The sequence below is a fragment of the Neisseria yangbaofengii genome (genome assembly GCF_014898075.1).
GTDB classification, from domain to species: Bacteria; Pseudomonadota; Gammaproteobacteria; order Burkholderiales; family Neisseriaceae; genus Neisseria; species Neisseria yangbaofengii.
On sequence record NZ_CP062976.1, the window covers coordinates 286,134 to 516,819 of the forward strand.

Consider the following 230,686-nt stretch of genomic DNA (forward strand, 5'->3'; position numbering starts at 1 on the left):
AGCGTTTCGATGCCCATGATTTTGTCGCAGACGTATTGGCACAAGGGGCGGCGGCAGCCGTTGTCTCCCGTGCCGACTGCGCCGATTTGCCCGGCGCATTGGCGGTGGCGGATACGCTGTCGGCATTGCAGAAGCTGGCAAAAGCATGGCGGGAAACCGTAAACCCGTTTGTATTCGGCATTACCGGCTCGTCGGGCAAAACCACCGTCAAAGAAATGCTGGCGCTCATTCTGCGCCATACCTTCGATGAAAACGCCGTGTTGGCAACCGCCGGCAATTTCAACAACCATATCGGCTTGCCGCTGACCCTGTTGAAACTCAATCCGCAACACCGCTACGCCGTCATCGAAATGGGCATGAACCATTTCGGCGAACTGGCGCAGCTCACGCAGATTGCCCGCCCCGATGCCGCCTTGGTCAATAACGCCCTGCGGGCGCATGTCGGCTGCGGCTTCAACGGCGTGGGCGACATTGCCAAAGCCAAAAGCGAAATCTACCAAGGGCTGAAAAGCGGCGGCACGGCGCTGATTCCGGCGGAAGATACCCATGCCGATGTATTCGTCAAGGCTGCCGAAGCCTTTGCCCAACGCACTTTCGGTGCGGAAAAAGGCACGGTTCACGCCGAAAATATCGTGTTAAAACCGCTTTCCTGCACATTTGACTTGGTGTGCGGCGAAGAGCGTGCCGCCGTATTATTGCCCGTTCCGGGGCGGCACAATGTCGCCAATGCCTGCGCCGCCGCCGCCTTGGCACAAGCCGCAGGTTTGAGCCTGCAACAGATTTCAGACGGCCTCAAAAACTTCAGCAACATCAAAGGCCGCCTGCAAATCAAACAAGGCATCAAAGGCGCAACCGTGATTGACGACACCTACAACGCCAATCCCGACAGCATGAAAGCGGCGGTGGACGTATTGGCGGCATTGCCATCGCCAAGAGTGTTTGTGATGGGCGATATGGGCGAACTCGGTGAAGACGAAGCCGCCGCCATGCACGCCGAAGTCGGCGCATACGCCCGGGACAAAGGCATCGAATCCGCCTATTTTGTCGGCGACGACAGTGTAGAAGCCGCCGAAACCTTCGGCGAAACCGGCCTGTGGTTTGCCGACAAAGACCCACTGATTCAAGTGATGTGCCACGAATTGCCGGAAAACGCCCATGTTTTGGTCAAAGGCTCGCGCTTTATGAAAATGGAAGAAGTGGTTGAAGCGTTGATTGAAAACGGTTCGGCACAATAAACAACAAGGCCGTCTGAAAATGCTGCGGAAACGGATTTTCAGACGGCCTGACAGGATAAGCATAATCCGCAGCGGACGGTGTGCCGCTGTTTGAAAACAATAAGGAAACATTATGTTTTTATGGCTCTCGCATTTCAGCGGCTGGTTTTCGGCGCTGAACGTTTTTCAATACACCACGTTCCGTGCCGTGATGGCGGCGCTGACGGCGCTGGCGTTTTCGCTGCTGCTGGGGCCGTGGACAATCCGCAAGCTGACCGAATTGAAAGTCGGACAGGCGGTGCGTACCGACGGGCCGCAGACGCATTTGGTGAAAAACGGTACGCCGACCATGGGCGGTTCGCTGATTCTGACTGCCATTGCCGTATCCACTTTATTGTGGGGCAACTGGGCGAATCCGTATATCTGGATTCTGCTCGGCGTGTTGCTGGCGACCGGTGCGCTGGGTTTTTACGACGACTGGCGCAAGGTGGTTTATAAAGACCCCAACGGCGTATCGGCAAAATTCAAAATGGTGTGGCAGTCGAGCGTGGCGCTGGCGGCGGGCGTGCTGCTGTTTTACGCCGCCGATTTGCCTTCCAGCACGGCATTTATCGTGCCGTTTTTCAAACAAATCGCCTATCCGCTGGGCGGCATCGGTTTTGTGGTGCTGACGTATTTTGTGATTGTCGGCACATCAAACGCTGTTAATCTGACCGACGGTTTGGATGGTTTGGCGGCGTTTCCGGTGGTATTGGTGGCGGCGGGGCTGTCGGTGTTTGCCTATGTCAGCGGCCATGCCGAATTTGCCCGTTATTTGCAGCTTCCGTATGTGTCGGGTGCCAACGAAGTGGTGATTTTCTGTGCGGCGATGTGCGGCGCATGTTTGGGCTTTTTGTGGTTCAACGCTTATCCGGCGCAGGTGTTTATGGGCGACGTTGGTGCATTGGCGCTGGGTGCGGCCTTGGGTACGGTGGCGGTGATTGTGCGTCAGGAAATCGTCTTGTTCATTATGGGTGGACTGTTTGTGGTGGAAGCCGTTTCGGTGATGTTGCAGGTCGGCTGGTACAAACGTACCAAAAAACGCATTTTCCTGATGGCGCCGATTCATCACCATTACGAACAAAAAGGTTGGAAAGAAACCCAAGTGGTGGTGCGTTTTTGGATTATCACCATTGTGTTGGTATTGATTGGATTGAGTACGCTGAAAATCCGCTAATTGAAACAGGCCGTCTGAACGCACTTTGATGTTCAGGCGGCTTTGGAGCAGCTATGTATCAGGCATTGGGTGGTGCCCAAGGCGTGCGCGCCTTGACCGACCGCTTTTACGACTTAATGGAACTCGAGCCGAAATATCAAGCCTTGCGTGAGATGCATGGTGAAGATATGGCTTTGATTCGCGATAAACTCTACGAATTTTTCAGCGGCTGGCTCGGCGGCCCTCCCTTGTTTGAACAAAAATACGGCCATCCGCAGCTTCGTGCGCGCCACATGCCGTTTGCCGTGAAAAGCCGGGTGCGCGATGAGTGGGTGGCCTGTTTTGCCCAAGCCTTGGGCGAATTGGAAATCGACAAAAAGCTGGCCGAACCTTTGCTGCTGCAAATCTACGCCATGGCCGATTGGATGCGCAACCAATACGAAGACGGTGTCGCGCCGCCGATGCCACCCGGCGCCAGTAGTCCGGAAGACAGGCTGGCCGCGTTGCAGGAAATTCTGCCGCGTTATGACGTAAACGGATTTTTCCAGGCAGCCTGAATCTGTCTGAATTCCCACAATAAAACCTATTGAATCGAATACAAAATGAATTGGCAAAATAAAAAAATATTGGTTGCAGGTTTGGGCGGATCGGGCATTGCGATGATTGCGTTTTTGCGCCAAGCCGGTGCTGAAGTAGCGGCTTACGATGCGTCGCTCAAGCCTGAGCGTGTTGCGCAAATCGGAAAAATGTTTGACGGCTTGAAGTTTTACACAGGCCGTCTGAAAGATGCGCTGGCAGAAGGTTTCGACACGCTGGCCGTCAGCCCGGGCATCAGTGAGCGCCAACCCGATATTGCCGGATTCAAAGCCAACGGCGGCCGCGTGTTGGGTGACATTGAAATCTTGGCCGGTGTGTTGAACGAACGCGGCGACAAGGTTATCGCCATCACGGGCAGCAACGGCAAAACCACCGTCACCAGCTTGGTCGGCTATTTGTGTATCAAATGCGGTTGGGACACCGTGATTGCCGGCAACATCGGCACGCCGGTTTTGGAAGCCGAATTGCAGCGGGGCGGCAAAAAAGCCGATGTGTGGGTGTTGGAATTGTCCAGCTTCCAATTGGAAAACACTGAAAGCCTGCGCCCCGATGCCGCCACTGTATTGAATATTTCCGAAGACCATCTCGACCGCTACGATGATTTGCTTGATTACGCCCATGCCAAAGACAAAATTTTCCGTGGCGAAGGCGTGCAGGTGTTGAATGCCGATGATGTGTTCTGCCGCGCAATGAAACGGGCCGGGCGTGAAGTGAAATGGTTTTCGATTGAAAACGCCGCCGATTATTGGTTGGAACGCAAAACAGGCCGTCTGAAACATGGTAGCGATGATTTGCTGGCTGCGGCCGATATTCCGCTGCAGGGTCTGCACAATACGGCCAATGTGCTGGCGGCGGTGGCCTTATGCGAAGCCGTCGGTTTGCCGCGCGAAACCTTGTTGGAACACGTCAAAACCTTCCGAGGCCTGCCGCACCGTGTCGAAAAAATCGGCGAGAAAAACGGCGTAACCTTTATCGACGACAGCAAAGGCACCAATGTCGGTGCCACCGCCGCCGCCATTGCCGGTTTGCAAAATCCGCTGTGGGTGATTTTGGGCGGCGTAGGCAAAGGACAGGATTTCTCGCCGCTGAAAAACGTATTGGCGGGCAAGGCCAAAGGCGTGTTGCTGATTGGCGAAGATGCGCCGCTGATTCGCCGTAGTTTGGCCGACTGTGGTGTGGTAATGACCGATTGCGCGACTTTGCAAGAAGCTGTTCAGACGGCCTACGCCCGGGCCGAAGCGGGTGATGTGGTGCTGTTGAGTCCGGCTTGTGCCAGTTTTGATATGTTTACCGGATATGCGCATCGGGCGGAAGTGTTTACCGAAGCGTTTAAGGCTTTATAGGCCGTCTGAACGCACCAAACTGAAATAATGATTGATAAACAATGTAATCTTCTTTTCAGACGGCCTGAATGCGTCAGGCCGTCTGAACACTTTATTCAAGCTGTAATGACTGTTTCTTATCATGAATGTATCTAAAATTCTCGACCGCCAGATTGTGCGCAGCGGTCAAAAAATCGATGTTTCGTTGTTGTGGATGATTATCCTGATGACGGCATTCAGCCTGCTGATGATTTATTCGGCATCGATTGCGTATGCGGCGGCTGAAGGCGGCGATCAGTATTCGTTTTTGTACAAACAGGCCGGTTTTATTGCCTTGGGTGTGGCTGTGTGCGGCATCATTTCTCTTTTTAAGATGACGGCTTGGAAAAAGTTTATGCCGTGGTATTTCGCGTTGTGCGGCATATTGTTGATTGTGGTATTGGGCGTGGGACGTGAGATTAACGGCGCGACCCGCTGGATTCACATCGGCCCGATTAATCTGCAACCGACCGAAATGTTCAAATTGGCCGCGATTTTGTATTTGGCCAGTTTGTTCACGCGTAAGGCGGAAGTGTTGCAGAGTGTAAAAAAAATCATCAAACCGGGCTCGCTGTTGGTGGTCGGCCTGATTTTGATCATGGCGCAACCTGATTTCGGCTCTTTTGTGGTGATTATCGGCATCATTATGGGTATGCTGTTTTTGGCCGGTTTCCCGTGGAAATATTTTGCTATGATGATGATGATGGTGCTGATCGGCATGGGTACTTTGATTTTGGCCGCCCCTTACCGTATGGCGCGTATGGCAGGTTTTTTGAATCCTTGGGAAGACCCGTTGGGCAAGGGCTATCAATTGACTCATTCCTTGATGGCGATTGCACGCGGCGAATGGTTGGGCGTGGGTCTGGGCGCGAGTTTGGAAAAACGCTTCTACCTGCCTGAAGCGCATACCGACTTTATTTTTGCTGTGATCGGCGAAGAATTCGGCTTTTTTGGTATGTGTGTGCTGGTGTTTTGTTATGGTTGGCTGGTGGTGCGCGCTTTTTCCATCGGCAAGCAGGCGCGTGATTTGGATTTGATTTTCAGCGCCTATGTGGCCAATGGCATCGGTATTTGGATCGGAATTCAGAGTTTTTTCAATATCGGTGTGAATATCGGTATCTTACCAACCAAGGGCTTAACCTTGCCGTTAATGTCTTACGGTGGTTCGGCCGTGGTGATTATGTTAGTCTGTATGACATTGTTGTTGCGGATTGATTATGAAAACCGCCAAAAAATGCGCGGTTATCAGATAGAAGGATAGAGTAAATGGGCGGTAAGACATTTATGTTGATGGCCGGAGGTACCGGCGGTCATATTTTCCCGGCATTGGCGGTGGCTGATTCATTGCGCGCGCGCGGCCATCATGTGATTTGGCTGGGCAGCGAAGGCGCGATGGAAACGCGTATCGTGCCGCAATACGATATTTTGTTGGAAACTTTGGCTATTAAAGGTGTGCGCGGCAATGGTTTGAAGCGCAAGCTGATGCTGCCGTTTACGCTGTTTAAAACCGTCCGTGCGGCGCAGCGTATCATTAAAAAACACCGCGTCGCTTGTGTGATTGGTTTTGGCGGTTTTGTGACCTTTCCGGGTGGCGTTGCAGCCAAATTATGCGGCGTGCCGATTGTGATTCACGAGCAAAATGCGGTGGCCGGTTTGTCCAACCGCCAATTGTCACGCTGGGCGAAACGCGTGCTGTATGCCTTCCCGAAAGCCTTTGAACACGAAAACGGTTTGGTCGGCAACCCTGTGCGCGCGGATATTGCCAATTTGCCAACACCTGCCGAACGTTTTGCCGGCAGAACAGGCCGTCTGAAAGTATTGGTGATGGGCGGCAGCTTGGGCGCGGACATTCTGAACCGAACCCTGCCTGAAGCGTTGGCTTTGCTGCCTGAAAATGAACGGCCGCAAATGTATCATCAATCCGGCCGCAACAAATTGGGCAGCCTGCAGGCAGATTACGATGCCTTGGGCGTAGGAGCTGAATGTGTGGAATTTATTACCGACATGGTATCGGCGTATCGTGAGGCCGATTTAGTGATTTGCCGCGCCGGCGCGCTGACGATTGCTGAATTGACTGCTGCCGGTGTCGGCGCTTTGTTGGTACCGTATCCGCATGCGGTGGACGACCACCAAACTGCCAACGCCCGCTTTATGGTGCGCGCGCAAGCCGGTTTGCTGTTGCCGCAGCCGCAATTGACGCCGGAAAAATTGGCCGAAGTGTTGAGCGGTTTAACGCGCGGACAATGTTTGCAATGGGCGGAACAAGCCCGCACTTTGGCCTTGCCGCACAGTGCCGATGATGTGGCGCAAGCCGCGATTGATGTGGCGGGTTGAACCGTTTGAATAGGCCGTCTGAAAAGAGTGGCGGTTTTCAGACGGCCCGATGTGCCATGTTAATTATCCTTTACAATAAAACAATGGCGCATAACGCAACAGCCCTTTAAAATAATGCTTTTACGTAAAAGTTGACTTCGGACAGGAATCATGATGAAAAATCGAGTAACCAATATTCACTTTGTCGGCATTGGCGGCGTCGGAATGTGCGGCATTGCCGAAGTTTTGCACAATTTGGGTTTCAAGGTTTCCGGTTCCGATCAGTCGAAAAGCGCCACTACCGAGCATTTGTCGGCCTTGGGTATCCGAGTTTATCCCGGCCATGCCGCCGAACACATTAACGGTGCCGATGTGGTGGTGACGTCCACTGCCGTCAAAGCCGATAACCCTGAAGTAGTGGCGGCCAATGAGCAACATATTCCTGTGATTCCGCGCGCGCTGATGCTGGCGGAATTAATGCGTTTCCGCGACGGTATCGCCATTGCCGGTACCCACGGCAAAACCACTACCACCAGCCTGACCGCTTCGATTTTAGCAGCGGCCGGTTTGGATCCGACTTTCGTTATCGGTGGCAAACTCACCGCTGCCGGTTCGAATGCGCGTTTGGGGCAGGGCGAATACATCGTGGCGGAAGCCGATGAATCGGACGCATCTTTCCTGCATTTGACCCCGATTATGTCGGTCGTCACCAATATCGACGAAGACCACATGGATACTTATGGCCACAGCGTGGAAAAGCTGCATCAGGCTTTTATCGATTTTATCCACCGCATGCCGTTTTACGGTAAAGCGTTTTTATGTATCGACAGCGAATACGTGCGCGCAATTGTGCCGAAAGTGAGCAAACCGTTTGCCACTTACGGCTTGGATGATACCGCTGATATTTACGCTACCGATATTGAAAATGTTGGTGCGCAAATGAAATTTACCGTGCATGTCAACATGAAAGGCCATGAACAAGCGCCGTTTGAAGTGGTATTGAACATGCCGGGCCGTCATAATGTATTGAATGCTTTGGCCGCTATCGGCGTGGCATTGGAAGTAGGTGCTTCGGTTGAAGCAATCCAACAAGGTTTGCTCGGCTTTGCCGGCGTCGGCCGCCGCTTCCAGAAATATGGCGAAATGGCTTTGCCAAAAGGTGGCAAAGCTTGGTTGGTTGACGACTACGGCCACCATCCGGTGGAAATGGCAGCAACTGTGGCCGCCGCGCGTGGAGCATATCCTGATAAGCGTTTGGTGTTGGCATTCCAACCACACCGTTACACGCGCACCCGCGATTTGTTTGAAGATTTTACCAAGGTATTGAATACTGTCGATTCGCTGGTGTTGACCGAAGTATATGCCGCCGGTGAGGAACCGATTGCCGCTGCCGATTCGCGGGCCTTGGCGCGCGCCATTCGCGTATTGGGTAAATTAGAGCCGATTTACTGCGAAAACGTAGCAGAATTGCCAGAAATGTTGCTGAATGTGTTGCAAGATGGCGATGTGGTACTGACCATGGGCGCGGGGAGCATCAATAAAGTGCCGCAAGCCATGTTGGATGCGACCAAACAATAATAATGGGAAAGGCCGTCTGAATAAGTTTGGCCGTCTGAAATATTAGAAAGACAAGCAGTATGCAGAATTTTGGCAAAGTGGCCGTGTTGATGGGCGGTTTTTCAACCGAACGCGACGTTTCCTTAGACAGCGGTACCGCGATTTTGGCAGCTCTGAAAAGCAAAGGCATTGATGCGCATGCGTTCGATCCGAAGGAAACCCCTTTGGGCGAACTGAAAACCCAAGGTTTTCAGACGGCCTTCAATATCTTACACGGTACTTACGGCGAAGACGGCGCGATTCAAGGCGCGTTGGAACTGATGGACATACCTTACACCGGCAGCGGTGTGGCTGCTTCGGCCATTGGTATGGATAAATACCGCTGTAAGCTGATTTGGCAGGCTTTGGGCTTGCCTGTGCCGGAATTTGCCGTATTGCGTGACGACAGTGATTTCGATGCCGTCGAAAAAAACTTGGGTTTGCCGATGTTTGTCAAACCGGCAGCAGAGGGCAGTAGTGTCGGCGTAGTAAAAGTGAAAGAAGCAGGCCGTCTGAAAGATGTTTACGAAGAATTGAAACACTTGCAGGGTGAGATTATTGCTGAACGCTTTATCGGTGGCGGCGAGTATTCCTGTCCGGTGTTGGACAACCGCGGTTTGCCGAGTATTCGCATCATCCCGCAAACCGAGTTTTACGACTGGGAAGCAAAATACCGGCGTGACGATACCGTTTACCAATGCCCGTCTGATTTGAGCGAAAGCGATGAGGCTCTGATGCGCGAGCTGGCAGTACGCGGTGCGCAGGCGGTTGGCGCGGAAGGTTGTGTGCGCGTTGACTTTTTGAAAGATACTGATGGTAAACTGTATCTGTTGGAAATCAATACCTTGCCGGGTATGACCAGTCACAGTTTGGTACCGAAATCCGCCGCGCAAACCGGCTTGGATTTTGCCGATTTATGTCTTGAAATTTTGAAAACTGCTCATGTGGGATGATGCCGGCGCCTTGGGGCGGTTAACAAGATGGTTGTGTGTGTTGGCGGCACTGTTGCTCATCGGCACAGGCGTGGCATGGGTGTATCATTCGGATCATTTTCCCATCAAACAGGTTGCCATTGCAGGCAAGCTGGCCCATATTGATGGCAAAGAGCTGCAAACCATTGCGCAAAAACATTTAGTCGGCAATATTTTTCGCGCCGACATGAATGCTGCGCAAGAAGCTTTTCAGCAATTGCCTTGGGTGGATTCGGCTTTGGTGCGCCGCCGTCTGCCGGATACGGTTGAAATCCATCTGACCGAGCGCATTGCCATTGCACAATGGAAAAAATCAGGTTTGGTTGATACCAAAGGTAATGTGTTCCAAGCCATGCTGGAACAGGATTTGCCGGTTTTCGAAGGTCAGCCCGGCACAGGGAGAGACATGGTTAAACACTACAATGAATTTACCGGCATTCTCGGTGCGCGCGATTTGAAAGTAAAAGAGCTGATTTACACGCCGCGTTCGGCTTGGTCGGTAGTGTTGGACAACGGCATTACCGTGCGCTTAGGGCGCGAGCATGAAATCAAACGTCTGCAGTTCTTTGCCGAAATCTGGCCAAGCCTGCTGCAAAAACACCGCGACCGTTTGTCGTATGTCGATATGCGTTATAAAGACGGTTTTTCGGTGCGATACAAACAATCTTTGGATGAGCCGTCTGAATAACTAGGCTCAGTAAAAAAATACAACATTAGCGAAATGAATGGGAATTTATGGAACAAGGCAAATACATCAGTGCATTGGACATCGGCACGTCAAAAGTGATTGCACTTATTGGGGAAGTGCAAGAAGACAATGAAATCCATATCGTCGGTTTGGGCCAAGCGCCGTCGCGCGGCTTGAAGGCCGGTATGGTAACCAATATCGATGCGACTGCACAGGCCATCAAACAAGCGGTGAACGAAGCCGAATTAATGGCGGATACCAAAATTTCCCATGTCACCACGGGTATTGCCGGTAACCACATCCGCAGCCTGAATTCGCAAGGCGTAGTGAAAATCAAAGATGGCGAAGTGACACAAGCCGACATCGATCGCGCCATCGAAACAGCTAAAGCCATCAATATCCCGCCTGACCACAATATTTTGCACACCGTGGTGCAGGAATATATCATCGACAACCAGCCGGGTGTGAAAGAGCCAATCGGTATGAGCGGCGTACGTTTGGATACGCGCGTGCACATCATCACCGGTGCCAATACCGCTTTGCAAAACATCCAAAAATGCATTCAGCGTTGCGATTTGCAGATGGATCAAATCATGTTGCAACCTTTGGCCAGCGGCCAAGCCGTATTAACTGAAGATGAAAAAGATCTGGGCGTGTGTGTCATCGATATTGGCGGCGGTACCACCGACATTGCGGTATACACCAACGGCGCTATCCGCCATACTGCCGTGATTCCGGTAGCGGGCGACTTGATTACTAAAGATTTGGCACAGGCTTTGCGTACACCGCACAGTGCTGCTGAATACATTAAAATCCATTACGGTGTTGCCATTCCGACCATGGAAGGATTGGACGAAATGGTTGAAGTGCCGAGCGTGGGTGATCGTTTGCCGCGCCAAATTTCACGCCGCGTATTGGCCAGCGTGATTGGCCCGCGTGTTGAAGAAATCTTGGAATTAACCTTAAACGAATTGCGCCGCTCAGGTTTCCCTGAAGAAGTACTGACTTCCGGTATCGTATTGACCGGCGGCGCATCCATGCTGACCGGCATTGTTGAATTGACGGAAGAAATCTTCAATCTGCCGGCACGTATCGGTGTACCGCAAGAAATGGGCGGTGTATCAGAGCGCATCCGCAATCCGCGTTATGCTACGGCCATCGGCCTGTTGCAAGCCGCGCGTGGCGAAGAAGACGGCAGCCCGGTAACCGGTGCGGTACACGTTGGTGGCGATAGCGGCGAAAAGCTCAGCTTGTGGGCGCGCTTCCAAAAATTCTTAAAAGATAATTTTTAATCCGTTAAAATGACAGCATCGTCATAGCAGATATTCAGACGGCCTATTCAGTTGGTATCATTTGTCAGGCCGTCTGAAAGCAGACTGTATGTTTTTTGTTTAAAAAACGCAAAGAAACCCAGGCTGTGGCGATTCAGTGTCAGAAGTATTTTGCAAGTGGTCGGATACTTCTTATATAATATACAGTGAGAATTTATTTTTAACCGTCCTCACAGCAGGGCGCGGAGGAGTATTGAATGGAATTTGTTTACGACGTAGCGGAATCAGCCGTAAGCCCTGCGGTCATTAAAGTTATCGGTTTGGGTGGCGGTGGCTGCAATGCCATCAACAACATGATTGAAAACACTATTCAAGGTGTGGAATTCATCAGCGCCAATACCGATGCCCAGTCATTGGGCAAAAACAATGCGGCCAAACGCATTCAATTGGGTACTAATCTGACCCGTGGTTTGGGTGCGGGTGCCAACCCGGAAATTGGTCGCGCTGCCGCTCAAGAAGAGCGTGAAGCGATTGAGGATGCCATCAGTGGTGCCAATATGTTGTTTATCACCACCGGTATGGGTGGCGGTACCGGTACCGGTGCGGCACCTGTTGTGGCCGAAATTGCCAAAGAGATGGGCATTCTGACTGTTGCAGTGGTGACTCGACCGAGCAATTTTGAAGGCAACAAACGCGGCCACATTGCTCAAAATGGCTTGGAACAATTGAAAAGCCAAGTGGATTCACTGATTGTGATTCCGAATGATAAATTGTTCACTGTGTTGGGTGAAGATGCCACCATGCGCGAAGCATTCCGTGCAGCTGATGATGTATTGCGTAACGCCGTTGCAGGTATTTCCGAAGTGGTGACCAATCCTGGTTTCATCAACGTTGACTTTGCCGATGTGAAAAACGTCATGGGCATTAAAGGTATGGCCATGATGGGTTCGGGCTTTGCTCAAGGCATTGACCGTGCACGTTTGGCTACCGAACAAGCGATTTCCAGCCCGTTGTTGGATGGCGTAACTTTGGATGGCGCACGCGGCGTGTTGGTTAATGTGACCACTGCACCGGGCTGCCTGAAAATGTCTGAATACGGCGAAATCATGAAAGTCGTGAATAGCAATGCGCATCCTGATGCGGAATGTAAATTTGGTACCGCCGAAGATGAAAACATGAGCGAGGATGCGATTCGCGTGACCATCATTGCCACCGGTTTGCAAGAACACAGCCATCAACAGGCTGCACCGGTACGTACTTCTTCACGCGTACAGCAAAGCTTGGGCGATCGTGAAGAATATGCACCGCAACAGGCGCAGCAATCACACAATATCGATGGTTTGGTCCGATCAGGCCGTGGCACGCGCAGTATGAACCTGACTGCTGCCGATTTCGGTAATCAATCGGTTTTAGATGATTTTGAAATTCCGGCTATTTTGCGCCGTCAAAATTCTTCTGATAATTGATTGAATGAATCATTAAAAAGTCTGCTTCAATTGAACTGCCCCCAAAAAGTTAGACTGCTGATCACAAGGATTGAGTTCGATATTGTATCGGGCTCAATCCTTTTAATTTTAATCGAACCCTGTCTTTATTGTAATAACGGATATAATCCGACACTGCTTTCCCCATGTCGACCACCGTTTCAAACCGTCTGCCGTAAATACATTCCGTTTTCAGCCGTCCGAAGAAACTTTCCATCTTGGCATTATCCAAACAATTTCCCTTTCTCGACCATACTTTGCAAAATGCTATTCTTTTGTAAAATCAGATAATATGCCCGCATTTGGTATTGCCAACCTTGGTCGGAATGCAGTATCGGCGTTGCATTTTCCAGCAACTTTTCGACCGATTGCCGCAGCGTCGTTTCAACCTGTTTCCGGTTTGGGTGACGGCTCAATGTTACGCTGAAGATTTCTGAATTAAAGCAGTCCGGTATCGGCGAGATACAGAGCCTGTTTCCATCTTTTGCTTTGATTTCGGTAATATCGGCCAGCCATATTTCGTTTGGTTTGCCGGCGGTAAAATCCCGTTTTAACAGGTTTGGCACTATTCTCCCCGCTTTGCCGCAATAAGAGCGGCAGCTTCTCGCTTTCTTAAGTACCTCTCCGTATCAAACGTTGCTCCCGCTTATGGTTTTACGCCGCTCACCAACGTTATGCCCCTCCGGCCAGCCATAACCCGGATTATCACGTTTTATCTCCATGATTTGCATTTTCAGACGGCTGTCTTTGTCCTTTTTCGGTTTTAGGTGATAGAAAGAGACACAGCGGGGAAAGTCGGTAAGCGAAAGCAGTATGTCCAAGGGATGGTCCGTCCCAACGTTTGAATGACCGCCGCCGTCCGCTCCTTCCGGCCGTACCAACCCGTCCGGCTTTTTAAAGTGGATTCACTATATTTGGTCGTAAGAATCTGCGCCTTAGTCTGTTGGGGGTTTAGTCCGACTTTTGAGGTGCAGGTCAAACTTTATATTTCAGACGGCCTTAGTAGGTTGTTGGATTTATCGGATGAAACAGGATTTACGCCCAGTTTTCAGCCAAGCGGTTGGCTTCTTCCAATCGTTCGATAGTGCCGACATCCAGCCAGAGCCCGTTATGTTTTTGGCCGCTGATTTGCTGCTTATCCATTGCCGAACGCAAAAGCGGTGCCAATTTGGCAGTTTGATGGGCAGGAGTGTGTTGAAACAAATCCGGGTGATAAACGCCTATGCCGCTGAAGGTTAGGCCTTGACCGTGATAAGGGTTGGAGGTAATCAGGCCGTCTGAAAGCAGGCCAAAGTCGCCGCTTAGATTGTGTGCCGGATTGTTGACTAGCCATAAATGCGCCAGCAGCTGCTTTTGAGTCAATTTTTGAGCCGCAGAAAAAGCTGTTTGAAAATCAATATCGATTAACACGTCACCATTAATGACTAAAAACGGTTCATTGCCCAATAAAGGTAAAGCGGTGGCAATGCCACCCGCGGTTTCTAAGCCGCCGGATAATTCCGGTGAGTAGGTAATGCTGACGCCGTATTGTGTGCCGTTACCTAAACTTTGTTCGATCTGTTCGCCTAACCATGCATAATTGATAACAATTTCCGTGATTCCTGCTTGTTTCAGACGGCGTAGATGCCAGCCGATAAGCGGCTCTTTGCCGACCTTTAACAGCGGTTTAGGACAGGTATCGGTCAGAGGGCGCATGCGTTCGCCGCGTCCGGCAGCCAGAATCATTGCTTTCATGTGTGTGTCCAAAATTTGTGAAATATTTGAAATTGTATAGTCGATAGCACGCTTCGACAAGTTAGTGGCATGAATGCTTCATGCAGTTTATCGAGTTTAACTTCCGATAGGCATAAATTTCAGATGGCCTTTTTATCATTCGTTATAGTATCCGCATAAAAAAAGAAATGATGATTATGGGGTCTGCGTGATTTTAAACCATTCAGAAAGAATAAAGATGAAGAAAACTGCACTCCTCTTACCTTTGTTGTTATCAGCCTGTTTCCCAGTGGTTATTCCGGTGGCGAATCCTTTGGATAAAGTACCGAATATTTATGGTGCTTGGCGCTTGAGTGATGTCGGCGGCTATTCGCCGAATGATCCTAATGCGATTTTTACCATCAACAATAGCGACGATGGCTTCAGCGCTGTGTCGGAATGTATGAAAGTATCCGGCCGATACAGTGCGGGTGGTAACCATGCGCTGACGTTTAATCAAATTCAAGTGGATAGTCAATGCGCTGAAAATATGGCAGAACGTCATTTGCCGCATGAATTGCAAAATGTACGCAGCTACAGCTTCAATTCGCGCCATTTGGAATTGTTGAATGAACAAGGTCGCGTAGTGTTGGTGGGCAAGCGTTTGCGTACTGAAAAAGCAGCAGGTCAGGCAGATTCGGGTAAAACGTCTTATTTGTTGGATGCACGCCGCAATTAAGTATCGATAAGAAAAGGCCGTCTGAAATTTTGTGTTCAGACGGCCTTTTGCTATGACAATGATTTGAATTGTCTGCGGAAATACAATAAAGCAGGTGAGGTGGTATCGGCCACTTTGATTTCGTTGAGGCGAACATAAAAAATATAATGCGTGCCGATTTTATGCTGCTCGATAATTTGGCCGTGCAGATGAGCCAAAGCACCTTCTACTTCAAGTTGGCCGGTTTGACCACGATGCCAAATATGGTATTCAAAGCGCTCTTCCGGCGAAAGGTTGGTCATGCCGGCAAAATGCTCGGCAATATCCTGCTGGCCGTTTGAAAGCGTGTTGATACATAAATCGCGGTTTTGCAGCAGAATCGGGATAATGGCGGCCTCACGGTTGATGCACAGCATAATGGTGGGCGGCTCATCCGTTACTGATGTTACGGCGGTCATGGTAATGCCGTAACGCCCGGCGGCACCGTCTGTCGTAATGACATGCACGCCTGCTGCTGCAGAAGCCATGGCATCACGAAATGATTGCTTAAGTGTGTGTGTCGAGTCAGTCATTCTGTGATAACTTTTTATTTTAAAGCCTGCTCGATTTCAGACAGCTCGGCCAGTAATTTTTGCAATGCGTCCAATTTTTCTTTGGTGTAAATGGCTTCAATAGCGTCATAGCGGTCATCTACTTGTGCGCCGATGGTTTGATAAAGCTTTTCGCCTTCTTGGGTCAGCTTCAGATAAACGCGGCGCTGGTCATTGGAAGGTTTCAGACGCACGGCCAAGCCGGCTTTTTCCAAGCGGGTCAGAATGCCGGTCAGGCTGGGGCGTAAGATGCAGGCTTTATTGGCTAAATCTTGGAAATCTAACGTGCCGTTTTCGGCCAACAGACGAATAATACGCCATTGCTGGTCGGTTACGTTGGCTTGGTTCAAAATCGGGCGGAATTGCGTCATCAAGGCTTCTCGCGCTTGAATCAGGGCAATATTAATTGAGGCGTGTTTAGATTGGTTAGGCATGATGAAGTTCTCCGTTGTAACTAAGGTTCAAATCATGGAAGCGTGGCAGAGTAATAAAGAATTGCGCCAAGGTTATGGATGCCGTCGTACAAATTCATATTGAAACAAATGTATACTGCTCGAGCCTTGATTGAATACGGTATTAATTTGTTTTGATGATAATAATGATAAGATTTTTGAGCTATTCTTTAGGCCTATATTAGTATATTTTAGAAATAATCTCAATAGAATCATTAAGTATTAATGCTGAGATAGTTTGTTTATTTTAAAAATAACGATGATTGGCACATAATACCGTTTAATTTTTACAAGTCGATTTTATGTTTAACATAATTGGATTTCTTAGGATAAATATCAATACATCAGATTACTGATAAGCATCGCCGGCGCAAGATCCAGTAGCTGCTGATGCCGGTGGTAGCCTGAAGCATTTGGCCGTTTTTCATTAAAACAATGGCGGGCGTGTTCCATTGTTGTGTAATCAGGCCGTCTGAATCGTTGACAGTTGGGAAAGATAGCTGATTTGTTTGGGCCGAGAGATTGTTTTAATGCCGCATCATCACCCGATTTTAAGGCAATGCTGATAACCGGAATATTGTTTTAGTAAAGTTTTTCAATGTTGGAAGTGTATTTGAAGATGCCGCACCATGCCCTTTCCAGAAATACACAATCGCAACACGGTCTTGGCTGAGGAGGTTAAGCGAAGTTTGGTTTTGATTAGAAGTCGTGAGATTCTACGTGGTAAAAGCAACAGCGCGGTTAGGTTTGCGCCGTCAATCAATAACGACAGAGATAAGCGCAAAAATCAGTGCGGTTTGTAAAAATATTTGAGATAAGAGAATAGTGTGCGTGACATAGTAAGAAGTTTTATAGCAAGAAAAACAGGCCATGTGCGGCCTGTTTTATCTTTGGAATCAGGCAACCATTATTTTTTCACGATGCGTGTGTAAATAGCCAAAATAATAATTGCGAAGACGGTGGAGGCAACCCAGCCTGCGCCTTCGCCGACTTGGTACCAGCCTAAAGCTTCACCGACCACGCCGGCCAATGCCGCGCCGGCAATACCCAAAAGCGTAGTCATGATGAAACCTAATTTATCGTTGCCCGGATGCAAAAATTTAGCCAATACACCAACGATAAAGCCTACCAAAATTGTGCCTAACCAGCCCATAATATTCCTTTCATCATTAATAAAAAATAAAATAAATATATTCTTGCCGCCTGTTTTGTGTAGTGCGGATGGTGTCATCATACCGAGACGATGGGTTGAAGTCTTTTTTTATTGCATATTTTTTCAAAAATTAAGATATTTTGGAATATTAAAGTCGGATTTTATAAAAAAGTGGGGGAAACGGGTAGGCAAGGCCATCTGAAATATTCAGCGATTGGGGCGGTAAGGGTAATAAAAAAGCCCGGCAATAGTCGCGGGCTTTTTTGAGAGAAAATCTGAAAACGAATTAACGTTTTGAGAATTGTTTTGCGCGACGTGCTTTGCGCAAACCCGGTTTTTTACGTTCCACTTCACGGGCATCGCGGGTTACGAAGCCGGCGGCAGACAGGGCAGGTTTCAAAGCAGCATCAAAGTCGATCAGGGCGCGGGTAATGCCGTGACGGATGGCGCCGGATTGGCCGGTTTCACCGCCGCCGATAACATTAACTTTAATGTCGAATGATTCTGCATTTTCAGTCAGAACCAATGGCTGGCGAACAACCATGCGGCTGGTTTCACGGGCGAAAAATTCGTCAACAGGGCGGCCGTTAACAGTGATTTGACCGTTACCTTTGGTCAGGAATACACGAGCCACTGAACTTTTGCGGCGGCCTGTGCCGTAGTAGTATTTACCGTTCATGTCGTGTCCTTATTTCAATTCTAAAACTTTAGGTTGTTGTGCAGCATGGCCGTGCTCTTCACCGGCATACACTTTCAGTTTTTTGATCATGGCGTAACCCAAAGGACCTTTTGGCAGCATGCCTTTTACGGCTTGTTCCAAAGCGCGGCCTGGGAATTGTTCTTGCATTTGACGGAATGAACGCTCATAGATACCGCCCGGGAAGCCTGAGTGACGGTAGTATTTTTTGTCTTCGAATTTAGCACCGGTCACGCGCAATTTGTCTGCATTGATGACGATGATGTAGTCACCAGTGTCAACGTGAGGGGTGTATTCAGGTTTGTGTTTGCCACGCAGACGGTGTGCGACTTCGGCAGCAACGCGACCCAAAACTTTGTCTTGAGCGTCGATGACGAACCATTCGCGCTTCACCTCATGCGGTTTCGCTGAAAAGGTTTTCATAGTGGAAATCCAGATAGATATAGAAAGTTATGGATTTTAAAGTTGCTAATGGCTTTTGTCAATCGTATTGAGGCCGTCTGAAAGTAATTGTTTTAATAAAACGGCAATAAAAGTTTTTTCGATGGAAATTTGTTGTTTTTCTGCGATTGGATGCGATGATGAGAAAGCCATACCGCAGGGGTATGGCTTTATATGGGGAATCCCCGCACATGCCGTTTCGGCTGAATCCGCTTGAACCTTGTCTGACAAGGCGGTCACCTCGGGTAGTTTCGGGTTCATCTGTAAAAGACGATCGCGCCCACTACTGCTCCTGGCAACCTGAAGCGAACTTATTGGTTCAAAGGAATATATGCCTTCGCGTACACTGCAGGGAAAAGAAAATCAATTTTGCTCTAAGCGGGACAATGCTTTTTGGCAAGCATTACTCATATCTGTCATTTTACGCTGAAATTCGCCGATTGCCAAATCATCTTTGAGGCTGACTTTCAATAAGTCGTGTACAACATTTAGAGCAGCCATGACTACGATTTTGTCGGTGCCGACGATGCGGCCGTTTTCTTTAATAGCTTTGCTTTTTTTATTCAGCATTTCAACGGCTTGAATCAGGGTGTCTTTTTCTTCGCTCGGTGTGTTGATGGTCAGGTTGACATTCATGATGTCGAGATTGATTTGTTCGATGCTCATGTTTTGTCCTTAATGTGAAGATTCTTCTTGCGGCAGGCGGGCGAGCAGACGGCGCACTTCTTCGGCGCTTTGTTCTAAGGCGCTGCGGTATTGGTCTTTTTCGGCAGTGAGGCTGTCGATTTTGGTTTGCAAATCTTCTTTCAATTTGCCCACTTGTACCAGCAAGGCTTCGCTCAATTCGTCAACGGCGGTTTCGTGTTCGCGCTTTTGTTGCTCTTGTTCGAGTTTGAGGCGGTTGATTTCTTCGTGTAAACGGCGGTTTTCGCCAATCAGTGTTTCAAACTTTTGGGTGAGCTGGTAAACGTTGATTTCCAGTTGGTCAAGGGCTTGGTTCATGGGGAATTGTTCGTAAGAAAAAGTAATGGGGGTAAGCATAGTGAGATGCTTGGCGGCTGTCAATGAAAAGGCCGTCTGAAAGGTGGGAAATGTTTCAGACGGCCTTCGGGTTTGCGTGTTATTCGAAACGTGCGCTGCGTTCCATCAAACGCTCAACAACTTGCTGCGGCGTCATTTCCTGCCGAATCAGTTGCAGCAGGGTTTGGGTAATCGGCATGTCGATTTGGTATTTGCAGGCGGTGTTGAATACTTCTTCGATGGTGCTCACGCCTTCGGAAACGTGGCCGATTTCTTTAAGCACTTGATGCAGCTCTTTGCCTTCGGCCAAGCCTAAACCGACGCGGCGGTTGCGGGATAAGGCGCCGGTGCAGGTCAGAATTAAGTCGCCGATGCCGGCCAAGCCCATCATGGTTTTCGGCTGCGCACCCATGGCAACAGCCAGACGGGTGATTTCCGCCAAACCGCGCGTCACTAAAGCGGCGCGGGCATTCAGGCCGTATTCAAGGCCGTCTGAAAGACCGGTCGCAATCGCCATCACGTTTTTCACTGCGCCGCCGACTGCCACGCCAATTACATCGGTGCTGCCGTATAAGCGCATCACGTTGTTGTTTAACTGTTCGACCAGCGATTCAATCCATTCTTTGTTTTCGGAAGCCAGCACCACGGCGCAAGGCAATTGTTGCGCCAATTCTTGTGCAAAGCTCGGGCCGGACAATACGCCAAGGGTTTTGTTTTCCGGCAAGACTTCTTTCAATACTTGGAAAGTCAATAAACCGGTGTCTTGCTCGAAGCCTTTACATGCGGCCAAAACCGGAATATCGGCGGCACCGTTGGCTTTTAATAATTCTGCGCTGCTGCGCAAGCCGGCAACAGAGGTCACAATCAGTACCAATTCGGAGTCTTTTAATGCCTCGGTCAAACCGGTATGGGCGGTCAGGCTTTCCGGGAATGGGAAACCCGGCAGAGCATGTTTGTTTTCACGGTTGTTTTGCAAGGTTTCGATGTGTTGGGCATTGCGCGCCCATAGAGCCACTTCGTTGCCGTGTTGTGCAAAGTGAACAGCCAGTGCAGTGCCCCAAGATCCTGCGCCCATAACAGTAATTTTCATAGAAATCTTCCTAATTAAGATTTGCGCCTAACTTTAAAACAATCGGCCATCGGGTGCAAGTGATTTGCCATGATTTGCAGTTAAATACGGGCAATTCTTAGAAAAGAATAAGAAAATAAAATTTCAGCTATCTGGTATATTGGGTTTGGCTATGGCGATATCGAAATTGATTTATCGCAAAAAACCAAAAGCCGGGTCTGATTATACTCTATACATAAATTAACCAAAACAATGACAAACAGCAGTAACCAAATGTTGGATTTTTATCAAACCTAACCACAGGGGTCGGCTGCTTCAGGTGAGCAGTGTCGTCCCTTTTAATATATAAAGGAATACGCCATGAAATACCAAGCTTTCGGCAAAATCACCCTTTCTCTTGCAGTATCGGCGGCATTGGCTGCTTGTGGCGACAAACCTGCCGAACAAGTAGCTGCGCCGGCTGCTTCTGAGTCTGCTGCACCGGCTTCTCAAGCAGCTTATGACAACAGCAGCGCATCGCAAGAAGACAAAGATTTGCTGCAACGTGCGCAAGGCATTTTCAAACCACTGCCAACGCCTGAAGAAATGCAAAAGCTGCGTCCTTTCACGCTTGAGCAAGTCGAACTCGGCCAATCATTGTGGTATGAGCCGCGCTTGTCCAAAGGCAATACGGTAAGCTGCAACTCTTGCCATAACCTGGCTTCTGCCGGTGTGGACAACATGCCGACCAGCCAAGGTCACAAAGGCAGCTTCGGCAGCCGTAACTCTCCGACCGTGTTGAACGCGGCAACTTTAGACATGCAATTCTGGGATGGTCGAGCGGCTGACGTGGAAGAGCAGGCGGGCGGTCCGTTGCTGAATCCGGTGGAAATGGCGAACGACAGCGAAGAAGCGGTGGTCGCCAAAATCGCGAATATTCCGGAATACCAAAAAGCGTTTGAAACAGCCTTCCCACAAGACGGCGCGATCAGCTTCAAAAACATCACCACTGCGATTGCTGCGTTTGAACGTACTTTGCTGACGCCGACCAAATGGGACGAGTACCTGAAAGGCAACATCAATGCCTTGAATGAGCAAGAACGCAAAGGTGTGCGCTCGTTTATGGATAACGGCTGTATTGCCTGCCACGCCGGCGTGAGCTTAGGCGGTAACTCGTTCCAAAAATTCGGCTTGGTACGGGGCCCTTATTGGAAATTTATTGAAGACCCGAACCAAGACAAAGGCCGTGCCGACGTGACCAAAAACGAAGCCGACCGATACTTCTTCCGCGTACCGGGCTTACGTAACGTAGGCAAAACTTATCCGTACTTCCACAACGGCAGCGTTTGGGAATTGGATAAAGCGGTGAAAATTATGGGTCAGGCGCAATTGGGTAAAGACTTGCCGCAAGAAGAGGTGGACAACATCGTCGCATTCTTGCATACCTTGTCTGGCTCTGTTTCGGAAAAAGCGCGCACTATGCCTGAATTGCCGTTGTCTAGCCCGACGGTATCACATCCTGACAACAAATAATGTGAAGTATAGTGAATCCACTATAAAATAGTAAGGCGTTGGTTCGCCCGGCCGTATTGTCTATACTATCTTCGGCTCGCCGCCTTGTCCTATTTTTAAAGTGAATCCACTATAGTCAATCCCCCAAATATAAATTACAATCTCCCCCATGACCTATTCAACAGACTTCCGCCAACTGGCCTTAGCCAAACTCGCCCAAGGCCTCTCCATCCGTCAAGTAGCCAAAGAGCTCGGCATCGGCAGCGATACCGTGTTCAAATGGAAAAAGAATCCCACTCCCAAAGGCTATCCCAAAGACAGAAAACCCCTCAAAATTACCAAAGAAGCACTGCTTAGAGACGTCGAACAATACCCCGATGCCTATTGCTACGAACGGGCACAACGGCTCAACTGTTCGACCAACGGCATCCACCAGGCATTGAAAAGATACGGAATCAGCCGAAAAAAAGACCAATAAACACCCCAAAGCAGATGTTCGGCTCAGAAAACGCTTTATCAGACTCAGACACCGTTTCCAACTGAAAGAGCGTCCGATTGTTTGGCTGGACGAAAGCGGATTCAGAGCTTCCGTCCACCGTCCTTACGGTTATGCCCCAAAAGGCAGACGGTGTATTGATACCCATGACTGGCAGGGACGTAATCAGACTAATGCCATCGGTGCGCTGTATGATAATCAACTGTTTGCGGTCGGTTTGTTTGACTGTTCCATCAACAGCAGGATATTCGACACTTGGGTAGAACGGTTACTGATCCCGCAACTGCCGCCCGAGAGTGTTGTGGTGATGGACAATGCGGCGTTTCATAAGGGTAAGGCAGAAGCCTTGCTGAAGGAAAAGGGGCATACCGTCCTATGGATGCCGCCTTACAGCCCCGACCTGAATCCCATCGAAAAGAAATGGGCTTGGTTAAAGGCGAGACGGAGAAAACTTGGGGTGGTGTCTGTGGATGAGTTGTTTAGGAGTGTTATTTAAATTTGTGGGATTGACTATATAAAACAAAGGCCGTCTGAAATTCAGACGGCCTTGTTTATCATGAATCAATTTTTATTGTACACTGCGCACCAGTTTAGAAACATCATAGCCTTGTTGCTTGGCGGTTTCGATGTAGCTTTGCAAGGCGGCTTCATCCGGCTTCGGTGTGCGTGACAATACCCATAGGTATTTACGGTTGGGCGTGCCGACCAAAGCGGTTTGGTAATTGTCGTCTAAGCGCAAAACCCAGTAAGAAGAGCGGGCAATAGGCACCCGGTTGACGGCCTTGGGTAAGAATGAAATACGCAATTTGCTGCCGCTTTTATCTACTTTTTTACTTCTGCATCCGCGCTCATCATGCTGCCGTCTTTTTTGCGGCAGGAATTGGTGATTTTCACCACTTGCTTGTCGGTCAAACGGTATTGGGTTTTGACATCCGACACGCAATCGTCTTGAAAACGCATCGGCAGGCGGACTTGTTCGTACCATGTGCCCATGCAGCGGGGAATATCGACTTTAGCCACGGTTTGCAGTTCGCTTTGCGGTTCGGCAGCTTGGGCGGTAGCGGCAAGCATGAGCAAAGACAAGGCGGCAAGTTCGGCAGGAAAACGCATATTCATCCTTTCGTGTGGGATTCGGACGGTACAGCACAAAGGAAATAGGCCGTCTGAAAGATAAGGCTGATGTACCGTATGATTCAGCCCGATACAAACAATTCGTGGCCATGTGCTTTCAGCCAGGCTTTGGCGGCAGCGGTGTGCGGCGTGTGGCGGTTGACCAATGCCCAGAATTTGGCGCTGTGGTCGGGGTGGGGCAGGTGGCAGAGTTCGTGAACGCACACATAATCAGCCACAAATTCCGGTGCGCCGATCAGCCGCCAATTTAAGCGGATGCCGGTTCGGTGGCGGCACACCCCCCAGAAGGTTTTGGCATTGCTCAAGGCGGTGGCGGCGGGGTGCATATTCATGGCAGCGGCGTGGCGGGCCAAACGCGGCAACAAATATTCGGCGGCGCGTTCATAAAGGAAGCGGCGCAAATAGGTTTGCTGCTGCGGCCAGCTTTTTTCCGGCAGATAAATTTCAGACGGCCTCAATGTGATGGTGGCTTGCGGCGCGTCGGTTAAGACCGTCTGAACGCCTTGATACCAAATCCATGCCGGTTTTTCCGAAAGGTTGGCAAGCGGGCGGGTGGGTGTTTTGGCTAAGGTTTGATGCAATAAAGGTTCGTTTTCCGACAGCCATTGCTGCAAACGCGCGGTGCTGAGAAACGGCGGAATATTGATGCTGACCGTTTGGCCGTCGATGGGGCGCAAAATCAGGTTTTTCTTGGCGCTGCGTTTCAAATCGATGTGGATTTCAAGGCCGTCTGAAAGCGTGTGGGTGAAGCGCGGCATGTTTCAGACGGCCTTTTTCGGTGCAAACGGACCTTGGCCGGTGATTTCGGCTTGATGCGCTTCAATCCAGTTTTCGCATTCGGCCATCAATTCGGCTTCGCTGCCGCTGTCGTGTGCAATCGGTTTGCCGATGACGACGGTGATTTCGCCCGGATATTTCATAAACGAATCTTTCGGCCAGAATTCGCCGCTGTTGAGTGCGATGGGCACAATGTCCATCTCAAACATTTTTGCCATGCGCGCACCGCCGAGCTTGTATTTGCCGCGGGTTCCGGGCGGTAGGCGCGTGCCTTCGGGGAAGATGGAAATCCAATAGCCTTCGTTTTTGCGCGCCAAGCCCTGTTTCATCAATTGGTCGTTGGCTTCGCGGCGGTTGCTGCGGTCGATGCCGATGGTTTTCACCAGCTTCAAACCCCAGCCGAAAAACGGGATTTTAAACAGCTCGCGTTTGGCGACATAAACCTGCGGCGGAAAAATTTCCTGCAACGCCAAGGTTTCCCAGCCGCTTTGGTGTTTGGAACAAATAATTGACGGCTCGGACGGGATGTTTTCCGAGCCGATTAAGCGGTATTTCAGGCCGATGATGTTTTTCAGCGACCAATTTAAAATCGACACCCAAACTTGTGCCATTTTGTGTGCGCCGCCGGGAAAGGGTGCGGCCAGCAGCATAAAGGGAAACAGTACAATCAGGCTGACGCATAAAATCAGCCAGTAAATCAGGTTTTTAATCAACAGCATAAATAATGTGCGCTTTCGTTTCAGACGGCATTAAGCGTCGTCTTGTTTCAATTCTTCTTGCATGATGTATTGTGCAAAAGCCAGCAGGTTGTCGAAGATTTGTGTGTTTTCCGGCAATTCTCCTTCCTTTTCCTGCAAGGTTTTTTTGCCTTTGCCGGTCAATACCAAGGCCGGTTTTCCTCCGACGGCATCGATGGCCTGTAAATCGCGCAGGCTGTCGCCCACCAGCCAAGTGTCGGCGGCTTGGGCTTGGAAGCGGTCTAAAATGTCTTGAATCATGCCGGGTTTGGGTTTGCGGCAGTTGCAGTTGTCGTCGGGCAAGTGCGGGCAGAACCAAATGCCGTCAATCACGCCGCCGGCTTGTACCGCCAGACGATGCATTTTGGCATGCATTTCGGTAAGGTCTTGCAGGGTGAAATATTTGCGGCCAATGCCCGATTGGTTGGTCGCTACGGCGACGGTGTAGCCTGCTTCGGTGAGGAAGGCAATCGCGTCCATGCTGCCGTCAATCGGAATCCATTCGTCAACGGATTTGACGAAGTCGTCGCGGTCTTGGTTAATCACGCCGTCGCGGTCGAGGATAATGAGTTTGTTGTGGGTGGGCATAGTGTGCCTTTCAGACGGCCTGTTTCAACATGGCCGTGTCAGATTATTTTAAAGAATGCTTCCAGCGCTCAAAGGCCGTCTGAAAAACAGGTGCGAGCAGGGCGTAGTTTTCCGGCGTATCGGCCACATGGTAGAAGCTCGGCAGTTGCGGTGTATCGAGCGTGGTGACGTAGTCTTCCATAAAGGCACCGTAGCCTTCGTCTTCATCATCGTAATAAAATTCGGTAAAGCGCCGGCCCTGCTCGGTAAAATCTTCGGGTGTGAGCACGCTGCCCAAATGGTTGCGCACAAATGCCGCACCGCTGAATGTGCCGTTTAACATGGCGGCGAAATCGGCGGCGGTTTCCGGCGCGGTCTGCCACACGGGATTCACCAGCCCTTGACCGGCCGCCCATTGGAAATACATGCCCATGTGGGTGGCGGCATGGCCGGGCGATAAATCGGCGGGGTAGTCTTCCGCGGTATGGAATTGAAAGTGATCGTACATGGTGGGCTTTCGTGTATGGAGGCCGTCTGAACAAGGTTTCAGACGGCCTATTTTACCAGTAATCCGCCCGGCTTCGCACCGATAATATGCAAGTTCAGGCCGTCTGAACGCGGTTGGTGCTTACGCCGATTCGCGGCAGACGGCTTGCGCCGCACACACGGCCGACGACCATGCCCATTGGAAATTGTAGCCGCCGAGCCGGCCGGTGATGTCCATCACTTCGCCGATGAAATACAGGCCGGGCTGTAATTTGCTTTGCATGGTTTTCGGATCGATTTCTTTCACGTTCACGCCGCCGCGCGTGGCTTCGGCTTTTTTGTGGCCGTCTGAACCGCTGGGTAGAAGTGTCCATCGGTTCAGGCTTTGACCGAGTCGGGTTAAGACGGCATTGGACACATCCGCCCATTTGTGCGCGGCATACGGGGCGAACCCGGCGCGGCCAAGCCATGTTTCCAGCAGACGTTCGGGCAGGGTCGGGCAGAGTGATTTTAAGGCAGTGTTGAGCTGGATTTTTTGGCCGTTTTTTCCGGCGCACAATGCAGCGGCAAGGTCGGTATCGGGCACAAGGTTGATGGTGACGGTTTGGCCGCTGTGCCAATAGCTGGAAATCTGCAAAATCGCCGGACCGCTCAAGCCTTTGTGGCGGAACAGTAAATCTTCATCGAACGACACGCGCGCTTTGCCGCTGCCCACGCTGATGCGCACCGGCAGGGCAATGCCGGAAAGCTGATCGTAGCCGTGTTCCGCCCAATGCTCGAAACGCAGCGGCACCAACGCCGCTTCGGGCGGCACGATGCTGTGGCCGAATTGTTTGGCTAATTCATAGCCAAATGGCGATGCGCCAATCGCCGGCACTGCCAAGCCGCCGGTAGCGACAATCAGATTGCGCGCCTGAAATTCGCCATGGGCGGTGCCTAGTTGGAAACGCGGTGAATCATCGGCAGAGGCCGTTTGAATCAGGTTGACGGCGTCTACCGTGCAAGCCGTGTGCCATGCTACTTTGCCTTGTTCGCACTCGTTTTGCAGCATGGTGATGATTTCCTGCGCGCTGCCGTTACAAAAAAGCTGGCCTTTGTGTTTTTCATGATAGGCAATGCCGTGTTTTTCTACTAAGGTAATAAAATCGGCGGCATGAAACTGCGCCAAGGCATGACGCACAAAGCGCGGCTGCTGCGACACATAATAGGCCGAACCGTCGTGGCCGTTGAGGTGGCGGTTGGTGAAGTTGCAGCGGCCTCCGCCGGAAATGCGGATTTTTTCCCCGATTTTGGCAGCATGGTCAATCAGCGCAACGCGGTGTCCGGCCTGGCCGATACGTGCGGCGGCCAACATACCGGCTGCGCCGGCGCCGATAATGACGGTGTGGAAAATTTTGGGCATGGTGTTATGGTTTCATAAGATAAAAGAAAAGGCCGCCTTTCAGACGGCCTGATAATCAGCCTTTAAACACAGGCACAATGTCCATTTGGCTTAAAATTTGTGCGGCAATGTTGATGAGGCCGAAGGCAAATACCCACACCATCAGCCACACGCCGCCGCTGAGGCGGTAGCCTTTGCCGAAACCGAATTTTTGGCGCGATTTGTAAAGCAGCATAGCGGGGGTTAATGCGGTCCACACCGTTGCGGCCAAGCCGACGTAGCCGATGGCGGTCACAAAACCGGTGGGGAACAGCAAACAGCAAATCAGCGGCGGCAGGAAGGTGACGGCAGCGGTTTTGCTGCGGTCGGCGGCGGATTCTTTCCATTTGAAAATGTCGGCGATGTAGTCGAACAAGCCCAGAGTCACGCCCAGAAACGAGCTGGCAATCGCCATGTAGGCAAAGAACGACAACACTTTCCCCATGTTGTCGGTCGGCACGAATTTGGATAAGGTTTCAATCAAAACCGACACTTGGCCTTCCGCCGCAATCACGGGAGCAAATTCGTTGCGCGGCAGGTTGCCCTGAATCGCCAACTGCCACAACACATAAATCGCCAAGGCAATCAGCGTACCGATTTTTAAGGCTTTGGCCACTTTTGGCGCATCGCCGTTGAAGTATTTCAGCAGGCTGGATACATTGCCGTGAAAACCGAATGATGCCAAACACACCGGCAAAGCGGCGGCCACATAAATCCAATAGTCGGTGTGCGGCGCGGCTTGGGTGTCGAACAATACCGGCAGTTTGACCGTGGAAATCAGGCCGCCGGTTGCCCAGAAAAAGGTAATGACCATGCCGCCGATTAAGGCGGTGGTAAGGCGGTCAACCAAGCGGGTGGAAGCCCATACGCAAAATGCCAGTACGCCGAAAAATACCAATTGGCCGACAGGCAACGCCACTTCGCTGCCGGTCAGGCTGCCCAAACCTTGGGCGGTCAAATCGCCGCCGACAAAAATATAGGCATAGGTCAGCAGATACAGCACAAAAGCGACCGCCAAGCCGTTCACCACATTCCAGCCCTTGCCGAGCAAGTCTTTCACCATCGTGTCGAAACTCGCTCCGTGCGGGTAATGCGTGTTCACTTCCAAAATCATCAAGCCGCCGGAGAGCATGGAAAACCAAGTATAGAGCAGCACCAGCAGTGCGCCGGTGAACCAAATGCCCGAGGTGGCGGTGGGGTTGGCAAACATGCCGGCACCGATAATCGTACCGGCGATAATCATCGCGCCGCCGAAGAGAGAAGGTTGTTTTGCAGACATAATTCAACTTTCCGGAATGGGATTCGGACGGCATGGCAAAGGGTGCAGGCCGTCTGAAAGTATTAATATTTGTAAAGCGGTTATTATGCCGTAAAGTGGCGGGAATGGAAATAAAAACGCCGTCTGAAAAACAGTCGCAAACGGTAGGGCAGTAAGCTTACTTTTGATATGATTTTTTCCTAGATAATTCTAAAAATTTTTTGCATGCCCTTTTTTTTGCAAATGAATTTTAACGGATATATTCAGTCAGTAGATACTGAACCGGTTCTATTTATATTTTTTAATTCCAAGGAGAATATTTATGGAAGTTTTATCTATTCAAGAACTGAAACATGTACAAGGTGCTTTTGGTCCGGTTGGGGCTGCCATTGATGCGGTTGGTGGTGCGGCCGGATATTTAATGAATCAACAAATAAGTGGCAGTCGGTTTTTACCAACTACATTAGCATGGTCCGCCGGAGCTGGTCCGCTGCTGGTGCTACAGCAGGTTCTGTAGGTGTGGTATGGGGATTTAATGGCGCTTTGGCAGGAGGAATGGTAACTGGTGTTGCCCGGCGATATGGAAAATAAAGTGATTGGAATAAAAGTCTTTTTTTGTGTGGTATTTTTAGTCGTGTCTTATCTTATCAGACAGGAGTTCATTGCACGGAATATAGCAGACGGTTCTTTTATTGTTGCATTATCCGCAATAATTTTTATTTGGTCTGTTCCTGTACATAAGGCTTTATTCAAATACGGCATCGCTTTTTTCTCGATTGCTTATATATGTTTATATTCAATATTATAGGAAAACCAAATCTTGGCTTGAGCTGCGGCCGGCATATGTCTGAATAGGTTGTAGCTTGATAATATCAAGGCCGTCTGAACGTTTGATTTTACTTTCAGACGGCCTTTGGATAAGCCTAAATCAGCTTCTGCCACTTCATTTCGTTTTTCACATACGCATAATAAACCGGTGCGACCACAATGCCGCCGATGCCGAATATGCGTTCGAACACAATCATCGCTACCAGCAATTCCCACGCGCCGGCTTCGATTTCCGAGCCGATGATTTTGGCGTTTAAAAAGTATTCCAATTTGTGAATCACCACCAAAAATACCAATGAAGCGATGGCGACATACAGCGAAATGCCCAAGCTCAAAATAATAATGATGGTGTTGGAAATCAGATTGCCCGCCACCGGAATCAGCCCGACGATAAAGGCAATGATCAAAACCGTCACCCGAAACGGCAGTTCGATGCCGAAAAGCGGCAGAATCAGATAAAGATACAGGCCGGTAAGGAAAGTATCGACCAAGGAAATTTTTGCCTGTGCGATGAACACGCGTTCGAAACTCAGCTCGAAATTGACAATACGCTGCATCATTTCCCGTTTAAACGCCGGCATACTGCGGCGTTGGCGGCGCATGCGCAAGCGGTGGTAACTCAACATGACACCGATAACGATGCCCAAAAGAATATGTACGAAAGACGTGATGCTGTTGGTACTGATGCGGGTCAGCGCGGTGCTGTATTCTTCGATCAGCCGAATGCCGTATTGCTTGATTTGTTCCAAATTATCGGGCAGCAGGTTCAGCACAAACCCGGGCAAATTATTACTGCTTTTGGTATCGGACAAAATGGCAGCCAGCTTATTCATCATCACCGACACATTGCCGCCGTGTATCAAATGATAAATTCCCAGTGACAGCAAAAACAAAATCAGCGACACAATACCGATGGTCAGTGTGGTGGACAGCAGGTTGATGTTTTGCACGCTCAACGAACGGTCGAGCAGCGTATTGCGCGACAGCAGACGGCGGCGCAACAGCAAAATCATGCCGTTGGTTTTGGTGATGAACACATAAGTCAGAATCACTGCAAACAACAGCGGCAGCAAACGGAAATATAAAATGCCCCATAAACCGGCCGCCACCATCAGGTAAGTGGCGTTGCGGTAAAGCGTGGGCGAAGGTGGGTGTAGGCTCATGGCGTGTGCGGCTCGGAAGCGTAAGGTTAAGGTGTATTATGCCGTAACAGCAAGGTCGATGGTGGGTAAAAAAGGCCGTCTGAAGCGTGGAACAGTGTTCAGACAGCCTTTATCACGGCTCAATCAAACTTCAATCAAGCCGCATCGACATCAAAACCGCTGTGGCGCAGCAGGGCATCGATTTGCGGTTCTCTGCCGCGGAAGGCTTTGAACGATTCGGCTGCGCTGCGGCCGCCGCCGACGGCGAGGATTTCCCGCCAGAAGCGTTTGCCGGTGGCTCTGACATCACCGCTTTCTTCAAAGGCGGCGTAAGCATCGGCGCTCAACACTTCGGCCCAAGCGTAACTGTAATAGCCTGCGGAATAGCCGCCGGCGAAGATGTGGCCGAAGCTGTTGGCAAAGCGGTTGTAGGCCGGCGGAATGCTGACGGCGACTTCCTGCCGGACAGTATCCAACACCGCCGCCCAGTTTTTCAGACGGCCTTGGTCGCTTTCGCTGTAAATCAGCATGTCGAACAGGGCAAATTCCATTTGGCGCACCATAAACATGCCCCGTTGGAAGTTTTTGGCGGCAACCATTTTGTCGAACAAGGCTTCCGGCAAGGCTGCGCCGGTTTCTTCGTGGGCGGACATTTCCGCCAAAACACCGTATTCCCAAACGAAGTTTTCCATAAACTGGCTTGGTAATTCGACTGCGTCCCATTCCACACCGTTGATACCGCTGACGCCCAATTCTTCTTCCTGCGTCAGCAAGTGGTGCAGGCCGTGGCCCATTTCGTGGAACAGGGTCAGGATTTCGTCGTGGCTCAGGCGGGCTTCTTTTCCGGCCAGCGGCGGGGTGAAGTTGCACACCAAATAGGCGGTCGGGATTTGCAGCTGTCCGGCTTTTTCGCCGTCGGCAAAGCGGCGGCGGCCTTTGTAGTCATTCATCCATGCGCCGCCCCGTTTGCCTTCGCGGGCGTATAAATCGAGATACACGCCGCCGATGATGGCGCCGCCGTTTTCCAATTCAAAATAACGCACGTCTTTATGCCAAACCGGTACGGTTTTTTCGATAAAGTTTACACCGTATAAACGGTTGATTTGGGCAAACAGACCCGCCAGCACTTTACCGGCCGGAAAATATTTTTTCACTTCGGTTTCGCTGAAGGAATATTTGGCTTGGCGCAGTTTTTCGCCGGCGTATGCCAAATCCCACGATTGGAAATCGGCAATGCCCAAAGTATCGGTGGCAAAGGCTTTGACTTCGGCGAAATCCTGTTCGGCAAACGGTTTGGCCTGTGCCGCCAAATTGCGTAGAAACGCCAAAACCTGTTCGGGCGTGTCGGCCATTTTGGTGGCCAGCGACAATTCGGCGTAGTTGTCGAAACCGAGCAGGTGCGCCGTTTCCAGCCCGATTTCCAGACAACGGTCGATATTGGCGGTATTGTCGAATTTGCCTTCGTTACTCAATTCACTGGCACGGGTAACGTAGGCACGGTACATCTGTTCCCGCAGCGCACGGTTGTCGGCATACTGCATAACCGCCAGATAATGCGGCATTTGCAGGCCGATTTTGTAACCGTTTTTACCTTCGGCTTGAGCGGCGGCGGCAAACATCGCCAGCGCATCTTCCTGAATGCCCGCCAATTCGGCGGCATCGTCGAAATACAGGGCGAATGCGTCGGTTGCGTCCAATACGTTTTGCGAAAACTGCGCCGAAAGTTGGGCGCTTTCGGTTTGCAACGCCGCCAATTTCGCCTGCTGTTCGGGCGGCAACTCGGCACCGCTCAACACGAAATCACGCAAATCGTGGTTTAACTTGGTTTGCTGTGCGGCTGTCAGTCCGGCAAAAGCATCGGAAGCCTTAATCGCTTTAAAACGTTCGTATAATTCAATATCTTGCGATATTTCGCTGAAAAATACGGTTACTTCGGGCATCAGTTCGTTGTACACCGCCCGCAGCTGCGGCGTATCCACCACCGAATTCAAATGGGCAACCACGCCCCAAATGCGACCGACACGTTCGGTAATGTCGGTCAGGCGTTCGACCGTATTCAGCCAAGTGGTTTGCGGCTGCGCTTTCACCGCCGCCACTGCTTCACGGGCCTGCTGCATGGCGCTTTGCAGCGCCGGTTTGATGTGTTCGGTCTGAATGCGGTCAAACGCCGGTTCGTCGCCGAGTTGTAATAAAACGTTGTCGTTCATCTTGTTTTCCTTAATCGATAATCTGTGCAGGCCGTCTGAAAACGAGCAAAGCGAGTTTCTGCGAAGCTAAAACCGTAGGTTTCGCTAAAACGAGCAAAGCGAGTTTCTGCGAAGCTAAAATCAGCAGAGCGAATTCCAGCAAAGCCATAGTGGGTTCAATTCAAAAGAGGACAAGGCGGCGAGCCGCAGACAGTACAGGTAGTACGGGACAGGTTTTGTCCGGATTGTTTTTTAATCCGGTTACAAAAACCGTTCTCTTTGAGCCGGGCGAGCCAACGCTGTAGTATTTTGAAGCGAACCCGCCATAAAAACGGGCAATAAGCCGCTATATGGTGGTAGATTGGGAAAATTAAAGCAATGCGGCTGCATCTTGTTTTTCATTCCGTTTATTTTAGCTTCGCAGAAACTCGCTTTGCTCGTTTTAGCGAAACCTACGGTTTTCAGACGGCCTGTTTGTGGATTTGGCTATTTTCGATGATTTTTATTCAAACTGAATCAAACCATCATTTCTCGATGATTAATGCACTTTTAACAATATTTTGTGCCACTGATTTATATATAAATAACATTTTGTTGTTATTTGTAGATTTTGACTACATCCGACTACAAACACTCTTTCTTTCCTCCGCCGATTTTGCTAAAACACCGCCTACCGGCTGCTGCCGGTGTCAATAAAAACAAACAAAGGAAATTATGATGAGCAATTCCCAACAAAACGGCGTATCCGCTTTCGGCATCGCTTCCACATTTATCGGCACCATCATCGGTGCAGGCTTCGCTTCCGGCAATGAAATCCTGCAATATTTCGTTTCGCAGGGCTGGTGGGGCTTGGGTGCGATTTTGGTTGCCACGGCCGGCTTTTACTGGTTCGGCAAAATCTCGCTGCAACTGGGCTATTATCTGAAAACCGAAGAATATTCCCACGCCATCAGTCCTTCCGACAGCCCGTGGCCGCGCCGCTACTGCGATTTGATGATTACCGTAACCCTGTTCGGCACATTTGTGATTATGATTGCCGGTGCCGGCGGCCTGCTCGCCAACCTCTTCGGCCTGCCCGCGATTTACGGCTCAATCGGTATCGGCGTGTTGGTGGTATTGAATCTGTTGTGGGGCATGAACGGCTTGGTGCGGATTCAGGAACTGATGGTTCCCGCCCTGATTGCCGGTTGCGTGTTGGTCGGTCTGTTTTTCACATTCAACCCGATTGCGGGTGCAGACAAGCCGTCTGAAATCATCACTTCGCCGTTTTTGGTGCATTGGATTCCCAACGGCATTCTGTATGTTGCCTTCAACTTCCAACTGGCCATTGCCGTATTGGTGCCGTTGGGCGCAGCCGCACAAAGCCGCCAAACCCTGCAAAAAGGCGTATTCTGGGGCGCACTGGGTCTGTTTGCCGGCAGCGCCACCATCTTCACCGCCCTGCTGCTGAACCAAGGCGCAGTCGGCAACCAAGCCTATCCGATGGTAACGCTTGCCGAACAGATTTTCTCCGGCTTGGGCTATGTGTATGCCGCCATTTTGGTATTCGGTCTGTATTCCACCGCCATCAGCTGCTTTTACGGCACAATCCTGCGGGTACACGAAACCAAAATGTTCGCCCGCCTCAATCAGGTTTGGGTGATGATTATCATGTCCGCCGTCGGCGTGGTATTGAGCCGCTTCGGTTTTTCCGACCTGATCGGTAGAATCTACCCGATTCTCGGCTTCGGCGGCTTGCTGGTAATGGTATTTATGATAATGGTTGCCGTGAAAAAACTACCGGTATTGACGGCAAGAAATTAATCTTGTTCTGCCATTCCACGGCAAAACCGCCGTTTCCAATCATCGGGAAACGGCGGTTTCGATATATAGTGAATTCACTTTAAAAGTATGACAACGTAAACGGCCAGTTCCCAATTTTCAGACGGCATCAATGTGAGTTAAAGAACCCGTGCGTGCTTTGGCACGCACCCTACCGTTGGCGGGAAGGGATTAGCTGTCGTAGGGTGGGCAACTTGTTGCCCACCAAAACCATATTTCAACGATTATTGATTTACCGGTTTGTACAGAAAATTTGGTTGATTCACTATATACAGTCGAAACACCCAATTTTCAGACGGCCTGTTCTGCGCCTTTCGGTTCTTCGCCGAATACCTGCCGCCACAGGCGGCAAACGTTTTGATAATGTTCGAGCAGGGTGTTGTCGGGGCGGACTTTTTCGGTATCACGCAGTTTGGTGTTGTGCTGCTGCAGGCGGTAGAAACGGTAGGCGGTGCGGCTTTTTTCTGCCAAACCGCCGTCAATCAGGCCGTAGCCGGCGGCGATGTCGGGCAGGGCAATGTTGCCGTAGTTGTCCAAAAGCTGCGCAATCCGTTGATTTCAATATAACCGGTCCCCCGAATATTGCTTGGTAATCGAGCCGACACGCTGTCCGACAAGCACATAATCAATTCTTTTGTGGCCTACCTCAATCACCACTGCCACCACAAACATCGGCAAGGCCACCGTTTGAATCTGCGCCGCCCAAATCATCGCCAAACCCGGCAACACCAAAATCAGCGTTACATTTCGGTTTACCACCAATACGCGGCACTTGGCACTAATCAACAAATCCGACTGCGGAAATACGCGCCCAAAAGCAGTGAGCGTACCGCCAAAATGCCGATAATCATCAGCACCGATTCAATGATTTCATAGCTGGCCGGAATCTTTTGCAGCCAAAGTTTTACAGTAGCGCATACCTTGCGTTTTCCGTTTCAGACGGCATTTCATATAAACACGCATTATAAAGGCCGTCTGAAAAAAAGCTTGTGCCGTCGGCATGAGAATGCTATACCATAACTGATACAGTATAACAAAACTGTTTAAAATCAAAAAGTTATTGACTAAACTTTAAGGAAGGCATAAGATAAACACATATGAAATTTGCCTGAAAAGGCGTACTGTCTCTCATGGAGGAAACCATCATGACCTGCAAAACCCATCACGAACACAACCACATTCACGGTCAAGACTGCGGCCACACCGCCATCAAACACGATGACCACATCGACTATCTGCACGACGGTCATCTGCACCACGAACACGACGGCCATTACGACGAACACACCTTAGCCGTTAACGACACCAATCCGGACGGCTGCCGTCCGGTCAGCGACTGCGGCGGCCACGTTCACGGCGAAGGCTGCGGCCACGAAGCCGTGCCACACGGCGATCACGTCGACTACATCGTCAACGGCCGCCTGCACCGCCAACACGGCGACCATTGCGATGATCATGGTCCGGTAGAAATCGTAAAATAAAACAGATTCAACGCTTCACCATAAAAAGGCCGTCTGAACAGGTTTGGAAATCGATTGATTTCGTTTGGGCCTGTTCAGACGGCCTTTTTTTATATCAAACAGACAAATTCGGCAAATCATCAAACATAATGGAAGTTAAACACCTGCACCAAATCCGCGCTCAAACTTTTCGCGACCGGACAAGTATGCGCTGCCGCTTCCAAAACCGTGCGGCTGCGTTCGTCTAAACCTTCGCTCAAATAAAAATCAACCGTCACCTTCGCCACACGGCGCGGATTGGCCGCCATTTCCTTACCCACTTCCGCCCGCGCACCGGCTAAGTCCACGCCCAAATCGTCGGCTTTCATGCCCATAATCGTCAGTGCACAAGCGGCCAGCGAAGTCGACAGCAAATCCGTCGGCGAAAACGCTTCGCCTTTACCATTGTTGTCGGCCGGCGCATCGGTAGAAACCGTATCGCCGCTTTGTAAGTGGGTTAAATCGTTGTGCAGGTTGCCGGTGTAGCGGACGGTGGAAATGTGGGACATGGGGATTTCCTTTTTTGTGAAAGGGTTGTTGGATAAAAGCCGTCTGAAAATCGTTTCAGACGGCTTTTATAGTGGATTCGCTATATCATGTCAATTCAAGCGGTTCAATGTCTAATCAAACCACTTCCAACTTCGCAAACTTCGTATCCAATTCCTTCACGCCTTCCTTGCCAAAGTTAATGGTCAGCCGCGCCGATTCGCCTTTATCGACCGCATCGATAATCACGCCGGTGCCGAATTTGGCGTGGCGTACGTTTTGGCCGATGCGGAAACCGGCGTACTCTTGCGGCAGTTGGTAGTCTTCGAAGACTTTGTTGCCGCGGGTGCGCGGGGCGTCGGTGAAGCTGTTGAAGTTTTGTTTTTTGGCCGACAGGTAATGCAGCACTTCGGGCGGAATTTCTTCAACGAAGCGGGATACGATGCCGAATTGGGTTTGGCCGTGCAGCATGCGTTGTTGCGCCATGGTGATGTAGAGGCGTTTGCGTGCGCGGGTGATGGCGACGTACATCAGGCGGCGTTCTTCTTCGAGGCCGCCGCGCTCGGCGAGGCTGAGTTCGCTCGGGAAGCGGCCTTCTTCCATGCCGGTGAGGAAAACGGCGTTGAATTCCAAGCCTTTGGCGGCGTGGACGGTCATCAGTTGAATCGCGTCTTTTCCTTCGCCGGCTTGGTTTTCGCCTGATTCCAGCGCGGCGTTGCTGAGGAAAGCCAACACAGGAAAGGCAGGGTGTTCGGCGGCGTTTTCCGGCAGGATTTCAAAGTTGCTTTCTTCAGGCTTGAACGCGACGGCGGCATTGACCAATTCGTCTAAGTTGTCCAAGCGGTCTTGGTGATCGCCTTTTTGCGTTTTGTAGAATTCGGCCAAGCCGCTGTCTTGAATCACGCTGACCATGATTTCGGCCAGCGATAATTGGCCGATTTGGTTGCGCAGGTTTTCAATCAGTTTGACGAACGCGGCGATTTTGGTGGCTTTGGCACCGGCATTACAGGCGGCCTGCCACAGGGAAAGGCCTTGCTCGCTTGAGGCCGTCTGAAGGTTTTCAATCGTGCGCGCGCCAATGCCGCGGGCGGGCACGTTAATCACGCGCAAGAGGGCATTGTCGTCATCGGGGTTGACCGCCAGGCGCAGGTAAGCCAGCGCGTGTTTGATTTCCTGACGCTCGTAAAAACGCAGGCCGCCGTAGATTTTATACGGCACGCCGCTGCGGAACAGGGCTTGTTCGATGACGCGCGATTGGGCGTTGCTGCGGTAGAGCACAGCCATTTCCGCCAGCGGCCAGCCTTCGCGTTGCAGCGATTTGGCTTCTTCGATGATGAACTGCGCTTCTTCAAAATCGTCGGGCGCGGAAAGGTAGCGGATTTTGTCGCCCGACTCGGCATCGGTGCGCAGGTTTTTGCCCAAACGCTCGTCGTTGTTTTCAATTACGGCATTGGCGGCGGCGAGAATATTACCTACCGAGCGGTAATTTTGTTCAAGCTTAATCGGTGCTTCAATGGCGAACTCTTTCATCAGCGCGGTCATGTTGCCGACATTCGCGCCACGGAAACGGTAAATGCTTTGGTCGTCGTCACCCACGGCAAACACCGCCGCCTGATTGCCCGCCATCAGCTTGAGCCACGCATATTGCAGCTTGTTGGTGTCTTGAAATTCGTCCACCAAAATATGATTGAAACGGTTTTGGTAATGTACGCGCAGTATTTCGTTGCTTTTAAGCATTTCATAGCTGCGCAGCATGAGTTCGGCAAAATCGACTACGCCTTCGCGCTGGCAAATGCGGTCGTATTCGGCATAGCATTCGGTCATGCGCTGCGTGTGCGGATCCGGTGCTTGCAGGACAGACGCGCGCAGGCCGTTTTCCTTTTGCGCATTGATAAATCCTTGCAAGCTGCGCGGCGCAATGATCTCTTCGGCGATGTTGAGCTGCTTCAACATGCGCTTGATCAAGGCCAGTTGGTCGCTGCTGTCGAGAATCTGAAAAGTCGCAGGAAGGTTGGCATCGCGATGGTGCAGGCGCAAAAATCGGTGGCACAAACCGTGAAACGTGCCCAACCACATCGCGCGCACGTTCACCGGAGTCATCGCCCCCAAACGAGTCTGCATTTCCTTGGCCGCTTTGTTGGTAAACGTCACCGCCATAATGCTGTGTACGCCGGCCTGACCGCTTTGCAGCAACCAGGCAATGCGCGTCGTCAGCACACGCGTTTTGCCGCTGCCCGCACCGGCCAATACTAAAGCCGATTGAGGCGGCCAAGTTACGGCGGCAAGCTGTTCGGGATTCAAGCCGGTTAACAAAGAAGAAGGGGATTCGCTGGGGAACATGATGAGGCCGTCTGAAAAAGATTTTGGAATGCGGTATTTTAATATAAAACGATGAAGAAGGCCGTCTGAAAAGATTTTTTCAGACGGCCTTTTCTAATTGATCAAGCAAAACCCAATCATTCGAAGTCTTGCACTTCCAAATCAAACATACGCATAGCGGTGCGCAGCATTTGGCAGCTGAAGCCCCATTCGTTGTCGTACCAAGCGAATACTTTTACCATGTTGCCGTCAACGACTTTGGTCAGGGTGGCATCGAAGTTACTGCCTTGGGTGGTGTGGTTAAAGTCCATCGATACCAGCGGCAGGGTGTTGTAGCCCAATACGCCTTTCAGACGGCCTTGTTCCGAAGCGGCTTTCATCAATTCGTTGATTTCTTCCACGCTGGTTTCACGGCCGGCTTGGAAGCTTAAGTCAACCAAGGAAACGTTCACCGTCGGCACACGGATGGCCAAGCCGTCGAGTTTGCCTTTCAGATCAGGCAACACCAAGCCCACGGCTTTGGCGGCGCCGGTTTTGGTCGGAATCATGTTTTCCACACCGCTGCGGGCGCGGCGCAAGTCTTTGTGGCGCACGTCGGTGACGGTTTGGTCGTTGGTCAGGGCGTGGATGGTGGTCATCGCGCCTTTCACAATACCGATGCTTTCGTTCAGCACTTTGGCCACAGGTGCCAAGCAGTTGGTAGTGCAGGAAGCGTTGGAAACCACGGTCATGTCGGCAGTCAACACATCGTCGTTCACGCCGTAAACCACGGTGGCATCGACATCGGCTTCACCCGGGGCGGAAATCAATACTTTTCTCGCACCGCTTTCCAAATGTACCGAGGCTTTGGCTTTGCCGGTAAACGCGCCGGTGCATTCCATCACCAAGTCAACGCCCAAGTCTTTCCAAGGCAGTTCGGCCGGATTGCGGGTTGAGAAGTAAGGGATTTTGCGGCCGTTGATAATCAAATGGGTGGCATCGTGATCCACATCGGCGTTGAACCGGCCGTGTACGGTATCGAATTTAGTCAGGTGAGCGTTGGTTTCCAAGCTGCCGCTGGCGTTGACGGCGACGATTTCGAACCGGTCTTGCAGGTTGTAATCGTAGATGGCGCGTAATACTTGACGGCCGATGCGGCCATAACCGTTGATGGCGACTTTAATGCCCATAGTTTTTCCTCTTTGTTGGTGGGGTCCGGGTTAGTGGGAAATTGCTGGGCGGCATTATAGCAGAAATTGTAGTGTTATGTAATTAATATTTTATTGAATTGTGCAAAAACGAAACACTTTGATTGTTGGCATGCAGTAAGCAAATTCTAAAATTTTATGGGGTAAATTCAAATTTAATGGGTGAATATGCTTTTATTTTAAAATTGGAGAAATTATATTTTAAAATATAGGAATGGGGTAGGAGGTAGTAAAAGTGAATGACAGGGTATGTTTATTTTAAAATGATTGTTAGGGGCAATAATCACTACATTGAAGAACAAAAGGCCGTCTGAAAGAAATCACGTTCAGACGGCCTTATATATTGCACTCCACGCAAGGGGTAAATCTTCGTTAATGCCATTGATAAATTTAACCGACTTTCAATAGGTCTGAAATGTCACTTTGTCATTACACCATCACACCGCAAGCGGAAACAAATCCGATTGCCTATTTGCCGTGTATTCGTTGAAATCGACGATGTACCGACTGCTCACGAAACCGGAAATTCCCCTGTTTTATAGTGAATCCGCTTTAAAATAGTACGGCGTTGGCTCGCCCGGCCGTATTATCTATACTGTCTTCGGCTCACCGCCTTGTCCTATTTTTAAAGTGAATCTACTATAAGCCACACGGCCAACAATCCGCTTTTGACGCCGCCGATTTATACGGCAAATTAACCGTATCCGCTCCGATGCCGGAGGTGCGGGCGTGAACGGTTTCAGCAAGCGCGAAGCGCGCGCTTCCTTGTTTAAAGAGCAGCAATTGCATTGAGACTGAAAACCCGATTCAAAACAATAAAAAAGAAATGCCGGTTGGTTGTGAAAAATTCTTACCAGACGACATGAAACCCGAATTTAACGCGTTTTCAACATCTCACAAAAAATCATCAACCGCTTTGGAAATGAACGTACGCCGATTCATTGAAACATTCGGCCTTTTCAATGCTCGGCTGCGGCGCAATGAAGCGGCAATCACGCTTTGGTTGTTTAAGGTGCGTTGAAACATGGCTTTAAACGGCATCACATCTTTAATTGGCCACGGTCAAAACCATGTGCCCGTTGTTTAGGTCGCTCCGAGTGTCAAACCACAAACCGCAGGCATGTGCTGTCATCTTTACGGCGTGGACGGTGAATTCCGGCTCGAGTGCGCGTTGGAACAATGCAGGATTGCGGATGAAATAATCGCTTAAGCGGTTTTTCGACAAGGCGTAATCGGCGTGGTTCCGGTCGATGGGATAAACGGGCAGAGGGAATTGGTTGGCAAGGTTCGGGCGTATGGCGGGCTTTCGCGGAGCATTTTGATTTAATCAATAAAGGTTCAGGCCGTCTGAAAATATATTTTCAGACGGCCTGGGGATTAAGATTGTTGCGCGCGCATTTGTTTGGTTTTGCGTTTGGCGGATTTTTTCGCTTCCTGTTCGGCTTTGTATTGGCGCAAATAAACCAGTGCGGCGGCTTTTTCTTCTTCGTTGCCGTATTTCATGTCGCGTTGGGCACGGCGCAATACGGCGCGTTGTTTGGCTTCTTCGACTTGCTTGGCTTTGAAATCTTCGTGGTTGTGGGCGGTGGCCAGTTGGGTTTGCTGTTCTTGTGCTCTGGCCATGGCTTTGGCGATTAAGTCCATCGGGTTAAACGCCGGTTTGGCGGCAGTTTGAGCCGGTTGTGCGGTTTCGGCAGCGGCTTGCAGCTTGGCTTTGGTTGCTGCTTCACGTTCGGCCAGTTTGGCTTTGCGCTCGGCGGCATCGCGTGCTTTGCGGGCTTCGTGCCATTCAAAACGGTTTTTGGCGTGTTCCGCCGCAGCAAAGCGGGCATTGCTTTCGTATTCGGCGCGTGCCAAGGGTAGAAAATCGCTTTCGACAGGCTGCATGTAAATGCAGTCGACCGGACACGGCGTCACACACAAGCCGCAGCCGGTGCATTCATCTTTAATAACGGTATGCATCAATTTATGTGCGCCCATAACCGCATCGACCGGACAGGCTCTGATGCAGGCGGTGCAACCGATGCAGACGGCTTCATCAATCCATGCCAAGGCTTTGGGCTGAATTTGGGCCGGTGCCAGCGGCGATTTGCCGAGCAGGTTGGCAATATCGAGCATAACCGTTTCGCCGCCCGGTGCGCATAAATTGACCGGCGCATCGTCGCGTGCAAGGGCTTCGGCATAAGGCAGGCAGCCTTCGTAGCCGCACTCGCGACATTGGGTTTGCGGCAACAAACGATTCAGACCTTGTGCTGTGGCAGTCATGGTGTTCAAATATCAAATGCAAAATCGAAAGGCGGTATTTTAGCAGAAAATCGGCTTTAAGGGCTTCTACATATTGATTTTGTTATATAATTTGATTCATTCTCACTTGGAAAACCCGTATGCCCGATATGCAGATTTGCCCGTGCCAATCGCAGTGTGCTTATGCCGATTGCTGCCAACCCTTTCATGCGCAACAAAAATTGCCCGCCACTGCTGAAGAACTGATGCGCTCGCGTTACAGTGCTTATACGCTGCAAAATATTGATTATATTGTGCAAACGACTGTGCCTTCACAGCAAAATTTATTGGATACCGCCGATATGCTGGCTTGGAGCCGCGAAACCGATTGGCAGGGTTTGGATTTGTTAAACCATGTGTCCGATATCGGTAAAAGCCATGCTCAGGTCGAATTTATCGCGCACTTTCAGAGCGAAGGTGAAATGCAGCATCACCATGAATTGTCTGCTTTTGTGAAGATTGACGGGTGCTGGTATTTCATCGACCCGACCGTGCCGCTGCCGACCATGAAACAGCCGTGCATTTGCGGCTCGGATAAAAAATTTAAGGCTTGCTGCGGGCAGTTTTTTAAATAGAAACGAGGCCGTCTGAAAATCTATAGTGGATTCACTATAGATTTTCAGACGGCCTTGATTTAATTTACTTCAATCACACGTGATGCACCACTAATTTTTTTCCTTTGTAGTCCAATACGTCCACATCCATATCAAACAAATCCAGAATATTTTCCTTGGTGAACACATCGTTCGGCGTGCCTTGCAGCGCGACTCGGCCGTTTTTCATCGCCACCACATAATCCGCATAAGCCGCCGCCTGGTTGATGTCGTGCAATACCACAACGGTCGTACGCCGGTGTTCGCGGGTCAAGTGTTGCAAAAGCTGCATCAGCGAACGGGCGTGATACATATCGAGATTGTTCAGCGGCTCATCGAGCAACACATAATCCGTGTTTTGGCAGAACACCATTGCAATCATGGCGCGCTGGCGCTGGCCGCCGGAGAGTTCGGTTAGATAGCGGTTGGCAAATGATTCCAGTTGGAAGCGGTGTAATGCTTTTTCCACAATTACTTTGCATTCTTCAGACGGCCTGCCTTGGTGATACGGATAACGCCCGAACATCAGCAGATCGCGCACGGTAATGCGGCTCATGATGCTGTTTTCCTGAGTCAGAATCGACAGGGTTTTGGCTAATTCGGCAGTCGGTGTGGCGGTAATGTCTTGGCCGTTGTAACTGATTTTGCCCTGCGTCAACCGCTGCAAACGCGCCATAAGAGACAGCAGCGTCGATTTGCCTGCGCCGTTGGGCCCAATCAGTGCAGTAATGCCGCCTTGAGGAATATCAAGGGAGACGTCGTTTAAGATAAGGTTGCCGCCGATTTTGTAGCTGACATTTTGGATTTTAATCATGGATTCGGTTCGCCTGATGGTTTTTAAAACAGGGTTGGGCGTTTGGCCATTCAATAAGTTAAGGCTTTTTCTTCAAAATCAAATATAAAAACACCAAGCCGCCGGCAAATTCGACCACCACGCTCAACACAGCCTGCATGCCCAAGAAATGCTCGAATAAGGTTTGGCCGCCGACCAGCAAAATGCCGGCGGTGCAAAACGTCATCGGCAGGCGCACGGCGTGTTTCATGTCGGGTGAAAAATGGTTGGCCAGCGCAACGACCAACAGGCCGAAGAAGCTGACGGGGCCGACCACGGCAGTGGCGGTGGCGACCAGCGCGGCAATCCACAGCAGCAGCCGCAGTGTGTTGCGTGAATAATTGATGCCCAAATTAACCGCTTGGTCGCGTCCGAGCATGTACACATCCAAGCGGTGGCGTTCGCGCCAGATAAACACCACGCTGGCCAGCAGCACCGCCGCGCCGATGGTAATCAATTGCGGATTGACACTGTTGAACGAGGCAAACGTATAGGCTTGCGCCACGGCGAATTCTTCAGGGTCAATCATGCGCTGCAACAGCGATGCCAAGCTGCGGAACAGAATGCCGAAAACCACGCCGATCAAGATCATGCGCGCCAAATCGCGCCCGCCCTGTTTCATCAAGGTGGCAAACAGCAGCATCGAGCCGCCCATCATGAGCACCAACTCCAGCGAGAATTTGCCCAATATCGGCAGCGAGTTGAAGCCTATGCCGCCCAACACAAACACCAGCAAGGTTTGCAAAAATACATACAGTGCGTCAAAGCCGAGTATCGAGGGCGTGAGAATCGGGTTGTTGGTCAGTGTTTGGAATAATAAGGTGGACACGCCGACGGCATAAGCCACCAGCAGCAATGCGGCCAGTTTGGTCAGGCGCAGGGGCAGGGCGAAATCCCAATTGCCGTTGACGTTGTAGGTCAAAAACAGGGCGCAGCAGCCGATGAGCAGGGCAAACGCCAGCCACAGCGGTTTGGTGCTTGGGTGCGAAAGGGGAACTGTAGGTGTGTTCATTAAAACCGTCTAATTTGTGGGATTATTAATCGTCAATATGGGTTAAGGCCGTCTGAAAAGTCTCGGCTTACCATTCGGTGAACGCCAAATCCATCCATTTTGCCTGCGGAAAATGGGCGGTCAGATACGCACGTAAATAGCGGCGCGTGTCTTCTTTAATCAGTCCGTCGCTGCACGGATAATGGTTGTAAATCAAGGTATCCAAGGTGATGCCGCGCATATGGCAGGCGGCCAAACTCAATAGCGTATGGTTGATGCTGCCGAGCTTGGCAGAGGTGACTAATACCACCGGATATCCTTGTCGGGCGATGTAATCCAGCGTGGTGGCATCATCACGGTATGGCACAGCCAGGCCGCCCGCGCCTTCGAGCAGCACATAATCATAATGGGCGGCCAATTGTTCGGTGGCGGCGGTGATGCGCGTATCGTCAATTTCAGTTTGTTCCAAAGCGGCGGCCAAATGCGGCGAACACGGATGCGCGAACACATAAGGGCAGGTGGTGCCGTCAAGGTCTTCGGGCAGCCAATCAATGCCTTGAATGCGGCGGTGCGTCTGCAAGTCGGCAGATAACCCTGTGCAGCCGGTTTGCACCATTTTTTGCGTCATCACGCGGTGGCCTTGTGCGGCCAATTGTTTGGCCAATACGCCGGTGGCCACGGTTTTGCCGACATCGGTATCGATGCCGCTGATAAACAATACTTTTCCCATTATTTTCCTTTGCCGGCCGTGTGCCGCTTGTCTTTCGGACGGCCTTATAGATACGGCAGGCGGTTATTTTTTTACAGCGGCGATATAAAGCGGCGTGTAATCCAAACCGACGCGGCCGTCCGGCAGGGCATGGCGCGTGCGGTATTGCGTTTCAAAGGTTTGCAAGCGCTGTTTTGTCCACACAAAGCCGGTATTGGCGGCGGTGACTCCGGTATATTGCAGGTGGCGTAAGGCATCGCGTGGCGTGTCGAAAGCCAGCGTAACCGTACGCTGCTCCAGTGCGAGAATGTCGTAGTCGCGTTGCAACCAAGCCGCCCATTCTGCCGCCGTCGGATAATGCAGGCCGCTGCCGGTGAGTGTGCGGATGGGGTGCAGATTGTCGGGAGTAAATGTGTTAAACAACAACAAGCCGTCTGAAACCAGCATATGTGCCGCACGTTGCACAAACACAGCAGGCTGTGCCAGCCATTGCAGTGCGGAAGCGGAAGCAATAATGCCGTAGCCACTGCCTAAATCGATTGCTTCGGCATCGCCGAAACGGTATTCCGTTTCAGACGGCCTGTTGTGTTGCCCATCGGGTGCGCAGGCGGCATCCAAATCATTTAAAACCAATTTTGCCTGCGGGAAACGCTGCGCCAGCAGTCGGCTGAATAAGCCGGTGCCGCAGCCGATTTCCAGGATTTGGGCGACATGCTCGGGTGCGTAAAGTGCCAACCATTTATCCAGTTCGCCGTGAATGATTTTTTGCGCTTCGGCATGGCGGTCGTAATGCGGTGTGGCGGCGGCAAAACGCGCGGCTATGCGCTGTTTGTCGGGTATCATGCTGCTTCATTCCAGTGCGGCCAATGCCGGTGCGGGTAATGTCCGCCGTCAAATTCGGTGACGGGGCAGCGCGATTGCCAGTAGGCCGATTGGTTGGCGGCCGGAATAATGCGGTCGCGCAAGCCTGTCCATGCTTCGTGCCAATCAAGCAAATCGGTGCGGCGGTCGGCTTGCACGGCCTGATGCAGAAAACGCAATTCATTATGCAGGCTCTCGTGGGTGCGGTGGCCGTCAAGCCGGCGGTAATGTGCCAGGCTGTCGGCATCGGCACACATGCGTTGTTCGAATTTGGCGCGGTTGCGTTCATCGAAGCGGGCTAAGGTTTGGTCGAACACGGCGCAGGGAATGCCGAATTGATCGTCGTAAGGTAAGCCTGTGCCGTTGACGGCAACCGCCCAATCTACCTTCACGCCCTGCATGGCGCGTTCGGCAACCCAAACACCCATCGACCATGCCAACACACCGATGCGGCGGTAGCGGCCGAAGTCGAAATCTAAAGCGGTGTCGCGGTAATCGCTGCACAACAAAATATCGGCATCGGCGGGTACTAAGGTTTCTGCCACGCTGTCGGGTGTGCCCCAGCCGGCGAAATAAACCAAAAGCGTGTCTGCGTTGGGGCGGGAAATCAATCGGGTGTGCATGGTGTTTGTGTTCTTTTAATGATGTTTCAGACGGCCTGTGATGATTTAGGCAGCCGTTTTGTTTAGGGTATGGATAAACCCGTCTAATTCATCGTCGCTGATGTCGGCCGTGAGCGACAGCCGCACGCGCGCGCTGCCTTTCGGCACGGTCGGCGGACGAATCGGCAGGCAGTAATAGCCTTGCTGCTGCCATACTTGCGCCTGCTTCGCCGCCGCTTCGTTGCTGCCGAGTATACACGGAATAATGTGGCTGTTTGCCGCTGCCGGCATGGGTGATGGGTAATGCGCTGCCACGGCTTCACGCAGGCGCCGGCTGAGTGCGGCCAAGCGATTCCGGCGCGCCTTCATCTTGGGTATTTGCTGAAAGATGAAATGTGTCCACGCTACATTTACCGGCGGCAGGGCGGTAGAAAAAATCAAGGTACGCATGTGGTTGGTCAGGTAGTCTTTCATCAAAGCGCTGCATACGGCAAACGCGCCCACGGAAGCCAAGGCCTTGCCGAATGTGCCGGTTAAGATGTCGATATCGGCCATGCAGCCTTGCATTTCTGCCAAGCCCAAACCGGTTTCGCCGTATGCGCCGACGGCATGGGCTTCATCGACATAAAGCAGCACATGGCCGTAGCGTTTTTTCAGGCGCACCAAATACGGCAGGTCGGCCGTGTCGCCATCCATGCTGAACAGGCTTTCGGTTACGATGATGATGCAGCGGTAATTAGCGGCGCGTTGTTCGAGCAGGCGTTCAAGCTGGGCATAATCATTATGGCGGTAGCGCAGATAATCGGCATCGCTTAAACGGATGCCGTCGATCAGGCTGGCGTGCACCAATTTATCGGCCAAAATCAGCGTTTCTTTGTCCGCCAGTGCAGGCAGAATGCCGATATTGGCATGATAGCCGCTGTTGAACAATAAAGCTGCTTCACGCTGATAACGCGCAGCCAGCAGCGTTTCCAACTCCTGATAAATCGGAAAACCGCCGGTTAGCAGCCGCGATGAAGAGGATGACCACGGCAGTTCGCGACAGGCATCGCCGGCCAAAAATTCATGCCGCAAGACTTCATCGTGCGCCAAACCAAGATAATCGTTAGATGACAAATTCAGCAGTTTGAGGCCGTCTGAAACAATATAGCGGCCTTCTTGCGGCAAATCGGGCAGACGGCGCAAACGGTCTTGGGCTTTTAATTTGTCCAGCGCGTGTTTAAAGTGTTGCACCGTATTCCTCCGCCAAAGCAGCCAGCAGGCCGCCGGTTAATCGGGTTAACTCGTCCGGCGTGATGATAAACGGAGGCATCAGATAAACCAGTTTGCCAAACGGCCTCACCCAAACGCCGTGCGCCACCAGCCGGGCCTGTAAAGAAGCCATGTTGACCGGGGTGTTCATTTCAATCACGCCGATGGCACCCAACACGCGTACTTCAGCCACGCATTCCCATGCGGCGGCGGCTGCCAAATCCTGCCGCAATTGCGCTTCAATGCGGGCAATGCGCTGCTGCCACGGGCTTTCCAGCAGCATGGCAACCGATTCGGCGGCCACGGCGCAGGCCAGCGGGTTGGCCATAAAGGTCGGGCCGTGCATAAAGCAGCCCGCTGCGCCCGATGAGATGGTTTCGGCCACCCGGGTGGTGGCGACGGTAGCCGAAAGCGTGAGATAGCCGCCTGTGATCGCTTTGCCCAAGCAGACGATATCGGGTACGGTGTCGGCGTGTTCCATCGCAAACAGCTTACCGGTGCGGCCAAATCCGGTAGCGATTTCGTCAAACACCAGCAACACGCCATGCGCCGAACACAATTCGCGCGCTTTTTGCAGGTAAACCGGCGAATAAAAATACATGCCGCCTGCGCCTTGTACAATCGGTTCCACAATCAGTGCGGCGATTTCGCGGCCGTGTGCGGCCAAAAGATGGCGTAAAGGTTTAATGGCTTCATCACGCCATGGTTCGCCGAATTTTACGGCCGGCTGAGGCAGAAAATATTGCACCGGCAAGCTGCTGCCAAACAAACCGTGCATACCGGTAATCGGATCACAGACCGACATCGCATGCCAAGTGTCGCCATGATAGCCCGCACGAATGGCGGCAAAACGGTTGCGTTCAGGTTTTCCGACGGCCTGCTGATATTGCAGCGCCATTTTCATTGCCACTTCAACCGCTACCGAGCCGCTGTCGGCATAAAAAACCTTGTTCAACGACGGCGGCAGAATACTTAATAATAATTCCGTCAGCCGCACCGCCGGCTCGTGGGTCAAACCGCCAAACATGATATGGCTCATTTTTTCCAATTGCGCTGCGGCAGCCGCATTCAAGCGCGGCTGGTTGTAGCCGTGCAGTGCCGCCCACCACGAAGACATGCCGTCGACCAAGCAGCGGCCGTCTGAAAGCGTGATCATCACGCCATCGGCGCTTGCCACCGGATAAACCGGCAGCGGCGCGGTCATGGATGCGTAAGGGTGCCAGATGTGGTGTTTATCGATATGAAGCAGATGGCTGGTGTGCATGTTCGGTATTCTTTTATCTAGGCCGTCTGAAAAATTTCAGACGGCATGGGCAGGTTTTCTCAACAATAAGCCTAAGAATAACACCGTACCGGCCACGCCGAAAATCACCGATACCGGAATTTCAAACGGAAACACCACCAAGCGGCCGATAATATCGCACAGCAACACCAGCGAGGCGCCCATCAAAGCCACCGCCGGCAGGCTTTGGCGCAGCTTGTCGCCCATCAGGCGGCTGATGATGTTGGGCACGACCAAGCCGATAAACGGAATATTGCCTACCGTTACCACCACCAGCGACGTAATCAGCGCGACGATAATCAAACCCGCCCACAAAATGGTATTGTGGTTTAAACCCAAGTTCACGCTTACCGTTTCGCCTAGGCCGATAATGGTGAGTTGGTCGGCAATCAGATAAGCAGATACCGCCAACGCGCCGGTAAGCCACAGCAATTCATAACGCCCCTGCAACACCCCCGAAAAATCGCCTTGTTGCCACACGGTCAGCATTTGCAGCATATCGGTTTCATAAGCGATAAACACCGCCACCGACTCAATCACGCCACCGAAAATAATCCCCACCAGCGGTACCATCAATTGTGCAGTCGGCGGCAGTCGGCGGATGAGTGCCATAAACACCAGCATACCCACCATCGCCGCCGCTGCCGCCGCCGACATTTTCACCGGCAACGCAGCAGACGGTACAAACAACGCCATCAGCAGCAAACCCAAAGACGCGCTCTGGCTCGCCCCCACCATCGATGGTTCGACAAAACGGTTGCGCATCAAAATCTGCATAATCATGCCCGCCACCGCCATCGAAGCGCCGGTCAACACAATCGCAAACGTGCGCGGCAAGCGGCTTACCCACATCAGCTGCATGCTGTCGGCCATATCGAACAGGTTGCGCCAGTCGAAACTGGCCACGCCGACCGACAGGCTGATGAAAAACAGCACAATCAGGGCGAAGATGCCGGCTAGGTTTAAGGAAAGGGCGGTTTTGAACATGGGTTTAATTGATTGGGTGAGGTTCATTTTATTTTCAGACGGCCTTTATGTATCTTTCAAAAGGCCGTCTGAAAATAGAACGTAAAGGCAAAGAAACTCGGCGTTGGCTCCGGTTCGTGCCGGTTTTCAGACGGCCTTTCGGTTGCGGCTTCCGCTTCCGTTGCCGGTTCTGCGGCGGTTTCGGGCTGATGTTCTACTGTTTCGGAAACGGTTTCAGCTGCTCCGTCCGTCTGCTCTTCGGCTGCTGCCGCTTCGGTTTCCCGCTCCGCTTGCGCCGCTTCTGCCGTGTCGTTTTTTTTGCGGCGGAAGAAATCGGAGAATGCCATATGTTTTCCTTTGATTTTGCGATACTTGAAAGCCCTTATTGTAGCCGATAGCCGGGCGCAGTTGAAAAAATTTATCGCAAACGCCGTTATTTTGTAAGATTTTCCGCTATGCTGCGTCTAATGTAGTATGACTGTTTTTTAAAAAGGCCGTATCATGCAGGATTCACCGAAAAAATCATTCGCCCTCAAAGCGGGCATTGCCCTTGCCGCCGCAGCCGCTGCGCTGGCAATCTTGCTGCTGCCGCAAACGCCGGGTGCGGAAGCGGCGCCTGTGCCGCAGATGTTGGAAAAGCTGCAAACGCCGCAGCATGTTCCGGCAAAAAATTATCTCAAGGCCGATAAGCCGACTTTGATTAAATTTTGGGCAAGCTGGTGTCCGCTCTGCCTTTCCGAACTGCAACACACCGAACAATGGGCGAAAGATCCCCGTTTTCAGACGGCCAATCTGATTACCGTTGCTTCGCCGGGCTTTTTGGGGGAAAAGAAAGACGGCGAATTTCAAACGTGGTATCAAGGTTTGGATTATCCCGCCCTGCCGGTGCTGACCGATGCCGGCGGCACACTTGCCAAAAGCCTGAACATCGGCGTTTACCCGTCGTGGGCGGTGTTGGACAAACACGGACAGGTTGCCCGCATTGTCAAAGGAAGCATCAACGAAGCGCAGGCTTTGGCACTGATTGCCGACCCGAATGCCGATTTAGGCCGTCTGAAAACCACTGCCCAAATCCCGTTTAACAAAGCAGACCATACGAAAGCGAAACCTATGAATACCAAAACCATTTATCTGGCCGGCGGCTGTTTCTGGGGCTTGGAAGCCTATTTCCAACGCATAGACGGCGTGGCCGATGCCGTATCCGGCTATGCCAACGGCCATACCGAAAATCCGAGCTATGAAGACGTGTCCCACCGCCACAGCGGCCACGCCGAAACCGTGCGGGTAACCTACGATGCCGACAAGCTGAGTTTGGACGACATTCTGCAATATTATCTGCGGGTGGTTGATCCGACCAGTCTCAACCAACAGGGCAACGACCGCGGCGAACAATACCGCAGCGGCGTGTACTACACCGATCCGGCCGAACAAGCCGTGATTGCCGCCGCCCTGAAACGCGAACAGCAAAAATACAGCCGCCCGATTGTGGTCGAAAACCAAGCCCTGCAAAACTTCTACGAAGCCGAGGAATACCATCAGGACTACCTGATCAAAAACCCCAACGGCTACTGCCACATCGACATCAAAAAAGCCGACGAACCTTTGGCGGGCAAAGCCAAACCGCAAACTAAAGGTTTTGATGCCGCAAACTACCGCAAACCCGGCGATGCCGAATTGAAACAGTCGCTAACCGCCGAACAATACCGGGTCACCCAACAGGCCGGCACCGAATACGCCTTCAGCCACGAATACGACCATCTGTTCCAACCGGGCATTTATGTGGACATCGTCAGCGGCGAACCGCTGTTCAGCTCCGCCGACAAATTCAATTCCGGCTGCGGCTGGCCGAGCTTCACCAAACCGATTGAAGCCGCCGCCGTTACCGAACACGACGACACCAGCTACAATATGCACCGCACCGAAGTACGCAGCCGTGCCGCCGACTCCCACCTCGGCCACGTGTTCCCCGACGGCCCGAAAGACAAAGGCGGCCTGCGCTACTGCATCAACGGTGCCAGCCTGAAGTTCATCCCTGTGGATAAAATGGACGAACAAGGCTACGGCGCTTGGAAACATACTGTGCGTTGAGTTTGTTATTTGACTGAATTTTCCTGAAAAACGGAAAAACAAAGCCGTCTGAAAAGTGCATTTTCAGACGGCTTTGTTTTTTATCCATAGGGAAGTAGCTTGAGAAAATGTTTGCGATTACCGTCTTTACTCATTAATTCCGACGCAAGTCGGAATCATGGGTTACGTATTTCTTCACTGATGCGATAAATGCGTTCAGACGGCCTTTGCTGATCAAAGGCCGTCTGAATACCCAAATACGCTTATTTTACGGCATTGAATGCGTCGGTCAGCTGCTTGCTGGCGTTGAGCAATTCTTGCGCGCCGCCGGCTGCCAGATAGGTTTCAGGCACTAAGTACACCACTTGGCCTTTTTTCCAGGCATTGGTTTCGGCCACCAACGGGTTATCCAATACGTTTTTTGCTGCTTGGCCTTCTTCACCGATGGCTGCGCCGCGGTCTAATACAAACAACCAATCCGGATTTTTCTCTTTCAGGTATTCAAAGGTTACCGGTTGGCCGTGGCTGCCTTCTTTGATGGCTTCGTCTACCGCAGGCACGCCGATGTCTTTATGAATCCAGCCGCCCAAGCGCGAAGTCGGGCCGAAAGCGGATAATTTGCCGCCGTTGACGATAATCACCAAACCGTTACCTTTGCCTTCGGCTGCTTTTTTAGCCGCATCAAAAGAAGCGTCAATTTCGGCTTTCAGCGCGTCAGCTTCGGCTTGTTTACCAAAGATTTGGCCAAACGCCTCAATGCGCTCTTTCGCACTTTCTTTCAGGTTGTCGGTTTCGGCGGTCATTTCAATGGTCGGCGCAATCGCGTTCAACTGGTCGAAGGCTTTGGCAGCACGGCTGCCGATGATGATTAATTGCGGTTTGTAGCTGTTTAAGGCTTCAAAGTTCGGTTCAAACAAAGTACCGGCAGGTTGGGTGTTTTTCAGATAATCACCCAAGTATGGCAACAGGTTTTTGGTGTTTTCAATCGACATACCGGCCTGTACGCCCAATTTTTGCAGCGTGTCGGCCATGCCTAAATCGTAAACAGCCACGCGCTCAGGATTTTGCGGTACTTGTACATCACCGCGCGCAGTTTTCACGGTCAGGGCAGCAGCTTCGGTTTGTGCGGCCGGTGTCGCAGAAGCCGCCGCGGCAGAGGCGCCTGAAGCGGCAGGAGTAGCCGGTTGGGCAGCTTCTTGTTTCGGTGAACATGCGCTTAAGGCCAGTGCACAGCATACGGCCAAAGAAGTTAAACGTAACATTAAAATCTCCAAAAAATGAATGTGTGATACGGGTGAGAGTGCCTGATTAAGCCAATGGTTTCAAACCGTATCAATGATGAGAATGGTTTTCTTTTATTTTCGCACAGATTTGATTAATTTCCAAGTTTGTCATGGGCAAGCCATCAAACCATTCAATATGCCTTCTGAAAGCAAATTTTGTCTTCAGACGGCCTTGGAGACATCATTTCGCCAAGAAACGTTCATCCACCGCAAAGCCGCGCGGGTTATCCGGTTTGGCAATGTCAAATTCACGGAAAGTGCTGTTGACTTCAGTCGCGACTGTTTTGCCGCCAATCACGGCTGAGGCGTTTAAGGCAGCCCGCCGCCGCGTTTGCCCGTTTCGCATCAGGAAATTCCAAACGGCTTAATTTCAAAGAAGTTTGGCCGGTTTTGGCGTCGTTGCCTGCAATTTGTTTGCCGAGCGGACGGATTTTGTCTTCCGCTTTGAATGCCGCTGCATCAACGCCGGCATCACCAATCACCGCTATATCCAAATAAACGCGCTTGGTTCAACTGCATTTTGCCGTTCGCCGCCGGAATGTCGGCCAATATCTTGGTGCCGCGGTGAATCGCGCGGTTGCCACCCCAAACCGTTTGGCTTTCACGCGGCGGGCAGCGTGGGTTAGTGAATAAGCGCGGCTCATAAACATGATTTTATAACCCTGCACGGCACGTGCGGCTTTGCCGTCGGTGCTGTCGTCCGGTAATTGCGGCGCATTGTCTTGGGCGTTGCCGATAATGCGGGCGGACGTGCAGGGCGTGGCCGTCAATCGAAACGTTTTGCTGACGGCTGAAACCGGCAGCGGAAGCAGAAGCCGCGCCCAATGCGGCAGCAACAAATGTGTGGAAAATAAGGTGTGGAAAATACTGATGGCAATGGTTTTCAGACGGCCCGGTTTTTATAGTAAATCCACTTTAAAATAGTACGGCGTTGGTTCGCCTAGCCGTATTATCTATACTGTCTTCGGCCCGCCGCCTTGTCCTATTTTAAAGTGAATCCACTATAGCCTGAAAACCAAGCGGAAAACGGTGGTTTATTCCGTATCGCTGTCCATAAAATCATGGCGTTTTCGGTGGTATTTTTCTTCCGCTTCACCCAAGCGCCAATACGGCACGGCGTAGCATTGTGTGATGGAAAGCTGCCATTCTTTGCGCACCAAATCGCGCAATACGCCCACCATCGCGGCTTCGCCGGCAATCCATACGTAGCAATCGATGCCGGTCGGTCGGGCTTGGCGCACTTGCTCGATGATTTGCGGATATTGCGCGGGTTCGGCATAAACGGTGTGTACATTGACGGCTTGCGGGTGGCGGAAGGTGGCGGGCAGGGTTTCGTTTTCCGGTAGCAGTATAAACACATTGCCGCGCGCGTTGGCATCCATATCCGGCAGCATGGATTCGATAGCAGGCAGGGAGGTGAGGTCGCCAATCATCAGGTATTCGGCGGCTGGTTTTAGCATTTCGTCGCGGCCGCGCGGTGCGCTCACGCCGATGGTTTGGCCGGTTTGCACGCGTTCGGCAAATGCGGAAGCGGGGCCGTTGTCGCCGTGCAACACAAAGTCAATCGTCAGCGTGTTGGCTTGGCGGTCAAAATCGCGCACGGTGTAAGTGCGTACAAACGGACGCACTACCCCCTCTGCCCATTTCGGGCCGGCGGGTGTGATTTCGGGGAAATTCGGCACGGTTTGGCCGTCGGCAGGCAGGAATATTTTTATCGGCGCGCCGTTGAAGGCATAAGGGTAGTCGGCCAATTCTTCGCTGTGGAACATGATGCGGCGCAAGTGCGGGCTGATATCCTGCCATGAAGCGACTTGTACGAGGCGTGGGCGGTTGGGGTTCATTGTTTTTTCCTTTTTGTTTGAATGTGTGGGTTTCAGACTGCCTTTATTCCGAACAGGACGTCTGAAAAATATTATGGTTCGGCAGCAATTTCCAGCGCATGTAAAAAGGAAACCGGCAAAATGCCGCCGTGATCCAATTCGGGATAGCCGGTAAATTCGGCGCGGATATCGTTTCGGGCGGACATTTGCCCGGTTAATTTTTTGCCCGCCCCGCTCGGTAATTGTGCGGCGGCCTGTTGCCGTGCAGCCAAACGGGCGGCTTGTTCGGGCGTGGGTTTTCTGGTGTTGCGCCCGCGTTTCCGTTGGCTTTGCTCGATTGACAAAGTGCGGTTGAGGAACACATCAGGCCGTCTGAAAGCGGCTTGGTATTGCCGATACAGGCTGCCTTGCTCAAACCACAAGGCCGGATCGGCGGCGATGTAGTGGGTGAAGCTTTGCGGCGAATTTAAAAGCGTATAAAGCACAAACAAACCACCGTAGGAATGCCCCCACAGTATTTGCCGCTCAGGATTGAGTTTCACGCGCGCTTCGATTTGCGGGCGGATGGCAGTGTTGATGAGTTGTAAAAAATCCGCCGCGCCCCCGTGGGTGCGGGTGGGATCAACGGCATCGCTGAAGATTTGGCCGTGATGGTTGGGCGGTGTGTAATCGTGCGCACGGGCAGCGGTGTCGAAACGCAAATCGGTGTCATAGCCAACCAATACCAACACCGGCGGCCGCTTGAGTGTGTTTAAACGTTGCGGCGTCAGGTTTTCGGTTAAAGCATTGCCGTCCAGCGCATACAATACGCTGTGGCCTTGTTTCGGCACGGCTGTTTTCGGAATGCCCAAATATATGCGGTAGCGGCGTTTGCCGTCGGCAGATTGGTAATTCAGTATGTCAAAATGATAGCGGCTGCCAGGCATGTAAAGCGGCGCGGTGTCTGATTTCCGGCTGAAATCAGGCGCGGCTGCGGCAATGCAGGTGTTGAAGAACAGGCCGAAGGCGAGCAGGAGTTTTTTGAGCAGCATAGGGCATAATCAGTGTCAGGTTTATGGGCGGCCGTCTGAAACATTTCAGATGGCCTGACAAGCAATATTCCGAAGATTATAATTTAGTCGAAAATGATTATCAAAAATAATAACAATGCCGTCTGAAGAAATCGTATTTTGCAGCGGGCAATCTGTTTTCAGACGGCCTGCTGCTTATCATTAAAGTAATCGGTTGCCAACCGCAGAAAAATTTGTGCTTCAGGGCTTGAATTTTGCGCCGATAACCTTATTTTTAGCTGCGTTGAAACAAATATCTTTGTTTTATCTGTGAATTTTCAAAACAAACTTTACGCAACTTTTTTGGAGAATATTACATGACCATCCGTCCTTTACATGACCGTGTAGTGGTTAAACGTTTGGAAGCCGAAGAGAAAACGGCTTCGGGTATTGTGTTGCCGGGTGCGGCTGCGGAAAAGCCTGATATGGGCGAAGTGATTGCCGTGGGTGCCGGTAAAGTCGGCGAAGACGGCAACCGCCGTGCGCCGGATGTGAAAGTCGGCGACAAGGTGATTTTCGGCAAATACAGCGGCCAAACCGTTAAAGCCGACGGCGAAGAATTGCTGGTGATGCGTGAAGAAGACATCTTCGGTATCGTGGAATAATTGAACAAGCGGTAAAGCCTATCCTGCTATTGTGAAGGAAAATAGTGATGACAGCTTATGTTGTTTTTATCCGGGACAAGATGAAAGACCAAGCGGCGTATGACGGTTACCTTCAGGCAGCCGTGCCGACGCTTGCGCCTTTCGGCGGCGAAATCTTGGCGGCCAATGGTGCGCACGAGGCCTTGGAAGGTGCGGATTGCGACGGTTCGGTCGTTTTGCGTTTCCCCGATATGGCTTCCGCCCGTGCGTGGTACACAAGCGCTGAATATGAGCAGTTTAAAGCCATTCGCTTGGGCGCAACCGAGGGTCGTGCCATCTTGTTGGAAGGTGTGGCTTAACCTTAATTTAAGGCCGTCTGAAAAACGGTTTTCAGACGGCCTCAATCAGATTTTTAGTGATTTTTGGAGAATTTAAATGGCAGCTAAAGAAGTTCAATTTGGTAATGAAGTCCGCCAAAAAATGGTAAACGGCGTGAATGTGTTGGCAAACGCCGTACGTGTAACCTTGGGCCCGAAAGGCCGTAATGTGGTGCTGGACCGTGCGTTCGGCGGCCCGCACATCACTAAAGACGGTGTGTCCGTAGCCAAAGAAATCGAATTGAAAGACAAATTTGAGAATATGGGTGCGCAAATGGTGAAAGAGGTGGCCTCTAAAACCAACGATGTGGCGGGCGACGGTACGACAACCGCTACCGTATTGGCGCAGGCGATTGTTACCGAAGGCATGAAATACGTTACCGCCGGCATGAACCCGACCGACCTGAAACGCGGTATCGACAAAGCCGTTGCCGCTTTGGTGGAAGAATTGCGCAACATCGCCAAACCTTGCGACACTTCTAAAGAAATCGCCCAAGTGGGTTCGATTTCCGCCAACTCTGACGAACAAGTCGGCGCCATCATCGCCCAAGCAATGGAAAAAGTGGGCAAAGAAGGCGTGATTACCGTGGAAGACGGCAAATCGCTGGAAAACGAGCTGGACGTGGTAGAAGGTATGCAGTTCGACCGCGGCTACCTGTCGCCATACTTCATCAACGATGCCGAAAAACAAATTGCCGCTTTGGACAATCCTTTTGTCTTGCTGTTTGACAAAAAAATCAGCAATATCCGTGATTTGTTGCCGGTGTTGGAACAAATCGCCAAAACCAGCCGTCCGCTCTTGATTATCGCCGAAGACGTTGAAGGCGAAGCCTTGGCGACTCTGGTGGTGAACAACATCCGGGGCATTCTGAAAACCGTAGCCGTGAAAGCACCGGGCTTCGGCGACCGCCGCAAAGCCATGTTGCAGGACATCGCCATTCTGACCGGCGGCACCGTGATTTCCGAAGAAGTTGGTCTGTCTTTGGAAAAAGCGACTCTGGAAGACTTGGGTCAGGCCAAACGCATTGAAATCGGCAAAGAAAACACCACCATCATCGACGGTTTCGGCGATACTGCCCAAATCGAAGCCCGTGTCGGCGAAATCCGCCAACAAATCGAAGTGGCTACCAGCGATTACGACAAAGAAAAACTGCAAGAACGTGTGGCGAAACTCGCCGGCGGTGTGGCAGTGATTAAAGTCGGCGCAGCCACCGAAGTGGAAATGAAAGAGAAGAAAGACCGTGTCGAAGACGCGCTGCATGCAACCCGTGCCGCCGTTGAAGAAGGCGTGGTTGCCGGCGGCGGCGTAGCCCTGCTGCGTGCCCGTTCTGCTCTGGAAAATCTGCACACCGGCAATTCTGACCAAGACGCAGGCGTACAAATCGTATTGCGTGCCATTGAATCACCGCTTCGCCAAATCGTTGCCAATGCCGGCGGCGAACCGAGCGTGGTGGTGAACAAAGTGTTGGAAGGACAAGGCAACTTCGGCTACAACGCAGGCAGCGGCGAATACGGCGATATGATTGAAATGGGCGTACTCGACCCTGCGAAAGTAACCCGTTCCGCACTGCAACACGCCGCTTCCATTGCCGGCCTGATGCTGACCACCGACTGCATGATTGCCGAAATCCCTGAAGACAAACCGGCCATGCCTGATATGGGCGGCATGGGTGGCATGGGCGGTATGATGTAAGGCCGTCCGGGCATTAGGATTGTAAAAGGAAAATCCCACACGGTTTTGGTTGTGTGGGATTTTTTGTGCGCATAACTAAGGCCGGAGGCCGTCTGAAAATATTTCAGACGGCCTCTAAATATTTAAGAATCTTTAGCCTGCATAATGGCTTGCAATTGTTGGTTCAAGGTATCGGCATCCATCCAGCCGGCTTGAATAAACAGAATCAGTAAAACCGAGCCGACGGCGAGTGTGCCGAGAAAATACAAAAGATAGCCCAGCATGATTTTCCAACCGGAAACATTGCCCATTTTCATAAAGCCGATGGCTTGCGCCCCGAAGCTCCACACTTGGTAAAACAGCGCCGGCGTGGCCAGTTGCGGCACATAAAATAAAGCCAACATGGGAATTGCTAAGGCTTCGGAAGCCAAGGTAAAGCCCCATAGCGGCAAGCGCGGCATGCTGCCGTAATAATGAATCACCGCACGCATGGCACGGCTCAATACCAGCCATTTGACGATGGTGAGCAAAACTGCAAACACAATTGCGGCAGGCTCTTGGCCGAATAAAGGCGACATGCTGGCCGCGTTGATGACGCCCAGCAGTAACAGTACGGCGGCAATCACCGGCAGTGTGTAGAGATATTCCATCGGCGGACGGTAGCGCAGGCGCAGAATATCCAGCATATCTTTTAGAAATTGATAAAGCATGTGTGTGTTTTTATCGAAAGGGGAAGCAGTTATTGTAGCTTAAAAACAGGATGAGCGGCCATGATTCTGTTTTCAGACGGCCTGATAAAGTAAATTCGCAGAAAATGCCGGAAATCCTGTCAAAATCATGAAATTTTAATTCAATATAAAACATAAGTTTAGTTATTTTGTGAATATTTCTGTCAAATAAGGCTTGCGTGAAGGCGGTGTTTTTGGTTTAATACACATCTCGCAACGAAACACGCGAAGGCCAGATAGCTCAGTTGGTAGAGCAACGGATTGAAAATCCGTGTGTCGGCGGTTCGATCCCGCCTCTGGCCACCACCAACCGCTTCAGCGGTTATTTTTTTATCTGAAGATTTGGAAAGGCCGGAAATTGTCCGGCCTTTTTATACGTAGCGGCTCAAACATTATATCTGTTGTGAAATGGTTTCTAATTGTTGATACAATTTCAAAAGCAGGTTTGAGACTGGCCCGGCTTGTTTTATAATAACAAACGCATATTAAATAAGAACAATAAACATAACATCAAATGAAAATCAATAACCTGCCTTCGACCGGTAAAAGGAGAAACAAAAGGTCGTCGGAAATTTTAGGATATTCAAATTAAATACATAGCAAAGCTTAGGGATGGGGCTTTGCCAGAAACGGAACAGGTTAAAATGAGTGTCGGATTACTGCGCGTATTGGCGCAAAGTCAAACCATTACGCCTACTCAGGCAGAACATTATCAAGCGGCGATTAAAGCGCATAAAGACATTATGCCGATGCTGTTTGATGATGGCGTAATTTCTCCCAAAGCCCTTGGTGAGCTGGTGGCGCGTGTGTTCAGCTATCCTTTGCTGGATTTGCATCATTATCCGCGCAGCTATGTGTTGACTGATGTGCTGACTGAAGAGCAGATGGTGCAAAACCGCTGTGTACCGATTTTCCGTCGTGGCCGTAAGGTTTATTTGGCGGTGTCTGATCCGACCCAAATTCAAAATTTTCAAAAAATCGCTTTTTCTTCGGGCGTTTCTGTCGATTTGGTGGTAGTGCCGCATGACCAGTTGAGTTCTTTGCTGGAATGGATTGGCCAACGCTCGACCACTATTTTGAAAGAAATCAGCCAAGAGCAGGAATCTTCGCAACCGCCGCAAGCACTGTATATCGACAATGAAGAAGCGGAAGACGGCCCGATTCCGCGCTTCATTCATAAAACATTGTCCGATGCCTTGAATGCAGGTGCATCGGATATCCATTTTGAATTTTACGAGCAAATGGCACGTGTGCGTTTCCGTGTCGACGGACAATTGCGTGAAGTAGTGCAGCCGCCGGTTGCCGTGCGCGGTCAGTTGGCATCGCGTATTAAAGTGATGGCGCGCTTGGATATTTCTGAAAAACGCGTGCCGCAAGACGGCCGTATTCAGATTGCCTTCCATAAGCATGGCCGCCCGATTGACTTCCGTGTGAGTACCTTGCCGACTTTGTTCGGTGAAAAAGTGGTGATGCGTATTTTGAATTCGGATGCCGCAACATTGAATATTGACCAATTGGGTTTTGAGCCATTCCAAAAAGAAATGCTGCTTGAAGCCATTCATCGTCCTTACGGCATGGTGCTGGTGACCGGCCCTACCGGTTCGGGTAAAACCGTTTCGCTTTATACCTGCCTGAATATTTTGAACACGGAAGATGTGAATATTTCCACGGCAGAAGATCCGGCCGAGATTAACTTGCCGGGGATTAATCAGGTCAACGTCAATGATAAACAAGGCCTGACCTTTGCCGCGGCCTTGAAATCTTTCTTGCGTCAGGATCCGGACATCATCATGGTCGGCGAGATTCGTGACTTGGAAACTGCCGACATCGCGATTAAAGCAGCTCAAACCGGTCATATGGTGTTCTCAACACTGCACACCAATAATGCGCCGGCAACCTTGTCGCGTATGCTGAATATGGGTGTGGCGCCGTTTAACATAGCCAGTTCGGTAAGTTTGATTATGGCGCAGCGTCTTTTGCGCCGCTTGTGTCCCAACTGTAAAAAACCGATTGAGCGCCCGCCTGTGCCGGCATTGAAAAAGGCCGGTTTTACCGATGAAGATTTGGCCAAGGATTGGCAAATGTATCGTCCCGTCGGTTGCGACAGTTGCCGAGGCAAGGGGTTCAAAGGGCGCATCGGTGTGTATGAAGTGATGCCGATTACCGAAGAAATGCAGCGTGTGATTATGGATAACGGCACGGAAGTCGATATCCAAAACATGGCTTACCAAGAAGGTATGGTGGATTTGCGTCGCGCCGGTTTATTGAAAGTGATGCAGGGTTTGACTTCATTGGAAGAAGTCACGGCACACACCAATGATTGATTTTAAGAATGGGAAATGCAAGGGGAATTGCGTTTCTCATTCTTTCTCATATGAAATTAGGGGGTAATTGAATTATGGCTCAAGCAGAGCAAAAAAATGGTTTGTTCGCCCAAAAGAGCAAAGGTAAACGTTTTACATTCGAGGGTAAAAATACCCATACCGACCAAGTGGTTCGCGGCGAAGTAGTGGCGAAAGATGGGGAAGAAGCGCGTAAAAAGCTGCAACGCCGCGGTATCCGTCCGTTGCGAATCAGTAAAGTGAAAGCGGTACGCAAGCGCCGCATTACGCAAGAAGACATCACAGTATTTACCCGTCAATTAGCAACCATGATGAAAGCAGGTCTGCCTTTGATGCAGGCTTTTGAAATTGTGTCGCGCGGCCACTCAAACCCTGCGATGACGCAAATGCTTATGCAAATCCGCGCCGAAGTGGAGCAGGGTAGTGCATTGGGTAAATCATTTGCCAAATACCCGAAATATTTTGACCGATTCTACTGCAATCTGGTTTCTGCCGGTGAAACCGGCGGTGTGCTGGAAGGCTTGCTGGATAAGTTGGCTGTTTATAAAGAGAAAACGCAAGCCATTAAGAAAAAAGTGAAAACTGCACTGACTTACCCGATTTCGATTGTGGTGGTGGCGGTCATTTTGATGTTTATCATGATGATGTTCGTATTGCCGGCATTTAAAGAAGTATACAGCGGCATGGGTGCGGAACTGCCTTGGTTGACTCGGGTAGTGATGAATATCTCTGATTTCTTTGTCGAATACGGTTGGATCATGATCATCGGCTTAATTTTAATCGGTTTTGGTGTGTATAAGTTGCACCAAAACTCACCGGTTTTTCAAAAACGTGTTGATGCAATGATGCTTAGATTGCCGATTTTTGGCTCTATTGTGCGAAAGGCGACGATTGCACGCTGGTCACGCACAACTTCTACTTTGTTTGCAGCAGGTGTGCCGCTGGTTGAAGTATTGGATTCGGTGGCAGGTGCTTCGGGCAATATTCTGTATGAAGAGGCCACGCAAGATATTCGCGCCAAAGTGACGCAGGGTTTGTCGCTGACATCAAGTATGCAGAATACTGAAATGTTCCCGAATATGGTGATTCAGATGGCATCTATTGGTGAGGAATCCGGTTCTTTGGATGACATGCTGAATAAAGCTGCTGAATTTTACGAAGACGAAGTGGATAATTCTGTTGCGCAATTATCTTCGCTGATGGAGCCGATTATCATGGTGGTATTGGGCTTGTTGATTGGCGTGTTGTTGGTGGCGATGTATTTACCGCTGTTCAATTTGGGCAACGTGGTGGGTTAAGATGCTGGATACTTGGAATGCCTTAGCGCCATTTGTTGTGCCATTGGCTGTGATTTTCGGTTTGTTAATCGGCAGCTTTTTGAATGTGGTGATTTATCGCGTTCCGGTAATGATGGAGCGCGGTTGGACGCAATTTGCCAAAGAGCATTTGAATTTGCCGTTAACGGCCGAAGAAGAAGTGCCTTTTACTTTGTCGAAACCGGATTCGCGCTGTCCGAAATGTCATGCGCCGGTGAAGGCTTGGCAGAATATTCCGATTGCGAGCTATTTGTTGTTGGGGGGTAAATGCAGTTCGTGCAAAACGCCCATCAGCATCCGCTATCCTTTGGTGGAATTGCTCACCGGTGTCTTATTCGGCATCGTGGCGTGGCAATACGGCTGGACGTGGCTCACATTCGGTGGCTTGATTTTCACCGCTATACTGGTTGCACTGACCTTTATCGACTATGATACCCAATACTTGCCCGATTCCTTAACCTTGCCGCTGATATGGCTGGGTTTACTGTATAACTTCAACGGTGCATTTACGACATTGCAATCGGCGGTATTGGGTGCGGTTTGCGGTTATATGAGTTTGTGGTTGCTGTGTTATGTCTATAAACTCTTAACCGGCAAAATCGGCATGGGCGGCGGTGACTTTAAATTATTGGCCGCACTAGGCGCATGGCTGGGTGTCGGTGTGTTGCCGGTATTGGTGTTTATGGCGGCCTTAATTGGCATTGTCGGCGCACTCATATCACGTGTTGGTAAGGGGCAGCAATTTGCCTTCGGCCCAAGCTTGGCGGTGGCCGGATGGATTATTTTCATTGCCAATGAACCAATTCGCCGATTGATTCAATGGTGGCTAACCAAATCAGGATTTTAAATGACGGTTTGGGTCGGATTAACAGGCGGTATCGGTAGCGGAAAATCAAAAGCTGCGGCGGAATTCGTTGCGCTGGGTGTGCCGCATATCGATGCCGATGCCCTCAGCCGCAGCCTGACGGCAGATAACGGCAAAGCCCTGCCTGCTATCCTTGAAACCATTGGCGGGCACGTATTTGAAAGTGAAGGCCGTCTGAATCGTGCCGCATTGCGTGAAGAAGTGTTCAGACGGCCTCAAACCAAAGCCATACTCGAATCTTTGATGTTTCCATTGATTTTGCAAGAAATCCGCCTGCAACAAGCGCAGTATTCAGATAAAATTTACGGCATCATCGATGTACCGCTGTTGGTGGAAAATCCGCCATTTCTTGCGTTGGTGCAACGTGTGTTGGTGATTGATGTGGAAGAAGCCGCGCAAATCGAGCGTGTCAAACAGCGCAGCGGCTTAAGCGAAGATGAAATCCGCCGCATTATGGCTAGCCAAGCGCCACGTCGTGAGCGGTTGCTGCATGCTGATGATGTGATTAAAAATGACTGCAGCCTGAGCGAGTTAGCCGAAAAAGTCCAACGTTTACATCGCTTTTATATCCATACACTCAAGGCCGTCTGAATATGAATGAACACATTACCATCGTCAAATGCCCAACCTGCCGAACGCCGGTTATCTGGAGCAGCGAAAGCAAATACCGCCCGTTTTGCAGCCGGCGTTGCAAGCTGATCGATTTGGGCGAATGGGCAGAAGAGCGTTATAGTGTTGAAGCGGTTGAAGATGACACTTTGTCAGATTTGCTGAAATAAGCCATCAATAAAATTCAGAAAATAATATAGTGAATCCACTTTAAAATAGTACGGTGTTGGCTCGCCCAGCCGTATTATCGATACTGTCTTCGGCTCGCCGCCTTGTCCTGTTTTAAAGCGAATCCACTATAAAAGGCCGTCTGAAAGATTATCTTTCAGACGGCCTTTTATTATTTGGGAAGGAAATTAACCCTTATTCAAAATCTGCTTATTCTCACCTTCGCGGCGCAATTCTTTCGGCAACACAAACACGATGCTTTCTTCCGCACCTTTGCCTTCACACACGGTATCATGTCCCCAAGATTGAATGGTTTGCAATACTTCCTGCACCAACACTTCCGGCGCCGAGGCACCCGCTGTCACCCCGACTTTGGATTTGCCGTCGAACCATTTTTTCTGCAGATAACCGGCGTTATCAACCATATACGCATCCACCCCGCGCACCGCCGCCACTTCACGCAAGCGGTTGCTGTTGGATGAATTGGGTGAACCGACCACAATTACAATATCGCATTCAGCCGCCAAATCTTTCACCGCTTTTTGACGGTTGGTGGTGGCGTAGCAAATGTCTTCTTTGTGCGGGTTGCAGATATTGGGGAAACGCGCATTCAATGCTTCGATGATGTCTTTGGTTTCGTCAACCGACAAAGTGGTCTGGCTCACATAGGCTAGTTTGCCGGGGTCGGCCACTTCCAATGCCGCTACGTCTTCCACCACTTCTACCAGCAGCATTTTGCCCGGTGGCAGCTGTCCCATCGTGCCTTCTACTTCGACATGGCCTTTGTGGCCGATCATAATGATTTGATAATCCTGTGCATCCAGGCGAGCCACTTCTTTGTGCACTTTGGTCACCAGCGGGCAAGTCGCATCAAACACACGGAAACCGCGCATTTTGGCCTCTTCCTGAACGGCCTTCGATACGCCGTGTGCCGAATAAATCAGCGTGGCACCGGCCGGTACTTCCGACAAATCTTCAATAAAAATTGCGCCTTTATCACGCAGATTATCGACCACGAATTTATTGTGCACGACTTCATGGCGCACATAAATCGGCGCACCGTATTCTTCCAACGCACGCTCTACGATTGCAATGGCGCGGTCAACGCCGGCACAAAAGCCGCGCGGATTGGCCAGCATAATGGTTTTGTTTGTCATGTGTGTATTCCGAAAAATTCAGTTTCAGACGGCCCGATTCTCTGGCGCTGTATTTTTTTTATGTTTGTTTGAAAAGCCGTCCAATACCAACAATACCGCACCCACGCAGATAAAACTGTCGGCAATATTGAAAGCAGGGTAATACCAATCTTGCCAATAAAATAATAAAAAATCAACCACATGGCCATAAGACAATCGGTCGGCCGCATTGCCGATGGCACCGCCGATAATCATCGCCGCCCCGATTTTTCCCCAACGCGCAAAGTCATTTTTTGCAATGCCGCGCCACAAATAGCCGCTGATTACCAAAGCCAGCGTTAAAAAGAAATACTTCTGCCAACCGCCTTGGTCAGCCAAAAAACTAAACGCCGCGCCCGGGTTGAACACCAGCGTCCAATCAAAAAAATTCGGAATGATGTTTATGCGTTCTTGGTATTGAAAATTCGCCAGCGTCCAGATTTTCGTGGTTTGGTCGAGCGCAATCGCTGCCAATACCAGCAGCAGATAAAAGATTTTAGAACTCATGTTTCAGACGGCCTGAAGTCGGTAAAAAGAGATATTCTACCTGAAAGCGGTAAAGTGATGTTTTGAATTTGTTGCAGTGGAGTTGATTTCAGAAAAACATCAGAAGTAAAAAATGCGTGTTGTATGTTTGAGAAGCGGAGTTTCATCTCTAAGTGTAAAAAAACGTTTTATTTTGCAAGTAATATGGCATGGTGTTATTATCCTTTTCTATTTGGTCTCATCGGCCGACAAGGATTAAAGTGTATATTTGCCTATTGTTTTTGATAAGAAATAAAGGACGTTTTAATATGTTACGGAATGCGAGAATGAAAAAAATTTTATTTGTTGCTGTGAGTGCTGCGATTTTGTCTGCCTGTGGCGGTGGCGGTAGTTCCCCGAGTACAGAGTTGGTAAATAATGCGACCAGTGCCCGTAGTGTGATTGACAAAGTAGCCAGTTTAAAACCAACAGAAGAGCTGACTGCTGCCGATGCTGGAGCTGTGACAGCTGCTAGAAATGCTTATAAAAATCTTTCTGATGCTTCTAAACAGCTGGTTGATAAAGCAACCTTAGATAAGCTTGCAGAAGCAGAAGAGGCTGTTAAAGCGGCTGCTGAAGGTAGTAAATCTGCTGATGGTCAAGTGATTCAGGTCGCCGATCCTGCCGTTGATTCGGTGAGAAATAAGATTGCTGCTTTACCTGAATCAGCAAAAGAAGTGGATGAGCAAGCTTTGACTGAGGCACAGAAAGCCTTTAATGCTCTTAGTGAACAGCAGAAAACATTCATTACTACAGCTGAAAAATCCAAACTCGACAAGTTGTCTGCACAATTGGTAACCGACCATAGCCCGCTGGCTGCGCTCAACTTGCCGACCCCGCTGCATACCGATTTTATCGAATCAGCCGGAGCACAACAAAACAACCCGAACATTCAGCTGCGCAAAATTGATGGTCAAAACGATTTTACGACCAATCAAGGCGGTTTGATTAGCTCTTTGGCGTCGAATGCCAATCAAGAAGTAAAGTTGGACGGTGTGGTGATTAATAACAGCACAGCTGCGGGTAACGCTACTACTGTTAATTTTACTACGCCATATTCAATGATTGCTAAGGCCTATTCCGGCGGTATTTCGAAATCTGACGTCAGTACACATACCGATTTGCCTAAAGGCAGTAAATTTGCTACCGGTGCGGCAAGTTTCGATGCCTCAATCGAAGAAGCTTATAAAGCACTCGAATCAGCCAAAAAAGCACTGGAATCAGCAAAAGATGAGGCAGCACGTCAAGAAGCCCAAAAGGAAATTACCAAATGGCAGCCGCTTTACGATGCTTACATGAAAGCACGTCCCCAGTTGGCTAATGGTGTAGAAAGTTCAGTTGACGGAATTGCCTACATCAAAAAAGATAAAAACGGGTTGGTGTTTGATAAAAAATTCGACGGTGTATATATTGTACAGTTCACTGATGGTACCCGTATTGTGATGCACGATCCAGCGGCTGCAGGTTGGACTTACCAAACTTTTGCGCATTACATCGACCCGAAAAATGGCGTGATTCATGGATATCAAACCTTAGGTGATGAAACCGTATTCGGCAGCCTGCCAGCCAATGGTACAGCAACGTATAACGGTTTGACTACTGCCTATTTGGTTGAAGGTGGAAAACAGCGTCAGTTAACTGCCGATGTCAAAGCTGTGGTTGATTTTGCTAAAAAAGGCGTACGTTTTGAAACCCTGAACTCTCAGGTTCACAGTCTGAATAACGGCGTACGTACCAGCACCGCTGCAGCTGGCTACAATATCAAAGGTACTGCTGCCTGGGGTAATGCTAATCATTTTGTAGGCAATGCAAAAACCACTAACGGCTTAAGCGGTAATCTGAACGGTAAATTCTACGGTGCCAATGCCGCTGAAATCGGCGGTACTTACGGCCTGAAGAATGCAGCCGATACCGAACAATTAATCGGTGGTTATGGTGCAAAACGCCAATAATCTTTAAGTTGTAAACAGGCCGTCTGAAAAGGTTTCAGACGGCCTGTTTACCTGAAGACGAGGTATTATTTTGCATAAAAATGTATGACACTATTTGGGGAAGAATTGGTCTAAAGTATGAAAAAAATAATGTTGGGTTGGCTGCTGTGTCCGGCGGTTGGTTTGGCGGCGGATGCAGTCAGGCCGTCTGAACCGCGGGCAGAAGCGGAATTAAAAATCAATGTGGCTGAGCCGCAGACACAAGAGATTCCGGCGCATGTGAAAGAAGCGGCCAAGCCGTCTGAAAAAGTATTGCAGGTCGATGAGGAAATATTATTGGGCAATACCGAGTTGCTGGAACGTGCGATGTATTCGGCGGTGGTAGCGCAGAATATTGCCGGTATCAAGGCAGTTTTGCCGATTTATGAGAAATGGCCGAAACACGATCAGTCTATGGCACGTTATGCGCGCGGTTTGTTGGCGCAGGGCGAAGGTAAGGCGGGGGAAGCGGTGAACGTGTACCGTGAATTTATTGCCGATAATCCGAATGCGCCGATGGTACGCCTGCAATTGGCTAAAGCCTTGTTTGAAGATAAACAGAACGAAGCCGCAGCCGATCAATTCGACCGTTTGCAAAGTGAAGATATGCCTGAAGCGGTGAAAAATGAAATCGAAGCCTATCGTAAGGCTTTGCGTGATCGTGATTCGTGGCAGTTTAATGCGTCGCTGAACATTACCCGCGAGCAGAATATCAATCAGGCACCGCGCCGGCGCCGTTTGGGTGAGCAGTTGGGGGCGGAGCAATGTGCAGTAGCCAGACAAATCCAATCTGATGACGATTGTTTCCGTGGTTGGATATTCAACGCGCCGATTGATGCCACCGCCGTCAATTATCAAATAGGTACTGAAAAAAAATGGTCGCTGCCCAAAGGCCGGTATGCCACGGTCGGTGCGGGTGTGTACGGTAAAGTTTATCCCAACCACACCACTTATAACGATTTAATCAGCCGGGTATCGGCGGGCATCGGTCATGCCGACCAGCGCACCGATGTGGGCGTGACGCCTTTTCACGAGAGACGCTTTTACGGCAACGACCCTTATACCTACACCAGCGGTGTGCGTCTGCATTGGAACCGCTGGCATATGCCGAAAATTCAAACTTTAACGGCGATGGAGTTTGGCCGTCTGAAAAATACCCGCCGTGCGGATTCGGATAACCAAAGCCGTTTGTTCAGCGCATCGCTGGTATATTATGCCAATGCCCGCCAATATTGGCTGACGGGGGCGGATTGGTATCGCGAACGCAATAAAAACGACCATTCCGAAAGCTTTGACCGATACGGCTTGCGTGTGGCTTGGGGGCAGGAATGGCAGGGCGGTTTGTCGAGCCGTCTGCAACTGAATGCAGCCAAACGCCATTATCATGACGCAAGCTTTTTCAGCAACGGCGACAAACGCCAAGATAAGGAATTGGGTGCAACCTTATCGCTTTGGCATCGCGCGGTGCATTTTAAAGGCATTACGCCAAGGCTGACGGTGTCGCATCATAAAAACCTGAGCAACGATAAGTTTTACGAATACGGCAAAAGCCGTATGTTTATCGAATTGGGCAAAACGTTTTAAACCAAAGGCCGTCTGAAAAATATTTTCAGACGGCCTTTGGTTTGCTTACCGGTTAAATTAAGCGCAAGCAGCTTTAAGCGTAATGACGCTCTTCGCCTTTGCCGTCGATATTGTCCGCACAGCGCTTACATACAGTAGCATGGCCTGCTACGCTGCCGATATCGTCGGTGTAGTGCCAGCAGCGTTCGCATTTTTCGCCGTTGCTGGCTTGGGCGGTAACGCTCAATTCGTCGGCTTTGTACACGTTGGCTTTGGAAACCAGCAGGGCAAAGCGCAATTCGTCGCCCAAGGCTTTCAGATAGCCTGCCAAGGCTTCCGGTGCATGAATATCGACTTCGGCTTGCAGTGACGAGCCGACGGTTTTGTCGGTACGCAGCGGCTCAATCGCGGCGGTCACGGCTTCGCGTACTTCGCGTACGGCTGCCCATTTCTTCACGATTTCGGCTTCGGCTTTTTCGTTAATCGGCGGGAATTCGTGCCATGTGTGGAACAACACGCTGTCTTCCTCGCCGCCGCCGATGATGTCCCACGCTTCTTCGCCGGTAAAGCACAAAACCGGTGCAATCAGGAGAACCAGACTGCGCGTGATGTGATACAGGGCGGTTTGCGCGCTGCGGCGGGCGTGGCTGCCGGCTTGGGTGGTGTACAGGCGGTCTTTCAAAATATCCAAATAGAACGCGCCCAAATCTTCCGAACAGAATGACACGATGTCTTTCACGGCAAAGTGGAAAGCATAGCGCGGGTAGTAATCGCCGGCTACGCGCTCTTGCAGTCGGCGTGCCAAAATCAGCGCATAGCGGTCAAGCTCGACCATTTGGTCTTGCGGCACGGCGTGTTCAAACGGGTTGAAATCCGACAAGTTGGCAAACAGGAAGCTTAAGGTGTTGCGGATGCGGCGGTAACTTTCGGTCACGCGCTTGAGGATTTCTTTGGAAATCGCCAGTTCGCCCGAATAGTCGGTCGAAGCTGCCCACAAGCGTAGAATGTCGGCACCGAATTCGTTGTACACTTCTTGCGGTGCCACCACGTTGCCGATGGATTTCGACATTTTTCGGCCGTTTTGATCGACCACAAAACCGTGGGTTAGCAATTGCTTGTAAGGTGCGCGGCCCATGGCAGCACAGCCGGTGAGCATAGACGATTGGAACCAGCCGCGGTGTTGGTCGCTGCCTTCCAGATACAAATCGGCCGGCCATGTCAATTCTTCGCGTTGTTTCAATACAGAATAATGGGTTGAGCCTGAATCGAACCATACGTCCATGGTGTCGGTAAGTTTGTCGTATTGCTCGCAATCTTCCGCGTTCAACAATTCGCTTTTATCCAGCGAGAACCATGCTTCAATACCTTTTTCTTCAATGCGTTGCGCCACTTGTTCCAATAATTGGGCGGAATTCGGGTGCAATTCGCCGCTTTCTTTGTGCACAAAGAAAGTCATCGGTGTGCCCCAGTAACGTTGGCGCGATACGACCCAGTCGGGACGGCCTTCAATCATCGTCTGCAAGCGCGCACGGCCCCAAGACGGGAAAAATTCGGTGTCGTCCACTGCTTTCATCGCATTGCCGCGCAAGGTTTTGCCGTCGGCGCCCGGTTTGTCCATGCCGATAAACCATTGGCCGGTGGCGCGGTAAATCAGCGGGGTTTTGTGGCGCCAGCAGTGGGCGTAGCTGTGTTCCAGCTTGGTGTTGCACAATAAGCGCTTGTTTTCTTGCAGCCATTCAATGATTACAGGATTAGCTTCCCATACGGTCAGACCGGCCACGCGCGGTACTTCGCTGATGTAACGGCCTTCGCCGTTAATCGGGTTGTACAGCTCGATACCGTATTGGTTGCAGACGGCGTAGTCTTCCAAGCCGTGGGCAGGGGCGGTGTGCACCAAGCCGGTACCGGCATCGGTGGTTACATGGCCGCCGTTGAGCATCAGGATATCGCGCTCGATAAACGGATGGTTCAAATGCAGGTTTTCCAAATGCGCGCCGGCGGTTTCGGCCACTACGGTCATGCCGTCTGAAAGGCCGTAGCGTTTCAGCGCCTCTTCCGCCAAATCTTTGGCCAAGACCAAATGGCCTTTGCCGGTGTCAATCAGTTGGTATACCACTTCTGCACCGGCGGAAATTGCTTGGCTGGCAGGCAGCGTCCACGGTGTGGTGGTCCAAATCACGGCGAATGCTTCGCCATCAATGCTTTCCACGCCGAAGGCTTTGGCCAACGCGGCGTTGTCTTTAAACGGATAAGCCACGTCGATGGCGGGGGAAATTTTGTCTTTATATTCCACTTCGGCTTCGGCCAATGATGAGCCGCAATCCAAGCAGAATTGCACCGGTTTGGCACCGCGGTACAGATAGCCGGCTTTGTAGATTTCGCCCAAAGTGCGCACGGTGTCGGCTTCGGTTTGGAAATCCATGGTCAGATACGGATTGTCCCAATCACCCAACACGCCCAAGCGGATGAAGTCTTTTTTCTGGCGGGCGATTTGTTCGGCGGCGTATTCACGGCAGAGTTCGCGGAAACGCGCTTTGGGCATATCTTTGCCGTGCAGCTTTTCCACCATCACTTCAATCGGCAGACCGTGGCAGTCCCAACCCGGTACATAAGGCGCATCGAAACCGGCTTGGGTTTTGCTGCGGATGATGATGTCTTTCAAAATTTTGTTGACGGCATGACCGATGTGGATGTCGCCGTTGGCATACGGCGGGCCGTCGTGCAAAACGAATTTCGGACGGCCTTTGGTTTTGTCGCGCAATTTTTGGTAGCGTTTTTGTTCGTACCAGCTTTTCAGCCATGCAGGTTCGCGCTTGGCCAGATTGCCGCGCATTGGGAACGGGCTTTCAAGCAGGTTGACGGTTTTGCTGTAATCGGTCATGTTTGTTCTCGGATTTAATGGTGTGACTGGGGGTTCGGACGGCCTTTTGTTTGGTAGGACGTCTGAAAAAATCATAAAGGGGTATTGTAGCGGAATTGTGTTGTTTTTATAAGGGGTTTGGTGTGGGTTGGGGATGGATTTCCGTAATTTTAAATATTTTCCGTTTCCGGCAAAAAGGCCGTCTGAAAAAAACATTCCTGTTTTTCAGACGGCCTTTTGATGATACTCAAGGCTGCCAGTTTTTCGCCGCTTCCATGTCTTTCAAAATTTGCGTTTTCAAAGCTTCAATGTTGTCGAATTTTTGTTCGTCACGCAGTTTGTGCAAAAAGCGCACGTTTAAGCGTTGGCCGTATAAATCGCCTTGGAAGTCAAATAAATGTACTTCCAGCTTCTGCGTTTTTTTGTCGGACACAGTCGGGTTGAAACCAAAGCTGGCGACGCCGCGGCGGGTGCCGAAACTGCCGTCGGCTTCAACCGTAAACACGCCGCTAAGCGCGTAATGATACGGCGGCAGTTGCACGTTGGCGGTGGGGGCGTTGATGGTGCGGCCGAGTTTTTTGCCGTGTTTGACTTTGCCGCCCAGCACATAATCGTGCCCCAATAATTTGCGCGCGTAAGCAAGGCGGCCGTCTGAAAGGGCTTGGCGCACAGCGGTGCTGCTGGTGCGGATATCTTCGACGATGACGGAGGGGGTGCGTTCTGTCTGCATGCCGCTTTGTGCTTGCAGCATTTCAAAGCCGCCTTCGCGTCCGGCACCAAAGCGGAAATCGTCGCCGATGAGCAGGTAGCGGGTGTTGAGTTTGTCGCGTAACAAACCGTCGATAAAAGCTTGTGCGGACATGTCGGCGAAGCTTTGGGTAAACGGCAACACCCACACAATGTCGACACATTCGGTTTGGCGCAATAAATCCAGCTTGGTGCGCAAAGGGGAAATGCGGTAAGGCTGCGGTTTGCTGAATTTTTTGGCAAAAAACTCTTTCGGTTGCGGCTCGAAAATCACCGCAACAACCGGCAGGCCGAGTTTGTCGGCTTGTTGTTTGAGGGTTTGCAGAATGTGTTTGTGGCCGAGATGCACGCCGTCGAAATTGCCGATGGTCACTGCCGCGCCTTGCGGGCATTCGGGCGGGTGGCGGCGGCCGAGGTGGATATTCATGGTGGTGTGTGTGTGTTTGAATCAGGCGCTATTGTAAACGCAATCGGGCTTGGGATAAATGCTTCGGAATAAATTAAATAATAAATTAAATATCGTGCAGTGAGGGCTTAAGCAGCGGATATGAGAAAGACATGGAAATGGATTCGAGGCCGTCTGAAACGTTTCAGACGGCCTGCTTGGTTAGCGGGTTTCTAATTTAGTCTTAACCTCAACCGGTTTAACTTGATAACCGGCTTGGCGCAGACGCACAATCAAGCCTTGTTCGCCGAACAAATGCGCACCGCCAACGGCAATCAGGGTCGGTTTGTGCGGTAGGATTTCAATCAGCTTCGGCAGCCAGATTTGGTTGCGTTGGGTGAGTAATTTGCCGTACATCAGTTCGTGCCACAGCGGATGGTCTTTACGCGGTAAAAATCTCAATTGATGCGCGGGATTGGCGATTTCTGACCATGTTTTTTCGGCGCGTTGGCGGCGGTAGTCGTCTTCTAAGGTGATGATGTCGTTCAGAAAGGCTTTGTGGTGTTTTTCCAAAGCATCAAACGAGCGGATAATGACATCTTCGGGCAGGTGGGCGAAATAGCTGAGTTGCTCTGCGCCTTCCAACGCAATCACCGGTTTATTGAGCTTTTTGGCGCGCTGAATCAGCAGATTGTCGATGCCGTATTCATAAGAATAGCCCTTGGGGTTGAAAGTGCTTTGGGTCAACAGCCAAAACGCCCACGGTTTGATTCGGGAATCTGACGAAAAGCCGGCGGGCTCTTGGCCGCCGGCCAACATATTTTGCAATCGGCGCATGCGCGCGTTGCCCAAGCTTTGTTTTAAAGGGCGGTTGTCGGCCATCATGTGCATCATCTTTAATGTATCGGCAGCGGTCATGCCGGATTCGTCGCTTTCGACCACCAATTGCGATACGCGGTTAAGCGCACGGCGGTAATCGGCGGGCAGGGTGGCGTTGAGTTTGCCGACGTGAATGGTGCCGAGCAGATAAGAAACCGGCCGGCCGGCGGGCTTGCTGATTTCATAGAGAAAAGTATCGGCTTCGGGTGTGCCTTTGCACAAGGCGGGGGCGGCAAGCAGCCACAACAATAAACAGAAAAAATAACGCATGAAATTCAGACGGCTTTTTTAGCAAAAAATCATCGATAAGGCCGTCTGAAAGTAGCTGCGTTCAGACGGCCTGAATAATCAGTTAAGTGCGGTTACCACCAAAACGGATGGTAAAACGGACGGCGCCAGCCCCAATCGTCGTAATAGTCGCGGTAATAGCGGACTTCACGCAATTTTTGTTGTGCAATGTAGTTTTGCCATGCCATTTTGTAGCAGGCTTGGAACATCGGGTCGGCGACTTTGTCGACGTATTTCAAGCGGAATTCCTGCTGCTCTTTGCCGGAAAGTGCGGTAGATTGCTCGGCTTGTTCAAACTGCTTTTGCATTAATAATGCGGTGTCTTTGTCACATTGGGCAGCGAGCGCCACTTGCAGGTTTTGTTCGTAACGTTTTTGCGCGGCGGCACGCTCGGCTTTTTGTCCGGGTGTGGCGGCGCAGGCGGCGAGTGTGAAAATCGCGCCGAGAATCAATAAGCTGCGTCTATTTTTCATGTGTTGCCCCTGATTGAGTCGGTAAGGTTTAATGTACGCCATTTTATTGCGTTTTAGCAAGCGGTAATATTGTTGCTTCCGGTTCGGCTGGCGCAAGGTAGGTCTGTTATGATTGTGTCTGCAGAATAAATATTCAGGGCGTGAGGCCGTCTGAAAAACAAGGGAACGGGTTGGCGTGAGTGATCATCATCAAATGGCAAAGCGTAGGAAAAAGGCGCACGACAAGCGGCATGGACATCTGCATACGCCGCCTTTTTGGCAGGCGGATCGGCCGTATTTGCGTGAGCGGCATATCTCGGATGCGCGGTTTCGGCGGTTGGGCTATGTGATGGCGCTGTTGGCCGGGGCGATTAATGCAGGCGGCTTTTTCGCATTTGCACGCTACACGTCGCATGTTACCGGTTCGCTTTCTTTGGTGGCAGATATGGTGTATATGCGCGAATGGGGTATGGTGTTGGTGGCGTTTATCAGCGTGATTTGTTTTGTGATGGGCGCGGCGCATTCAAGCTGGGTGGTTTTGTGGACACAGCAAAAGCGTTTTCGCGGCAGTTATGGCTTTTCCATGTGGTTGGAAGCGGTTTATTTGTTGATTTTCGGTTTGTTTGGTGCCACTGCTTTTCAGCTCGATTTCGGTTTCGGCCAATTTTCCTTGCCATCGCTGGCTTTGTTTTTGCTCTGCTTTATTATGGGGATGCACAATACGGTGATTACTTTGCTCTCGGGCGGGGCAATTCGCTCGACGCACATGACCGGCTCGGCCACCGATTTGGGCATTGAATTATCCAAGGTGATGTATTATTCGAAGCAACATCATCCGCGCCTGCCGCATATCCGCGTCAACAAGCCGAAAATGTGGCTGCTCTCGGGCTTGATGGCCACTTTTAGTTTGGGCGGTATTATCGGTGCATTGGGCTATCAGGCCATCGGTCATCATTTTGCTTTGCCTGTGGCGGCAGTGTTGTTTGCATTGGGCGCCCGTTCGGTAGGCTATGATGTGAAGGTGAGACTGAAGTTTATGCTGCTGCGCTGGTATCAGGAACATCGTAAAAATGTAAAGAAATAAACCGAAACAACCATCAATCTGTCTTGAAAAGCGATAAGCGGTAGCATGTTGCCGGAAAATCGTTAGCGTATGAATAGCTTTGTAATATCGGGTTAAACGTGCTTTTAAGCATTTGAAATGTTGGTTATGATGACCATTTCTAAAAGTCGGCTTGAAAAGAATACAAGCCTGCGACCTATTTTCAGACGGCCTTGAAAAGGAAAAGGCACGTTTTATCGAAAGGAAAACCATGAAATTCTTGAAACCTTTAACGCTTGCTATCGTTGCTGCTCCTTTGGCTTTGGCAGGCTGTGTGACCGATCCGGCTACCGGCCAGCAGACCGCCAGCAAAACCGCCGTTTACGGCTTGGGTAGTGCGGCTGTGTGCGGCATCGTCGGTGCATTGACCCACGGCGGCAAAGGCGCACGTAACTCAGCCTTGGCTTGCGGCGCAGTAGGCGCAGGCGTTGGCGGCTACATGGATTACCAAGAGAAAAAACTGCGTGAAAGCTTGGCCAATACCAACGTAGAAGTAGAGCGTCAAGGCAACCAAATCAAATTGGTAATGCCTGAAAACGTAACTTTCGCCACCGGTAGCGCTGCTTTGAGCGCCAACGCGCAAAACGCTTTGGCTGCTGCGGCAAAAACGCTGGTTCAATACCCTGATACCACGTTGACCATCAACGGCCACACCGACAACACCGGTTCTGACGCCATCAACGAGCCATTGTCCCGCAACCGCGCACAATCGGTGGCTTCTTACCTGCAATCACGCGGTGTGAGCGGTTCACGTTTGAGCACTGCCGGTTACGGTTCGCGCCAACCAATCGCGTCTAACGCCACTGCCGAAGGCCGTGCGCAAAACCGCCGCGTAGAAGTGTTGATCAACCCTGATCAAAACGCCATCCGCGCTGCCCAACAACAAATGTAATTCTTGCTGGTTCCTTGATAAACAGGCCGTCTGAAATGTTTCAGACGGCCTGTTTGCTTTCATATCATTACCAAATGCCGTTAAAGTTTTTCTTTGCCTTCCAAAATGCCCATTTTGCTTTTGGCGTTATCACCAATTTACCGCCATTTTCACCATCGGCCGCAATAGTAAGCTGTTTCAGACGGCCTGATTGCAAGGCTTGCCATAAGGGGGCAAACCAGCGGTTTTCCCAGCTTTGCAGGATTTCTTGATAGGCGGACACATCGCCGGTTTGCTCTGTGACGGCCAAATCATCTAAGAAAATCAGGCCGTCTGAAACGGATAAACCGGATTCGTTGGTCGCATTCAAATACGCATCAAAATCATAAGGGGCATCGATGCGCCGGTGTGGGTAAAAGGCTGCCCACGGGCTGTCGCTGGCGAGCAAGCCGGTGTGCGTGCAGCTGCCGTGAATGTCTTGCCACAGCCACAGGCCGTTGAGCGCAGGGGCTTGTCGGTTTTGGCGCTGCCGGTTGAGCGGGTGGTTGTGCAGCCACATTTGTATTTCGGTTTGCTTGTTGAGCCATTGCAAGGCATCGCGGCCTGAGGCTTGGTCGGTAGCGCCGATTTGGCCGCCGATATCCCATATCGGTGCCACTTGCCAATCGATTTCAGACGGCATGGTGATGAGCCATAAGTCCGGCCGCAATGTATGAAACTGCCAACCGTCTTTCCGATAAAAATCGCTTAATTCTCGGCAAAGCTGTCCCGCTTCTTCGGTTTGAATATTTAAATGTTCGCCGCTGATGACGCGGGCTTGGTGCATGCCCATCTGCTGCCACAACGGACTGGCAAACGCGGCGGCTTGGTTGGCGGGAATATTCAGCATACGTTTCGCCTGTGCCGACAAGCTGCCTTGCCACAGATGGCGACGATAAAATTCAGACGGCGTTTGCGGCGTTTTGTTCAGAAGGCCGTATCGCAAGATTTGGTTAAATGCGTCAAGCCTCAATGGCGGCAGTGTTTCATCGTTGCGACGGTTGAGCGAAGGGATGGCGAGCGTAAGTTTCATAAGGGAAGGGTAAAGCGAAAAAGCTTATTTTACGCCATATTGAACTTGATTCAATGAAGTGCGGACTAATATCGCTTAAGGATGTTTCAGACGGCCTTTTTGGTGCGACGGATGGTTTTGTGCTACAATAGGCGCGCGTAAAATTCAGCAAAATCAAGTGTCAATCTATCAGTTGGGCGGATAATTCTGCTCTGAAGCCGATTTACCTTATCTGCTGCGGTCGGTTTCAGGCCGTCTGAAAGCGGCAGATAAGGTAAATCGGATTTAAAAAATACAGCTTTAACGATAAATCATGCGGTCTAAAGCCGCGATAAAAAATTAAGAAGGATTGGCGAGTGTCTGAACAAACGAAAAATTCTTTTTTCAGCCGTTTTTGGCGAAACAAGCCGGTGCGTTGGTCATTATTGGGTATGTTGCTGCCGGTTTCCGGTGTAATGACGGCTTATGCGGTGACCGAACCTATGCCGAAAGCGGGCGACTTCAAAGTCGAACGCGTATTGGAAGAATTGCCGGCGGTGTATGTCGAAACCGGTAATTTTCAATCAAGCTACTGGGCGCAGGAAGTGGTGCAGCAGGGCGATTCCCTGTCGGACGTATTGACCCGCATGGGTGTGCCGCAAACCGACATCAAAGCCATCATGGCGAAAAACAATGCCACGCGCGATATGAAAAATCTGAAGGCCAATCAATCAGTGAATATCCGTGTGGATGCCACCGGCCAAGTGACCGATGTGCAGTTTTTCATTGACGAAGAGTTAGAGCGCAACTTGGTCGCTTTGGAAAAGGTCAACGGCAAATGGCAGGCTTCCAACGAGGCAATCGACATGAAAACTATGCCGACTTTGCGTTCGATTGCAATTCGCAGCTCGGCCATCGGCGATATGCTGCGTGCCGAAATTCCGTCTGATGTTTATCTGCAGCTTCGCGAGATTTTTGCCGATACCGTTGATATGCAAACCTTGAAAGAAGGCGATGTTATCCGCTTGTTGTACAACAGCATGTATTTCCGCGGCCAGCAAATGGGCGTGGGTGATATTTTGGCCGCTGAAATCGTGAAAAACGGCAAAACCTACCACGCTTATTACTACAGCGAAGGCAAAGGCGACGAAGAGAGCGGCAGCTACTACGACCAAAACGGTAAATCTTTACAGCAAAAAGAAGGTTTTAATATTCAACCTGTTGAATATACCCGAATTTCTTCGCCATATGGTTACCGCGTGCATCCGGTTTTACACACTGTGCGTATGCATACCGGTATCGACTATGCTGCGCCGATGGGTACGCCGATTCGTGCTGCCGCAGACGGTATGATTACCTTTAAAGGCTGGAAAGGCGGCTATGGCCATACCGTGATGGTGGTGCATGCCAACGGCGTGGAAACTTTATACGGCCACATGAGCGCGTTTTCACAATTGACCGGTAGCGTGCGTGCCGGTGATATTATCGGTTATGTCGGCAGCAGCGGCCGCTCAACCGGCCCGCATTTGCACTACGAAGCGCGTGTCAACGGTCAGCCGGTGAATCCGACTACCGTGGCCTTGCCGACACCGAAACTGACACCAAATAATATGAACGCGTTCCTCAAGCAGCAAAAAGCCGCCAATGCCACATTGGCAGCCGTGCGCGGTTTGCCGGTTTCTGTGGCGCAATTGGACTAAGGTGTAGAAAATCCCAGCGTTGTTTACACTTTTGCTTTTTTTTGCTTGATGACCCATTTTGGGATTTTTGAATGTTGCCAAGAATGCCGGAAGGCACGGCAAAGCCGCATGGTTCTCGATAACGCTCAAAAATCCTAAAACAATCATTCGGGCAAAAAACAAAAGCTGTTTTGCATAAGTAAACAACCCGACAATTTCCTACAACTAAGGCCGTCTGAACGGGCCGATTAAAAGCCTTGCTTAAGCAGGGCTTTTTTGTGCCCGAAGCAGTGCCCACGGGATTTTTTTCAGACGGCATAGTGCTTTATTTTGCAGAGTAACGGATGCGGGCCAGTCAAAAATCCGTTATAATTCATCCTTATTCTTTCTCGAAGCGAAGCGTTTCGCAGATGCAACAATTAGGCGGTTTTATCCCTGTAAATCACGTTTTTTCATAAAGCGACTTGAACAAACGCTGCTTTTCATGGTATAAATCGCGTTTTACTATTTTATTAGAAGTTTGGAGACTAACCATGGCACGAGTTTGCAAAGTGACCGGTAAGCGCCCGATGTCTGGCAATAACGTATCACACGCCAACAACAAAACCAAACGTCGTTTTTTGCCTAACTTGCAATCACGTCGTTTCTGGGTAGAAAGTGAAAACCGCTGGGTTCGCTTGCGCGTTTCTAACGCTGCATTGCGCACCATCGATAAAGTAGGCATTGATGTCGTATTGGCTGATTTGCGTGCCCGCGGCGAAGCTTAATTAACGAACGCTTATAATTAATTAAGGATTACTGCAATGCGCGATAAAATCAAATTGGAATCTAGTGCTGGTACTGGCCATTTTTACACCACTACCAAAAACAAACGCACTATGCCCGGTAAACTGGAAATCAAAAAATTTGACCCGGTAGCCCGTAAACACGTTATCTACAAAGAAACCAAATTGAAATAATTGAGTTGGTTGTAGAAATAAAAGCCCTTGCTGAAGCAGGGGCTTTTTTATATGCGAAATTAAGTCATAGTGGATTCACTTTAAAATAGTACGGCGTTGGTTCGCCTAGCCGTATTATCTATACTGTCTTCGGCTCTCCGCCTTGCCCTATTTAAAAATGAATCCACTATAATTTCATCTCGCATTGCAAAAACCGCTCAAATTTCTTAAGAAATTTGAGCGGTTTTTTTAGAAGTTAAATCATCGCGGCAAGTAAAATCAGGCGTAATGGCCTGCACCCAGAATACAAGGCTTGTGTGCACCGGTTGCGTGGTGCGGATTGCTCGGTATGCGGTTTATCCAGCAAGCCGCCAACCAACCGAAGGCTGCCGCTTCGACCCATTGCGGATCGAGATTAAGTTTGCCGGTGCTGTGCAGGGCGATATTTTTACGGCTGGCTAAGGTTTCCAAGGCATCCATCAAGGCTTGGTTTTGCACGCCGCCGCCGCAGACGTAAATATTACCGGCATCAGGGGCTGCTTGGCGGATGGCGGTAAAGATGGTGCAGGCTGTGTATTGGAGCAGGGTTTGCAACACGTCTTCCGGCTGCTCGCCGCCTTTCAGACGGCCTCGCAGCCATTCCAGTGAAAATAATTCACGGCCGGTGCTTTTCGGATAAGGCTGGGAAAAATAAGGATGGTCGAGCAGGGCGGTGAGCAATTCGGGCAATAGTTTGCCTTGTGCTGCTTTTTCGCCGTTGCGGTCGTAGGGAAGCTGCCAGGTGTGTTGCATCCACGCATCCATCAGCATGTTGCCGGGGCCGGTGTCGAAGCCGAATGCAGGTGCGTCGGGCGGTAAAACGCTGATGTTGGAAATGCCTCCGATGTTCAGCACCACACGGGTTTCTTCCGCATGATGAAACAGTGCATGATGAAAGGCAGGCACCAACGGCGCACCTTGTCCGCGGGCGGCTAAATCGCGGCTGCGGAAGTCACCGATGGTGAAGATGCCGGTCAGTTCTGCCAATAGCGGTAAATCGGCCAATTGTACGCTGTAACCGTTTTCCGGTGAGTGACGCACGGTCTGGCCGTGGCAGCCGATGGCGGTAATGTCTTCAGGTGTGAGATTTTGCTGGCGTAAGATCCGGTTGACGGTATCGGCATACAGGCGGCTTAAGGTTTGTGAAAGCATAAAGCTGCGGTGTAACTCGTTGCTGCCGGTGTTTTGCAGCGCCAATAATTCTTGTCGCAGGCCGTCTGAAAACGGGGTGAAGCTGTGGTCGACGGCGGCTTGCCAGTCGGCGCCCTGCATGCGGATTAAGACGGCATCCGCACCGTCCATACTGGTGCCGGACATGATGCCGATATAGTATTGGCTGCTCATGGGAATTCTATGGGAAAAACGGCTATTTTAACGCGATTTGGCCAAGTTGGCTTGGCTGGCTCAATGGAAATTTAGCGGATAAAGGGAAATAAATCTGCAACAATTTCGGCAAAACGGTTACAATGCAAACTTATGTTGCAATATTGTAACCATACTGTAATCCTCAACAGGATCGCTTCAACTGTTTTAAAGGAATCCATCAATGGGTCAGGCTCAACCGGGTGCGAACTTAAAGCTGATTAATGCCTTATTTGCCACTATGCTTGTGGGTATGGTCGGCTATTTTATTTATTGGGGTTTGGATTATACCCATCACAACCATATTGCGCTGTTTCTTTTGGCCACCGTATTCGGCGTGTTTATGGCGTTTAACGTCGGCGGTAACGATATTGCCAATTCGTTCGGTACCAGTGTCGGTTCCGGCACCTTGACCATTCCGCAAGCCTTGATTATTGCGGCGGTGTTTGAAGTCAGCGGCGCGGTGATTGCCGGCGGCGAAGTTACCGACACCATCCGCAAGGGTATTGTCGATTTAGGTGAGATGAGCCTTGAACCTATGCAGTTTGTCTATATCATGATGTCGGCATTGCTGGCGGCGGCATTGTGGTTGCTGTTTGCCTCGCATAAAGGTTTGCCGGTATCGACCACGCACGCGATTATCGGCGGTATTGTCGGCAGTTCGCTGTGTATGGCCTTTATGTCGCATGTCGATGCCGGTGCTTTGATTAAATGGGGCAAACTGGGCGAAATCGCCATTTCTTGGGTGCTCTCGCCGATATTGGGCGGGTTGGTCTCGTATGCGGTGTTCTCGCAAATTAAGAAATATGTGTTGGACTACAATGCTTGGGCAGACGATACGCTCAAAGCCATCAAGCAGGAAAAGAAAGCCTATAAAGAGCAATACCGTCTGTTTTTTGAAACCTTGGACGAAGCGGGCAAAGTGGACTACGCCACCAAAATTTCCCGCGATGCAGAAATTTACAACGAGCCTGAATTTAATCCGGCCGAATTGCAATCGGATTATTACCGCGGCCTGTATGAAATCGATAGCCGCAAAAACAGCGTCGATTCATACAAAGCCTTGCATTCATGGGTGCCGTTTATTGCGTCCATCGGTGGTATGATGATTTCGGCTATGCTGATTTTCAAAGGCTTGAAAAACCTGCATTTGGGCATGAGCAATGTCAACAGCTTCTTGACCATCTTCATGATTGGCGCGGCGATTTGGCTGGCGACATTCGTGTTTGCCAAGAGCCTGAAGCGCAAAGATTTGGGTAAATCAACGTTCCAAATGTTTTCTTGGATGCAGGTGTTTACCGCTTGCGGTTTTGCCTTCAGCCACGGTGCCAATGATATCGCCAACGCCATCGGCCCGTTTGCTGCGATTATGGACGTGTTGCGCACCGGCGACATCAGTGCACAAAATCCTGTGCCGCCGATTGCGATGCTGACTTTCGGTATCGCTCTGATTGTCGGCTTGTGGTTTGTCGGTAAAGAGGTGATTAAAACCGTCGGCACCGGCTTGGCCGAGATGCATCCGGCTTCGGGTTTTGCCGCGGAATTGTCGGCTGCTTCGGTGGTGATGGCGGCATCATTGATGGGCTTGCCGGTATCGAGCACGCATATTCTGGTTGGTGCGGTGTTGGGCATTGGCTTAGTGAACCGTAATGCCAACTGGGTGCTGATGAAGCCGATCGGTTTGGCTTGGGTGATTACTTTACCTGCTGCGGCTGCATTGTCGATGGTATGTTATCTGGTTTTGCAAGTAGTGTTTTAAATATAGTGAATCCACTTTAAAATGAATCAAGGCCGTCTGAAAGGGAATACTTTCAGACGGCCTTTTTGTATGAATTTATTTCAGATGGTCTGATTTTTAAAATGCTGCCAAACCGGCCGGCAGTTTTCCGGTAATTCTGGGCAGGCGCCGAGTATGCTGCCGGAAAAATCGTCGGGACGGTGAAAATCGCTTCCCGAGCTGGCCAGTAAGCCGTGGCGGCCGGCCAAAAGCGCATAGTTCAAGCGGTCGTTTTTATTGCAATTACCGCTGTGCACTTCTATTCCCGCACCGCCGAGTGATTTGAATTCATCAAACAAATTGCGCCTGGCTGTGGCCGACAAATCATAACGCATCGGGTGTGCAATCACCGCCATGCCGCCTGCGCCGTTGATGGCGGCCACGCATTCGGCCAAATCCGCCCATTCGTGTTTCACCGAACACGGTTTGCCGTCGCCCAAATATTTGCCGAACGCCTGCTGCTTGTTGCGCACATGGCCTTCGTTGATGAGAAATTCGGCGATGTGGGTGCGACTGGCCATTTCCGGATTGGTGACTAAGGTCATAGCGCCGTCAAACGCGCCCAATATGCCTTTTTTTGCCAATTTATCTGCAATCGCCTGCAAACGTTTCAGACGGCCTTGTCGCACGGTGGCCAATAAGTTTTGCAGCGTTTCATCATGCTCATCAAAATCCAATCCGACAATGTGAATCGTGCGGCCGCGCCATGTGACCGATATTTCCACGCCATTAATAAAACTGAGGCCGAGCACAGCCGCTTCGGCCCGCGCTTCGGCCAAACCGCCGGTGTGGTCGTGGTCGGTGAGCGACAGCATTGTGCAGCCGTTGGCATGGGCAAGGCGCACTACTTCGGCAGGCGTTAAGCGGCCGTCTGAAACGGTGGAATGGCAGTGAAGGTCTATCATGATGTGTCGTGCAGGGGAAAAGAGAAAGGTTCAGACGGCCTATCGGTCAGGCCGTCTGAAAAAGAGCGGATACTATTTTCCTTCTGATAAATTTAGGCTTTGCAGCTTTTTCTGCTGCGCATCGTAGCGTGCTTTTTCATCCCAATAAATGGTTTGGATACATGCATCACCGCAATCGCTGCCGCAGCATTCCCAACTTTCGGGGCGCACGGGTTCATCAAGCAGCGGCTCGCCCAATAATGCTTCGGCCTTAGTCTTCCGGGTCGTATCCATCTGCAATGTCCAATACCGCACCGTTAAACTCAATCACTTCGCCGCCGCGGATTTTAGCGGTTTTGCGGGTTTCCACTTCTCCGTTGCGCAACACCGCACCTTCGGCGATGAAGGTTTTTGCTTGCCCGCCGCTTTCGGTCAGTCCGGCCAGCTTGAGCAGGTCGCATAGGGCGATGTATTCGTTGTCTTCGAGATAGACGGTGGCTTCCATGTTGATGTTCCTAAATTGAGTGCGTTTATTGTATCACAGGCCGTCTGAAAATTTTTCAGACGGCCTTGACAAGTGCCGTTCATCATATTATATTTTTAATACATTTAAAAAACTTAATATAAAAGGAGTAAAATATGAAACGCAATGTCGGCGGTATCGACCGTGCCGTCCGTATTATTTTGGGCTTGGCTTTAATCATCGCTGCGGTCACCGGTAATATCGGTTGGTGGGGTTGGCTGGGTGTGTTGGTGTTGGCTAGCGGTGTCTTTTCATTTTGCGGGTTGTATAGTTTGCTCGGGGTGAATACTTGTCCGCGTAAATAGGCTGTTTGGCCGTCTGAAAAAGGTAAAGTGATGAACATTCAAACCCTTTCTGCCCAAGAAGTGCGGCAGAAATTAGCTGGCGGCGCAGTATTGATTGATGTGCGCGGCACAGCCGAATACGCACGCGAACACATCGACGGCGCAGTTAATGTGCCGCTGGATAAACTGGCGGCAGAGAGTTTACCCGTCGCCGATACGCTGGTGTTTCATTGCCAATCCGGTATGCGCACGGCGCAAAATGCAGCAGCATTGCAACAAGCCTCGCAGGGCAAAACCGCCTATATTTTGGAACACGGCATACAGGGCTGGAAAGCGGGCGGGTTTGATACCGTTATCAACCGCAGCCGGCCGCTTGATTTGATGCGCCAAGTGCAAATCGGTGCAGGCTTGCTGGCGTTGTCGGGTGCGTTGGGCGGCTGGCTGGTGTCGCCGTGGCTGTATTTATTGTGCGGTATGGTCGGCGCAGGTCTGCTGTTGGCAGGGTTGACCGGATTTTGCGGCATGGCACGGTTGCTTATGCTGATGCCGTGGAACCAAAGTTTGCGCCAACAGGCAAAATCAAGCTGATGCGGCCGGCATTGTGATAAAATATGAGGCAATGCCTTTTATCTAAGCAACATCATGAATCTTGAAAATGCTCCCTATGCCGAAGCGGCCGGCTTTTTGAAACTGCTCGCCAATCCCAACCGCTTGGCCGTGTTGTGCAACCTGCACGCAGAGCGCCGCAACGTTACTGAGTTGGCGCAAATCACCGGTTTGCCGCAAGCCGCTATGTCGAGCCAGTTGGCTTTGCTGCGTGAAGCCGGTTTGGTCAGTTGCGAAGTCAACCATCGCGAAAGGCTTTACTACATTGCCGATGAGCGTGTGGGTAAAATGATTGAATTGCTGTATTCGTTTTATTGTGCCGAATCCGAATAATCGGTCAAGCCAAAAGGCCGTCTGAAAATATTTTTCAGACGGCCTTTGATGTTTCAAACCCTGCTACAATACTGCTTTAGTTTGACTTTTCTGCAAGATTTTTTTTATGACTCAACCGACCTACATCCCCCTGCGCCTGCATACGGAATTTTCGATTACCGACGGTATGGTGCGGATTAAAAAGCTGGTGTCCAAAGCGGCGGAATACGGTTTGCCGGCGCTGGGCGTGAGTGATTTGATGAACCAATTCGGCTTGGTGAAATTCTACAAAGCCTGCCGTGGCGCGGGCATTAAGCCGATTGGCGGTGCGGATGTCCGGATTGAAAACCCTGAAGCGCCTGAAAAGCCGTTTCGCGCAATGTTGATTATCCGCAACGATGCCGGCTATCTGCGATTGAGTGAACTCTTAACCGCCTCCTATGTCGGCAAAGACCGCAATGTCGACCATGCCGAATTGCGCCAAAGCTGGTTGGCCGAAGGCGACAACAGCGGCCTGATTTGTTTGTCGGGCGCGCATTACGGCGAAGTGGGCGTGAACTTGTTAAACGGCCGTCCCGAAGCGGCCAAAGCCGCTGCGCAAAAATATGCGGCATGGTTTCCAAACGCGTTTTATCTGGAATTGCAACGTCTGCCGGAACGTCCCGAATGGGAAACCGCCGTATCGGGCAGCGTGGCCTTGGCGGAAGAACTCGATTTGCCGGTGGTGGCGACACACCCGACCCAATTCATGAGCCGCGATGACTTCAATGCCCACGAAACGCGCGTGTGCGTGGCGGGCGGCTGGGTGTTGAGCGACAAAAAGCGCCCGCGTGAATTTTCGCCTAGCCAATATTTCATCGAGCCGCAGGAGATGGCGGCGCGTTTTGCTGATTTGCCAGAAGCGTTGGAAAATACGGTGGAAATTGCCAAACGCTGCAACCTGCACATCACGCTGGGTAAAAACTTCCTGCCCGATTTTCCGACGCCGGAAGGCATGACCTTGGACGACTATTTACGGGTGTTGTCTAACGAAGGCCTGCAAGAGCGCATGGTTCAGCTTTATCCTGACGAAGCCGAGCGGGCGGAAAAAATGCCGGAATATCAGGCGCGTTTGGATTTTGAGTTGAATATCATCATTCAGATGGGCTTCCCCGGCTACTTCCTGATCGTACAAGACTTCATCAACTGGGCGAAAAACAACGGCTGTCCGGTGGGGCCGGGTCGCGGTTCGGGTGCGGGTTCTCTGGTGGCGTATTCCTTGAAGATTACCGACCTTGATCCGTTGAAATATGCCTTGTTGTTCGAGCGTTTCTTGAATCCTGAGCGTGTGTCGATGCCCGACTTCGACGTCGATTTCTGCCAAGCCAACCGCGGCCGCGTGATTGAATACGTGCGTGCAAAATATGGTGCGGAAGCGGTAAGCCAGATTGTGACTTTCGGCACCATGTCGTCCAAGGCGGTGATTCGCGATGTGGGGCGGGTATTGGAATTGCCGTTTATGCTGTGCGACCGCCTGTCGAAACTGATTCCGCTGGAAGCCAACAAGCCTTTGAGCCTGGATAAGGCGATGGAGGCCGAGCCGCAAATCGGCGAACTGATTGCTGCGGAAGAAGCACAAGAATTGATTGAATTGGCGAAAAAGTTGGAAGACTTAACGCGCGGATTGGGCATGCATGCAGGCGGCGTGTTGATTGCGCCGGGTAAAATTTCCGATTTCAGTCCCGTGTATCAGGCCGACGAATCGGCATCGCCCGTGTCGATGTATGACAAAGGCGACGTGGAAGACGTGGGCTTGGTGAAGTTCGACTTCTTGGGTTTGCGCAACCTGACCATTATCGAAATGGCGCAAAATAACATCAAAAATACCAGCGGCGACATTGTTGATGTCAGCGCCATTCCGTTGGACGACCAAGCTGCCTATCAGATTTTCCGCGATGCCAACACGACCGCCGTGTTCCAGTTTGAATCGACCGGCATGAAAAAAATGCTGAAAACGGCCCACACGACCAAGTTTGAAGAATTGATTGCCTTCGTGTCGCTCTACCGCCCGGGCCCGATGGATAACATTCCCGATTTCGTCGCGCGTATGAAAGGCGAGCCGTTTGAATACATTCACCCGATGCTGGCCGAGATTCTCGAGCCGACTTACGGCATTATGGTGTATCAAGAGCAGGTGATGCAGGCTGCGCAGATTATCGGCGGCTACTCGCTCGGCGGTGCGGATTTATTGCGGCGTGCCATGGGTAAGAAAAAGCCCGAAGAAATGGTCAAACACCGCGAGATTTTCGCCGAAGGTGCGGCCAAACAAGGCATTTCGCGCGAAAAATCCGACCAGATTTTCAACTACATGGAAAAATTCGCCGGCTACGGTTTCAACAAATCGCATGCCGCCGCCTACGCGCTGATTTCGTATCAAACCGCCTGGCTTAAAGCGCATTATCCGGCCGAATTTATGGCGGCGACCATGTCGTCTGAATTGGATAATACCGATCAGATCAAGCATTTTTATGATGACAGCCGCGCCAACGGTTTGACCTTCCTGCCGCCGGACATCAATGAATCGGATTACCGCTTCACGCCGTATCCCGACCGTAAAATCCGCTATGCCTTGGGTGCAATTAAAGGCACCGGCGAAGCGGCGGTGGAATCGATTATTGCTGCGCGGGAGGCGGGCGGTAAATTTACCGGGCTGCTCGATTTCTGTGAGCGCGTCGGCAAAGAACACATGAACCGCCGCACGATCGAAGCCTTAATCCGCGGCGGCGCGTTTGACAGCATCGACCCTAACCGCGCCATGTTGCTGGCCAACATCGATTTGGCGATGGGCAATGCCGACCAAAAAGCAGCCAATGCCAATCAGGGCGGTTTGTTCGACATGATGGACGATGCCATCGAGCCGGTAAAATTAGTCGATGTGCCGATGTGGAGCGAATCGGAAAAGCTCGCCGAAGAAAAAACCGTCATCGGTTTTTATCTGTCCGGCCATCCGTTCGGCCCTTACGCCGAAGAAGTGCGCAAAATCGCACCGGCGAAATTAGGCCGTCTGAAACCGCAAGACAGCGTGCGCTTGGCCGGATTTGTCACATCGGTGCGCACCATGATGGGCAAGCGCGGCAAACTGGCGTTTGTGACGCTGGAAGACTTGAGCGGCCAAATCGAAATCATGGTCAGCGGCCAAACTTTGGAACAATGCGCCGGTATTTTGAAAGCCGACCAAGTGTTGATTATCGAATCGAAAGTCAGCCGCGACGATTATGGCGGCGGCGAAGGCTTACGCATCATGGCCAACCAAGTCATGACCCTGCAAATGGCGCGTGAAAACTACGCCCGCAGCCTCAGCCTGCATCTCAGTCCTGGACACGACATCGCCAAGCTCGCCGCCATACTTGCCGCCGCGCGCCTGCCTGACACGCAGTATATTCCGCTTTCCCTGTCATACAGCAACGACCAAGCTTCAGGCCGTCTGAAAATTTCTTCAAAATGGAGTGTAACCGCCAGTGCCGCATTGTTTGAGGAATTGGAAAAACAGTTGGGTAACCGAGCCGTAAGCGTGAATTGGTAGATGATTGAATCGCAGAAAAACGATTTGAAAATCCAAGCAAGGCCGTCTGAAATTTTCAGACGGCTTTTTTTATGGCTCCAAACCTTGATAAAGAAACAAATGAAAATAACTTGCAAAAAAAGAAAAATAGCTGATGGTAAAATTGCCTTGCTGGAGAAAATTTAGTTAAATTTATGAAAAATATATATTTTATTCCATTTTGCATATTTCCGTTAGCAGCCTATGCCGACCTACCATTAAGCATCGAAGAAATCCTTACCGATAAAGGCAAGCTGAAGCTGGAAGCGTCTGTTGGCTATGTCAACAGCGAAAGCCGCAACACCGAACTGGCCGCTCCCGTCTATATCCAAACCGGCAGCGCAACCTTTATCCCCATACCCACCGAATTGCAGGAAAACAGCCGAAACAGCGACCTGCTCATCGGCACTCTTGGCCTGCGTTACGGCTTGACCGGCAACACAGACCTTTACGGCAATGCCGGCTATATTTGGCATGAAGAGCGTGGCTTTGACGGCGAAACCGCCCAAAGCAGCAAAAGCCGCGACAGCAAGCTTTCCGACGTATCGCTCGGCATCAGCCACACCTTTTTGAAAGACGATAAAAATCCCGCCCTGATCGGTTTTATCGAAGGCACTGCCTACGAAAAATCACGCGGCAAAGCATCATCGGGCAAGTCATGGCTCATCGGCGCGACCACCTACAAAGCCATCGATCCCGTCGTCCTCTCGCTGACCGCCGCCTACCGCTTCAACGGAAGCAAAACCCTTTCAGACGGCCTCAAATACAAAGCAGGCAACTACTGGCTGATCAACCCCAACCTGTCCTTTGCCGCCAACGACCGCATCAGCTTTACCGGCGGCATCCAATGGCTCGGCACGCAGCCTGACCGCCTCGACGGACAAAAAGAATCCGCCAGAAACACATCCACTTACGCCCAACTGGGCGCAGGCTACGGTTTTTCCAAAGCCACGTCGCTGAACGCAACCGCACGTTTCAATATCTCGGGGCAAAGCAGTTCAGAGATGAAGCTGGGTGTGCAGCATACGTTTTGACGGGCATTTTTTAACCGCTGTAACTTAAAGGAGTAGTAAAATGAAAAAGCAATTTTCAGCCGCCATGATGATTATTGTCATGCTTGCTTCCCCTGTGATGGCGCAAGGCGTAGGCAAGCAGGAATTTGAAGCGAAAGTGTTTGACGTTCAGGCAGACAAGCCGTTGCAGTTGGCGGAATTGTCGAAGCAGGAGATGAAAGAGACCGAAGGGGCGGCAATTTGGTTTGCGCCTGCAATTGCGGCAGGTGCACGATTTGCATTGACTGGATTTACGAGACATGGGTTAAACCAAGCTATTTCTCGTGGTGGTGTAGGTGTTTCCAATAGAGCGATTCTAAGCACTATGCGTAATCCTACGAAAATTACGACGCAATCAGGAGGAAGAACTCGTTTTACAGGACCTAATGGAGGTGTTGTGTTAAATAACCAAGGTAAGGTAATTACTACTTGGGGTAAACCTCGTTGAATAGAAAAGGGGCTATGCCCCTTTCTTAACATAGGAAATAAATATGCAAATAAAGAGTGAAATTATTAAATTAATATCTGAAAAAATTGACGGGCAGCCATATGCTTCTTTGGAAAACTTAGCCTTGTTTGTTTTACAGCAAAAACTGTTACATAACTTGATTACAACAGAAGAGAAGCAGGTGCTTATTAATGATTTCCTATCAGATTATCTCGAATTTGATCCGGAGACAGATGAGCCTGTTGGGAAGACAAATAAAATAGAAACAATGATAGATTTTTTACTTAATTGAAAATGAACTTATCGTAGCCAGTGCAGCAAGCGTAGATTGGGTCAAGACCCAATGTAATCCTATGATTTACGGGTAGAGCCCGTAGGTACGGTTAGCCGCCCCAAGCGGCGTAACCGTACAGCATCCTGTCGGGTTTAATGTATATTTTCCAAGTCGTTAGAATGTTAAAAATTGAGTGTACGGTTGCGCCGCTGGTAAAAATGTAAATATTACCAGATATATAGGAAAGGAATCTATTGGTATGGTAAGCCACGTTAGTTAAACAACAATCATTTGAAAAGTGAGCAATATGTTCAATATATTTGCTCACTTTTACGGAGATAAAAATGTCTTTTGGTTACCTTGTATTAACACAAAACCCTTGTCCCGGGTTAACCAAAATCCGAGAAGGAGCTTTTTCCCTTATAACAATACAAGATGGCTGGTATGCTTATTTTAGATTTTGTGAGAACGATTTTTATACGAAGAGAAATGGAGAAGGGGAATCGGAAATAACTAAAGTAGGTATTGAATTTCTAAAATGCATAGGCCAAACAAATCCGAAAAAATTTATTTTTTCTGACGTAATTTTGAAGCATAGGGAGGGAGAAACTGATTTTATCAAGCTTGCTTTAAAGCAAATTCGAGAGAAAGATGTCTCGGTTTTGAATATTAAAAAAGATTTAAAATTCGTTTTACGAGATTTTTATTTTATTGAAATGAAGTAAATTATTAGTAAGTGTTGGTTGGACCAAGATCCAACATGATTCTATAAGTTTGTGGAGAATAAATGAAACCAAAAGAAAAAATTTGGCGAACCGAACACCAGGGCATCGATATTATGGTAAAAAACGTTTGGGATTTTGAATCTACGCGCGAAGAAATCCTTATTAACGGTAAGCCGGTACATTACAGAGAAATACCGATGGGAGAAGCCTCGTTGAAATCAATCGCGGGGCTGCGTATGGATTATGTGGAAAACGGTACGGAAATCACGGTAAAGATCGGCAGTGCATGGCACTTGTGTGGCATGGCTTGCCAGATTTTGATTAACGGTAAACATTATTACGGCAACCGTATTGTGCTGTTTGCTGATAAGAGCCCGTAGGTACGGTTAACCGCTTGGGGCGGCTAACCGTACCTACGATACTGAGAACTGGGCGTGCAGCATGTGTTTTGACGGGGCATTTTTTAACTTTTGTAACCTAAGTGAAGGAATAATAAGATGAAAAAACAGATTTCCGCCGCCGTGATGATTTTTGCCATGATTGCTTCGCCCGTAATGGCGCAAAGCTTGGACAAGCAGGCATTTGAAGCGAAAGTGTTTGACGTTCAGGCAGACAAACCGTTGCAGTTGGCGGAATTGTCGAAGCAGGAGATGAAAGAGACCGAAGGGGCGGTTGCGCCTTGGGTAGTTGGCGGTGCTATTGGTGGATTAGCCGGTGGTGCAGGTTATGCTTGGGGTGCCTATCGTGGACATTACAAATGGGATAACGCTAAATTTGCAGGAAATGTAGCTAGTGGAGCGGTAATTGGCGGTTCATTTGGTACAGCAGGAGCCATTACTAGTGGCGGAGCCAAATTTATTCCAAGTCTTACAAATGCCGGCGCAAATGTATGGCGAGTTAATAGTGCCATTGCCAATAATGGTGCTAATCGTGTTTGGCGCAGATAACTAACTTGCAAGAGATGACGAACATCATTCGTCATCTCTTTAGGAATGCAACAATGTCTGATTTATTGGCAGCCATTTTAGGTCATCTGTCTGCAAAATATAGTCAAAAGAAAGTAAGCAAATTTGCATTATCTTTTGCCGCTGCAATTTTTTTCTTTTGTGGGTACTTCGTTGTGGATATACTTAATGTTGTAAAAGATGGGAATAATCTTGGCTTTGAATTTTTTAGTATTCTAATAAGAGATCTGGTTTTGTTTTCTGCTGTATTATTCCTGATTTGTTATATTTTTTTATGGTGTGTCGAAAAAATAGAGCAACGAATAAAAAAATAGTAAGCGTAGGTTGGGTTGAGACCCAACATAATTCTAATCATTTAGGGTTTTTGTCGGGATTGTAACCCAACCTGTCTACTATTTCTCATTAACTTTAATGTAGCCTTTGCCGCCAACGACAGCATCAGCTTTACCGGCGGTATCCAATGGTTCGGCACGCAGCCCGACCGCCTCAACGGACAAAAAGAATCCGCCAGAAACACATCCACTTACTTACGCCCAACTGGGTGCAGGCTACGGTTTTTCCAAAGCCACGTCGTTAAACGCATCCGCACGTTTCAACATCTCAGGTCAGAGCAGCGCCGAACTGAAACTGGGCGTGCAGCATACGTTTTGACGGGGCATTTTTTAACTACTGTAACTTAAAGGAGTAGTAAAATGAAAAAGCAGATTTCCGCCGCCATGATGATTTTTACCATGATTGCTGCGCCGTCAATGGCGCAAAGCATGGACAAGCAGGCATTTGAAACGCAAGTGTTTGAAGTGCAACCAGACAAGCCGTTGCAGTTGGCGGAATTGTCGAAGCAGGAGATGAAGGAGACAGAGGGGGCTTTGGCACCGTTTGTGCTGGGTGCATTAATTGGGGGTAATATTAGTGCATGGAGCAATCACGGAGTAAGCTACTATCGTACCGGACAACCTGCTTCTACCCGTAGTACACTAGCAGCTGTAGGAGGGGGGATGGTGGGTGGTGGATATACTAACGCTATGCTGCGTGGTGCAGGTATTTCAACCAAAACTTTTGCTAAGGAAGCATGGAGGAATGGAAATGCAGTGCCCAATACTATTATTCGTGCTAATGCGTTTGGATTAAATCAATCTTCAAGTGCGGCATTGGGTAAGCATAAAAGATAATTTATGGAAGATAACTTTCTTATTTATTTATTATCAGGGATATTTGGTGGTGGGTTAGCCAAATATATTGTTGAAAATAACCGAACGATAAAAGTTCCGCCTGTCTTGCTGTATGCCATATGTTTTTCATTGTTATACAGTATAACTGTTGGTTTTTTTACTATCGTCTACTTATTAAAAGGATATGAGATTGCATGGAAAGGTATCGGTATTTTCAGTATGTCGGTCAGTTTTGTTATCAGTATTTGTATCTATTTTCTAGATAAGATTAGGTGTAGTAAAAAATAACAAAACGATAATAATTTATTGATCAAGGTTGTCATGCTGACTATAGCAAAGGCAGGTTGAACCTTGACCCAACATTATCCTAATCATTTACGGTTTTGTTAGGTTTGTTCCCAACCTACCTGCTGCCTTGCGATATCTTAGATTCGGAAAAGGCCGTCTGAAAATATTGGTTTGATTTTTCAGACGGCCTTGCTTAAAGGAAAATATGATGAAGCTCTGTCTTTTACTCTGTTTATACCTGCTTCTGCCGATGATCCATGCCGCGCCGATGCCGCATGAGAATCCTTTGGCTTACGGAAAAATCAAGGTACAGAGCTGGAAAGAAAAGCGCGATTTCAATATCGTCAAACAGGATTTGGATTTTTCCTGCGGCGCGGCTTCGGTGGCCACGTTGTTGAACAATTTTTACGGGCAGAAGCTGACGGAAGAGGAAGTGCTCGAGAAAATGGACAAAACGCGTGAGCGGGCTTCTTTTGATGATATGCAGCGGATTATGCCGGACTTTGGTTTTGAAGCTAAGGGCTACGCTTTGACGTTTGAGCAGTTGACGGCTTTGAAAATTCCGGTGATTGTGTATCTGAAATACCGTAAAGACGACCATTTTTCGGTATTGCGCGGTGTTTCTGATGATACGGTTTTGCTGGCTGATCCGTCATTAGGGCACATTTCGATGAGTCGTGCCCAGTTTCTTGATGCATGGCAGACTCGGCAAGGGAAATTAACGGGTAAAATTTTGGCAATCGTTCCAAGTGGCTCAAATATTCAAAATAATGCGGAATTTTTCACGCGTACACCTCGAAGGCAGACTGAACTGGCGGTAATGCAATTAAAAAGTAGGCCGGTTGAGTAACGATTGTCATAGGGTATGGGTAAGCCTTCAGGCCGTCTGAAAAGGTATTTTCAGACGGCCTTTTCATTTGATATGAATCATAAAATTGATATTTGGTTGAAATATTTCATTTTGAAAAATAAATGCTTATTGATACGGAATTTTATCTAGTAAAATTACAGGTCTAATATGTGCTAAGGTAGCGTTAACAACTGATGCATTGTGTATGTTTGCTTAAATTTGATTGAAAGGGTTCCCAATGGAAAATTGGACGCAGACGCTCAGCACCGGCAGCTTGCTCGGCATTGCAGCGGCAGCGATTTTGCTGATTTTGGTCATGATTGTGAAATTTCGCATTCATGCTTTGGTGACGTTGGTATTGGTCAGTCTGCTGACGGCGATTGCCACCGGCTTGCCGACGGGCAATATTGTCAATGACGTGTTGGTGAAAAATTTCGGCGGCACGCTCGGCAGTGTGGCCCTGTTGGTGGGCTTGGGTGCGATGCTCGGCCGCTTGGTGGAAACATCTGGCGGTGCGCAATCATTGGCTGATGCCCTGATCCGCATGTTCGGCGAGAAACGCGCACCGTTTGCTTTGGGCGTGGCTTCGTTGATTTTCGGTTTCCCGATTTTTTTCGATGCCGGCTTGATGGTGATGCTGCCGATTGTATTTGCGACCGCACGCCGTATGAAAGCGACCGTGTTGCCGTATGCAATGGCGTCGATTGGTGCGTTTTCGGTGATGCACGTTTTCCTGCCGCCGCATCCGGGCCCGATTGCCGCTTCTGAATTTTACGGTGCCAACATCGGCTATGTGTTGCTGATCGGTTTGCCGATTGCGGTGATCACTTGGTATTTCAGCGGTTATTTGTGGGGGCGGATTTTAGGCCGTAAGTTTGATGTGCCGGTGCCGGATTTCTTGAGTGGCGGCGCACAAGACAACGATACGCCGAAAGATCCTGCTAAAGCTTCAACCATTATCGGCATTATGCTGATTCCGATGTTGCTGATTTTCTTGAATACCGGCTTGGCTACCTTAATCAGCGAACAAGTCGTCAGCGCCGATGAAACTTGGGCGCAAGCATTGAGCATGATTGGTTCGACACCGGTTGCCCTGCTCATTTCCGTATTGGTGGCTCTGTATGTGTTGGGTCGCAAGCGCGGTGAAAAAGCCACGGCCTTGGAAAAAACCATCGACGGTGCGTTGGGGCCGGTGTGTTCGGTGATTCTGATTACCGGCGCGGGCGGTATGTTCGGCGGCGTATTGCGTGCGTCGGGCATCGGTAAAGCCTTGGCCGACAGCATGGCCGATTTGGGTATTCCGGTGTTGCTGGGCTGCTTCTTGGTGGCTTTGGCGTTGCGTATCGCACAAGGTTCTGCTACGGTGGCTTTAACCACTGCCGCAGCCTTGATGGCACCTGCGGTGACGGCAGCCGGTTTCAGCGATTGGCAATTGGCTTGTGTGGTGTTGGCTACGGCAGCCGGTTCTGTCGGTTGCAGCCACTTTAACGATTCCGGTTTCTGGCTGGTCGGCCGCTTGTTGAATATGGATGTACCAACCACCCTGAAAACGTGGACAGTCAACCAAACCCTGATTGCCTTGATTGGTTTTGCTTTATCGGCATTGGTCTTTGCCATCGTTTAAGGAGAACGATATGACCGTACATTTTGTAATGATGGGCGTATGCGGCTGCGGTAAAACCACGGCAGCCTTGTCGCTGCAAAAGCATTTGGGCGGATGTGCGTATGCCGAAGGCGATGAATTTCACACCCAAGCCAACCGCGATAAAATGGGTGCGGGCATTCCGCTGACCGATGAAGACCGCTATCCTTGGCTGGGCAATCTGCGTGACTGGATGACGACGCAGGCGCAAGCAGACGCGGCGTATTCGATTGTGACGTGTTCTGCATTGAAAAAACAATACCGCGATATTTTGCGCGGTGCAGAAGGTAAAGTGGCGTTTATCCACCTGACTCCGCCGCAAGAAATAAACCTTGAACGCATGATGTCGCGCAAAGGCCATTACATGAAGGCCGATATGCTGGATTCGCAATTGGAAATTCTGGAAGAGCTCGAAGCCGATGAATACGGTGTGAAAATCGATAATCCGGGTTCCCCGGAGGCTGTAGAAGCCGATATCGTCGCTTGGGTGAAGGCGGAAGGCTTGTTGCCGAATGATTAAGCTGTATCAGGTATAAAGTTTAGGCCGTCTGAAAGTTAAATTTCAGACGGCCTTTTTCATGATAATTTTGAAAAGTATTCCTATTTTATATTAATAATGGTAAAATCTGCCTTACATTTTCAGCGTGGTGTAATTGTTGGTACATCATGTCAGTTTGTATTCCCTTGTTCTACATTGCTGTATGTACAACATTAGGCCGTCTGAACGTTTCGGACGGCCTCTTTTTTATCGGTTAATCGGTAAATGGGCTAAAACAGTTTTTGTGAATCCAGCAGCAGCGTCACCGGCCCGTCATTGCAGAGCGTCACCTGCATATGTGTTTGGAAACGGCCGGTTTCCACCGTTAAGCCATACTCGCGCAGATAATCGGCCGTGAGCTGATACAAGGCTTTGGCTTGGGCAGCAGGGGCTGCATGCGAGAAAGAAGGGCGGCGACCGCTGCGGGCATCGGCATATAGAGTGAATTGTGAGACCAACAATATCGATCCGCCGATATCTTTGAGCGACAAATTCAGCTTGCCGTTTTCATCTTCAAAAATACGCAGATTGACAACTTTATCGGCAATATAGCGGGCATCGGCTTCAGTGTCGTCATGGGTTACGCCCAGTAAAATCATGAAGCCGTTGCCAATTTTACCGCTGGTGTCGCGGCTATTATTTTCAATAATATCGACTTGGGCGCGGGTTACTTTTTGAATCACTGCGCGCATGATGTTCCTTTGAATAGGCCGTCTGAAAGCTGGTATTATGGGATAATCTGTTGATGAATGCAAAAGCCGTTCATTGTAAAAAAAATCAAGAACAGGATTCTTCAATAGAGAAAAGCCGTCTGAAAACTGAGTTTCAGACGGTCTTTTCAATGACTTAATGCATCATCAGCGGCTGATACCGTTGGTTTTCAGCAAGTCATCAATCCGACGGCGCACTTTCTGCTGCTTGGCCTGCTGCGCCAGTTGGTTACGTATCAGTTCAAACGGTTGCGCTTCAGGATTGCGCTCGACTGCGCTGAGTTTAAAGAGATAAAACTTATCCTGCAGTTTCACCGGATGGTGCGTTACATCGCCACGGCTCATCGGCTCGACAATTTCAGCCATTTCCGGCGGCAATTGCTGCGGCATGATGAATTCGTTGAACGCTTGTTCCGGATTCGGATAACGCTTCATCAAATCGTCAAACGACAAACCTTTGCGCAGCAATTCCAGCGCAGCGCGGGCTTCCGGATCGCTGCCGAAGCTCACTTGCTGCAGCTTGATCATTCGCGTTTGCTGCTCGTAGATTTTGTGCAAATCGTTGTCGTCGACGGTGGTGTTGCGCTCCAGATATTGCGCGTATTGTGTGGCGTAAAACCGGGCTTCCATGGTTTGGAATTGGTTTTGCACTTCAGGGTCTTTATCCAATCCCGCCTTCAGGGCTTCGTTTTTCAATACTTCAAACGTCTGCAACTGATACACCACATCCTTGCGGATGGCGGCGCCATCCGGCTTGGACGTTTGGTTCGGGTTCTGGTCGGCTTGACGCAACACTTCTTTCACCATGCTGTCGATGCGTGCGGCAGGTATTTCCGGTGCTTTGGCAATCGCAAATCCGGCCACCGCTGCGGCAATAACGCCGGTAACCGCCGTTTGATACTTCATCATTTACTCCGTCGCTGAATTATTTGGCCGGTTTGATGTCGGCTTTTTGCAGCAGCGATTGCACTGAGGCATCAATGCGGGCAGCTTGCAAATCTTGGCCGATATCGTTTTTCGCCTGATCGTAAGTCGGCAGGGTGATGTCTCGGCGGTCATTTACATAGAATACGCCGTAAACATTGCCGTTTTGCAGCGGTTTAGCGGTCACGCCGCCTTTTTTCAGGCCTTTCACTGCGTCATACAAAGGCGGTGCAGATTGTTGTAGGTCTTTCAGCGGCACATAAGCATTCGGAATACCGCCGCTTTGTTTGGCTTGCGGGTCAATCGAGTATTGTTTCACCACGCTGCCGAAGCTTTTCTTGGCTTTCAAATCGGCAATGGCTTTTTCGGCATCGGCGCTGTTGTTGGTTACGATTTCGCCCAATTGCACTTCTTGTGTGCCTTTATAGAATTTGCTGAAATCGTCATAAGCGGCTTTAACGTCTTTTTCCTGTACCGGATTTTGTTTGGCTACGTGAGCGGCATAGGCTTGGCCTAACAAGTCACCTTCAAATACCGCCCATTCGGTTTTGAAGTTGGCTTTTTTGGCGGCACCGCTTTTATCGGCTGTTGCGCGTGCTTGTTGCAAGGCTTGTTTGTATTCCGCGCTTTGGTCTAATTTCAAGCGTTTGGCTTCTTGGCTGACCACGGTGGAAACCACTTGGCGTTCGGTCAGGGTGCGGCGCAGGGCAGGGGTGTCTTGGATTTGTTTGTTTTCAGCGCGAATGGCTTTAACTTGCGCGTCAATCACGCTGCTGTCGATGGCTTGACCGTTGACGGTAACTAAGGTTTGCGCCAACAGGCTGCCTGAGGCAAGGGCGAACAATACAGCAGAAGCAAAATAGGTTTTTTTCATAAGTTTCTCAATTGGTTGTTTAATCAGTTGGAATATTCATCAGGTGTGACCGCTTTGATGCTCAAGGCATGAATCAGACCGTCTGAAAATAAATCGTTTAATAAAGTTTTGACCATACGCTGGCGGTTGAGACGGCTGATGTCGCGAAAGGCTTCGCTCACAATCAAAACAGCATAATGCCCGCCGCCTTTGTTGCCCGCATGGCCGATGTGGAGATGGCTTTCGTCTGTAAATTCAAAAAACTGATAATCCAAATTTTTCAGACGGCCTTCGATTTCTGCCTGCATATCCATGGTTTACAGACCGAACACCGGTTTAAACGGCTTGATTAAAATTTCTTCATATACGCCGGCATCGACATAAGGATCTTTTTCTGCCCATTCCTGCGCCGCATCCAGCGATTCGAATTGCGCGATAATCAGGCTGCCGGAAACGCGTTCCGGATTGTCCGGCAAAGGATTCGGACCGGCGGCCAGTAGGTGGCCTTCGGCTTTTAAGGCCTCCAAGCGTTGCAAATGGGCAGGGCGCGCCGCCACGCGGGCTTCGTGTACGTCGTCGCCATCGGTGGCCAATAACATGAAGTATTGCATAAATGTATCCTTTTGATGAATCGGTGTCGGCAAAATCCGATACCGCATACTGGGTTTCAGACGGCATGTGGAGAAAAGGCCGTCTGAAAGTACTTATCTTATCACAGCTCAAGCGGTTGTATTGTGGATTCTCTTTTATGATTCTTAAAGGTATAGTGGATTCACTTTAAAAAAATAGGACAAGGCGGTGAGCCGAAAACAGTATAGATAATACGGCCAGGCGAACCAACGCCGTACTATTTTAAAGTGGATTCACTGTAACAATCAATTTTGACGAAAAATCATAGCCCATCATACAGACCTGCCCGGGCTTTTGCATCTTTCGATTCACCATAACGGTCGCACAGCTTTGCATTCCGTTACGGTATTGATGCATTTTAAATTAAAGACCCAAGCATTTCAGACGGCCTGCCGCCTAGTGAAGCAAGTGATTATTCCAATTTAATTGAAAAAAAGAAACGATAGTCGCTATAAAGTTGCAACTTTCCTGTTAATTTTTAACTTAATTTATCAGATGACTTGGCAGACAGGTGCTTTAGAATATATCATCACAAGATACACAGTTTAAGTACGGATTATGCAGCCGCGCTGCCATTTCAAACAGGGGATTAAGTTTTGAAAAACCACCATAAAATTAAATTAATCGCCGCTTCTGTGGCATTGATGACGTCATTTAGTGCCATGGCCGGATTGGGAGGGTTGAACGTCCATTCACATTTGGGCGAACCTTTCTCAGGAACCATCACCGTAACCGGCGACGAGGCCAAAGCCTTGCTCGACGGCGGTAAAGCTTCGATTTCCAACGGCAATCTGCGCGCCAGCATCCACAAAAGCGGCAGCAACAAAGCCGTGGTCAATATCCGTTCGTCTAAGCCGATTCAAGATCCCGTCTTGATTTTCCAAGTCGGCGTCGGCTCGCAATTGCGCGAATACACCGCCATCATCGATCCGGCAGGCTACAATTCCCAAACCGACAGCGCCGCCGCCCGTGTACAAAAAAATAATCAGCCTACCCGAGTAGAAGCTGCCCCGGCTGCTACTTCGATTGACCGTCAAGCGGCCCGCGAACGGATTAATCGTGCCATCGGCGGCAACAATACACCGGCTGCCCGCAACGATAAACCGGTGCGCCGCGCCGACAATGATACCAAAGCCGCCAAACCGAAACCACAACAATACAGCGGTATCGTTTACGGCAAACGCCACTTGGTGCGCCAAGGCGAAACCCTGAACGGTATCGCCAGCCGCGTTCGCCCGCAAGACATGACCTTGGCGCAAACCGTACAAGCTTTGGTAAACGCCAACCCGGATGTATTCATCAATAATGATGCCGACCGCATGTTGGCCGGTAAAGTATTGAGCATTCCGAATCGCGATGAATTCCAAACCTATGCCAACCAAGCTGCCCCGTCGGCCCAACCGGTAGAAACCCAACCGGCAGCAATGGCACCGACAGAAGCGCCGGCAGAAACACCTGCTGTAACCGAAACTACCCCGGCCGCTACGGAGCCGGCTGTTGAGCACACTGCTTCTCAAGCGCAACCTGCCGTAGCTGCTGAAGCGGTTGACAATACAGCGACCATCGCTTCATCAGAACCGGCTGTTGCTGAAGAAGCCAGCGCGGTAGAGCCTGTTGCTCCGGCGGTAACCGAACCGGCAGCGCTACAAGAAGAAGTCGCAGATTCAAGCGATAACGGCTTATGGCGTTGGTTGCTGTTGGGCGGTGCGGCATTAATCGCCTTGTTCTTCTTGTCTAAATTATTAGGCAAACGCAAAGCCGGGTCTGCAGCAGAAGTTGTGCAGCCTTTAGCTAAAGAAGAAACATTTACCTCTGAAGCTGGGGCTACTGCATACAAACCATTGCCTGAATCAGAGCAGCCTGTTTCCAATACAGTCAAAACTGCAGCGACAGTGGCCGATGTAGGCGCAGCAGCCACTGCTGCGGCTGCCTATGTGGCCAAGAAGCCGGATGACGAATTGGAAGTGGAAGACGATTTCGGCGACGACATCTTCTTTACTGAAGTACAGGAAACCCCGGCCGCCAAACAGGGCGATGTCGATGTGGACTTGAATGCCATCGATAATGCTCAAGCTGCGATTGTATCCGGCGCGGTAACGCTTGATGAGGAAACCGAAAAACGCCGTAATGCGGATTGGGACAGCATCGAATCCACCGAAAGCGTTTACGAGCCAGAGCCTGAAAATCCTTATGCTTCCGTTGGGACTGTTGCGATTGAAGAACCAGCCGCACCGGTTGCCGATGCCTTCGTAACCGAACAGTCGTCTGAACGCGAATCTTGGGACTTTGAAGTAGAAGAAACCAAGACTGAAGTCAAAGAAAAAGAATGGGATTTCTTTGCTGAAGATACTAAGGCCGAAACCGAATCGACCGACAGCAACTTGACTGCCGTAGGTTCCGCTGCCTTGGTTGCGGCAGGCGCAGCGGGCGCGAAAGCGCTGGCAACCGAAGCTGATAAAGCCGACGCTGAAGTACCGCTGGAATTCGTTCAGCCGGAAGCAGAGCCGGAGCCGGTAGTTGATGCTGCTTTCGAGCCAAGTCCTGAATTGAGTAATGAGGCAGTAGAAGCAGAAGCGGTTGCCGAGCCTGAATTATTCGACATTCAGCAAGCTGAAGCCTTGTCATTCCAAGATGCGGATGATTTCAACGCCGAATTGACGCAAGTGACTGATGCTGACGAAGCCATCGAATGGGATAGCATTGCTGTAGCCGATACGGCCGACAGCAGCCGTCGTGAATCGGGCTTTATTTCGGAATCCGTCGGTATGACCGCACCATTGGAGGCTAAGTATGAGTTGGCGAAAATGTATGTCGAAATCGGCGACCCTGAAGCTGCTCGCGAAACTTTGCAAGAATTGCTGGAAGAATCGGACGGTGCTATTTTGGCCAAAGCCAAAACCATGCTGGAAGAATTAAACGCTTAAACGCTCATCATGGCTCCAAGCGCAAAAAAGATGCTGTTTTCAGACGGCATCTTTTTTCTTTATATAGAATGAGAACTTTGTAAAGCCGTAATTATCAGAACTCTATAATCCGTCATTTTCGCTCAGGCAGGAATGACGGGCATGGCTTACTTGGTTTAACTTGAATTTTACCAAAGTATCAGAATATCCGAACCCACCAATCCAATCATCACATTTACTATGTTAGAAAATCCCAATAAGCAGCGATGGGCATTAACCTTATCTTATGATGGCAGTCGCTTTTATGGCTGGCAAAAGCAGTCAGGTAAAGTGCCGACGGTTCAGACGGCCTTAGAACAAGCCGTCAGTCTCATTGCCGGAGAACCTATTACCGTGATTGTTGCCGGGCGCACTGATACAGGTGTGCACGCTACCGCGCAAGTTGTGCATTTTGATACCGGTGCTCATCGAACGCCGCAAGCATGGATAAGGGGCGTAAACGCTCATTTGCCGCAGGGCATTGCCGTATGGCACGCGCAGCCCGTCGCTGCGCATTTTCATGCCCGTTTTGATGCTTATGGCCGACATTACCGCTACCTGCTGCAATCTGCCCCCGTACGCTCCCCATTGCTGGTCGGTAAAGTAGGGTGGACGCATTTGGATTTGGATATTGAATTAATGCAGCATGCGGCTAAATTGTTGGAAGGTGAAAAAGATTTTTCCAGCTTTCGCGCTTCCATGTGTCAGGCAAAATCCCCCATTAAAACGCTGTATAGTGCAAATATCAGCGGCACGCCCGAATTGCTCAAGCTGGATTTACACGGTAATGCTTTTTTACACCATATGGTGCGCAATATCATGGGGGCATTGGTCTATGTCGGTAATAAGAAGCTCAGCGTTGAAGATTTTGCCCGCTTAATAGAAGAGAAAAGCCGTCTGAAAGCCCCGCCTACCTTTATGCCTGACGGCCTGTATTTGACCGGGGTCGATTATCCGGATGAGTTTAATATCATCAAAGCAGATATACCGGTTTGGTTGTAATCACATCAAGTTGGTTATGCAAATATCATTTTAGTTCGAAAATAGGCCATAAAATAAGGGTGGCTATGGTTTTGCGTCAACCTGCGATAAAGAAATCAAAGAATCTGTGTTGTAAAAATGCACAACAACTTCTATATGAATTAATAATTGATTTATAAGAAAATTTTCTTGATTCTTGAAGGAAGGGTTCAGTTTTTTTAGGCGGGGATAAGCCAATTGATGTTTATAAAGTTTGTTTTTTTAGAAGGGAACAATTATAGTGACACTCATGGAATCGCTGATTCCAGCGATAATGTAAGGCCTAAGTAGATATTCAGTCTGCTTAAGTTAATTTTCATGATAGAAAAGGAATACAGCAATGAAAAAATCTCTGATTGCTCTGACTTTGGCAGCTTTGCCTGTTGCAGCTATGGCTGATGTGACTTTGTACGGTCAAATCAAAGCAGGTGTTGAAGTTGGCAAAACCAAAGTAAAACGCACCGACACTGCTGGTAACGTAACTCGTGACGAAAGCCATACAGAAACTCAAATCGCTGACTTCGGTTCACGTATCGGTTTCAAAGGCCACGAGCACTTGGCTGACAACCTGAATGCAATCTGGCAGTTGGAGCAAAGCGCTTCTGTAGCCGGTACTGATTCAGGCTGGGGTACTCGCGAATCGTTCATCGGTTTGGAAGGTGGCTTCGGTAAAATCCGCGCCGGTAAATTGGATTCTTCTGTGAAAAACACCAGCGATGCATTGGATCCTTGGGAATACAGCAACCCGGCTTTGGGCTTAGGCATGTTTACCCGTGTTGAAGAGCGTGCTGTATCTGTACGTTACGACACTCCGGTATTCGGCGGTGTAAGCGCTAACGTTCAATACACTCCACGTGACAACGGTTCAGAAGTTCGTGGCGTTGGTTTGACTAATGGTCGTAATGATAATGCTGGTGATACTTCTACCTACTACGCTGGTTTGAACTATGAAAACGCCGGTTTCTTCGGTCAATATGCTTACGGTTTGAAAAAATCTGCTTACGTTGCTAATGGCGAAAGCAAATCTGGCCAAGTACACCGTGGTGTAGTAGGTTATGATGCCAACAACCTGATCGCTGCTTTGGGTTACCAATACACTAATGGTTGGGATAGTGAGCAAAGCTACTTGGCTAAATTGGCAAATGATGATAGCTACGATGCTGCTACTGATACTTCTGCCGGCTTGAAACAACACGAAGCTGCTGCTACTGTTGGCTACCGTTTCGGTAACGTAACTCCGCGCGTTTCTTACGCTCACGGTTTCAAAGCTAAAGCTGGTGACGAGAAATTGAGCAACACTCAATACAACCAAGTAATCGTTGGTGCTGACTACGACTTCTCTAAACGTACTAGTGCTTTGGTATCTGCCGGTTGGTTGCGTGCTGGTAAGAGCGACAACAAAACCGAAACTACTGCCGGTATGGTTGGTCTGCGTCACAAATTCTAATCTAAATCGATTAGTTTAAAAGAAAAGAGCCTGCTTTTGCAGGCTCTTTTTATTGCGCGTACAGAATGAAATCACACACTTTTGTCAAGTGTAATGGGAAAGGAAATTAAGGGTTAGAATTTGCCAAACTCCTTCAAAAGACAGTGCATACAGAATAGCTGTCATTCCCGCATGGGCGGGAATCTATTTGTGAGCATAACAACCTGTTGAATAAAATAGGTTTCTTGAATGCTAAGATAGATTTCCGTCTGCGCGGGAATAGATGGTTGTTTTGGCTTTTATTGGTGGCTTATGAGATTTTGCAAAACTCTTAGGCGGTCATTATCGGACTTGGTCCGATAATTCAGCCTTTGAGATTCAGAATCTTTTACCGAATAACAAGAAACTTTCCGATTACTATCTGAAAAATTAAGCGTATTCTATGGAAAAATTGCGCCATCCGAACAGAACCGGATTATCGGGTCAAGCCCGATAATGACGGATATAGGTTGCTTTAGAGGTTTTGAGCTTTCCAAAGTTGAAATCCGTGCAAAACCTTGTTGTTAAAGAGCCGGTAAATACGGTAAGGAATTTATTTCGAATAACAATATACTCACAGAGTTATTGGGGCATGATATTTTGAAAAATATTAGGCCGAGATATTTGCAAAATGCCAACAAACATAAAACCGACGTCATTTCCGCTAAGGTAGGAATCTATTTTTAACTGTAATATACTTTTGAATAAATGGGTTTCTGAAATTTTATGATGGGTTCCCCTCTTCGCGGGAATGATGGCTGCTGTGCCGGTTATTGGCTGTTATAGTGGTTCTGTAAGGCCGATAGGCCGTCTGAAAATATTTTCAGACGGCCTATCAGCTTATTAACGCATTATTTAATGATTTGGTTCAATTCGCCTTTGGCGTATTTTTCCGCCATTTTTTCCAAAGAAATCGGCTTGATTTTATCGGCTTGACCTTCGCAGCCGAATGCCAGGTAGCGGTCAATGCAGACTTGTTTCATGGCTTCGACGGTTTTGGCCAAGTATTTTCGCGGGTCGAATTCGGCCGGATTTTCGGTCATAAAGCGACGGATGGCGCCGGTTGAGGCCAAGCGCAGGTCGGTGTCGATGTTGACTTTGCGTACGCCGTATTTGATGCCTTGTACGATTTCTTCTACCGGTACGCCGTAGGTTTCGCCGATGTTGCCACCGTGTTCATTAATGACTTTCAGCCATTCTTGCGGCACTGAGCTTGAACCGTGCATCACAATATGGGTGTTCGGCAGGGCTTCGTGGATCTCTTTGATGCGGTCGATGCGTAATACGTCGCCGGTTGGCGGACGGGTAAATTTGTATGCGCCATGACTGGTGCCGACGGCAATCGCCAATGCATCCACACCGGTGTCGCGCACGAAGTTAACCGCGTCTTCCACGCCGGTGAGCATTTGGTCGTGGGTCAGCTTGCCGACCGCACCGACACCGTCTTCTTCGCCGGCTTCACCGGTTTCCAAGTTGCCCAAGACGCCGATTTCGCCTTCAACCGATACACCGCAAGCGTGGGCGAAGTTGACAACAGTGCGGGTTACGCCAACGTTGTATTCGTAAGTAGATGGGGTTTTGCCATCTTCCATCAATGAGCCGTCCATCATTACTGACGAGAAGCCCAATTGAATCGAGCGTTGGCAAACATCGGGCGATGCGCCGTGGTCTTGGTGCATCACCACCGGAATATGCGGAAATTCTTCAACGGCGGCCAAAATCAAATGACGTAAAAAAGGTGCGCCGGCATATTTGCGCGCACCTGCGCTGGCTTGAACGATAACCGGTGAATTGACTTGGTCGGCGGCTTCCATAATGGCGCGCATTTGTTCGAGGTTATTGACGTTGAATGCAGGCAGGCCGTAGCTGTTTTCTGCTGCATGATCAAGCAATTGGCGCATGGATACAAGAGCCATAAGAATCTCCTAAAGGTAGTGTGGAAATAAACGATAGGCAAATTATAATCGCTTTTGCCTTAAAAGACTACATAAGGCTACATTGGTTTCATATGTTAATAATATTTGTTTGAGATGAATTCAGATTCGGATAAACCGTCGGTAAGTATTTGCGACTAACGTAAGATAGTAGATAATAATATTTCGATAAAGGCCGTCTGAAACCATAAAGGAACCCTATGCCGCGAATCATTGTAGCTGTACCGGATGATATTTTGTTTACCGCCCGGATGACCGTGCAAATCGGTGATATCAATTACGGCCGGCATTTGGCCAATGATGCCGTGCTTCGCCTTTGCCATGAAACGCGTATGCGCTGGCTGAAGCAGCAGGGCTGGAACGAATTGGATGCCGGCGGTGTCGGGTTGATTATGGCCGATGCAGTGGTGCAGTATTTGATGCAGGCTCATCATGGTGATGATTTGCGCATGGAAATGGGTGCGGCTGACGTGGGCAAAAGCGGCTTTGCGCTGCTTTATCATTTGATTCGCGTGCCGGACAAAAAATCGATTGCCCGCGTGCAAACGGGTATGGTGTGTTTCGATTATGCCGCACAACGCGTATGCCGTTTGCCCGAATCTTTAAAAGCGGCATTGGAGGCTGTCCGAACATGAAACAGGCGCAATTTTTTGCGCAGCAAGATGCGTATTTGGCTGATTTGCGGCAGCAAGGCAAATCAGCGCACACGCTTACCGCCTATCGGCGTGATTTGGCGCAATTGTATGATTTATTTTCTGCAAGGCCGTCTGAAAAAGAAGACATTGCCCGTGCAGACATGGTAGCGGCTTTGAAAAAGCTGTCGCAGCAAAATTTTGGGGAACGCAGCTTGGCGCGCAAATTATCGGTGTGGCGGCAATATTGTGCGTGGTTGATGAAACAAGGTTTGCTGAATAAAGATCCGACCCACAATCTGAAAGCGCCCAAGCCGCCGCAACGCCTGCCTAAAGCCTTGCAGCAGGAGCCGCTCAATCACTGGCTGGATAACGATGACGATGGTTCCGATTTGGCCGTACGTGATCATGCAGTGTTTGAATTGCTCTACGGCAGCGGCCTGCGGTTGAGCGAAGTGCATGATTTGAATCTGGATGATGTGTTGCTGGATGAGGGCTGGGTAAGTGTGACGGGTAAGGGCAACAAGCAGCGCCAAGTGCCATTGGTGCAGAAAAGCCGTGAAGCCATTGCCGCTTATCTGCCTGTACGGATTGCGGTTGCAGGCGAAACGGCTTTGTTTACCGGTAAAAACGGTAAGCGCTTGGGGCGGCGGCAGATTCAGAAGCGTTTGGCACAATGGGCAGCCAAGCAGGGCGGTGGGCAGCATTTGTCGCCGCACATGCTTCGCCACAGTTATGCCAGCCATTTATTGCAGGCCTCGCGCGACATTCGGGCGGTGCAGGAATTGTTGGGGCACAGCAATCTTTCCACCACGCAGATTTATACCAAGCTTGATTTCGACCATTTGGCGCAAGTGTATGATGAAGCGCATCCGCGTGCGAAACGGAAAACGGAAAAATAAAACCAAAGGCCGTCTGAAGCGCGTTCAGACGGCCTTTGAATGACGGATGATTATTTGGCAGGCATGCAACCCTGTACCAACAAATGATCGACAATACCTTCTTCACCGGCACCTTCAACCTTTTCATGGCGCACGAGAAAACCGTCGCTTTCCTGATAGAAATCGGTTTGCACGAAATTACCGATGGTCCAAGTCAATTCGCCGTTGCTGAATGCGCTCAAATCTTCGTCGCTCAATTCAGGGCTGTAGGGGGCGCTGATGTTTAAACCTTTGTGGCGGATTTGGGCGGTCGGCCCGGCATCGCTTTTGTAGTAGCGCACATCGATTTTTTGATTTTCTTCGCAAGTGTAATTCTGCCATTTGGCTTGGTTTTGCGCGCTTAATTCGCCGCCCAAATGTGGAATGGGTGCAGACGCAGTGATATCCGAAGCGGCCGCATCAGAAGCTGCGGCAGCAGAAGCCATTGAAGCGGCGGTAATTTCGGTATATTCCACCGTTGATGCGGCTTTGGGAGGGGAGGCAGCCGGCGGTGTGCCGGTCGGCTCGGAAGGCGAACAGGCTGCCAAAACCAGCAGCAGCGGCAGGGGAAACGAAAATTTCATTGCAGGCATATCAAACACTTATTCGGTGAATATTGCCGACAGTCTAGCATGAAGCGGCGAAACTTTCACAGTCTGAGGAAAAAGAGGCCGTTTTTCCCTTTTTCAGACGGCCTGTAAAATTAGGCTGATAAACCGGCTAAAGTCTTGCTATAATTCTTCATTACACCAAATAAGTTATCCCAAAACACACCATGAGCCATACCCCGTTATTAGACCTCATCGAACAGCCGCAACAATTGCGCGCGCTGGATAAAGACCAGTTGCCGCAAGTGGCCGACGAATTGCGTACTTTTTTGCTGGAATCGGTTGTCAGAACCGGCGGCCATTTCGCCAGCAATTTGGGGGCAGTCGAATTAACGGTTGCGCTGCATTATGTGTATCATACACCCGATGACAAGCTGGTTTGGGATGTCGGCCATCAAAGCTATCCGCACAAAATCCTCACCGGCCGCCGCAACCGCATGCACACCATCCGCCAATACGGCGGCTTGGCCGGTTTTCCCAAGCGCAGCGAATCCGAATACGATACCTTTGGCGTGGGACACTCATCGACCTCCATCGGTGCGGCACTGGGCATGGCGGTTGCAGACAAACTGCAAGGTTTGCCCAAGCGCAGCGTAGCGATTATCGGGGACGGCGCGATGACGGCAGGGCAGGCGTTTGAAGCCTTAAACTGCGCCGGCGATATGGATGTGGATTTGCTGGTGATTCTCAACGACAACGAAATGTCGATTTCGCCGAATGTCGGCGCGTTGCCTAAATATTTGGCCAGCAACGTGGTGCGCGATATGCACGGCTTGCTCTCGACCATCAAGGCGCAGTCGAGCAAGGTTTTGGACAAATTGCCCGGTGCGATGGAAATTGCGCAAAAAGTCGAGCACAAAATCAAAAGCATGGCCAGCGAAGCCGACCATGCGAAGCAGTCGCTTTCCTTATTTGAAAATTTCGGTTTCGAATATACCGGGCCGGTGGACGGTCACAATGTGGAAAAATTGGTGGACGTATTGCAGGATTTGCGCGGTAAAAAAGGCCCGCAATTGCTGCATGTAATTACCAAAAAAGGCAACGGCTACAAACTGGCGGAAAACGATCCGGTGAAATACCATGCCGTATCCGCCAAGCCGCAAACGCAAGCGGCAGAAGTAAAACCGGCTACCGCTGCCGCTAAGCCGACTTATACTGAAATTTTCGGTCAATGGATTTGCGACCAAGCGGCGGCCGATCAGCGCTTGGTGGCGATTACCCCCGCCATGCGCGAAGGCAGTGGCTTGGTGGAATTCGAGCAGGGTTTTGCCGAGCGTTATTTTGATGTCGGTATCGCCGAGCAACACGCCGTGACCTTTGCCGGCGGCTTGGCTTGCGAAGGCATGAAGCCGGTGGTGGCGATTTATTCTACCTTCCTGCAACGCGCTTACGACCAATTGGTGCACGATGTCGCCCTGCAAAATCTGCCGGTGATGTTTGCCATCGACCGCGCCGGAGTGGTGGGTGCCGATGGGCCGACCCATGCCGGTTTGTATGATTTGAGCTTTTTACGCTGCATTCCGAATATGGTGATTGCCGCGCCGAGCGACGAAAACGAATGCCGCCTGCTGCTCTCAACCTGTTATGCGCTGGACGCGCCGACGGCTGTGCGTTATCCGCGTGGCAGCGGTTGCGGTGCGGCTGTTTCAGACGGCCTCGAAACCGTACCGGTAGGTAAAGGTGTGTTGCGCCGTGAAGGCAGGCAAACCGCCATCATTGCCTTCGGCAGCATGGTGCATCCGGCCTTGCAAACCGCCGAAGTATTTGATGCGAGCGTGGCGGATATGCGCTTTGTGAAACCGATTGACGAAACCTTGATTCTTGAATTGGCGCAATCGCACGATTACCTAGTGACCGTAGAAGAAAACGCCGAGCAAGGCGGCGCGGGCAGCTTGGTGCTGGAAGTGTTGGCGAAGCACAAAATCTGCAAGCCTGTGCTGGTGTTGGGCGTGGCCGATATGGTGACCGAACATGGCGATCCGGCCAAACTGCTCGACGATTTGGGCTTGAGTGCCGCCGCGATGGAAAAACGTATAGGCGAATGGCTGGCAGAATAATCCGCCGATAATGGATAATGTATTAAAAGGCCGTCTGAAAGTGTTTCAGACGGCCTTGCCCACTTACAGCCACGATAACACTTCCACTTCATCATCAATATGCACACGTCCTTGGTTGAGTGCAACCAGATTGATGCCGAAAATCGCATTGCGGGCAACGGCAAGGGTGGAAAGCGGTTCTTGCTGCGGATGGCGGCTGCCTGAAACCAGATCTACCGTGGTCATTACGCAGCGGACGCAGGGTTTGAAATGCTCGAATTCGACTTCGCCGATGCGGATGCGTTGCCATTGTTCTTCTTCAAATGCCTTGCCGCTATCGATTGTGAAATTGGGGCGGAAACGCGCCATTTCCACCGGCTCGTCAAGATAAGTATTCAGTTCCGCCAGCGAAGCCGTATGAGTCAACAGATAAGGTGCGCCATCGGCAAAGGACAGCGGCGTTTGCGAATGTGCCAAGACGCGGCGGCTTTGTCCGCCTAACCAATGCAAACGCGCTTCGGTGCCGATTTGTTCGCTCAACCAAGCATTGACGGCGTGGTCGGTGGTGAATGCGGCAAAGCGGTCTTTCCATACCGTGACTTTGCTTTCCTGACCCATCTCCTGCACCGAAACTGTTCGGCGGCTGCCGTCAGGCGCGGTAAGCGTAAGGCCGTCTGAATCCGCTTCGGTTTGCCACAGCAGCATGGCCGGGTGTTTGCGTGCGGTCAGCATATTGCCGTCGGGGGCGGTGATGAGCCATTCGCGGTCAAACGGCAGACCTTGCGGCGTGATGTCGGATTCGGTCAGCGCATTGCCGCCCATGGATTTGACGGGATAGCGGTGGATTTCGGTTAAATGCATGATGGATGGCTCCCGGGAAATCAAGGCCGTCTGAAAGTATTGTCTTTCAGACGGCCTTATTGATTTTACAAACGTGTCACACTCAATACGCCTTTGACATCGGTCAGGCTGGCCAACACGCGGGGAAGGTCGTTGACTTGGCGGACTTCCAGCGTAAAGCGCATGCTGGCTTCCAGGTCGCGGCTTTGGGTTTGTACAGCCGTGACGTTGAGTTTGTGGCGCGCTAAGGCATCGGATACATCGCGCAACAGGCCGCCGCGGTCTTGTGCCCGGATTTCCACGTCCACGGCGAAGACTTGGCCTTCCTGCAAGGCTGCCCAGCTTGCGTTCAGCACTTTATCCGGTGATTGTTCGGCCAAATGTTGGAAGGAAGGACAGGTTTTGCGGTGCACCGAAATACCACGCTCGCGGGTGACAAAGCCGATGATGTCGTCAGGCGGGGCGGGTTTGCAGCACTTGGCCAGCGTGGTAAGCAAGCCGTCTTCGCCGTCGATCAACACGCCGTTTTTGCCGCCTTTTTTGATTTTTGATTGTTTGACGATGGTGGTTTCGTCCACCGGCACCGGCGGTGGTTCGTTCAGCGTGCCGCAGGCTTTTTGAATCGCGCGCGGCGAGATTTCACCCTGGCCGATGGCGGTGTATAAATCATCAAGTTTTTTGAAGCCGAGTTTTTCCGCCAAGTCTTGCAGATTGGGTTTGGGATTGATTTTGACGAGCTGTTTGTCAAGTTGGGCGCGCCCGTCTTCTTTAATCGCATCGGCGTTTTGCTGGCGGATAAACGAGCGGATTTTGCTGATGGCTTTGCTCGATTTCACCCAGCCTTCGTGCAGCCAGTTTACGGACGGGTTGCCTTCTTTGGCGGTGATGATTTCGACACGCTGGCCGTTTTCCAAGGCTGTGGAAAGCGGTACGATTTGGCCATCGACTTTGGCGCCGCGGCAACGGTCGCCGATGCTGCTGTGCAGCGCGTAGGCAAAGTCGATGGGGGTTGCGCCGGCCGGCAGCGACAACACTTTGCCGTGCGGCGTCAATACGTAAATGGTGTCGTGGAACAATTCGGTTTTAAAGGCGGCGGCGAGATCTTCTTTGCCGCTTTCGGCCATGTTTTCCCGCCAGTCGAGCAGTTGGCGCAGCCAGGCGATTTTCTGTTCGTAGGCGGCATCGCCTTTGCCGCCTTCTTTGTAGCGCCAGTGGGCGGCAACGCCGAATTCGTTGAACTGGTGCATGTCGAAAGTGCGTATCTGCACTTCCACGCCTTTGTCTTCCGGCCCGACAATCACAGTATGCAGCGATTTGTAGCCGTTGCCTTTCGGGTTGGCGATGTAGTCGTCAAATTCGCCCGGAATCGGCTGCCACAAACTGTGGACAATGCCCAGCGTGGTGTAACACTCGGGCACGGTATCGACTAAAATCCGCACGGCGCGGATGTCGTAAAGCCCGTCGAAACCGAGTTTTTTCTTGACCATTTTTTTATAAATGGAATAGATGTGTTTCGGCCGGCCGGCCACTTCGAAATGCACGTTGTATTTGGTGAGTTCGCCACTCAAAATATTGAGGAAATTTTCAATATATTCCAGCCGCTCGGTGCGTTTTTCATCTAAAAGCTGCGCGATTTCGCGGTATTTTTCCGGCTCTTGGTGGCGGAAGCCCAAATCTTCCAATTGCCATTTGAGCTGCCACACGCCCAAGCGGTTGGCCAAAGGCGCGAAAATATCCAGCGTTTCTTTGGCTAATTCGCGTTTCTCCGGCGAATCTTCCTGCGAACCGATGTATTGCATGGTGCGCGTACGCATGGCGAGTTTAATCAGCACCACACGGATATCGGTGACCATTGCCAGCAGCATTTTGCGCATGGTTTCAGCCTGTTGCGCACACTCTTCCGGCGTGGCCAAGCTGTCAACCTTGGCAAACTGGGTCAGCTTTTGCACTTCGTCAATGCCCTTAATCAGCTCGCACACGGTGGCATTGCATTGCTCGGTGACGGTTTCCTGCCAATGGTCGCAATAGCTGGAAATATCGGCCAAAATAGTGGCAGCTACCGCATCGGCGAGCAAATCCATTTCGTTCACCATCTTCGCCGCGCCCATCAGGTTGCTCAGCACAGGTTCGCCGCTGACGGTTAAGACATCGTGCGGATAGTATTGCTCGGCCAGATTCAAGGCCGCCTGAAGCATCTGGGCATCGCGCTCTGACTGTTTGGCCAAATAGGGGGCAAACCAATTGCGGTATTGTTCGAGATTCGGCGCAATGTTGCTGGTGGTGGAGATTCCGTTCATGGCGTAGGAAGAATTCGGTTACGGAAACACCATTGTAACAGGATTGGCGGATGTTAATAATAGCTATTGGTGCTATTGGTATATTAAACTTTCGGCCGAATCAGGACGGCTGAAAGGGCGGATGCTTGTTTCAGACGGCCTGAAGTGATAAGGTAATCATGTTACTATTGGAGCTTTATGATGAAACTTTATATTTACGATCATTGTCCGTTTTGTGCGCGCGCCCGCATGATTTTTGGTTTGCGCGGTTTGCCGTTGGAAACGGAAAATCTGATGAACGACGACGAAGCCACACCCGTCGGCATGATTGGTGCCAAACAAGTGCCGATCTTGCGGAAAGAAGACGGCTCGTTTATGGGCGAGAGCTTGGATATCGTGCGTTATGTGGATGAGCAGGCCGGTCAAGGCCGTCTGAAAGAAGACATCCGTCCCGAATTGCAGGCTTGGTTGGACAAAGTCGGCGAATACAACAACAAACTGGTGCAGCCGCGCATGGTGAAAATCGGCTTGCCGGAGTTTGCCACGCCGGAAGCGGTGAAATATTTTGTCGATAAAAAAGAGCAGAATATCGGCAATTTTGATACCAATCTCAATAAAACCGCGCAATATCTGGAGCGCATCAATGCCGATTTGCCGGAGCTAGACGGCTTAATCGGCGGCGAAGGCGTGGGCGTAAACGGCGAAGCGGCGATGGAAGATATTTTGCTGTTCCCGATTTTGCGCAACCTGACCGTGACACGCGGCATCGAATGGCCGCAAAATGTGATGGATTATCTGATGCGCATGAGCGAAGCGAGCGGCGTGGATTTATATTTTGACCGTGCACTGTAACGCCGAAACATCAAAGGCCGTCTGAAAAAGTAAGGCGGCAAAATCATCGATTTTTGCCCAACCTGTTCAGACGGCCTTTGTTTTCAAGTTGCTCTTAACGGCGTTTCCAGGGAGTAAAAAGGCCGTTATCTTGATTTAACGCTGCTTATTGTGCAGCAGAAGTAGGTGCGTCAGCCGGAGCTTGTTCACCGGCTTTGCGTTGAAAGCCTTTGTCTTTCATGCAGGCATCAAACGCGGCGCGGTCAGCATTTTCGCCGGCAGCTTGTTGGCATTGGGCAATGGCTTCTTCCACGCTGATTTTCGGAGTCGGATTTGGCGCTTCAGCAGTTTTGCTGCTCGAACACGCGCTCAACAGCATCGCAGCGGTCGCAACGGAGATAAATAAAGTTTTCATATTGTATATTCCTATATCATTGATGTTTACCGGGGTTTCCGGTGGCTGCAGAATCAAGTCTGCAAGTGATTGAGTGGCAATGATGGGATTTAGTTTCATTTGACGGTGTAAAGTTTGCGCCATTTAAAAAGCATAACCGTTAATGACAGAAATGAAATGACTATCCACTCAACAGTTTGCAGCGTTAAATTCCATAGCGATTATTACAATATCATGGCACAAAGAGCAATCATTAAAAAATAAAATACACAATGCGTCATGGAAAAACGCGGCAAGATTGACGACAAGAACAGCGCATCGGTAAAATCACGGTCGAAGATTGGTTTGACCAATTTTATCGATTTGTACGTACCGCACACAGAAAAAATCATGACAAAATTAGTTCGTCCGCAAAAGGTCAGTGACCAGATATTGGCGGTTTTAGAAGAGCGGATTGCCGCCGGTGAATACCCCGAAGGCCAGAAAATTCCGCCCGAGCGCAGTTTGGCCGAAGAGTTTAATGTTTCGCGCCCATCGGTGCGCGTGGCCTTGAATGTGTTGATTGCCAAAAATGTATTGGAAGCACGGCAGGGTGATGGTTATTATGTTTCCGCCAAACCGCAGCAGGATTTTTTGGCTGATTGGCAGGCTTTGTTGGGCAAGCATTCCAATTGGGAACGTGATGTGTACGATTTCAGCTGCCGCATTGAAGGCTGCATGGCAGCTTTGGCGGCCGAGCGGCGCACCGATACCGACTTGAAGCGCATTGAATTTTGGTTGGACAACTTTGAAACCGCCTGCCGCGAAGGCAATCTTGATCATCAGGCCGAAGCGGATTATTCGTTTCATCAGACCATCGCCGATGCAGCGCACAATCTTTTGTTCAGCCATTTATCCGCCAGTTTGCTGAAAATGCTTTATGAACAAACCCGCAGCGACATCATTCATACCGACCACGAGTGCAATCCGCGCCCGACTTTAATCGCGCATCACCGTGCCTTGTATGAAGCCATCAAAGCAGGCGAAGCGCAACAAGCCGCCGACATTGCGCGCCGACATTTGGATTTTGTGTCCGAACGCATTCGCGAAGGGCGCGAATACCAAAGCCGTCGCAAGCATGCCGGTACTTTGGCGCAGCATGATCTGAATAAAGTCAAAGGCTGGTGATTGGATAAAAAAGGCCGTCTGAAAACAGTATCTTAACCTGTTTTCAGACGGCCTGATTGATTAGAAGCCAAGTTTAATCGTAGCAAACAAGATTAACCGTCGTCATCGCGGCGGTCGTCATCTTCATCTTCTTCGCAATAACGCTCGCGCTCATTGCGGCCGGAACGGCGGCACGCCGTCTTCATCGTCTTCATAACGGCTGTTGCGGCGATCGTTGTAGCAGTCGTTGTAATCGGTGATATCGGCTTTGCGGTTGCGGTGATAAGAATACATTGCACCGGCCAAGCCGAGTGCAATAATCGCGAAAAAATCTGTTTATCGGGATTGGTTGCGATGTAAATGGCGGAGGGTGTTCGGACGGTCTGTTTGTAGGGTTTTGTCACCGATTCAGGTGGGAGCAGGGCGCGTTTTGTGGCATAATCCATTTTCTTATTGCTTTTTTCAGCCGCAGATATTCCGCGTTGCGGTTTCAATCTATTATCCTGATTCCTTTTTTCAGACGGCCTAACGGATAGGCCGTCTGAAACAGAAAGATACTTCTATGAATCCATTTGCAACTTTAGGCTTGGGCAACGAAATCGTTTCTGCATTAAACCAGCAAGGCTATGAAAATCCGACGCCGATTCAGGCAGCCGCCATTCCGAAAGCCTTGGCCGGACACGATTTGCTGGCCGCCGCGCAAACAGGCACCGGTAAAACCGCCGCGTTTATGCTGCCGAGCTTGGAACGTTTGAAACGCTATGCCACCGCCAGCACTTCGCCGGCCATGCATCCGGTGCGCATGCTGGTGTTGACGCCGACGCGCGAATTGGCCGACCAAATCGACCAAAACGTGACAAGCTATATTAAAAACCTGCCGTTGCGCCATACGGTATTGTTCGGCGGCGTGAGCATGGACAAACAAACCGCCGGGCTGCGTGCCGGTTGTGAAATCGTGGTGGCCACCGTCGGCCGCCTGCTTGACCATGTGAAGCAGAAAAACATTAATTTAAACAAAGTCGAAATCGTAGTGTTGGACGAAGCCGACCGTATGTTGGACATGGGCTTCATCGACGACATCCGTAAAATCATGCAGATGTTGCCGAAGCAGCGCCAGACTTTGCTGTTTTCCGCCACCTTCTCGCCGCCGATTCGCAAATTGGCACAAGATTTTATGAATGCGCCGGAATTGGTGGAAGTGGCGGCGCAAAACACCGCCAATGCCAACGTCGAGCAGCACATTATCGCGGTAGACGGCATGCAGAAGCGCAATCTGTTGGAGCGTTTGATTGTCGATTTGAACATGAATCAAGTGATCGTGTTCTGCAAAACCAAGCAAAGTGTGGATCAAGTGGCCCGTGATTTGGTGCGCCGCAATATTGCCGCTCAATCGATTCATGGCGACAAATCGCAGCAAACCCGTTTAGAAACGCTTAATGCGTTTAAAGAAGGCAGCCTGCGCGTGCTGGTGGCGACTGATGTGGCTGCTCGAGGTTTGGACATTGCTGAATTGCCGTTTGTGATTAACTACGAGCTGCCGACGCAAGCAGAAGATTATGTGCATCGGATCGGCCGTACCGGTCGCGCCGGTGCCGATGGCGTGGCGATTTCCTTGATGGACAAAACCGAACAGAAAATGTTTGAATCCATCAAAGCATTAATCGGCAATGATTTGCCGGTAGAGCGCATTGAAGGTTTTGAACCGGCATGGTGGGGCGGCGAAGCAGCGGCGGAACCGCAACGCAGGCCGTCTGAAAACCGCAGCCGTGATGAGGAACGCAAAGAACGCAGTCCGCGCAATGAACGTTATCAACGCAATGAACGTAGCGAACGCAATGATCGCACCGAGCGGCAAGACAAAGCCCGCAATGACCCGGGCGTGGCGTGCAGTAAAATTGCCGGACGCAACCGCCGTCACCGGGGCGAGCGCCAACCTTGCGCCTTGCTGCAACCGAATTTCGGGGTAAATTAATCGGCGTGATATGGTTATCGCATTGAACATTAAAAGGCCGTCTGAAATGTTTCGAGAGAATGTTTCAGACGGCTTTTTTTAATCCTGATGAGAAAATAAACTATCTATTTACATCTTAAGTATTATATTAATTAAGTATATGATATTTAAATGGTAAATGATAGCGATTATCGAAAAATAAAGCCGTATTTCTTAAGCCGCAGAAGTTGTCACGGAAGGAGAGTACATTACACCGAAAATTATTCGGGAAAATATTTTGCTCCTTGATTATTTTAATTTAAACCGGGAGTGTAATAATGAGCAAAACGCATGCAACTGTAAGCAAAATCTGGAATGGCTGGGGCTACAACATCACCGGCACTGCAGCGGCAGATTATCTGAAGGGCAGTATTTTGAACGACAAATTATACGGCCGCAATGGTGATGATACGCTGGAAGGCGGGGCGGGCAACGATACGCTTAACGGCGGTAAAGGTGCCGATAAAATGTTTGGCGGCAAGGGCAACGACACTTATTTTGTCGACAACACTTGTGATGAAGTGATTGAATGCACCGGCGAAGGTGTGGATACCGTGATGACTTATGTTGATTACACGCTTTCCGACCATGTCGAAAATATTACTGCTCTGGGTTGTGAAGACCTGTGCTTGACCGGTAACGCGCAAAACAATGTGTTAACCGGCAACAGCGGCAACAACCAATTAGACGGTGGTGCCGGTCACGATACCTTGTACGGCGGTGGCGGTAACGACCATCTGTATGGCGGCAGCGGCAACGATGTGCTTTACGGCGGCACCGGTGACGATTGCCTGAACGGTGAAGACGGCTGCGATATCATGGTGGGCGGTATCGGTAACGATACTTACACTTTCAGCGCAGGCCAAGACGTGATCAATAATTGCGACGATGGCTGCGGCACTGATGTTTTGTTCTTCTATAATGATGTTTGCTTGAGCGATGTCACGTTCAACCGCGTGTGTGAAGATTTGGTTGTGAGTACCAAAGACGGTCACTCAACCACCATCAACGATTGGTTCTACGGTGCCAATAACCAATTGGATGCCTTCTTCTTCCAACAAGAAAATGGTTCGATTGATGCGAAACAAATCAATCAGGCTTTGGGCAAATCGGCTTACGGTTGCATCAGCGCCGATTGCTTCAACATCATCGAAGATGCGGCGATTCAATGTCAGGTTCAATGCGTGGCTTAATCGGCAATTGAGTAATTGGAAAAAAACGGGTTCTGTTTTTACAGAACCCGTTTTTGTTTTAGCCGGATTGCCCGGCCGATTAGCGAAGTGTGCGGTGTTGGGCGTGTTTTACTCGTTTCATGTTTTTCTTCGCTACTTTTTGATGCTGCTTTTTTGGCTTTAACGGCTTTTTTCGGCCGCACGGCTTTTTTGTATAGTGGGTTCACTTTGAAATAGGACAAGGCGGTGAGCCGAAGACAGTAGATAATACGGCCAGGAGAACCAACACCGTACTATTTTAAAGTGAATCCACTATATTTTACCGGGTTTCTTCACTTGTTTGCTTTGCGCCGGCTTGTAATCGTGTGGTGCAGAGGAGGCCGAAGGCGCAGCTATCAGGCCGGCAGAAATCATCAGGAAAGAAGCGATTTTAGTTAGGGTGTTCATGGGAGGACCTTCCGAGTGTGGGGAAATAAGTAACGAGGGATAGGCTGTGAAATTCGCCGTATCGCGGAACGCATTATTCATTTTTTCAATGTTAAGCGGTCGGCGTTTGGTGAAATTGAAATAAAATGGGTTGGCGATGGTGAACAAATACAGGGAAAATGTGGCTGTATCACGGTATTGGGTTAAATGGCCGAAATACCTTAACTTATTTTGAGCTTGATGCTTGAGGCAGGTTTTCGACGGTCATTTGTAATGAAAATTAAAGGTTTGCTTAAAATATTTTAAGATAGGTAATTTTTAATCTTTATAATATGGGCAAGTTCTATTTATATGCAATTGTAAAACAATGGCATTTTAATTTTAATTGTTGACAATTTAACGATTTTAAATTAAATTTCCAGTTAATTTGTTAAGGAGTGTTATATGCTGGATTTAAATAATGAGCTATATAAAAGAGCTATCACTTTACCCCCCCCCTGTACAATATCTTGCTGATAGAGAATATTTAGACAAAGATGGATTCGTTGTCAATAGGATTTTGTTGGATGAAAAGCTGCCTGATACACCTGTTGAAACAGGTTTTGTGTCTAATAAAGTTATTTCTGTGGCAGTAACTAATCTGATTGCTTATTTAAATGCTTTGAAGCTTTATCCGGTTGTTTATGAAGGTGAAAATGATGGCCGATTGATTAGGCATGTGGTACCGAGATTAGGTTTTGAGGAGCAAATCAGTTCTTACGGATCATCAGAAACTTTTTATCCTCATGTAGATAACCCCGATTTAAGTATGACAGGGGAAACGGATTCGGATACCAGTCCTATTCCCCATACTTTGACATTATTATGTTTACGACAGCAAAAAGGTATGGCAACCAGTATTGTCCCTTTGGCTGATGTTTTATCGGATTTATCACAAGAGGATATTGAATTACTATCATTACCTCATTATAAGGTAAAGCGTCCTGCATCATTTCAAAGTAATAATTTGATTAAATCAGACTTGCCTATCTTACGAAAATATCATGATTCTTATCTTTCAAGGTTTGATTATCATAATGTTTTTTCTGATTTTCCTGATGAACAGCAGGCATTGCAAAGGTTACAGAAGGCCAGTTTGAATCAAGACAAGTGGATTTCATTATATTTAGAGCCCGGGCAAGCCGTCACTTTTGATAATCAAAAAGTATTGCATACGAGAAATGGATTTAAGCCATTATTCAACGGTAAAGACCGATGGTTGTTGAGGGTATTCGGTCTGTATGATGATTCATGGAAAAATCATTTATTATCAAAAGATTGTAATCATCATTTGCATACGAAATAATTTTTAAATAGGACGCTAAATTATGGAACACTTATTTGTTGAAGGCAGCTTGATTGCTGAATATTTTTATATTGGTTTGAGTTTATTGGTATTGGCTTCATTAGTGGCTGGTTATATTGATGCGATTGCGGGTGGTGCAGGGTTGATTCTGATTCCTGCATTTTTTATGGTGGGGTTGCCTCCGCAAGTGGCTTTGGCTCAGGAAAAATTAGTGAGTACTATCGGTACGTTAGCTGCAATTAAGAACTTTATGAAAAGCAGCTCAATTGTGTGGAAAATTGTGCCGGTAGGTATTGTTTCTGCTTTATTAGGTGCTTATATAGGTGCGGAAGTGATTTTAATGCTGCCTGTCGAAACGATTACCTATATCATTATGGCTTTTCTACCTGTCGGTCTAGCTGCGACTTTGTTCAAAGGTAAGCTTTTGAAACAGGTAGAAGAGGGTGGGCAGGAGATTAAAAAGTCTGTGTTAGCAGTATTCGTAACGTGTTTGATTGTCGGATTCTACGATGGTTTTTTCGGGCCTGGTACAGGTAGTATTTTCATTATTGCGCTGTTTATGATTAATAAACTTACGCTTCTTCAAGCTTCGGCTACATCGAAGATTTTTAATTTTGCATCCAATATTGGTGCTTTTGCTGCATTTTTGATTGCAGGGAAAATGGCGTTTTTAATTGGGATTCCAATGATTTTAGCTAATTTGGTTGGTAATCATTTTGGCAGTTTACATGCTATAAACAGTAATGGGGAAATTATTAAAAAAGTTTTGATAATTACAGTAGGTATGATTTTTTGCACCATGATTTATAAAGCGTTATTTGCTTGAGAGTTGGCAATGATGCTGTCTAAAGAGTTTGTTTTCAGACAGCATCATTAAAAGTATAAAACAAACGCGAGCCTTTTCAGACTCGCGTTGTCCTTTCTTTTGGTTTGTTTCAGACGGCTTTATTTTTTGTCGTCTTTCACTTCTTCAAAGTCGGCGTCAACCACATCGTCGTCTTTCTTCGCCGCGTTATCCTGTGTTGCGCCTTCTCCCGCTTGGGCTTCGGCTTGCGCTTGAGCGTAAACCATTTCGCCCAGTTTTTGGCTGGCTGCGCCCAAGGCTTCGGCTTTGGCGTCGATGTCGGCTTTGTCGTCGCCTTTTACGGCTTCTTCGGCTTCTTTCAGTGCGGCTTCGATTTTTTCTTTCTCGGCAGCGTCGAGTTTGTCGCCGTAGTCGGCCAGCGATTTTTTCACTGAGTGAATCAGGGCTTCGGCTTGGTTGCGGGAAGCGACCAATTCGGTCAGTTTTTTATCTTCTTCGGCGTTGGCTTCGGCATCTTTCACCATGCGTTCGATTTCTTCTTCGCTCAAGCCGGAAGAGCCTTGGATGGTGATGTTGGCCGCTTTGCCGGTGCCTTTGTCTTTGGCGGAAACGTGCAGGATACCGTTGGCATCGATGTCGAAGGTTACTTCGATTTGCGGCATGCCGCGCGGTGCGGGAGCGATGTCGCCCAAGTTGAACTGACCCAAAGATTTATTGGCGGAGGCACGTTCGCGTTCGCCTTGCAACACATGAATCGTTACGGCCGATTGGTTGTCCTCGGCGGTAGAGAAGGTTTGTGAGGCTTTGGTCGGAATCGTGGTGTTTTTCTGAATCAGCTTGGTCATCACGCCGCCCATGGTTTCGATACCCAGAGACAATGGAGTCACGTCGAGCAGCAGTACGTCGCTGCGGCCGCCGCCTAATACTTCGCCCTGAATCGCAGCACCAACGGCTACGGCTTCGTCGGGGTTTACGTCTTTGCGCGGGGCTTTGCCGAAGAATTTTTCCACTTCTTCCTGTACCTTAGGCATACGGGTTTGGCCGCCCACCAAAATCACGTCGTCGATTTTGCTTGCGCTCAAGCCTGCGTCTTGCAGGGCGATACGGCAAGGTTCGATAGAACGCTTAATCAAGTCTTCAACCAAAGATTCGAATTTGGCACGGCTCAGTTTCAATACCAAGTGTTTCGGGCCGGTAGCGTCCATAGTGATATACGGCAGGTTGATTTCGGTCTGCTGGCCGCTTGAAAGCTCGATTTTGGCTTTTTCGGCAGCTTCTTTGACGCGCTGCATAGCCATTGGATCGCCTTTCAAATCAATGCCTTGTTCTTTTTTAAACTCGTCAATGATGAAGTCGATGATGCGTTGGTCGAAGTCTTCGCCGCCCAAGAAGGTGTCGCCGTTGGTGGCCAGTACTTCAAACTGTTTGTCGCCGTCCACATCGGCGATTTCGATGATGGAAATATCGAAGGTACCACCGCCCAAGTCGTAAACCGCTACTTTGCGGTCACCGCCGGATACTTTGTCCATACCGAAGGCCAATGCAGCTGCGGTCGGCTCGTTGATGATGCGTTTTACATCCAAACCGGCGATGCGGCCGGCATCTTTGGTGGCTTGGCGTTGGCTGTCGTTGAAGTAAGCCGGAACGGTAATTACCGCTTCAGTCACTTTCTCACCCAAATAGGCTTCGGCAGCTTCTTTCATTTTGCGCAGTACTTCGGCCGAAACTTGCGGTGGCGACAATTCTTTGCCTTGTGCTTTCACCCAAGCATCGCCGTTGGATGCTTTGATGATTTCAAACGGCATGGTTTCGATGTCGCGTTGTACTTCTTTATCTTCGAATTTGTGGCCGATCAAGCGTTTGGCCGCATAGATGGTGTTTTTTGCGTTGGTAACGGCTTGGCGTTTGGCCGGTGCTCCGACCAATACTTCGTTGCCGTCAAGATAGGCAACCACTGAAGGGGTGGTGCGCGCGCCTTCGGCGTTTTCAATCACTTTGGTTTGACCATTTTCAGAGATGGATACGCATGAGTTGGTTGTACCCAAGTCAATACCGATTACTTTTGCCATAGTGTGATAGCTCCTGGTAAAAAATTTAAATTACTGATTAATGAATTGGTTTGAACTTGTCGTTCAGTTGGCTTGTAGATAAGGGTGTTCAATTTTTTTTCAAGACTTGGAAAGAAATTTTTTTATGATTTAATTCAAGTGCTTGATTTATTTATCCACAGGCTGTTTGGAATATTGGACAGGTTTTTCAGACGGCCTTGTTATCCTAATCATGTTCCGATGGTTCGGAATGATTTTCCAACAGCGGTATATTGTTTGCCGGTATGGGATAAGGCCGTCTGAAAATTTTGTGCTTGATAAACAGCATCAAGCGGTGCTTTCAATCTTCTTTTTTTGCCACCGCGACCATGGCCGGACGCAACACGCGGTCAGACAGTGAATAACCTTTTTTCATCACATTGACGATGGTGTTCGGCTCTTGCTCGCTCACCACGGTTTGCACGGCTTGGTGTTGGTGCGGGTCGAGTTTGTCGCCTATGGCAGGGTTGATTTCTTTGATTTGGGTGGCATCGAATGCTTTTTGCAGTTCGTTCAGGGTCATTTGTACGCCCGTTTTCAAGGCTTCGAAATTGCCGCTTTGATCCAGCAAGGCCATTTCTAAATAATCTTTTACCGGCAGCATTTCGGCGGCGAATTTCTGACCGGCGAATTTGTGGGTGGTGGCGATTTCTTCCTGATGGCGGCGGCGCAGGTTTTGCTCATTGGCCAAGCCGCGCAATTGTTCGTCTTTGAGCCGGCCTTCCAATTCTTCAATGCGCGCTTGCAAATCTTCCATGGTTGGCTCCGGTGCCGTTTCGGTTTCAACGGCTTCGGTTTCAGCAGCGGTATCATCGGCTTGCGATTCTTGAGCCTCTACTTTTTCTTCTTCGATGTTTGGGTTTTGTTCAGTCATGTCCGACATCCTTCGTTCAACAGGGAATGGTTCAATAAACCGCATATAAGGCCGTCTGAAAAAATTTCAAGCCAAATAACCTTTAAATCTGTAAGAGAACTTTTGGTTATAAACTTATCTGCTAATTGGCTATGATAAATTCAATGAAAACGGTAAGATAATGTTTTTATCAGTTTCAGACGGCCTTTAGCATCATGAAAAAAGTCACATCCGCTCCCCCGAAAAAAGACCATCTCAATACCCGCGATTTTGATTTGTGGAACGCGATTCTTGAAGAGACTACGGCTGCTGCCAATGCCGAACCGATGCTGGCCAGTTTCCTGCACCAAACCGTGTTGCGCCACGATTCGCTTGATGCCGTGCTGGCGTTTCATTTATCAAGCAAACTCGGCAGCCCGATTATGGACGTGCGCGCGTTGAACGAAATCTGCCTGCAAGCGTTTGCCGATGATTGCTGCATTATCGACAGCATGAAAGAAGACTTGCAGGCCATTTACGAGCGCGATCCGGCGTGTGACGAATATTCGCTGCCGCTGCTTTATTTCAAAGGTTTCCACGCGATTCAGGCGCACCGCATCAACCATTGGCTGTATAACAACGGCCGCAAAACCTTGTCTTATTTTCTGCAAAACCGCATGTCGGAAGTGTTCGGCGTGGATATTCACCCCGCCGCACGTTTCGGCCACGGCCTGATGCTTGACCACGCCACCGGTTTTGTGGCCGGTGAAACCGCTGTGTTGGGCAACAATATTTCGATCCTGCACGGCGTGACCTTGGGCGGTTCGGGCAAAGAATGCGGTGACCGTCATCCGAAAGTTTCAGACGGCGTGATGATTGGCGCGAACGCTTCGATTTTGGGCAATATCCGCATTGGTGAAAATGCCAAAATCGGCGCGGGCAGCGTAGTGGTGGCTGATGTGCCGTCGTCGATTACTGTGGTGGGCGTACCCGCCAAGCCGATTGGCCGCTCGTCTAAAGTGCCGTCGCAAGACATGAACCAGTATATTGAATTGTCGGGTGCTGATTTTGTGATTTAATTTTGGGCGGAATAAAAAGGCCGTCTGAAAACAAGTTTTTCAGACGGCCTTTGTTGTATAAGTTTATTCATGTGGCGATTCCGGAGCGCCGGCAGGACGTTTGTAGCGGTTATACATAAACAGATACTGCGTCGGGAAGCGTTGAATCCAATATTCCACGTTTTGATTGATGATGCGCGCATCGTGGGCTTTATCGCCGTTTAGTCCGCCTTGCAGCGGTTCGATATGCAGCGCAAAGCCTTGGCCATTGGGCAGGCGTTCGCCGACGAAAAACAGCGCTTTCACGCCTTTGACTTGGGCGAGTTTGCCCGCCAGTGTCATGGTGTAAGCCGGGCGGCCGAAGAAATCGACCCACACGCCGTCGCCGCCTTCTTCGGGCGCGGGCACATGATCAGGCAGCACGATGGTGGCCTCACCCGCACGCAGGGCTTTGATGACCTGCTTCACGCCTTGGATATTGGTCGGTGCGGTTTTTCCCTTGCCACGCACGCGTCCGGCCTGCATCACAGTGTCGACGGCTTTGAATGCCGGCGGTTTGTACATGGCGGTCAGCGGAAAAGGCAATTGCTGGCTGATGCAGCGTCCGGCCAAATCATAGCTGCCGATGTGCGGCGTGATGAAGAGCAAGCCTTGCTGATTATCTAAAGCCGTCTGAACGTGTTCCCAGCCGTTGATTTGTTTGAACAGCGTTTCGATTTCTTCAGGCCGTCTGAAAAACGCCACCGGCAATTCCAAGCCGCTTTTGGCGGTTTCACGGAAAACGGTTTTCACAGCCGCCGCATGATTCGGCAGCCCCGCCTGTGCCAAATTGGCACGCACCCGCCGCCTGTCGGCAGGCAGCAGATAATACGCCAAACCGCCCAACAGATTGCCCAGCGTGTGCAGCAGCGGCAGGGGCAGGGCGGCGGTCAGGCGGCAAAGAAAGGTAAGTAGGGTGTGTGTCATACAAAATATTTGAAAACGAAAGTTTGCAGGCGATTGTATCACTAACCTGGCGCAAACGGCCTGTTTCTTGAAATCGCCGCCGCACTGCGTTGCCCAAATCTTGCGGCGCAACGGGAAATCTGCTAACATCGCCGCTGCATTAAGAGTTGGGAAATTCCATGCCAACCTGCTGTTGCGGTTTGCCGCCGCAAGGTAAGGTGGACGGCTGTTTGAAGCCGATGTGGTCTGTCGAATCGGTCGGCAGGCAATCCTAAATTCCCGCTTGATGCGGGTATTTTTTTATCTGTCGGAACCGCATTTTCAGACGGCCTCGGATTTTAAAATACCTGCGTATTGCACAACAGTCGGCAACAAGGCCGTCTGAAAAACGTGTTTGAAACCTATTAACGGTGCCGCCGGTTTGGATTTCGGGCGGCGTTTGCAGCGATTATTTTTGGGAACAATTAAAAATGAGCGAATTTCTGTTTACTTCAGAATCAGTATCCGAAGGCCATCCGGACAAAGTGGCGGATCAGATTTCCGATGCGATTTTAGATGCGATTTTGACGCAGGACCCGAAAGCACGGGTAGCGGCGGAAACGCTGGTGGCAACCGATTTGTGCGTGCTGGCCGGTGAGATTACCACCAGCGCCAAAGTGGACTACGAACAAGTGGCTCGGGAAACCGTGCGCCGCATCGGCTACAACGATCCGGCTTTGGGCTTTGCCGCCGATACTTTCAAATTGGTGCTGAACTACGGCGAACAGTCGCCCGACATTGCCCAAGGCGTGAACGAGGGCGAAGGCTTGGATTTGGAACAGGGTGCGGGCGACCAAGGTCTGATGTTCGGCTATGCCTGCGATGAAACGCCGGTATTGATGCCGCTGGCGATTTATTACAGCCACCGTCTGATGCAGCGTCAAAGCGAACTGCGCCGGGACGGCCGTCTGCCTTGGCTGCGTCCCGATGCCAAAGCGCAGATTACCGTGGTGTACGACAGCGAAACCGGCAAAGCCAAGCGTATCGATACCGTGGTATTGTCCACCCAGCATGATGAAAGCGTATCGTATGATGAATTGCGTGAAGCGGTTATCGAGCAGATTATCAAACCGGTTTTGCCTGCGGAAATGCTGACGGACGACACCAAATACCTGATTAACCCGACCGGCAAATTCATCATCGGCGGCCCGCAGGGCGACTGCGGTCTGACCGGCCGTAAAATCATTGTCGATACCTACGGCGGTGCAGCGCCGCACGGCGGCGGCGCATTCTCGGGCAAAGACCCGTCTAAAGTGGACCGTTCCGCCGCCTACGCCTGCCGCTATGTAGCGAAAAACATCGTTGCCGCCGGTTTGGCAAGCCAATGCCAGATTCAGGTTTCCTACGCCATCGGCATTGCCCAGCCGACTTCGATTGCCATCGATACTTTCGGCACGGGCAAAATCAGCGAAGAAAAACTGATTCAGATTGTGCGCGAACATTTCGACCTGCGTCCGAAAGGCATCGTGAAAATGCTCGACCTGCTGCATCCTCGCTACCAAAAATCCGCCGCCTACGGCCACTTTGGCCGCGAAGAACCGGAATTTACTTGGGAACGCACCGATAAGGCCGCCGTATTGAAAGCCGCCGCCGGCCTGTAAACCAAGCGAAGCAGCCATGCCGTCTGAAAAAGCGATTTTCAGACGGCAATTTGCTTTTCAGCAACGGCGGTTTTCAGACGGCCTGTTTCACTATACAATAAGCTCATTCTTATATTTGAAAAAAAGGACTACCGCTATGTTCGGCAAACAGTTATTCGAAGAAATCGGCAACAAATTGAGCGAAACCATTGCCAACAGCCCGGCAAAAGACATGGAGAAAAACGTCAAAGCCATGCTCGGCAGTGCCTTCAACCGCATGGATTTGGTGACCCGTGAAGAATTCGATATCCAGCAACAGGTATTGATTAAAACCCGCACCAAACTGGTAGAGCTGGAAGCGCGTTTGGCCAAATTGGAGGCAGCGCAAACCCCTGCTGCCGCCGAAGAAAACGTGGTTGAAGAACCTGCAGCCAAAGTTGAAGCGGCCGTTGAATCGGTGACCAAAGCAGACAGCGCCGAATAAGACCGTCTGAATCATGTCTCTCGCTTTGGTTTACAGCCGCGCTTTAAGCGGTATGAATGCGCCGTTGGTCGAGGTAGAAGCCCACCTTGCCAACGGTTTGCCTGCGTTCAATATCGTCGGCCTGCCCGATACCGAAGTCAAAGAAAGCCGGGATCGGGTGCGGGCGGCGATTATCCAGAGCGGTTTTGATTTCCCCGCCAAAAAAATCACCGTCAATCTCGCCCCCGCCGATTTGCCCAAAGAATCCGGCCGCTTCGATTTGCCGATTGCCTTAGGCGTTTTGGCCGCTTCGGGTCAGATTTCGATGGAAAAACTGGCGCACTACGAATTTGCCGGCGAACTGGCTTTGTCGGGTATGTTACGGCCGGTGCGCGGTGCATTGGCAATGGCGTGGCAGGGTATGCAGGCAGGGCGCGCTTTTGTGCTGCCGTCTGAAAACGCGCAGCAAGCAGCCGTGATGAAAGGCATCACAGTTTACGGCGCGCAATCGTTAGGTGAAGTGGCGGCGCATTTAAACGCCGTCGAACCTTTGGCGCAAACCGAATGCCCGAATCTCGACAGGCCGTCTGAAAACGCAAACCTGCCTGATTTGAGTGATGTAAAAGGGCAACACACCGCGCGCTTGGCTTTGGAAATTGCGGCAGCGGGCAGACACAGTTTATTGATGATGGGGCCGCCGGGTACGGGCAAATCGATGTTGTCGCAGCGGTTGCCCGGTATTTTGCCTCCGCTCACTGAAGACGAATTGATCGAAGTGTGGGCGTTGCGCTCATTATTGCCTAACCACCGGCAGGAACTCAGCTGCGAGCGACCGTTTCGTTCGCCGCATCACAGTGCCAGTTCGGCGGCGATGGTCGGCGGCGGATCGGATCCGCGGCCGGGCGAAATTTCCTTAGCCCACCACGGCGTGTTGTTTCTTGATGAATTGCCCGAGTTTGACCGCAAAGTATTGGAAGTGTTGCGCGAACCGTTGGAAAACGGTGAAATCCACATTTCCCGTGCGGCACGGCAGGCGGTGTACCCGGCCAAATTTCAATTGGTGGCAGCGATGAATCCGTGTCCGTGCGGCTATCTCGGTCATCCAAATAAACCCTGCCGCTGCACGCCCGAGAGTGTGGCGCGTTACCGCAGTAAAATTTCAGGGCCGCTGCTTGACCGTATTGATTTAACGATAGAAGTGCCGAGCCTGTCGGCGGCAGAACTGGCTCGGCAGCAGGCGGGCGAATCCAGTGCGGCGGTGCTGGCAAGAGTGCTGGCGGCACGGGACAGACAATACGCACGGCAGGGTAAAGTTAATGCCGATTTGAGCGTCACCGAATTAGACAGTGCAGCCAATATCGAACAAGAAGCGCGTGATGTCTTGGGCGCGATGCTGGAAAAATTATCGCTTTCAGCGCGCAGTTTCCACCGCATCATGCGCGTGGCGCGCACCTTGGCCGATTTGGCCGACGATGAGGCCGTCGGCCGCAGCCATGTACTGAAAGCCGTCAGCTTCCGCAGGGCGTTGTAAATATGCACCATCCAGAATCATAAACCCGTAGCGAACCCATTTTCAGACGGCCTGATAAATGGATATTCCCAAACGGCCTGTGCATGGCGCATTATACCGATATTTTGCCGAACATAAGAGATGTTGATAAAATGTCCTATCTGAATAGCAGACGGCGGTTCAGAGTGCTGGAATACTTTGAGGCCGTCTGAAAAATAAAGGTACGTTATGAAAAAACAGACACAACATGGTAAAGGTATTGCCGGTTTTATTTCAGGGTTGCTGCTGGCGACTGCTGTGATTGTCGGCATTTTGTTTTTCTTAAACAAAGGCAATCAAAACCAATTCAAAGAACTGGCGCAGCCGGAGCAAACTACCGAGCCGGAAGTTTTGCAGCCGCAAGCGCCGCCTAAGCCGGTAGAAAAACCTGTTTCGGAAGCAGAGCCGGCTGCCCCTGCCGAGCCGGATACCAAAGCCGGCGAAGCGGATACCGATGCTTCAGAAACGCAAGATACGCCGTCTGAAACCGAGCAGCCTAAGGCCGATGCAAGCAAACCTGCCACCCCTGCGGTGGTGCCTGTGCCAATCCCGAAAGCCACTGTTGAGCCTAAAGTCACGGCAGATGCCGAAGATGACCGCGATGCCGCCGAACGTGACGCGCAGGAACGTGAAGAACGTGCGGCCGCTGAGAAAAAAGCAGCTGAGAAAGAAGCCGCCGAAGTCAAACGCAAAGCCGAGTCGGCACAAAAACGTGCGGAAAAAGCCAAAGCCGATAAAGCCGCAGCCGAATTGACTGCACAACAAAAAGCACGTGCCGAGCGCAAACTGGCCGAGAAAAAGGCCGCAGAGAAAAAAGCCGCCGAAAAGAAAGCTGCTGATAAAGCCGCAACCGATAAAAAAGCAGCAGAGAAAAAAGCTGCCAAGCCGACTCCGGAGCAAATCTTAAACAGCGGCAGCATTGAAAAAGCCCGCAAAGCCGCAGGCGAAGAAGCGAAGAAATCAAGCGAAACCGGCGACGGCAAAGCCGCTGCCAGCTCGAAACCTTCAGGTAAAAAAGTGATTGTGCAAATGGGTTCATACGGCGATCGTGCTTCTGCCGATACGCAACGTGCCAAATTAGCCATGATGGGCGTGCAGTCCAGCGTGGTGGAAGGTTCGGCCAACGGCAAGAAAGTGTACCGTCTGCAAAGTGGCGCGATGGCGCAAGATGCGGCTCAACGCGTGCAGCAAACGCTGAAGAAAAACGGCGTAAGCAGCTTTACCCGTTCGGCTCAATAAGGAATGATGATGAAAATGAAATTATTCTCAGCATTGATGGCCTTGTCTTTGGCCGGTATGGCGCAAGCTGCGACCGAAGGCAAGGATTACCAAGTGCTGCCCAAACCGATTCCGCAGGTTCAGTCGGATAAGGTGGAAGTGTTGGAATTTTTCGGTTACTTCTGCGTGCATTGCTACCATTTGGATCCTGTGTTGTTGAAGCACAGCCAATCCTTTGCCAAAGACACATACTTGCGCACCGAGCACGTAGTTTGGCAGCCGGAAATGTCCGGCTTGGCACGCGTGGCCGCTGCGGTGAACAGTTCCGGCTTAAAATACCAAGCCAATCCGGCGGTGTTTAAAGCGGTGTATGAGCAAAAAATCAATCTGGCCGACAGCGCAACTTTCAAACAATGGGCAGCGGCGCAAAAAGGTTTTGACGGCAAGAAATTGGTTGCCGCGTATGATTCTGAAGCCAATCAAACCCAAGCCAAGAACATGCAGGATTTGACCGAAACCTACCGCATCGAAAGCACCCCGATGGTGATTGTCGGCGGCAAGTATGAAGTATTGTTCAACGGTGATTACCAAAACGGCATGAAAACCATTGACGAATTGATTGCCAAAGTGCGCAGCGAACGCGGTTTGAAACAGGCCGGCAGCCGAGCTAAGAGCAAAGGTGCGGCCTTGGCCAAATCCGCCAATCATTGAGGTATCTACCGATTATCATTGAGAACCGACAGGCAGTCTGAAAAGGCTGCCTGTATTTTGCAGGCCGAATTATAATGTTGGCCGGAAATGGTTTCAGACGGCCTGAAACCATTTGACGTGAATATTGTTGTCAGCAATGTTTGATGAATGAAGGGGCTTGGTTTTTGATTGAGAAAGAGGCCGGGACCTTTGTAAAATCCCCGTCTTCGGCACATTTCTTCGTTATGCACTTCCTGTGCTGCGCTCACTTCGAATTGCACTCAAATCTGGCGTTTTGCAAAGGTCTCCGGCCGTCTGAAAGAGGTTTAATGGATATTATATTGTTGTTGAAAGCCCTGATTTTGGGCGTTGTTGAGGGTTTGACCGAGTTTTTGCCGATTTCAAGTACGGGGCACTTGATTGTGGTTGGCGATTTGCTGAATTTCCACAGTAACGGCAAAGTGTTTGAAATCGCTATTCAATTGGGTGCGGTGTTGGCGGTGATTTTTGAATATCGTCAGCGTTTCGGTAAGATTATCCGCGGTATTGGCAAGGAGCGAACGGCGAATCGTTTTGCGTTGAATTTGGCGGTAGCGTTTGTGCCGGCGGCGGCGGTCGGTTTGCTGTTTAGCAAACAGATTAAACTGTATTTGTTTAACCCGGTTAGCGTGGCGATGATGCTGGTGTTGGGCGGCTTCTTTATTTTATGGGTGGAAAAACGCCAACAAAGCCGTGCGCCGAAGGTGGCCAATGTCGATGATATGCGTCCGATTGATGCTTTTGTAGTCGGTTGTGCGCAGATTTGTGCTTTGGTGCCGGGCACATCGCGCTCGGGCAGTACCATCATGGGCGGTATGCTGTGGGGCTTGGAACGCAAGGTAGCGACTGAATTTTCATTCTTCTTGGCCGTACCGATGATGATTGCGGCGACGTTTTACGATATTTTGAAACACTATAAGTCGTTTACCCTGCAAGACATCGGCTTGATTGCGGTCGGCTTTACCGCCGCGTTTTTTGCCGGTTTGCTGGCGGTGAAGGCATTGCTGAAATTCTTGGCAACGAAAAACTATGTGCCGTTTGCCTATTACCGCATTGTCTTTGGCAGCTTGATTCTGCTGGCTTGGGCGATGGGCTGGGTACAGTGGACTGAATAAATCAGTTTAAACAAAGGCCGTCCGAATGTTCAGACGGCCTTTGCTTTATCGGCATTATTCAATAATTTCGGTAAACACAATCGATTTGCTGCGACGGGTAAGTGTGGCAAAACCTTCCTGTACATGCCAGCGGGTGGAAAGGTTGCTGTATTCCACACCTTTGGCCCACGATTGGATTTGCTTCAGGCTCTCGACCGTATTGCCTTGGTGCAGCTCTACCGTCATCGGGCTGTTGCTGTTGATGTAAACGGCAGTGATGCGTTGCCCGTTGGCAGCTTCGTAGTTGACGGAATAGGTTTCGGCTTCGGCGACAACCGGTATCGGCGCAGAAGGGCGGACGGCTTTATACGAGCCGCAGGCGGCGCAAAGGGAAACCAAGAAGAAAATGGCGGCGTGTCGAATCATAGCGTGTGTTTAATAATGGTGATGGGGGATTTCGCCGTCTAAATGATAGCGGATACTGCAATACGGGCATTTAATGTCGCCGTTGGACTGTATCGGCAGAAACACGCGCGGATGGCCGTTCCACGTTTCGTGTTTGGAGCCGGTGCAATGCAGTGGCAAATCTTTGGGCGTGATGTGGATAACGGGATTATCGGTTGTGTGTAGCATGATGATTCCTTAGCAGTTTGCTGTTTATTGTACGACAGAAGTGCGGTTTTGTGCACAAGCTTTGTGGGTTGTGAATCCGGCAAATAAAAGGCCGTCTGAAAGTATGCAGCTTTCAGACGGCATTTACATTCATGATTCAAGGGTTAGCACACTTCAACCAACCAGCCGTGTTTGTCTTCAGCCAAACCGTATTGGATGTCGGTGATGGCTTTGCGGATGGCGGTGCCGCGCACTTGGCTTTGCACTTCGATTTCTTTGCCGTTGATTACGAATGAAGTCACCGGCGAAATCACGGCGGCAGTGCCGGTAAGGATGGCTTCGGCACCGTTTTCAATCATGGTTTGCAGTTCGTCGACGGTGAAGTTACGCTCGGTCACTTTGTAGCCCAAGTCTTTGGCCACGGTCAACACCGAATCTCGGGTCACACCGTGCAGAAATTCGTCGGTCAGCGGTTTGGTTACCAATTCATCGCCGTTGATGACGATGAAATTGGAAGCGCCGGTTTCCTGTACGTCACCGTTCGGGCAGAACAGGACTTGTGCCGCACCGTGTTCTTCTTTGGCTTGCAGCACCCAAGGCATGGCCGAGGCGTAGTTGCCGCCGCATTTCACGCGTCCCATGTGCGGTGCGCAGCGGATGTGTTCGGTTTCGACCAAAATTTTCACCGGCGAACCCATTTTGAAGTAGTCGCCCACCGGAGATGCCAAGATATACAGCATCGCGGTTTGCGACGGAGCACCGGCTTTACCGATAATCGGGTCGGTGCCGATAAGGGTCGGGCGCAGGTATAAGGCGGCAGGCGCGTCGGGAATTTCCTCAGCGGCACGTTTCACCAGTTCAATCAAAGCGTCCAAATAGGCTTCGGTTTCCGGTTTCGGCAAATGCAGGATTTCCGCGCTTTGCTGCATGCGGGCGATGTTGGCAGTCGGGCGGAACATCACGATTTTGCCGTCAGCCTGACGGAAGGCTTTCAGACCTTCGAAACACTCGCTGCCGTAGTGCAGGGCGTGCGCGCCCGCCGGAATGGTCAGATCACCCGAAGGCTGCCATTTGGCCGGCTGCCATTGGTCGTCTGTAAATTCGATTACCGGCATTTCGGCGTGAAATACGCTGCCGAATACGGCTGGAACGGGTCTGCTCATGATATGGCCTTTCTTATTCTTAACTGGTATGGATTCGATAGATTAAAGGTTAAACAATACGCCTGTCGATATGGTTTTGGCAAGTGGAAAAAAGCGGATTTCCAACGCGATTTTTCAGCCGCCGATATGGCAGAGGTCGGGCAATACACGAAAAACGGTTTACTATAGTGGATTCACTATAAATTGTCAGCAATCCGATTAATGATCAATAAAGGCCGTCTGAAAGCGATAGCGGCGAGCCTTTCTGTACGGAGCCGTTCTATCCTAAACCGAATAAATCGTTTAAACTTACACAGGATTATTTTCAGACGGCCTCATCAGCTTAGGCCGCATGAATGGAGACTTAAATGAAGATTGTTTACTTGATTGTTAAGATTTTGATTTTGCTGGTATTCTTTCTGCTGGCCGTGAGCAATACCCAAGTGGTGTCGTTTTTCTACCTGCCGGGGCAGAGTGTAGAAGTGCCGCTGATTGTGGTGTTGTTCGGCGCATTTGTGGTGGGGATTGTGTTCGGTATGTTTGCGTTGTTTGGCCGTTTGCTCGGTTTGCGCAGTGAAGCCAACCGCCTGCGTGCCGAAGTGAAAAAACATGGCCGCATGACCGAGCGAGACATTCAGAAAGCCACGCCGACTGTGCCGTCGGCAACAACGGTACCGATCACAACTGACCTGATGCAGAAATAAGGATACGCATGGATAACGAATTATGGGTCATCTTGCTGCCGATTATCCTGTTACCGGTGTTTTTTGCGATGGGCTGGTTTGCCGCGCGGGTGGACATGAAAACGGTGTTGAAACAGGCCAAAAGCATTCCGACCGGTTTCTATAAAAGCTTGGATGCGCTGGTTGACCGCAACAATGGCCGCGCCGCCCGCGAACTGGCCGAAGTGGTGGATCAGCAGCCGCAGTCTTACGATTTGAACCTGACCTTGGGCAAACTCTACCGCCAGCGCGGCGAGAACGACAAGGCCATCAATATGCACCAAGCCTTGCTCGAATCGCCCGATACGGTCAATGAAAAGCGCGAACGCGTGTTGTTTGAATTGGCGCAAAATTACCAAAGCGCCGGTTTGGTTGACCGCGCCGAGCAAATCTTTATCGGCTTGCTCGAAGGTGATATGGCGCGGGAAGCACGTCATCATCTGATGAGTATTTACCAGCAAGACCGCGATTGGGCGAAAGCCATTGAAATGGCGCAATTGTTGAGCCGCAACGAACAGACCTATCAATTCGAGATTGCTCAGTTTTATTGCGAAATCGCCCACGGTGCGCTGTTTAAATCCAATTTCGATGTGGCGCGCTACAACGTGCAAAAAGCCTTGGAGGCGAATAAAAAATGTACCCGTGCCAACATGATTTTGGGCGACATCGAAGCCAAACAGGGCAATTTTGCCGCGGCGGTCGAAGCCTACGGCGCGATTGAGCAGCAAAACCACTCGTATCTAAGCATGGTCGGCGAGAAAATGTATGAAGCCTATGCCGCCCAAGGCCGGCAAGAAGAAGGCTTGAACCGCTTGATCGGCTACATGAAAACCTTCCCTGATTTGGACTTGATCAACGTCATCTACGAAAAAGCCTTGTTGCTCAAAGGAGAAGCGGAAGCGGCAGTATTGGCAGTAGAATTGGTGCGCCAAAAACCGGATTTAAACGGCGTGTACCGTTTGCTCGGTTTGAAACTGAGTGATATGCCGGCCGAGTGGAAAGGAGATGCCGATATGATGCGCGCCGTGGTCGGACGCCAACTGCAAAAAAGCGTGATGTACCGTTGCCGCAATTGCCATTTCAAATCGCAGGTGTTTTTCTGGCATTGTCCGGCGTGTAACAAATGGGAAGCCTTTACACCGAACCGAATTGAAGTGTGAGCGCTTAAATAGTAAAGGCCGTCTGAAAAATATTTTTCAGACGGCTTTTTTATATGAATAGTTTTACACGGCCACTGCCGCTTTAATATGCGGATGCGGATCGTAATCCACCAATTCAAAATCTTCAAAGGTGAATGCAAACAAATCTTTCACATCCGGATTGATTTTCATGGTCGGGAGCGGACGCGTGTCGCGGCTCAATTGCAGTTCGGCTTGTTCGAAGTGGTTGCTGTAAAGATGCGCATCGCCGAAGGTATGGATAAATTCGCCCGCTTCCAAACCGCACACCTGCGCTACCATCATGGTCAGCAGAGCATAGCTGGCGATGTTGAACGGCACGCCCAAGAAAATATCGGCGCTGCGTTGGTAGAGCTGGCAGGAAAGTTTGCCGTCGGCCACATAAAATTGAAACAGCGCATGGCAGGGCGGTAAGGCCATTTCGTCCACCAAAGCCGGATTCCATGCCGAAACGATTAAGCGGCGGCTGTCGGGGTTTTTTTTGATTTGTCCCACCACATTGGCGATTTGATCAATGTGGCGGCCGTCGGGTGCCGGCCAGCTGCGCCATTGGTAACCGTAAACCGGACCTAAATCGCCGTTTTCATCGGCCCATTCATCCCAAATCGAGACATTATGGTCTTTCAGGTATTTGATATTGGTATCACCTTTGAGAAACCACAGCAATTCATGAATGATGGAGCGCAGATGCAGCTTTTTGGTGGTCAAAAGCGGAAAGCCTTGGCTTAAATCGAAGCGCATTTGATGGCCGAACACAGAGCGTGTGCCTGTGCCGGTGCGGTCGGATTTGTCGGTGCCCTGTTCGAGAACACGGCGCATGAGGTCGTGATAGGCTTTCATGAGAACTCCTTATGTTTGAATGGCGGTCATTCTAGCATTTCAGACGGCCTGATGCATGGGAATTGAATGATTAAATAGCCTCTGAAACGATATTTAATCACCGCTGAAATACATCGAATTGTTGACAAAATTTTGCCGTGTATCAAATTTGATGAAAATTTATTCAATAAATTTTTGAAATATAGTTTTTCAATTACAGATTATAATTTTATTTTTTTAATAAATTATTTATAAATATTGCTTATTTATTATATATTTTGATATAAAAATTTTATAAATAAAAAATTACTCAAAATAATGTCAACAATTTTACAAAAAAATACTTGGCAGCGAAAAAAAATAAGGTTATATTTCACTCCGTAAATTTCCTACTTCTAGATGGATTTCCATCCGATTATTTTTGGGAGCGTACCATGACCGACTTAAATGCTTTGTTCGAAAAACTGAAAAAGAACAACCCCAACCAAGAGCCGTTCCACCAAGCCGTAGAAGAAGTCTTTGAAAGCTTGAAACCTTTCTTGAAAGACAATCCTAAATACACCCAGCAAAACTTGCTGGAGCGCATTGTCGAGCCTGAGCGTGTGATTATGTTCCGCGTGACTTGGGTGGACGATAAAGGCGAAGTGCAGGTAAACCGCGGCTACCGCATCCAAATGAACTCGGCCATCGGCCCTTACAAAGGCGGCTTGCGCTTCCATCCGACTGTTGACTTGGGCGTGTTGAAATTCCTGGCCTTCGAACAAGTATTCAAAAATGCCTTGACCACACTGCCGATGGGCGGTGGCAAAGGTGGTTCCGACTTTGATCCTAAAGGCAAATCCGATGCTGAAGTGATGCGCTTCTGCCAAGCCTTCATGACCGAACTCTACCGTCACATCGGCCCGAACACCGACGTACCGGCCGGCGACATCGGCGTGGGCGGCCGCGAAATCGGCTTCCTGTATGGCCAATACAAAAAAATCCGCAACGAATTCGCTTCTGTGTTGACCGGCAAAGGCCTGACTTGGGGCGGCAGCTTGATTCGCCCCGAAGCCACCGGTTACGGCTGCGTGTATTTCGCACAATTCATGTTGGAAGCCAATAACGACAGCATGAAAGACAAGAGCGTATTGATTTCCGGCTCAGGCAACGTAGCGCAATATGCTGCTGAAAAATCGATTCAATTGGGCGCGAAAGTGCTGACTGTTTCTGATTCCAACGGTTTCGTTCGATTTGCCGACAGCGGCATGACTGAAGCGCAATTGGCTGCTTTGATCGAATTGAAAGAAGTGCGACGCGAGCGGTTGTCTGTGTACGCCGAAGAACAAGGCCTGCAATACTTCGAGTCGCAAAAACCTTGGGGCGTGGCTGCCGATGTGGCTCTGCCTTGCGCGACACAAAACGAATTGGACGAAGAAGCGGCCAAAACCTTGCTGGCCAACGGCTGTAAAGTGGTTGCCGAAGGTGCCAACATGCCGTCGACTTTGGGTGCAGTAAAACAGTTCTTGGATGCGAAAATCCTGTACGCACCGGGCAAAGCGTCAAATGCCGGCGGTGTAGCGACTTCAGGTTTGGAAATGAGCCAAAACGCCATCCGCTTGTGTTGGACTCGCGAAGAAGTAGACAAAAACCTGTTCAACATCATGAAAGACATCCACGAAAGCTGCGTGAAATACGGTAAGCGTGAAGACGGCAGCGTGAACTACGTTGACGGCGCAAACATTGCCGGTTTCGTTAAAGTGGCTGATGCGATGTTGGCGCAAGGTATCTAATCGTTTTGTGATGTAAAATCGTAAAATGAATCAAAGGCCGTCTGAAATTTCAGACGGCCTTTGATTTTATTGCAGTATTTTGATGATTCAATCTTCGATAACGGCAAATTTGTCCCAGTTGGCCTGCACGTAAGCCACGGCCACGGCCATGTCTTCATCGGCGGTTTCGTAATATTCGCCGTCGAGTTCTTCAAAGTCGGTAAACTTAGCGCGGATATCGTCTAACGACGTATCCGCTTCAGCCAGTTGCTCGATTTTTTCGCCATATTCCGCATACAGCGCTTTGGCTTTGTCTAAGATTTTCGGAGTCGGTTTAATCTGCCAGCGACGCAGGCTGTCGGCCACAGGGTTGAGAAAAATATATTCGCCGTAACCTGCCGCAATGAGTTGCACAAAGCCGCCCTCCTGCACTTGGCTGTCGAGATAGCAATAGGCGGTTAAGGTGTGCTGCTCATTGTTTAACGAAGCCATCTCTTCGTCGCCGTTTTGTGCAGTGTAATCGAGATAGGCTGCGCTTAAGGTGTAGAGAAACTCGGCAGGGTCGTTGGGATTGAGTTCGTCGCGTTGGAATAAAGTGGTCATGTCAGGTCGTCTGAAAAAAGGGAATGGTAATATTATACCAAATGATAAATTTTTTCGGCGGCTTGTTCGCCGTAAGGGGTCAGGGTGTAATCCACGTGCGGCGGCACGGTGTGGTAGGATTTGCGGATCAACATTCCGTCTTGCTCAAGGTTTTTCAGGGTTTGGGTCAGCATTCGCTCGCTCACGCCGTCAATGGCGTTGCGGATTTCGCTAAACCGCTTCGTGCCGTCCCTTAGCACAACCATAATCAGCACGCCCCAACGGCTGGTGAGATGTTGCAAAATTTGGCGGGAAGGGCAAGCGGCGGCAAGCACATCACCTCGTTCAAAGGGATAAATTACATTTTCGCTCATTTTTATTTCCTTAAAAATCAATCAATTATAAAAATTCTTCAAATTATTTTCATACTTACCTTTTTGTAAGTACTTCTCAAAAGTAAGTTAATGGCTATAATACGCCACATCAAGCCAAGCGGCAACGAGATATTTTTTCAAATCAATTTAATGAACAGGAGTTTATGATGAAAATTGCAGTTATTGGTGCAACAGGTTATGTGGGTCAAGCGGTGGTAAACGAGTTGGCGGATCGTCAACATCAAGTAACCGCTTTCGCCCGCAATGTGGAAAAAGTACAAAAAGCGGACAACATTCAAGCGGTCGCTTTTGATGTAAACAGTGCAGATTTTGCGAGCCAATTACAGGGTTTTGATGTGGTGGTTTCGGCGTTTAACCCCGGTTGGACAAATCCGAATATCGGGGCGGAATTCACCCAAGGAGCGAATGCGATTGTGGAAGCGGCGAAACAAGCGAACGTGCCTTATTTATTGATTGTCGGCGGTGCTGGCAGCCTGTATGTTGCCCCGAATGTGCAACTGATTGATACGCCTGATTTTCCAAAAGAAATCTTTGACGGAGCGAATGCGGCACGCCTTTTATTGGGCGAATTGCAAGATCGCCGTGATGTGAACTGGTCGTTTATTTCACCGCCGGCAATGCTCGGAGCAGACGCAGGATTTAGCGAAGAACGCACTGGCGAATATCGTTTAGGCGGTAATGATTTGTTGATGAATGGCGATGAGCCTGCGGGGATCAGCGTTGCCGATTTGGCGATTGCCATTGCCGATGATGCGGAGCAAAAAGCCCATTTACATCAGCGTTTTACTGTAGCGGCGAAGTAAGTCTGCCGAAAAACTTTTAAAAACCGACCGCACTTCCACAAGCGGTCGGTTTTGTCTAAAAATTTGTCAAATCTAATTTAACTCGGAGAGAACATTTATGAAAAAAATCATTTTTACTTTAATTACCGCAGCCGTATTAAGCGCTTGCGTACAAGCCCAAAGCCACACCGCCACCGCCCAAAATACGCCAATGGCAACACAACCATCCAGCGTAGAACGCAACAAAGCCAACGTATTGGATTTTTATGAATTAGCCTTCAACCAACACAAATTGCAAGAAGCGGTGAGCAAACACATTGGGGCGGAATACTTACAGCACAATCCAACCGTAGCGGACGGCGGGCAAGCCTTTATCGATGCCTTCGCCCCGTTCTTAAAATCACACCCGCAATCCAAAGCCACAGTAAAGCGTGTGGCGGCAGACGGCGATTTGGTTTGGCTACACGTTCACAGCCAAATGGACGATAAAGACCGTGGCGAAGCGGTGGTGGATATTTTCCGCTTAGATGAAAACGGCAAAATCGTGGAACACTGGGACGTTATCCAAGCCGTGCCGGAAAAAACCGAAAGCGGTCGTGGGATGTTTTAATTAAAAATTTGTTACAAGCGGTCTGAAACCGCGAAAATTTGCAGGTAAAATGCCGTCTGAAATCACTTTTCAAACGGCATTTTTGCATTTAACCCGCCACTTATTCCAACACAATACGATCGCGGTTTTTGTCTAGGGTGGCTTTACCGATACCGGAGACTTCAGTCAGTTGTACAACGCTGACAAATCAGCAAAATAAGATAAGGAGCGACATATTTATCCCCAACTCCTTTCAACAAACGGATTTACAAGAAATCGTCCCTTTTATTCAACAACAAACCCTGGCGCGCATTACTTATAAGGAAACCATGATGCACACACTTCCCCTGAAAGCGGCGCGTTTTTCCACGCTGCCCAACACGTTTTACAGTACAGTCAAGCCCGATCCGCTGAATCAGCCGTATTGGATTGGGGTAAACGAAACCTTGCTCAATGAATTAAACCTGCCGTCTGAAAGTTTTCAGACGGCCTCAAACCTTGTTTATCTTGCCGGCAGCGCGGAGGAATATCAGCCGCAGCCTATTGCGACGGTGTACAGCGGTCATCAATTCGGCGGTTACACACCGCGTTTGGGCGATGGGCGCGCATTGTTGTTGGGCGAAACGCCTGATAGCCATGGCAAAGCATGGGAATGGCAGTTGAAAGGCGCGGGCAAAACACCGTATTCGCGCTTTGCAGACGGCAGGGCGGTGTTGCGCTCGAGTGTGCGCGAATATTTATGCTCCGAAGCCATGCACGGCCTGAAGATTCCGACCACACGAGCCTTGGCCTTGGTCGGCAGCGATGACGAAGTGTACCGCGAAACAGTGGAAACGGCTGCCGTAGTCACCCGCATTGCACCGAGTTTTATCCGTTTCGGTCACTTTGAATATTTTTTTTACACCGGCCGCGAAGCCGAGCTGAAAACGCTGGCCGATTTTGTGATTGAGCATTATTACCCCGAATGCTGCGAAGCCGAAAATCCTTATCTGGCTATGCTGCAAGCAGTGGCCGAGCGAACCGCCGATACCGTCGCTGCATGGCAGAGCGTCGGCTTTTGTCATGGCGTGATGAACACCGACAACATGTCGATACTCGGCCTGACCATTGATTACGGCCCGTTCGGCTTTATGGAAGGCTACGACCGCCGCCACGTCTGCAACTATTCCGACCACGAAGGCCGCTATGCCTACCACGCCCAGCCCTATATCGCGCATTGGAATCTGGCTGCTTTGGCCGATTGTTTCGAATCTTTGGTGCCGGAAAATGTGCTTAACGATTTATTGGAACAATGGCCGGAAACCTTTCAGACGGCCTATCTGAAACACATGCGCCCGAAGCTCGGTTTGCTGACCGAACAGGCAGACGATGCGGAACTGATTGCCGGTATGTTTGCCGCGCTGCAAGACAAAAAAGTCGATTTCACTCTGTTTTTCAGGCATTTGAGCGAAGTCAGCAACGCGCATGATGATGCGTTGCCGCCTGAATTAATGGCTTTGTTCGGCGAGCATAATCCGCAGTTGTTTGTCCGCTGGGCCGGCCGCTACCGCCAACGTCTGCGTGCTGAAAAAAATGACCATGCCAAACGTAAGCTGCGCATGAATCAGGCCAATCCGCTGTATGTGTTGCGCAATTATCTGGCGCAACAAGCCATCGATTTGGCGGAGCGCGGCGACTATCGCGAAATCGAACGCCTGCGCCACTGCCTGGAAAACCCGTTTGACGAGCGGCCGGAATTTGCCGATTTTGCCCAATCTGCGCCGGAATGGGCGGAGGGGATTGCGGTGAGTTGTTCGAGTTAAAGTGAAATGCCGTCTGAAACAGAATTCCGTTTCAGACGGCATTTTTCATCCGATCGCTTATCAAGCCGGTTCGGCCATTTGCAGCGCTTGTTGGATATCCACCGACACAATCCGCGATACGCCTTTTTCCTGCATGGTTACGCCGACGAGTTGCTCGGCCATTTCCATGGTCAGGCGGTTGTGCGAGATGTAGAGGAACTGGGTCTGCGCCGACATTTCTTTCACCAAATTGCAGAAGCGCGAAGTGTTGGCATCATCAAGCGGCGCATCCACTTCGTCGAGCAGGCAGAACGGTGCAGGATTGAGGCTGAACAGGGCAAACACCAAGCTCATGGCGGTGAGTGCTTTTTCGCCGCCGGAGAGCAGATGGATGGTACTGTTTTTCTTACCGGGCGGGCGGGCCATGATGGACACGCCGGCAGTAAGCAGATCGTCGCCAATCATTTTCAGCACCGCTTCGCCACCGCCGAACAGAGTCGGGAAAAAGGTCTGTACTTTTTCGTTGACTGCGTCGAAGGTTTCTTTGAAACGTGCTTTGGTTTTGTCGTCGATTTGGCCGATGGCTTCTTCAAGCAGGTCAATCGCGGTCTGCACGTCTTCGCTTTGGCTGCGGTAATAATCGTCGCGTTCGCGCGCTTCTTCCAATTCCTGCAAGGCGGCAAGGTTGACCGCGCCTAAGGTTTCGATTTGTTGCGTGAGACTGCTGATTTGGTTGTTCAATACATTCGGACGGCCCGCTTCTTTGGACAAGTTTTCCAATTGCGCCAAATCGGCGTTGCGTTCGGTCAGGTTTTGGCGGAAGCGTTTGGCGTTGATTAGGGCTTCTTGTTGTTGCAGCAACGCGGTTTGGGTGGCAGCCTGAAGCTGCGGCAATTTGGCCTGCAAGGTTTGCTGGCGGGCATATTGTTCGCGGCCTTGCGCTTGGGTTTGGTTCAAGGTTTCCTGCAACACGGCGTATTCTTTGTCGAGTGTTTGTACGGCTTCGCTCAATTCGTCGAGTTTAATATGCTGCCCGTCATTCCGCATTTCGGTTTCGTAAGCCAGAGCCAATTCCTGCTGGCGTTCCTGTAAATCCAAGATTTGTTCGTCTAAACGCGTAAGTTGCTGTTGCAGATTGTGTTTTTGCTGTTGCAGCTTGTGTGCGGCCACTTCGGCCAAACCGTAGCGGCGGTTTGCTTCGAGCAAGGCAAGCTGCGCCTGTTTCAGACGGCCTTGCTGGGTTTGGCGGTCGGCGGAAAGCTTGTGCTGCTGGTGTTCCAATTCGGCAACGGCTTCGAGCAGGGTGGCGATGTCGTCTTCGAGGCCGTCTGAAGACCGGCTCAGAATGATTTGCTCTTCTTCAAGCTGTGCCAATTCCTGCGTGATGTGTTCGCGGCGGATTTGGCCTTGGTTGGTGCGAGCCAACAATTCGGCGGCATGCTGTTGCGCTTGGTGGTATTGCAGGGTGTGCTGTTTTTGCTGTCGGGTCAGGTTTTTGTGATGGTTTTCAGCGGCTTGCAAGGCAGCCTGTGCTTGGTTACGGGTTTGTTCGGCAGCGGCCAGTTTCGGTGCGGTGCGGGCAAGCTCGGCAGTGAGTTCGTCCAAACGGGCTTTTTGTGCAATCAGGTTTTCCTGTGCGGGCTTGGCATAAAGCAGTACGCTGATTTTATCGACCTGATGGCCTTCGGGCGTGAGCCAGATTTGCCGGCCGATCAAATCGTTTTGGTGGGCAAGGGCGTATTCCAAATTCGGGGCGCACAATACGCCGTCGAGCCAATGATGCAAGGCCGTCTGAAAAGGCGGCCGGGCGTGGATTTGGTTCAACAAAGCTTGCGTAGGCAGTGATTTTTTTAAGCCGCCGCTGAGTTTTTCATTCAACCATGCGGCCTGATTGTCCGGCAGGGGCAAAGGCGGACTGAAGGAATCGGGTACGGCGCGTGCATGCAGGCGTTCGGCCAGTACCACACTCAAGGCATGTTGCCAGTCGCCCGGTGCACTGATGTGTTGCCACAGTTGCGGCGCAGTGCCGTGCGCGGTGGCTTGCCAAAAGTCGGCGGCTTCCTGGGGTTGCGCCAATAATTGCGACAAAGCCTGCTGCTGGGCTTGCAGGGTAATGTGTTGCTGCTGCAAGGCTTGGAAATGATTTGAGGCCGTCTGAAAACCATCGCGCAGGGTGGTTAATTGTTCTTCGGCGCTAAGGATTTGTTCTTCGTAATGCTCTTGCTGGCTTTGCAATAAGGCGGCTTGCTCTTGTGCGGCGGCGGTTTCGCTGCCGTCGGGCAGGTTCAGGGCTTGGCTTTCATGTTTCAGACGGCCTTTACGGGCTTCGTGCTGCTGCACGGTTTGTTTGGCGTGGGCAAGCTGTTGCTGTTTTAAAGCCAATTCGCGTTTGATGCGGCCGGTTTCGTCTTGTTGGGTTTGGTAGGCGGCATTGAGTGCAGTTTGGGTTTCTTCCAATTCGGGCAGCCGGGTTTCGTGTCCGGCTACTTGCATGGCGAGTTCTGCCAGTTCGATTTGTTTTTCCTCGTTTTGAATGTCGGTGTCTTCAAGCAGGGCGCGGATTTGCTGCTGCTCTTGGTGGATGCGCTGCAATTGCGCCTGCGCGGCTTGGCGGTCGCGTTCGATACGCTGGTTCAGGCTGCGTTGGTGGCGCATTTGTTCTTCCAAGCGTGCAATCTGCTCGCGCAACACGCCGCGTCGGTTGCTCAAACCATGCATGCTTTGCTGTTGTGCTTGTTCGTCAGCTTGCAGTGCGTGTACTTCGTCCATCAAGGTTTGGATTTGCGCGGCGGTTTCATTCTGTTGCGCTTGCAGCGATTGGTGTTGTGCGGTGGCCTTGTCGGCTGTGGCAAGCGATTGCTGCCATTGGGTGTAGTCGAGCAAATCCTGCTGCCGGTCAAGTTGGGCGGTAAGGGCTTTGTAGCGCTCGGCGGTTTCTGCCTGTTTTTCCAGTTTTTCGACCTGGCGTGCCAATTCGCTTTGCAAGTCGCTTAAGCGCTGCAAATGTTCGCGCGTGTCTTTCAGACGGCCTTCGGTCTCTTTGCGGCGCTCTTTATATTTGGATACGCCTGCCGCTTCTTCGATATAGGCACGCAATTCTTCCGGACGCGCTTCGATAATGCGTGAAATCATGCCTTGTTCGATCACGGCATAACCGCGCGCGCCTACGCCGGTACCTAAGAATAAATCGGTAATGTCGCGGCGGCGAACGACTTGGTTGTTGATGTAATAAGTGGAATCGCCTTGGCGGGTAAGCTGGCGTTTGATGCTGACTTCGGTATATTGTCCCCACGCGCCTTGCAGGGTGTGATCGTTGTTGTCAAACACCAATTCCACCGAAGCGCGCGGCGCAGGGCGGCGGGTGGCTGCACCGTTGAAAATTACGTCCTGCATGCTTTCGCCGCGCAATTGTTTGGCGGAGGCCTCCCCCAATACCCAGCGCACGGCATCAATCACATTTGATTTACCGCAGCCGTTGGGGCCAATCACGGCAACCAACTGCCCCGGCACATGAATGGTGGTCGGGTCGGTGAAAGATTTGAAGCCGGAGAGTTTGATATGGGTCAGGCGCATGATTTTCTTAGAAAGCGGGTAAAAGTAAAGGCGGTATTTTAACGGAAATCAACCAAAGTTTTGCAGGTTTGTTTTGCAGGTTTTGAGAAATTAAATGCTCTAAAGAATAAAATTTGCCAGGTTTATATTTAATTGGCATGGTGTTGTTTAAACGCTGCAAATTCAATGGCAAGAGCAGAATGATTATGCTGAATGATTATTCGGAATTCTAATAAAATATTATAAAACAATAATTTATAATATCAGTTGAATTGTTAAATAATGTGTCGGAATGATAATGCCAAGTTGGTATTCAATACCTGTCGTCTGATTAATTTACCGTTAATATCCAATAAAAATATTACTCAGTTGAAGCGTATATCATTATGGCATGAGAGTTAGTATCGGATGAGTATTGGCAGCTTGTTATGACCGATAAATAATAATTCATTTGCGGCCTTAGTGATGTATTTATGCGCCGTTTTAAAAATTTAAACCATTATAATCAAATAAATAGGAGCTTAATTAAAATGCTGAAGTTTCGTAGCTTGTTATGGGGGATGTTGCCGGTGGCCATGTTGGTTGGTTGCGCGCATCAACAAAAAGAAACGTGGGTTGATACAACGGAAACCGTTTACAGCACCGATGTGCCGGAAGGCCGCTCTTCTGTGGTGTTCTACCGTCAAGCCAATGCTTTGGAAGGTTCTACCGTTAATATTTATGTAAACGGTGAATATTCGGGTTCTTTGCAGCCTAATGCTTACCGCCAAGAATTGATTTGTGCGCAAAACCAAAAATTCTTTGCTGATTTTACCCGCCAAGACGCAGCATACTATAAAAAAGCCAATTCAGGCGATTACTATAACCTGCCTGAATCTACGGTTTCTTTCTTTAAAGTTGTCGATAACGGCAGCGGCCAACCTGTTTTGCAAAGCGTAACACCTGAACAAGCTGAAGCGGAAATGAAAGGTGTAAAACGTCAAAATCATACATTATCCCGTGTCGTCAGCCCTGCCAAATGTGCGCAAGTGCTGAAAAAATACAATTTAGAAGCCTCTGCCCTGTTTAAATTTGACCGTGCCGACTATAAAGACATGTTGGAAAAAGGTAAACAGGAAATCGCTGCCGTATCTGCAGATATCCGTGAAAACAAAGCCAAAGTAAACAGCATTGAAGTTATCGGCCATACTGACCCTGAAGGTAAACCGGCTTATAACCAAGGCTTGTCTGTTCGTCGCGCGGAGACTGTAAAACGTGCACTGGGGGAAAGTGGCTTGGATACTAATCTGATTTCTGCCCAAGGCCGCGGTGCGCAAGAATTGCTGATTAACGATTGCCGCAAACGTTTCCCTGCAAACGCCAAGGCTCGTAAGGAATGTGACCAACCTAACCGTCGTGTGGAAATCATTCTGCACGGTGAGAAATAATTAACAATAAAAGGTACTTAAAATGTCTAAAAACATTACGTTAAAAATCAACAACGCTAAAGAAACCGTCGAAACAGTTCAATTTCAGACGGCATCCGGCGAGGTGTTGCGCATTCCCGCTCAAGCCAAGGTGAACTATCAGTTTATCGATGATGCGACTCAATTTGGTCCTGAAAACATTATGACCAAACGTGTCGGCGATAACTTGGAAGTGGCTTTTGAAGGTTCTGACATCAGCAATCCTGACCTGATTATCGAAGGCTACTACTCAAGCGAAACCGATGCTTCTAAGAGCAGTCTGTTGATCGGCCAGCACGAAAACGGCGGTATGTATCCATACGTTCCGGAGAGTGCTGAACCTGCTGATGCCGTTACTATGCTGGCTGAAGAGGTTGAGGCAGGCCAAGCTTTGGGTGGTGAAATCATCAACAGCCTGTGGGCGCCAAATCCTTTGTGGTTGCTGGCATTGTTGCCGTTGGGTGCGGCAGCTGCGGTATTGGCTAAAAATGATGACGATGATAAAGACAATAAAGCGTTTATTACCGTTGATGCGCCTAATGATCCTTCTAATGCCAAGCCTACCATTGCCGGTACCGTTGATGATGTGGAGCCGGGTCAAGTCGTAACCTTGACCATTACTGATTCTAATGGCAACACTCAAATCGTAACCACTACTGTGCAAGAAGACAGTACTTATTCGGTTGAAGTACCGAATGAGTTGCCTGATGGCCCGTATCGCGTTGAAGCTGTTGTAGCGGATAAAGCAGGCAATGTTGCCAAAGCAAGTGACTCAAGCGTCATTGACGCAGTTGTATTGCTGACCGTAGATGCACCGGATGAAGTCTCAAACGACAATACGCCTTTGATTACCGGCACTTCTGATGCCATCGGTCAAATCGTTACTTTGACGATTACGGATTCCGAAGGTGTTACGCATACCCTGACTGCGCCGGTAAATGAAGAAGGTGAATACTTTATCGAGGTGCCTGATGAGTTGCCTGATGGTAAATACACTGTTGAAGCAAAGGTATCCAATACTGATGGTAAAACAGCTGCGGCAACAGACGAAGGCACCATCGACACGACTGCCACGATTACCGTAGATGCACCGGATGGTACATCTAACGACAATACGCCAACGATCGTGGGTACAACTGATGCAGAAGATGGCCAAGTTGTTACGCTGACAATTACTGATTCAAAAGGCCAAGTTCAAACTGTTACTGCTGAAGTGAAAGATGGTAAATATAGTGTTGAAGTGCCTAATGAACTGGCAGATGGTGAATATACCGTTACAGCTAAGGTAACCGATAAAGTTGGTAACCCAAGTAATATTGCCGAAGACAAAGGCGATATTGATACAACTGCCGCGATTACCGTTAATGCACCGGATTTGACTACAGATAATTCGCCAACAGTTACCGGTACGACTACTGATGTTGAAGAAGGTCAAATTGTGACCGTTACAGTGACAGATTCTGAAGGTAATGTAGTTCAAACATTGACTACTACGGTAAAAGCCGATGGCACTTACAGCGTAGACGTACCATTGCGCGCTCCACTTTTAGATGGCAAATACACTGTGGAAGCACAGGTTACAGATAAAGTAGGTAATTCTGCTAAAGCTGTTGATGATATGCCGATGGTGATCGACACGACGGCACCGGTGATTACCGTAGACGTACCGGAAGCCGGCAACGACACCACCCCAACCGTTACCGGCACCACAGACGCGCCGGAAGGCACGGTGGTGACCGTAACCGTGACCGACGCCAACGGCGGCACCCAAGTGGTGACCACCACCGTTAAAGGCGACGGCAGCTTCGAGGTGGAAGTACCGAACGAATTGCCGGAAGGTCCGGTTAAAGTGACCGCCGAAGTGGAAGACCCGGCCGGCAACAAAGGCCAGGCCAGCGACGAAGGCACCATCGACACGACGGCACCGGTGATTACCGTAGACGTACCGGAAGCCGGCAACGACACCACCCCAACCGTTACCGGCACCACAGACGCGCCGGAAGGCACGGTGGTGACCGTAACCGTGACCGACGCCAACGGCGGCACCCAAGTGGTGACCACCACCGTTAAAGGCGACGGCAGCTTCGAGGTGGAAGTACCGAACGAATTGCCGGAAGGTCCGGTTAAAGTGACCGCCGAAGTGGAAGACCCGGCCGGCAACAAAGGCCAGGCCAGCGACGAAGGCACCATCGACACGACGGCACCGGTGATTACCGTAGACGTACCGGAAGCCGGCAACGACACCACCCCAACCGTTACCGGCACCACAGACGCGCCGGAAGGCACGGTGGTGACCGTAACCGTGACCGACGCCAACGGCGGCACCCAAGTGGTGACCACCACCGTTAAAGGCGACGGCAGCTTCGAGGTAGAAGTACCGAACGAATTGCCGGAAGGTCCGGTTAAAGTGACCGCCGAAGTGGAAGACCCGGCCGGCAACAAAGGCCAGGCCAGCGACGAAGGCACCATCGACACGACGGCACCGGTGATTACCGTAGACGTACCGGAAGCCGGCAACGACACCACCCCAACCGTTACCGGCACCACAGACGCGCCGGAAGGCACGGTGGTGACCGTAACCGTGACCGACGCCAACGGCGGCACCCAAGTGGTGACCACCACCGTTAAAGGCGACGGCAGCTTCGAGGTAGAAGTACCGAACGAATTGCCGGAAGGTCCGGTTAAAGTGACCGCCGAAGTGGAAGACCCGGCCGGCAACAAAGGCCAGGCCAGCGACGAAGGCACCATCGACACGACGGCACCGGTGATTACCGTAGACGTACCGGAAGCCGGCAACGACACCACCCCAACCGTTACCGGCACCACAGACGCGCCGGAAGGCACGGTGGTGACCGTAACCGTGACCGACGCCAACGGCGGCACCCAAGTGGTGACCACCACCGTTAAAGGCGACGGCAGCTTCGAGGTGGAAGTACCGAACGAATTGCCGGAAGGTCCGGTTAAAGTGACCGCCGAAGTGGAAGACCCGGCCGGCAACAAAGGCCAGGCCAGCGACGAAGGCACCATCGACACGACGGCACCGGTGATTACCGTAGACGTACCGGAAGCCGGCAACGACACCACCCCAACCGTTACCGGCACCACAGACGCGCCGGAAGGCACGGTGGTGACCGTAACCGTGACCGACGCCAACGGCGGCACCCAAGTGGTGACCACCACCGTTAAAGGCGACGGCAGCTTCGAGGTAGAAGTACCGAACGAATTGCCGGAAGGTCCGGTTAAAGTGACCGCCGAAGTGGAAGACCCGGCCGGCAACAAAGGCCAGGCCAGCGACGAAGGCACCATCGACACGACGGCACCGGTGATTACCGTAGACGTACCGGAAGCCGGCAACGACACCACCCCAACCGTTACCGGCACCACAGACGCGCCGGAAGGCACGGTAGTGACCGTAACCGTGACCGACGCCAACGGCGGCACCCAAGTGGTGACCACCACCGTTAAAGGCGACGGCAGCTTCGAGGTAGAAGTACCGAACGAATTGCCGGAAGGTCCGGTTAAAGTGACCGCCGAAGTGGAAGACCCGGCCGGCAACAAAGGCCAGGCCAGCGACGAAGGCACCATCGACACGACGGCACCGGTGATTACCGTAGACGTACCGGAAGCCGGCAACGACACCACCCCAACCGTTACCGGCACCACAGACGCGCCGGAAGGCACGGTAGTGACCGTAACCGTGACCGACGCCAACGGCGGCACCCAAGTGGTGACCACCACCGTTAAAGGCGACGGCAGCTTCGAGGTGGAAGTACCGAACGAATTGCCGGAAGGTCCGGTTAAAGTGACCGCCGAAGTGGAAGACCCGGCCGGCAACAAAGGCCAGGCCAGCGACGAAGGCACCATCGACACGACGGCACCGGTGATTACCGTAGACGTACCGGAAGCCGGCAACGACACCACCCCAACCGTTACCGGCACCACAGACGCGCCGGAAGGCACGGTAGTGACCGTAACCGTGACCGACGCCAACGGCGGCACCCAAGTGGTGACCACCACCGTTAAAGGCGACGGCAGCTTCGAGGTAGAAGTACCGAACGAATTGCCGGAAGGTCCGGTTAAAGTGACCGCCGAAGTGGAAGACCCGGCCGGCAACAAAGGCCAGGCCAGCGACGAAGGCACCATCGACACGACGGCACCGGTGATTACCGTAGACGTACCGGAAGCCGGCAACGACACCACCCCAACCGTTACCGGCACCACAGACGCGCCGGAAGGCACGGTAGTGACCGTAACCGTGACCGACGCCAACGGCGGCACCCAAGTGGTGACCACCACCGTTAAAGGCGACGGCAGCTTCGAGGTAGAAGTACCGAACGAATTGCCGGAAGGTCCGGTTAAAGTGACCGCCGAAGTGGAAGACCCGGCCGGCAACAAAGGCCAGGCCAGCGACGAAGGCACCATCGACACGACGGCACCGGTGATTACCGTAGACGTACCGGAAGCCGGCAACGACACCACCCCAACCGTTACCGGCACCACAGACGCGCCGGAAGGCACGGTGGTGACCGTAACCGTGACCGACGCCAACGGCGGCACCCAAGTGGTGACCACCACCGTTAAAGGCGACGGCAGCTTCGAGGTAGAAGTACCGAACGAATTGCCGGAAGGTCCGGTTAAAGTGACCGCCGAAGTGGAAGACCCGGCCGGCAACAAAGGCCAGGCCAGCGACGAAGGCACCATCGACACGACGGCACCGGTGATTACCGTAGACGTACCGGAAGCCGGCAACGACACCACCCCAACCGTTACCGGCACCACAGACGCGCCGGAAGGCACGGTAGTGACCGTAACCGTGACCGACGCCAACGGCGGCACCCAAGTGGTGACCACCACCGTTAAAGGCGACGGCAGCTTCGAGGTAGAAGTACCGAACGAATTGCCGGAAGGTCCGGTTAAAGTGACCGCCGAAGTGGAAGACCCGGCCGGCAACAAAGGCCAGGCCAGCGACGAAGGCACCATCGACACGACGGCACCGGTGATTACCGTAGACGTACCGGAAGCCGGCAACGACACCACCCCAACCGTTACCGGCACCACAGACGCGCCGGAAGGCACGGTAGTGACCGTAACCGTGACCGACGCCAACGGCGGCACCCAAGTGGTGACCACCACCGTTAAAGGCGACGGCAGCTTCGAGGTAGAAGTACCGAACGAATTGCCGGAAGGTCCGGTTAAAGTGACCGCCGAAGTGGAAGACCCGGCCGGCAACAAAGGCCAGGCCAGCGACGAAGGCACCATCGACACGACGGCACCGGTGATTACCGTAGACGTACCGGAAGCCGGCAACGACACCACCCCAACCGTTACCGGCACCACAGACGCGCCGGAAGGCACGGTAGTGACCGTAACCGTGACCGACGCCAACGGCGGCACCCAAGTGGTGACCACCACCGTTAAAGGCGACGGCAGCTTCGAGGTAGAAGTACCGAACGAATTGCCGGAAGGTCCGGTTAAAGTGACCGCCGAAGTGGAAGACCCGGCCGGCAACAAAGGCCAGGCCAGCGACGAAGGCACCATCGACACGACGGCACCGGTGATTACCGTAGACGTACCGGAAGCCGGCAACGACACCACCCCAACCGTTACCGGCACCACAGACGCGCCGGAAGGCACGGTGGTGACCGTAACCGTGACCGACGCCAACGGCGGCACCCAAGTGGTGACCACCACCGTTAAAGGCGACGGCAGCTTCGAGGTAGAAGTACCGAACGAATTGCCGGAAGGTCCGGTTAAAGTGACCGCCGAAGTGGAAGACCCGGCCGGCAACAAAGGCCAGGCCAGCGACGAAGGCACCATCGACACGACGGCACCGGTGATTACCGTAGACGTACCGGAAGCCGGCAACGACACCACCCCAACCGTTACCGGCACCACAGACGCGCCGGAAGGCACGGTAGTGACCGTAACCGTGACCGACGCCAACGGCGGCACCCAAGTGGTGACCACCACCGTTAAAGGCGACGGCAGCTTCGAGGTGGAAGTACCGAACGAATTGCCGGAAGGTCCGGTTAAAGTGACCGCCGAAGTGGAAGACCCGGCCGGCAACAAAGGCCAGGCCAGCGACGAAGGCACCATCGACACGACGGCACCGGTGATTACCGTAGACGTACCGGAAGCCGGCAACGACACCACCCCAACCGTTACCGGCACCACAGACGCGCCGGAAGGCACGGTAGTGACCGTAACCGTGACCGACGCCAACGGCGGCACCCAAGTGGTGACCACCACCGTTAAAGGCGACGGCAGCTTCGAGGTAGAAGTACCGAACGAATTGCCGGAAGGTCCGGTTAAAGTGACCGCCGAAGTGGAAGACCCGGCCGGCAACAAAGGCCAGGCCAGCGACGAAGGCACCATCGACACGACGGCACCGGTGATTACCGTAGACGTACCGGAAGCCGGCAACGACACCACCCCAACCGTTACCGGCACCACAGACGCGCCGGAAGGCACGGTGGTGACCGTAACCGTGACCGACGCCAACGGCGGCACCCAAGTGGTGACCACCACCGTTAAAGGCGACGGCAGCTTCGAGGTGGAAGTACCGAACGAATTGCCGGAAGGTCCGGTTAAAGTGACCGCCGAAGTGGAAGACCCGGCCGGCAACAAAGGCCAGGCCAGCGACGAAGGCACCATCGACACGACGGCACCGGTGATTACCGTAGACGTACCGGAAGCCGGCAACGACACCACCCCAACCGTTACCGGCACCACAGACGCGCCGGAAGGCACGGTGGTGACCGTAACCGTGACCGACGCCAACGGCGGCACCCAAGTGGTGACCACCACCGTTAAAGGCGACGGCAGCTTCGAGGTGGAAGTACCGAACGAATTGCCGGAAGGTCCGGTTAAAGTGACCGCCGAAGTGGAAGACCCGGCCGGCAACAAAGGCCAGGCCAGCGACGAAGGCACCATCGACACGACGGCACCGGTGATTACCGTAGACGTACCGGAAGCCGGCAACGACACCACCCCAACCGTTACCGGCACCACAGACGCGCCGGAAGGCACGGTGGTGACCGTAACCGTGACCGACGCCAACGGCGGCACCCAAGTGGTGACCACCACCGTTAAAGGCGACGGCAGCTTCGAGGTAGAAGTACCGAACGAATTGCCGGAAGGTCCGGTTAAAGTGACCGCCGAAGTGGAAGACCCGGCCGGCAACAAAGGCCAGGCCAGCGACGAAGGCACCATCGACACGACGGCACCGGTGATTACCGTAGACGTACCGGAAGCCGGCAACGACACCACCCCAACCGTTACCGGCACCACAGACGCGCCGGAAGGCACGGTGGTGACCGTAACCGTGACCGACGCCAACGGCGGCACCCAAGTGGTGACCACCACCGTTAAAGGCGACGGCAGCTTCGAGGTAGAAGTACCGAACGAATTGCCGGAAGGTCCGGTTAAAGTGACCGCCGAAGTGGAAGACCCGGCCGGCAACAAAGGCCAGGCCAGCGACGAAGGCACCATCGACACGACGGCACCGGTGATTACCGTAGACGTACCGGAAGCCGGCAACGACACCACCCCAACCGTTACCGGCACCACAGACGCGCCGGAAGGCACGGTAGTGACCGTAACCGTGACCGACGCCAACGGCGGCACCCAAGTGGTGACCACCACCGTTAAAGGCGACGGCAGCTTCGAGGTAGAAGTACCGAACGAATTGCCGGAAGGTCCGGTTAAAGTGACCGCCGAAGTGGAAGACCCGGCCGGCAACAAAGGCCAGGCCAGCGACGAAGGCACCATCGACACGACGGCACCGGTGATTACCGTAGACGTACCGGAAGCCGGCAACGACACCACCCCAACCGTTACCGGCACCACAGACGCGCCGGAAGGCACGGTAGTGACCGTAACCGTGACCGACGCCAACGGCGGCACCCAAGTGGTGACCACCACCGTTAAAGGCGACGGCAGCTTCGAGGTAGAAGTACCGAACGAATTGCCGGAAGGTCCGGTTAAAGTGACCGCCGAAGTGGAAGACCCGGCCGGCAACAAAGGCCAGGCCAGCGACGAAGGCACCATCGACACGACGGCCGAGATTACCGTAGAAGCACCGGATTTGAGTAATGACAACACACCTTTAATTACCGGTACGACTACTGACGTGGAAGAAGGCCAAGTGGTGACATTGACCATTACCGATGCCAACTGTAAAGCTCAAGTGGTGACTACTACGGTGAAAGCAGACGGCACCTATGAAGTAGAAGTGCCGAACGGATTGCCGGATGGTAACTACACGGTAGATGCCAAAGTGACCGACAAAGCCGGTAACGAAGCAGTGGCCCGTGATGACAACGATGGTAAAGGTAACGTAATCGACACGACTGCACCGAATGTTGTGGCTGAAGACAATGCTGTTAAGGAAGCTTCGGCGGAGGTTGTAACTGGTGTGATTAAAGTAACAGATCAATCTGTTGCCAGCATTACTGTCGGCGGTAAAGATGTGATGAATGCAAGCGAAAGCAACTCTGTTGTGATTACAACCAAACTGGGTACTTTGGCCATCACAGGTTATGATGCCGTTAAAGGCGAAGTGTCTTATCGCTACACCGAAAATGGTAAAGCGGAAGATCACAGTGCAGGTGATGATTCTGTGAAAGACAGCTTCTTGGTTGTGGTGCGCGATGCTGCAGGTAATACAGCGATGGACAGCCTAGATATCCAAATTACCGATACTGCTCCGGTTGCAGTGGATGATGTCAACAGCATCACCGAAACAGGTAGCTATGTGAGTGGTAATGTGATGGATAACGACAGTCTGGGTGCGGATACGCCTGTATCTGTGACAGTAGATCACAACGTAGGCCAATACGGTTTACTGACGATGGGTGCCAATGGTGAATACACTTACACCTTGAATCCGAATAGCCCGGTAGTTAAGGCCTTGAATACCGGTGATACGTTGCAAGAGACTTTCACTTACACCGTAACCGACGCGGATGGTGATAAATCGACTGCAACCTTGACCATCACCATTAATGGCCAAGATGCCGATAAATCTGTGATTGGCAACAACGGCTCGAATACCATTAAGGGTGGCACAGGTAACGATGCATTGATCGGCGATACCGGTGGTTACGAATTAATCATTAAACCAGGTCATGACTACAACATCGCGGTGATTTTGGATACGTCGGGTAGTATGGCGAGTTACAGAACCTCTACTGGTGAAGCATATATCGAGATTGCCCGTAAATCGTTGCTGAAGTTGGCACAAGATTTTGCGGATCATGACGGTAATTTGAATGTGACCCTGTTTGCTTTCGGTACAACTGCTAAGCAAGTGATTACCCTCAATAATTTGACTGAGTCTAATGTTGACCAATTGGTAGCGAAGATTGAGGGCTTGATAGCCGGCGGTGCAACCAACTATGACCATGTATTCCGTGAAGCAGCGGCTTGGTTCAACCAAGTATCAGGCAATGGTTACAACAACGTAACTTACTTCCTGACTGACGGTCAACCTACTACTTGGGGCAATACCGGTATGGTAGCTCACCGAGGCTACTTGACTCAACTTGACGTTGATAAAGCGTTGGAAAGCTTTACCAAGTTGTCAGCGGTGTCAGATGTTCATGCGGTAGGCTTCTCGCAAGGTATTCAAGAAAGAATGTTGAGCTTCTTCGACAATACCGTAGCAGAGGGTAATTCGGTGCAATACGATAGCTTTATTTACAACAGCTACCAGCTGCCTCCTGTAAATTACCGTGGCTCTGCAGGTGAAGCACAAGTGGTATCGACGCCTGAAGAGCTGGATGCGGCTTTGGAAAGCGGTACGGTTGAGCGCGTGTTGAATTCGGTGTCTAGCGATACCTTGTATGGCGGCGAGGGTGATAACATTCTTATCGGCGACAGCATCAACACTGACCACCTGAGCTGGACGAACGGCATTACTGGTATTCAGCACTATGCTGGTACTCACGACGGTATGGGTGCCCGCGCGTTGACCGAATACATTAAGTGGACGGAAAACAGCGGTAGCGATGCAACCGAACAGCAAGTCGGCGATTATGTTCGTGAGAACTGGGTTAAATTGCTGGATGACCGTATCGATGGTGGTAACGACACCTTAGTTGGCGGTTCCGATAACGACATCTTGTTCGGCGGTGCCGGTAACGACACCTTGACCGGTGGCGCTGATGCAGACAAGTTTGTCTTCCTGGCCAACAGCAACAGCGGTCACGATGTGATTACCGACTTCGAAGCCGGCGTGGATAAAGTGGTATTTGCCGACTTGGTTAGCCCGCAGGAGTTGTCAAACGCTGTTTGGGATGACGCAAACCATGTCTTGAGCTTTACCGGTGTGGCAAAAGATGGCCAAACTTACCAAAACAGCATTACCTTCCAAGGTCTGTCTGCTGGCGAGACACTGGAATCTGTATTGCAAAACCACATTGAAACCCTGGGCTAATCACATAGCCTGTCAAGAAAGCCCTGCTGAAAAGCAGGGCTTTTTTTATTTGGATGATGTTGGCCGCAGGGGCATAAAAAGTCTGGCCGTCTGAAGCCTTATGCATAAAATATAGTGGATTCACTTTAAAATAGTACGGCGTTGGTTCGCCCAGCCGTATTATCTATAGTCAATCTCATGAATTTAAATAACACTCCTAAACAACTCATCCACAGACACCACCCCAAGTTTTCTCCGTCTCGCCTTTAACCAAGCCCATTTCTTTTCGATGGGATTCAAGTCGGGGCTGTACGGCGGCATCCATAGGACGGTATGCCCCTTTCCCTTCAGCAAGGCTTCTGCCTTACCCTTATGAAACGCCGCATTGTCCATCACCACCACACTCTCGGGCGGCAGTTGCGGGATCAGTAACTGTTCGATCCAAGTGTCGAATATCCTGCTGTTGATGGAACAGTCAAACAAACCGACCGCAAACAGTTGATTATCATACAGCGCACCGATGGCATTAGTCTGATTACGTCCCTGCCAGTCATGGGTATCAATACACCGTCTGCCTTTTGGGGCATAACCGTAAGGACGGTGGACGGAAGCTCTGAATCCGCTTTCGTCCAGCCAAACAATCGGACGTTCTTTCAGTTGGAAACGGTGTCTGAGTCTGATAAAGCGTTTTCTGAGCCGAACATCTGCTTTGGGGTGTTTATTGGTCTTTTTTTCGGCTGATTCCGTATCTTTTCAATGCCTGGTGGATGCCGTTGGTCGAACAGTTGAGCCGTTGTGCCCGTTCGTAGCAATAGGCATCGGGGTATTGTTCGACGTCTCTAAGCAGTGCTTCTTTGGTAATTTTGAGGGGTTTTCTGTCTTTGGGATAGCCTTTGGGAATGGGATTCTTTTTCCATTTGAACACGGTATCGCTGCCGATGCCGAGCTCTTTGGCTACTTGACGGATGGAGAGGCCTTGGGCGAGTTTGGCTAAGGCGAGCTGGCGGAAGTCTGTTGAATAGGTCATGGGGGAGATTGTAATTTATATTAGGGGGATTGACTATATACCGTCTTCGGCTCACCGCCTTGTCCTATTTTAAAATGAACCCACTATAAAAGATTTCAGACGGCCTGCAAACTGAAAACATTCAAACCGAGACCTTTGCAAAACTTCTTCAAAAGCTAGCGCATTCAGAACCGACGTTATTCCCGCCTGATCGGGAATGACAGCCGTTTTGGTTTTTATTGATGATCCATGGGGTTTTGCAAAGGTTTCAAACCATAGCTGCTTATCAAGAATGCCATATGATTTTGGCAAACAAAGTAAAGTGTAATAGGTTGTCTGCTGATTAAAGCCAGATAAAATCATCAAGGCCGTCTGAAACATATTATTGTTTTCAGACGGCCTTTTAACTGATGCTTTATTTAAACCATTTACCCAATGCCGGAATACGTGACAACAGTGCAAAGTCCAATATCGCAATCAGTAGAATTGCGATGATGGCAGTCGGAAAAAGCAGTGCCACCAGCAGAAGCGGTAAGGCCATTGCCCACCACACCGGCAATTCCACCTTGCTTGATGGCGGATTCAAACCGATGGCATGGCTTGGGCGGCGTTTCCACCACATCACAAAGCCGCTGACACACATCAAAATTACTGCCAAACAAAACGCCACGTTAGCTGCTATGCTCCACCAGCCCAGCGTGCCCATGTGCAGCGCGATGCTTACCGCCATGAATTTGCCGAACGCGTTGTAGTCATCGTAACGGATATCGGCCAACTGCTTTCCACTGTATTGGTCGAGATGCACGGTGCGGTCGATAAACGGGCTGTTGGCATCGTAACTCATCGAATCTTGTGACAGTGTCCACACACCTTTTTCACCTTTGGGCAGATTCACTTGATAGCGGCCTTGAAAACCGATTTCGCGTGCGTAGCGGTCAACGGTTTCCAGTGTCATCGGTTCGTCAGGGTTAACGCCGTCTTTGCCTAAAGTCGTACCTGATTGCGGCATGGGCGTCAGCTCCAACACCCACGGTACTTCTTTAGTTTTGCCGTCATTTAATAACTCGCCGTAGGTGGCAAAATCTGATTCGGGGTTGGGTGCCACGCCCCATTTACCTGCCGGAAACTGGCTCCAAGCCTGCACCGCCTTGCCGCCCCAAATGCCTGCCCATGCGATGCCGGATAAGCAGAACAACAATAAAATCAGCGAAATCCATGCGCCGGCTGCGCCGTGAATATCGCGCCAAGCCGAGCGGCCGGAAGTAATTTTCGGCAACAGTATATTTTTCAGACTGCCTTGTTTGTGCCACCACAAATAAATGCCGGTGATAATCAGCAAAATGGTTAAGGATGCCGCAGTTTCTAATAAATAATCACCAAACGTACCGAGCAAAATATCGCTGTGGATTTCGTCCATCAAATGATACCAATCCTGATTGCGCGGAAATACGCTGACTGCCTGCGCCGTGTAAGGATCAATCGCCACCATCATGGCCTTGTCGTTATCATTGACACGAAATATCGCCACCATATCATCGGCACGCGGGGCAATGTATTGCACAACCGAGGCCGTTTCCGACTGCAATGCACTGCGTGCTGCTTCAGCCTGCACCGACAAAGGCCGTACCGCGGCTTGCGGGGTGACATGAATCCGTTCACCGTCACGGCCGCTGATGTTGGCAAACAGCAGCATGGCCAAGCCGGTGGCGGCCAGTAAGATTAAAAAAGGCGCGACAAAAAAGCCTGCGTAAAAATGCCAACGCCACACCGTGAGATAACGGCGGTTGGCCTGTTGTGCCATATCCGGCGCTGTATGGGTGCGGTTCATGTACTTTCCCTTTTGTATTAAAAGCAGATTATTATAGTGATAGTCTTGTTCTAAATAAATACAATTTTCATGAAAGTGGGAATGAATCTGATATAAGACAAATTTATCAGGAGAAATGGCTATATCCTGCTGAATTTGAAATATATATTTTTATTTTCAAACTAGGTTTATCTCACAATTGATATTTCATATTTTATGTATCAGGCCGTCTGAAAATAAAACGTCACTAATTGTTCAGTCGGCCTTATAATCCATCAACATCTTTTATCTGCCTGAGATTGTGCCATGTTTCATCTTTATCAATCCAACCGACTCGAATCGCTTGCCGCTTTGTTCAGCCGCATTCAGCAGCTTCACCCCTTAAAACACGCGCTGAGGGCGGAAGAAATTGTGGTGCAAAGCCAAGGCATGCGCCGTTATTTGAGCAGCTATTTGGCGAAAGAAACGGGTGTGGCGGCCAATCTGAAATTTAGCCTGCCTGCCGGTTTGACATGGCGTTTGATGCGCGAGCTGATTCCCGATGTGCCCGCGCTCAGCCCGTTTTCGCCTGAAGTGATGCGCTGGCGGCTGTTGGCATTGTTCCGCAGCGAAGCGTTTCAGACGGCCTCAGAATTTGAAACCGTGCGCGACAAGCTGCAAAGCTATTTATGCAGTGGAGAATCCGCAGATTACCATTTGGCCGGGCAACTGGCGGATATTTTTGACCAATATTTGGTGTACCGTCCGCAATGGGTTGATGCGTGGCAGGCAGGCAAATTGTTGGGTTTGGGCGAAGACGAAATCTGGCAGGCGCAATTGTGGCGTTTTCTTGACAACGGCAGGCAAACCGCGCCGCACCGCGTGGCCTTGTGGGAAACCTTGCTGGCCAATTTGTCGCCGCAAAACCTGCCCGAACGCCTTTTCGTATTCGGCATTTCCACCATGGCGCCGATGTATTTGCAGCTTTTTCAGGCCATTTCCGAGCATTGCGACGTGTTTGTGTTCGCACTCAATCCGAGCGAACAGCATTGGGGCAATGTGATTGAAGCGGCACAGATTTTAAAAAGCGGCGACGATGTCGACTTGAGCCAAACCGGCCATCCGCTGCTGGCTTCATTGGGCAAACAGGGGCGAGATTTCTTTGATTTTTTGTCAGAAATCGAAATGGAAACGCCGGTGTATGAAACCGAAGACAGCGGCGAGGCAACCTTGCTGCACCGTCTGCAAAACGATATTCAAACGCTGTCGCTGCCGTCTGAAAACGCCGACGGGCAGGGCGATGCGCTGCTTTCGGACGGCTCTGTCCGCGTAGTGTCGGCACACAGTCCTTTGCGCGAGCTGCAAATTTTGAAAGACCAACTGCTGCACATTCTGCACGAACATCCCGACTGGCAGCCGCACGACATCGCCGTGCTGACCCCGAATATCGAACCCTACAGCCCGTTTATCGAAGCCGTGTTCGGCCGTGCGGCAGACGGTACGCAAGCCTTGCCGTATTCCATTTCCGATGTGAAACTCAGCCGCCGCCAGCCGCTTTTTTACGCGCTGGAACAAGTATTGGCCTTACTGGAAAGCCGCTTTGAAGTGGATAAAGTGCTGCCGCTGCTCGACAGCCATTTGGTGCAAAACCGCTTTGAAATCAGCGAAGGCGATTTGCCGCTGCTGCACGACACCATCGCCGAACTCAACGTGCATTGGGGCTTGGACGAACACATGCGCGGCGCGTCGGATAATTTGTTTACATGGCAGCAGGCTTTGTCGCGCTTGGTGCTGGGTTGGATGCTGCCCGCCGGCGGCGACGGCATGTGGCAAAACGTCAGCGCGTGGCACGGCGATGTCAACCGGTTGGCCGTGTTCAGCCGCTTCAGCGCCTTTATGCAGACCTTGGCCGACACCGCGCAAACATGGCAAACCGCCGCCACGGCAGAAGAATGGATTGAACGCATACGCCGATTGCGCAACGGCCTATTTGCCTTGGGCGACGACGACCAATACGCCGCGCAGCAATTCGAACAAGCTTTGGTGAAATGGCAGGAAGAAGTTGAATTGTCAGGATTTTCAGACGGCCTGTTGCCGCAGCACACCGTTATCCGACACATCAGCCGCTTTTTGAGCAGCGAAAGCCAAGCAGGATTTTTGCGCGGCGGCATTACCTTCTGCAGCATGGTGCCGATGCGCAGCCTGCCGTTTAAGGTGTTGTGTTTGTTGGGTCTGAACGACGGTGATTTCCCGCGCAACACCAAGCCGGCCGTGTTTGACCTGATTGCCAAACACCCGAAAAAAGGCGACCGCGCCCGCCGCGATGACGACCGCTATCTGTTTCTCGAAGCCATCATCAGCGCGCGCGAGATTCTGTATTTGTCGTATGTCGGCCGCAGCATTGTCAACGATGCCGAGCTGGCGCCGTCGGCCTTGTTGAGCGAATTCACCGACACTGTCGCCGAAATGACCGGAAAACGCAGCAAAGATCTGCTGGCCGGCTGGGTGTGCCACCATCCGCTGCAGGCCTTTTCCACGCGCTATTTCCGGCCGCAAGATTCTGCCAAGCTCATCAGTACGCGCCGTGATTACGCCCAAGCTCTGAATGAAGCGGCACACAGGCCGTCTGAAAAAATGACACCGTTTTTCAACCAACCTTTGGGTGAAGAAGCCGAACCACCGGCCATCGTTACGCAAAACGAATTCATCGGTTTTTGGAAAAATCCCGTCAAAGCATGGCTGCGCAATGCCTTGGGCTGGCGTGAACCGTATCGCGACGAAGTATGGCAATCGGCCGAGCCGTTCGAGCCGGAACAGGGTGAAAAAATCGCCGATGCGTATTTGGAAGCGCGGCGCCGGCGGCAGGATTTTGCCGCCGTCGAAACCAAGCTCAATGCCGAAAGCCTGTTGCCTGCCGGTGAATTGGGCAATTTGTGGCAGCAGCGTTTCCAAGCAGCCGCCAAGCAGCTTGACCAAGATTTACTCGAAAGCCCGAAAGTGCCGCCGGTGGCTTACGAGTCGGCGTTCGACCGGCAAACCTTAATCGGCAGCCTGAATCATGTGTATCAGTGCGGCCAAATTGTGTTCCGCAACAAAAAGCTCAACGCCCCCGAACGCATTGCCTTGCTGCTGGAACATATTTTGTTCAATGCCGTGAGGCCGTCTGAAAGTGAAAGCAGCCTGACCTATTTTGTGTCGAATGACGAAACCGTGGTCTACCCCGAAATCGACCGCCAAACCGCCCGCGACATCCTGCAAACATGGCTTGGATACTACAATATCGGCCAACACCGCCCGTTGCCGTTTTTTGCGAAAACCAGCTTGGCCGCTGCCGAAGCCTATCTGAAAAAACAGGAATGGCAAGCCGCACAATCCGCCGCCGCGGCTGCGTATTTCGGCAGTAAAATGAGCACGGGGCAGGGCAGCTACACCGAAGTGGCCTTGGTGTTCGGGCATGATGAAGAATCGCCGCCGGATACGCCGTTGTTTGAAAATCTGATTATCGACATGTTGGTACCGTTGCTGGCTGCGGTGTCGCCATCGAAAGAAGCGTAGGCAGGAATGGAGGCTGTCTGAAGTCTTTCATCAGTGTTCAGACGGCCTTTGTTGTGTAAAAGCAATTGGAAAAGCTGCTTAAAAATTGTACAATCACAGCCCTTTCAAACACGGCGGCAACCATGCAAATCGGCGCATACTCCATTGATACACCCATCGCACTCGCACCCATGGCAGGCATTACCGACAAACCTTTCCGCCGCTTGTGCCGAGAGTTTGGCGCGGGTTGGGCGGTGTGTGAAATGGTCACCAGCGATCCCGAATTGCGCCGCACCAAAAAAACCTTGCGCCGCAGCGATTTTTCCGATGAAAACGGCACGGTGGCGGTACAGATTCTCGGCAATGTGCCGCAGGTAATGGCCGAAGCCGCGCGTTATAATGTCGAGCTTGGTGCGCAAGTGATTGATATCAATATGGGTTGCCCGGCCAAGAAAGTGTGCAATGTGTTGGCGGGCAGCGCTTTGCTGCAAAACGAAAAACTGGTGGCCGAAATTCTGCACGCGGTGGTGCAGGCGGTGAATGTGCCTGTCACCCTGAAAACGCGTTTGGGCTGGCACGACGACCATCAAAACCTGCTTACCATCGCCCAAACCGCCGAAGATGCCGGCATTGCCGCGCTGGCGGTGCACGGCCGTACGCGCACGCAGATGTATCAGGGTGAAGCGCGTTACGAATTGATTGCCGAAGCAAAAAGCCGCTTGAAGATGCCGTTGTGGGTTAACGGCGACATCACCTCGCCGCAAAAAGCCGCCGAAGTATTGCAGCAAACCGGTGCCGACGGTGTGATGATTGGACGGGGCGCACAAGGCCGGCCGTGGCTGTTTCGCGATTTGAAACATTTCGCCGGACACGGCACGCTGCCCGAAGCCTTACCGCTGAAGCAATGCAGCGATACTGTGCTTGCCCACATCCGCGCCATGCATGAATTTTACGGAGAGCAAAGCGGCTTAAGAATCGCACGCAAACACATTGGCTGGTATCTTGACTCCATGCCCGAAGGCATCGAAACCCGCCGCGAAATCAACCGCCTGGATTCCGCAGCGGCGCAGTATGATGCGCTGGCGGCTTATTTGGACAAACTATCTGAAAAGACTGATACATGGGCGTGTGCTTATCGTTGATTAATTCAAATTAACTGATAAGCAGGGCGCCATCTTCTCCTTAACCTTCTCCCGTCGGGCGGAAGAGGGGACGGATACGCTAGGTTCGGCGATGGTTGGGGGAATACAAGGCCCGCTAAGCGGTAGATCTGTGGAGGCCATCTGAAAGATTCTGTTCAAATAAAATTTTCAGACGGCCAAACAGCAACTTAAATACCATTCCCCAATAACCCTGACCCTCTCCCGTCCGGCGGGAGAGGAGGCTCGCCAAACGACAATTTAATTTTAATGCCGTCTGAAACATTAAGGAAAATCATGGATTTTTGGCAAGGTTTTTGGCTCATTACCGGCGTGCATATTTTGGCCTGCATGTCACCCGGCCCCGACTTTGTGTTGGTGTCGCAGCAATCCTTAAGCCGTGGCCGTGCGGCAGGTTTGCTGACGGCGGTGGGCATTGCGCTGGGCTTTGGCGTGCACATCATTTATTCGGTGCTGGGTTTGGTAACCGTAGCGGCGCAATCGGCTACCTTGCTCACCGTGATTAAAATTGTCGGCGGCCTGTACCTGATTTATATCGGCTATAAAGGGCTGACGGCAAAAGCAGCGGACGAAGTGACCGAAATCCGTGCCGAAGTGACGGCCGAACCGGCATGGCAAATCATTTGGCGCGGCGTGTTGTGTAATGTGCTGAATCCGAAAGCGGTGGTGTATATGTTGTCGCTGTTTACCGTGGTGTTGTCGCCGACTATGCCGATGTGGCAGATGGCGGCTTACGGCGCATGGATGACGTTGATGCTGTTTATTTGGTTCGGCTTGGTGGCGTTGATGCTGTCGGCGCCGGCAGTTAACCGCCGTTTCCGGCGTTTCGGCCATTGGATAGACCGCGTGTGCGGAGGTGTATTGGCATTATTGGGGATAAAAGTGATGAGCGGCAGCTAGTGTGAGGCCGTCCGAACAGAATGTAAACGAAAAGAGCAAACGATGAAAACGCAAACAGTCGATATCGCGCAATGTGTGGCGCAAAATTTAAAACAATACTTCAAAGACTTAGCCGGTGAAACGCCGGTGGGCGTGTACGATATGGTGCTGCATCAAGTCGAAAAACCCATGCTGCAATGCGTGATGGACGAATGCAACGGCAATCAATCGAAAGCCGCCGCCATGCTGGGTTTGAACCGCAATACCTTGCGCAAAAAATTATTGCAGCACGGTTTGTTGGACGATTAAAAGAGCGAAACAGGCCGTCTGAAAACACTGAACTGCCCCCAATACTTGGACAAGTTAAGAATCTTTCTCAAACAGCCTTTTCAAGCTGGGTTCTGTAGCCGACAGGACTCAGCTTTTTTAAGTTTAAACTAATCCGCTCATGATTGTAGTAACGTATGTAATCATCTATTACCTCTGTCAGCTCTGCCACCGACAACGCACCTTCCTGATAGAAGCTCTCTTCTTTTAATGTACCGAAGAAACGCTCCATCGGCGCATTGTCCCGCCAATTTCCTTTGCGCGACATGCTTTGCACCATTCCTTTCCCAGCCAGTTTCGCCCGATAAGCCCCGGTGCGGTAAAGCACACCCTGGTCGGAATGCAGCAGCGGCGTTTGGCCTTTCAGACGGCCAAATGCTTTATCCAACATTTGCGCCACCATTTTACTGTTTGCTCTGCGGCTTAAAGAATAGGCCACAATCTCCCGATTAAACACATCCAATATCGGCGATAAGTACAGCTTCCCGTCTGTGCATTTGGTGATAATGGAGTGCGGCTTGGTATTTGAAGTGTAGGTTATATTTGGACATAAGAAAACTGCACCTTTTAAAGTTGGAGGGGTGTCCAACTTTTGGGGTGCAGTTCAGTTTTCAGACGGCCTTGTAAATGAAACTATTTTTTAGCAAGACACGCCGACTGCACGCGCCAACGCCAAACCTTCTTCCACGCTCATGTAAATGGCAGTATGCGGTTTGTCGGAGCGGACAATATCGCCTTGCCGGAACATCACCAGTTCATTCACCGCCAATTGGTGCCAAGTTTCGTCGCGGGTCAATGGCAGGGTGGCGATTACCGCGACTTTGTCGTTGGGTGTGGTCACTTCGGCAAAATCGATCATCACGTCATCATCTAGCAAACGGGCTTTGCCAAACGGCGCTTTGCGTACGATGTAATGCAGCAAAGTGCTGGCATGGGCAAACAGGCAATCGCCGTTGGACATCACAAAATTAAACAACCCGTAGGTACGAATCTGGCGGGTTAACTCGCTGATGGCGGCAAATAAGGTTACTTCATCAGGTTTTTCGCTAAATTTCTGGCGCAAGCGGTTGAGGATATAGCAAAATGCACGTTCCGAATCGGTGCAGCCGACGGCACGGTAGAAATCGCCTTGTTCGGGAGTAAAATCAATCAGATGGCCGTTGTGGGCAAACAGCCAATATTCCCCCCACATTTCGCGCACAAATGGGTGCGTGTTTGCGAGAGAAGTTTGGCCTTGGGAGGCTTTGCGGATATGCGCAATGACGTTTTCCGATTTGATGGGATAATCGCGCACCAAATCTGCAACCGGCGAATTGGCGCTTGGTTTGTCATCATGAAACAGGCGGATGCCTTTGCCTTCGAAAAAGCCGATACCGAAGCCGTCTGCATGGTGGTCGGTGATGCCGCCACGCCGTCTGAAACCTTCAAACGAAAACGTGATGTCGGTAGGGGTATTGCAGTTCATGCCGAGCAGTTGGCACATGGACAAAGCCTTTATGAATGTGGAAGCGAGACATTGGATTATGGTATATCAGACAAGGGATTTCAATAGCTTTGTGGTGCTATGGTTAGCGTGAATCGGAATATATAGTGAATCCACTATAGCTTGAGACCTTTGCAAAATTTCCATCTTTGGCACATTCTTCGTTATGCACCGCTCGAAAACCTGTCTATCTAGATGATATGCCTGCGCTTTCCGTACTGCTATAACTTTTGAACGGTACTTAAATCAATCCGGAGATTTTGCAAAGGTCTCAGCTTAAGGCCGTCTGAAAGATTGGCAAAATAATGCTTGCCTAATCTTTCAGACGGCCTTTCTCATGATTCGATATCGCTTACAAATAAGGCTGCAATGTACGCTCAAGAATAGCCATATCGGTAATTTCGGTGATGTTGGCTTCGCCTAGGCGGTTTAAACCGATGAAACGCATCACGCCGCTGCTGACCTTCTTGTCGTGGCTCATGTGTTCAATCCATTTTTCAAACGCAAACTTCGGTGGAGCGGCAGGTAGTTTGGCGGCTTCCAGTAAAGCGGCGATGCGTTGGGTATCGGCGGTGGCGGTTTTGCCCAATTGCTCTGATAAGCGGGCGGCCAATACTGTGCCGGCAGCCACGGCTTCACCGTGTAACCAAACGCCGTAACCCATTTCGGCTTCGATGGCATGGCCGAAGGTGTGGCCTAGATTTAACCATGCACGGATGCCTTGTTCGGTTTCGTCTTGTGATACGATGTCGGCTTTCATTTTGCAGCAATGGTAAACCGCTTGTGCGAATTTTTCGGGATGATGCCCCATTAAATCAGGCATATTTTGTTCCAACCAAACAAAGAAATCGGCATCACCCAGCGCACCGTATTTCACTACTTCAGCCATGCCGGCGGACAATTCGCGCTGTGGTAAAGTTTGCAGCGTGCTTAAATCAGCAAGTACAGCTTGTGGCTGGTAAAATGCCCCAATCATGTTTTTGCCCAATGGGTGATTGATGGCCGTTTTGCCGCCAACGGAAGAATCCACTTGGCTTAACAAGGTGGTCGGCACTTGAATAAACGGTGCGCCGCGTTGGTAAGTCGCCGCGGCAAAACCAACCATGTCACCAATCACACCGCCACCCAATGCGATTAAGGTGGTTTTGCGTTCGGCGTGGTTTTGCATCAAATCATCGAAAATCAGGTTTAGGGTTTGCCAATTTTTATGTTCTTCTCCATCGGGAAGAATAATGCTGAAATGGACGATGCCAAGTTTGTCTAAGGCCGTCTGAACACTTTTTAAATATAGTGGGGCAATGGTTTCATTGGTGATGATGGCGGCTTTTTTCGTTAAATAAGGTTGCAACAATTTATCGGCTTGAGCCAGTAAATTTTGGCCGATAAAAATCGGATATTGATGCGAAGGGGTTTGAACGCTTAGGGTGTGCATGATTATTCCTACGTGTGTCAGTTGACGAGAAAGGCCGTCTGAAAGCATGAAAAAATTCTGTTTTCAGACGGCCTTTGCCGTAATATTGCCATCTGTGTTAACCGGCTTGCAGGGCATTGAGCAGGCGGTTGACAGTTTTTTGATAATGTTCTGATTCAATTACCAGATGCGCGGTTTCGCGGTAGATACTGTCGCGGATGCCGTATAGCTCTTGCAGTTTGCCAAGCGGGTCTTCGACTTGCAACAATGGTCGGTTGGTGTCGTAGCGGGTACGTTCCAACAGGATTTCCGGGCGGGTATGCAGATAAACAACGGTGCCGTGTTCTCTTAAGCATTTGCGGTTTTCTTCACGTAAGGGAGCACCACCGCCGGTAGATAATACAATGTTCTCCAGCGCGCACAATTTTTTAAGCATATTGCTTTCGCGGTCGCGAAAACCCTGTTCGCCTTCCATTTCAAAAATAGTCGGGATAGATACGCCGGACGCTAAGCAGATTTCATGGTCGCTGTCGTAAAAGGGACGGTCGAGCATTTGGGCGATATGTTTGCCCAAAGTGGTTTTGCCTGCGCCCATCAGTCCGATAAAAATTAAGTTGCCGTTGATTTTTTCCATAGTAGCCATTCTATACGAAATTGGCAGGAAAATGTTTTATTCTGAATATTTCTCATTTTTTACGCAAGGAAATATTAAAACGGGCATACATTCGAGAATATGTATGCCCGTTTAGCAGGATTAGTAGCGCAAGTTGTTGCCTACGCTATCCATAATGCGCGGCGTGATGAAAACCAGCAATTCACGGCGCGCTTCATTGCGGCTGCGTGATTTGAACAAGTTACCTACTACAGGAATATCGCCCAATAAAGGTACTTTGTTGACAGTATTGGAATTTTCTTCCTCGTAAATACCGCCCACAATCAAGGTGCCGCCATCTTCCACCATGGCTTGCGTGTTCAGGCTCTTGGTGCTGATACACATGGTGCTCAATGAATCTACGGTACAGTTTTGCGGTGTATCTTTATTGATTTTCACCGTCATAATGATTTGGCCGTCAGGCGTGATATTCGGCGTTACCGTCAAGCCTAATACCGCTTTTTTAAACGATACCGAGGTAGCACCGCTCGAAGTCGCTTCTTGGTAAGGAATTTCTGTACCCGATTCGATGGTCGCTTCTTTGCGGTCTTGTGTCAGCACGCGCGGATTGGAAATAGTTTTGCTCTTATTTTGGCCTTCGGCTGCGGCTAATTCCAAGCCCAATGCGCCGGAGGCAAGCGAGCGGACCAAGGCAATTGATGTGGTTGCTGCATTGGTGGTTGGCAGGCTAATGTTTGGGCTCATTTCCAAAGCGGCCAAAGCAGGGATGGTGGTAGAACCGCTTAAAATAGCGTTGGCTGCAGCTATATTGTTATTGTAAGCAGTACCGGTATTCTTTACAGCATTTGACCAGCTTGAACCCCAAGTATTGCGGCCTTTAATGCCTGTATAGCCGAATTTTACACCCAAATCGCGTGAGAAGCCTTCGTCTGCTTCTACGATTCGTGCTTCAACCATGACTTGGCGTGTCGGAACGTCCAGCTCGTTAATCAGCTTGCGGAATTTCTCAATCACGCTGTGATTATCGGTAATAATCAAAGTATTGGTGGCAGGGTCAATCAAGGCGCTGCCGCGGTTGCTTAACAAGGTATTGCGGGTATTGCTGTTACCGCTACCGCCGTTTTCTTCAATACGAAGGATTTTGCGGAATTCTTCAACGTTTTTGTATTTCAGTTGGAAGGTTTGAGACAATAATGGACCTAATTCGGCAATCTCTTTTTCTGCTTGTAAGAAAGCTTTATCTTTAGCCAATAATTCATCGCGCGGAGCGATATTGATGATATTGCCTTGGCGGCGCATGCCTAAGTTACGCGCCTGCATTACCAAATCTAACGCCTGATCCCAAGGTACGTCTTTTAAAGATAAAGTCATTTTGCCGTTAACCGTGTCGCTGGCCACGATATTCATGCCTGATTCTTTAGACAAAATCTGCAAAATGGTACGGACTTCTATATCTTGGAAATCCAAAGAAATTTTGCGGCCGTTGAAAGATTTGTTGGCATTGTTGGGCAAGCCGCGGCTTTCGGTTGTAGCAGCTTTGGGTACGATTTCAAAGGTATGGCGACCGGCAGCAGATTTGGTGTCAATGTCCCAGTTGCCTTTGGTGCGGATAATCAATTGTGTTGCATTGCCAATACGTTTTAAAGTCACGTTTTGCACCGGTGTATTGAAGTCTCCCACATCTAAATTACGTTGTGCTTGGGTTGGTAGAGGGTGATTTTTTAAGGTAATCACCACACGGTCGCGCTCTTGTTTCACGTCAGGGCTGCCTGAGAAGGTGGGGGCTGATAATTCTACAACACCTGAATTACGCAAACCTTTGCGGAAATCAACATTGGCACTGGTGGCTACTTGGCTGGTTTGAGTAGCACGGGCTACGGCAGGAGTAGGGGCAGATGTCGGAGCGGAATAGGTGCTTGCCGGCGCAGCCATATTTTGATCAGCGGCTTCGCTGACATAAACCCATACTTCGTTACCACGGATTTCGGTGTTGTATTGGCCTGTTTTGTTCAAGCCCAACAAAATGCGGGCGCGATCGTTGTTTTGAGCCGCGGTAATTTGGTTCAATAAAGGGTCTGAATATTCTAATACCGGTTGGGATAATTGAATATTGGTGTTGGCAAAGTCCAAGGCAATGCGTGACGGTGTCGACGTTACAAAACCGGTAGGGCTGGTAATATCGCTATCAAAACGGATTTTGATGATTTTTTGATTGTCAGGCAAAGTCGATACGTTGATATCGGTGATATTGCCGGCGAAGGCCGCCTGAACAGCCATTGCCATACTCAGAGCAGCAAAGAGTTTTGTCATACGGTTGATTTTCATAAAGTGAGACCCCCTTAATTAATTTGTAACAAGCGCAGCATTTTCGCCGACAGGTGCAGATTGTTGTGCTGTAGGTGTAACGGTTTGCGGCAGGTTGCTGCTGTCCGATTGGCTGCTTAAAGGCAATTCGGCTGTGCGGTAAATCCAGTTGCCGTAACTGTCTTCAACCATTTCGGTAATGATGATTTTATCTTCGGTAATCCGTTGGATTTTACCGTAATTTTGTCCAATGTAATTACCCGGTACGACGGTGTAGACATGATTTTCGGCTTGGATGAAGCCGGAAATGCGGTTGCCGTTGCGCAAGCTGCCGACATAACGAAGATTTTCTAAGCTGAATGCTTCTAAAGTCTCCTTGGTGCGGCGCAGGTCAGGAGCATTGCTGCCGGTTTTAGCGGTTAAGTTTTGCAGACGGCGGGAGTCAAATGCGTTCGGGCCGGAATAGCTTGGCGGAATATACGCTTTAGGCGGTGTCACAGTCGGTTCTTCAAAAGGAATAATGTGTTTCTTGGCATCTGCGCGGGTTTGCGTCATCCATTGACTTAAATCGTCATAAGTCGGGGTGCATGCCGCAAGGCTGAAAACGCCTAGGAGTAAGATAGTATTTTTCATGATTTCCCTATATTACTTTTCTATTCTTGTGGCTTGCCGGAGTCGCCGTTTTGCTTGGCTTCTTCGGCTGCTTGTTGTTCGGCGGCAACTTCTTCGGCAGGACGCGCTTTATAGGTGGTGGCTGTTGCGCTCAATGTGAGTAAGTCGCCTTTGCCGTCTTTACTGTTTTTGTCTTCCGTTGATTGTGTAATTTTCAAGGATTCCAAAGTAATAATGCGTGAAAGCTCGCCGACATCACGGGTAAACTGACTAATTTGGTTGTATTTACCGGTAATGGCGATTTCATAAGGCAGCTTTTCAATGGGGCCGTCAGGTACCGACGGTTGAGGCAGCACGCTGTCTAAGCGTAAACCGTTGGTCGAACCGGCCTGATGCAATTCTTGAATCAGTGTTGGAATCTCGGCATCAGTCGGCAATTGTTTGAGCAATACATTGAATGCAGAGCGAATCGATGTTAATTCAGCTTGCAGATTGTTCAGGCTGGCAGCCTCAATACTTTTTTTGGTGTAAGTTTCCTTGAGCTTAACTTCGGTTTCTTCGTGTTGTGCTAATGTTTCCAATTGGCTTTTGAATAAGGCAAAGTAGCTAATCACCAAAATTGCTAAAACCGCCAATGCTGCCAAAACCAGTTTGGCAGGTGTACTGAGCAAGTAAAGGTTTTGAACATCAATGTCTTTTAATTTCTTTGCTGTCATTTATTTTACCTCCTGTTCAGGTGTCGTCTGAAGCGCAGCTTCTGAAGCGGTAAGGTTAGCCACAGGAGCGGTGTTTTGAGTCAGTAAGACACGCAGAGTAAATTCTTGATAGTTTTCTACTTTTTTGATGCTCAACAATTCTGGTTGAGAGAATACGCCTGTGCTTGGCAATGCGCGCATAAATACGGCGATTTTGTTGTCGCTGATAGCACGTCCGGTCACTTTGTAGGTGGTCGGATTCTCAGCTTCCAAAGCAGTCAGATAGGTATTGTCAGGTGTCAAAACATTCAGCGTATCAATAATGTATGCCGCTTGAGAACGTTTTTCCTGTAATTCCTCAACTTTGATTTTCTTGGCTAAGAAATTTTCTTTTTCTGCTTGCAGCTTTTTGATTTCACCCAAATCGTCATCCAGTTTTTTGATTTCCGACTCAAGGAATGCATTGCGGCCTTGCTGGCTGTCGATGGCGCCATTAATGCTCAGATAGGCCAATGCTGATAAGCCCAAGCCAATCAGCAAGGCAGTCAGCATTAATATTTTGAACTGTTGCTTTTTACGTTGTCTAATCTCTTCCCGATAAGGAAGAAGGTTGATTTTAATAAGTTCAATCATATTACAATCCCCTTAAAGCTAATCCGAAAGCCATGGTTAACGATGGCGCATCTATTTGTAATTGTGGTAAATCTACTTTGCTGCTTCGCTCAGTGTAGGCCACTGGATGAACACATTGGGTCGGCGTATTGGTTTGCGAGAAAATACTTTCGGCCAAGCCGCTTTGCTGAGAGGGGCCGCCTGTGAGCAAAATGTGTTTGACGTTTGAGAAGGTTTCCGTGTTTTGCGTGGTGTAGTAAAACTGCAAGACACGTTGTACTTCTTGCGCAACCTGTACGTTGAAACGGTCGGCGATTTGGGTTTGGTAATCTGACGGCTGGGTTGCCGCTACCATCATTTGCGCCGCTTTTTCTTCGGTAACTTGATAAGTGCGTTGGATTAATTGGTTTAATTGTTCTGCGCTGACCGATGTTTCTTGTTTGTAGAGAATCTGGCCGTTTTGCATAATCAACGCATACATTTGGGTGGCATAGATGCCGAATACGGCGATTTTTTCATTGGTCAATTCAGGTGCATGGTGATTGATCCAGTAGGCATAAGCATTGCGCTGAGCCAATAAATCCAAATCCATGGCAGACAAATCCATGCCTGCATTTTCAAACATCTCAATGCGTGGTTCGATGTCGTCTTTGCGTGAGGCCACCACCAGCATGTGTTGGCCAGCAGGGGAAACAGAAGCACCGGTCACTTGATAATCGTAGTTCATCTCTTCAACCGGCCCGATTTTTGCCACTTCGGATTCGGCAAAATCTTCCAAATCTAAATCGGTGTGCTTCGGATTGTAGATAATTTGTTCTACGGTTGCCGTGCTTTGCGGAACGGCGGCGATGAAATTTTTGCAAGAGGTACGCAGCTGGGTATAACTATGTTGCAAATAAGTAACAAGTTGTTCGTAGTCTTGAATTTTGTTACCTTTAACAATATTCTTAGGCAGTTTGGTGATAACGTATTTTTCCAACTGAATTTGGTTTAAACTACGTCCTGACAGCTGGACCATCTTGATGGCATATTGGCTGATGTCTATGCCGATAGTAACACGGTTGCCCAACCCGCTTGGTGTTTTATTGGTTTTTGTAGTTGTATTTTTAGTGCTTTTTGATAAGCGCATAATATGACTTCCCTGTATCATTACGAAGTGAGTAACAGTTTCGATATCCGTGAGGGATTCTTTTCTTTGCACACCGGTAACTGTGTTTTATAGAAACCGTTAGCTATTTTACTTTATTTAATGCCTCTGATGGCAAAATATTAATTGGTCATGATTAAAAAGATTATAACTACTTGCATTGGGTTGCTTCTTGGATTGGTGCTTTTTGGTATTGGATTGATTGCAATAGCAATTTTAGTCACTTATCCGAAACTCCCTTCGCTGGATACTTTACAACACTACCAACCGAAAATGCCGCTTACGGTCTATTCTTCAGACGGCGAAGTGATCGGTTTATATGGCGAAGAACGCCGTGAATTTACAAAAATTGAAGATTTCCCTAAAATTCTCAAAGATGCCGTGGTTGCGGCGGAAGACAAGCGCTTTTATGAGCATTGGGGGGTGGATGTAATCGGCGTCGCGCGTGCTGTTGTCGGTAACTTGGTGGCAGGCGGTGTCCAATCCGGCGCCAGTACCATCACACAGCAAGTTGCCAAAAATTTTTATTTAAGTAGCGAACGCACTTTTACCCGTAAATTTAATGAGGCATTGCTGGCTTATAAAATCGAACAATCGCTGAGTAAAGATCAGATTTTGGAGCTTTATTTCAACCAAATCTATTTGGGGCAACGTTCCTATGGTTTTACTTCTGCAGCACAAATCTATTTCAACAAAGGTGTGAAAGATTTGTCTTTAGCCGAGGCGACCATATTGGCCGGTTTGCCTAAAGCACCTTCTGCATACAATCCGATTGTCAATCCGGAGCGTGCCAAAATTCGTCAGGCATATATTTTGAATAACATGCTTGAAGAGGGCATGATTACTACGCAACAACGCGATAAAGCATTGAAAGAAGAGCTGCATTATGAGCGTTTTGTGCAGAAGATTGATCAAAGTGCGTTGTATGTGGCCGAAATGGTGCGTCAAGAGTTGTATGAAAAATATGGTGAAGATGCGTACACGCAAGGCTTTAAGGTATATACCACCGTCAGCGCCGATCATCAAAAAGCAGCAACCGCGGCGTTGCGCCGTACTTTGCGCAACTTTGACCGTGGCAGCAGCTATCGGGGTGCGGAAAATTTTATCGACTTATCCAAAGTCGATGATGTGGAAGACGCGGTCAGCCAACATCTTTCAACACTTTATACCGTAGACGGTATGGTGCCGGCAGTCGTGTTGGATACGACTAAGAAAAGTATTCAGATTCAATTGCCGACTGGCCGTAAAGTGACACTGAATAGCGGCGCATTGGGCTTTGCCGCACGAGCGGTAGAAAATAAAAAAATGGGTAACGACCGTATCCGTCGCGGTTCGATTATTCGCGTGAAAGGCAGCGGCGATAGTTGGCGTGTGGTTCAAGAGCCGTTATTACAAGGTGCGCTGGTATCGTTGGACGCGAAAACCGGTGCGGTACGCGCTTTGGTGGGCGGATATGACTACCACAGCAAAACGTTTAACCGTGCGACTCAAGCCATGCGTCAACCGGGTTCAACGTTTAAACCGTTCGTGTATTCGGCTGCGCTGGCAAAAGGCATGACTGCATCAACTCAAATTAACGATGCGCCGATTTCCTTGCCGGGTAAAGGCCCTAACGGCACGGTATGGACACCTAAAAATTCGGATGGCCGTTACTCGGGCTACATCACTTTGCGCCAAGCACTGACTGCTTCAAAGAATATGGTGTCTATCCGTATTTTGATGTCGATTGGCGTGGGCTATGCGCAACAGTATATTCAGCGTTTTGGCTTTAAGCCGTCTGAAATTCCACCAACTTTGTCGATGGCACTGGGTACCGGTGAAACCACACCGCTGCGCATGGCGGAAGGTTATGCTGTATTTGCCAATGGAGGCTACCGGGTATCGGCGCATGTGATTGACAAGATTTACGACAGTCAAGGGCGTTTGCGTGCGCAGATGCAGCCTTTAGTGGCCGGAGAAAATGCGCCGCAGGCGATTGATCCGCGAAATGCGTACATCATGTATAAAATCATGCAGGATGTGGTGCGTTCCGGTACGGCGCGCAGTGCAAATGCCTTGGGTCGTTCGGATATTGCCGGTAAAACCGGTACCACCAACGACAACAAAGACGCATGGTTTATCGGCTTTAATCCAAGCGTGGTTACTGCGGTGTACATCGGTTTTGATAAACCGAAAAGCATGGGTAGGGCCGGTTATGGCGGTACGATTGCAGTGCCGGTATGGGTTGAATATATGCGATTTGCATTGAAAGGCGCTAAAGTTGTCGGTATGAAAGCGCCGGAAGGTACAGTCACCAAAGGTGGTGAGTACTACATGAAAGAGCGTCAGGTGACCAGCACCGATTTATCGTTGGATAACCGAGGTAGCGTACCGCGCAGTAATGCCGCGCCGCGCCATACCCGTCCGGCAACTGCGACCGATCGTGAGGCCGCGCCGCGCCGTTCAGGCAATGAAGCACCGCGTTCGGCTTCGGCAGAAGCATCGTTGCCGCCGAATAACACCAATAACGGTGGTGGCAACAAACAATTGGATTCATTATTCTGATGATGTTAAAAGGCCGTCTGAAACGTTTCAGACGGCCTGGTTTTATTATTTATTTGGCTGTGATTTGCGGTTTATCAATACCGCAAGGGTTACAGTCGGTTACAATGCCTTGATCGTTTGGTTGCATACCGGCGATTTCTTCATCATGACGGGAAAACCATTCGCCGACGACTTTATTCACTTCTTCAATGCCTTGTTTTTTCAGGCTGGAGAATAATTGAATGCTGATGCGTTGGCACTCCATGTAAGGCTTGAGTGATTTTTTCACTTCGCCCAGCGTTTTGATTTGGTCATTTTTAGAAAGTTTGTCGGCTTTTGACAACAAAATATGCACTGGGCGGCCGGTGGCGTGGAAAAAGTCCAACATTTGAATATCCAAGGCTTTTAACGGATGGCGGGCATCCATAATCAGCACCAAACCGATTAACTGGCGGCGTGTCCGTAAATAGTCGCCCAAGAGTTTCACCCAGTGCGTGCGGATGGCTTCAGGCACTTGCGCATAGCCATAGCCGGGCAGGTCGACCATAAAATTGCTATTGATCAGCTTGAAGAAATTGATGTGTTGCGTGCGGCCAGGGGTTTTGGAAACATAAGCCAGGCGCACATGATTGGTGAGCGTGTTAATCGCACTGGATTTGCCCGCATTACTGCGTCCGACAAAGGCGATTTCGGCCGGTGTGTCGGGTAAATCTTTCAAATGATTAACGGTGGTAAAGAATTTTGCGTTTTGGAAGAGATTCATAGTAGTAATTTAATGTAAATTTAGTATAGAATAACATGTTTATAGAATCATCGGTTTTAATCCGGTAAAAATATATACCGGTATTTGAGTATAAAAAAGGCATTGTTTCGCTATGCAATGCTGTAATTCAGGAGCACTCCATGAAACGATTTACTTTATTGGCTTTGGCCTTGGCAGCCGGTGCGGTAACAGCTGCGCCGAAAGCCGATGTGGCAAAAGGCAAAGAAATTGCAAACAATGTTTGTGCGGCTTGTCACGCTGCCGACGGTAACAGCGGTATTGCCATGTACCCGAAAGTATCTGCCCAACACGAGGCTTATATTTTCCAACAAACGATGAACATCAAAGAAGGCAAACGTATTCACGGGTCTGCTGCGGCGATGAAACCTTTGGTGATGGGTTTGTCTGAGCAAGACATCCGCAATGTGTCTGCTTTCTATGCCAAACAACAAGCCAAACCGGGTGAAACCAATCCGAAAGAAAATGTGGAATTGGGTGCGAAAATTTTCCGTGGCGGTATTGCGGATAAGAAAGTACCGGCCTGTATGTCATGCCACGGCCCGAGTGGCGCAGGTATGCCGGGCGGCGGCACCGATATTATCGCCTATCCGCGCCTTGGCGGTCAGCACAAAGCCTACATCGTGGCGCAAATGCAGGCTTACCAATCCGGTCAGCGTGAAAACGCCATAATGCAGGATATTGCCAAACGCATGTCGGCCGAAGAATTGGAAGCGGTAGGCAACTTCATTCAAGGTCTGCATTAATCTGCACGATTACGCGATTGCATAATAAGGCCGTCTGAAAGAATTTGATTTCAGACGGCCTTAAGTACATACGGTCATAAATCATTTAAAATAATTATCAATATTTTCTGATTAATTGAATCAGATGATTTATACTGTGTTTTTAAAGTTGTTGTATAGAATCTACATTTTATGAACACTACTTCAAAGCCCGTTCCGTTTATCCGCCGGCCATGGTTCGCTTTTTTGAGTTCCATGCGTTTTGCCGTTGCGCTGTTGAGTTTGTTGGGTGTGGCTTCGATTATCGGGACGGTGTTGCAGCAAAATCAGCCGCAAGCTAACTATGTGGTGAAATTCGGCCCGTTTTGGTCGCAGATTTTCGGTTTCTTGGGTTTGTATGATGTGTATGCCTCGCCTTGGTTTGTTATCATCATGCTGTTTTTGGTGGTTTCGACCGGTTTGTGCCTGATTCGCAATGTACCGCCGTTTTTGCGTGAAATTAAATCCTTTCGTGAAAACACCAAAGAAAAATCATTGGCAGCTATGCGCCATTCTACTGAACTGCCGCAGAACATTTCGCCGGAAGTGGCTCAGCGCTATTTGGAAGTGCAGGGCTTTGCGGCTAAAACCGTGCAACGCGAAGATGGCTCCGTCTTAGTTGCAGCCAAAAAAGGCGCAATGAACAAATGGGGCTATATTTTTGCCCATATTGCGCTGATTGTGATTTGTATCGGCGGTTTGATTGACAGTAATTTGTTGCTCAAAGCCGGCATGCTGGCCGGCCGGATCGTACCGGACAACAACGCCATGTATGCCAAAGATTTCAAGCCGGAAAGCGTGTTGAGTACCGCTAACCCGTCTTTCCGCGGCAACGTTAATATCAACGAAGGACAGAGTGCCGACGTGGTGTTTGTCAATGCCGACAGCGGCATGCTGGTGCAGGATTTGCCGTTTGAAGTGAAGCTGAAAAAATTCCACATCGATTTCTACGATACCGGTATGCCGAAAGACTTTGCCAGTGATTTGGAAGTTACCGACAAAGCCACCGGTGAAAAAATCGAGCAAACCATCCGTGTGAACCATCCGCTGACCTTACACGGCATCACCATTTACCAAGCCAGCTTTGCCGATGGTGGCTCGGATTTGAAATTTAAAGCGTGGAGCTTGAGCGACCCAAGCCGTCAACCGATTGAGCTGAAAGCCGTGTCGATGCGTGATTTTCCGTTTAACATCGGCGATACGTCATACCGATTGGAGTTTGATCAGTTCACGGCAATGAATGTTGAAGACATGAGTAAGCCGTCTGAAAAAGCCGATGCCGGTTTGCAGGGCACGATTAACGATGTGCGCGCGGTATCGCAGGAAAACAAAAAATTCACCAACATCGGCCCATCAATTATCTACCGCTTGCGTGACAGTGCAGGGCAGGCCGTAGAATATAAAAACTACATGCTGCCGATTAAGCAGGAAGAAGACTATTTCTTTATCACCGGCACGCGTGCGGGCTTGGCGCAACAATACCGCTGGCTGCGTATTCCGATGGATAAAAGCGGCAAAGCCGATACCTTTATGGCTTTGCGCGAACTGCTGAAAGATGAAGCCGCACGCAACAAAGTGGTGCAGCAGGCCACGCTTGGCGCGCCGTCTGAAATCAGTGAACAGTTTAAGCAGGCGGCGACCAATACCTTGAGCATTTTTGCACAAGGCGGCTATTTGGCCTTAGATGAGTTTGTGAGGAAAAATATTCCGCAAGAACAGCAGGAAAAAATGCAGGGCTATTTCTACCAAATGCTGTTTGGCGTGATGAATGCCGCCGTTGACGAAACCCTGAAAAAATACCGGTTACCCGCTTGGCCGCAAGATGACGCGCGTAATCGTTTTGTGCTGCACAGCATGGATGCCTACACCGGCCTGACCGAATATCCGGCGCCGATGTTGCTGCAACTCGACGGCTATACCGAAGTGCGCTCATCAGGCTTGCAGATGACGCGTTCGCCGGGCGCATCATTGGTGTATTTAGGCTCGGTTTTACTGGTGTTGGGCACGATTTTCATGTTCTACATTCGTGAAAAACGCGCATGGCTGCTGTTTTCAGACGGCGGTATCCGATTTGCCATGTCGTCCAGCCGCAACGAGCGCGATTTACAAAAAGAATTCCCGCAACACACCCGGCGTTTGCAACAGCTGGCGAAGGATTTAAACCATGACCACACAAAATAAAACCGTGCCCGAACACGAGCTCTTAACACACAAATCATTCATGCGCAGCCTGAATGCCTTGGATTGGGGCTTTGCTTTGGTCATTGCCGCCATTGCCTATTTTGCGCAAACCCACATCGGTCACCACATGGATATTTATGAAATGGTGATTTTGTGGACAAGCGCGGGCATTGCCGTTTTTTTGGGCTGGTTTTTCAAACCGATGCGTTGGTATATCGTGCTGTGTTTGGCTTTGGCTTATTCGGCGGTAAATTTGTACGCGGGCGACATCAAGCATTCGGACGGCTTCTTGCTGAAATATTTCCTGAGCAGCCAATCGGCGATTATGTGGCAGTGCGCGTTTGTGTTTTTTGCGCTGTTTGCCTACATTGCCGGTGCGATTATTGCCAACCGCCAACATCAGGAAACCAATACTTTGCTCGGCATGGGGACGGTATTCGGCTGGATTTCAGCGGTTGCCGGCTTTACCGGTTTGCTGGTGCGCTGGTATGAAAGCTATCTGCTGCGCCCTGATGCCGGTCATATTCCGGTATCCAACCTGTATGAAGTGTTTATTTTGTTCTTGGTGATTACCGGATTGATGTATGTGTATTACGAAGGCCGTTTTGCCGTGCAGAAGCTGGGCGGATTTGTTTATGCCTTTATGGCGGTGGTGGTGTGTTTTGTGTTGTGGTACAGCATTTCGCGTGATGCGCACACTATTCAGCCCTTGATTCCGGCTTTGCAGTCTTGGTGGATGAAGATTCACGTTCCGGCCAACTTCATCGGCTACGGCGCATTCTGTATCGCCGCGATGTTGGGTGTGGCGGAAGTGTGGTCATTGCGCAGCGAAGGGAAGGGCAAAAAATCATGGCTGCCTGCTTCGCAAGTGATTGAAGAAGTGATGTATAAGGCGATTGCCGTCGGTTTCTTATTCTTTACCATTGCCACCATTCTCGGTGCCTTGTGGGCGGCGGATGCGTGGGGACGCTACTGGAGCTGGGATCCGAAAGAAACATGGGCGTTTATTGTGTGGTTGAACTACGCAGTCTGGCTGCACTTGCGCTTAGTGGCCGGTTGGCGCGGCCGCGTATTGGCATGGTGGGCAATTATCGGTTTGTTTGTGACCGCTTTTGCCTTTATCGGCGTGAACATATTCTTGAGCGGTTTGCACGCTTACGGCACGCTGTAAGTCTTATGTGAATATAAAAGGCCGTCTGAAACAGGATTGTGTTTCAGACGGCCTTTTGGTTTAGGTAAACATGAACAAACATTAATAAGACAAAGACCGCCTGAAATTTCAGACGGTCTTTTATCGTTCAAGCGGATTAAATCCAATCAGTTTTTATCTAAATCCAAATCGGCTTTGTATTCGATACGGCCGTGGTCTTTGTCTTCAATCGACACATCCAATTCGTGGTTGCCGCGTTTGAATTTCAAATCGGCATTGTCGCGTTTGATTTCAGATTCAACCACTTTGAAGCCGTTGTCTTTGGCATGGGCAATCACTTTTTTGGCCAAGGCAGGAATAGAAGTGTGGCGTGAAGACAGCTCGGCTTCGTATTCGAATTCGCCATTACCTTGACGGTCGGCTTTGATGGTTTTCGCACCGGCAGGTTTGTAGATTTCGGACGGCACGGGTGCGGCAAACGCGCTGGCTGAAAACAGAGCCAAAATACCGGTCAACATCAAAGATTTGGTTTTATTCATGATAGATTCCTTTTCTTCAAGGGCGTTAAATTTGTCATGTGGCGGATTGTAGCGTTAGCCTGAAAAAACCGGCAAGCGGCTAAACCGGTTTTTACCTTGGCAGGTTTTCTTGCCGCTTGACTTACGACTCTTTGCAAAACTCGAGGAAACTTACGCAAATTGCTGCGTATAAATCATCGGAAATCTTTGCAAAGCCCCAGGTTTTGAGTATAGCCTTCATCAATGTATGCAGCAGGCAAGATTAAAATCGGCTAAAATACAGCATTATTTTTTCAGACGGCCTTAAGCTATGTTGGTATTGGGAATCGAATCTTCTTGTGATGAAACCGGTGTTGCTTTGTATGACACCGATCGCGGTTTGCTGGCGCACCACTTGCACACGCAAATGGCCATGCATGCGGAATACGGCGGCGTGGTGCCGGAGTTGGCCAGCCGCGATCACATCCGCCGTGTAGTGCCGCTCACCGAAGGCGCATTGCAGGAAGCAGGCGTAAGCTATGATGATATTGATGCGGTGGCTTTCACTCAAGGGCCGGGCTTGGGCGGTGCGTTGCTGGCTGGTTCCAGCTATGCGAATGCTTTGGCCTTTGCACTGAATAAGCCGGTGATTCCGGTGCATCATTTGGAAGGGCATTTATTGTCGCCGTTGTTGGCGGATGAAAAACCGGAATTTCCTTTTGTGGCCTTATTGGTGTCGGGTGGGCACACGCAGTTTATGGCGGTACGCGGTATCGGTGATTACACTTTGCTGGGCGAGAGTGTGGATGACGCGGCGGGCGAAGCGTTTGATAAAACCGCCAAGCTGTTGGGCTTGCCGTATCCGGGCGGAGCGAAATTATCAGAGTTGGCCAAATTGGGTACGCCCGATGCGTTTGCCTTTCCGCGCCCGATGCTGCATTCGCATGATTTGCAAATGAGCTTTTCGGGCTTGAAAACAGCCGTATTGACTGCGGTGGAAAAGATTCGCGCAGAAACGGGCGGCGATGACATTTCCGAGCAAACACGCAACGACATTTGCCGTGCGTTTCAAGATGCGGTGGTTGATGTATTGATTACCAAATCCAAAAAAGCCTTGTTGGATACGGGATTCCGCACGTTGGTGGTGGCCGGCGGCGTGGGGGCAAACTGGAAGCTGCGTGACGAATTCGGCCGCTTGAGCGTGACCATGCCGTCTGAAAAAGGCAAGCCGAAGCCGAAAGAGGAGGCGGTAAACGTGTTTTTCCCGCCGATGGCCTATTGTACCGATAACGGTGCGATGATTGCTTTTGCCGGTGCCATGCGTTTGCAAGATAGGCAACAGGCTGCCGGCTTTAATGTCAAACCGCGCTGGCCGCTGTCGGATATTGTGAAGGCATGATGCGCATCTGATTTAACGGAGAAGGCCGTCTGAAGATGAAATATTGCCTATTCAGACGGCCTTTGGTGTATCTAAACCAATTTACTTCTGGTTTTTCCCAATAATTTCTTTAAGTTGCGGCATAGGGCTGTAACCGCTTTGCGTGCGGCCGTTTGGGAACACGATGGTCGGTGTACCGGTGAAGCCCAGTTGCTCGCCTAAAGACATGGTTTCGGCAACCGGATTATCGCAGGCTTTGGCGGCAGGCGGAGTTTTACCTTCGCGCATCCATTCCGTCCATGCTTTGGTCGCGTCTGGTTGGCACCAGATATTTTCGGCTTTGTGCTGTGCATCAGGGTGTAGGCTGGCAATCGGCATCATAAAGTTGTAAATCGTGATGTCGGTCATTTTGGCAAATTCATGTTCCAAGCGTTTGCAGAACGGGCAATCCGGATCACTGAACACAGCCACTTTCGATTTGCCGTTACCGCGCACTTCTTTAATCGCTTTGTCCAAAGGCAGGCTGTCGAAATCAAGCTTGTTCAATTCCGCTGCGCGCTCGTCGGTCAGGCTCTCGCGCGAGTTCACATCAATCAAATCGCCGACCAACATGTAATCGCCTTTTGCGTCGGTGTAGATAATCTGATTGCCGCTCACCACCACTTCATACACGCCTTGAATCGGGGTTCCGCCTACGCTCATCACTTTCAAGTCTTGCGCTTCATACACTTTTTCCAACTTGGTTTTCAGTGATTCGGCCACGCTTTTATCGGCGGCTTTCGGGGCGGCAGCCGAAGCGGCCGCGGCAGGGGCAGAGGCTGCCCCACCTTTATTGGTCACGGCGGTTTGGCCGCAGGCAGCCAAAGGCAGCATGGCCAATGGTAGTAAGGTATTGATTAATTTTAATTTCATGCTGATCTGAATGAGAATGTGAAAAACGCATTGTAGCAAAACTCGGCGCAGGATGCAGATAAGTTTATCGCCGTATCGCTTGCTGATAAAATGGCTTTTTTCATGCCGTCTGAAACGTCAGGCGCATCAAAAACAAACTAATTGATTTGAATCATGATTTATCATCACATTGCCCTTAATGTGCCGCTTTCGGACGGCCTGTTGACTTATGCGTACCACGAAGCCTTGCCGGAAGGCACGCGCGTGGTGGTGCCGTTTCGCAATAAACCGCAAGTCGGCATGGTGTGGGCAAACAATGTCGCGCCCGACATTGATGCGCGCAAGATTCAAAGCGTTCAGACGGCTTTTACCGATGAAATGCCGCTGCCGCAAGATTGGCGCGCACTCTTGGCATTTACCGCGCGTTATTACCATTATCCGCTGGGGCAGGCTGTGTTCACCGCTTTACCGCAGGGCTTAAAGGAAACCAAACCCGCGGCAGTACCCGATCCTCCGCTGCTTTACAGCTTAAACGAATCCGGCAGGGCGCAAACGCCGCCGCCCGAGCGTTTCCATAAAAAACGCGCCGTGTGGGACGCGTTGCTTTCAGACGGCCTGACGCTGCCTGCATTGAAAAAAATCCACGCCCAAGCAGAGAAATTGTCGGACGAATGGGCAGAACAGGGCTGGATAGACACGTTTCATGCCGCCGCGCCAAAATTGATGCTGTCCGAACACGTGTTAAACGCCGGGCAGCAACATGCTTCGCAGCAGATTCAGACGGCCTTCGGGCAGTTCCGGCCGTTTTTGCTCTACGGCATTACCGGCAGCGGTAAAACCGAAGTGTATTTCGATGCGATTGCCCAAGTGTTGGCACAGGGAAAGCAAGTATTGTTTTTGCTGCCTGAAATTAATTTGACGCCGCAGCTTTTGAAGCGTGTGCAAAACCGCTTTGCCGGTGTACCGGCTGCCGTGTTGCACAGCCGAACTGCCGCCGGAAAACGCACGCAGGATTATTTGCGCGCGATGTCGGGGCAGGCGAAATTGGTGATTGGGACGCGGCTGGCGGTGTTTACGCCGATGAGCGAAATCGGCCTGATTGTGGTCGATGAAGAACATGATTCGTCGTTCAAGCAAGACAACGAATTGCGCTACCATGCACGTGATTTGGCGGTGTGGCGGGCAAAGCAGGCCGATTGTCCGATTGTGTTAGGCAGCGCGACGCCGAGTTTGGAAAGCTGGCACAAAGCGCAAAGCGGTGCCTACCGTCTGCTCGAATTGACCGAACGTGCCCACACTGCTGCGCAGTTACCGCAAGTGGAGATTTTAAATGTAGGCCGTCTGAAACTCGACAATGGCTTTTCGCCGCAAGCCTTGAAATTGCTGCGGCAAAATTTTGCAGCTGGCGGCATGTCGCTGGTGTATCTCAACCGACGCGGCTTTTCGCCGGCCTTGTTTTGCAGCGATTGCGGCCACATATTCGGTTGCCCGAATTGCTCGGCCAAGATGGTGTTGCACCAACACGTGCGGCAATTGCGCTGCCACCATTGCGACCACCGCGAGCCGGTGCCTTATAAATGCCCCGATTGCGGCAATCAGGATTTGACCGCCGTCGGCCACGGCACGCAGCGTGTGGAGGAAACGTTGCGCAATTTCCTGCCGCAAGCCAAAGTGGTGCGCGTGGATCGCGACAGCACGTCACACAAAGACGATTGGGCGGATTTGTACCAACGCATTGCTGCCGACGATGTGGATATTTTGGTCGGCACACAAATGCTGGCGAAAGGCCATGATTTTGCGCGGCTGAATCTGGTGATTGTATTGAACGCCGACGGCAGCCTATACAGCTCCGATTTCCGCGCGCCCGAACGTTTGTTTGCCGAGCTTATGCAGGTGTCCGGCCGGGCAGGGCGTGCCGACAAAGCAGGGCAGGTGTTGATACAGACGCAATTGCCCGACCATGCCGTATTCGCCGCTGTGAAAGCGCAGGATTACCGCCGTTTTGCCGCCAACGAATTGAGCGAACGCGAAATGTTTGCCATGCCGCCATTCGGTTTTCGGACGGCCATTCGTGCTGATGCCCGGAATGTGGCGCAGGCAATGGATTTTTTGAACGACATGAAAGCTGTGGTTCAACCTTTGCTGCAGGAGAGCGTGATCCAATTCGGCCCGGCGCCTATGCTGATGGTGCGGCTGGCCGAGCGTGAACGGGCGCAGCTTTTTCTGGAATCGGCATCGCGTAAGGATTTGCATCATGCGGTGAGCTTGTGGGTGCAGGTGTTGCAGCAAAACCGCGATCATAAAATCCGCTGGAGCGTGGATGTGGATGTGCAGGATATGTAAAATATTTTAGATAAAACCAGGCCGCCTGAATATTCAGACGGCCTGGTTTTATCTATTCAATTCAAATCATCGGAGACCATACGCTTTCTTCTTTTAAAAGGGTATTGACCGCTTCGGCGGTACTGACAAAAACGTTGCCGGAGAGACTTTTTATCATTACCGAATGCTGCAGCTTGTCTGCCAACGGGCCTTTGATATCGGCAAAGTGCAGCGAAATCTGCTGCTTTTGCAAATCATGATTGAGCGAGAACAGCATTTCTTGTGCGGTTAAGTCGATGTTGTTCACGGCAGAAAGCATTAAAATCAAATGCTTGCAGTCGGGTTGTGCGACTAGGGTGCGTTCCAAATAATAGCGTATCGGCTGCGCGTTGCCGTAAAACATACTTTCATCGATGCGCACAATTAGCAGGCTGCTGTATTGCGTGGTGGCATAGCGCTTGATGCTGCGGAAGTGGCCGTCTGCAGTTTGGCCGACAATGGTTAAATGCGGATGGCTCGATTGCCAAATCAAGCCGGCAAACGACACCAAAATCCCCAACACCAAACCGATATTCAAACCAAACAGCAACACGCCGAAACAGGCGGTCAGAAAAGCGGCGGCATCGGTTTTGTCGCTGCGGGCGGCGCGTTTGAGTGTGTCCCAATCCATCATGCTGATAATCGCCACCATGATGTTGGCCGCCAACACGGCATAGGGCAGAGGTTTGAGATAGTCGGTCAGCAGCAATAAAAAAGCCACCATCACGCCGACCGAAATGATACCGGCCAATGGCGTTTGCGCACCGGCATCGGCATTCACCGCCGTACGCGAAAAGCCGCCGACCACGGGGAAACTTTGAAAAAACGCACCGATTATGTTCGCCCAGCCCAAGCCTTTTAATTCCTGATTGGTATCGAAGGCTTCCTGCCGCTTGCGCGCGCAACTGGCAGCCACGGAATTGCTGGACACAAAGGTAATCAGCGCGATTAAGGCGGCCGTGGGCAGCAGCTGAATGACTTGGTTCGACACATCATGCAGGCCGCCTGAAAAAGGCAGTACAAAATGCGGCAGCTTGGCCGGTACATGCTCGACCACGGCAATGCCGCGATGTTGAAAATCCAACAGCAAGCTAAAAGCCACCGCTGCAATCATGATGATTAAAGGCAGCTGGCGCACGATGAATTGGGCGGTTTTCCTTGCGAGCCAATGCGCCAGCCAGCGGTTGAGATAATAGCGGTTGATGAAAAACAAACCGAACGCCAGAGCGCCGACCATCAGCGTCGGCAAATGCAGCGTGTGAATGCGGTTGGTAAACGCTAAGGCATAATCGATGATGGTGCCGCCCGAAAGATTAATGCCGATTAAAAATTTGATTTGACTGATAAAAATCAGAATCGATGCGCCGGTCACAAAACCGGCGGTCACGCCTTGGCTGATAAAGCGGGTAATCCAGCCCAAGCGAAACAGCGAAGCCAGCCACAATAATGCGCCCATCAGCAAAGCCAAGAATCCGGCCGATAGCGCATATTGTTCCGGCGGCAAATGTTGATAGTTTTGCAGCGCATGGGCGGTCATGATGGCGGTCACGGCCACAGGACCCACCGCATTGACATTACTCGCCCCAATCCACGCATACACCAATACCGGTACAATCGCACTGTATAAACCATACACCGGCGGCAAGCCCGCCAGCGCGGCATAACCCAAGCTTTGCGGAATCACGATGATGCCGGCAACCAAACCGGCCATGATGTCTTGGCTCAGACAACGGCGGTCGTAGCGGCGTAGCCAAAGCGGCAGTTGAAAGGGGCGGGTCATGGTCAGTGAGAATCGAATTAACGGTATGGTTTACAATGCTTTTCTTGATTATAAAACGATTTGAACCAATGTGGAAATTTCAGGCTTGAGCAAGGAAAAGGCCGTCTGAAAACAATATTTCGTGTTTAGGTATAGGGTGGAAAATATTGAGATGCCTCATATCCGAAGAAAGTGAATTTCAGACGGCCTTGTTTTATAATAATGAGTCAGCACTATTTTTAAAGCCTTTTCATGAAATTCCCCCAATCTCTCGCCATATTTATGCTCGCCACCTTTTCTTTACCCGTGATGGCCTTAAACTTCGGCAAAATCCGCTCCGATGAAATTTCGGTGTATGTGCAGGATTTGGACACGGGCAAAGTGCAGATTGACCACCGTTCGGGCGTGCCGGTGAATCCGGCTTCCACCATGAAGCTGGTAACCGCGTTTGCCGCGTTTCAAGCCTTGGGCAAGGATTACCGCTGGACGACCAACTTCAAGAGTGTGGCGCCTATTGTTGGTGACACACTCGACGGCGATATTTATTGGGAAGGCAGCGGCGATCCGGTGCTTGATCAAGACGGCTTGATTGCCTTACAGCAGCAATTGCGCGATCGCGGCATCCGCAATATTGCCGGAAAATTAGTGCTTGACCGCAGCCTGTGGGGCGACATCAAAAACAGTAAGGAGTTTGCTGCCGACGAAGCTGAAATCTATATGACACCGCCCGATCCCAACCGCTTGGCGTATAAAGTAGTGGGAGTGAAGGGCGAGCGCAACCCTTTGGGCGATATTGTGTGGACAACCAATCCGCCGCTGCCCGGCATAAAGCTCGACAATCAAACCACCATTATCCCTTCTGCCGTCGAGTGCAAATCCATCAGCCGCTATATGAGCGGCCGCTACAGCGGCGGCGCGTTGATTATCAGCGGCAATGTGCCGGAAACCTGCTTGAGCGAGACTTTGTATGTGAATATGCTCACGTCGCAAGATTTTGCCCGCCGCAGTTTCATCAATCAATGGCGCGCTGCCGGCGGCACGATTTCAGACGGCCTGAAAATCGCCGACACGCCGTCTGAAGCCAAGACTTTAGCCAGCTTGCAATCCAAACCTTTAAGCGGGATTTTGGCGGATATGAATAAGTTTTCCAATAATCTGATTGCGCGTTCGGTGTTTTTAAAACTGGGACAGGACAAGGATTTACAAGAAGCCTTACACCGAGCCGATTCGGTGGTGAAACTGGAATTGGGCATGGCCGGTGTGGATACCACCAATTTGGTGTTGGAAAACGGTTCGGGCTTGTCACGCAAAGAACGGGTTACGGCGAAAATGATGGGGCAGTTATTGGAACAAGCCTATTTCAGCCGCTATAAAGACGAGTTTATCAACACCTTGCCGATTGCCGGTGTGGATGGCACGCTGAAAACGCGTTTGAAACAAGCCGGCGACAACCTGCGCTTGAAAACCGGCACGCTCAAAAACGTGCGCGCGCTGGCAGGCTATTGGCTGGGCGAACAGCCCAGAGTCGTGGTGGTCATGATCAACAGCCCGAATTCGGATGCTTATTTGAAAGATATGGATAGGTTGGTGTCGGAAATTGTCTTACCCGGCGGCAAAAGCTGGGTCGCATTGGACAAGACTTGCGAAGCTCGGCAAGATGTTTGATTGGTTTGAACACGTGATTAGACAGGCCGTCTGAAACCATTTTGTTTCAGACGGCCTTTGATTGATATAAAAGCTCCAATTAAAGATTGCTTCTATTGTTCAATTACTTTTTATTTCAAATAATTAGGTGAAAATAAGGAAGATAGTTTCATATTGAAAATAAAAACAAAACCGGCTAATTTTTCATTAACTGTATGTTTTATTTATAAAAACAGATAAATTTTATTCGATTATCAAAAAAAATCATGGCTTGTCGCTTTGCAAGGCGCGGGAATTGCGGTATGCTGAAACCGAATATTTACAAATCTTGATATAATTTAAATATATCTAATTGTAAATGAAACAGATTTGTCTTGATGCGTATGAAAATCGCATAAAGACAAGTTGTTGTTTTCTTAACAGAAGAAAAAATCTCAGATCTGAATCTGCTTATCAAAAGTAAGTTTACTAAAAATGAGGAGCGATAACATGAATCCCATGTATATCACGTTTGGTTTATACCTTGTGGCGGTGCTGCTGATTGGCTTGGCCGCTTATTTTTCTACCCGCAACTTCGATGACTATATTCTCGGAGGCCGAAGCTTGGGCCCTTATGTGACGGCGATGTCGGCCGGTGCATCCGATATGTCGGGTTGGCTGCTGATGGGTTTGCCGGGCGCCATTTACGCGGTCGGTTTGAGCGAGGCTTGGATTGCCATCGGCCTGACCATCGGCGCATGGCTGAACTGGCTGTTTGTGTCCGGCCGTTTGCGCATACACACTGAATATGCCAATAACGCCTTGACTCTGCCTGATTATTTTTTCCACCGCTTCGGCGCCAAAGGCCAGGCGATGAAAGTGATTTCCGCGATTATTATTCTGTTTTTCTTCACCATTTACTGCGCATCGGGCGTGGTGGCCGGTGCGCGTTTGTTCCAAAGCCTGTTTGAAGGCATGAGCTACGAAACCGCCATTTGGCTGGGTGCGGGTGCGACCATTGCCTACACCTTTATCGGCGGCTTTTTGGCGGTAAGCTGGACGGATACCGTACAAGCAACCCTGATGCTGTTTGCCCTGATTCTGACTCCGGTGATGGTGTATTTGAGCTTGGGCGGTGCGGAAGAAATGAGCGCGGCAGTGCAAGCCGTAGCCGCGACCACCGGCCAAGAATACGGCAGCCTGTTTGCCGGAACCACCTTCTTGGGCATTGTTTCCACCGCCGCATGGGGCTTGGGCTACTTCGGCCAACCGCACATTTTGGCGCGCTTTATGGCGGCTGAAAATGTGAAATCCCTTACCAGTGCCCGCCGCATCGGCATGACATGGATGATTATCTGTCTTGGCGGTGCCGTTGCCGTCGGCTATTTCGGTATTGCCTATTTCGGCGGTCATTCTGAACAAGTGGCCGCGATGGAAGGCAACAACGAACGCGTATTCATCGCCTTGGCAACATTACTCTTCAACCCATGGATTGCCGGCGTGATTTTGAGCGCGATTTTGGCGGCGGTAATGTCCACCTTGTCATGCCAATTGCTGGTGTGCTCAAGCGCGATTACCGAAGACTTCTACAAAGGCTTCCTGCGCCCTGGTGCCGAACAAAAAGAATTGGTATGGGTCGGCCGCATCATGGTATTGGCCGTGGCTGTGATTGCCATTCTGATTGCCGGTAATCCGGACAGCAAAGTCTTGGGTTTGGTATCTTACGCATGGGCAGGCTTCGGTGCCGCGTTTGGTCCGGTGGTGATCTTATCGGTATTCTGGAAACGCATGACTGCCAACGGCGCATTATGGGGCATGATTGCCGGTGCCGTTGTGGTGGTATTATGGGCTGAATTCGCCAATCCGGCACTCAAAGCCGCCGGTTTGCCGACCATGTACGAAATTGTTCCCGGCTTTATTGTTTGCTGGCTGGTGACCTACATCGTGTCACTGATGGACAAAGAGCCTAGCCGAGAAATCATTGAAAAATTCGAAAAAGCTGATGCCGATTACCATGCAGCAAACTGATTGGGATAAGTGAAAAAGGCCGTCTGAAAAGAGATTTTCAGACGGCCTTTTGTCCATATTTTAAATTTTATTGATTTGTTATATTTGTGATGAGAATTACTTAATAAACAGTTACAATCATTTGGCATGTTGAAGATTTTAATATTCAAGAGGAAGAAAGGGAGCAGGCAACCGCGCATCTGCGTGAATTTGATATGACCGCGCGATCAGTTGAAACACATTTCCTATGCGTTGCTTCGCCATGGTGCAGGGCTGATTGACTGTTTGAGTCCTGAAAGCGAGGCTGTTTGAGTGAAGCGTGTGCCATTGAATTTCAATACTTTTCGGTTAATTTTTTATTAAATGTGGAGTTTAAAATGGTGCAAATCTGTAATGGCAAAACGATCTATCACGCCCATTCGGCTGAAAATCTTCCCGAATCTCAATGGCAAACCTTAAGCGGCCATCTTTCCCAAGTCGGCGAGATGGCGGCGGGGTTTGCCGGTTTTTTTGGTGCGGGGGAAATCGCCCGATATACCGGGCAGCTGCACGATTTGGGCAAATATACGGAAGCGTTCGATAAACGGTTGCACGGTGGCCCTTCTGTTGATCACGCTACGGCGGGAGCCAAAATTGCGGCCGATCGCTGGGGCGCAGCAGGCAAGCTGATGGCTTTCTGTATTGCCGGCCACCATGCCGGTTTAGCCAACGGCGATGGCGAGGGTGATAACCGCCGCACCTTGGCGCAACGCCTTGCCTTGGCTTTCGGCAAAGACATTCCCGATCTTGATCCCGTTTGGCAACAGGAAATCGCTCTGCCGGAAAAGCTGCCCGCACCACCCTTGAAGGCCGATGCCCATCACAAATCGTTTTCCTATGCCTTCTTTACCCGCATGCTGTATTCCTGCCTGGTAGATGCCGATTTTCTCGATACCGAAGCCTTTTATGCTTCTGCTGAAAACAAAGCCATACAACGCGGCGGCCATCCCGATTTAAACGCCTTACAACAGCGCTTCAACGCCTTTATTGAATCTTTCAGACGGCCTGCCGAGCAGGCTCCGGCGACCCAAGCCGAACAACGCCGCGCCGCGCTTAACCGTCTGCGCAGCCACATTCTCGACCATGCCGTCGCCCAAGCGGGTGAGCAGCCTGGTCTGTTTACCCTTACTGTGCCCACCGGCGGCGGTAAAACCTTCACCTCGATGGCGTTTGCCTTGGAACACGCCAGACGCCACGGTATGCGCCGCGTGATTTACGTCATTCCCTTTACCAGCATCATCGAGCAAAACGCCGCCGAATTCCGCAAAGCCTTCGGCGATTTGGGTGAAGCCGCCGTATTGGAACACCACAGCACCTTCGACGACAGCAAGCTCAAAGACCGGCACAGCAAAGACAAGCTGCGCCAAGCCTCCGAAAACTGGGATATGCCCGTGGTGGTAACCACCGCCGTGCAGTTTTTCGAATCGCTGTTTGCCGACCGCTCCTCGCGCTGCCGCAAGCTGCACAATATCGCCGGCAGCGTGATTATTCTCGATGAAGCGCAAATGCTGCCGCTCAACCTGCTGCTGCCCGTGATGCAGGCCATCAAAGAGCTGGCGCGAAACTACCGTTGCAGCGTGGTGATGTGCACCGCCACCCAGCCCGCCGTGCAGGCCGAACACGGTTTTTACCGCGGCTTTGAAAACGTACGCGAAATTGCCCCGAATCCGACCGCACTTTTCGAACAACTGCGCCGAACCACCGTACAACATATCGGCCAGCAAACCGATGCCGACCTATTGGAAAAGCTCGGGCAACACCGGCAAATACTCATCATCGTCAACAACCGCCGCCACGCCCGCAGCCTGTATGACAGCGCCAAACAGTTTGACGGCGTGTTCCACCTTACCACCCTGATGTGCGCCAAACACCGCAGCCAAATGCTGGAAACCATCCGAGGCCGTCTGAAAAACGGCGAATCCTGCCGCGTGATTGCCACTTCTTTAATCGAAGCAGGCGTAGATGTCGATTTCCCGCTGGTGATGCGCGCCGAAGCAGGGCTGGATTCCGTCGCCCAAGCCGCCGGACGCTGCAACCGTGAAGGCAAAAGGCTGCCTGAAGAGAGCTTTGTCTGGATATTCCAGCCCGAAGCGCAATGGAAAGCCCCCGCTGAACTCGGACTGCTCTCCGGCGTGATGCGCTCTGTAGTGCGGCAGCATGCTAGCGATTTACTGTCTGTGGAGGCTATTACTGATTACTTTAGCGAGGTCTACCAGCTCAAAGGTGCCGAGCTGGACTGGCGCCAAATCCTCGCCATGCACCACAACGCAGGCAGCAGCCTCAACTTTCCCTTTCAAACCATCGCGGCAAAGTTCCGCATGATCGAAACCCATATGCAGCCGCTCATCATCCCGTTCGACGATGAAGCAGAACGTCTGATCGACAGCCTACGCCACGCCGACCAAATCGGCAGCCTGTTGCGCAAACTCCAGCCCTACACCGTGCAAATCCCCGAAAGCGCGTTAAATGCCTTGCTGAAAGCCGGACGCATCGAAGCCATCAACGAACACACTTTCGGCAAGCAGTTTTACAGCCTGATTGGGTTGGATTTGTATGATGAAGTGGCGGGGTTGAGTTGGGAGGATGAAGGGTTTTTAAAGGCGGAGAGATTGATTTTATAATTTAACTTCTTTATAAGTTTATTTTTTATAAAGATCGGAGTAGTATATGAGTCATAACAGTTTTTATGAGGAATATCTATACGATGAGTAGCGACGTCAATCCATTTCAATGGACGCCCAAAAAGTACTTGATAAGTGTAACAATCTACTTGGTGATATGGTTACTTGTGCTTTCAGGCTGTCTTTTCTATTTGAAATTTGGTAATCAACTGGATTTTTTTAATAATTTTGAAACATTATTGGGTTGTATTTTAATTGGAGGTATAGGAGGAAATGTTTATTGTTTAAGAGCGATTTATTTGCAAGCTTGCGCTAAAAAAGAATGGGATGAAAATTGGATTGTTTGGTATTTGTTACGGCCACTACTAAGTATAGTTGTTGGAGGGATTAGTTATCTTTTTATAAAAGCGGGATTAGTACTATTCAACTCTTCAGGACAATCTGAAATCAACCAATTAAGCATTTGGTCTTTGGCTTTTTTAAGCGGACTGAATGTTGATAACTTTATAAAGAAAATAGAAAGCATTGGTGAAACAGTTTGGGGGATTTCTCCTTCAAGAGTTTCCAATAAAAAAGGAGCGCCAAATGAATGATTTTTTTGAAATAGATTTTTTAGATGTTGAAGCTGCAAAAAGTGGGGATGCTATTACTATTCGTTATTGTAAGAATGGAGTGCAGTCTATACATGTTGTAGATGGTGGATTTAAAGGTCCTGAAGATGGGGAAGGTACAGGAGATAAGGTCATTCAGCACATTAAGAAATACTACGGAACCAATAAAATTAATCGAGTAGTTGTAACACACCCTGATGGAGATCATGCTGGCGGTTTACGAAAGGTTCTAGAGAATTGCGAAGTTGATGAATTGTGGATGCTTAAGCCTTGGGATTATACTGATGAATTAATTGAACGATTTGCCAGATTACGCAGTGAAGAACGATTAGCTGATAAACTGAAAGAATGTTATCCAAATATAGCAGCATTAGAAGAAATTGCTAATCGTAGGGGGATTCCTATTAAAACGCCTTTTCAAGGTGCGAAAATTGGGGAGTTTACTGTTCTCGCTCCAACAAAGGACAGATACCTTGATTTAATTGAGCAATCCAAGAAAACTCCCGAAGTTAAATCTGCGCAAGAAAGTTTGGCTAGGTTGTCAGCAGTACTTGAATCTGTTAAGAATTTTGTCCGTGCAGCATGGGGAGATGAAAATCTCTCAAGCGAACCGACTAGTGCGGAAAATAACATGAGTATTGTTCAATATGCTGAATTAAATAATCAGAAGATTATGCTAACAGGAGATGCTGGACGTGAAGCATTAGAAGAAGCTAAAAATTATTTAGTTGATAATTTATATGTTTCTCTTCCCGGTATTGATTATTTTCAAGTTCCTCACCATGGTTCTCGAAGAAATATCTCTTCCGAATTACTTGATGAAATTTGTGGTTCTAAATTGCCTTTATGGGAAAAAGGGACAAAGAATTTTACTGCGGTAATTAGTTCGGCTAAAGAGGATAAAAATCATCCTCGGAAAGCTGTTGTAAGAGCCCTAATACATCGTGGAGCATCAGTGCTTACAACTGAAGGGGCAACTCTACGTTGTTCTAGAGCGGCCCCTGCTAGAGATGGATGGGTGTCTGCAACTCCAGAGAGCTACCCTGAAGATCAAGAAGACTGAAATAGCTTGAAAAGTGCGGTCAGTTTTTCCGTTATTTTTTAGTCGTCTGAAAACCTTTTCGCACTTAACCGTGCGTGGATTGAAACTAAAGAAGTTAAATTAATGAGCAGGTTCGCCTCCCTTCGGGGAGGTGTGGGTTAACAAAATCATAGGAGAACAAAAAATGAATCGGGTACGCCTACACATTTGGGGCGATTACGCCTGTTTTACCCGTCCGGAAATGAAGGTGGAGCGGGTGTCTTACGATGTCATCACGCCGTCGGCGGCACGCGGGGTGTTGGCGGCGGTGCATTGGAAGCCGGCTATCCGCTGGGTGATTGACCGCATTTATGTATTGAAGCCGATCCGTTTTGAATCGGTTCGGCGTAATGAATTGGGCGGCAAGATTTCGGAGAGCAAGGTCAGCGGGGCGATGCGGCGCAAGAGCGTGGAGGGTTTGTACACGCTGATTGACGACGACCGCCAACAGCGCGCGGCGACGGTGCTGAAAGATGTGGGTTATGTGATTGAAGCCCATGCGGTGCTGACGGCTAAAGCGGGCAGGGACGATACGATTACCAAGCATATCGAAATGTTTAAGCGGCGGGCGCTAAAGGGGCAGTGTTTCCAGCAGCCGTGCATGGGCGTGCGCGAGTTTCCGGCGCATTTTGCCTGGGTGGACGATAACGGCGTTTTCCCTGAATCATGCCTGTTTGAAAGCGAAGCCAACCGTGATTTAGGCTGGATGTTGCACGATATTGATTTCGACCATGGCAATCTGCCGAAATTTTTCCGTGCCGAAATGAAAAACGGGGTAATCGAAGTGCCGCCGTTTTACGCTGAGGAGGTGAAAGCATGATTTTGGCTTCACTGGCGTGTTATTACCGCCGCTTGGCAACGCAAAACGATGATTTCGGCAACCCGAAAGTGCCGCCTTACGGCTTTAGCGAGGAAAAAATCGGCTGGATTTTGGTGTTGGATAAAGAAGGCCGTCTGCAAGATGCGGTGCCGAATTTAACGGCGGATAAAAAGCCGCAGCCGAAACTGATGAGCGTGCCGCGCCCTGAAAAGCGCACGTCGGGCGTTAAGCCGAATTTTCTGTGGGACAAAACCGCTTATGCCTTGGGCGTGGAAGCCAATAAAGACAAGGCGCAGGCGAAAACAGAACCTGTGGTGCCGTCTGAAAAAAACTTCGAGGCGTTCCGGCAATATCATTTGGAGTTGTTGCAACACGAACAAGACGAAGGCTTGCAGGCGCTCTACCGCTTTTTGCAACACTGGCAGCCTGCGCAGTTTGCCGATTATCCGTGCCTGTCTGAAACGCCGGATGCCAATGTGGTGTTTGCTTTGGATAAGCCTTCTGCCCTGATTCACAAGCGCGAAGCGGCGCAAACATTGTGGGCAGGCCGTCTGAAAAGCGACGAGGCCGAGCAGGGCTTGTGTTTAATCAGCGGCGAAGAAGCGCCGATTGCGCGACTGCATCCGGCGATTAAAGGCGTGTTCGGCGGACAGAGTTCGGGCGGATCGATTATTTCGTTCAATAAAGAATCCTTTGCTTCGTTTGGCAAAGAGCAAGGGGCGAATGCGCCGGTATCGGAAGTGTCGGCTTTCGCCTATACCACCGCGCTGAACTATCTGCTGCGCCGCGAAAACGGCCATTGCCTCACCATCGGCGATGCCAGCACGGTGTTTTGGGCGGAAGCCGCCGACAGCGAAACCGCCGCCGCTGCCGAAGATTTCTTTGCCGACATCATGACCCCGCCCGATGACGAGCAGCAAAGCCAAAAAGTATTCGGTATTTTGGAGCAAATCGCCAAAGGCCGCCCCTTGCAGGAAATCGCGCCCGATCTGTCGCCCGATACCCGCTTTTATATCTTAGGCTTGGCACCGAATGCGGCGCGGATTTCCATCCGATTTTGGCTGGATACCACTTTTGGGCAATTGGCTGTCAATATGGCAAGGTATCGGCAGGATTTGAAAATCGAACCGCCCGCATGGCGCGGCAAAGACCCTTCTGTGTGGCGGATATTGTTGGAAACCACGCCCAAGCGGAAAGGTGCAGACGGCCGTCTGAAAAAGTCCGACAGCAAAGATATTCCGCCGCAATTGGCAGGCGAATATATGCGGTCGATTTTAACGGGTAGGCCATACCCTAAAACCATGCTGTCGCGAATGATTGGACGGATACGTTCAGACGGCCATATTACCGGACTTCGGGTTGCCGTTATTAAGGCAGTATTAAATCGTAACAATCTTCACACTCAGGAGATTTCTATGGAAGTGAATAGCCAAAAAGACAATATCAAATTACCCGTTGGGTTGAACAAAGATGAAACGGATATTCCGTATCGTTTGGGGCGTTTGTTTGCCGTTTTAGAAGTGGCACAGGCTTCTGCACTAGGAAATTTGAATGCAACGGTGCGGGATAAATTTTACGGCAGTGCTTCTACTTCGCCACAATATGTTTTCCCGCGTTTACTTGAAAACTATAACAACCATATCGCAGTGTTGCGTAAAGGAAGGGGCGCCGAATGGGTTAAAAACCCAAAATCAACGGCAAACTGGTTGGAGAGGGAAGTAGGAGAAATTTTGCAGGAGTTTTTTTCGGGCATGCCGTTTCCGCGCCATTTGTCGTTAGAAGAGCAGGGGCGTTTTGTAGTGGGCTATTACCATCAAAAATATACTAAACAGAAAGAAGCCCCAGAAGATATTGGTTCTGCATTAAATAATGAGAGCGATGCAGAAGAAATTGAAGAATCCCAAGGAGAATAAACATGTCCATCCAAAACCGCTATGAATTCGTTTACTTTTTCGACGTAACCAACGGCAATCCCAACGGTGACCCCGACGCCGGCAATATGCCGCGCCTTGATCCCGAATCCAGCAAAGGCTTGGTTACCGACGTGTGCCTGAAGCGCAAAATCCGCAATTTTGTCGAACTCGCCAGTGAAAATCAGCCGGGCTACGAAATCTACGTGAAAGACAAAGGCGTGCTGAACCTGCAAAACAAACGCGCCTATGAAGCCTTGGGTATCGAATCCGAAGCCAAAAAACTGCCCAAAGACGAAGCCAAAGCCCGCGACATCACCGCTTGGATGTGCAAAAACTTCTTCGATATCCGCACCTTCGGCGCCGTGATGACCACCGAAGTCAACAGCGGCCAAGTGCGCGGCCCCGTGCAACTGGCGTTCGCCCAATCCATCGACCCCATCGTACCGTTGGAAATCTCCATTACCCGAATGGCTGTAACCAATGAAAAAGACCTCGAAAAAGAGCGCACCATGGGGCGCAAATACATTGTTCCTTATGCGCTTTATAGAGTACATGGTTTTATTTCAGCTAATCTAGCTGCTAAAACTGGCTTCTCCGACAACGATTTAGCGAAATTATGGGAAGCTCTGCAACTGATGTTTGAGCACGACCGCTCCGCCGCCCGCGGCGAAATGGCGGCGCGCAAACTCATCGTATTCAAACACGACACCGCCCTCGGCAGCCTGCCAGCGCACAAATTGTTCGACGCCGTTAAAGTCGAGCGCGTGAGCGGCGAAAGCGGCACGCCTGCATCGGGTTTTGCCGATTATCAAATCCGTGTCGATTCAGACGGCCTCAACGGTGTGAGCGTGGAAGAATTGCTGTAATGCCCGATGTGCAAAATTTTGCAACAAACCCACCGCTTGCAGGCGCGGGGGGACGGGATTTGCCCACCGTTTCCCTTTCCGCCCTGCAACACTACGCTTTTCTGCCCGCGCCAATGCGCGTTGATTCACAACGAGCAGGCGTGGGCGGAGAACTATCTGACCGCGCAGGGGCGTTCGCTGCACGAGCGGGTGGATTCGGGCGAGCCGGAAACACGCAAGGGCGTGCGTTTCGAGCGCAGCGTGCATGTGTCGGCGCAGCGGCTGGGCATCAGCGGTATTGTCGATATGGTGGAACACGATATTCAGACAGGCCGTCTGAAACCGGTGGAATACAAACGCGGCAAGCCCAAACCCGAGCCGTTCGACGAAATCCAGCTTTGCGCACAGGCGCTGTGTTTGGAAGAGATGGCCGGACAAACCATCACCGAGGGCGCGCTGTGGTATATGCAAACCCGCCACCGCGTGCCGGTAGCGTTTTCAGACGGCCTTAGAACGCAAACGCTGACGGTTATCGCCCAAGTGCGCGAACTATTGGTAAGCGGGCAAACTCCACCGCCGGTGTACGGCAAACGCTGCAAAGCCTGCTCGTTGGCGGAAATCTGCCAGCCGAAGTTGTTGGAGAAGGATAGGTCGGTGGGGTATGTGGAGGGGTTGTTTGGGGAGTGAGTATTACTCATTGTATAACTTATTAAGTTTGAGCAGGAAACATATATGGTTAACGCTGATAAACACTATTCTGCATTAACAATTGATACTTCAATTTTTGAAAGAAATGGATTGAAGTTAAATAAAGGATTGTTAGCTCAATTGCATCAATTTAAAGATAACCCAATAAATTTAGTTTTAAGTGATATTGTGTATTTAGAACTTAAGTCTCATCTAAATAAAAAGGAGAAAGAGACAAAAAATAAAATTGACTCGGATTTAAATGATGCTTCTGATTATCTGAATTGTTGTATAGATGATATAAAGAGAATTAAGTCGTTAATTAAGATGGATTATGAGGCTGGGGCTATATCCAATTTAATATTGGAAGACTTCATAAAAAAAAGTGGGATTGAAATTATTAAAAGTGAGGAATATTGTGAGATAAAATCTTTGATAAATATGTATTTTCTACATCATGCACCTTTTAAAGAATCAGGTAATAAAAAGAATGAATTTCCAGATGCTATTGCCTTATTATCATTACAGTATTGGGCAGAATGTAATGATAAGAATTTATTAGCTGTTAGTGCTGACAATGACTGGAAAGATTTTTCAGAAGGTAAAGACAATATTGACGTTATTGATGACTTAGCAAAAGCAATGGATGTATTGAACAGGCAAAGTCAAGCCTTGGACTCTATTGTTCGTGAAATACAATCGGATTTGTTAGAAAATCAAAATAGTGAGATTTTTAAAAGAATATATTCTGTTATTGAAGATGATGTGAATATTTTTGAAATTGAGGCTGTATCAGCATATAACTACTATATTGATGATGAACAAGTAAATTTGATAGATGTCAATATTCTTAAGGAAAATGATGGGGAGGAATTTAAAATATATATTGTTGATATTAACTGTTATGAAATTATCATCAGTGTTGCATGTGAAGTTTTGTGTAATATTGAAGCAACTTTTAATTTTTCAGTCTGGGATTCAATTGATAAGGAATATGTATCATTGGGTATGACAACAAAAACGATAGAAACATCATATAAGACGGATGTTTTAGTTCATTTGCATGGAAACTTCTTAGATGGATTGCAAAATATGAATATTGATGAGATAGAAGTTATTGATTTCTTAGGCGTGGTTGATATAGGAGAAATTTCTCCTTTTAACAACGATGAAGATTACTTTACGAATTATTAGATGTAGATAACATGACTTTCAGGTAGTCAAAAAGTACGGTCAAAATCAAGGGAGTTTTTCAACCATGCGCAAGCTGCAAAACACGCTGTATATTACCACGCAGGGCAGTTATCTGCATAAGGAGCGGGAAACGTTGGTGGTGGAGCTGGAGCGCAAAAAGCTGGCGCAGTTGCCGGTGCATTCTATCGGGCATATTTTCTGTTTCGGCAATGTGCTGGTGTCGCCGTTTTTGATGGGGTTTTGTGGCGAAAACAATGTGAATCTGGCGTTTTTTACCGAAAACGGGCGTTTTTTGGGGCGGTTACAGGGGCGGCAGAGCGGCAATGTGTTGCTGCGGCGGGCGCAATATCGGCTGTCGGAGCACAATCCGGTGCCGATTGCACGGCATATTATTGCGGCGAAGATTCAGTCGGGCAAGCGGGTGTTGCAGCGGCGGTTGCGCAATCACGGCGAACAGGAGGAGGTGCAGGCGGCGGTGTCGGCGCTGAATTTCAGTTTGCAGCAGTTGAAGCGGGCGGAAAGTCTGGAGCTAATCCGCGGGATTGAGGGTGATGCGGCGGCGCGTTATTTCGGCGTGTTCCGCCATTTGCTGCGCGAAAACAGCGGTTTTGCTTTTGATGGTCGGAACCGCCGCCCGCCGCGCGACGGGGTGAATGCGCTGCTGTCGTTTGTGTACAGTATTTTGGGCAAGGATATCAGCGGTGCGCTGCAAGGCGTGGGTTTGGACCCGCAGGTGGGTTTTCTGCACGCCGACCGCCCGGGGCGCGACAGTTTGGCACAGGATATTCTGGAGGAATTCCGCGCGTGGTGGGCGGACAGGCTGGTGCTGTCGCTGATTAACCGCGGGCAGGTTAAGCCGCAGGATTTTGTTGCCGAGGCGGGCGGGGCGATGAATCTCAAGCCAGAGGCGCGTAAGTTGCTGTTTCAAACGTTGCAGGCGAAAAAGCAGGAAAAGATTGTGCATCCTTTTTTGCAGGAAGAGGTGGCCGTCGGCCTGCTGCCGCATATTCAGGCCATGCTGCTGGCGCGGCACCTGCGCGGCGATTTGGCGGAATATCCGCCGTTTTTGATGCGTTGATTTTTTCAGACAGGCATTCAGACGGCCTTAATGCCTGTCTGAAAATAAACAAGGGGAAATACTGTGCTGATGCTGATTACTTACGATATTGCTTTGGACGACCCGCAAGGCCAAGCGCGCCTGCGCCGTATCGCCAAACATTGCTTGGACTACGGCGTGCGCGTGCAATATTCGGTGTTTGAGTGCGATATTGCACCCGACCAATGGGTTGTTTTAAAAGAAAAATTGTTGAAAACCTATAACCCCGAAACCGACAGCCTACGCTTTTACCATTTGGGCAGCAAATGGCGGCGCAAGGTAGAACACCATGGCGCAAAAGCGGCGGTGGACGTGTTCCAAGATACGCTGATTGTGTGAATCGCTAACCTGCGGTGCTCATAAAAATGCGGGCAGGTTGGCGAAACAGGAAGGCTCTTTAACAATCAGGAACTTAGCAAAGCGTGTATGGCGGGAGAAGGCTGTGCTATACTCACTTTGCACCTCTTTCGGCGACTTTGGCGATTTAGGGCTGTAGAAGCATTGAGTGGTAAGGGTTTCCGAGGAGGCTTCAGCCGCCTTCGGGCGGCTGTGTGTTGAAACTTCCGCAGCCGCATGACAAGGTCAGGTTCGTGGTTCAGCCGCCTTCGGGCGGCTGTGTGTTGAAACTGTTACTTTGTGTGTCCCATTTTTGGGGGTAGGTGTCAGCCGCCTTCGGGCGGCTGTGTGTTGAAACTCACGAATGTCGTTGTCGCTGCCTTGTGCCCGCTCTCAGCCGCCTTCGGGCGGCTGTGTGTTGAAACTTGCCCAGTATTTGAAGGCCAAAGCCGCCAATGATCAGCCGCCTTCGGGCGGCTGTGTGTTGAAACACGGCCACGGTAGCAGAGACCAGCTATGCTTATATCAGCCGCCTTCGGGCGGCTGTGTGTTGAAACTAAAACCGTTGGCGATAGAGCTTACAGATACGCTCAGCCGCCTTCGGGCGGCTGTGTGTTGAAACTTCGTCTATCCATGCAATATCTGCCGTTGTGCAGTCAGCCGCCTTCGGGCGGCTGTGTGTTGAAACCTATTCAAAGATTTGACAACCTGCTTTTGGGTAGTCAGCCGCCTTCGGGCGGCTGTGTGTTGAAACTGCTGGTGCAGGAAGCCCGTCTGAAAGCCTTGTTTCAGCCGCCTTCGGGCGGCTGTGTGTTGAAACACGGAACTGCCTGTCTATCAGGAACATAAATCGAATCAGCCGCCTTCGGGCGGCTGTGTGTTGAAACACGGAACTGCCTGTCTATCAGGAACATAAATCGAATCAGCCGCCTTCGGGCGGCTGTGTGTTGAAACGTTTGTTACCAACCACCACACACGGCAGGGGATAATCAGCCGCCTTCGGGCGGCTGTGTGTTGAAACATTAATATATTAACGGAAGTATAAATAAAACAGTGTCAGCCGCCTTCGGGCGGCTGTGTGTTGAAACGGAACTGACTGAGCAACACTGCCTGCAAGTCTTCTTCAGCCGCCTTCGGGCGGCTGTGTGTTGAAACCCGAAGTAAACGACAAAATTATTCCGAACCTGCCCTCAGCCGCCTTCGGGCGGCTGTGTGTTGAAACGCCGTCTCGGTGCGGATATACACCGCCTTGCGTGTCAGCCGCCTTCGGGCGGCTGTGTGTTGAAACTTTAACAATTAGGAAAAACCCGCGTTACGTGGGCTCAGCCGCCTTCGGGCGGCTGTGTGTTGAAACGACGGCTACGGGTTCCCCGGGCGTAACCGCCCGTTTCAGCCGCCTTCGGGCGGCTGTGTGTTGAAACGATGTATACACATGCTCGGGTCGGTGCATAGACTGCATCAGCCGCCTTCGGGCGGCTGTGTGTTGAAACCGAGAACGCCGAGCGAAAAAGCGGAGATAAGCAATTCAGCCGCCTTCGGGCGGCTGTGTGTTGAAACATACGGTTCTCGAAAGTGTAGATACTATCCTCCTGCTCAGCCGCCTTCGGGCGGCTGTGTGTTGAAACTCTATGGACTTATCCAGCACTGCACTGTTCGGTATCAGCCGCCTTCGGGCGGCTGTGTGTTGAAACTCGGCGATGTGGTGCTGACCCGTGTCGGTACACTCAGCCGCCTTCGGGCGGCTGTGTGTTGAAACCAGTTGCCGTATTTGCTGTCGTAATCTTCCGGATTCAGCCGCCTTCGGGCGGCTGTGTGTTGAAACACTGCCTTAGAATATATGCTTACCCAACAGCATGCTGTCAGCCGCCTTCGGGCGGCTGTGTGTTGAAACAACCCATCAACAGTATCTGCGCAAAAGTGGTCTTCAGCCGCCTTCGGGCGGCTGTGTGTTGAAACTGTAGTGTTGACCGAGACGAGTGGGTACACCGCATCAGCCGCCTTCGGGCGGCTGTGTGTTGAAACACTTGTCAGACTGCCCTGCGGGTGTTCGGCGACCTCAGCCGCCTTCGGGCGGCTGTGTGTTGAAACAGGTTGGTTGCGAACGGATACAAGGCGGCCAGTTCATCAGCCGCCTTCGGGCGGCTGTGTGTTGAAACCGCATAATCATAGCCTAGCAGTCCGCATAAGCTGTCTCAGCCGCCTTCGGGCGGCTGTGTGTTGAAACTGCTTACCCAACATCCGCGCCTGATTGACAGCAACGTCAGCCGCCTTCGGGCGGCTGTGTGTTGAAACAATGGAGTATCCTGTAGCCTGTGTTGACTCTGACAATCAGCCGCCTTCGGGCGGCTGTGTGTTGAAACGGACATAGCGTTTACTGATTTGCAAATCGCAAACGATCAGCCGCCTTCGGGCGGCTGTGTGTTGAAACCAGGTCAACCAGAATGCCTGATGAATGCCAAAAATTCAGCCGCCTTCGGGCGGCTGTGTGTTGAAACAGATTTGAATCCTCGTCATTCAGATTTGAATCCTCTCAGCCGCCTTCGGGCGGCTGTGTGTTGAAACTCCATCAATCGATAACTGGCATACTTCTTGCCGCTTTCAGCCGCCTTCGGGCGGCTGTGTGTTGAAACAGCAAGTGTGTGATAATTTCGTAGGGTGTCGGCTGTGTGTTGAAACTACAACTGCCCGAAATAAGTTAAAAGATTACGGACTCAGCCGCCTTCGGGCGGCTGTGTGTTGAAACTTTACGGTACCCCTTGACGCTAGCCCACCCAAAATCAGCCGCCTTCGGGCGGCTGTGTGTTGAAACTCGAACTCAACGCCATAGAGTTTAGTCAGTAATTCAGCCGCCTTCGGGCGGCTGTGTGTTGAAACCTTTGCGGGAGGCTGTCTGAAAATACAGCCTTGTTCAGCCGCCTTCGGGCGGCTGTGTGTTGAAACGCAGGGTACGTTCTCTGTTGTTTGCACTGTCAAATCAGCCGCCTTCGGGCGGCTGTGTGTTGAAACTATGGGCTTTTGTCCTCCATTGCTTTCAAGAAGAGTCAGCCGCCTTCGGGCGGCTGTGTGTTGAAACAAGATGCCGAAGGCCGTATTTACGCGGCCATGCAGTCAGCCGCCTTCGGGCGGCTGTGTGTTGAAACACTTTTCTGATATTGCCTATTGTTGCAGCCATCTGTCAGCCGCCTTCGGGCGGCTGTGTGTTGAAACCACCGTTCGGATGGATAAACAGAAAAAGACCGCCGTCAGCCGCCTTCGGGCGGCTGTGTGTTGAAACACGGATAAAATGCCCATGGAACCCGAATGGATAAGCTCAGCCGCCTTTGGGCGGCTGTGTGTTGAAACCAGACATTGAATTCCGACACGATAAGCCACAATTTCAGCCGCCTTCGGGCGGCTGTGTGTTGAAACATTCTCCGAATAAAAGTATTATAGTTAATTAAAATAAAAACTACTCATTAATGCGGCCATAAAATTGCCTATTTCAGGCAGCACTTTTCGTAGATGCTTTTTAAGTAGATGCTTTTTAATGTTCGCCCATGCTTTTTCAATCGGATTAAGCTCTGGCGAATAAGGTGCAAGAGCTAAGATTTTATGCCCCTCTTTTTCTGAAATCTCTGCTAAAACAGACATCCGATGAAAGCGGGCATTATCCATCACGATAACAGATTGTTCAGTTAATTCAGGCAGCAATACGCCTTCAAACCATGCTTCAAATAAACGGCTATCCATCGTGCCTGAATAAATCATGGGTGTAATTAGATTACTTTGGTCTTTGATTTGAGCTGCAACCGGTGATGTGCGCCGGTATCGTTTACCACTGATTTGCGCTTTAACTGGAAGCCCTTTTGGTGAATAGGCATAAGGACGGTAGTAAAAAGTATCAAATCCTGTTTCATCAAGGAAAACAACTTGATAATCAGCATATTGATTTAATGCTTGTTGATAAGCGGCTACCTGTTCTGGTTTTTGTTCTTTGTAGCTCGTGGTCTTTTTTTACGCGTCATACCCAATACTTTGAACAAATAACAAATATTAGCCGGCGTACACCCAAAATGAGCTGCAATTTCATGCTGGTATGCACCAGGGTGTTCTTTAACATATTCTATGAGCAGGTTTTTATTGACTTTGGTTGCATTGCCACCTTTGACTTGATGTTCAAATGAACCGGTTTGCTCATAGCGTTTTCTCCAACTTCGACAGGTAAGAGTGCCTCATTGTATTGTCGAGATAACAGGCATCGCTTATATCAAGTCTGAGTGGGATATAAAATTCAGTAATCAGTAATCGGAGTTACCTTGCCGCACAATACATAAGAAAATCCTTTCCCCATCATGGAGGTACAGTTTAGGAAAATCGCTGCGTTCCCGTGCTTTCAGGTGTGATAATAGTGTGAAACATTTGTTTTTCAAATTGGCATTGAGCAATTTAATCCCTTTTTTTGGTGCGGTAATTTTTTCGTAAGTCGGGGAAAGTTGGCTGTTTTTTGATTTTGGATAAAGTCGAAGTGGAAATGCCGATGCGTTGGTTGAGTGTTTTCAGAATCAGACTGTTTCTTTGATGTAAGAATTTGAGTTTGTTGGATAAGGCATGGTGGTGGTCGAGAAATATTTTTAGCATTTAAGTTCATATATAGTGAATCAACCAAATTTTCTGTACAAACCGGTAAATCAATGATAGTTGAAATATGGTTTTGGTGGGCAACAAGTTGCCCACCCTACGGCAGCTAATCCCTTGCCGCCAACGGTAGGGTGCGTGCCAAAGCACGCACGGGTTCTTTAACTCACATTGATGCCGTCTGAAAACCGAAGGTTTCGCTAAAATTGGGAACAGGCCGTTTACGTTGTCATACTTTTAAAGTGGATTCACTATAGTGAACCCACTATAGTAATAGCATAAATGCTGCCAGCTATTGATATGACCGGCAGCATTATTAATCGGGGTTGCTATTCCTCCAACGGTTGGTTGGCATAGTCGTCCGCCGCACGGACGGCAATCAGGGAAATGATGCCGGTAATGATGATGTAGCAGGCAATCGGTACATATGATCCGTTAAATGTTTTGAGCAGGAAGGTTGCTACCAACGGTGCAGTACCACCGGCTAAAGCAGCGCCGATTTGATAGCCTAAGGTAATGCCGGTATAACGGACGTTGCTTTTGAAAATTTCAGAAAACATCGTTCCCAATACGGCGGTTGTCGGTGCCCAAATCACACCCAGCCCCAACACTGTGGCGCAGATTAAGCCGATAAAGGTTTTGCTTTGTAGCAGCCAGAAATAGGGAAAGGCGTAGACCATCATCAATAATACGCCGCCGGTGTATACGGTTTTACGGCCGATTTTATCGGACAGTGCGCCCATTACCGGAATCAGAAAAGTAGTGATAATGGTAGCGATGGTTACGGCATTGAGTACCTGTGTCCGTGAAAAACCAAGTTCGCTGGTGGCATAGAACACGATAAAGGTCGACATGATGTAAAACGGTGCGGTTTCGACAAATTTGGCACCAACTGCAATCAGAACTTCCCGTTTATGGTGGCGCAGGGTTTCAAATAAAGGTACAGCAACCACTTTCCCTTCGGCTTTATTTTTCTTAAATGCAGGAGTTTCATCAATACCTTTACGTATCCATAGGCCGAGAAAAACCAATACTGCGCTCAAAACAAAGGGTACGCGCCAGCCCCACGATAAAAACTGATCGTCGGGTAAGGCAGTCATTGCGGTAAGTGCCAAAGTTGCCAATAGCATACCGACTGTTACGCCCATTTGCGGTACGCTGCCGAAATAGCCCCGTTTTTCATTTGAGGCATATTCTACCGCCAACAACATAGCGCCACCCCATTCACCGCCGATGCCCAAACCCTGTATTAGTCTCAATGTAACCATCAGAACCGGTGCAGCAATACCGATGGCCTGATAAGTCGGTAACAGTCCCATCAGTACGGTTGCTCCGCCCATTAAAGACAAGGTCAGTACTAGAGTTTGTTTGCGGCCGATTTTGTCACCTATATGACTGAACAGGATTCCGCCAAAAGGACGTATGAAGAAAGATAGGGCAAATGAAGCAAATGCCAGCATGGTTCCGACGGTTGGGTCTTCGGCCGGGAAAAACAGTTGGTTGAATACCAAAGCAGCAACAGTGCCGTAGAGGAAATAGTCAAACCATTCGATGGAACTGCCGATCAGGCTGGCGAGCAATACGCGGTTGGATACTTTTTGTGTAGGCATGATTTTTCTCCTGTGAATCATTTTTTGTATAGAGGAAATACTTTCTTTCCCAATGCGGCGTTATTGTGTTTTAGTTTGAAAAGAAGGGTTTGATAACCGGTCAGAAATGATTCGGACAATTATCGGTTTTGTGCCGAACTGTATAGCCCAAACCGGTTGTTTTGTATGGAAAGTAACCGTTGCCGATATCGTTCAAACATCTTAATTCAGGGCCGTCTGAAAATGCACTTTTCAGACGGCCTTGCTCTGAAAATTTCTTATACGAAAAAATTTATCTTGTAAAAAGAATAGTGTCAACCATTTAATATGTCTGTCAGAGAAAAAGTATAGTGAACGAAAATAGAAAATACAGACTATTGCTGTGTTTTATAGAGCTGCCTGTATTGTTTTTGCTTATATTTTTCGGTAAGAAGTGATAGGCATACTGAATGATTTTCGCACGAATTCTTTACATCATTTATAAAAATTTCTTGTACGAAAATAATTTATCGTATAGGATAATTTGTAGCGGACAATATTGTTTTCCGTTTAGAAAAAAAGATTTAGGAATGATGGAGGGGCAGTTATGCGAGTTTTAACGTTCAGACAGTTTATAACGTTGTCGTTTTTCTTATTCGCCATGTTTTTGGGGGCGGGCAATATTATTTTTGCGCCCGTTGTCGGGCAAAGTGCGGGCAGCCATACTTGGTTGGCGATGTCGGGTTTTCTGATTACCGGTGTGGGTTTGGTATTGCTGGCGATTATCACGTTGGCGCTTTCGGGTGGGGCGGTTGAAAAACTGGCAGGCCGGATTCATCCGGTGTTTGCGGTTGTATTTTCAGTTGCCCTGTTTCTGGTGCTGGGGCCGGTTTATGTTTTGCCGCGCACCGGAGCCGTGGTATATGAAGTGGCGGTTACACCGTTTGTCGGGCAGGCGGAAGAAGGGGCATTTAATCTGCCGTTGTTGGTTTTTTCGCTGCTGTTTTTTGTGTTGACGGTATATCTGACTGCCGATATCGGTAAATTGGTGCGCCGTGTGGGCGAAATCATCACGCCGGTATTTGTCGGATTGTTGCTGATTATTGTGGCGGTTTCCTTTTTCAGACCTTTGGGCGAAATCGCAGAGCCGACCGGTGTCTATATCAATCAGGCGTTTGGTAAGGGTTTCACACAAGGCTATTTTACGATGGATGTATTGGCGGCATTTGTGTTTGGCAAAATCTTTTTGGACGCTACCGCCCGAACCGGCATTGCTGCTGAAAAACTGTCGGGTATTTTTATCAAATGCGGCATTTTTTCCATGCTGGCGTTGGCATTTGTGCAGGTATCGCTGGCGTGGCTGGGTGCGACCAGTGTCGGGCAGCTTGGCGTTTCTGCCAACGGCGGACAGGCACTGACCGGTATAGTCGGCCTGCTTTTGGGTGATTTGGGCGTGGTAGTGTTGGCAGTCGTGATTTTTCTGACCGGCCTGACAACGGCAATCGGTTGTTTGAGTGCCGTGAGTGAATATTTCAGCCGCCTGTTTACTGCATTGTCGTACAAACAGTGGGTGGTGGTATTCGGTGCCATCAGTTTTGCCGTTACCAATTTCGGGCTGACAAAAATTTTGCAGCTTTCCTCGCCGTTGCTCTATATTCTGTATCCGATTTCGATTACCCTGATTGTGTTGGTTTTGGGCAACCGTTGGTTTGGTCGGAAATCAGTGTATCTCGGTGCCGTTGCGGGAGCAGCGCTGATGGGTGTGGTAGATGGTTTGCAGGAGGCAGGCGTGCTGCCGCCGGCAGTTCACCAATGGCTGGGTAATACGCTGCCGTTCTATTCCGAAGGTATGGGCTGGATTTTGATTGCCTTAGTCGGCGGTATTATCGGGTTGGTTGCGGAGAAAACAGGCCGTCTGAAACCGGTATTTTTCCAAAACGAGAAAATTTAAGCCATTAAAGATAAACCAAGGCCGTCTGAAAATACGTTTTTCAGACGGCCTTGGTTTTACCGGAAATTATTTCGGTGTGATGGTGGTGTGCGAACATACCCATAAGATTTGTGTATCTTCTTCACCGGCGATGCAGGCGTGCCCCATTGAGCTGTCGAAATAGCAGCAGTCGCCGCTGCCGAGTTCAATCGGTTGGTAGAAATCGGTATGAATGGTCAGCGAGCCGCTGATAACATAAATAAATTCCTCTCCGTCGTGTTGCAGCAGTGAGGGAAATTCTTTTACATTGTGTGCCTTAACCGTGGTCAGCAGCGGCACAAACTGCTTATTGGTCAGTTCGGCGCACAGCATACGGTAATCGTATTGGGCGGTGCTGTGGATACGGCCGCTGCCGGCACGGGTAACCGTCAGCCTGCCGTTGGGAATCGTATGATTTTCCTCATAAAATAAATCGGCTACATGAATATCAAGTCCTCGTGCGAGTGCAGCGATTTTTTCGTAGGTTGGTGAGAGTTGGCCTTTTTCTATTTTAGATAAGGTCGAAACAGAAATGCCGCTTTTCTGACTAAGTTGTTGCAGGGTCAGTTGGCGTTCTTTGCGCAGGCGGTGCAGTTGTTCGGCCAAGAAGCTGTCATTTTCTGCTGCTTGTATATTTGAATGGGATTTCATATATTTTGGTAGAAGCCGGTAATGGTTTGGGTGGAATTGTAAACCAGAAGCCGTTTCTATAAAACGGTATTTTACGAATAAAATTTTCCTATACGAAAAAATTAAAGTATAATCAGCGTGCAAAGTCTATAGTCTATAAAGGAAAAGAGGTCAATCATGTCCGACAGACAGGCATTGATTATCGGCGCAGGAATCGTCGGCATCAGTTGCGGACTCTATCTGCAAAAACAGGGTTACCGGGTAACGCTGGCCGATCCCGGAGGTTTGGCCGGCGGCGCATCGTATGGCAATGCGGGTGTGTTGGCAGTCAGTGAATGTCTGCCGCTGGCAACGCCCGAACTCATCCGCCAACTGCCCAAACTTTTATTGGATAAAAACAGCCCGCTGACTCTGCGTTGGTTGTATGCACCGAAAATGACGGCTTGGTTTTATCGTTTTTTAAAAGCCGCCAAACCGCAGCAAGTTGCCCGTGCGGCCGAACATTTGAGCTTGCTGCTGCAACATTCTGCTACTGCACACGATGAGTTGGCACAATGGGCGGATTGCCGGGACAGGATACGCCAAACCGGGTGGATTAAAGCATTCGAGCATGAGCATTCGTTTCAAGCAGCGAAAAGTGATTTTCGTATGATGGAAAAATATGGTGTCCGCTGCGATTATCTGAATGCTGCTGCATTGCAGGCACAGCAGCCGAATCTTGCGCCGATATTCAAACATGCAGTCAACAACAGTGATTGTCGGCAGATTATTAATCCGGGTGGTTATGTGCGGCATTTGGGTGAACATTTCCTGCAAAACGGCGGACGGCTGCTGCTGACCGAAATTGATGCGTTACAAGTGAAAAACGGTACGGTTCAGGCGGCATGCAGCCAAACCGAGCAGTATCGTGCCGATGTGTTTGTGATTGCCGCCGGTGCCTGGTCGAAAAAACTCAGCAGCGATGTCGGAACCTATGTGCCGCTGGATACCGAACGCGGCTACCATATTGAGTTTGCGGCAGATGATACCCGATTGGCGGATGCACCGGTTTTTTGGGCGGAACAGTCGGTCGTGATGTCGCCCGGCGGCGGTAAATTGAGGGTAACCAGCAGCGTGGAATTTGCCGGCTTGCAACGCAGGGCGGATTTCAGAAAATTAACTGCTCAAATTGCCGATATACGCCGCAGCCACCGCCACTCTTTGGGCGAAGTGGTCGGGCAGTGGTTGGGTTTCAGACCTTCCATTCCTGATTCGCTGCCGGTAATCGGCAGGGCTTCGGGGGCAGACAATGCGTTTTTGGCATTCGGGCACGGCCATTTGGGTCTGACCTTGGGGCCGCTGACAGGACGCCTAATTGCCGAAATGATTGCAGGAAAAATACCGGAATGGGATTTGTCGGCGTATTCGCCTTCCCGTTTTGGCCGCTAAATGTTTTTTAAATTTCCAAGGAAAAATACGATGAAGATTTTTGACCGGACTTCTACTGCCGCCGCTATGGCGTTTGCCGGGTTGATTGCGGCGATTAAAACCATTTTCACCGAAGGCTGCCAAGTACCGCGCCGACATATTCATGCGTTGGACAGCGATGATTCGGCAGCAACCTTGCTGATTATGCCTGCATGGCAGAAAAACCGTTATCTGGGTATCAAACACGTGACGATTTATCCTGAAAACAGTCAGAAATACGGTTTGGCGGGGTTGCATTCGACTTATACACTGTTTGATGCGAATAATGGTGTGCCGCTGGCAGTGTTGGACGGTAATGTGATTACCTGCCGCCGTACGGCCGCCGCTTCGGCTCTGGCTGCCGACTATCTTGCCCGAAAAGACGCTTCCAAGCTGCTGATTGTCGGATCGGGCAATGTGGCACGGGAATTGGCGCAGGCGTATGCGGCAGTACGCAAATTGTCGAGGGTGCAGATTTGGAATGTCCGCCAAGACCGTGCCGAGACATTGGCGGAAGAGCTGCGTCAGCAGGGCTTTGCGGCGGAGGCCGTTGGCAATTTGGCGGAGGCGGTAGCGGATAACGATATTATCAGTTGCGCCACATTGTCGGGGCAGCCGCTGGTTTTGCGCAAGTGGGTCAAACCGGGCAGCCATATCGATTTAATCGGCAGTTTCAAGCCGGATATGCGCGAATCCGATGATGCCATGTTTGCCGATACGTCCGTATTTGTCGATACCTCTGAGGCCTTGGACAAATCAGGCGATTTACTCTCACCGATGGCAGCCGGCGTGTTTGCCCGGGAAAACGTACAGGCAGATTTAGAGGCTTTGTGTCAGGGCAGACATTCGGGTCGGAAATCTGATGATGAAATTACGGTTTATAAAGCAGTGGGTGCGGCTTCTGAGGATTTGGCGGCAGCGGTGCTGGTTTATGAATCGCAAAACGGAGCATAAGGCCGTCTGAAAACGAACGTCATGCATTTCTTAAAGCGAAATATGGTTGGCAGTGTGGTAGAAAGTTTAGCGGCCATATTTTGGGAAACATCAGTCGTGTAGTGTCGTGTAAGCAATTTTATGCTGTTATTCGCCGTTTTTTTGATGATAGTTAACTTAAATCAAAAAATAATAAGAAAATCGCTTTCATTTGCATTAAAATGTCAAAGTCCGGTCGCTTGGCGGCTGCCTTTAAAAAATCAAGCATTTTAATTTTGTTCAGGAGAAACCCTATTATGTTCCACTTTGCCCATCAGCAACAAAGCGCTTTGCGCGATGCGGTAACCCGTGCCTACCGTCGTGATGAAATCGAAGCCGTGCAGGATATGCTGCAACAGGCGCAGATGACGGATGAAGAGCGTCGTGCCGCTGATGGTTTGGCGCGCCGTTTGGTCACGCAGGTGCGGACGAGCCGTACTAAGGCCAGCGGCGTAGATGCGCTGATGCACGAGTTTTCGCTGTCGAGCGAGGAGGGTGTGGCGCTGATGTGTCTGGCGGAGGCGTTGCTGCGGATTCCGGATAAGGCAACCCGGGATAAATTGATTGCCGACAAACTTTCAGACGGCAACTGGAAACAGCATCTTAACAACAGCCCGTCTTTATTTGTCAATGCGGCGGCGTGGGGTTTGTTGGTAACGGGTAAGCTGACGGTGAAAAGTGACGAACAAACCCTCGGTGCGGCGCTGACCCGCATGATGGGCAAGGGCGGTGCGCCGTTAATCCGCAAGGGCGTGGATTATGCGATGCGGCTGCTGGGTAAGCAGTTTGTTACCGGACAGACGATTGAAGAAGCGCTGCAAAACGGCAAAGAGCGTGAAAAAATGGGTTACCGTTTTTCGTTCGATATGTTGGGCGAGGCGGCTTATACGCAGGCGGATGCCGACCGTTATTACCAAGACTATATCAATGCGATTCACGCCATCGGCAAAGATGCGGGTGCGGCGGGCGTGTATGAAGGCAACGGTATTTCGGTGAAACTGTCTGCCATCCACCCCCGCTATGTGCGTGCGCAGCACAAGAGGGTGATGGAGGAATTGCTGCCCCGCCTCAAAGCGCTGTATCTCTTGGGCAAACAATACAATATCGGTATCAATATCGATGCCGAAGAGGCCAACCGTTTGGAACTGTCGCTGGATTTGATGGAAGCGTTGGTGTCCGATCCGGATTTGGCAGGTTACAACGGCATTGGTTTTGTGGTGCAGGCATATCAGAAACGCTGTCCGTTTGTGATTGATTATCTGATTGATCTGGCTCGCCGCAACAATCAGAAACTGATGATTCGTCTGGTTAAAGGCGCATATTGGGACAGCGAAATCAAATGGGCGCAGGTGGACGGCTTGAACGGCTATCCGACCTACACCCGCAAAGTACATACCGATATTTCCTACCTTGCCTGCGCCCGCAAACTGCTGGCGGCGCAAGATGCCGTGTTCCCGCAGTTTGCCACCCACAATGCCTACACGCTGGCGGCGATTTACCAAATGGGCAAAGGCAAGGATTTTGAACACCAATGTCTGCACGGCATGGGCGAAACCCTATACGACCAAGTGGTCGGCGAGAAAAACCTCGGCCGCAGAGTGCGGATTTATGCGCCGGTCGGAACGCATGAAACGCTGCTGGCGTATCTGGTGCGCCGACTGCTCGAAAACGGGGCAAACTCTTCGTTTGTCAATCAAATCGTTGATGAAAAAATCAGCATTGACGAATTAATCCGCAGCCCGTTTGACACAGTGGCGGAACAAGGTATCCACCTGCATCCGGCGTTGCCGCTGCCGAGGGATTTATACGGCAAAGGCCGTCTGAATTCGCAAGGTTTGGATTTGAGCAACGAACATATCCTACAGACATTGCAGGAACAGATGAACCAAGCGGCGCAACAGCATTTTCAGACGGCCTCTCTGGTGAACGGCGAAAGCCGCAGCGTTACTGCCGGACAGCCGGTACGCAATCCGGCGGATCACAGCGATGTGGTCGGCACGGTCAGCTTTGCCGATGCCGCTTTGGCGCACGAAGCCGTTGCCGCCGCCGTTGCCGCCCAACCGCAATGGAACGCAACGCCTGCCGCCGAACGTGCCGCCTGCCTGCGCCGCATTGCCGATTTGTTTGAACAGAATATGCCGGTGCTGATGATGCTGGCGGTGCGAGAAGCGGGCAAAACGCTCAACAACGCCATTGCCGAAGTGCGGGAAGCCGTCGATTTCTGCCGCTATTATGCCGACGAAGCCGAGCAGACTCTGCCGCAAAACAGCCAAAGTCTGGGTACGGTTGCCGCCATCAGCCCGTGGAACTTCCCGTTGGCAATTTTCACCGGCGAAGTCGTGTCCGCACTGGCCGCAGGCAATACCGTGGTTGCCAAACCCGCCGAACAAACCAGCCTGATTGCCGCCTACGCCGTATCCTTAATGCACCAAGCCGGCATTCCGGCCGCCGCATTGCAGCTGGTGTTGGGCGCAGGCGATGTCGGTGCCGCATTGACGCAGGACGAACGCATCGGCGGCGTGATTTTCACCGGTTCGACCGAAGTAGCACGCCTGATTAACCAAACCTTGGCCAAACGTGCCGACCAGCCGGTATTGATTGCCGAAACCGGCGGCCAAAACGCCATGATTGTCGATTCCACCGCCTTGGCCGAACAAGTGTGCGCCGATGTACTGAATTCCGCCTTCGATTCGGCCGGCCAACGCTGTTCCGCCCTGCGGATTTTATGCGTACAAGAAGACGTTGCCGACCACATGATCGGCATGATTAAAGGCGCAATGAACGAACTGAATGTCGGCAACCCGCGCTGCCTGACCACCGATGTCGGCCCGGTAATCGATGCCGAAGCGCAGCAAAATTTGGCGGCACACATTGCCAAAATGAAAACCGCTGCCAAGGCATACCACGAAATCAGGCCGTCTGAAAACGTTGATGCGGCACAATCCACCTTTATTGCGCCGGTGTTGTTTGAGCTGAACAACCTCAACGAATTGCAACGGGAAGTGTTCGGCCCGGTATTGCACGTTATCCGCTACCGTGCCGACCAACTCGACAACCTGATCGACCAAATCAACAGCAAAGGCTATGCCCTCACACACGGCATACACAGCCGTATCGATGCCACCATCGACCATATCCGCAGCCGTATCGAAGCCGGTAACGTTTACGTAAACCGCAACATCGTCGGCGCAGTTGTCGGCGTACAACCGTTCGGCGGCCACGGCTTGTCAGGCACCGGCCCGAAAGCCGGCGGCCCGTTCTACCTGCAACGCCTGAGCCGTCTGCAAGAATGGGTTATGCCGACCCTGAGTAAAATCGGTCAGGCAGACCAAACCGCCCTAAAACGCCTGGAAGACGTGTTGCACAGCCTGCCATTGTCGGCAGACGAACAAAAAGCCGCCGCAGCCGCATTGGGTCAGGCACGAATCCGCACCCTGCGCCAAGCCCAAAGCATATTGAGCGGCCCGACCGGCGAACGCAACATCCTGAGCTGGCATGCCCCGAAACGGGTGTGGGTATATGGCGGCACACTGGCACAAGCCTTTACCGCACTGACCTACCTTGCCGCCGCAGGCGTGATGACCGTAGTCGGCAGCGACAGCCCGTTGGCCGAACATGCCGACAAACTGAACGGCTTATTGCTCGTCAGCGCCCAACCGCAGCAAGCCGGTATCAGCCACATCGCCGCACTTGAAACCCTGCCGGTTGCAATCAAACAAACCGCCGCCGCCACCGACGGCCCGCTGATTCGAATCCTGCCGTCTGAAAACGGCTTGGACATCGTGCAGGTGTTTGAAGAAATCTCATGCAGCATCAACACCACCGCCGCCGGCGGTAATGCCAGCCTGATGGCGATGTCGGATTAATTTTATAAACGTTAAGGCCGTCTGAAAGATTGGGGGAACAGCCTTTCAGACGGCCTGAGAACTTTTCGGGATGCGGCAAAGCGTGGGCTGGGTTTGGGCTATGTGCCACAAGATATGGTGGAAGGCGAACTGGCTCGGGGCGAGCTTATTCAGGTGTTGCAACCCTTTAGCCATACGTTCACTGGCTTTCACCTGTATTACCCACACCGCAATGTGTCTTATGCCTTAAGGTGCGTGATTGATTATTTGAAGGTGTGGCCTGTGTAAAATGCCGTCTGAAAATTGGTTTCAGACGGCATTTATCATTTAAAAAACTTTCAAAAAACCGCCCGCTCTTTTTAACAAGCGGTCAAAAACCGCCAATTTTCTGCCAAAAACTACCCGCTACGCTGAAATTTTTTCCCGTAAAAACGCCACCATACTCTGCACCGTCGGCACGGCTCCGCGATTTTTGTAGTACACGGCGTACAGCGGTACGCTTTGGATTTCCCATTCAGGCAAAATCTGCACCATATTTGGCAAAATCATCGTATCAAAAATTGGCAGCAGGGCAATGCCAGTAGCGTCGGTGACCATTTTGCCGAGAAAATTGGCATCGTTACTGCTGATACTGCTGTGTGGCTGGATATGCACTTGATGTCCTTTGTGGCTAAATTGCCATTCTATGCCGTCATATTTATACAATAGCGAATGCTGGTGCAATTCGTGCGGACTGTTGGGCGTGCCGTGTTTTTGCAGATAATCTTGATGGGCGAACAAGCCGAATTTAATCTCAGTCAGCTTGCGGGCGACCACATTTTCATCGTCAATCACGCCGACCCGCAGGGCAATATCCACGCCTTCGTGGATCATATTCACCCGCTTGTTGTTGATTTCCACGGCAAGGCGGACACCAGGATAGCGTTCACGATACTCAGCCAAATGGTGCATCAAAATACCCCTGCCGATTTCGGTGGACACCGACATTCGCAATAAACCGCTCGGCTCGCTTAAGCGTTGTTGCACGCTGTCTAAGGCAAGCTGTGCCGCCTGCATCATCTCTTTGGCTTTTAGGTAAAACTGTTCGCCCACTTCATTTAGCACCACGCCTTTTTTACTTCTGCCGATTAACGCCGTGCCGAGATTTTTTTCCAGTTCGCTGATACGGCGGCTTAGGCGGGATTTGGGAATGGCGGTAATCTCTTCGGCTTTGCTAAAACTACCCGCCTGCACCACGGTAACAAACAGGCTGATGTCGTTTAAATTCACATTGTTCATATTTCATAACCTATTTTTGCAACATAATGTTTGAGATTTGTATCTTGTTGCGTTTTTATTAAATTATATAATACGAACATCTTAACGGCAAAGCGATAAACAGCGATTTATCGTTTTGTTTTCAACAATTTGTAACTGCAAGGAAAAACGATGAAAACCATTTATCACGCCGCAGACACTCGGGGCAACGCCAACCATGGCTGGCTCAAAAGCCGTCATACTTTCAGTTTCGCCGATTATTACAATCCGGAACGGATGAATTTCGGCGTATTGCGAGTGATTAACGATGACCACGTTGAAGGCAGTATGGGCTTTGACACGCACCCGCACAACAATATGGAAATTATCTCTATTCCATTAAGCGGAAACCTTGCCCACAAAGACAGTATGGGCAACGGCAGCATCATCAAAAACGGCGAAATCCAAGTGATGTCGGCAGGCACTGGCATTACCCACAGCGAAATGAACCCGAATGCGGATATGCCCGTTCAACTCCTGCAAATTTGGGTGTTCCCAAAAACCCGCAACGTAACCCCACGCTACCAGCAAATCAGCCTTGCCGAGAACGCCAAGCCGAACGGCTTTCAGCAAATCCTCTCGCCCAACGCCGACGACGAAGGCGTATGGATTCACCAAGACGCTTGGTTTAATCTGGCAAAATGGGACAAAGGCACCAGCGGGCAATACCGCCTGCACGACAGCAAAAACGGCGTGTATGTTTTTGTTATCAAAGGAAAAGTACAAATCGGCGAGCAAACCTTAAACCAACGGGACGGGCTGGGCGTATGGGACACCGATCGCTTTGAGCTGACCGCCAGCGAAAATGCCGAAATCTTGTTGATGGAAGTGCCGATGAGTTTGAATGCTTAACTGTTTAAATGCCGTCTGAAAATCGGTTCAGACGGCATTTATCATTTCAAAAACTTAGAAAAAACCGCCCGCTCTTTTTAACACGCGGTCAGTTTTTATGGATTTTCTGTGAGAAAACCAGCTATTCACCACTTAATAAAGTTCATCATAAGCATCTACAATGTAGCTTGAATATGCATAAGTGGCACTGGTGTTTAAGGCGATTGCTGTGCCGAAATACAGCTGTCGTATTGAGCTGGTGGATAGTTCTTCCTCGGAGGATTTGATACAAAAACTTAATTTTGGTTTTTTATGCGTAATGTGTTGCGATTTTTAACATCAAATCCCAGTCTGCAAACACTTGTTTAATCGGGATTTGTTCATCACGCTCCCAATAATAACGTGCGCTATTAAGCAACAATTTTGCAAACATTTCGCCAATAAAATCCCAATTTTGATCAGCCTGTTGTGCTTGAGCGTATTGAATAAACCGTTGTTTTATCATATTTTCTATCTCTGCAAAGACATTCAAACTTCGGCTATTGATACGCCACAACGTCAAAATAAAATGGCGTTTAGAAAACATCGTTGAGTTACTTTGCTGGATTAAATCTTGGAAGTTGTTGCTAAAATAGTTGTTAAGCATTTGTTCGTATTCATTTTTCAAGCGATCAGCCAATGATTTTGCTAAGCCTTGTTTACCATAATAGTATTTGTAAAACGTGTTGCGATTAACATTGGCACGCTTGATAATGGCTTGTGTGGTGATTTCATCAAAATCCATTTCTTGCATCAGCTCAATAAACGCCGTTTCAATTGCCAATAACGTGCGTTCTGCCCGTGGATCTAATGATGTACTCATAATAATTACTCCGTTGTTACTAATCTATTCAGACAAAATCGTCAAATCTGTCTGTGTTATGGGACACTTTGTCTAATTTTGCCTGTATTCAGCCGATAAAAAGTTTAATAAACTACGCACATCTTTTCGACAACAGCAAATAAGCGAGTAAAACGATGAACTTAAAGCAAGAATTTGAGCAATTAAAAGCCCAAAACCATTTTGAAGATGAAACCATTTTAATGAATTTCTTTGATAAATTACCGCCAGTTGGCGTGGACGAAATTTTAGCAAAATGGCAAGGCGGTGATTTTGATACTGGACACTGGGGAACGCCTGAACTGAAAAAACAAAAATGGTTTGGTAAATGGTTCCGTTCTCAATTAGATGGCTCACCATTAGTTTGCTATAACGATGAAGGCAAATTATATGCCAATCAACTTATGAACGGGGAATGTTCATTGTGGATGATTGAATTTCGTGGCAAAGTGTCCGCTACGATGGTTTACGATGGCGCACCGATTTTTGACCATTTCCGCAAAGTGGACGATAACACATTGATGGGGGTGATGAATGGCAAATCGCCAGCAGGATTCCCCGCTGTGGCGGAAAACGGCAAGTATTATTATTTCTTCTTAGAACGCATTGCTGATTTCCCTGCTGAATTTGTTCGCTAAACTTAAAAGACAGCGACAAGCGGTCGAATTTTGGGGATTTTTTGCAAAAATGCCGTCTGAAATTGGATTTTCAGACGGCATTTATCATTTCAAAAACTTTCAAAAACCCACCCGTTCTTTACTTCAAATTCTCCCTAAAAAACGCGGCCAATTTATCAAACGGGATTTTGCTGGTGTTATCGTACAAATCCACGTGGTTGGCATTTGGGATAATCAGCAGTTCTTTGTTACTGCCGGTGAGTTTTTTAAACGCATCTTCGGAAAAATAGCGGGAATGGGCGTTTTCACCGTGGATCATCAATACGGGGGATTGGATTTCGTTGCTGTAGTTTAGTAGCGGCATATTGGCGAATGAATAAGCGTTGGTTGCTGTCCACGCGCCGTTTGAATTGATGCTGCGTGGGTGGAAACCGCGTGGGGTTTTGTAGTATTGCCAGTAATCTTGCACAAACTGCGGTTCATCGCCGTTTAGTTTTTCAGGCAGGCGGACGCTGCTTTCTGCGGGCGTGCCGTTTTGGGCGTCTTTGGTGCGTTGGTTGCCAATCTCTTGACGCATGGCGTAACGCTGTGCGGGCGTGGTGCTGTCGTTGTAGCCGTTTGCCATCACACGTGCCATGTCGTACATGGTGCTGGCAACGGTGGCTTTGATGCGCGGGTCGGCAGCGGCGGCGTTGAGTGCCATGCCGCCCCAACCGCAAATGCCTAAAATGCCGATATTACCGCCGTCCACGCCGTCTAGATTGGCAAGAAAATCCACGGCAGCGGAAAAGTCTTCGGTGTTAATGTCAGGCGAAGCGACATTTCTCGGCAAGCCGCCGCTTTCGCCCGTGTAAGACGGGTCAAAGGCAAGGGTAACAAAGCCGCGTTCGGCTAAGGTTTGGGCATATAAGCCTGAAGATTGCTCTTTTACCGCACCGAACGGACCACTTACCGCAATCGCTGGCAGTTTGCCTTGGGCGTGTTTCGGCATATATAAATCGGCGACCAAGGTAATACCGTAGCGGTTGGTAAAATGCACTTTGCGGTGCGTAACTTTATCCGATTGAGCAAATACTTTGTCCCATTGTTGGGTGATGGTCAGCGTTTGGGCGGGGATTTTGATTTGAGTCATTGGACTTTCCTTTGCATATAAAGTGGAACTGAACGCCATCGCCATTGCAGCGACAAGCGTGTTTGTTATCAAGGTTTTCTTCATTATTTTGCTTTCCTTTCTTTATTTAAGGCTAAAACCAACCGTTGCCATTCCTGTGCCTAAGGCGTTTTTGAGTTGCTCGGTGTGGGTAATTTTGCCGATACGGGTATAACGGTAAGGCGTGGAAAAACTTTCATAAAACACCACCAGCGTATCGCCCTGATACAGCAATATATCGCCTGCTTCAATCCGCCCGACCGCTTGATCGTTGCGTGGCAACGCGTGGGGCAGGGCAGCGTATTTTTCGTTGCGGTGTAAATCCGTCATTGTTAGCGTTAGCGGTAGGTATTTTTTAAATTCGGCGGTAGTTGGGTTGTCCTCTAATTTAGCGTCAAACTGTTGGTTGCCTATTTGAATGTGCATCATTGCTCCTTGTGCTGTTGTGGTTTGGGGTTGTGCTTGGGTGCAAGCGGCGAAGATTAAGCCAAATAGGGCGAGAGTGAGTTTTTTCATTGTGCTGCCTTACAGTTGTTTGACAATTTTTGCCGGTACGCCGGCGACTACGCAGTTTGGCGGTACGTCTTTATTCACCACCGCGCCCGCCGCCACTATCGCATTTTCGCCCACGGTAACGCCCGGTAAAACTGTCGCATTTGCGCCGATCCACGCATTGCGTTTAATGTGAACAGGGGCAAGTAACACACCGTGGCGTTCGGCGGGATCTAGCGGGTGATTAACGCTGATGATGTTGGCGCGGGGAGCGATCTGCACGCCGTCTTCAATCACAATGCCGCCCAAATCGGTAAACATCACGCCTACATTGATAAATATATTTTTGCCAAGTGAAATATGGCGACCAAAATCGCTGTAAAGCGGTGTATTAAACACCACGCTTTCATCTACGTTTTCACCGATAATTTCGCCCAGCAAGGCACGGCGTGCATCGGGTTCGTGATAATTCTGATTTAAGCGGGCAAGCCGTTCGCTGTTTTCTGCCACGATGTGATGAATTTCATCAAAAAGCGGGCTGTTGCGTGGGATAAATCCTTGTTGCGCTGGTTGGGATAATGCGTATTTCATTAGTTTCGTTTTCCTAAATAACAAAATTGACCAGCGATCTACTTTGATCAATTTTTTGCAAATTTCTGATATAACACCCATTATAAAAAACGCCAGATACAATGATAATACATAAAATTTGCATAAGATTTATTTGCTCAGGTTCTAAATCAATGTTTAAATTTTAATCTAGAAAATTCGCTATAAATTGTCTAGAATATGACTAAATACGGTTAAATTTATACAATCATTTTCTTTATATCTTTATAGAACAATGAGTTAGGTTGTCTAGAATCAGGAATTTAGACGAAATGTAGATAGGATTTATATGAATGCCAATATAAAACTGAAGCAATTGTTATCTGCGACTGAAAACGAGATTATTGAGTTTAAAGAAGCCAAAACACAATTCGATAAACGTAAATTGGGAAAGT

The 230,686-nt window shown here is 50.2% G+C and carries 207 protein-coding genes, 1 tRNA gene, 1 other RNA gene, 7 pseudogenes and 2 CRISPR repeat arrays (2 of these 218 only partly in view); of the genes and pseudogenes, 111 read left to right on the plus strand and 105 right to left on the minus strand.

All coding sequences use genetic code 11. From position 1 onward, the window contains the following. The 11 genes from H4O27_RS01535 to ftsZ form a co-directional block, all read left to right on the plus strand. Nucleotides 1-1,235 carry the 3' portion of a UDP-N-acetylmuramoyl-tripeptide--D-alanyl-D-alanine ligase gene (locus H4O27_RS01535; protein WP_165008654.1) on the plus strand. 136 nt of this gene lie to the left of the window's left edge, so the window shows 1,235 of its 1,371 coding nt (coding positions 137-1,371); its start codon lies off the left edge, out of view; it ends in the stop codon at nucleotides 1,233-1,235. A 112-nt stretch (nucleotides 1,236-1,347) separates the two neighbouring features. Next, on the plus strand, nucleotides 1,348-2,430 hold the full coding sequence (mraY, locus tag H4O27_RS01540) for a phospho-N-acetylmuramoyl-pentapeptide-transferase (RefSeq protein ID WP_165008656.1): 1,083 nt from the start codon (nucleotides 1,348-1,350) through the stop codon (nucleotides 2,428-2,430). A gap of 53 nt (nucleotides 2,431-2,483) precedes the next feature. Next, nucleotides 2,484-2,966, plus strand: a complete 483-nt coding sequence (locus tag H4O27_RS01545; protein WP_165008658.1) for a group II truncated hemoglobin — start codon at nucleotides 2,484-2,486, stop codon at nucleotides 2,964-2,966. A 45-nt stretch (nucleotides 2,967-3,011) separates the two neighbouring features. Beyond that, complete coding sequence (murD, locus tag H4O27_RS01550) at nucleotides 3,012-4,349, plus strand: UDP-N-acetylmuramoyl-L-alanine--D-glutamate ligase (protein ID WP_165008660.1); 1,338 nt, start codon at nucleotides 3,012-3,014, stop codon at nucleotides 4,347-4,349. Between the two features lie 121 nt (nucleotides 4,350-4,470). Beyond that, the gene (gene ftsW, locus H4O27_RS01555; protein ID WP_193004310.1) at nucleotides 4,471-5,628 is read left to right on the plus strand and encodes a putative lipid II flippase FtsW; all 1,158 of its coding nucleotides are present in this window, start codon (nucleotides 4,471-4,473) and stop codon (nucleotides 5,626-5,628) included. 5 nt (nucleotides 5,629-5,633) lie between these two features. Next, the gene (gene murG / locus H4O27_RS01560) at nucleotides 5,634-6,701 is read left to right on the plus strand and encodes an undecaprenyldiphospho-muramoylpentapeptide beta-N-acetylglucosaminyltransferase (protein ID WP_165008662.1); all 1,068 of its coding nucleotides are present in this window, start codon (nucleotides 5,634-5,636) and stop codon (nucleotides 6,699-6,701) included. Between the two features lie 150 nt (nucleotides 6,702-6,851). Further along, nucleotides 6,852-8,258, plus strand: a complete 1,407-nt coding sequence (gene murC / locus H4O27_RS01565; protein WP_165008664.1) for a UDP-N-acetylmuramate--L-alanine ligase — start codon at nucleotides 6,852-6,854, stop codon at nucleotides 8,256-8,258. A 59-nt stretch (nucleotides 8,259-8,317) separates the two neighbouring features. Continuing rightward, the gene (locus tag H4O27_RS01570; protein ID WP_165008666.1) at nucleotides 8,318-9,229 is read left to right on the plus strand and encodes a D-alanine--D-alanine ligase; all 912 of its coding nucleotides are present in this window, start codon (nucleotides 8,318-8,320) and stop codon (nucleotides 9,227-9,229) included. Further along, nucleotides 9,219-9,935, plus strand: coding sequence for a cell division protein FtsQ/DivIB (locus H4O27_RS01575; protein ID WP_165008668.1), 717 nt, complete (start codon nucleotides 9,219-9,221; stop codon nucleotides 9,933-9,935). The genes H4O27_RS01570 and H4O27_RS01575 overlap by 11 nt, the downstream gene beginning before the upstream one ends. Nucleotides 9,936-9,982: 47 nt before the next feature. After that, entirely contained in the window at nucleotides 9,983-11,227 is a 1,245-nt protein-coding gene (ftsA, locus tag H4O27_RS01580) for a cell division protein FtsA (RefSeq protein ID WP_165008671.1), read from the plus strand. A 236-nt stretch (nucleotides 11,228-11,463) separates the two neighbouring features. Beyond that, nucleotides 11,464-12,672: a cell division protein FtsZ gene (gene ftsZ, locus H4O27_RS01585; protein WP_165008673.1), complete on the plus strand. Its 1,209-nt coding sequence runs from the start codon at nucleotides 11,464-11,466 to the stop codon at nucleotides 12,670-12,672. Nucleotides 12,673-12,733: 61 nt separating this feature from the next. On the opposite strand, the gene H4O27_RS13525 is transcribed toward ftsZ, so the two are convergent. The 3 genes from H4O27_RS13525 to murU form a co-directional block, all read right to left on the minus strand. Next, nucleotides 12,734-12,907, minus strand: coding sequence for an integrase core domain-containing protein (locus tag H4O27_RS13525; RefSeq protein WP_371865577.1), 174 nt, complete (start codon nucleotides 12,905-12,907; stop codon nucleotides 12,734-12,736). A 7-nt stretch (nucleotides 12,908-12,914) separates the two neighbouring features. Next, the gene (locus H4O27_RS01595) at nucleotides 12,915-13,256 is read right to left on the minus strand and encodes a DDE-type integrase/transposase/recombinase (RefSeq protein WP_165008677.1); all 342 of its coding nucleotides are present in this window, start codon (nucleotides 13,254-13,256) and stop codon (nucleotides 12,915-12,917) included. Between the two features lie 469 nt (nucleotides 13,257-13,725). Then, on the minus strand, nucleotides 13,726-14,424 hold the full coding sequence (murU, locus tag H4O27_RS01600) for an N-acetylmuramate alpha-1-phosphate uridylyltransferase MurU (RefSeq protein ID WP_165008679.1): 699 nt from the start codon (nucleotides 14,422-14,424) through the stop codon (nucleotides 13,726-13,728). A gap of 217 nt (nucleotides 14,425-14,641) precedes the next feature. On the opposite strand from murU, the gene H4O27_RS01605 reads away from it, so the two are divergent. Then, nucleotides 14,642-15,121: an META domain-containing protein gene (locus H4O27_RS01605; RefSeq protein ID WP_165008681.1), complete on the plus strand. Its 480-nt coding sequence runs from the start codon at nucleotides 14,642-14,644 to the stop codon at nucleotides 15,119-15,121. Between the two features lie 50 nt (nucleotides 15,122-15,171). Here the strand turns inward: H4O27_RS01605 and hpaC are convergent, their stop codons facing one another. The 9 genes from hpaC to H4O27_RS01650 all read right to left on the minus strand — a co-directional run bounded on the left by hpaC (nucleotide 15,172) and on the right by H4O27_RS01650 (nucleotide 20,543). Next, the gene (hpaC, locus tag H4O27_RS01610) at nucleotides 15,172-15,672 is read right to left on the minus strand and encodes a 4-hydroxyphenylacetate 3-monooxygenase, reductase component (protein WP_165008683.1); all 501 of its coding nucleotides are present in this window, start codon (nucleotides 15,670-15,672) and stop codon (nucleotides 15,172-15,174) included. A 14-nt stretch (nucleotides 15,673-15,686) separates the two neighbouring features. Further along, nucleotides 15,687-16,124 carry a homoprotocatechuate degradation operon regulator HpaR gene (gene hpaR, locus H4O27_RS01615; RefSeq protein ID WP_095502325.1) on the minus strand — a complete coding sequence of 146 codons (438 nt, stop codon included), beginning with the start codon at nucleotides 16,122-16,124 and terminating at the stop codon, nucleotides 15,687-15,689. A 925-nt stretch (nucleotides 16,125-17,049) separates the two neighbouring features. Then, nucleotides 17,050-17,295 carry a GlsB/YeaQ/YmgE family stress response membrane protein gene (locus H4O27_RS01620; RefSeq protein ID WP_165008685.1) on the minus strand — a complete coding sequence of 82 codons (246 nt, stop codon included), beginning with the start codon at nucleotides 17,293-17,295 and terminating at the stop codon, nucleotides 17,050-17,052. Nucleotides 17,296-17,581: 286 nt separating this feature from the next. Continuing rightward, nucleotides 17,582-17,974, minus strand: coding sequence for a 30S ribosomal protein S9 (gene rpsI / locus H4O27_RS01625; protein WP_095502822.1), 393 nt, complete (start codon nucleotides 17,972-17,974; stop codon nucleotides 17,582-17,584). Nucleotides 17,975-17,983: 9 nt separating this feature from the next. After that, entirely contained in the window at nucleotides 17,984-18,415 is a 432-nt protein-coding gene (gene rplM / locus H4O27_RS01630) for a 50S ribosomal protein L13 (protein WP_095502821.1), read from the minus strand. 196 nt (nucleotides 18,416-18,611) lie between these two features. Then, nucleotides 18,612-18,791: non-coding RNA, 6S RNA (gene ssrS, locus H4O27_RS01635), on the minus strand. A 5-nt stretch (nucleotides 18,792-18,796) separates the two neighbouring features. Then, the gene (locus H4O27_RS01640) at nucleotides 18,797-19,099 is read right to left on the minus strand and encodes a cell division protein ZapA (RefSeq protein WP_165008687.1); all 303 of its coding nucleotides are present in this window, start codon (nucleotides 19,097-19,099) and stop codon (nucleotides 18,797-18,799) included. A gap of 9 nt (nucleotides 19,100-19,108) precedes the next feature. Then, nucleotides 19,109-19,435, minus strand: a complete 327-nt coding sequence (locus H4O27_RS01645; RefSeq protein ID WP_165008697.1) for a hypothetical protein — start codon at nucleotides 19,433-19,435, stop codon at nucleotides 19,109-19,111. Between the two features lie 118 nt (nucleotides 19,436-19,553). Next, on the minus strand, nucleotides 19,554-20,543 hold the full coding sequence (locus H4O27_RS01650; protein WP_165008689.1) for an NAD(P)H-dependent glycerol-3-phosphate dehydrogenase: 990 nt from the start codon (nucleotides 20,541-20,543) through the stop codon (nucleotides 19,554-19,556). A gap of 339 nt (nucleotides 20,544-20,882) precedes the next feature. Here H4O27_RS01650 and H4O27_RS01655 point away from each other — a divergent pair, with 339 nt between their 5' ends. From H4O27_RS01655 to H4O27_RS01665, 3 genes are all read left to right on the plus strand, one after another. Then, nucleotides 20,883-22,034 carry a cytochrome-c peroxidase gene (locus H4O27_RS01655; protein ID WP_165008691.1) on the plus strand — a complete coding sequence of 384 codons (1,152 nt, stop codon included), beginning with the start codon at nucleotides 20,883-20,885 and terminating at the stop codon, nucleotides 22,032-22,034. Nucleotides 22,035-22,182: 148 nt separating this feature from the next. Further along, entirely contained in the window at nucleotides 22,183-22,491 is a 309-nt protein-coding gene (locus tag H4O27_RS01660) for an IS630 transposase-related protein (RefSeq protein WP_165011108.1), read from the plus strand. A 37-nt stretch (nucleotides 22,492-22,528) separates the two neighbouring features. Then, nucleotides 22,529-23,005: an IS630 family transposase gene (locus H4O27_RS01665; RefSeq protein ID WP_226883483.1), complete on the plus strand. Its 477-nt coding sequence runs from the start codon at nucleotides 22,529-22,531 to the stop codon at nucleotides 23,003-23,005. A 72-nt stretch (nucleotides 23,006-23,077) separates the two neighbouring features. On the opposite strand, the gene H4O27_RS13275 is transcribed toward H4O27_RS01665, so the two are convergent. The 8 genes from H4O27_RS13275 to H4O27_RS01705 form a co-directional block, all read right to left on the minus strand. Next, entirely contained in the window at nucleotides 23,078-23,314 is a 237-nt protein-coding gene (locus H4O27_RS13275) for a lipocalin family protein (RefSeq protein ID WP_165006895.1), read from the minus strand. A gap of 17 nt (nucleotides 23,315-23,331) precedes the next feature. Beyond that, nucleotides 23,332-23,619 (minus strand): lipocalin family protein, encoded by a 288-nt coding sequence (locus tag H4O27_RS13280; RefSeq protein ID WP_165006892.1) that lies wholly within the window; start codon nucleotides 23,617-23,619, stop codon nucleotides 23,332-23,334. A gap of 83 nt (nucleotides 23,620-23,702) precedes the next feature. Further along, nucleotides 23,703-24,398 (minus strand): M48 family metallopeptidase, encoded by a 696-nt coding sequence (locus tag H4O27_RS01680; RefSeq protein WP_165006889.1) that lies wholly within the window; start codon nucleotides 24,396-24,398, stop codon nucleotides 23,703-23,705. 3 nt (nucleotides 24,399-24,401) lie between these two features. Further along, the gene (locus H4O27_RS01685; protein ID WP_165006886.1) at nucleotides 24,402-25,136 is read right to left on the minus strand and encodes a lysophospholipid acyltransferase family protein; all 735 of its coding nucleotides are present in this window, start codon (nucleotides 25,134-25,136) and stop codon (nucleotides 24,402-24,404) included. Between the two features lie 30 nt (nucleotides 25,137-25,166). Further along, nucleotides 25,167-25,742 (minus strand): D-glycero-beta-D-manno-heptose 1,7-bisphosphate 7-phosphatase, encoded by a 576-nt coding sequence (gmhB, locus tag H4O27_RS01690; RefSeq protein WP_165006883.1) that lies wholly within the window; start codon nucleotides 25,740-25,742, stop codon nucleotides 25,167-25,169. Between the two features lie 43 nt (nucleotides 25,743-25,785). Further along, nucleotides 25,786-26,229 carry a DUF7832 domain-containing protein gene (locus H4O27_RS01695; RefSeq protein WP_165006880.1) on the minus strand — a complete coding sequence of 148 codons (444 nt, stop codon included), beginning with the start codon at nucleotides 26,227-26,229 and terminating at the stop codon, nucleotides 25,786-25,788. A gap of 120 nt (nucleotides 26,230-26,349) precedes the next feature. Further along, a complete protein-coding gene (locus H4O27_RS01700; RefSeq protein ID WP_165006877.1) occupies nucleotides 26,350-27,609 on the minus strand; it encodes a BaiN/RdsA family NAD(P)/FAD-dependent oxidoreductase in 1,260 nt (419 codons plus the stop codon). Nucleotides 27,610-27,664: 55 nt separating this feature from the next. Beyond that, nucleotides 27,665-28,906 carry an aromatic amino acid transporter gene (locus H4O27_RS01705; protein ID WP_165006875.1) on the minus strand — a complete coding sequence of 414 codons (1,242 nt, stop codon included), beginning with the start codon at nucleotides 28,904-28,906 and terminating at the stop codon, nucleotides 27,665-27,667. 301 nt (nucleotides 28,907-29,207) lie between these two features. Here H4O27_RS01705 and H4O27_RS01710 point away from each other — a divergent pair, with 301 nt between their 5' ends. Continuing rightward, nucleotides 29,208-29,402: a hypothetical protein gene (locus tag H4O27_RS01710; protein WP_165006873.1), complete on the plus strand. Its 195-nt coding sequence runs from the start codon at nucleotides 29,208-29,210 to the stop codon at nucleotides 29,400-29,402. 406 nt (nucleotides 29,403-29,808) lie between these two features. On the opposite strand, the gene H4O27_RS01715 is transcribed toward H4O27_RS01710, so the two are convergent. Together H4O27_RS01715 and H4O27_RS01720 are read right to left on the minus strand one after the other, a co-directional pair. Further along, nucleotides 29,809-30,876: an AI-2E family transporter gene (locus H4O27_RS01715; RefSeq protein ID WP_165006870.1), complete on the minus strand. Its 1,068-nt coding sequence runs from the start codon at nucleotides 30,874-30,876 to the stop codon at nucleotides 29,809-29,811. Nucleotides 30,877-31,010: 134 nt separating this feature from the next. Next, nucleotides 31,011-33,062, minus strand: coding sequence for a M3 family metallopeptidase (locus H4O27_RS01720; RefSeq protein WP_165006867.1), 2,052 nt, complete (start codon nucleotides 33,060-33,062; stop codon nucleotides 31,011-31,013). Between the two features lie 693 nt (nucleotides 33,063-33,755). On the opposite strand from H4O27_RS01720, the gene H4O27_RS01725 reads away from it, so the two are divergent. Continuing rightward, nucleotides 33,756-34,844: a YkvI family membrane protein gene (locus H4O27_RS01725; protein ID WP_193004313.1), complete on the plus strand. Its 1,089-nt coding sequence runs from the start codon at nucleotides 33,756-33,758 to the stop codon at nucleotides 34,842-34,844. A gap of 309 nt (nucleotides 34,845-35,153) precedes the next feature. On the opposite strand, the pseudogene H4O27_RS01730 reads toward H4O27_RS01725, so the two are convergent. Next, a pseudogene (locus H4O27_RS01730) lies at nucleotides 35,154-35,417 on the minus strand (hypothetical protein); the annotation flags it as partial. 3 nt (nucleotides 35,418-35,420) lie between these two features. Next, a complete protein-coding gene (locus tag H4O27_RS01735) occupies nucleotides 35,421-35,651 on the minus strand; it encodes a hypothetical protein (RefSeq protein ID WP_165006855.1) in 231 nt (76 codons plus the stop codon). A gap of 356 nt (nucleotides 35,652-36,007) precedes the next feature. Between H4O27_RS01735 and H4O27_RS01740 the strand changes: the two genes are divergently transcribed. Beyond that, a complete protein-coding gene (locus H4O27_RS01740; RefSeq protein WP_165006928.1) occupies nucleotides 36,008-36,343 on the plus strand; it encodes a hypothetical protein in 336 nt (111 codons plus the stop codon). Between the two features lie 119 nt (nucleotides 36,344-36,462). On the opposite strand, the gene H4O27_RS01745 is transcribed toward H4O27_RS01740, so the two are convergent. From H4O27_RS01745 to gap, 3 genes are all read right to left on the minus strand, one after another. Next, entirely contained in the window at nucleotides 36,463-36,870 is a 408-nt protein-coding gene (locus H4O27_RS01745; protein ID WP_165006852.1) for an OsmC family protein, read from the minus strand. Nucleotides 36,871-36,985: 115 nt separating this feature from the next. After that, nucleotides 36,986-39,187, minus strand: a complete 2,202-nt coding sequence (locus H4O27_RS01750) for a UvrD-helicase domain-containing protein (RefSeq protein ID WP_165006849.1) — start codon at nucleotides 39,185-39,187, stop codon at nucleotides 36,986-36,988. A gap of 116 nt (nucleotides 39,188-39,303) precedes the next feature. Further along, the gene (gap, locus tag H4O27_RS01755; RefSeq protein WP_165006846.1) at nucleotides 39,304-40,335 is read right to left on the minus strand and encodes a type I glyceraldehyde-3-phosphate dehydrogenase; all 1,032 of its coding nucleotides are present in this window, start codon (nucleotides 40,333-40,335) and stop codon (nucleotides 39,304-39,306) included. A gap of 805 nt (nucleotides 40,336-41,140) precedes the next feature. On the opposite strand from gap, the pseudogene H4O27_RS13530 reads away from it, so the two are divergent. Next, nucleotides 41,141-41,311 (plus strand): annotated as a pseudogene (locus H4O27_RS13530) (rolling circle replication-associated protein); the annotation flags it as partial. On the opposite strand, the gene H4O27_RS13285 reads toward H4O27_RS13530, so the two are convergent. The 3 genes from H4O27_RS13285 to H4O27_RS01765 all read right to left on the minus strand — a co-directional run bounded on the left by H4O27_RS13285 (nucleotide 41,248) and on the right by H4O27_RS01765 (nucleotide 42,618). Then, nucleotides 41,248-41,379: a hypothetical protein gene (locus tag H4O27_RS13285; RefSeq protein ID WP_255525184.1), complete on the minus strand. Its 132-nt coding sequence runs from the start codon at nucleotides 41,377-41,379 to the stop codon at nucleotides 41,248-41,250. The pseudogene H4O27_RS13530 and the gene H4O27_RS13285 overlap by 64 nt on opposite strands. Nucleotides 41,380-41,401: 22 nt before the next feature. Then, nucleotides 41,402-41,578, minus strand: a complete 177-nt coding sequence (locus H4O27_RS01760; RefSeq protein ID WP_165006843.1) for a hypothetical protein — start codon at nucleotides 41,576-41,578, stop codon at nucleotides 41,402-41,404. A 152-nt stretch (nucleotides 41,579-41,730) separates the two neighbouring features. Next, a complete protein-coding gene (locus H4O27_RS01765; RefSeq protein WP_165006840.1) occupies nucleotides 41,731-42,618 on the minus strand; it encodes an RnfABCDGE type electron transport complex subunit B in 888 nt (295 codons plus the stop codon). 119 nt (nucleotides 42,619-42,737) lie between these two features. Here H4O27_RS01765 and H4O27_RS01770 point away from each other — a divergent pair, with 119 nt between their 5' ends. After that, entirely contained in the window at nucleotides 42,738-43,211 is a 474-nt protein-coding gene (locus H4O27_RS01770; RefSeq protein WP_165006838.1) for a YchJ family protein, read from the plus strand. Between the two features lie 73 nt (nucleotides 43,212-43,284). Here the strand turns inward: H4O27_RS01770 and H4O27_RS01775 are convergent, their stop codons facing one another. From H4O27_RS01775 to H4O27_RS01815, 9 genes are all read right to left on the minus strand, one after another. Beyond that, nucleotides 43,285-44,043 carry an iron ABC transporter ATP-binding protein gene (locus H4O27_RS01775; protein ID WP_165006835.1) on the minus strand — a complete coding sequence of 253 codons (759 nt, stop codon included), beginning with the start codon at nucleotides 44,041-44,043 and terminating at the stop codon, nucleotides 43,285-43,287. Between the two features lie 58 nt (nucleotides 44,044-44,101). Continuing rightward, the gene (locus H4O27_RS01780) at nucleotides 44,102-45,073 is read right to left on the minus strand and encodes an iron chelate uptake ABC transporter family permease subunit (protein ID WP_165006832.1); all 972 of its coding nucleotides are present in this window, start codon (nucleotides 45,071-45,073) and stop codon (nucleotides 44,102-44,104) included. Nucleotides 45,074-45,140: 67 nt separating this feature from the next. Then, nucleotides 45,141-45,782 (minus strand): dethiobiotin synthase, encoded by a 642-nt coding sequence (bioD, locus tag H4O27_RS01785; protein ID WP_165006829.1) that lies wholly within the window; start codon nucleotides 45,780-45,782, stop codon nucleotides 45,141-45,143. A gap of 63 nt (nucleotides 45,783-45,845) precedes the next feature. Continuing rightward, nucleotides 45,846-46,604 carry a methyltransferase domain-containing protein gene (locus tag H4O27_RS01790; RefSeq protein ID WP_165006826.1) on the minus strand — a complete coding sequence of 253 codons (759 nt, stop codon included), beginning with the start codon at nucleotides 46,602-46,604 and terminating at the stop codon, nucleotides 45,846-45,848. Continuing rightward, nucleotides 46,601-47,245, minus strand: a complete 645-nt coding sequence (locus H4O27_RS01795) for a DUF452 family protein (RefSeq protein ID WP_165006824.1) — start codon at nucleotides 47,243-47,245, stop codon at nucleotides 46,601-46,603. The genes H4O27_RS01790 and H4O27_RS01795 overlap by 4 nt, the downstream gene beginning before the upstream one ends. Before the next feature lie 45 nt (nucleotides 47,246-47,290). Continuing rightward, entirely contained in the window at nucleotides 47,291-48,457 is a 1,167-nt protein-coding gene (locus H4O27_RS01800) for an aminotransferase class I/II-fold pyridoxal phosphate-dependent enzyme (protein ID WP_165006821.1), read from the minus strand. Beyond that, nucleotides 48,444-49,739, minus strand: a complete 1,296-nt coding sequence (gene bioA, locus H4O27_RS01805; RefSeq protein WP_165006818.1) for an adenosylmethionine--8-amino-7-oxononanoate transaminase — start codon at nucleotides 49,737-49,739, stop codon at nucleotides 48,444-48,446. Before bioA ends, H4O27_RS01800 begins: the two co-directional genes overlap by 14 nt. A gap of 36 nt (nucleotides 49,740-49,775) precedes the next feature. Then, nucleotides 49,776-50,744 carry an ABC transporter permease gene (locus H4O27_RS01810; RefSeq protein ID WP_165006925.1) on the minus strand — a complete coding sequence of 323 codons (969 nt, stop codon included), beginning with the start codon at nucleotides 50,742-50,744 and terminating at the stop codon, nucleotides 49,776-49,778. A gap of 56 nt (nucleotides 50,745-50,800) precedes the next feature. Further along, the gene (locus H4O27_RS01815; RefSeq protein WP_165006815.1) at nucleotides 50,801-51,070 is read right to left on the minus strand and encodes a hypothetical protein; all 270 of its coding nucleotides are present in this window, start codon (nucleotides 51,068-51,070) and stop codon (nucleotides 50,801-50,803) included. A 154-nt stretch (nucleotides 51,071-51,224) separates the two neighbouring features. On the opposite strand from H4O27_RS01815, the gene msrAB reads away from it, so the two are divergent. Continuing rightward, nucleotides 51,225-52,811, plus strand: a complete 1,587-nt coding sequence (gene msrAB / locus H4O27_RS01820; RefSeq protein WP_165006812.1) for a bifunctional peptide-methionine (S)-S-oxide reductase MsrA/peptide-methionine (R)-S-oxide reductase MsrB — start codon at nucleotides 51,225-51,227, stop codon at nucleotides 52,809-52,811. Nucleotides 52,812-53,053: 242 nt separating this feature from the next. On the opposite strand, the gene H4O27_RS01825 is transcribed toward msrAB, so the two are convergent. The 5 genes from H4O27_RS01825 to H4O27_RS01845 form a co-directional block, all read right to left on the minus strand. Beyond that, nucleotides 53,054-54,052, minus strand: a complete 999-nt coding sequence (locus tag H4O27_RS01825; protein WP_165006811.1) for a siderophore ABC transporter substrate-binding protein — start codon at nucleotides 54,050-54,052, stop codon at nucleotides 53,054-53,056. Nucleotides 54,053-54,342: 290 nt separating this feature from the next. Beyond that, entirely contained in the window at nucleotides 54,343-54,567 is a 225-nt protein-coding gene (locus tag H4O27_RS01830; RefSeq protein WP_165006808.1) for a hypothetical protein, read from the minus strand. Between the two features lie 15 nt (nucleotides 54,568-54,582). Continuing rightward, nucleotides 54,583-54,843, minus strand: coding sequence for a hypothetical protein (locus tag H4O27_RS01835; protein ID WP_165006805.1), 261 nt, complete (start codon nucleotides 54,841-54,843; stop codon nucleotides 54,583-54,585). 264 nt (nucleotides 54,844-55,107) lie between these two features. Beyond that, nucleotides 55,108-55,914, minus strand: a complete 807-nt coding sequence (locus H4O27_RS01840; protein WP_165006802.1) for a siderophore-interacting protein — start codon at nucleotides 55,912-55,914, stop codon at nucleotides 55,108-55,110. A 71-nt stretch (nucleotides 55,915-55,985) separates the two neighbouring features. Continuing rightward, a complete protein-coding gene (locus tag H4O27_RS01845; RefSeq protein WP_165006799.1) occupies nucleotides 55,986-56,924 on the minus strand; it encodes an alpha/beta hydrolase in 939 nt (312 codons plus the stop codon). Between the two features lie 335 nt (nucleotides 56,925-57,259). On the opposite strand from H4O27_RS01845, the gene groES reads away from it, so the two are divergent. The 3 genes from groES to groL all read left to right on the plus strand — a co-directional run bounded on the left by groES (nucleotide 57,260) and on the right by groL (nucleotide 59,596). Further along, nucleotides 57,260-57,547: a co-chaperone GroES gene (gene groES, locus H4O27_RS01850; protein WP_165006795.1), complete on the plus strand. Its 288-nt coding sequence runs from the start codon at nucleotides 57,260-57,262 to the stop codon at nucleotides 57,545-57,547. Nucleotides 57,548-57,594: 47 nt separating this feature from the next. Beyond that, on the plus strand, nucleotides 57,595-57,885 hold the full coding sequence (locus H4O27_RS01855) for a DUF1330 domain-containing protein (protein WP_165006793.1): 291 nt from the start codon (nucleotides 57,595-57,597) through the stop codon (nucleotides 57,883-57,885). A gap of 76 nt (nucleotides 57,886-57,961) precedes the next feature. Beyond that, complete coding sequence (groL, locus tag H4O27_RS01860; protein WP_165006788.1) at nucleotides 57,962-59,596, plus strand: chaperonin GroEL; 1,635 nt, start codon at nucleotides 57,962-57,964, stop codon at nucleotides 59,594-59,596. Between the two features lie 122 nt (nucleotides 59,597-59,718). Here the strand turns inward: groL and H4O27_RS01865 are convergent, their stop codons facing one another. Next, nucleotides 59,719-60,285, minus strand: coding sequence for a hypothetical protein (locus H4O27_RS01865; protein ID WP_165006785.1), 567 nt, complete (start codon nucleotides 60,283-60,285; stop codon nucleotides 59,719-59,721). Between the two features lie 248 nt (nucleotides 60,286-60,533). Between H4O27_RS01865 and H4O27_RS01870 the strand changes: the two genes are divergently transcribed. The 6 genes from H4O27_RS01870 to yacG all read left to right on the plus strand — a co-directional run bounded on the left by H4O27_RS01870 (nucleotide 60,534) and on the right by yacG (nucleotide 65,605). Next, nucleotides 60,534-60,609, plus strand: a tRNA-Phe gene (locus tag H4O27_RS01870). A 338-nt stretch (nucleotides 60,610-60,947) separates the two neighbouring features. Then, nucleotides 60,948-62,627, plus strand: coding sequence for a type IV-A pilus assembly ATPase PilB (pilB, locus tag H4O27_RS01875; RefSeq protein WP_165006782.1), 1,680 nt, complete (start codon nucleotides 60,948-60,950; stop codon nucleotides 62,625-62,627). A 74-nt stretch (nucleotides 62,628-62,701) separates the two neighbouring features. Continuing rightward, complete coding sequence (locus tag H4O27_RS01880; RefSeq protein ID WP_165006779.1) at nucleotides 62,702-63,943, plus strand: type II secretion system F family protein; 1,242 nt, start codon at nucleotides 62,702-62,704, stop codon at nucleotides 63,941-63,943. 1 nt (nucleotide 63,944) lies between these two features. Beyond that, entirely contained in the window at nucleotides 63,945-64,808 is an 864-nt protein-coding gene (locus H4O27_RS01885; RefSeq protein ID WP_165006776.1) for a prepilin peptidase, read from the plus strand. After that, complete coding sequence (gene coaE, locus H4O27_RS01890; protein WP_165006774.1) at nucleotides 64,809-65,417, plus strand: dephospho-CoA kinase; 609 nt, start codon at nucleotides 64,809-64,811, stop codon at nucleotides 65,415-65,417. A 2-nt stretch (nucleotides 65,418-65,419) separates the two neighbouring features. Further along, nucleotides 65,420-65,605 (plus strand): DNA gyrase inhibitor YacG, encoded by a 186-nt coding sequence (yacG, locus tag H4O27_RS01895; protein ID WP_165006771.1) that lies wholly within the window; start codon nucleotides 65,420-65,422, stop codon nucleotides 65,603-65,605. Nucleotides 65,606-65,791: 186 nt separating this feature from the next. On the opposite strand, the gene ispH is transcribed toward yacG, so the two are convergent. Continuing rightward, nucleotides 65,792-66,760: a 4-hydroxy-3-methylbut-2-enyl diphosphate reductase gene (gene ispH / locus H4O27_RS01900; protein ID WP_165006768.1), complete on the minus strand. Its 969-nt coding sequence runs from the start codon at nucleotides 66,758-66,760 to the stop codon at nucleotides 65,792-65,794. A 24-nt stretch (nucleotides 66,761-66,784) separates the two neighbouring features. Continuing rightward, nucleotides 66,785-67,285, minus strand: coding sequence for a signal peptidase II (lspA, locus tag H4O27_RS01905; RefSeq protein ID WP_165006765.1), 501 nt, complete (start codon nucleotides 67,283-67,285; stop codon nucleotides 66,785-66,787). Between the two features lie 305 nt (nucleotides 67,286-67,590). Between lspA and H4O27_RS01910 the strand changes: the two genes are divergently transcribed. Both H4O27_RS01910 and H4O27_RS01915 read left to right on the plus strand, forming a co-directional pair. Then, a complete protein-coding gene (locus tag H4O27_RS01910) occupies nucleotides 67,591-69,255 on the plus strand; it encodes a transferrin-binding protein-like solute binding protein (protein ID WP_165006762.1) in 1,665 nt (554 codons plus the stop codon). Nucleotides 69,256-69,372: 117 nt separating this feature from the next. Beyond that, nucleotides 69,373-70,857, plus strand: a complete 1,485-nt coding sequence (locus tag H4O27_RS01915) for a surface lipoprotein assembly modifier (protein WP_165006759.1) — start codon at nucleotides 69,373-69,375, stop codon at nucleotides 70,855-70,857. A gap of 73 nt (nucleotides 70,858-70,930) precedes the next feature. Here the strand turns inward: H4O27_RS01915 and ileS are convergent, their stop codons facing one another. The 4 genes from ileS to H4O27_RS01935 form a co-directional block, all read right to left on the minus strand. After that, nucleotides 70,931-73,717 carry an isoleucine--tRNA ligase gene (gene ileS / locus H4O27_RS01920; RefSeq protein WP_165006756.1) on the minus strand — a complete coding sequence of 929 codons (2,787 nt, stop codon included), beginning with the start codon at nucleotides 73,715-73,717 and terminating at the stop codon, nucleotides 70,931-70,933. 226 nt (nucleotides 73,718-73,943) lie between these two features. Continuing rightward, nucleotides 73,944-74,870: a bifunctional riboflavin kinase/FAD synthetase gene (gene ribF / locus H4O27_RS01925; RefSeq protein ID WP_165006753.1), complete on the minus strand. Its 927-nt coding sequence runs from the start codon at nucleotides 74,868-74,870 to the stop codon at nucleotides 73,944-73,946. A 180-nt stretch (nucleotides 74,871-75,050) separates the two neighbouring features. Beyond that, nucleotides 75,051-75,977 (minus strand): TraB/GumN family protein, encoded by a 927-nt coding sequence (locus H4O27_RS01930; RefSeq protein WP_165006750.1) that lies wholly within the window; start codon nucleotides 75,975-75,977, stop codon nucleotides 75,051-75,053. Nucleotides 75,978-76,069: 92 nt separating this feature from the next. Beyond that, nucleotides 76,070-76,468, minus strand: coding sequence for a lipoprotein (locus tag H4O27_RS01935; protein ID WP_165006747.1), 399 nt, complete (start codon nucleotides 76,466-76,468; stop codon nucleotides 76,070-76,072). Nucleotides 76,469-76,661: 193 nt separating this feature from the next. On the opposite strand from H4O27_RS01935, the gene H4O27_RS01940 reads away from it, so the two are divergent. Together H4O27_RS01940 and H4O27_RS01945 are read left to right on the plus strand one after the other, a co-directional pair. Then, nucleotides 76,662-77,531 (plus strand): YoaK family protein, encoded by an 870-nt coding sequence (locus H4O27_RS01940; RefSeq protein WP_165006922.1) that lies wholly within the window; start codon nucleotides 76,662-76,664, stop codon nucleotides 77,529-77,531. Between the two features lie 229 nt (nucleotides 77,532-77,760). Beyond that, nucleotides 77,761-78,441 carry a YiaD family glycine zipper/OmpA-like lipoprotein gene (locus H4O27_RS01945; RefSeq protein WP_165006745.1) on the plus strand — a complete coding sequence of 227 codons (681 nt, stop codon included), beginning with the start codon at nucleotides 77,761-77,763 and terminating at the stop codon, nucleotides 78,439-78,441. 67 nt (nucleotides 78,442-78,508) lie between these two features. Here the strand turns inward: H4O27_RS01945 and H4O27_RS01950 are convergent, their stop codons facing one another. Further along, nucleotides 78,509-79,492, minus strand: coding sequence for a hypothetical protein (locus tag H4O27_RS01950; RefSeq protein WP_165006742.1), 984 nt, complete (start codon nucleotides 79,490-79,492; stop codon nucleotides 78,509-78,511). A 410-nt stretch (nucleotides 79,493-79,902) separates the two neighbouring features. On the opposite strand from H4O27_RS01950, the gene H4O27_RS01955 reads away from it, so the two are divergent. From H4O27_RS01955 to rpmG, 3 genes are all read left to right on the plus strand, one after another. Continuing rightward, nucleotides 79,903-81,150 carry a M23 family metallopeptidase gene (locus tag H4O27_RS01955; protein WP_165006919.1) on the plus strand — a complete coding sequence of 416 codons (1,248 nt, stop codon included), beginning with the start codon at nucleotides 79,903-79,905 and terminating at the stop codon, nucleotides 81,148-81,150. A gap of 512 nt (nucleotides 81,151-81,662) precedes the next feature. Next, nucleotides 81,663-81,896: a 50S ribosomal protein L28 gene (rpmB, locus tag H4O27_RS01960; protein ID WP_002216391.1), complete on the plus strand. Its 234-nt coding sequence runs from the start codon at nucleotides 81,663-81,665 to the stop codon at nucleotides 81,894-81,896. A 36-nt stretch (nucleotides 81,897-81,932) separates the two neighbouring features. Continuing rightward, nucleotides 81,933-82,088 carry a 50S ribosomal protein L33 gene (gene rpmG, locus H4O27_RS01965; protein ID WP_003684373.1) on the plus strand — a complete coding sequence of 52 codons (156 nt, stop codon included), beginning with the start codon at nucleotides 81,933-81,935 and terminating at the stop codon, nucleotides 82,086-82,088. A 258-nt stretch (nucleotides 82,089-82,346) separates the two neighbouring features. On the opposite strand, the gene H4O27_RS01970 is transcribed toward rpmG, so the two are convergent. Continuing rightward, a complete protein-coding gene (locus H4O27_RS01970) occupies nucleotides 82,347-83,450 on the minus strand; it encodes an anhydro-N-acetylmuramic acid kinase (RefSeq protein WP_165006739.1) in 1,104 nt (367 codons plus the stop codon). A gap of 202 nt (nucleotides 83,451-83,652) precedes the next feature. Between H4O27_RS01970 and H4O27_RS01975 the strand changes: the two genes are divergently transcribed. Further along, nucleotides 83,653-85,227: an inorganic phosphate transporter gene (locus H4O27_RS01975; protein WP_165006736.1), complete on the plus strand. Its 1,575-nt coding sequence runs from the start codon at nucleotides 83,653-83,655 to the stop codon at nucleotides 85,225-85,227. Between the two features lie 80 nt (nucleotides 85,228-85,307). On the opposite strand, the gene H4O27_RS01980 is transcribed toward H4O27_RS01975, so the two are convergent. The 3 genes from H4O27_RS01980 to H4O27_RS01990 all read right to left on the minus strand — a co-directional run bounded on the left by H4O27_RS01980 (nucleotide 85,308) and on the right by H4O27_RS01990 (nucleotide 86,634). Beyond that, the gene (locus H4O27_RS01980) at nucleotides 85,308-86,150 is read right to left on the minus strand and encodes a PHP domain-containing protein (RefSeq protein WP_165006733.1); all 843 of its coding nucleotides are present in this window, start codon (nucleotides 86,148-86,150) and stop codon (nucleotides 85,308-85,310) included. A gap of 72 nt (nucleotides 86,151-86,222) precedes the next feature. Next, nucleotides 86,223-86,423, minus strand: coding sequence for an oxidoreductase-like domain-containing protein (locus H4O27_RS01985; protein WP_165006731.1), 201 nt, complete (start codon nucleotides 86,421-86,423; stop codon nucleotides 86,223-86,225). Continuing rightward, nucleotides 86,401-86,634: an RNA-binding S4 domain-containing protein gene (locus tag H4O27_RS01990; protein WP_165006727.1), complete on the minus strand. Its 234-nt coding sequence runs from the start codon at nucleotides 86,632-86,634 to the stop codon at nucleotides 86,401-86,403. The genes H4O27_RS01985 and H4O27_RS01990 overlap by 23 nt, the downstream gene beginning before the upstream one ends. A 134-nt stretch (nucleotides 86,635-86,768) precedes the next feature. On the opposite strand from H4O27_RS01990, the gene H4O27_RS01995 reads away from it, so the two are divergent. The 16 genes and pseudogenes from H4O27_RS01995 to H4O27_RS02070 all read left to right on the plus strand — a co-directional run bounded on the left by H4O27_RS01995 (nucleotide 86,769) and on the right by H4O27_RS02070 (nucleotide 99,367). Beyond that, nucleotides 86,769-86,957, plus strand: coding sequence for a YgaP family membrane protein (locus tag H4O27_RS01995; RefSeq protein ID WP_165006724.1), 189 nt, complete (start codon nucleotides 86,769-86,771; stop codon nucleotides 86,955-86,957). 30 nt (nucleotides 86,958-86,987) lie between these two features. Continuing rightward, the gene (locus tag H4O27_RS02000; RefSeq protein WP_165006721.1) at nucleotides 86,988-87,524 is read left to right on the plus strand and encodes a rhodanese family protein; all 537 of its coding nucleotides are present in this window, start codon (nucleotides 86,988-86,990) and stop codon (nucleotides 87,522-87,524) included. Nucleotides 87,525-87,578: 54 nt separating this feature from the next. After that, a complete protein-coding gene (locus H4O27_RS02005; RefSeq protein WP_193004315.1) occupies nucleotides 87,579-87,875 on the plus strand; it encodes an ArsR/SmtB family transcription factor in 297 nt (98 codons plus the stop codon). Nucleotides 87,876-87,981: 106 nt separating this feature from the next. Then, nucleotides 87,982-91,416, plus strand: coding sequence for a DNA polymerase III subunit alpha (dnaE, locus tag H4O27_RS02010; protein WP_165006718.1), 3,435 nt, complete (start codon nucleotides 87,982-87,984; stop codon nucleotides 91,414-91,416). A 173-nt stretch (nucleotides 91,417-91,589) separates the two neighbouring features. Beyond that, nucleotides 91,590-92,468 carry a transporter gene (locus tag H4O27_RS02015; RefSeq protein ID WP_165006715.1) on the plus strand — a complete coding sequence of 293 codons (879 nt, stop codon included), beginning with the start codon at nucleotides 91,590-91,592 and terminating at the stop codon, nucleotides 92,466-92,468. Nucleotides 92,469-92,508: 40 nt separating this feature from the next. Further along, a complete protein-coding gene (locus H4O27_RS02020) occupies nucleotides 92,509-92,934 on the plus strand; it encodes a wall-associated protein precursor (protein ID WP_226883416.1) in 426 nt (141 codons plus the stop codon). 43 nt (nucleotides 92,935-92,977) lie between these two features. Continuing rightward, nucleotides 92,978-93,226, plus strand: a complete 249-nt coding sequence (locus H4O27_RS02025) for a hypothetical protein (RefSeq protein ID WP_165006712.1) — start codon at nucleotides 92,978-92,980, stop codon at nucleotides 93,224-93,226. Nucleotides 93,227-93,552: 326 nt separating this feature from the next. Beyond that, entirely contained in the window at nucleotides 93,553-93,933 is a 381-nt protein-coding gene (locus tag H4O27_RS02030) for a hypothetical protein (RefSeq protein WP_165006709.1), read from the plus strand. Nucleotides 93,934-93,995: 62 nt separating this feature from the next. Continuing rightward, on the plus strand, nucleotides 93,996-94,313 hold the full coding sequence (locus H4O27_RS12915) for a hypothetical protein (RefSeq protein WP_226883417.1): 318 nt from the start codon (nucleotides 93,996-93,998) through the stop codon (nucleotides 94,311-94,313). Between the two features lie 117 nt (nucleotides 94,314-94,430). Continuing rightward, nucleotides 94,431-94,880: a class IIb bacteriocin, lactobin A/cerein 7B family gene (locus tag H4O27_RS02040; protein ID WP_165006706.1), complete on the plus strand. Its 450-nt coding sequence runs from the start codon at nucleotides 94,431-94,433 to the stop codon at nucleotides 94,878-94,880. A 53-nt stretch (nucleotides 94,881-94,933) separates the two neighbouring features. After that, nucleotides 94,934-95,212 carry a hypothetical protein gene (locus H4O27_RS02045; RefSeq protein WP_165006703.1) on the plus strand — a complete coding sequence of 93 codons (279 nt, stop codon included), beginning with the start codon at nucleotides 94,934-94,936 and terminating at the stop codon, nucleotides 95,210-95,212. Between the two features lie 84 nt (nucleotides 95,213-95,296). Continuing rightward, a pseudogene (locus H4O27_RS02050) lies at nucleotides 95,297-95,549 on the plus strand (meta-pathway of phenol degradation family protein); the annotation flags it as partial. Nucleotides 95,550-95,590: 41 nt separating this feature from the next. Beyond that, nucleotides 95,591-96,067 (plus strand): hypothetical protein, encoded by a 477-nt coding sequence (locus tag H4O27_RS02055; protein WP_165006701.1) that lies wholly within the window; start codon nucleotides 95,591-95,593, stop codon nucleotides 96,065-96,067. A 493-nt stretch (nucleotides 96,068-96,560) separates the two neighbouring features. Further along, nucleotides 96,561-97,205 carry a C39 family peptidase gene (locus H4O27_RS02060; protein WP_165006698.1) on the plus strand — a complete coding sequence of 215 codons (645 nt, stop codon included), beginning with the start codon at nucleotides 96,561-96,563 and terminating at the stop codon, nucleotides 97,203-97,205. 238 nt (nucleotides 97,206-97,443) lie between these two features. Next, complete coding sequence (locus H4O27_RS02065; RefSeq protein ID WP_165006695.1) at nucleotides 97,444-98,829, plus strand: GntP family permease; 1,386 nt, start codon at nucleotides 97,444-97,446, stop codon at nucleotides 98,827-98,829. Nucleotides 98,830-98,839: 10 nt separating this feature from the next. After that, nucleotides 98,840-99,367 (plus strand): gluconokinase, GntK/IdnK-type, encoded by a 528-nt coding sequence (locus tag H4O27_RS02070; RefSeq protein WP_165006692.1) that lies wholly within the window; start codon nucleotides 98,840-98,842, stop codon nucleotides 99,365-99,367. A gap of 248 nt (nucleotides 99,368-99,615) precedes the next feature. On the opposite strand, the gene dtd is transcribed toward H4O27_RS02070, so the two are convergent. The 5 genes from dtd to H4O27_RS02095 form a co-directional block, all read right to left on the minus strand. Next, nucleotides 99,616-100,077 carry a D-aminoacyl-tRNA deacylase gene (gene dtd, locus H4O27_RS02075; RefSeq protein ID WP_165006689.1) on the minus strand — a complete coding sequence of 154 codons (462 nt, stop codon included), beginning with the start codon at nucleotides 100,075-100,077 and terminating at the stop codon, nucleotides 99,616-99,618. A 165-nt stretch (nucleotides 100,078-100,242) separates the two neighbouring features. Beyond that, nucleotides 100,243-101,001 carry a peptidylprolyl isomerase gene (locus H4O27_RS02080; protein ID WP_193004379.1) on the minus strand — a complete coding sequence of 253 codons (759 nt, stop codon included), beginning with the start codon at nucleotides 100,999-101,001 and terminating at the stop codon, nucleotides 100,243-100,245. A 19-nt stretch (nucleotides 101,002-101,020) separates the two neighbouring features. Continuing rightward, a complete protein-coding gene (locus H4O27_RS02085) occupies nucleotides 101,021-101,893 on the minus strand; it encodes a peptidylprolyl isomerase (protein ID WP_165006683.1) in 873 nt (290 codons plus the stop codon). Nucleotides 101,894-101,916: 23 nt separating this feature from the next. Then, entirely contained in the window at nucleotides 101,917-102,186 is a 270-nt protein-coding gene (locus H4O27_RS02090; RefSeq protein WP_165006680.1) for a BolA family protein, read from the minus strand. Nucleotides 102,187-102,189: 3 nt separating this feature from the next. Further along, nucleotides 102,190-102,483, minus strand: coding sequence for a YciI family protein (locus H4O27_RS02095; protein WP_165006677.1), 294 nt, complete (start codon nucleotides 102,481-102,483; stop codon nucleotides 102,190-102,192). 615 nt (nucleotides 102,484-103,098) lie between these two features. Between H4O27_RS02095 and H4O27_RS02100 the strand changes: the two genes are divergently transcribed. The 3 genes from H4O27_RS02100 to porB all read left to right on the plus strand — a co-directional run bounded on the left by H4O27_RS02100 (nucleotide 103,099) and on the right by porB (nucleotide 107,911). Beyond that, nucleotides 103,099-105,426 (plus strand): motility hub landmark protein FimV, encoded by a 2,328-nt coding sequence (locus tag H4O27_RS02100; RefSeq protein ID WP_165006674.1) that lies wholly within the window; start codon nucleotides 103,099-103,101, stop codon nucleotides 105,424-105,426. Between the two features lie 219 nt (nucleotides 105,427-105,645). Next, complete coding sequence (truA, locus tag H4O27_RS02105; RefSeq protein WP_165006671.1) at nucleotides 105,646-106,446, plus strand: tRNA pseudouridine(38-40) synthase TruA; 801 nt, start codon at nucleotides 105,646-105,648, stop codon at nucleotides 106,444-106,446. Between the two features lie 358 nt (nucleotides 106,447-106,804). Beyond that, a complete protein-coding gene (gene porB / locus H4O27_RS02110; protein ID WP_165006668.1) occupies nucleotides 106,805-107,911 on the plus strand; it encodes a trimeric porin PorB in 1,107 nt (368 codons plus the stop codon). An 869-nt stretch (nucleotides 107,912-108,780) separates the two neighbouring features. Here the strand turns inward: porB and fba are convergent. Continuing rightward, nucleotides 108,781-109,845: a class II fructose-bisphosphate aldolase gene (gene fba, locus H4O27_RS02115; protein WP_165006665.1), complete on the minus strand. Its 1,065-nt coding sequence runs from the start codon at nucleotides 109,843-109,845 to the stop codon at nucleotides 108,781-108,783. A gap of 218 nt (nucleotides 109,846-110,063) precedes the next feature. Here fba and H4O27_RS02120 point away from each other — a divergent pair, with 218 nt between their 5' ends. Together H4O27_RS02120 and xerC are read left to right on the plus strand one after the other, a co-directional pair. Beyond that, nucleotides 110,064-110,498: an acyl-CoA thioesterase gene (locus H4O27_RS02120; RefSeq protein ID WP_165006662.1), complete on the plus strand. Its 435-nt coding sequence runs from the start codon at nucleotides 110,064-110,066 to the stop codon at nucleotides 110,496-110,498. Next, nucleotides 110,495-111,397 carry a tyrosine recombinase XerC gene (gene xerC, locus H4O27_RS02125; protein WP_165006658.1) on the plus strand — a complete coding sequence of 301 codons (903 nt, stop codon included), beginning with the start codon at nucleotides 110,495-110,497 and terminating at the stop codon, nucleotides 111,395-111,397. The genes H4O27_RS02120 and xerC overlap by 4 nt, the downstream gene beginning before the upstream one ends. Before the next feature lie 50 nt (nucleotides 111,398-111,447). Here xerC and H4O27_RS02130 read toward each other — a convergent pair whose 3' ends face one another. Then, complete coding sequence (locus H4O27_RS02130; RefSeq protein WP_165006655.1) at nucleotides 111,448-112,008, minus strand: ACP-like domain-containing protein; 561 nt, start codon at nucleotides 112,006-112,008, stop codon at nucleotides 111,448-111,450. A 182-nt stretch (nucleotides 112,009-112,190) separates the two neighbouring features. On the opposite strand from H4O27_RS02130, the gene dxs reads away from it, so the two are divergent. Continuing rightward, entirely contained in the window at nucleotides 112,191-114,080 is a 1,890-nt protein-coding gene (gene dxs / locus H4O27_RS02135; protein ID WP_165006652.1) for a 1-deoxy-D-xylulose-5-phosphate synthase, read from the plus strand. A 63-nt stretch (nucleotides 114,081-114,143) separates the two neighbouring features. Here the strand turns inward: dxs and H4O27_RS02140 are convergent, their stop codons facing one another. Together H4O27_RS02140 and H4O27_RS02145 are read right to left on the minus strand one after the other, a co-directional pair. Continuing rightward, nucleotides 114,144-114,920: an MOSC domain-containing protein gene (locus H4O27_RS02140; RefSeq protein WP_165006649.1), complete on the minus strand. Its 777-nt coding sequence runs from the start codon at nucleotides 114,918-114,920 to the stop codon at nucleotides 114,144-114,146. Nucleotides 114,921-114,985: 65 nt separating this feature from the next. Then, nucleotides 114,986-117,196 (minus strand): RelA/SpoT family protein, encoded by a 2,211-nt coding sequence (locus H4O27_RS02145; protein ID WP_165006646.1) that lies wholly within the window; start codon nucleotides 117,194-117,196, stop codon nucleotides 114,986-114,988. A gap of 180 nt (nucleotides 117,197-117,376) precedes the next feature. Between H4O27_RS02145 and H4O27_RS02150 the strand changes: the two genes are divergently transcribed. Next, on the plus strand, nucleotides 117,377-118,027 hold the full coding sequence (locus H4O27_RS02150; protein ID WP_165006908.1) for a GrxB family glutaredoxin: 651 nt from the start codon (nucleotides 117,377-117,379) through the stop codon (nucleotides 118,025-118,027). Nucleotides 118,028-118,172: 145 nt separating this feature from the next. On the opposite strand, the gene H4O27_RS02155 is transcribed toward H4O27_RS02150, so the two are convergent. Then, entirely contained in the window at nucleotides 118,173-118,421 is a 249-nt protein-coding gene (locus tag H4O27_RS02155; RefSeq protein WP_165006643.1) for a hypothetical protein, read from the minus strand. Between the two features lie 369 nt (nucleotides 118,422-118,790). Here H4O27_RS02155 and H4O27_RS02160 point away from each other — a divergent pair, with 369 nt between their 5' ends. Further along, nucleotides 118,791-119,567, plus strand: a complete 777-nt coding sequence (locus H4O27_RS02160; RefSeq protein ID WP_165006640.1) for a FadR/GntR family transcriptional regulator — start codon at nucleotides 118,791-118,793, stop codon at nucleotides 119,565-119,567. Between the two features lie 92 nt (nucleotides 119,568-119,659). Here the strand turns inward: H4O27_RS02160 and H4O27_RS02165 are convergent, their stop codons facing one another. Next, complete coding sequence (locus H4O27_RS02165) at nucleotides 119,660-120,040, minus strand: hypothetical protein (RefSeq protein ID WP_165006636.1); 381 nt, start codon at nucleotides 120,038-120,040, stop codon at nucleotides 119,660-119,662. A 68-nt stretch (nucleotides 120,041-120,108) separates the two neighbouring features. Here H4O27_RS02165 and H4O27_RS02170 point away from each other — a divergent pair, with 68 nt between their 5' ends. Beyond that, nucleotides 120,109-121,518, plus strand: coding sequence for a DEAD/DEAH box helicase (locus H4O27_RS02170; protein ID WP_165006633.1), 1,410 nt, complete (start codon nucleotides 120,109-120,111; stop codon nucleotides 121,516-121,518). 296 nt (nucleotides 121,519-121,814) lie between these two features. Further along, nucleotides 121,815-122,729, plus strand: a complete 915-nt coding sequence (locus tag H4O27_RS02175) for a calcium-binding protein (protein ID WP_165006631.1) — start codon at nucleotides 121,815-121,817, stop codon at nucleotides 122,727-122,729. Nucleotides 122,730-123,020: 291 nt separating this feature from the next. On the opposite strand, the gene H4O27_RS13290 is transcribed toward H4O27_RS02175, so the two are convergent. Then, entirely contained in the window at nucleotides 123,021-123,155 is a 135-nt protein-coding gene (locus H4O27_RS13290) for a hypothetical protein (protein ID WP_255464519.1), read from the minus strand. Between the two features lie 439 nt (nucleotides 123,156-123,594). Between H4O27_RS13290 and H4O27_RS02180 the strand changes: the two genes are divergently transcribed. Further along, a complete protein-coding gene (locus tag H4O27_RS02180; RefSeq protein ID WP_206224735.1) occupies nucleotides 123,595-124,479 on the plus strand; it encodes a TauD/TfdA family dioxygenase in 885 nt (294 codons plus the stop codon). A 22-nt stretch (nucleotides 124,480-124,501) separates the two neighbouring features. After that, nucleotides 124,502-125,305: a sulfite exporter TauE/SafE family protein gene (locus H4O27_RS02185; protein WP_165006628.1), complete on the plus strand. Its 804-nt coding sequence runs from the start codon at nucleotides 124,502-124,504 to the stop codon at nucleotides 125,303-125,305. A 119-nt stretch (nucleotides 125,306-125,424) separates the two neighbouring features. On the opposite strand, the gene dnaK is transcribed toward H4O27_RS02185, so the two are convergent. Together dnaK and grpE are read right to left on the minus strand one after the other, a co-directional pair. Beyond that, on the minus strand, nucleotides 125,425-127,353 hold the full coding sequence (gene dnaK / locus H4O27_RS02190) for a molecular chaperone DnaK (RefSeq protein ID WP_165006625.1): 1,929 nt from the start codon (nucleotides 127,351-127,353) through the stop codon (nucleotides 125,425-125,427). A gap of 319 nt (nucleotides 127,354-127,672) precedes the next feature. Beyond that, a complete protein-coding gene (gene grpE, locus H4O27_RS02195) occupies nucleotides 127,673-128,254 on the minus strand; it encodes a nucleotide exchange factor GrpE (RefSeq protein WP_165006622.1) in 582 nt (193 codons plus the stop codon). 185 nt (nucleotides 128,255-128,439) lie between these two features. On the opposite strand from grpE, the gene cysE reads away from it, so the two are divergent. Then, the gene (gene cysE, locus H4O27_RS02200) at nucleotides 128,440-129,282 is read left to right on the plus strand and encodes a serine O-acetyltransferase (RefSeq protein ID WP_165006619.1); all 843 of its coding nucleotides are present in this window, start codon (nucleotides 128,440-128,442) and stop codon (nucleotides 129,280-129,282) included. A 63-nt stretch (nucleotides 129,283-129,345) separates the two neighbouring features. On the opposite strand, the gene H4O27_RS02205 is transcribed toward cysE, so the two are convergent. Next, complete coding sequence (locus tag H4O27_RS02205) at nucleotides 129,346-130,227, minus strand: lysophospholipid acyltransferase family protein (protein WP_165006616.1); 882 nt, start codon at nucleotides 130,225-130,227, stop codon at nucleotides 129,346-129,348. 449 nt (nucleotides 130,228-130,676) lie between these two features. Between H4O27_RS02205 and metK the strand changes: the two genes are divergently transcribed. The 6 genes from metK (at nucleotide 130,677) to H4O27_RS02235 (ending at nucleotide 136,899) form a co-directional block, all read left to right on the plus strand. Next, a complete protein-coding gene (gene metK / locus H4O27_RS02210) occupies nucleotides 130,677-131,846 on the plus strand; it encodes a methionine adenosyltransferase (RefSeq protein ID WP_165006613.1) in 1,170 nt (389 codons plus the stop codon). Nucleotides 131,847-131,982: 136 nt separating this feature from the next. Further along, entirely contained in the window at nucleotides 131,983-132,309 is a 327-nt protein-coding gene (locus H4O27_RS02215; RefSeq protein WP_165006610.1) for an accessory factor UbiK family protein, read from the plus strand. A gap of 13 nt (nucleotides 132,310-132,322) precedes the next feature. Beyond that, entirely contained in the window at nucleotides 132,323-133,819 is a 1,497-nt protein-coding gene (locus H4O27_RS02220; protein ID WP_165006607.1) for a YifB family Mg chelatase-like AAA ATPase, read from the plus strand. A 207-nt stretch (nucleotides 133,820-134,026) separates the two neighbouring features. Further along, the gene (locus tag H4O27_RS02225) at nucleotides 134,027-135,076 is read left to right on the plus strand and encodes an SPOR domain-containing protein (RefSeq protein WP_165006604.1); all 1,050 of its coding nucleotides are present in this window, start codon (nucleotides 134,027-134,029) and stop codon (nucleotides 135,074-135,076) included. Between the two features lie 3 nt (nucleotides 135,077-135,079). Continuing rightward, nucleotides 135,080-135,766: a thiol:disulfide interchange protein DsbA/DsbL gene (locus H4O27_RS02230; protein WP_165006601.1), complete on the plus strand. Its 687-nt coding sequence runs from the start codon at nucleotides 135,080-135,082 to the stop codon at nucleotides 135,764-135,766. A gap of 308 nt (nucleotides 135,767-136,074) precedes the next feature. Next, nucleotides 136,075-136,899 (plus strand): undecaprenyl-diphosphate phosphatase, encoded by an 825-nt coding sequence (locus tag H4O27_RS02235; RefSeq protein ID WP_165006598.1) that lies wholly within the window; start codon nucleotides 136,075-136,077, stop codon nucleotides 136,897-136,899. Between the two features lie 54 nt (nucleotides 136,900-136,953). On the opposite strand, the gene H4O27_RS02240 is transcribed toward H4O27_RS02235, so the two are convergent. The 3 genes from H4O27_RS02240 to ilvE form a co-directional block, all read right to left on the minus strand. Continuing rightward, nucleotides 136,954-137,304, minus strand: coding sequence for a hypothetical protein (locus tag H4O27_RS02240; protein ID WP_165006595.1), 351 nt, complete (start codon nucleotides 137,302-137,304; stop codon nucleotides 136,954-136,956). Nucleotides 137,305-137,313: 9 nt separating this feature from the next. Continuing rightward, nucleotides 137,314-137,511 carry a zinc-finger domain-containing protein gene (locus H4O27_RS02245; RefSeq protein ID WP_165006592.1) on the minus strand — a complete coding sequence of 66 codons (198 nt, stop codon included), beginning with the start codon at nucleotides 137,509-137,511 and terminating at the stop codon, nucleotides 137,314-137,316. Nucleotides 137,512-137,654: 143 nt separating this feature from the next. Next, nucleotides 137,655-138,653, minus strand: coding sequence for a branched-chain-amino-acid transaminase (gene ilvE / locus H4O27_RS02250; RefSeq protein WP_165006589.1), 999 nt, complete (start codon nucleotides 138,651-138,653; stop codon nucleotides 137,655-137,657). A 347-nt stretch (nucleotides 138,654-139,000) separates the two neighbouring features. Between ilvE and H4O27_RS02255 the strand changes: the two genes are divergently transcribed. Both H4O27_RS02255 and lapB read left to right on the plus strand, forming a co-directional pair. After that, a complete protein-coding gene (locus H4O27_RS02255) occupies nucleotides 139,001-139,336 on the plus strand; it encodes a LapA family protein (RefSeq protein WP_165006586.1) in 336 nt (111 codons plus the stop codon). An 8-nt stretch (nucleotides 139,337-139,344) separates the two neighbouring features. Continuing rightward, the gene (gene lapB, locus H4O27_RS02260; RefSeq protein WP_165006583.1) at nucleotides 139,345-140,514 is read left to right on the plus strand and encodes a lipopolysaccharide assembly protein LapB; all 1,170 of its coding nucleotides are present in this window, start codon (nucleotides 139,345-139,347) and stop codon (nucleotides 140,512-140,514) included. 63 nt (nucleotides 140,515-140,577) lie between these two features. On the opposite strand, the gene H4O27_RS02265 is transcribed toward lapB, so the two are convergent. After that, on the minus strand, nucleotides 140,578-141,372 hold the full coding sequence (locus tag H4O27_RS02265; protein WP_165006580.1) for a thymidylate synthase: 795 nt from the start codon (nucleotides 141,370-141,372) through the stop codon (nucleotides 140,578-140,580). A 413-nt stretch (nucleotides 141,373-141,785) separates the two neighbouring features. Between H4O27_RS02265 and gdhA the strand changes: the two genes are divergently transcribed. Then, the gene (gene gdhA / locus H4O27_RS02270) at nucleotides 141,786-143,123 is read left to right on the plus strand and encodes an NADP-specific glutamate dehydrogenase (RefSeq protein WP_165006577.1); all 1,338 of its coding nucleotides are present in this window, start codon (nucleotides 141,786-141,788) and stop codon (nucleotides 143,121-143,123) included. An 87-nt stretch (nucleotides 143,124-143,210) separates the two neighbouring features. On the opposite strand, the gene H4O27_RS02275 is transcribed toward gdhA, so the two are convergent. Beyond that, nucleotides 143,211-143,705: a DMP19 family protein gene (locus H4O27_RS02275; protein ID WP_165006574.1), complete on the minus strand. Its 495-nt coding sequence runs from the start codon at nucleotides 143,703-143,705 to the stop codon at nucleotides 143,211-143,213. A 32-nt stretch (nucleotides 143,706-143,737) separates the two neighbouring features. Continuing rightward, a complete protein-coding gene (locus H4O27_RS02280; protein WP_165006571.1) occupies nucleotides 143,738-144,058 on the minus strand; it encodes a winged helix-turn-helix transcriptional regulator in 321 nt (106 codons plus the stop codon). 167 nt (nucleotides 144,059-144,225) lie between these two features. Between H4O27_RS02280 and H4O27_RS02285 the strand changes: the two genes are divergently transcribed. The 3 genes from H4O27_RS02285 to H4O27_RS02300 all read left to right on the plus strand — a co-directional run bounded on the left by H4O27_RS02285 (nucleotide 144,226) and on the right by H4O27_RS02300 (nucleotide 147,252). Further along, nucleotides 144,226-144,882, plus strand: a complete 657-nt coding sequence (locus H4O27_RS02285) for an NAD(P)-dependent oxidoreductase (RefSeq protein WP_165006903.1) — start codon at nucleotides 144,226-144,228, stop codon at nucleotides 144,880-144,882. Between the two features lie 97 nt (nucleotides 144,883-144,979). Continuing rightward, nucleotides 144,980-145,471 (plus strand): nuclear transport factor 2 family protein, encoded by a 492-nt coding sequence (locus H4O27_RS02290; protein ID WP_165006568.1) that lies wholly within the window; start codon nucleotides 144,980-144,982, stop codon nucleotides 145,469-145,471. A gap of 311 nt (nucleotides 145,472-145,782) precedes the next feature. Continuing rightward, the gene (locus H4O27_RS02300; RefSeq protein WP_165006900.1) at nucleotides 145,783-147,252 is read left to right on the plus strand and encodes a protein adenylyltransferase SelO; all 1,470 of its coding nucleotides are present in this window, start codon (nucleotides 145,783-145,785) and stop codon (nucleotides 147,250-147,252) included. Nucleotides 147,253-147,312: 60 nt separating this feature from the next. Here the strand turns inward: H4O27_RS02300 and smc are convergent, their stop codons facing one another. Then, a complete protein-coding gene (smc, locus tag H4O27_RS02305; protein ID WP_165006565.1) occupies nucleotides 147,313-150,804 on the minus strand; it encodes a chromosome segregation protein SMC in 3,492 nt (1,163 codons plus the stop codon). A 509-nt stretch (nucleotides 150,805-151,313) separates the two neighbouring features. Between smc and H4O27_RS02310 the strand changes: the two genes are divergently transcribed. Together H4O27_RS02310 and H4O27_RS02315 are read left to right on the plus strand one after the other, a co-directional pair. Then, nucleotides 151,314-152,210, plus strand: a complete 897-nt coding sequence (locus H4O27_RS02310) for an OmpA family protein (protein ID WP_165006562.1) — start codon at nucleotides 151,314-151,316, stop codon at nucleotides 152,208-152,210. 22 nt (nucleotides 152,211-152,232) lie between these two features. Further along, nucleotides 152,233-162,666, plus strand: coding sequence for an Ig-like domain-containing protein (locus tag H4O27_RS02315; RefSeq protein WP_193004317.1), 10,434 nt, complete (start codon nucleotides 152,233-152,235; stop codon nucleotides 162,664-162,666). Nucleotides 162,667-162,849: 183 nt separating this feature from the next. On the opposite strand, the gene H4O27_RS02320 is transcribed toward H4O27_RS02315, so the two are convergent. From H4O27_RS02320 to H4O27_RS02335, 4 genes are all read right to left on the minus strand, one after another. Further along, nucleotides 162,850-163,326, minus strand: coding sequence for an IS630 family transposase (locus tag H4O27_RS02320; RefSeq protein ID WP_226883489.1), 477 nt, complete (start codon nucleotides 163,324-163,326; stop codon nucleotides 162,850-162,852). A gap of 37 nt (nucleotides 163,327-163,363) precedes the next feature. Continuing rightward, entirely contained in the window at nucleotides 163,364-163,672 is a 309-nt protein-coding gene (locus tag H4O27_RS02325) for an IS630 transposase-related protein (RefSeq protein WP_165010422.1), read from the minus strand. 69 nt (nucleotides 163,673-163,741) lie between these two features. After that, nucleotides 163,742-164,032, minus strand: a complete 291-nt coding sequence (locus H4O27_RS02330; protein ID WP_165009829.1) for a hypothetical protein — start codon at nucleotides 164,030-164,032, stop codon at nucleotides 163,742-163,744. Between the two features lie 34 nt (nucleotides 164,033-164,066). After that, nucleotides 164,067-165,479, minus strand: a complete 1,413-nt coding sequence (locus H4O27_RS02335; protein WP_371865583.1) for a PepSY-associated TM helix domain-containing protein — start codon at nucleotides 165,477-165,479, stop codon at nucleotides 164,067-164,069. 285 nt (nucleotides 165,480-165,764) lie between these two features. On the opposite strand from H4O27_RS02335, the gene recC reads away from it, so the two are divergent. From recC to H4O27_RS02355, 4 genes are all read left to right on the plus strand, one after another. Continuing rightward, nucleotides 165,765-168,992, plus strand: coding sequence for an exodeoxyribonuclease V subunit gamma (recC, locus tag H4O27_RS02340; RefSeq protein ID WP_165009827.1), 3,228 nt, complete (start codon nucleotides 165,765-165,767; stop codon nucleotides 168,990-168,992). Nucleotides 168,993-169,114: 122 nt separating this feature from the next. After that, a complete protein-coding gene (gene dusB / locus H4O27_RS02345) occupies nucleotides 169,115-170,113 on the plus strand; it encodes a tRNA dihydrouridine synthase DusB (RefSeq protein WP_165009825.1) in 999 nt (332 codons plus the stop codon). Between the two features lie 294 nt (nucleotides 170,114-170,407). Then, nucleotides 170,408-171,031, plus strand: a complete 624-nt coding sequence (locus H4O27_RS02350) for a LysE family translocator (RefSeq protein ID WP_165009823.1) — start codon at nucleotides 170,408-170,410, stop codon at nucleotides 171,029-171,031. 42 nt (nucleotides 171,032-171,073) lie between these two features. After that, a complete protein-coding gene (locus tag H4O27_RS02355) occupies nucleotides 171,074-171,319 on the plus strand; it encodes a Fis family transcriptional regulator (protein WP_095501972.1) in 246 nt (81 codons plus the stop codon). Nucleotides 171,320-171,386: 67 nt separating this feature from the next. On the opposite strand, the pseudogene H4O27_RS02360 reads toward H4O27_RS02355, so the two are convergent. The 9 genes and pseudogenes from H4O27_RS02360 to pilM form a co-directional block, all read right to left on the minus strand. Further along, a pseudogene (locus H4O27_RS02360) lies at nucleotides 171,387-171,821 on the minus strand (IS3 family transposase); the annotation flags it as partial. Between the two features lie 156 nt (nucleotides 171,822-171,977). Further along, a complete protein-coding gene (locus tag H4O27_RS02365) occupies nucleotides 171,978-172,820 on the minus strand; it encodes a class II glutamine amidotransferase (protein WP_165009820.1) in 843 nt (280 codons plus the stop codon). A gap of 352 nt (nucleotides 172,821-173,172) precedes the next feature. Beyond that, nucleotides 173,173-174,252 (minus strand): 3-dehydroquinate synthase, encoded by a 1,080-nt coding sequence (aroB, locus tag H4O27_RS02370; RefSeq protein ID WP_165009818.1) that lies wholly within the window; start codon nucleotides 174,250-174,252, stop codon nucleotides 173,173-173,175. 97 nt (nucleotides 174,253-174,349) lie between these two features. Continuing rightward, nucleotides 174,350-174,874: a shikimate kinase gene (locus H4O27_RS02375; RefSeq protein ID WP_165009816.1), complete on the minus strand. Its 525-nt coding sequence runs from the start codon at nucleotides 174,872-174,874 to the stop codon at nucleotides 174,350-174,352. 111 nt (nucleotides 174,875-174,985) lie between these two features. Continuing rightward, a complete protein-coding gene (locus H4O27_RS02380) occupies nucleotides 174,986-177,169 on the minus strand; it encodes a type IV pilus secretin PilQ (protein ID WP_165009814.1) in 2,184 nt (727 codons plus the stop codon). Between the two features lie 18 nt (nucleotides 177,170-177,187). Then, nucleotides 177,188-177,781: a pilus assembly protein PilP gene (locus H4O27_RS02385; protein WP_165009812.1), complete on the minus strand. Its 594-nt coding sequence runs from the start codon at nucleotides 177,779-177,781 to the stop codon at nucleotides 177,188-177,190. Between the two features lie 20 nt (nucleotides 177,782-177,801). Continuing rightward, on the minus strand, nucleotides 177,802-178,476 hold the full coding sequence (locus tag H4O27_RS02390; RefSeq protein ID WP_165009810.1) for a type IV pilus inner membrane component PilO: 675 nt from the start codon (nucleotides 178,474-178,476) through the stop codon (nucleotides 177,802-177,804). Beyond that, nucleotides 178,477-179,088: a PilN domain-containing protein gene (locus H4O27_RS02395; RefSeq protein WP_165009808.1), complete on the minus strand. Its 612-nt coding sequence runs from the start codon at nucleotides 179,086-179,088 to the stop codon at nucleotides 178,477-178,479. A 1-nt stretch (nucleotide 179,089) separates the two neighbouring features. Beyond that, nucleotides 179,090-180,196, minus strand: a complete 1,107-nt coding sequence (gene pilM / locus H4O27_RS02400) for a type IV pilus assembly protein PilM (RefSeq protein ID WP_165009806.1) — start codon at nucleotides 180,194-180,196, stop codon at nucleotides 179,090-179,092. A 150-nt stretch (nucleotides 180,197-180,346) separates the two neighbouring features. Between pilM and H4O27_RS02405 the strand changes: the two genes are divergently transcribed. Continuing rightward, entirely contained in the window at nucleotides 180,347-182,758 is a 2,412-nt protein-coding gene (locus tag H4O27_RS02405) for a penicillin-binding protein 1A (protein ID WP_165009804.1), read from the plus strand. Nucleotides 182,759-182,807: 49 nt separating this feature from the next. Here H4O27_RS02405 and yihA read toward each other — a convergent pair whose 3' ends face one another. Continuing rightward, entirely contained in the window at nucleotides 182,808-183,500 is a 693-nt protein-coding gene (gene yihA, locus H4O27_RS02410) for a ribosome biogenesis GTP-binding protein YihA/YsxC (protein WP_226883419.1), read from the minus strand. Nucleotides 183,501-183,640: 140 nt separating this feature from the next. On the opposite strand from yihA, the gene H4O27_RS02415 reads away from it, so the two are divergent. The 3 genes from H4O27_RS02415 to ccsB all read left to right on the plus strand — a co-directional run bounded on the left by H4O27_RS02415 (nucleotide 183,641) and on the right by ccsB (nucleotide 187,634). Further along, nucleotides 183,641-184,264 (plus strand): c-type cytochrome, encoded by a 624-nt coding sequence (locus tag H4O27_RS02415; protein ID WP_165009802.1) that lies wholly within the window; start codon nucleotides 183,641-183,643, stop codon nucleotides 184,262-184,264. 234 nt (nucleotides 184,265-184,498) lie between these two features. Next, a complete protein-coding gene (locus H4O27_RS02420) occupies nucleotides 184,499-186,463 on the plus strand; it encodes a cytochrome c biogenesis protein ResB (RefSeq protein ID WP_165009833.1) in 1,965 nt (654 codons plus the stop codon). Beyond that, complete coding sequence (ccsB, locus tag H4O27_RS02425) at nucleotides 186,447-187,634, plus strand: c-type cytochrome biogenesis protein CcsB (RefSeq protein WP_165009800.1); 1,188 nt, start codon at nucleotides 186,447-186,449, stop codon at nucleotides 187,632-187,634. The genes H4O27_RS02420 and ccsB overlap by 17 nt, the downstream gene beginning before the upstream one ends. 146 nt (nucleotides 187,635-187,780) lie before the next feature. Here ccsB and H4O27_RS02430 read toward each other — a convergent pair whose 3' ends face one another. Then, a complete protein-coding gene (locus H4O27_RS02430; protein ID WP_165009798.1) occupies nucleotides 187,781-188,152 on the minus strand; it encodes a hypothetical protein in 372 nt (123 codons plus the stop codon). Between the two features lie 289 nt (nucleotides 188,153-188,441). Between H4O27_RS02430 and tsaD the strand changes: the two genes are divergently transcribed. After that, nucleotides 188,442-189,509, plus strand: coding sequence for a tRNA (adenosine(37)-N6)-threonylcarbamoyltransferase complex transferase subunit TsaD (tsaD, locus tag H4O27_RS02435; protein WP_165009796.1), 1,068 nt, complete (start codon nucleotides 188,442-188,444; stop codon nucleotides 189,507-189,509). A gap of 81 nt (nucleotides 189,510-189,590) precedes the next feature. Here the strand turns inward: tsaD and H4O27_RS02440 are convergent, their stop codons facing one another. Continuing rightward, the gene (locus tag H4O27_RS02440; protein ID WP_165009794.1) at nucleotides 189,591-190,400 is read right to left on the minus strand and encodes a DsbC family protein; all 810 of its coding nucleotides are present in this window, start codon (nucleotides 190,398-190,400) and stop codon (nucleotides 189,591-189,593) included. Nucleotides 190,401-190,553: 153 nt separating this feature from the next. On the opposite strand from H4O27_RS02440, the gene H4O27_RS02445 reads away from it, so the two are divergent. Beyond that, nucleotides 190,554-192,722, plus strand: a complete 2,169-nt coding sequence (locus H4O27_RS02445; RefSeq protein WP_165009792.1) for a primosomal protein N' — start codon at nucleotides 190,554-190,556, stop codon at nucleotides 192,720-192,722. 61 nt (nucleotides 192,723-192,783) lie between these two features. Here H4O27_RS02445 and H4O27_RS02450 read toward each other — a convergent pair whose 3' ends face one another. After that, a complete protein-coding gene (locus tag H4O27_RS02450) occupies nucleotides 192,784-194,520 on the minus strand; it encodes a SulP family inorganic anion transporter (RefSeq protein WP_165009790.1) in 1,737 nt (578 codons plus the stop codon). 231 nt (nucleotides 194,521-194,751) lie between these two features. On the opposite strand from H4O27_RS02450, the gene dacB reads away from it, so the two are divergent. The 12 genes and pseudogenes from dacB (at nucleotide 194,752) to cas2 (ending at nucleotide 209,375) form a co-directional block, all read left to right on the plus strand. Next, the gene (gene dacB / locus H4O27_RS02455; RefSeq protein ID WP_165009788.1) at nucleotides 194,752-196,164 is read left to right on the plus strand and encodes a D-alanyl-D-alanine carboxypeptidase/D-alanyl-D-alanine endopeptidase; all 1,413 of its coding nucleotides are present in this window, start codon (nucleotides 194,752-194,754) and stop codon (nucleotides 196,162-196,164) included. A gap of 468 nt (nucleotides 196,165-196,632) precedes the next feature. Beyond that, on the plus strand, nucleotides 196,633-198,150 hold the full coding sequence (putP, locus tag H4O27_RS02460; protein WP_165009786.1) for a sodium/proline symporter PutP: 1,518 nt from the start codon (nucleotides 196,633-196,635) through the stop codon (nucleotides 198,148-198,150). A 356-nt stretch (nucleotides 198,151-198,506) separates the two neighbouring features. After that, nucleotides 198,507-200,789, plus strand: a complete 2,283-nt coding sequence (cas3, locus tag H4O27_RS02465) for a CRISPR-associated helicase Cas3' (RefSeq protein ID WP_165009784.1) — start codon at nucleotides 198,507-198,509, stop codon at nucleotides 200,787-200,789. Nucleotides 200,790-200,872: 83 nt separating this feature from the next. Further along, nucleotides 200,873-201,382, plus strand: coding sequence for a hypothetical protein (locus H4O27_RS02470; protein WP_165009782.1), 510 nt, complete (start codon nucleotides 200,873-200,875; stop codon nucleotides 201,380-201,382). After that, complete coding sequence (locus tag H4O27_RS02475; RefSeq protein ID WP_165009780.1) at nucleotides 201,375-202,463, plus strand: ComEC/Rec2 family competence protein; 1,089 nt, start codon at nucleotides 201,375-201,377, stop codon at nucleotides 202,461-202,463. The genes H4O27_RS02470 and H4O27_RS02475 overlap by 8 nt, the downstream gene beginning before the upstream one ends. Before the next feature lie 163 nt (nucleotides 202,464-202,626). After that, nucleotides 202,627-203,301 (plus strand): type I-C CRISPR-associated protein Cas5c, encoded by a 675-nt coding sequence (gene cas5c, locus H4O27_RS02480; RefSeq protein ID WP_165009778.1) that lies wholly within the window; start codon nucleotides 202,627-202,629, stop codon nucleotides 203,299-203,301. After that, nucleotides 203,298-205,214, plus strand: a complete 1,917-nt coding sequence (cas8c, locus tag H4O27_RS02485; RefSeq protein ID WP_165009776.1) for a type I-C CRISPR-associated protein Cas8c/Csd1 — start codon at nucleotides 203,298-203,300, stop codon at nucleotides 205,212-205,214. The genes cas5c and cas8c overlap by 4 nt, the downstream gene beginning before the upstream one ends. A 2-nt stretch (nucleotides 205,215-205,216) precedes the next feature. Beyond that, nucleotides 205,217-206,080 carry a type I-C CRISPR-associated protein Cas7/Csd2 gene (gene cas7c, locus H4O27_RS02490; protein WP_165009775.1) on the plus strand — a complete coding sequence of 288 codons (864 nt, stop codon included), beginning with the start codon at nucleotides 205,217-205,219 and terminating at the stop codon, nucleotides 206,078-206,080. Nucleotides 206,081-206,139: 59 nt separating this feature from the next. Next, a pseudogene (gene cas4 / locus H4O27_RS02495) lies at nucleotides 206,140-206,746 on the plus strand (CRISPR-associated protein Cas4). Nucleotides 206,747-206,791: 45 nt separating this feature from the next. After that, a complete protein-coding gene (locus tag H4O27_RS02500; RefSeq protein WP_165009773.1) occupies nucleotides 206,792-207,940 on the plus strand; it encodes a PIN domain-containing protein in 1,149 nt (382 codons plus the stop codon). A 64-nt stretch (nucleotides 207,941-208,004) separates the two neighbouring features. After that, the gene (cas1c, locus tag H4O27_RS02505) at nucleotides 208,005-209,018 is read left to right on the plus strand and encodes a type I-C CRISPR-associated endonuclease Cas1c (protein ID WP_165009771.1); all 1,014 of its coding nucleotides are present in this window, start codon (nucleotides 208,005-208,007) and stop codon (nucleotides 209,016-209,018) included. A gap of 63 nt (nucleotides 209,019-209,081) precedes the next feature. Further along, nucleotides 209,082-209,375, plus strand: coding sequence for a CRISPR-associated endonuclease Cas2 (gene cas2, locus H4O27_RS02510; protein WP_123804956.1), 294 nt, complete (start codon nucleotides 209,082-209,084; stop codon nucleotides 209,373-209,375). A 190-nt stretch (nucleotides 209,376-209,565) separates the two neighbouring features. Continuing rightward, nucleotides 209,566-212,003: direct repeats of the CRISPR family, unit length 32 nt; unit sequence TCAGCCGCCTTCGGGCGGCTGTGTGTTGAAAC. An 80-nt stretch (nucleotides 212,004-212,083) separates the two neighbouring features. After that, nucleotides 212,084-212,780: direct repeats of the CRISPR family, unit length 32 nt; unit sequence TCAGCCGCCTTCGGGCGGCTGTGTGTTGAAAC. Nucleotides 212,781-212,804: 24 nt separating this feature from the next. Here cas2 and H4O27_RS13535 read toward each other — a convergent pair. The 4 genes and pseudogenes from H4O27_RS13535 to H4O27_RS02530 form a co-directional block, all read right to left on the minus strand. Then, nucleotides 212,805-213,272 (minus strand): annotated as a pseudogene (locus H4O27_RS13535) (transposase); the annotation flags it as partial. Between the two features lie 50 nt (nucleotides 213,273-213,322). Continuing rightward, nucleotides 213,323-213,553 (minus strand): annotated as a pseudogene (locus H4O27_RS13540) (IS630 transposase-related protein); the annotation flags it as partial. A gap of 244 nt (nucleotides 213,554-213,797) precedes the next feature. Then, nucleotides 213,798-213,989, minus strand: coding sequence for a hypothetical protein (locus tag H4O27_RS02525; RefSeq protein ID WP_165008534.1), 192 nt, complete (start codon nucleotides 213,987-213,989; stop codon nucleotides 213,798-213,800). Nucleotides 213,990-214,315: 326 nt separating this feature from the next. After that, on the minus strand, nucleotides 214,316-215,596 hold the full coding sequence (locus H4O27_RS02530) for an MFS transporter (RefSeq protein WP_165008533.1): 1,281 nt from the start codon (nucleotides 215,594-215,596) through the stop codon (nucleotides 214,316-214,318). A 565-nt stretch (nucleotides 215,597-216,161) separates the two neighbouring features. Here H4O27_RS02530 and brnQ point away from each other — a divergent pair. Next, nucleotides 216,162-217,505, plus strand: coding sequence for a branched-chain amino acid transport system II carrier protein (gene brnQ, locus H4O27_RS02535; RefSeq protein WP_165008531.1), 1,344 nt, complete (start codon nucleotides 216,162-216,164; stop codon nucleotides 217,503-217,505). 66 nt (nucleotides 217,506-217,571) lie between these two features. Here brnQ and H4O27_RS02540 read toward each other — a convergent pair whose 3' ends face one another. Continuing rightward, nucleotides 217,572-218,174: a helix-turn-helix domain-containing protein gene (locus H4O27_RS02540; protein ID WP_165008529.1), complete on the minus strand. Its 603-nt coding sequence runs from the start codon at nucleotides 218,172-218,174 to the stop codon at nucleotides 217,572-217,574. 156 nt (nucleotides 218,175-218,330) lie between these two features. Between H4O27_RS02540 and H4O27_RS02545 the strand changes: the two genes are divergently transcribed. The 4 genes from H4O27_RS02545 to H4O27_RS13545 all read left to right on the plus strand — a co-directional run bounded on the left by H4O27_RS02545 (nucleotide 218,331) and on the right by H4O27_RS13545 (nucleotide 224,704). Next, the gene (locus H4O27_RS02545; protein ID WP_165008527.1) at nucleotides 218,331-219,581 is read left to right on the plus strand and encodes an NAD(P)/FAD-dependent oxidoreductase; all 1,251 of its coding nucleotides are present in this window, start codon (nucleotides 218,331-218,333) and stop codon (nucleotides 219,579-219,581) included. 30 nt (nucleotides 219,582-219,611) lie between these two features. Beyond that, the gene (gene lhpI / locus H4O27_RS02550) at nucleotides 219,612-220,553 is read left to right on the plus strand and encodes a bifunctional Delta(1)-pyrroline-2-carboxylate/Delta(1)-piperideine-2-carboxylate reductase (protein WP_165008525.1); all 942 of its coding nucleotides are present in this window, start codon (nucleotides 219,612-219,614) and stop codon (nucleotides 220,551-220,553) included. Between the two features lie 275 nt (nucleotides 220,554-220,828). Beyond that, the gene (putA, locus tag H4O27_RS02555; protein WP_165008523.1) at nucleotides 220,829-224,437 is read left to right on the plus strand and encodes a bifunctional proline dehydrogenase/L-glutamate gamma-semialdehyde dehydrogenase PutA; all 3,609 of its coding nucleotides are present in this window, start codon (nucleotides 220,829-220,831) and stop codon (nucleotides 224,435-224,437) included. Nucleotides 224,438-224,491: 54 nt separating this feature from the next. Beyond that, nucleotides 224,492-224,704, plus strand: coding sequence for a LysR substrate-binding domain-containing protein (locus tag H4O27_RS13545; RefSeq protein WP_226883490.1), 213 nt, complete (start codon nucleotides 224,492-224,494; stop codon nucleotides 224,702-224,704). A 117-nt stretch (nucleotides 224,705-224,821) separates the two neighbouring features. Here the strand turns inward: H4O27_RS13545 and H4O27_RS02565 are convergent, their stop codons facing one another. Further along, the gene (locus tag H4O27_RS02565; protein WP_165008521.1) at nucleotides 224,822-225,694 is read right to left on the minus strand and encodes a LysR family transcriptional regulator; all 873 of its coding nucleotides are present in this window, start codon (nucleotides 225,692-225,694) and stop codon (nucleotides 224,822-224,824) included. A 150-nt stretch (nucleotides 225,695-225,844) separates the two neighbouring features. On the opposite strand from H4O27_RS02565, the gene H4O27_RS02570 reads away from it, so the two are divergent. Then, nucleotides 225,845-226,564 (plus strand): pirin family protein, encoded by a 720-nt coding sequence (locus tag H4O27_RS02570; RefSeq protein WP_165008519.1) that lies wholly within the window; start codon nucleotides 225,845-225,847, stop codon nucleotides 226,562-226,564. Between the two features lie 289 nt (nucleotides 226,565-226,853). Here the strand turns inward: H4O27_RS02570 and H4O27_RS02575 are convergent, their stop codons facing one another. After that, the gene (locus H4O27_RS02575) at nucleotides 226,854-227,405 is read right to left on the minus strand and encodes a TetR/AcrR family transcriptional regulator (RefSeq protein ID WP_165008517.1); all 552 of its coding nucleotides are present in this window, start codon (nucleotides 227,403-227,405) and stop codon (nucleotides 226,854-226,856) included. A 155-nt stretch (nucleotides 227,406-227,560) separates the two neighbouring features. Between H4O27_RS02575 and H4O27_RS02580 the strand changes: the two genes are divergently transcribed. Next, nucleotides 227,561-228,061, plus strand: coding sequence for a DUF4334 domain-containing protein (locus H4O27_RS02580; RefSeq protein WP_165008515.1), 501 nt, complete (start codon nucleotides 227,561-227,563; stop codon nucleotides 228,059-228,061). 118 nt (nucleotides 228,062-228,179) lie between these two features. On the opposite strand, the gene H4O27_RS02585 is transcribed toward H4O27_RS02580, so the two are convergent. From H4O27_RS02585 to H4O27_RS02595, 3 genes are all read right to left on the minus strand, one after another. Then, nucleotides 228,180-229,172, minus strand: coding sequence for an alpha/beta hydrolase (locus tag H4O27_RS02585; protein ID WP_226883420.1), 993 nt, complete (start codon nucleotides 229,170-229,172; stop codon nucleotides 228,180-228,182). A 102-nt stretch (nucleotides 229,173-229,274) separates the two neighbouring features. Next, on the minus strand, nucleotides 229,275-229,706 hold the full coding sequence (locus H4O27_RS02590) for a cyclophilin-like fold protein (RefSeq protein ID WP_206224748.1): 432 nt from the start codon (nucleotides 229,704-229,706) through the stop codon (nucleotides 229,275-229,277). A gap of 9 nt (nucleotides 229,707-229,715) precedes the next feature. Continuing rightward, nucleotides 229,716-230,273 carry a sugar O-acetyltransferase gene (locus H4O27_RS02595; RefSeq protein WP_165008512.1) on the minus strand — a complete coding sequence of 186 codons (558 nt, stop codon included), beginning with the start codon at nucleotides 230,271-230,273 and terminating at the stop codon, nucleotides 229,716-229,718. A 307-nt stretch (nucleotides 230,274-230,580) separates the two neighbouring features. Here H4O27_RS02595 and H4O27_RS02600 point away from each other — a divergent pair, with 307 nt between their 5' ends. Then, nucleotides 230,581-230,686, plus strand: the beginning of a protein-coding gene (locus H4O27_RS02600; protein ID WP_165008510.1) for an RNA/DNA-binding domain-containing protein. Its footprint extends 1,523 nt past the window's final position; only the first 106 of its 1,629 coding nucleotides appear in the window; its start codon is at nucleotides 230,581-230,583; the stop codon falls past the right edge of the window.

Coding starts and splice junctions, on each gene's coding strand:
- mraY (WP_165008656.1), top strand. CDS start 1,348: ATGTTTTTATGGCTCTCGCATTTCAGCGGCTGGTTTTCGGCGCTGAAC.
- H4O27_RS01545 (WP_165008658.1), top strand. CDS start 2,484: ATGTATCAGGCATTGGGTGGTGCCCAAGGCGTGCGCGCCTTGACCGAC.
- murD (WP_165008660.1), top strand. CDS start 3,012: ATGAATTGGCAAAATAAAAAAATATTGGTTGCAGGTTTGGGCGGATCG.
- ftsW (WP_193004310.1), top strand. CDS start 4,471: ATGAATGTATCTAAAATTCTCGACCGCCAGATTGTGCGCAGCGGTCAA.
- murG (WP_165008662.1), top strand. CDS start 5,634: ATGGGCGGTAAGACATTTATGTTGATGGCCGGAGGTACCGGCGGTCAT.
- murC (WP_165008664.1), top strand. CDS start 6,852: ATGATGAAAAATCGAGTAACCAATATTCACTTTGTCGGCATTGGCGGC.
- H4O27_RS01570 (WP_165008666.1), top strand. CDS start 8,318: ATGCAGAATTTTGGCAAAGTGGCCGTGTTGATGGGCGGTTTTTCAACC.
- H4O27_RS01575 (WP_165008668.1), top strand. CDS start 9,219: ATGTGGGATGATGCCGGCGCCTTGGGGCGGTTAACAAGATGGTTGTGT.
- ftsA (WP_165008671.1), top strand. CDS start 9,983: ATGGAACAAGGCAAATACATCAGTGCATTGGACATCGGCACGTCAAAA.
- ftsZ (WP_165008673.1), top strand. CDS start 11,464: ATGGAATTTGTTTACGACGTAGCGGAATCAGCCGTAAGCCCTGCGGTC.
- H4O27_RS13525 (WP_371865577.1), bottom strand. CDS start 12,907: ATGGAAAGTTTCTTCGGACGGCTGAAAACGGAATGTATTTACGGCAGA.
- murU (WP_165008679.1), bottom strand. CDS start 14,424: ATGAAAGCAATGATTCTGGCTGCCGGACGCGGCGAACGCATGCGCCCT.
- H4O27_RS01605 (WP_165008681.1), top strand. CDS start 14,642: ATGAAGAAAACTGCACTCCTCTTACCTTTGTTGTTATCAGCCTGTTTC.
- hpaC (WP_165008683.1), bottom strand. CDS start 15,672: ATGACTGACTCGACACACACACTTAAGCAATCATTTCGTGATGCCATG.
- hpaR (WP_095502325.1), bottom strand. CDS start 16,124: ATGCCTAACCAATCTAAACACGCCTCAATTAATATTGCCCTGATTCAA.
- H4O27_RS01620 (WP_165008685.1), bottom strand. CDS start 17,295: ATGGGCTGGTTAGGCACAATTTTGGTAGGCTTTATCGTTGGTGTATTG.
- rpsI (WP_095502822.1), bottom strand. CDS start 17,974: ATGAACGGTAAATACTACTACGGCACAGGCCGCCGCAAAAGTTCAGTG.
- rplM (WP_095502821.1), bottom strand. CDS start 18,415: ATGAAAACCTTTTCAGCGAAACCGCATGAGGTGAAGCGCGAATGGTTC.
- H4O27_RS01640 (WP_165008687.1), bottom strand. CDS start 19,099: ATGAGCATCGAACAAATCAATCTCGACATCATGAATGTCAACCTGACC.
- H4O27_RS01645 (WP_165008697.1), bottom strand. CDS start 19,435: ATGAACCAAGCCCTTGACCAACTGGAAATCAACGTTTACCAGCTCACC.
- H4O27_RS01650 (WP_165008689.1), bottom strand. CDS start 20,543: ATGAAAATTACTGTTATGGGCGCAGGATCTTGGGGCACTGCACTGGCT.
- H4O27_RS01655 (WP_165008691.1), top strand. CDS start 20,883: ATGAAATACCAAGCTTTCGGCAAAATCACCCTTTCTCTTGCAGTATCG.
- H4O27_RS01660 (WP_165011108.1), top strand. CDS start 22,183: ATGACCTATTCAACAGACTTCCGCCAACTGGCCTTAGCCAAACTCGCC.
- H4O27_RS13280 (WP_165006892.1), bottom strand. CDS start 23,619: ATGCGTTTTCCTGCCGAACTTGCCGCCTTGTCTTTGCTCATGCTTGCC.
- H4O27_RS01680 (WP_165006889.1), bottom strand. CDS start 24,398: ATGCCGCGCTTCACCCACACGCTTTCAGACGGCCTTGAAATCCACATC.
- H4O27_RS01685 (WP_165006886.1), bottom strand. CDS start 25,136: ATGCTGTTGATTAAAAACCTGATTTACTGGCTGATTTTATGCGTCAGC.
- gmhB (WP_165006883.1), bottom strand. CDS start 25,742: ATGCCCACCCACAACAAACTCATTATCCTCGACCGCGACGGCGTGATT.
- H4O27_RS01695 (WP_165006880.1), bottom strand. CDS start 26,229: ATGTACGATCACTTTCAATTCCATACCGCGGAAGACTACCCCGCCGAT.
- H4O27_RS01700 (WP_165006877.1), bottom strand. CDS start 27,609: ATGCCCAAAATTTTCCACACCGTCATTATCGGCGCCGGCGCAGCCGGT.
- H4O27_RS01705 (WP_165006875.1), bottom strand. CDS start 28,906: ATGTCTGCAAAACAACCTTCTCTCTTCGGCGGCGCGATGATTATCGCC.
- H4O27_RS01710 (WP_165006873.1), top strand. CDS start 29,208: ATGGAAGTTTTATCTATTCAAGAACTGAAACATGTACAAGGTGCTTTT.
- H4O27_RS01715 (WP_165006870.1), bottom strand. CDS start 30,876: ATGAGCCTACACCCACCTTCGCCCACGCTTTACCGCAACGCCACTTAC.
- H4O27_RS01720 (WP_165006867.1), bottom strand. CDS start 33,062: ATGAACGACAACGTTTTATTACAACTCGGCGACGAACCGGCGTTTGAC.
- H4O27_RS01725 (WP_193004313.1), top strand. CDS start 33,756: ATGATGAGCAATTCCCAACAAAACGGCGTATCCGCTTTCGGCATCGCT.
- H4O27_RS01740 (WP_165006928.1), top strand. CDS start 36,008: ATGACCTGCAAAACCCATCACGAACACAACCACATTCACGGTCAAGAC.
- H4O27_RS01745 (WP_165006852.1), bottom strand. CDS start 36,870: ATGTCCCACATTTCCACCGTCCGCTACACCGGCAACCTGCACAACGAT.
- H4O27_RS01750 (WP_165006849.1), bottom strand. CDS start 39,187: ATGTTCCCCAGCGAATCCCCTTCTTCTTTGTTAACCGGCTTGAATCCC.
- gap (WP_165006846.1), bottom strand. CDS start 40,335: ATGGGCATTAAAGTCGCCATCAACGGTTATGGCCGCATCGGCCGTCAA.
- H4O27_RS13285 (WP_255525184.1), bottom strand. CDS start 41,379: ATGTTTCAACGCACCTTAAACAACCAAAGCGTGATTGCCGCTTCATTG.
- H4O27_RS01765 (WP_165006840.1), bottom strand. CDS start 42,618: ATGACTGCCACAGCACAAGGTCTGAATCGTTTGTTGCCGCAAACCCAA.
- H4O27_RS01770 (WP_165006838.1), top strand. CDS start 42,738: ATGCCCGATATGCAGATTTGCCCGTGCCAATCGCAGTGTGCTTATGCC.
- H4O27_RS01775 (WP_165006835.1), bottom strand. CDS start 44,043: ATGATTAAAATCCAAAATGTCAGCTACAAAATCGGCGGCAACCTTATC.
- H4O27_RS01780 (WP_165006832.1), bottom strand. CDS start 45,073: ATGAACACACCTACAGTTCCCCTTTCGCACCCAAGCACCAAACCGCTG.
- bioD (WP_165006829.1), bottom strand. CDS start 45,782: ATGGGAAAAGTATTGTTTATCAGCGGCATCGATACCGATGTCGGCAAA.
- H4O27_RS01790 (WP_165006826.1), bottom strand. CDS start 46,604: ATGATACCCGACAAACAGCGCATAGCCGCGCGTTTTGCCGCCGCCACA.
- H4O27_RS01795 (WP_165006824.1), bottom strand. CDS start 47,245: ATGCACACCCGATTGATTTCCCGCCCCAACGCAGACACGCTTTTGGTT.
- bioA (WP_165006818.1), bottom strand. CDS start 49,739: ATGCACACCAGCCATCTGCTTCATATCGATAAACACCACATCTGGCAC.
- H4O27_RS01810 (WP_165006925.1), bottom strand. CDS start 50,744: ATGTTCAAAACCGCCCTTTCCTTAAACCTAGCCGGCATCTTCGCCCTG.
- H4O27_RS01815 (WP_165006815.1), bottom strand. CDS start 51,070: ATGGCATTCTCCGATTTCTTCCGCCGCAAAAAAAACGACACGGCAGAA.
- msrAB (WP_165006812.1), top strand. CDS start 51,225: ATGCAGGATTCACCGAAAAAATCATTCGCCCTCAAAGCGGGCATTGCC.
- H4O27_RS01825 (WP_165006811.1), bottom strand. CDS start 54,052: ATGTTACGTTTAACTTCTTTGGCCGTATGCTGTGCACTGGCCTTAAGC.
- H4O27_RS01840 (WP_165006802.1), bottom strand. CDS start 55,914: ATGAACCCCAACCGCCCACGCCTCGTACAAGTCGCTTCATGGCAGGAT.
- H4O27_RS01845 (WP_165006799.1), bottom strand. CDS start 56,924: ATGCTGCTCAAAAAACTCCTGCTCGCCTTCGGCCTGTTCTTCAACACC.
- groES (WP_165006795.1), top strand. CDS start 57,260: ATGACCATCCGTCCTTTACATGACCGTGTAGTGGTTAAACGTTTGGAA.
- H4O27_RS01855 (WP_165006793.1), top strand. CDS start 57,595: ATGACAGCTTATGTTGTTTTTATCCGGGACAAGATGAAAGACCAAGCG.
- groL (WP_165006788.1), top strand. CDS start 57,962: ATGGCAGCTAAAGAAGTTCAATTTGGTAATGAAGTCCGCCAAAAAATG.
- H4O27_RS01865 (WP_165006785.1), bottom strand. CDS start 60,285: ATGCTTTATCAATTTCTAAAAGATATGCTGGATATTCTGCGCCTGCGC.
- pilB (WP_165006782.1), top strand. CDS start 60,948: ATGAGTGTCGGATTACTGCGCGTATTGGCGCAAAGTCAAACCATTACG.
- H4O27_RS01880 (WP_165006779.1), top strand. CDS start 62,702: ATGGCTCAAGCAGAGCAAAAAAATGGTTTGTTCGCCCAAAAGAGCAAA.
- H4O27_RS01885 (WP_165006776.1), top strand. CDS start 63,945: ATGCTGGATACTTGGAATGCCTTAGCGCCATTTGTTGTGCCATTGGCT.
- coaE (WP_165006774.1), top strand. CDS start 64,809: ATGACGGTTTGGGTCGGATTAACAGGCGGTATCGGTAGCGGAAAATCA.
- yacG (WP_165006771.1), top strand. CDS start 65,420: ATGAATGAACACATTACCATCGTCAAATGCCCAACCTGCCGAACGCCG.
- ispH (WP_165006768.1), bottom strand. CDS start 66,760: ATGACAAACAAAACCATTATGCTGGCCAATCCGCGCGGCTTTTGTGCC.
- lspA (WP_165006765.1), bottom strand. CDS start 67,285: ATGAGTTCTAAAATCTTTTATCTGCTGCTGGTATTGGCAGCGATTGCG.
- H4O27_RS01910 (WP_165006762.1), top strand. CDS start 67,591: ATGAAAAAAATTTTATTTGTTGCTGTGAGTGCTGCGATTTTGTCTGCC.
- H4O27_RS01915 (WP_165006759.1), top strand. CDS start 69,373: ATGAAAAAAATAATGTTGGGTTGGCTGCTGTGTCCGGCGGTTGGTTTG.
- ileS (WP_165006756.1), bottom strand. CDS start 73,717: ATGACCGATTACAGCAAAACCGTCAACCTGCTTGAAAGCCCGTTCCCA.
- ribF (WP_165006753.1), bottom strand. CDS start 74,870: ATGAATATCCACCTCGGCCGCCGCCACCCGCCCGAATGCCCGCAAGGC.
- H4O27_RS01930 (WP_165006750.1), bottom strand. CDS start 75,977: ATGCGTTATTTTTTCTGTTTATTGTTGTGGCTGCTTGCCGCCCCCGCC.
- H4O27_RS01935 (WP_165006747.1), bottom strand. CDS start 76,468: ATGAAAAATAGACGCAGCTTATTGATTCTCGGCGCGATTTTCACACTC.
- H4O27_RS01940 (WP_165006922.1), top strand. CDS start 76,662: ATGGCAAAGCGTAGGAAAAAGGCGCACGACAAGCGGCATGGACATCTG.
- H4O27_RS01945 (WP_165006745.1), top strand. CDS start 77,761: ATGAAATTCTTGAAACCTTTAACGCTTGCTATCGTTGCTGCTCCTTTG.
- H4O27_RS01950 (WP_165006742.1), bottom strand. CDS start 79,492: ATGAAACTTACGCTCGCCATCCCTTCGCTCAACCGTCGCAACGATGAA.
- H4O27_RS01955 (WP_165006919.1), top strand. CDS start 79,903: ATGTTGCTGCCGGTTTCCGGTGTAATGACGGCTTATGCGGTGACCGAA.
- rpmB (WP_002216391.1), top strand. CDS start 81,663: ATGGCACGAGTTTGCAAAGTGACCGGTAAGCGCCCGATGTCTGGCAAT.
- rpmG (WP_003684373.1), top strand. CDS start 81,933: ATGCGCGATAAAATCAAATTGGAATCTAGTGCTGGTACTGGCCATTTT.
- H4O27_RS01970 (WP_165006739.1), bottom strand. CDS start 83,450: ATGAGCAGCCAATACTATATCGGCATCATGTCCGGCACCAGTATGGAC.
- H4O27_RS01975 (WP_165006736.1), top strand. CDS start 83,653: ATGGGTCAGGCTCAACCGGGTGCGAACTTAAAGCTGATTAATGCCTTA.
- H4O27_RS01980 (WP_165006733.1), bottom strand. CDS start 86,150: ATGATAGACCTTCACTGCCATTCCACCGTTTCAGACGGCCGCTTAACG.
- H4O27_RS01985 (WP_165006731.1), bottom strand. CDS start 86,423: ATGGATACGACCCGGAAGACTAAGGCCGAAGCATTATTGGGCGAGCCG.
- H4O27_RS01990 (WP_165006727.1), bottom strand. CDS start 86,634: ATGGAAGCCACCGTCTATCTCGAAGACAACGAATACATCGCCCTATGC.
- H4O27_RS01995 (WP_165006724.1), top strand. CDS start 86,769: ATGAAACGCAATGTCGGCGGTATCGACCGTGCCGTCCGTATTATTTTG.
- H4O27_RS02000 (WP_165006721.1), top strand. CDS start 86,988: ATGAACATTCAAACCCTTTCTGCCCAAGAAGTGCGGCAGAAATTAGCT.
- H4O27_RS02005 (WP_193004315.1), top strand. CDS start 87,579: ATGAATCTTGAAAATGCTCCCTATGCCGAAGCGGCCGGCTTTTTGAAA.
- dnaE (WP_165006718.1), top strand. CDS start 87,982: ATGACTCAACCGACCTACATCCCCCTGCGCCTGCATACGGAATTTTCG.
- H4O27_RS02015 (WP_165006715.1), top strand. CDS start 91,590: ATGAAAAATATATATTTTATTCCATTTTGCATATTTCCGTTAGCAGCC.
- H4O27_RS02020 (WP_226883416.1), top strand. CDS start 92,509: ATGAAAAAGCAATTTTCAGCCGCCATGATGATTATTGTCATGCTTGCT.
- H4O27_RS02025 (WP_165006712.1), top strand. CDS start 92,978: ATGCAAATAAAGAGTGAAATTATTAAATTAATATCTGAAAAAATTGAC.
- H4O27_RS02030 (WP_165006709.1), top strand. CDS start 93,553: ATGTCTTTTGGTTACCTTGTATTAACACAAAACCCTTGTCCCGGGTTA.
- H4O27_RS12915 (WP_226883417.1), top strand. CDS start 93,996: ATGAAACCAAAAGAAAAAATTTGGCGAACCGAACACCAGGGCATCGAT.
- H4O27_RS02040 (WP_165006706.1), top strand. CDS start 94,431: ATGAAAAAACAGATTTCCGCCGCCGTGATGATTTTTGCCATGATTGCT.
- H4O27_RS02045 (WP_165006703.1), top strand. CDS start 94,934: ATGTCTGATTTATTGGCAGCCATTTTAGGTCATCTGTCTGCAAAATAT.
- H4O27_RS02055 (WP_165006701.1), top strand. CDS start 95,591: ATGAAAAAGCAGATTTCCGCCGCCATGATGATTTTTACCATGATTGCT.
- H4O27_RS02060 (WP_165006698.1), top strand. CDS start 96,561: ATGATGAAGCTCTGTCTTTTACTCTGTTTATACCTGCTTCTGCCGATG.
- H4O27_RS02065 (WP_165006695.1), top strand. CDS start 97,444: ATGGAAAATTGGACGCAGACGCTCAGCACCGGCAGCTTGCTCGGCATT.
- H4O27_RS02070 (WP_165006692.1), top strand. CDS start 98,840: ATGACCGTACATTTTGTAATGATGGGCGTATGCGGCTGCGGTAAAACC.
- dtd (WP_165006689.1), bottom strand. CDS start 100,077: ATGCGCGCAGTGATTCAAAAAGTAACCCGCGCCCAAGTCGATATTATT.
- H4O27_RS02080 (WP_193004379.1), bottom strand. CDS start 101,001: ATGAAGTATCAAACGGCGGTTACCGGCGTTATTGCCGCAGCGGTGGCC.
- H4O27_RS02085 (WP_165006683.1), bottom strand. CDS start 101,893: ATGAAAAAAACCTATTTTGCTTCTGCTGTATTGTTCGCCCTTGCCTCA.
- H4O27_RS02090 (WP_165006680.1), bottom strand. CDS start 102,186: ATGGATATGCAGGCAGAAATCGAAGGCCGTCTGAAAAATTTGGATTAT.
- H4O27_RS02095 (WP_165006677.1), bottom strand. CDS start 102,483: ATGCAATACTTCATGTTATTGGCCACCGATGGCGACGACGTACACGAA.
- truA (WP_165006671.1), top strand. CDS start 105,646: ATGTTAGAAAATCCCAATAAGCAGCGATGGGCATTAACCTTATCTTAT.
- porB (WP_165006668.1), top strand. CDS start 106,805: ATGAAAAAATCTCTGATTGCTCTGACTTTGGCAGCTTTGCCTGTTGCA.
- fba (WP_165006665.1), bottom strand. CDS start 109,845: ATGGCTCTTGTATCCATGCGCCAATTGCTTGATCATGCAGCAGAAAAC.
- H4O27_RS02120 (WP_165006662.1), top strand. CDS start 110,064: ATGCCGCGAATCATTGTAGCTGTACCGGATGATATTTTGTTTACCGCC.
- xerC (WP_165006658.1), top strand. CDS start 110,495: ATGAAACAGGCGCAATTTTTTGCGCAGCAAGATGCGTATTTGGCTGAT.
- H4O27_RS02130 (WP_165006655.1), bottom strand. CDS start 112,008: ATGCCTGCAATGAAATTTTCGTTTCCCCTGCCGCTGCTGCTGGTTTTG.
- dxs (WP_165006652.1), top strand. CDS start 112,191: ATGAGCCATACCCCGTTATTAGACCTCATCGAACAGCCGCAACAATTG.
- H4O27_RS02140 (WP_165006649.1), bottom strand. CDS start 114,920: ATGCATTTAACCGAAATCCACCGCTATCCCGTCAAATCCATGGGCGGC.
- H4O27_RS02145 (WP_165006646.1), bottom strand. CDS start 117,196: ATGAACGGAATCTCCACCACCAGCAACATTGCGCCGAATCTCGAACAA.
- H4O27_RS02150 (WP_165006908.1), top strand. CDS start 117,377: ATGAAACTTTATATTTACGATCATTGTCCGTTTTGTGCGCGCGCCCGC.
- H4O27_RS02155 (WP_165006643.1), bottom strand. CDS start 118,421: ATGAAAACTTTATTTATCTCCGTTGCGACCGCTGCGATGCTGTTGAGC.
- H4O27_RS02160 (WP_165006640.1), top strand. CDS start 118,791: ATGACAAAATTAGTTCGTCCGCAAAAGGTCAGTGACCAGATATTGGCG.
- H4O27_RS02170 (WP_165006633.1), top strand. CDS start 120,109: ATGAATCCATTTGCAACTTTAGGCTTGGGCAACGAAATCGTTTCTGCA.
- H4O27_RS02175 (WP_165006631.1), top strand. CDS start 121,815: ATGAGCAAAACGCATGCAACTGTAAGCAAAATCTGGAATGGCTGGGGC.
- H4O27_RS13290 (WP_255464519.1), bottom strand. CDS start 123,155: ATGAACACCCTAACTAAAATCGCTTCTTTCCTGATGATTTCTGCCGGC.
- H4O27_RS02180 (WP_206224735.1), top strand. CDS start 123,595: ATGAGCTATATAAAAGAGCTATCACTTTACCCCCCCCCTGTACAATAT.
- H4O27_RS02185 (WP_165006628.1), top strand. CDS start 124,502: ATGGAACACTTATTTGTTGAAGGCAGCTTGATTGCTGAATATTTTTAT.
- dnaK (WP_165006625.1), bottom strand. CDS start 127,353: ATGGCAAAAGTAATCGGTATTGACTTGGGTACAACCAACTCATGCGTA.
- grpE (WP_165006622.1), bottom strand. CDS start 128,254: ATGTCGGACATGACTGAACAAAACCCAAACATCGAAGAAGAAAAAGTA.
- cysE (WP_165006619.1), top strand. CDS start 128,440: ATGAAAAAAGTCACATCCGCTCCCCCGAAAAAAGACCATCTCAATACC.
- H4O27_RS02205 (WP_165006616.1), bottom strand. CDS start 130,227: ATGACACACACCCTACTTACCTTTCTTTGCCGCCTGACCGCCGCCCTG.
- metK (WP_165006613.1), top strand. CDS start 130,677: ATGAGCGAATTTCTGTTTACTTCAGAATCAGTATCCGAAGGCCATCCG.
- H4O27_RS02215 (WP_165006610.1), top strand. CDS start 131,983: ATGTTCGGCAAACAGTTATTCGAAGAAATCGGCAACAAATTGAGCGAA.
- H4O27_RS02220 (WP_165006607.1), top strand. CDS start 132,323: ATGTCTCTCGCTTTGGTTTACAGCCGCGCTTTAAGCGGTATGAATGCG.
- H4O27_RS02225 (WP_165006604.1), top strand. CDS start 134,027: ATGAAAAAACAGACACAACATGGTAAAGGTATTGCCGGTTTTATTTCA.
- H4O27_RS02230 (WP_165006601.1), top strand. CDS start 135,080: ATGATGATGAAAATGAAATTATTCTCAGCATTGATGGCCTTGTCTTTG.
- H4O27_RS02235 (WP_165006598.1), top strand. CDS start 136,075: ATGGATATTATATTGTTGTTGAAAGCCCTGATTTTGGGCGTTGTTGAG.
- H4O27_RS02240 (WP_165006595.1), bottom strand. CDS start 137,304: ATGATTCGACACGCCGCCATTTTCTTCTTGGTTTCCCTTTGCGCCGCC.
- H4O27_RS02245 (WP_165006592.1), bottom strand. CDS start 137,511: ATGCTACACACAACCGATAATCCCGTTATCCACATCACGCCCAAAGAT.
- ilvE (WP_165006589.1), bottom strand. CDS start 138,653: ATGAGCAGACCCGTTCCAGCCGTATTCGGCAGCGTATTTCACGCCGAA.
- H4O27_RS02255 (WP_165006586.1), top strand. CDS start 139,001: ATGAAGATTGTTTACTTGATTGTTAAGATTTTGATTTTGCTGGTATTC.
- lapB (WP_165006583.1), top strand. CDS start 139,345: ATGGATAACGAATTATGGGTCATCTTGCTGCCGATTATCCTGTTACCG.
- H4O27_RS02265 (WP_165006580.1), bottom strand. CDS start 141,372: ATGAAAGCCTATCACGACCTCATGCGCCGTGTTCTCGAACAGGGCACC.
- gdhA (WP_165006577.1), top strand. CDS start 141,786: ATGACCGACTTAAATGCTTTGTTCGAAAAACTGAAAAAGAACAACCCC.
- H4O27_RS02275 (WP_165006574.1), bottom strand. CDS start 143,705: ATGACCACTTTATTCCAACGCGACGAACTCAATCCCAACGACCCTGCC.
- H4O27_RS02280 (WP_165006571.1), bottom strand. CDS start 144,058: ATGAGCGAAAATGTAATTTATCCCTTTGAACGAGGTGATGTGCTTGCC.
- H4O27_RS02285 (WP_165006903.1), top strand. CDS start 144,226: ATGAAAATTGCAGTTATTGGTGCAACAGGTTATGTGGGTCAAGCGGTG.
- H4O27_RS02290 (WP_165006568.1), top strand. CDS start 144,980: ATGAAAAAAATCATTTTTACTTTAATTACCGCAGCCGTATTAAGCGCT.
- H4O27_RS02300 (WP_165006900.1), top strand. CDS start 145,783: ATGCACACACTTCCCCTGAAAGCGGCGCGTTTTTCCACGCTGCCCAAC.
- smc (WP_165006565.1), bottom strand. CDS start 150,804: ATGCGCCTGACCCATATCAAACTCTCCGGCTTCAAATCTTTCACCGAC.
- H4O27_RS02310 (WP_165006562.1), top strand. CDS start 151,314: ATGCTGAAGTTTCGTAGCTTGTTATGGGGGATGTTGCCGGTGGCCATG.
- H4O27_RS02315 (WP_193004317.1), top strand. CDS start 152,233: ATGTCTAAAAACATTACGTTAAAAATCAACAACGCTAAAGAAACCGTC.
- H4O27_RS02325 (WP_165010422.1), bottom strand. CDS start 163,672: ATGACCTATTCAACAGACTTCCGCCAGCTCGCCTTAGCCAAACTCGCC.
- H4O27_RS02330 (WP_165009829.1), bottom strand. CDS start 164,032: ATGTTTCAGACGGCCTTGATGATTTTATCTGGCTTTAATCAGCAGACA.
- H4O27_RS02335 (WP_371865583.1), bottom strand. CDS start 165,479: ATGAACCGCACCCATACAGCGCCGGATATGGCACAACAGGCCAACCGC.
- recC (WP_165009827.1), top strand. CDS start 165,765: ATGTTTCATCTTTATCAATCCAACCGACTCGAATCGCTTGCCGCTTTG.
- dusB (WP_165009825.1), top strand. CDS start 169,115: ATGCAAATCGGCGCATACTCCATTGATACACCCATCGCACTCGCACCC.
- H4O27_RS02350 (WP_165009823.1), top strand. CDS start 170,408: ATGGATTTTTGGCAAGGTTTTTGGCTCATTACCGGCGTGCATATTTTG.
- H4O27_RS02355 (WP_095501972.1), top strand. CDS start 171,074: ATGAAAACGCAAACAGTCGATATCGCGCAATGTGTGGCGCAAAATTTA.
- H4O27_RS02365 (WP_165009820.1), bottom strand. CDS start 172,820: ATGTGCCAACTGCTCGGCATGAACTGCAATACCCCTACCGACATCACG.
- aroB (WP_165009818.1), bottom strand. CDS start 174,252: ATGCACACCCTAAGCGTTCAAACCCCTTCGCATCAATATCCGATTTTT.
- H4O27_RS02375 (WP_165009816.1), bottom strand. CDS start 174,874: ATGGCTACTATGGAAAAAATCAACGGCAACTTAATTTTTATCGGACTG.
- H4O27_RS02380 (WP_165009814.1), bottom strand. CDS start 177,169: ATGAAAATCAACCGTATGACAAAACTCTTTGCTGCTCTGAGTATGGCA.
- H4O27_RS02385 (WP_165009812.1), bottom strand. CDS start 177,781: ATGAAAAATACTATCTTACTCCTAGGCGTTTTCAGCCTTGCGGCATGC.
- H4O27_RS02390 (WP_165009810.1), bottom strand. CDS start 178,476: ATGACAGCAAAGAAATTAAAAGACATTGATGTTCAAAACCTTTACTTG.
- H4O27_RS02395 (WP_165009808.1), bottom strand. CDS start 179,088: ATGATTGAACTTATTAAAATCAACCTTCTTCCTTATCGGGAAGAGATT.
- pilM (WP_165009806.1), bottom strand. CDS start 180,196: ATGCGCTTATCAAAAAGCACTAAAAATACAACTACAAAAACCAATAAA.
- H4O27_RS02405 (WP_165009804.1), top strand. CDS start 180,347: ATGATTAAAAAGATTATAACTACTTGCATTGGGTTGCTTCTTGGATTG.
- yihA (WP_226883419.1), bottom strand. CDS start 183,500: ATGAATCTCTTCCAAAACGCAAAATTCTTTACCACCGTTAATCATTTG.
- H4O27_RS02415 (WP_165009802.1), top strand. CDS start 183,641: ATGAAACGATTTACTTTATTGGCTTTGGCCTTGGCAGCCGGTGCGGTA.
- H4O27_RS02420 (WP_165009833.1), top strand. CDS start 184,499: ATGCGTTTTGCCGTTGCGCTGTTGAGTTTGTTGGGTGTGGCTTCGATT.
- ccsB (WP_165009800.1), top strand. CDS start 186,447: ATGACCACACAAAATAAAACCGTGCCCGAACACGAGCTCTTAACACAC.
- H4O27_RS02430 (WP_165009798.1), bottom strand. CDS start 188,152: ATGAATAAAACCAAATCTTTGATGTTGACCGGTATTTTGGCTCTGTTT.
- tsaD (WP_165009796.1), top strand. CDS start 188,442: ATGTTGGTATTGGGAATCGAATCTTCTTGTGATGAAACCGGTGTTGCT.
- H4O27_RS02440 (WP_165009794.1), bottom strand. CDS start 190,400: ATGAAATTAAAATTAATCAATACCTTACTACCATTGGCCATGCTGCCT.
- H4O27_RS02445 (WP_165009792.1), top strand. CDS start 190,554: ATGATTTATCATCACATTGCCCTTAATGTGCCGCTTTCGGACGGCCTG.
- H4O27_RS02450 (WP_165009790.1), bottom strand. CDS start 194,520: ATGACCCGCCCCTTTCAACTGCCGCTTTGGCTACGCCGCTACGACCGC.
- dacB (WP_165009788.1), top strand. CDS start 194,752: ATGAAATTCCCCCAATCTCTCGCCATATTTATGCTCGCCACCTTTTCT.
- putP (WP_165009786.1), top strand. CDS start 196,633: ATGAATCCCATGTATATCACGTTTGGTTTATACCTTGTGGCGGTGCTG.
- cas3 (WP_165009784.1), top strand. CDS start 198,507: ATGGTGCAAATCTGTAATGGCAAAACGATCTATCACGCCCATTCGGCT.
- H4O27_RS02470 (WP_165009782.1), top strand. CDS start 200,873: ATGAGTAGCGACGTCAATCCATTTCAATGGACGCCCAAAAAGTACTTG.
- H4O27_RS02475 (WP_165009780.1), top strand. CDS start 201,375: ATGAATGATTTTTTTGAAATAGATTTTTTAGATGTTGAAGCTGCAAAA.
- cas5c (WP_165009778.1), top strand. CDS start 202,627: ATGAATCGGGTACGCCTACACATTTGGGGCGATTACGCCTGTTTTACC.
- cas8c (WP_165009776.1), top strand. CDS start 203,298: ATGATTTTGGCTTCACTGGCGTGTTATTACCGCCGCTTGGCAACGCAA.
- cas7c (WP_165009775.1), top strand. CDS start 205,217: ATGTCCATCCAAAACCGCTATGAATTCGTTTACTTTTTCGACGTAACC.
- H4O27_RS02500 (WP_165009773.1), top strand. CDS start 206,792: ATGGTTAACGCTGATAAACACTATTCTGCATTAACAATTGATACTTCA.
- cas1c (WP_165009771.1), top strand. CDS start 208,005: ATGCGCAAGCTGCAAAACACGCTGTATATTACCACGCAGGGCAGTTAT.
- H4O27_RS02525 (WP_165008534.1), bottom strand. CDS start 213,989: ATGCTAAAAATATTTCTCGACCACCACCATGCCTTATCCAACAAACTC.
- H4O27_RS02530 (WP_165008533.1), bottom strand. CDS start 215,596: ATGCCTACACAAAAAGTATCCAACCGCGTATTGCTCGCCAGCCTGATC.
- brnQ (WP_165008531.1), top strand. CDS start 216,162: ATGCGAGTTTTAACGTTCAGACAGTTTATAACGTTGTCGTTTTTCTTA.
- H4O27_RS02540 (WP_165008529.1), bottom strand. CDS start 218,174: ATGAAATCCCATTCAAATATACAAGCAGCAGAAAATGACAGCTTCTTG.
- H4O27_RS02545 (WP_165008527.1), top strand. CDS start 218,331: ATGTCCGACAGACAGGCATTGATTATCGGCGCAGGAATCGTCGGCATC.
- lhpI (WP_165008525.1), top strand. CDS start 219,612: ATGAAGATTTTTGACCGGACTTCTACTGCCGCCGCTATGGCGTTTGCC.
- putA (WP_165008523.1), top strand. CDS start 220,829: ATGTTCCACTTTGCCCATCAGCAACAAAGCGCTTTGCGCGATGCGGTA.
- H4O27_RS02565 (WP_165008521.1), bottom strand. CDS start 225,694: ATGAACAATGTGAATTTAAACGACATCAGCCTGTTTGTTACCGTGGTG.
- H4O27_RS02570 (WP_165008519.1), top strand. CDS start 225,845: ATGAAAACCATTTATCACGCCGCAGACACTCGGGGCAACGCCAACCAT.
- H4O27_RS02575 (WP_165008517.1), bottom strand. CDS start 227,405: ATGAGTACATCATTAGATCCACGGGCAGAACGCACGTTATTGGCAATT.
- H4O27_RS02580 (WP_165008515.1), top strand. CDS start 227,561: ATGAACTTAAAGCAAGAATTTGAGCAATTAAAAGCCCAAAACCATTTT.
- H4O27_RS02585 (WP_226883420.1), bottom strand. CDS start 229,172: ATGACTCAAATCAAAATCCCCGCCCAAACGCTGACCATCACCCAACAA.
- H4O27_RS02590 (WP_206224748.1), bottom strand. CDS start 229,706: ATGAAAAAACTCACTCTCGCCCTATTTGGCTTAATCTTCGCCGCTTGC.
- H4O27_RS02595 (WP_165008512.1), bottom strand. CDS start 230,273: ATGAAATACGCATTATCCCAACCAGCGCAACAAGGATTTATCCCACGC.